The organism is Nitratireductor aquibiodomus, assembly GCF_900105565.1.
GTDB lineage: Bacteria > Pseudomonadota > Alphaproteobacteria > Rhizobiales > Rhizobiaceae > Nitratireductor > Nitratireductor aquibiodomus.
In genome coordinates this window covers 3319979-3549335 of sequence record NZ_FNSL01000001.1, presented here as the reverse complement: position 1 = coordinate 3549335, position 229357 = coordinate 3319979, and the positions used below count along the sequence as shown (strand labels likewise).

The window sequence follows — 229357 nt, the reverse complement described above, 5'->3', positions numbered from 1 at the left end:
AGCGATGAGCCGGACAAATTCCTCCCGGCGGCCATCGATGATATCGGCGGCACGGTCCAGGATATCAGCACGGATGAAGCGCGGCAGACGCCGCATGACTTCAAAGCCCTTGAGTGCCTTTTCCACGGCGGCATCTACTTCGGCCTCGCCGGCCACCGGCATGCGGCCGACGACGCTTCCATCATAGGGGGAGAGGATATCGTCTTCACGGATCGGAGAATTCACGGAAAGGTTCATCGTCTTCATCTTTCAAGATGTGTCAGCATCAGGAGGCGCCGATATAGGCTTCGCGCACAGCAGGCGCCTCACGCAGTTCTTCGGAAGGTGCAGCCATCACGATGCGGCCGCGGTCGAGCACATAACCGCGATGGGCAAGGTCGAGCGCTGTCATGACATCCTGCTCGACCAGCAGAATCGAGACCCCGGCTTTGTTGATCTCGACGAGGGATTCGCCCAGCAATTCGACGGCGCGCGGTGCCAGGCCGAGCGACAGTTCGTCGATCATCAGGAGTTTCGGACGGCTCATGATCGAGCGACCTATGGCGCACATCTGCTGCTCGCCGCCGGAAAGCGTGGCCGCATCCTGGTTGGCCCTCTCAGCCAGGCGCGGGAACATGGTCATGACCCGTTCCAGGTCTTCATCCACGCTTTTGTCGCGACGACGCAGATACGCGCCCATGAGCAGGTTGTCGCGCACCGACATGGTGCGAAACAGACGCCGTCCCTCGGGCACATGAGCGACGCCCGCCGAAAGAATGTCCTTGCATTCGAGACCCGCCAGCGCCTCGCCCTCCATGCGGACGCTGCCGGCAGTAGGCTTCACCAGGCCGGAAAGCGTGCGTAGAAGCGTGGTCTTGCCGGCACCATTGGAGCCTATCAGACAGACGATCTCGCCGCGATTGACCTCGATATCAACACCCCACAGGACGCGGATCTCGCCATAGCCGCTCTCAAGGCCCTTAACCTGAAAAAACGGTTCAGCCATTGGCCTTTCCTCCCGGGTTTGCCTCGGCATAGCGGTTGCCGAGATAGGCCTTGATGACACGCTCATCGCGTGTGATCTCTAGGGGCAGGCCCTCGGCGATCTTGGCGCCATGGTGCAGCACCACGATCCGCGAGCACAGGTTCATGACGACCTTCATGAGGTGTTCGATGAGAATGATGGTGACGCCCCGCGCCGCGATGGCGCGGATCATCTCCAGCGCGACATCGATCTCTGCCGGGTTGAGCCCGGCATTGACCTCGTCGAGCAGCAGCACCTTCGGTTTCATGGCTAGGCTCTTGGCGAGCTCCAGCCGCTTGCGACCAGCCAGTGTGAGCTCGGCGGCGAGCACATCCTTCTGGGGCGCAAGTCCCAGAAACTCGATTGCGCTCATCGCCTCGTCGCGCGCTTCGGCCACACTCTTTGCACCGGCAGCGAACGTGGCGGGCGCCATGACGTTTTCAAGCACAGTCATTTCAGGGAAGGGCTGCACCACCTGATAGGTGCGTGCAACGCCCAGCCGGCTGATCTGATAGGGCTTGAGCCCGTCGATGCGCCGCCCGTCGAACTCGATGCTTCCGGAGGTCGGCTTGTAGACGCCGGTCACCAGATTCACCAGCGTCGTCTTGCCGGCACCGTTGGGACCAATCAGGCCCACGATCTCGCCAGGCTCGACAGACAGATCGACATCATCCACCGCCCGCAATCCGCCAAACTGCTGGGAAACGCCCTTGAGTGTGAGAATGCTCATGCGGCCGTCTCCTTGCCATGGTCTGCGCCGGCCCGCTTGCGCTTCCTAATGAAGCCAAGGACACCGTTGGGCAGGAAGAAGATGAGTGCGACGATCAGCAGGCCGAGCACGGCGGAATGGATCGACAGGAAATTGCGCCACACGACTTCTTCCATCACAAGGAAGGCTGCCGCGCCGATCACCGGTCCGGCGACTGTGCCCGCACCGCCCAGCATGACCATGACGATCGGCTTGACGGAGGTCAGGACGGAATAGACGTCCGGCGGCTCGATATAGAACACCCAGGACGCATAGAGAGCGCCAGCGGAGCCGACGAAAAGCGCCGACAGGACGAAGGCGACAACCTTGTAGAAGGTCGTATTGACGCCAACCATCGAGGACGCATCCTCGTTCTGCCGAATGCAGCGAAGAGCAAAGCCGATGCGGCTTGCCGAAACGTACCAGCTCATCAGGAACGCGAGCACGGCAAGCCCGAGCATGGCCCAGAAAAAGAGCTGCGCCTGCGCATCCACCGACATGCGGATGACTGGCAGGTTGAGCCCCATGCCACCGCCTGTCAGGCTGGTCCAGGAGGTAGTGACCTCAAGGAGGACTTCAGCAAGGACCAGGCTCGCAATCGCGAAGTAATGGCCCTTGAGATGCAGGATGGCCGCCCCCATGAGGGCTGCGAAAAGGCCTGCCACGATGCCGGCGGCAAGCCAGGCGAGCGGCATGGGCAGACCGTTCCCCTGGAGAATGGCTCCCGCATAGGCGCCCAGCCCGAAGAAGGCCGCTGTCGCGAAGGAGGGATAGCCGGCGTAACCGCCGATGATGTTCCAGGATTGGGCGAGAACGGCGTACATGGCGAACATAGTGCCAAGACGCAGGACATAGTTGTCGCCGACAAGCGGCAGGAGCGACACCAAGAGAAGCGCAGCGAGGACGTAGATGGGACGCACCGTCATTCGTACCCCCTGCGGCCCATAATGCCGGTCGGCTTGAAGATGAGAAGGATGATGAGAAGCACAAAGGCGATGGTCAGCCCGTGCTGAGGCCCGATCAGAAGTGCGCCGAAGCTCTGGATGGCGCCGAGGGCAAGACCGCCAACGATGGCGCCGGAAATGCTGCCGAGACCGCCCAGAATACACACGATGAAGGCAATGCCCAGAAATTCGGAACCATTGAGCGGTGAGATCGGAAAGATCAGACTGAGGAGGCTGCCGGCAGCGCCCGCCATCAAGGCTCCGAGGCCGAATGTAATGGCATAGATGCGCTTGACGTTGACGCCCATGAGGGCCGCCGCCTCCCGATCCATACGCACCGCAACGATCGCGCGGCCGATGCTGGAGCGGACGAGAACGAAATAGAGAATAACCGTGAGTACGCAGGCAAGGAGCATCGCCACCAGCCTGTCGAGCGGCAGAACGAGGCCGCCGACCACAGTGCTGCCCAGCGGATGCGCGAGTTGCACCGTGCGATAGTCCGCTGAGAAGGCGATGATCATGCTGTTGTTCAAAAGCAGGTCGAGACCGAAGGTCAGAACAAGCGTCGTCAGAACGGGTGCGCCCACGACACGGTTGATGAGACCTGCCTGCACCACATAGCCGAGCACAAAGAGCGCGCCGCCAGAAAGGACCACGGACATGAAGGGATGGATGCCCAGGTGCACATAGGCGAAATAGGCAATGTAGGAGCCGAGCACAACGAAGGATCCGTGCAGGATATTGATGACGTTGAGCACGCCCCAGACCAGCGAGAAGCCTACCGCGATGCAGGCATAGAGCCCGCCCAGCACAAGGCCGTTGAGAAGAATCTGTGCGTAAAGCATTGAATACCGTATGGGTTCGATGCCCGCCGGCACCATGGCCGGCGGTTCATGCGATCTAGGGAAATGCCGAAGGTAGACTACTGGATGTCGCTGTAGCGCATCTCGCCCTGCTTGACGGCTTCGGGATAGATCGTCTTGGTCGAGCCGTCCTGGATCTGGAAGACAGGAGGCTCGAGAGAATCGATCTGGCCGGTCTCGTCGAAGCGTACATTGCCGTAGAAGGTCACCGTGTCCATCGCGGCAAGCGCATCACGCACGGCCGTCGGATCGATGGAGCCGGCATCGTCGATGGCAAGCTGAAGGATCGCACCGGCGGCGCTGGCGGAGGCCTCGGCATAATCCGGCGTTGCGCCGTATTTGTCTTCGAACGCCTTCACATAGTTGGCAGTCGAACCGAACAGATCCTCGCCTTTGTAGGACACGGCCGGATGCCACCAGGCAGCGCTGGTCACATTCTGCGAAAGCGGGCCAGTGGCGTCGATGAACTCCTTATACGCTGGACCGGCGATCATGGTCAGAACCTTCGGCTTGATGCCGAGGTCAGCCATCTGGCGGCGCATCAGGATCAGATCGTTGATATAGCCAGTAATGAACACCCAGTCGGGCTGCGACTGGAGCATGAGCGTCAGCGCAGAGGCGTGATCCATCGTGCCGATTGCGTATTCCGCGAAAGAGACAACCTCAAGGTCCCTGCCTTCCGCCGAGGCTTTCATCTCATTGGCAATGGCGAGCGGGAAGAGATCGTTCCGGGCGTAGATCGCCACAGTCTTCACGCCCTGGCCGGAATCGGCGACGATGTTAGTGAGTGGCGCTGTGAGAGTCTGGTTCGGCGTGAAAGTCCCGAACAGGTACTTGTAACCCTGATCGTAAACGCTGGAGGACGATGCCGTCGCCGCGATCATGGGGATCTGATAGCGCTCGGCAACGGAACTTGCCGCCTTGGCGGCACCGGAACCGAAGGGCGCAAACAGGAAGTTGACCTTGTCATTGGTGATCAGGCGTTCGGCGGTCTGCACGGCGCGTGGCGTGTTGGATTCGTAATCCACATAGACGATCTCGACATTGTAGGTCGTGCCATCCACCTCGATACCGCCCTTACCATTGACCGTCTCGGCCCACAGGTCATAGCCACGCTGCTGCTTCAGCCCTTCGGGCGAAAGCGGCCCGGTCAAAGGCAGCGGCGCACCGATGCGAAGTGTTTCCTGTGCTGCAGCGGGCTGAACCGCCATCATTGTGGCACCCATCACCGAGAGCAGCCACGGCTTGAAAGAAAATCCCATAGAAATACCCCTCATGTCTCTTATTTTGATCGGACATTACGTAGTGGCTCACACCCTAGGGGAAATTAGGTGCGTCAAGGAAGCATCAATGTGAGCACGAAGCGTTGCATTTCATGCAACGCGCGAAAAGGCTTCTGCCGTCTCAATAATGACCGCAGCGAGTTTGCCGGCCGAAGGCGTAAGCTCGACCTCGGCACGCTTGCAGATCTGCGTGGTTGAAAGCGAAAGCGCGCGCGACACAATCGGGATTCCAACGAGTTCGCCCGAGGCTAGCTCACGCTCGAAGGAGAAGGCCGGCAGAAAGATAAGCCCCATATTCTGCAGGGCAAACTTGCGCATCATATCGATGGAGTTTGTCTCGAGTCGGATGTTGAGTGTCAGAAGGTCGGCCTTCACCGCATGATCGACCAGATGGCGAATACCGAAAGAGCGATCAGGCACACCCACCGGCAAATCGCCGATGTCGCCCATCTGGATTTCCTTGCGCCCGGCCAGGGGGTGCGCGGAGGAAACGACCACCATCAGAGGCTGCCGGAAGCTCGACAGCATCTCCACTTCAGGTCGCGGATAGGGCTGGAAGGAGATGCCGATATCGCAGCGATCTTCCGCGACCGCTCGCATCACCTCGTCGGTGCTGGCGGTGCAGACTTCATAGGTAATGCCGGGATGCTGTTCTCCGAATGTGGCCAGGGCGCGCGGCAGGAGCCCACCGATCATACCTTCCACCGTGTAGATGACTACGTGGCCGCTATCGAGATTCTTGAGAGAATCGATTGAGCTGCGCAAACGCTGCAGTTCCTTCGCCCGGCTCTGCACATAACGGGCAGCCAGTTCCCCCGCCGGCGTGAGGCGAACGCCCTGCGCCTGGCGCACCAGAAGCGTGGTTCCATAAAGGTGTTCGAGCTTCTGGATCTGGCGGCTGATCGAGGAGGCGGAAATATGTAGCTTCTCGGCCGCCTTGCGGATCGAACCCAGTTCGGCCACCGTCTCGAAATAATAAAAAGCCGTATCCATTCGCCTATTTCACTCCCGCGCCTCGAACCGCTGCCCCGAAGATAGATCGACTTCCAGGGCTTGCGCCAGGAGAACGTCAGTTGTTGATGTCAGTCGGTCTTGAGCCCGTCATTCTCAGACTCGGAGTCTTTTGAAACCCGTAGCGGTTCCGTACAAATGCAAAAAACCTCGGCGTCCCGATCCCCTGCATTGACGTAGGCATGCCCCATTGTGCTGTCCAGATAGATGCTCTCGCCAGGCCCCAGCCTCACAGGCGCATAGAACTCCGAATGCACAACGACCTCCCCGTCGATAACGACCAGAAACTCCTCGCCGCCATGCTTTTCCAGCGGGCCAAACTCCTTGATGGATGATGCCTTGATACGCGCGTGAATGGGGACCATTCTCTTGTTGGTCAATTCTCCACAAAGATATCTGTACACATAGTTCTTGGTATCGATCACAACGCCATCGCCATCCCTCGACGGTACGAAGCGGCTATTGGGCGACGCCTTTTCGCTTTTGTCATCCCCAATCAACTGCCCGATTGTCAGGTCAAGCCCCTCCGCCAGGCGCAGCACTTTGTCCAGCGTCGGGGAAAGCACGCCGTTCTCAATTTTAGAGATTGTGGAAACCGCAACGCCCGAGCGTGAGGCAAGGTCGTTGAGCGTCAATTGACGGGATTTGCGCAAGTGTCTGAGCCGTGCCCCCAGTGCCTGGGTGGTGGTCATGAGCAGGTGTTCCTCTTTCAATCTCAAATGGTTGTATCAAGCCTCCAATCGATTGGAAATTATTTTCGTATATGAAAACTTTTGTTGCTTTCCGAAAATTCTTCGATAGCGTTGGGGCAATGGAATAGCTGTTAAAGGGCAAACACTACATGCCGGATCGCTCCGTTTCAGCAGACGCAATCGTCATCGGTGCAGGCATTGCAGGCGCTTCCGTGGCGGCCGGGCTTTCCCAGACCATGCAGACGGTACTGGTCGAGATGGAGGCACAGCCGGGATATCACACGACCGGGCGATCCGCTGCCGTATTTGCCCCCAGCTACGGCCCTCAAAGCGTCCGTGCCCTGACCCGGGCCTCACGAAACTTTCTCGGCACCCCTCCAGACGGGTTCGCAGAAAACCCGCTTCTGACCCCACGCGAGATCCTGATGCTCGCAAGAGAGGATCAGCTGGAGGCGCTTGACGGTCTGATCGAGATGGCATCCTGCGAGACAAGCGTGGAACGATTGGTTCCTGAAGCGCTAAGAGCGCGTCAACCCCTCGTGCGATCGGGCTACGCAGCAGCCGGAATGCTGGATAAAGATGGCCAGGATATTGACGTTGCCGCGCTCCATCAGGGATTTCTGCGCGTTTTCAAAGCCCGCGGCGGCCAGCTTCTTAACAACGCGCCGGTGCAGGCGCTTGAGCGCATCGGCAATGACTGGGAAGTTCATACAAAGATCGGCACGCTCACCGCGCCTTTGGTGATCAATGCCGCCGGTGCCTGGGCGGAGGAGATCGGCCAACTCGCCGGCGCGGAACGCATCGGGCTCGTTCCGAAGCAACGCACTGCAATGGTCGTGGCCGAACCGGAAGGTTTCACGCGCCGCGATGCTCCAATTACAATCGATGTCGAGGAACAGTTCTACCTCAAACCAGATGCTGGCCGCCTGCTGATCTCGCCCGCCGACGAGACACCGTCGGTTCCCTGCGATGCACAGCCTGAAGAGATTGACATCGCAATCTGCGCAGACCGGATCATGACGGCCTTCGATCTCGACATCCGTCGGATCGACAACAAATGGGCGGGGTTGCGCAGCTTCGTAGCGGACAAGGAACCGGTGATCGGTTACTCGCAGGTGACGCCCGGCTTCTTCTGGATGGCAGGACAGGGAGGGTATGGCATACAGTCCGCTCCTGCGGCAGCGGAGTTGGCGACCGCCCTGGTGCAGGGCACGCCCCTCCCGGCCCATATTCTCGATCAGGGGCTTGACCTTCGCCGCATAGCGCCCGATCGCATGGCGTGTGCGGCATGATCTGGCTCATCCCCGTGATTGCCGCTGCCATGTTGGCCTCAGGGTTGGCACTGGCCTACGTCATCGGCGGCGCGGCTGTGATGACCTTCATCCTGACCGACAACACCCGCTATCTGGCAGTCTTGCCACAGAAGGTCTTTTCGCAGATCAGCGTTTTCTCGCTTCTGGCGATGCCGCTCTTCATTCTCGCGGGCGAGCTGATGAACCGCGGCGGCGTTACAAAGTCGCTGATCGACCTCTCAATGGCGTTGATCGGGCGCCTGCGCGGAGGGTTGGGGCATGTGAACATCATGACCTCCGTGTTCTTTGCGGGCATCTCGGGTTCGGCTGTCGCCGACGCGGCGGCACTCTCCAACACGCTCGTTCCGGAAATGCGCGAACGCGGCTATACGGCGGAGTATGCGGGAGCTGTCACGGCAGCATCATCCATCATCGGCCCAATCGTGCCACCGTCGATCATTCTGATCTTCTACGGCGCCCTGATGCAGACTTCGGTGGCCGCACTTTTTGTGGCCGGGATCGTTCCGGGTCTTCTCCTTGCCGCTGCACTGTTCGCCGTGAACGGGTGGTACGCATGGCGCGAGGATCATCCGCGTGTCGAGAAGTCCGATACGCGACCTTTGTTACCGGCAATTGTTGCCGCAATACCGGCACTGTGCCTGCCGCTGATAATCGTTGGCGGAATCATTCTGGGCTGGATGACGCCCACGGAAGCAGCAGCAGTCGCCGTGTTTGCGGCTGCTATCGCCGCCTTCTTCTATGCGCCGCTCACGCGCCAGGACATCTGGGAGAGCTTTTCACGGTGTGCTGTTCTGACGGGATCGATCTTCATGATCCTTTGCGCCGTCGCCGCTTTCGGCCATCTGGCCGCGCTGGAACGCATCCCTCAGACCATTGCAGGACTGGTGGAGGACATGGGGCTCGGACCGATCGGGTTTCTGATCGCGATGAACCTGCTCTTCATAGTGGCAGGCATGATCATGGACGTGCCGGTGGCGCTGGCGCTTCTCGTGCCTCTCCTGGCACCTGTCGCCCTGGCCAACGGCGCTGACCCGGTCCATCTGGGCATCATGATCTGCTTCAACCTGTGCATCGGCCTGGTAACCCCTCCACTGGGGGGCTGCCTCCTGATCGTGTCAACGGTCACGGGTGTCAATTACTGGAAGCTGGCCCGCGCAGTCATTCCCTTCATCATCGCAGAGATCATTGTTTTAGGAGTGCTTGTATCCGCCCCGGAGATCAGCCTCTGGCTGCCTCGAACACTGGGACTTTGGGAGTGATGCAGGAACCAATCTACAGGGAGGAATACCATGTTGAAACTGACCCACGTCCTCAAGGCATCGGTCGTCAGCCTCGCTCTGACATTTCCCGCCATGGCAGAAGTGAAGATCGCCCTTGACAGCCCGCCGGATCTGAAAAACTCCGGGACATATATGTGGGCTCACACCTTTGGCGAATATCTCAATGCAAATGGCATAGAAGCCGTGGAGTTCGAGCGGAACTCCTTGGGGGAAGAAGCGGAACGTCTCGATCAGGTCAGTCAGGGCTTGCTCGAAGTGTCGATGTCAGACGCAAAGTCCGCTGGTACACTGGATGGTACGATCTTCGGCGCGATGATGCCTTATTTCTTTGAGGACCTTGCACAGCTGGACAAGGCGCTCGACGAAGGCGGGATGCTGGCCAGGATGAACGAAGGCACGACCCCCAAGGGTGTTCGCATACTGGACGTTGTTATGACCGGCACTCCGACCGGCATCTTCACCACGGAAGTTCCGATCCGCACCTTCGACGATATCAAAGGCGTTCGCATGCGGGCGCTCGATGAGGTTCAGATCAACACCTTTGAGCAATGGGGATCGAAAGGAACGATTGTCTCCTGGTCGGAGGTGCCGAACGCCCTGCAGACCGGTGTCGCCGGAGGCTATATCAACCCAGCATTCGTGCCAGTGACCTACGGACATACGGCCTTCATCAACTATTTCACCAATGCACGGCTGAGCCAGTCTGTCCGCGTCGCGATTGCGTCGGAAGACTGGTACCAGAGCCTAACGGACGAAGAGCGCGACATCGTCCAACAGGCGGTCGAGAAGGCTCACGAAGCCAATCGCAAACTGGTGTCTGACGACACGGCCGTTCTGAAGCAGCTGGAAGAAGCCGGGATCGAAGTGATCGAACTTCCGGATGAGGAACGCGCAAAGTTCCGTGAAGCCAGCCAGCCCATCTACGTTTCAACGGAGATGCCAGAAGGCGCGCTGGAGGCATGGAACAAAGCGGTGGGGCGCTGACAGTGTCGGCGATCGCGGACCGGCTGAACTGGTTTTCCTGGCGTCTGAACCGACTTGCTCTCCTTGGCGCAACATTTTCTGTAGCAATCATGCTAGCCGCAGCCGGTTGGCAGGTGATCGCCCGCTACATCTTGAACCAGCCTCCCATATGGACCGAAGAGCTTGCACGATTTTCGATGGTCTGGGGCGGGCTTCTGGGTGCGTCCTGTGCCTACCGCTTTCGCCGCGATCCCAATCTGTTTCCAGATGCGCTGGAAACCTCGGGACTCCGGGGACTGGTGTTTTCTCTCATACGCTCGTTCGGCGTGCTCTGTTTCATTCTGCCTATTTTGTGGTTCAGTTTTCTGGGGCTGGGTGCCGATCCGGCGCGAAGCTATATCGCACGCCTTGCCGGTCGACAGACCGAGACGATGGATCTGCCCATGGTGGTGTTCGGCATTGCGATCCCGCTGGCCTTTGCAGTGATCCTTTTCCATGTTCTGGCGGATGTTGCGACCGCGCTGGCCAATCTCAGGAATAGAAAATGAAACTGTTCATGGCGTCTTTAGCGACTGAAACCAATTCTTTCTCGCCTATCCCGACTGGCTGGAGTGGTTTCAAGGAACACCTCTACACCAAGTCCGCGTCACGCGGTGAGGCAGGACTTTACGCAGCGGCCGTGACCCGCTGGCGCGCGATGGCAGAGGCGCAAAACTGGGCAGTTGTCGAGGGGCTATGCACGTATGCACAACCCGCCGGCCCTACTGTGCGCGCCGTATACGAGACGATGCGTGACGACATCCTCAGCGACTTGCGCGCGGCCATGCCGGTCGACGTCGTCCTCATGTCCATGCACGGAGCAATGATCGCGCAAGGCTACGACGATTGCGAAGGCGACATGATGGCCCGTGTACGGGAAATCGTGGGACCCGACGCCATCATTGGACTTGAGCTTGACCCACACTGCCACCTTACAACCCAGATGCTGGACAATACGACCGCGATTGTCTGCTACAAGGAGTACCCGCACGTCGATGTGGTCGAACGTGCGGAAGACCTTTTCGCCCTCTGTGCCGAAGCCGCTGCAGGCAGGGTGAACCCGGTCATGCGGGACTACGACTGCCGCATGATGGCGATGTATCACACGCCTTTCGACCCTATCCGGAGCTACGTCGACCGCATGTCCGCCATGGAGGGCAAGGACGGCATTCTGTCCGTGTCACTGGTGCATGGTTTCCCATGGGGAGACAGCCCGCGCTGCGGCACCCGCACGCTGGTTATCGCAGATGGGAACGCCAGCCTGGCCGAACGTCGCGCCAGAGAACTGGGCCAGGAGCTTTGGGCGATGCGCAACGACCTTCGACGCTTCCCCAATATGGAAGATGGTCTTGATCTGGCGGTGAAACTTGACGCCAATCCGGTTGTCCTTGCCGATTTCGCAGACAATGCAGGTGGCGGCGCACCCTCAGATTCGACATTTGTGCTGCGGGCGGCACTGGAACGCGGTCTCAGGGATATCGCGTTTGCAACATTCTGGGACCCGGTGCTGGTCGGCATGTGCATGGATGCGGGGATCGGTGCCAAAATGGCCGTACGCCTGGGCGGGAAGATCGGGCCGATGTCGGGAGACCCGGTAGACCTGACAGTGACCGTGCGCGGGATCGCCACCGACGCCGTACAGCATCTGGGCACAGCAGAGATGAACATGGGCGATTGCGTCTGGCTGGAAGCTGACGGTGTTCATGTCGTGATCAACACGCTGCGCACGCAGACCTTCCATCCGGAAGCTTTCCAGAATTTGGGGATCGACCTCTCCAGAATGAAATATGTGGTGGTGAAGTCGTCACAGCATTTCTATGACGGGTTTGCGCCCATTGCAGCGGAGGTCATACATCTGGCAACGCCCGGTGCGATCACCCCGGACTACACCATCGTGCCCTACACACGGCGAGACGGGAACTTCTGGCCCAAGACGGAAAACCCCTTTGCCGGAGAGGACCCTGCACCGTGACCGAAACCTATGACATCATACTGCGCAACGGTCGCGTAATGGACCCTGAAACCGGATTGGACAGGGTTTGCGACGTGGCGATTTCGGCCCACAAGATCGCCAGAATTGGGCATCTCGAAGGGAGCGCCGCCCGCGAAATCGACGCCACCGGACTGATCGTGGCGCCCGGTTTCCTCGACCTGCATGCTCATGGGCAATCCGTAGCCGCAGACCGGATGCAGGCTTTTGATGGGGTGACCACGACACTGGAGCTCGAAGTCGGCGCGTTGCCGGTAGCTGGATGGTATGAAAGACAGGCGACGCTGCCCCGCGCACTGAATTACGGCACTGCTGCGGCCTGGATATTCGCACGCAAGGTCGCCTTCGGCGCAATCGAGCTCGACGCAGATGTGCATCCGATCGACCAGATGGGTGCCGGTTCGGAAGATATGTGCTGGTCCACGGAAGCTGCCGATTCCCAGCAGACGGATGAGATCGTTTCCCTGGTGCGGCAGGGGCTTGATGAAGGAGCTATCGGCATCGGACTGCCCAACGGCTACGCCCCCGGTGCCGGCGTGAAGGAGATGGCGGATATCTGCGATCTCGCCTTTCAGTACGGGACGCCGACCTTCACACACATCGCATATCTAAGCAATATCGACCCGAAAAGCTCCGTCGACAGCTATGTCCGCCTGATAGGACTGGCCGGCGCTACCGGAGCGCATATGCATATCTGTCACCTCAACTCGACCTCGCTGATGGATATTGAGCGCGTGGTCGAGTTGGTCAGCAAGGCGCAGGAGCAAAATCTGCCGATCACGACAGAGGCGTATCCTTATGGCACGGGTGCGACCGTGGTCAGCGCCGGGTTCTTCATGGAACCCGATTTCGTCAGGCGTACCGGAAGCAACTACTCGAACATCGAACTGATCCGCAATCACCACCGCTTCACCGGGCGAGATGATATGCGCCGGGCCAGAGAAGCGTCCCCGACGGATCTGGTAATGTGGCACTTTCTGGATGTGGATGCCAATGACGAGCACCGGCGCCTCCTTGATCTGTCGGTTACCTACCCCGGTGGTTCGATCGCTTCAGATGCGATGCCCTGGATAAATGAAGATGGCAGCATTTACGAAGGCCTCGAATGGCCGTTGCCCGATCAACTCTCCGCTCATCCCAGATCGTCCGGAACCTTTACCCGGTTCCTGCGGGAACATGTCCGCGAACGCCGGAGCATGTCCTTGATGGATGCATTGGCCAAATGCACTATCCTGCCCGGCAAGGTAATCGAAAGCTGCGCCCCACAGATCGCAAAAAAGGTGCGCCTTCAGGAAGGCTGCGACGCGGATATTGTAGTCTTCGATCTTGAGACCCTGACAGACAGGGCAGAATTCAATGCGATGAACAGACCGTCGGAAGGTGTTCGGCAGCTTCTGGTCAACGGGCAGTTCGTTATTCTGGACGGCGAACTAGAAACCGGGGCTGCGCCCGGGCAACCGATCCGGCGTGAGATGCCGTGAGTGTTCCAGTTCTCCTTGTTACCGGGTTCCTGGGCGCAGGCAAGACGACCTTCATTAATCGACTGCTGCAGGCAGAGCACGGACTGCGCATTGCGGCCATCGTCAACGACTTCGGCTCGATCAACATCGACGCCGAACTGCTGGCCCAGACGAGCGAGGGTGTCATTGGACTGAAGAACGGCTGCATCTGCTGTTCATTGCAGGGCGATCTCATGCGTACGCTCAAGGTGGTTCTGTCCCGCACGCCGAAACCCGAGTTGATCGTGATTGAAGCGAGTGGCGTCGCAGACCCGGCCGGCATCGTCCAGTCGCTCATGGATCCGGTCATCTGGAAGGAAGCCCGTCTGGAAACCGTGATCGGCATTGTTGACGCGCCCGATGCGGCCCGGCGCGCAGATGACCCGCTCTGGCAGGCACAGCTGCAGGGATCTGATATCCTGTTCCTGTCCAAGACTACGGAATGCCCGCAAGGTGACCTGAAAGCGCTTCGCGCTGGTCTGGCCTCCCGCGGGAAAAACTGCATCCTCAACATGGATGATGCGCCTGTTCCGTTGAGCGCCCTTTTCATTGAGGACAACAGTCCCCGCGCCCCGGTCGAAGCAGACCTCCAGAATGACGACCGTTTCGTCCATGTGGAGTGGGAGTACGAAGGTCTCGTGGATCTGCCTTCCTTTCAAGAAGCGATTTTGCGGATCTCCGACACTGCGCTGCGCGGCAAAGGCCTTCTAAGCTTTACAGGTCGACAGGGTAGACATGTTTTCCAGCTCGTCGGAAAACGCGCCACCTTATCATCTGCACCGTGGGATCAGGAGAAAGGCTGCCGGCTGATACTCATTGGCGAGCGCAACGCATTCGACGCCGACGCAGTATTGCGCAAACTGAACAGGCTGAGGATGCACACCTCTGACGAATAAAACACCTGTCACAGGCAAGTATTGCGCCCTAACACTATGCCTGATTGCGCGAGAATGCGGCTCCGTCTCTCCTGGAGCTTCCCTAGATCGGACAGACAAAGAGGCTTATAAACATATTTCATAAATACAAAAATTACAATATAAATATTATCATGAATTACATAAAAAATAAAATAACTCATTGATTAATTTTTATATTTATCTCTGATCAATTAAATTAATTTTTATTATTCCTTTATAAAGAAATTTATATAAAATAATATAAAATTGAGATTCATGAATATCTCCGAAACCCGTAACAGTACATCACATGACACAACCGTTTCTGCGAAGCGTTTGGCGAAAGGCGTGAAACCCAGCCTTACGCGCCCGAAGTGCACTGACGGCCAGCCCATCTGAGCAGCCGGCAGGGAGGGCCGGTTTTGCCGCTTCCTGCCGGGCGAATTCAAAGGCTCATGTCGACCAAGGGTGCACTGAAGTAGCAAAGCACGCTCGCTACAGAAGCTCCTTAATTCTCGCTGGACAGGGAATTTGTTCGCGCGTTTTGCCATGGCGTTCTGGAAGTTGACGGCCAGGTGCAGTCCCTCGGGATACAAAGAATGCCCGAGTTCTCGAACATTTGATTTGCCAGTTCAGATCGAGACTTGCCGGCACAGTCGTGGATATCGAGACGCAGAAGCGTTCCATACGGGACACCTCCTGTAGATTGCGTTGCCTCTTCATTCGCCGGCCAGGACACGTACGGCAGAAGCAAACCGGTGTTGGCGGAGTAGTCGACTGGACAGATCAGGCGCCTGCGCCCCTGCCTGCCCGCCATCTCCGGCATCGAGCGACGATTGAGTTTGCCGTCATGGCATTCTCTATGGCTTCCTTTACAACCATTGGCCTCAGCCTCGTTGTCACCTCATGGATCGCGGCAGTCGAGGGATCGGTGTTCCTGGTCGGGCAGCTGTTTTTCGCCAGCAGCACAACCGCGTTCGTCTTCTCCATCTATGCCGGCGTGGTTACCGACCGGAAAAACCGGCTTTTGATCATCCGGCAGGGGCAGTCTCTAAGGATTCTGGGGGTCTGCGCGCTGGTCGTCGCCGCACTGGGCAGTTCAGCCACACCGTGGCTGTTTGCCTATGCGGTTCTCTTTTTGCTGGGGACGGTCCTCAATGCCGGTGCGCTGGATGGCATTGTCCAGCTGGCGGTCGATGAACATCTGCGTATGAAGCTCGCCATCCGCGTGTCGATTTGCCGTCAGCTCGGCATTCTATGCGGGACGGGCCTTGGGGGCGTTCTGCTTCATCACCTTCCGGCGATCTGGCCAGTACTGTTGATGGCAGTGCTGATGATGGTTCAGTTCGCCATTATCAACCTCTTCTTCGCGGACTACCAGAACGCGCCTTCAAAGCCGCCAGGGGACATCATTTCTGCATGGAGGGAGGGCTGAGGGCTATCCTCGAGCAGGCCCGGCTCGCCTTCACCATCCTGACCATGGGGCTGCTTCTTTCTGCATCCCAGATGGCAAATGTCCTCGTTCCGGGTTTTGTCAGGGACAGCCTGCAACGGGGCAGCGACGTCTATGGCCTTCTGGAGATGGCTTGGGCGGCCGGAGGCGGAGCGACCCTGGCGGCTGCAGCAGTGCGGACCAGATTGTCCGGCGCCCATCGCCGGGAGCTTGTGATCCTCATCGTGGCCGGGGTCGCCATGGCGGCTTTCGCCAGCTCGAGAAGCCTCCCATTGCTGGTCGCAATCTATGCGGCCCTTGGCGGGATGTTCGCGTGGGGAAGAGCCATATGTGACGGTCGAATACTGATTCTGGCAAAAAACGAGGAAATCGGCCGTGTGCGAGCAGCCACCTCGATGGTGGTCAGCCTGCTGGGCATGGCAATCTACATATCGCCCACGGTCATCGGCAGTGAAGATGCAATCCTCTACTACGTCTCTTGGGGTGTGGTGCTATCGGTCGCCGGCGCCGTGATGCTGGGCCTCTGCGCCCGGACAGGGTGGAGTTGAAGGCTCATGCCCGCCGCGACTGACAGAATCGCGCACAACTGCACCACGAACGTGGCGTCCCGCGTCATGGCGTGATACCGATGCCAGCTTCATCCTCGAAGCCTGCAAGGGAGGGTTGCGGTGACTGCTGATCTTTGGACACAGTACCTGCCAGGTCTGGCCCTGATACTTTCGATTTTCACCATCGGCGTTGCAAGCCCCGGCCCTGCAACCCTCATGATCATGGGAACGGCGATGTCACGGGGGCGCCCGTCGGCTGTGGCTCTGTCGCTCGGCGTCGTGACCGGCTCAATGTTCTGGGGATGCTTTGCCGCATTCGGCTTCGTCGCAGCCATAAAGGCATCCGCGGAACTCTTTACCGCCATGAAGCTGGCCGGCGGCTGCTACCTCCTTTACCTGGCGTTCAAATCCTGGCGCTCGGCCATGGCTAGAGAAAAGCCGCAACAGGTTCAGGCGATGCAGCCGGTCAGCATCCGCCGATGCTTTGTCCAGGGCCTGCTGATACATCTCACCAATCCAAAGGCACCGCTGGTCTGGCTGGCGACACTTTCTGTCGGCATGGGAAACACGGCTCCCCTGCCGCTCCTGATGCTGACCGTGCTGCTTTGCGCCTTCATGGCGATGATCGTCTTTGTCGGCTACGCGTTTCTGTTTTCGACAATGGCTGCATCGAGGTTTTACATGTCGTTCCGTCGTCCTTTCGATGCCGTTTTGGGTTTCCTGTTCGGTGCAGCAGCCATCAAGATACTGACCGCCCGGATCGCTTGAGATTGCTGAACGGTGGTGGTTGGGGGGGGGCGATGCGTTGGCCGACGCCCAAACCAACGCGTCTGCCTTATGCTCAGCCGCTGTCCCAGCGTCCTGCCCGCTAACCTGATTGTTCGCCCTCAGATTGGACGCCCCCATAACGTCAAAGCAAAATCCCTTGGCAGATCGCCCGATGTTTCCACCAAGAGGCTCATTGCGGGAAGTCATTGGTATCAAAACGCGGCAACGTCAGCGGGCAATCAGAATCAAGATTGGCTGCCGCCACACGTGTTGTAAAGCCAAGAGTGCAGTGCCGTTTTCGCAGTACAGTCAGAAGCTCTTCATTCCACCCGCCGAAAGGGTAGCAAATTGCCCAAAATTTATCGACAGGAGACCCAATATCGCGCAAGAAATCTAAAGAGAGATCCACTTCTCTCTCCTGTTTTTCGCGTGAAACTTCATTCAACCAATAGTGAGAGAAACCGTGCGATCCGAAATACATCCCGCATGAGTTCATTAGCTTAGCCTGGTCACGCGATATGTACAACTCGGAAGCGAATGCGGCTTCGTCGTTTGTGACAAACCGTGCAAATAATTCCTTGGAAATGGAGCGTCGCAGCTTTTCTGGCAATGCTGTTTGCAACATACGTTTTACGTATATTGTCTCAGCATCATCAAAGCGGTTGGGATGCGCCCAGCGGGCCCGATAGCTTTCCACTGTATCTAATTGCATCTCACGCTGGTCTTCACGAACCCGTTCGTCAACGTACTCAGATAGCTTTGCGGGATCATCACAGCTAGCAAGAACAAAGTGGACGCGGTTCACATCAAGGAGACGCGCGTCCCGAACAGGTTCCACCGGCGGGAAAAAAGCTCCCTGAATTCCGCGATCAAACAGAAGCGGAAACACGAGATCGTAATGCTCGGCGTAACCATCGTCAAACGTCAGCAGAGCAGCGTTTTCAGGCAGCTCTTCGTTCTCTCTTGCTGCATCCACAACATCCTGGATGCGCACAAGAGTGAAGTTCTCGGCCAGATAATTCAACTGCCGCACGAAACCCGAATACTCCAACCCTTTGATTTTTGGGTATCTACTGCGTTGAAATTCTCGCACGTAATGGTACATGACAACCGTGAGTACTCGCGGCATTTTCGACCTCATATAGGCGCATTCGAGACGCTACTCTTAGTGCAGAAGAAACCCCGGTGCCAACTCCGGAACGATCGAGTAAGCCTCCCTTCACAACAATTGCCGCACCAGGGGATCATGAAGTTCCGGAAACGGGCAGATAGCTGCAACACCATGAGTGAAGACGAAATCTCTACAAGTCACCTCTGCAACAACTACCGACACCTGCTCATGGCAATGGCGGATATTGCGCTGACGGGTCAGAAGGCACTCCTGATCTACCTGGAGGATGACCTGCCCCTGCATGCCGAACTGCGCCAGCGCCTGTTGTCTGCTTGCCCGGAGGCAGACTTTCTCTTTACGACCGATGCCGATGAGATCGCGGCCTTCTCCCAATTGCCCCGATGGTTTCCGCCGATTGTGCAACGCAATGTGAGGTTCGGCGGCCCTTTGGGACTGGTCACACCACACTCTTACGGAACACCGACACTTCGCGGCCGGCGTTTTAAAAGGGGTTATGTGTACCACTCTGGTTTTCACACGGCGAAAGCACTGGTGTCTCATTGTGATGAGATCGTGTTGAGAGAAGGCGGAACGCACAATTACGTGACCCATACAATACCTTGGGCGAAAGCGCTTCTGCGTGGATTTGCAGGCCGTCGACCACGTTATAGAGTCTGGGGCGACGAACCCTGGATTGATCGCATACAGGTCGCACTGCCTGAAGAACTTCCTCAATCGGTCCGAGCTAAGGCAAGCAGGATCGAGATGACAGAACTACTGACTTCCCTGCCTGAAAATCGATCTCGAGCATTGGCCCGGGCATTCTTAGAAACTCCGCCACCGAGCCTGCGAGATGCGGATCAGAATGCTCTTCTTCTAACCCAACCCCTTGATCAGGCGGGTATCTGTTCGTTCTCACAGCAAAAACAATTCTATGAACTGGTCATTCAGATGCTGCATGACAAAGGGTATCGTGTATTCCACAAGCCGCATCCACGAGAAACGCCCTGCCCATTGCCCAATACGGAACCAGTTCCAGCCCAGTTTCCCATAGAGGCGTGGCCCTTTGCCGGAGGAAAACCATTTGACCTTGCGGTCACGGCCTTTTCGTCGGCGTTAAAGCGAAGTGATCTGGGCTTCGCAAAAATCGGATTGCAATTGATCCCGGTCGAGGCATTTAAAGCTTCGGAATTTTCTGGTTGGCCGCCCAGAGTCACAAGCACGTTCGACAAGCTCAACATGACGGGCCGACCTACTACAACAGAAGCCGGAGACCCATATGAAATTGGTTGAGTTGTGGAGGCGGGCGCTGCTCGAACTTCGCGCCATCATTCTCCTGAAACAGGCTTCTCACCAAGCAACCCTGTTCAAATTACTGAAAGCACGAATCTCAGCCGGCATTGCAAAAGCTCGACGCCGCGCCATGACGGCTCAGTTTCGGCTGGTAGAAATGCTCTTTGGCCCCAGTGCCGCTGCGGATTTCTTCTGGCGCTCCCCGACCACGCGTAAGCTTTGGGGCGACGTCGAATTGCGGGCGGACCGATTGGCCAAACGGTCTCAGGATGCAGTCGACCATTTCACGCGGCTGGGTTTTATGAAAACACAGGACCCTATGGTCCTCATCTGTCTTGCCCGCAATGTGCATTGCAGAGCCGGGCTTGCTCAATGTCTCAGAACTGCGGACCTTTCCGAGGGCAGTCGCCTGGACCAGACGATCCGAGGGAGCATGAGCTATGCGGCCGCGTTTGTCGGGGCTGCAGGGCTGTTGCTTGATGACGCATCAGCGAAGCGAATTGCTGACCTGGTTTTGGACAAACACGTTCGCCTGGATCTGCAATTTCACCAGATCATCGATAGTTTGGGCAGCCACCTGACAGTCCCACCAACCGACTCCTCTTTGCGCGGCCTGCTGGAAAGCGGAATGCGAAAGCCTTGCAAGCACAGGCTGATCATAGCTGACGAACTCAGTGACCGGCCTGCCATTGCTCAACTCTTTACGGGTGCCGAAAAGATCACCGTGATTGGGCTGCGCGACACGTTTGGCAAAACGGACTTTCAGGAATACACCGATTATGCGGGCGATGCCGAAATCACGGTCGAACACATCCGCTCACGTATCACCCGTTTCTCAAGACCCTATCTGGATCTGCACGAGGCAACCCGCATTGCAGCAGAGCGGATTACCGACGGGTTGCTGGAAGAGAATGGCTTGCTCGATGAGCATAACCGCGCGTCGGTCGAGCTGGAGATCTCCGATCATCTTTTCTTTGGCAATCTCCGGACAGAAGCGGTGCGAACGCTTCTTGAATCCGAGGAGTTCGATCACATTGTCGTTGCCTGTCAAGCAAAGAGCTCCAACGGCATGTTTCTCCAGAATCTTTCCGCAGTCGACCCACTGCTCAAGGATCCACGGGTCGAATTCATTTCCATCGCACGCAGCCTGCACGCGAGGACGATCTTCACGAACAATCTGGAGGCAATGCTACAGCCACCCCGCGAGATGCCAACCGCGATGCTCTGGGGACCATCACCGTCAAAATTCATTGCAGATTCCGATGCCCGTGCATCAGTGGCTGCACGCCGGGCGGCTGGGTTCCCAAAGTCCGGGACCAAGCGCATCCTGATACTGACCGCAAACAACCCGGCCTATAACGCGGCCACCGCGGACTACGCTGTCACTTTGGCCGCAGAATACGACGTCACGATCGGCCTGGCCGGAAGAGACGCTCGGCCGATCCTCTCAGCCATCACGGCTATCGGGAAGGAAGCGCCGAATGTTAATGTCGTGCTTCTTCCAAACGTAGACCGGCAGCTGCCTCAATTGAACAAGCATTTGAGGCGCCACTTGCTATCCCTTGCTGCAGAACCGGGAAATCTCGCGCTTGCACATTTCATTCGTGTCAATGCGCATCAAACTGCAGAGCAGGTTATCGCCCCCGCCCTGCTCCAGCACAAGGTTTTCGATGCCTGGTTCTCCCGGCTCTCTGCGGACGAGGAACTGCCCGACCTGATCGTTCTGGCGCCGCCACGCAATCCTCGGGTTGCAGCGTTTGCGAGACTTGCCCGCAGGCACGGTATTCCGAGCCTCTCGCTTGAGGCACATGGCTTGAACGGCAATTACTGCCGCTACATCAACATCGATACAGATTTCTATGGTGTCATTTCCGGTTACTTCAAGAAAACTGCGGAGAGGGGCTTCAACATTCCCCTGGAGCGAACCTTCGTCGTGGGTTCGCCAAGGATCAAGGCGCCTGAAGATCACGACCTTGCGAGCGCACGTGCTGCTGCGCGCGAGCTACTTAGAGACACTTTCGATATAGACTGTTCTGCGTACAAATCGTGTATCAGTTTCTTCTGCCAACCATCCAGTTGGGCGCATGTGAAACTGGTTTGGAGCAATATCCTGAATGCCTGTGCCGTTCTGGACGTACTTATTTTACTGAAACCCCATCCGGAGGAGACGCCCAGCAGGGTCGCAGCATATCTCAGGCTCGCCAAGGAGTTCGGCATGACCGAGCGTGTCATTGTGGTTGAAACCGACCCCAAGACTGCAATCGTTGCTTCCGACATGATGCTGACAGGTTACAGCACTGCCGCGATTGAAGCCGCTGTTCTCGGCGTCCCGGTAACCTGTGTCACAGACGGTGATGCAGATTATCCTGTTGATCAGCACGAAATCGTAAACTGTCAGTTCGTCCGCTCATCAGAAGCGTTGCGCTCAATTATCATTGAACTTACAGAGAACCCGCAGGCCTATGCCGCCCGCTCTCAGCGTTTCCTCGCGAATGAGCCGCAATTTGTGGAAGGTCCGGACCGCAATCTCAAATCCCTGGTAGCCCACATTTTCTCGCTGCCACCTGAAGAGGCGCTTAGGGAAGAGAAAACTCTGAGCCGCTCTCTTTTTCCAAAGGGTCCACACCAGACTTTTTCGATCTGAGCAGGATCAGCCGGCTGGTCCGTCACCTGCGGCGGCAACATCTCGAATGGCGTGCTCCCACCGATCGTGGATAGCATCACTTCCGTACCGCTCGGTAATAGAGGTTGCACGGGCGGCCATGTCTTCGCGTCGCGCGTCATCCTGCATCAGGTCGGAGAGCGCCTCGGAGAACATTCTCTCAGGTTCAGCAGCGGGTGCCACCAGAATTCCGTTCCGCCCAGGTTCGATAAGCGTGTTGACGCCGGGACAATCCTCAAAGCCAATTGCCGGAACTCCGTGGGCGAGCGCTTCCGACACCGCCAGGCCAAATCCCTCGAACTCAGCAGGGTGGCCCAGAATCATCGCCTGATCGTATTCGCGGGCCATGTCGGAGACCACTCCGGGCATCTCCACATTCATCAAACCCAAGTCGTCAACCATTGTCTGCAGACGGATACGCTCGGGCCCATCTCCCAGTATTCGCAAGGTCCAGCCATCGGTTCGGGAACCAAGACGCGCCCAGGCGCGAACGAGGATATCAAATCTCTTGACCGTCGTCAGGCGGCCAACACCCAACACCGTTCGCCCGCGTTTCACGTTGCCGCTGGATACTGAAGCAAGACGTCGCACGGGATTTGGCATGATTACCACACGCTTTTTCAACTCGTCTGGAAACCAGTTTCGGAACTCGGGTAGTAGAACCAGAATGCGATCGACCATAGAGAGCGCTACCACACATTTTTCCCGGAACAATGGATTGGCATCCCAACGCCCGTTCGGGCCGAAATCTCGCTCCGGCACATTGTGCGTCGAAGCGATGACGGGTGTTCCCGTTTCAGCGGCCGCATAGGCGCAGGCTGTGATTGCCGGCGGCATGAAGGGGATGAGTACGCTGGGTCTTTCCCGCCGAATGTATCGTTTGAGGCAGCGTATAAAAAAGCCATGAGTCAGTCCCCACTTGACTTGGGCGATCGGAAACCGATGAGGCATCGTCTTCACAATTTGCTCGAGATTGAAGGAAGACACCATTGTCTCGCCTCCCTTCGAACCTGGTGCGATGCCCCGCCGCGCAAATGGAAAGAGATTGATCACCGGTATTTCGCCTGTATCGAAACCCGGCTCGCCCCTCCGCGCCTCGAATGTGAGTATCTGGACATCAAAGCCGCGCTCGCGCATGGCTGCCGCGGTTTCAACCAGGACACGCTCGGCGCCACCGGTAAGCCCAGTCAACTTCTGAATGACAAAATGTACTTTCATGACAACAGACCAAAAGCAACAAAGCCGTTCAAATCAAGCCATTGCGGCCGATCGGAAAGCTACCTCACCGATCTGAACTGCATTTTTCTCACAATCTGAGTATTGACCAATGCGCACCATTTTACGGCAACGTATATTATACCGTAACAATAGCTCCGGAGTAGTGAATACCGGAGCTGCAGGCTTATCTCTCAGAAACAGTGCACGCACCGCGCTTCAACTTCAGCAATGAAGCTGCGTACCCTTGGGTGAAGGTCCTCATTGGGTTCAACGATGGCAATCTCAGCAGACCCGACGTCCTGCATGGATGCAAGCGCCTGAAGATGCCTAAAGCCGATATTGCCGCAGGCACAAAGGAGTATTTTGTACACGATTGTCTCCCCTGGGGACACGTCAGTTGGGTCTGTCCTGGTCACTGTCAGCACGATACAGCCGTAGCGGGCCAGAGTCAGACTGGAAGGCCCGGTAGGCCAGATGAATGTCGATGTTGCGCGCTTCGAAAGGTGAAAAGTAGTTCGGTAGGATCAGTTCTGCATATTGCTCCGGTCCGATAAACTGCCCCCTGGAGAGAACCTCTCCCGGCGTCCCGACCTGCATGATGTCAATGTACTCTGCATTTGCCCTGACCAGTTCAGCGCGCAGGAGCTGGGTCGAATCCGACAGCCAGTTCGTATCCCCTATGATATCGACCACACGCAGTATTCGCGACCCGTTGCACTCGACCTGACGCCAAACGACCAGCGCCACAGGCTCGCCGTTGTGTTCGACAGCGCGTAGAGCGTAATCGTACCATGGATGTTCGATGTACCTGGACACCACGTAGGCCCACGATTTTCTCGGTCTCTGCAAACTAGCAATTCTATCAACCGCGCTCACCACATTTTCACATTGCGCGCGGTCGATGCACTTGAGAGCAAGTGACGTAGGCGTTTCACCCGATAGGGCGAAGGCGGCATCGGGCACGTTGGCCGCAACCGCGCATTTTCCCTTGAACTCTGGATTGAACAGTGCCCAGTGACCAAGCTGATCCAGCGTGTAGCCGAGCGCACGATAGATCGGCTTGACCATATCAGAGATGCCGATAGCGCCAATCACCTTCGGCTTCAGTTGGGCCTGTATCAGCTTCAGGAGGCGCAGCCCGAGGCCCGGGGGCGCAATATCATCACGGACCTTCCAAAGAGCAAGAAGGATGCCATCATCACCCAAGGCTGGATCGAAGCGGCCGAGTGGAATAAACCCCAGAACGCCGAGGATCGTCTTGACGCCATCCTCGTTTTCCTGCTCGGCCAAAACCATGTTCAGGCGTCCGTCTTTCTGGGCGTACTGCCAAGAGAACACTGTTGAATCGCGCACAAAAATGTGTTTCTCGGACCAATGGTCTCGAATAAAATCTATGAGCGCCAAAGTATCTTGCAGGCCAGCAATGCGAACCGATAGTCTTGGCACTATGCTGTACTTCCGCCGTCGATTTTTACGATAGAGCCGGTCATCATCGCCGCCTCTGCAGAAAGAAGGAAGGCAGCGGCGCCTGCTACATCTTCCGGACGCGGCAACCCAAGAGGAGCCCGCCTCCTGACGGATGCGAGTTTCTCTCCCTCGAGCCCCGCAGTCATATCGGTTTCCATGTAGCCGGGTGCAATGCAGTTGACCGTGATCTTGGCTCGCCCGAGTTCGCGCGACAAAGAACGCGTAAATCCTTCGAGCCCCGCCTTCGAAGCCGCATAGACTGCGAGTCCATTGAACCCTGTCGACGCTATGATGGACGAGACATTGATTATGCGCCCCTCTCTCCGCGTCAGCATCGAACGACAAGCATACTTCGTCATGAGGATCGCAGACTCCAGATTGACCGTCAGTACACGCGATATCTCCGTGGCGTGCTGCGTTGCTAAAACACCATCCAGCCCGACGCCTGCATTGTTGATCAGCCCGTAGAGTGGACCGAACTCACGCGTAATTCCGTTGACCAGTGCCTGGATACCATCTGGCTGTTCTAGGTCGTAGGGCCTGAATACGATCTTGTCGCCGACCTTCCCAGCCAGCTTAGAAAACTCGTCGGATTCCCTGCGTCCGATACAGATCAGCCGGTAGTCTTCGCCGCACAGCCGCTTAACGATAGCAAGGCCAAGGCCACGCGTCGCGCCGGTAACGATAACATTCTTCAAATCAGGCATTCCTTCGCAACTTGCCAGCAGTGTTGGTGTCGAAACTTTCCACAAAGCGCAAACTGGCGGGGATCATGTGCCGTTCCAGATAGTTCTTCAAGTGAGCCAGAATGCTCGCGCGGAGTTCGGCTTGTGAAGGCGCGCCCGGACCGGGTACGACATCTGCTGCCACCAGCGCACCCATGATCGGGTTGGCTTTCGCATAGACACGAGCGAGCAGCACGTCGGGATGTGAGAGAAGAGCTCGCTCAACCTCTTCCGGATGAACTTTGTCCCCACCGATGTTAATAACGCCGCTTTCGCGTCCACGAAAATAGACACGGTCGCCGTCCGCTTCCACAAGATCACCGGTATCAACCCAGCCCTGTTTGGAAAGAACCCCCTGACCTCCCAAATAGTGTGCGCCCACATGTTCATTTCGCACCCAAAGCCTTCCCTGATCAATGCGCAAACCGATTCCAGAAGGGGGAGAGGACAGATAGGAAACTGGAAAACCCTCACGTTTGTCGGATACGGAGAACCCCACACCTGCCTCTGTGGAGGCGAATACATGAGTGATGCGCGCCTCAGGAAAGGCGCGGCTAAGGCTGGTCAGGATAGCAGCGTCGGCAATCTCGCCGCCCAGCGTAATTTGCCGGAGAGGCAGGGAGCCCCCTGCTGGCGACATCAGGATTTTGCGCATCATCGTGGGGGTCGCGCTCAGATGCGTACATCCTTCGTCGGCGAGAAATGCCAGTTTATCATCGAGGGGCGCTTCAAAGGGAGGTACTACCAAGCACGCTCCGCCGAGAAGGCTCTGCAAGACTACCTGAAGCCCTGCGAAGCGAGAAAAGTCATAGATCATTCCCCAGACCATATCCTTTCCCCGGTCTAGGTCACGCTTGGTCGAACGCGTCAGCCCAGCAAAGCTGTGCTGCACCATCTTTGGCTTTCCCGTGGTGCCGGACGTGGTAACGACCCAACCCGTCCCGCCATTCTGCAATCGGCTTCCGCTCCGCTTGCGAGCGACTGCACGAGCAGCATCCTGTGGAGAAAACGACAAGAGGTCATCCGGCAGGCCAGCATTGAAGACGTTCGCTGTCTCGCTGGAAATCACCACGTGTGGCTGTGCCAACTCGATCAACGGCAACACGACCTCTGCAGGCTGCCAAGCAGAGGTAAGCGCCACGACCTCCGCCACTCCGTCGCAGGCTGCAAGCGTTGTTACGGCGTCGAGTAGACGATCCGTGCACAGAACCACCCTCGCCGCAGCAAAATCCCCGGCCAGTTCTTCAGCCGCGCTGCACAGTTCCCCAAAACTCACGCGCATAGAAGGCGTTGCTATCGCGCAACGCTCGGCAGGCACCCGGCTCAGATGGCCAAAAAAGGTCATTGTGGACGGTTGGCCTTATAAAAACTAAGGAACTCGCCGAAGGTGCGGGGATAATATGCTTCTGTGGCCAGGCTGAAAGGATCATAACCCAGGTCTTCTTCGAGCCGGGTTACCAGGATAGCGAATCCCAGGCTATCGAGCCCCGTTTCCAACAGCACGCTGTTGCTGTCTAAATCAGGTGCTTCGGCACCTTCGTTCTGCGTGGTGTACACTTCTGCGAACAGGGTACGAATGGTCTGTTCGAGCTGTGGATCTGTCTGCATCACGGGTTCCTGAATTTCCTGTCTATCTGTGGGTGAAAATTGAGCTACCATGTGGTCAAGCCTCCGTCGACCACAATGTTCTGACCGGTCATATAGCTGGCACGCTCCGATACCAAGAATTCAACAGCATCCGCGATTTCGTGCGGCTCTGCCATGCGCCCGAGCATGGTGCGGGCGCTGTATTTCTCGACAAACGCATCGTTCTGCCCGCTAAATACCCCGCCGGGCGTCACGGCATTTACACGAACCCCTCTTTCACCCCAATAGGATGCGAGGTACTTCGTCAGCCCCCAAAGTCCGGCCTTGGATGCGGAGTAGATTGCAGGGGTATTGATGGCCCGCCCCTCATAGAGGGCTCCGTCATATATGCGCTGATCAGGCGCAACGACGCCGTAGATTGATAGAATATTTACGATGCAGCCGCCTCCAGCTTCAACCATTTCTGGTCCGAATTCCTGCGCGCACAGCATTGGCGCTGTCAGATTGACAGCCATCACCTCGTTCCAGTCTTCGAGAGGAAAAGTCTCAAACGGCTCAAAGAAATTCTTGCTCTTGCTCGCAGCGTTGCAAATCAGGGCCCTAACTTGGCCGAAATCGCTTCCTATCGTTGTGTGCAAGTGCGCAAGAGCGCCTTGATCCGTGATATCACACTCATAGGCGCGTGCCTGTCCAGGAGCCACGGCCAGACCGGCGGCCGACTTGGCCAGTTCGCTGTCGCGGTCCACAACCGCCACGGTGGCACCTGCGGCGGTAAGACGTGCTACCATTGCCCTCCCGAGTATCCCCCCACCGCCGGTCAGGACAATCACTCCAGCCATATCACTCACTGCCGCCTCCCTGCTTCCTCATCAAGAGCTCAACCAACTCGAAATCGATCTCACTATCGATGTCGATCGAGCGCTCCCGTGGCATTTCATGAAGCCACGTCCGACCGTTCCACAGCCCCAACGCCAGTGTTGCGCGATGCCAAACATAGATCGAAGCGTTCATGGAATAGACTTGTGGAGCCTGTTGGCGTGCTGTCACGCCCCCCGGCAGTTCCTTGACAAGCCCAACGAAGCCATCGCCCCTGAACTCAACCATGTTGAAATAGGGATTCTTGTCTGACGGGTAGGCGGTGATGACGACGTCGACATCATCATTGAGCGCCGACATGGCCGCTTCGATATCCGCAACATGCCTGAGTGGTGACGTGGGATCCAGATCCACAATGCGCGTCACCTCGACACCAGTCTTCTCAACCGCCTCTACCAGATGTTCAATGACCGGCAACTTGGCAGCTGAGGACGTCGCCAGTTCGGGCGGACGCAGGAACGGCACGGTTGCGCCACACCGCTCAGCAACATCAGCAATCTCCCGATCATCCGTGGAAACGTAGACCGCACCGATTCCGGGACACGACAATGCCTGCTCGATGGTATACGCAATGAGCGGTTTGCCCATAAGCTCACGAATGTTCTTGCGAGGCACACCGACGGAACCACCCCGTGCGCAAATCGTACATATGGTCGTCACCGCTGCCCCCCCTTCTCCCGCACCTGGATTGCGAGACGCGTACTCTCGATTCCATCCTCAAGGGTCTGCAGGGGTTCCTGCCAATCTCCCTCGACGGCACGTAACGTTCGCTCAAGCATAGCAATATAACTCTTAGCTATATCGAAGCCATTTGGTGCATGCTCCAGCGATCGGCGCCCATCCGGCTCGATCAGGTCGAGAGCGCCATCGATATTCCAGTTCAGCCCAGCTCGATCACCCACAATCTCATAGTGCCGCAGACGCTGGCGGGACACGTAGTCAAGAGCAATCTGTATGACAGGCGCGCTTCCATTCTGTGGTGAAAAAACCATCATTGCGGTGTCATGAGACGAAATTTCGAGGTCACTGAACTTTCCGCAGCGGGCAAATTCAAGGTTCAGCTCGCCGAAAATCCATCTAGCCAAGTCGATTTCGTGTACAAGATCAAGCTCTACGCCTCCACCTTGGTCGGGGTTGGCGGAATAGCTCTGCCGGTAGTTCTGGGAAGGGCGCCAGTCGGGCAACCATTGTCCGGCAGTGAACGACGCACGAACAACGTTCCCCAATATTCCTCTGTGTACCTGCTCCCGAAGCGCCACCAGAGAGGAAAGATGTCGAAAATTAAAGGCCGAAACACGAACCGCCGCTGGAGCAGCCGCCAACGCGTCGATCAGTGAATTGCAATCGCCGAGACTGGAAACAATTGGCTTTTCCACCAGAAGATTGAAGCCACGCCGGATCAATTCGGGCAGCAGATCTATGTGGTTAGCCGACGGTGTTGCCAGCACAACCAAGTCGAACGACTCGTCAATCACGTCCTCAAGCCGGGTGACAACGCTCGCTCCCAGACGATCTGCCAATACATCGGGTCTTTGCTTATGCCGCAGGATGGTGAAGTCAGCCTCAGGATACAGCGAGGCCAGATTTACAAGATGCCGTCGCCCAATGGATCCAAGACCCACGATGAGAAAGCGCTTCACAAGCGTTCACTCCGAACGCGCGCCGGCACCCCCAGCGCGGTCGTTCCGTCACTGATGTTCGAGACCACAACAGCTCCGGCACCAATGATCACACCGTCTCCCAGAGTAACGCCCTGTCGCAGTGCCGACCGGAGACCAATCAGACATGACGTTCCGACAGTAACTCTACCGGCTATGCTTGCCCCCGTCGCGACATGCGAGCCTTGCCCGATCCAGCTGTGGTGATCCACGATGGCGCCGGTATTTACAATTGCGTACGCGCCTATCGTTGACCCCACACAGATGATTGCACCGGCTGCTACGAACGCCCCCACCCCAATGTCGGCCGCCTCAGAAACGATTGCTTTCGGGTGAACTACTCTCATTACATCAGCGCCCCGCAATCGATGAAGCAATCTTTCTCGCCTGCTCTGCCCCTCTGCGTCAACGAAGCCAATACCAAGGGCAAAGCGCACACCCTCGGAAATCAGGTCCGGAATTCTCTCATCGGTCCCAAGATAGGAACCTAGAAGTTCCGAATCTCCAGGCTCGGGTGCAATGTGACCTGCAGCTGGCGTACCACTATCAATCAGCGCTTCGGCAACCACACAAGCATGGCCGCCGCCGCCCAGGATTACAATTCTCGGGGCCGGGTCAGCCATGAAAATGCTCAGTGGTAAAGGGGGTGTCAGCCTCAATGTCTCTGGCCAGACGAGATCCGACGACCAAATCGATATGCCGGGGCTGCATGCCTGTTCCAGGCCGTTTGACGGCTATGTCCTGGGCGGTCACAATCGTACCTGCAGCCAGCGTGCGAACGGCCACTAGAGATCGCCTTGCTACCAGCGCCGTACGTTTCTCTGCAGCCGTCGGCGCCTTGATACTGGTGCCAATTGCGGCTTCAATAGCCCGAATCCCCCTGACGAATTCCCTGAATTCTCGGGGCTCCATTGAAGCGCGGTGATCCGGTCCTGGGAGATTGACATCAAGGGTGATGTGCTTCTCGATAATTGCCGCCCCGCGTGCGACTGCTGCCCACGAGATTGCAGCTCCCTCTGTATGATCGGACCACCCCACCTGGACCGCAAAGGCGTTGCGCATCGTTTCGATCGCCGCCAGATTGCAGTCTTCGGCAGCTGCTGGATAGTTCGAGACGCAGTGCAGTAGGGAAACCTGACGATTTCCGGTGGAATAGATCGCCGCCAGAGCTTCTTCCACCTCCCCCAGATTTCCCATCCCAGTGGATAGGATTATTGGCAGTCCCTTAGCAGCGATGTGGCGCAGGAGATCAAGATGGGTGAGATCACCAGAACTAATCTTGTATGCATTGACACCAACGCGTTCCAGAAGGTCTGCCGCATTCTCGCTGAATGGGGTTGAAAGCAGCTCGATTCCGGCGCTCTCACAATACTTCCTAAGAGCGACGAAATCCTCCTCGGAAAGCTCAAGTGACTTGAGCATGTCGTACTGACTTGAATCACTCTTTGTGTTGGAAATCTGGTAATCAGCCTTGCTGGCGGAGCGCGTGACCAAATCTTCAGCTGTGAAGGTCTGAAACTTGACGGCATCGGCTTGGGCCTTCGCCGCGCAGTCAATCAACTGGCGAGCAAGATCCAGCGAACCATTATGATTCACTCCGATCTCGGCAATGATATAGCATCCTTTCCCGGTTGAACGCATGCTGGTCCCCTCTCAGATTCGCTGATCCAGCGATTTGCTGCTGGTAACATGGCTTTCTGCAAAACTGCTCTCGACAGATGCGATGGCAGCCTTCAACCAATCAATGGTCACAGGCCTCCCGTCGCCGCCTCCCGCCATGATGGTGCGCAGTTCGTGAAGCAGTTGCGAAAACGTCCGCGGTTCTTCCAGCGGCAGATACGGGACACGGTTCAATGCTGCAAACCGGGTAGGCAGACATTCTTCGTTGGCCGCCACGAACTCCTCGTATGGCTTCTCGCCAGCTGTATCGAGCGGTGTAAGAAGAACCGGCCACTTCCCCTCCGCCGCGAGCGTCTCCACCCGCGCCACAGCTTCGGCTTCATCGCGGGTAAAATGCGCTCTCATTCCCTGTGCCTCGAGAAACTTCTGCGCCACATCCTGAAGCAATACCAGATGCTGCTCCGGATCAAGGCCGGGCACAAAAAGACTGCTCTGCTCACCCAGGAGACCGGCTAATGTACACAGCTGGCCGGATTCCCCAAGACTGACAAAGAAACGACGGCATCCTTCGGGGCATGCCATCGGCTGTCGCGCCTCCAGACGTAGTTTCCAAGACTGCAGCAACGAACCATTTGACATCGCGACATTCGCGAAGCGGGCCGACGTTATCTCCATGCCTCTAGGCCACTCAAGAGCAGAAGAGAACAGCGCATGCTCCATCAAACGCTTGGTAGCTCCCATCATTGACGACGGATTGGCTGCCTTGTCCGTGGAGACACAAAAAAGCCGTTTCGTACCTCTCCGCCCGGAAAGCTGCCGCGCAAGACGCTCTAATTTCAGGACATTTGTATCCAGCATTGCCAGAATACTGTAGGGGTCTTTTTCAGACCGCACATGCTTCAACGCGGCAAAATTCAGAATATAATCGTAATTCTGCTCCTGCGCGCCGAGCCATAACCTGAATGGATCGCCACCATAGTCAAATGGCAGAGTGAGAAAATCGTCTACCTGTAGCGGCTGGTTCGACGAGCGCAGAGCACGCACGACTTCCGCAAGCCCGTTTTCGTTGTGATCCACCACATGTAATGCAGCCGGTCTAAACGAAGCGATCACTTTGAGTGTCTCAAACCCAATCGAGCCGGCAGCACCGATAAAAAGTATTCGAGCACCAGAAATCTTTTCCGTCAGCTCAATCTGATTTGCGACGATGTCCTCAGCAAAAAAGCTGACGGAGCGGCCCACAATGCCTTCTTCGAGTGAGGTCAAGGACAAGCCTATCAAGCTTCTTTCCCTTCATAGATATTTCGCGCACGGGTCAATTCGCTCATCGTGCCGATGTCTATCCACCGTCCTGAATGCGTGTATGTCCCAACACGCATTCCGCGTTCTTGAAGGTCGTGAAACAACATCGGAAGATCGTAGAAAATGTTCCGCGGGACGACAGACAGGACCGATTTTGACAGCATGTAGATACCGGCGTTGATCTTAAAGCTCATCGTCGGTTTTTCCTTTGCCCCGACAAAGTTCTTCGACGGATCCACTTCTACGACACCGTAGGGAACTACATAATGATGATCGCGAACAACCATGGTCGCATCCCAAGTGTTTTCCCGATGCTGCGACTGCAGGGCGTTGACGTCAATGTCGTTGAGGATATCACCATTCAGACAGATAAAGGGATCGGACAAGGTGTCTACATCGATCAACCCCAGCGCACCGCCAGTGCCCATACGCATAGTCTCGTGCGTATAATCGATTGTTACATTCAAGTCCGAACCATCGCCATAGTGATCGACAATCATGTCCGCAAGATAGTTCACCGATAGAATGAAGCGGGTGATACCCTGGTCGCGCAGATGCTCAATAATATGGCTGAGAATAGGCTTCCCCGCTATCGGCAGAAGAGGCTTCGGTGTTTTCTCAGTAAGTGGAGCGAGCCGCGTCCCCAATCCGCCCGTCATTATGACAGCCGTAAGCTCCTGCGGGCTCGATGTCGGCCAGAGGACATGAAACGCTTCCAGTTTTCCATCACGCACGCGCGGTGCGTGCTCAATACCCCGCCGCAGCATGAAGGAACGCACCTGACCAGTCGAAATTTCATCATCCAACAGCACAGGAGAGTGGTTCATGGCCACTTTGACTGGAGCAGTTAGATCTCCTTCCGCGGCGAGGTAACGACGCAGATCGCCATCGGCAATGACCCCCACAAAATCATCGCTGCTGTCTCTCAAAATTGGAACCAGGCGCAGCCCCGCGCGATTCATGATCCCCATGACCTCACGCAGGGTATGACTTTCGCGCGCGCACAAGTTTTCCAGATCGCGCCCGAGATACGTAGCTAGTCTCATTAGAACTCCACTGCTGTCCCCGTGAACGAACTCTGCAGATGCGCAAACGGCTTGGGTTCGCACAGCCAGTCCCACCGCAGTTTACGTATGGTCTCCACGATTCGCTCTGCAGCGCGACCATCGCCATATGGGTTGATCATATGCTTGCAGTCTTTTCGCACAGTGTCGGTGGTTACCCGACGGACAGCTTCCAGAATACCCGATCTTGTACGACCACAATGCAAGACATTCTTGCCGTGAAAGCGTCCCTTCTGCCTATCTCCAATGTCTACGACAGGTAGGCCAAAACTCGCTGCCTCGATGATTCCGCTCGACGAGTTGCCGATCATAAATCCAGCGTGCTCCATCGCCGTGTAGAACCACTTCGAGCCGAAATTTCGGACAACATGGTGATTGTCATTACTTTTTGCTGCAGCTTCGATTACCTCGACAATCTCCTCACTTCCTGGATCTGCATTCGGGTAGGTGTAGATTGTCGGCCGTCCAGTTTCGACCAAAGCGGCAACCATAGCTTCCGCCATGAGGCGGTTCGATCCTGGCGCTCGCGTCTCCGGATGCAGTGTGGCAATTGCATACTCTGGTCCGAATTCTACGCCCAGATCAAAATGTCTCGCAAAATCCGGATAGGTGTTTGGCCGATGAGAGGATATGCCATCTAGACCAAGTGCTCCCACAGTGAAGATACGTTCCGTAGGCTCCCCCATCTGATGGATACGTCGCGCAAACTCTGGAATATCGCAAAAATGGAGTGCGGCCATCTTGGTAAGGCAGTGCCGGAATACATCGTCAATGGCACCTTCAGTAACACTTCCACCGCTGATATGGGCGATCGGCAATCCGAACGGCACCAGTGCTAACCCGGCAGATATTGCTTCGAACCTGTCTCCCAGAATAATGGCAAGATCAGCCCCTGGCTCCTGTGCGGCAATGAGACCATAGCCTTCAAGCTGCTCGGCCATTGACCGCACTGTCCCCTCCGGCCCTGTGCCGTACCCAGCTGATTTCACCTCAGCCCAGATCGGCAAACCGGAAGCTCGAACATCGTCAATGGTCTCGCCCGCGTCAGGATCGTAGTGGGCTCCACCGACCCAAAAGCCAACATCGAATTCCTTGCAGAGCGCGATCCTCTCCACCAGCGGCTTCAAAATGGAGAAGTCGGAGCGCCCGACCGTTACGACAGCTATTCGCCGCCGCTTGTCCGCATCTCGTGTTCGCTCGTCAGGCATCATTGGCTTTCCAGAAAGACTCGGCGGACGATACGACAGCCGCGATCTGCTCGTCAGTAATGTGCGTGGAACACGGCAATGGGAATATTCGGAGCCAAAGATCGTCCGCAACCGGCATCCGCGTTGCAGGGGAACTCTGGTAAGGCAACTGCAGATGAATCGGCTTCCAGAACTTGCGCAGATCGATCCCAGCCTCATTCATATGTGAACGGAAAGCATCGCAGAGACCCAGATTTGCCCCGGTATAGTAGACACCAGATAGCCACCTGATCGATCGACCGGTACTGGCAACAGGAAACGGCTCAAGGCAGCGGAAACGCTCCGCCATCGAAGCATAGACTTCATGCACCTCGCGTTTGCGTGAGAGAAATGCATCCAGGCGTTCGAGCTGGGCTACTCCAACCGCTGCCTGCATATTGGTCATGCGGTGATTGTAGGCAAGGATATCGTGATCGTAGTTGGCGCCGACCCGCCCGGTGGTCGTAAGATGCCGCACTCGATCAAGGTAATTGAGATCACGAGAAACGATGGCCCCACCGCCACCCGAAGTGACAATCTTGTTACCGTTGAAGGAATAACACAGCGCATCGACGTCGGCAGATCCGAGAGGGGCATCATTGGCTACCCGTGCGCCAAGTGCCGCTGCAGCGTCGACAACCACCTTCAGACCAAACTCGCGCGCCAGTCCTGTAACCTTTTCGAAATCAATGCTCGCTCCCATAACCATTACGGGCATGATCGCCCGCAACAGACGGCCTGTTGCACGGTGGCGGCGACCATATTCGGTCCAGTCTGTCTCCTTCAGGATTGCTTCGCGAACGAGTTCCAGATCAATTGTCCAGGTGCTTGGTTCCACGTCCGCGATCCAAACTTGCGCGCCCGTATGGCGTACAGCATTGGCCGTCGCAATGAAGGTCAGGGTAGGAATGATCACGAGATCGCCCTCACCTATCCCCAGCCCCTGTAACGCCATTTGCAGAGCGACTGTCCCGGACGACACCACCACGGCGCCCTCGGTTCCGCTTACATCCGCGATCGCCCGCTCGAATTTATCCACATAGGCGCCAACCGACGAAACGAACGTCGAATCAATGCAATCCTGCAAATAGGCAGCCTCGTTTCCCGAAAGGTTCGGCACCGCCAACGGAATCTTCATACTCATTGCCTCGATACTATTGGGTCAGGTCTATCCAAACACCGGAGTGACGAACTACATGGGTCGGATGAGCCCGTTTGGTTAGATGGTGCCTTTATGGCGATGTTACACGACCAGATCATGTCCGCTGCCAACCGTGCGCACAAACTCTCTCTCTTTGTGCAATCCAATTAGAGCGAATCGCTACAGATTCGTTACTTTCGCCTTACCATGGTTGAGCTCGAGAAACTTGTTGCATGTATTTTTCAGCAACGAATGGTTGTGGCTCGCAAGAACAATTATGCTCGCCTTTTCCGCCAACGCAGCCATACGTTCGCGCGCCTTTTCCTGGAAGCCCTGATCGCCCGCACCAATCCATTCGTCCATCAGTAGGATTTCTGGCTCCATACTCGTTGCAATTGAAAAGGCCAGGCGCGCAGCCATGCCCTGGCTGTAGCTCTTGAATGGCAAGTCGATGAACTCACCCAATTCACTGAATTCGATGATATCGTCCATGCGTTCTTCGATCTCGCCTATGGTCCAGCCATTTATGAGGCCACGAAGCAGGATGTTGCGACGTCCGGTAGCTTCGCGGCGAAACCCCAGACTAATGTTGAAAAGCGCATCTACCTGCCCCTCGACACGAACGCTCCCCGCTGTTGGCTGATAGATCCCATAAAGCACTTTGAGCAAAGTCGTTTTGCCCGCACCATTCGAACCGATAAGCCCCAGTCTGTCTCCGGAACCCAATTCGAAGCTTACGCTGTCCAGGGCTGTCACATGACGCGACCGCCCATTTTTCCCAATTCGCCCGCCAGTTGGCACGCGCTTGTCACGCGGCGCCAAAGTCAATTTCTGACGCAGGCGATAAGTGAGAGTGAGATTATCTACAATGATCGATGCCATCAGATATGAAAAGCTACTTGTTTACCCAGTCGACCAAGAAGCAGGAGGGCAACAGCCCACAGCACCAAGCCAATCGCAACGCAGATACCTAGTTCATACAACGGAAGCCCTCCCGACAGGATCGGTTGCCGAACAATTTCTAGAAAATAGGTGAACGGATTCCAGTAGTAGAACAAATGCCTTACTGGAGTACTTTCTTCGTATGTCCAGAAAACTGGCGTCAAAAACATGCCAATACGCATAAAATTTGAGACGATGAACTGACTATCGGGGAAATACACGCCAAGAAATGCTGAAATCATAATTGCCGCGGGTGAGACTGCCAAAACCACCACAATACCCACAACGGCCCAAAGCCAGCCGAGACCAAATTCGATCCCGCTCAGAAGCAGAATTCCTATGCAGCCAACCAGAGCGTAACCGGCCCGAATTGTACATTGCATAACCAAACGCAACACATAAACACTCAAAGGTAATGTAGTGCCCTTGATGAAGCTTTCTTCGCGTATAAACAGCGACACGCTCTGGGTGATCGTTTCCATAATGTAAAACCAGACGAACAGCCCCGTGGCAACGTAGGCACCGTAATTCTCCATACCTGCCCCGCCCCGGCGGAAAACGAAGACAAAAGTACCTGCAAACGCCAGATAATTGACAAGGAGCCAAAAAGGGCCAAGCGTGGTACGGCGGTGCTGGTCCCCGATATCTTCCCGCGCCAATTCAATCCAGACACTGCGCATCCGTATGCCGCTTCGAATGTCCTGAACTGCGTTCAGTATCGTACCCTGCATCTGCCCATCCTCAAAGCCAGAGGCTGTTAACACAGGGGCTGGTGTTTGCAAAGGCGGTCCGCCGCTCAGTGTTTCGTACACTCGTGATCCGGGGAGTTCGTTCCAGACAAAAATCTCACCTGCCCCGGATGCGATCCCGATGGCGCAGCAATCATGCTCTCTGTCGGTTTTCGTCTGTAGAAATGGTCGTGAACATTCCGCATCACGCCGACACTGGTGCATGCTTCTTAAAACGCATTTTCACCATTCAGTCACGATTCTTGATTTTGTTCCCATCATAGGAAAACTAATCTCGTCGGCCCTCTGCATAACCCTACAGCGTATGTGCCCGGATCCCACCGCTTTGCTGAAGATTTTGCCGGGACAAGAAGGGTAGTTTATGGCACTACGAACGCCGCGCAAAAGCGCTGCCGCAGCTTATCACAACCCAGTTGGAAGCAGCGCTTTGCCGCACTGCCGGTGCTTCACAAGGGAGCAAGTACAAGATGAAAGTTTGGGTAGTTCGTGACCTCGAGCCCATCCCGACGGACCCCGACGCCCCCCGTTTGTTGCGTGCCGGCATGCTGGCCACCGCACTGGCGAAAGCGGGGCATCACACGACGTGGTTCACTTCGACGTTCAATCACTATTCCAGACAGCAGCGCCCCGTAGGCGATACCGTTCCCCAACCAGGACTGACGATCAGGATACTTGAGGCGCCGGGATACACACGAAATATTGGACCCCGCCGCTTGCTGCACAATCACCTTTTTTCACGTGCTTTCGTAAGAGCCGCGACTGCGGCAGACCAGCGACCCGATGTTATCGTTGCCGATCTGCCGACAACGGACGCAGCAGCGGCTGCTATCGCATTCGCCAAGAGCCACGGGATTCCTTCCGTTCTCTCGATACGCGACCTCTGGCCAGATTTCTTTCCCAGTTTTGCACCCGGGATCCTGAAACCACTAGTCTCGCTGGCCGTCACCCCATTAAACTGGCAGGCACGTTTCGCTTGTCGTTACGCAACCTCCCTAATCGGAATTTCTCCAGGTTATCTGGAATGGGGACAGCGCAAAGGTGCACGGAGCAGGACCTCGCTAGACCGGATATTCCCCTTGGGTTTCCCCCGCCCGCCGCGGATTGGGAGTATTGACGACGACATCACTCGGCTGAGCCAACTCGGCATCCCCACAGACAAGCACATAGTGAGTTTTGTCGGCTCCTGGGGAAGAACCTATGATTTGTCACTGGTCCTGAAGACGGCCAGACTGCTTGCCGACCAACGTCACGATATCGTCTTTGCGCTCGCTGGAAATGCTCACGAAAGACCCGATCTGGCGAGGGCGCTTGCGACCCTGCCAAACGTGCGTCTGGTCGGCTGGTTGGGAGCTGACGACGTGGCGACACTACTGTCTCACTCGGTTATTGGCCTGCTGCCCTACGCCAAGGACGCGCCGCAGGGACTGCCAAACAAAATATATGAAAACCTCGCCTATGGAGCCCTGCAGGTTGCGACCTTGGGGGAAGAGGCAAGAAACTTCTACGAAAGCACCGGCGGCGGCGTGTGCGTACCACCAGACGATGCAAATGTGCTCGCTGCGACGATCACCGCCAACCTGATGGCTGGCCAGAATATGCACCTGCGAAATCAGCGTATCGCAATATTCAATGAGCAGTTTGAGGCTAGTGTGCTCTATGGCCGAATGATCGACCACATCGCCGCGGTCGCACAATCCAACACCTCCGAGACACATCTGCAAAGCGCTTAACAGTCACGGTATCGTTTCAGGACGACCGATGGAGCGATATTCCAGACCATGCACTGCAACCTGTTTTGCGTTGTAGAGATTGCGTCCATCGAAGATGATGGGCGTCCGCAGCGCTTTGCGGACTAATGCAAAATCCGGCGCGCGGAAACTTTTCCACTCAGTCGCAATGATCAGTGCATCAGCCCCGCAAAGTGCGTGTTCCTTGGTATCACAGAATACCAGTTCCGGACGTTCCCCGTAGATTCGAGCGCACTCATTCATGGCTTGCGGATCATATGCCCGCACCCGCGCTCCGGCATCCCATAGCGCCTCCAGTAAAACGCGGGCTGGCGCCTCGCGCATGTCGTTGGTGTTCGGCTTAAAGGCTAGTCCCCACACTGCAAACGTCTTATCCGAAAGTTGCCCTTCGAAACGCTGCTGAACCAGTTCGAAGAGCAGCCGCTTCTGCGCATCATTACGCTGATTGACGGCTTTCAGAATATTCACTTCGGCCCCAGCCTTCGCGGCGGTCGCGATCAAAGCCCGTACATCCTTGGGAAAGCACGAGCCACCATAACCGATGCCGGGGTAGATGAAATCGTATCCAATTCGTGGATCGCTTCCGATGCCAAGGCGAACCTGCTCGATATCCGCCCCGAGAAGATGGGCAATGCTGGCCATCTCGTTCATGAAACTGATCTTGGTCGCCAACATGCAGTTCGCAGCATATTTTGTAAGCTCAGCGCTGCGTACATCCATGAAAATCATCTTTTCATGATTACGGTTGAATGGCGCATAGAGTTCCCGCATGACCGCTTCGGCATCCGCGCTGTCGGTACCAATAATGATGCGATCAGGCTTCATGCAGTCAGAAACTGCAGAGCCTTCCTTCAGGAACTCAGGGTTGGAAACGACGTGAAAGCCCAATGCGCGCAGTGCCCGACGATCAAGCTCGGCTGTGATCGTTTCATGGATTTCATCACAGGTACCAACTGGGACCGTGGACTTGCTGACGACGATCTTCTCACTTGTCATCGCGCGCCCGATCGCGCCGGCGACCGCCATAACGTATCTCGTATTGGCAGAACCATCTTCCATCGGTGGCGTACCAACAGCGATAATCTGCACGTAGCCGTGCTGCACCCCCTCCTCAGGATCTGCTGTAAAACGTAGTCTCCCGGCACCGTGGTTCTCGACCACCAGTCGCTCCAGACCCGGCTCATATATAGGAATGATACCCTGCTCTAGCGCCTCGACACGGGCGGCGTCGATATCCACACACAATACATCGTGGCCGACTTCGGCCAACGCGGCCGCCTGAACCAAGCCCACATAGCCTATTCCGAAAACGCTGATCTTCATCCAACCGTCCGTCCGTCAAACATGCGGTTTCCTCGCAACTTGCGCCCGGCATCACCGGTCGCGGCTAGATGCACGGCTGAGTTGACAGCCTTCGTGCGGACTGGAGCGATAACAGAAGAAAACAGGGATGCAAACGGGCGTCAGAACGACAATAGCTCTCCCGGTCAGTACGCTACCTTCGGCCCGTCGAACTTAACGCGATCGGAAAGCCAACGAATAGATCTATTCAAGACGTATCAATGAGGTCTTGATCACCCCCACCCCTCAGTCACACATCGCTCTGAGCGCCTCGACATTGATCACTTCCACTGTGCGCGTGTTCGCCAGGCGCACGAGCCCCCTGGATTTGAATTTCGAGAAGGTCCGGGACACGGTTTCGATCGTCAGGCCGAGATAGTCGCCAATGTCGGTGCGCGACATCGCAAGCTGCACCTCGCGGTCGCTGTTCTGGCGTTCCATCATGTCGAGCAGGAAGGCGGCAACGCGCTCGGCGGCGTTCTGCCGGCCGATCACAAGCAGGTGCTCCTGGGCCCGCACCAGTGCGGCCAGAGCGGCATCCAGCGTCTGACGCCAGTTGATCTCGCTGGCCGGCTGCCGGAAAACACGGATGCCCGCATGGCCCACAGCCTCGGCAAAGAAATGATGCTGGCCGTCGGCCTCGAAACCGAAAACCTCACCGGCAATGTGGAAGGCGCTGATCTGACGCCGACCGTCGGCAAGAAGGCGATAGAGGCGAACCGCGCCAAACTCGACCTGATAGAGCGCACTGGCCTGCTCGCCCTGTGCATAGATCTCTTCATTGGCATCGTAGAAAACGACCTGGTGAGGCTGATCAGGCGAAAAGGATGCGGGCGTCCTGCGCGCCTCGGCATGATGCCGGCCTGCGCCGAAAGGAATATTGAGCGTTTGGGCGGTTGCGGCCTGTGCAAACATGGGTGCCTCCGTCATGTGACGGTCCCTATGTGCCGCGATCGCAGGCCGCGTGAAATTCGGTTTTTCCCCTACGGGAATCTACGTAGCACCGGCTTTTCCCTGTGGCCCGCCCCCTCCAGAAGCGCCTGAACCGCATTCACCACAGCGCTGCCCAGAAGTGGTTTTTCAACAGTGCGCATGTGCTCGGCCTGCGGCATGTCCTGAAGCGTGTCCGCGAGAAGAACAAACGGGCCGTCATCTGCGGCAAGTCGGGCAACCGGCATTCCTGCCTCGATAAGCACATCATGATCAACAATCATGCAGTCCGCATCCGCGCGCAGGCGCACGGCTTCCGCAAAACTGTCCGGTACGACGACATCGAACCCCTCCGTTTCAAGCATGAAACGCAGCGACAGGCGAAAGGCGGAATCGGGCGCCACCACGAGAATCATTCCAACCACACCGGCATCTCCTCACTGCCGGGAGAATGCGCAATCCGCCACGGCAGCACGCAATGTCAGCCTTGGTCGACCACAGCGCATTGCGCTGGATCAAAATGCCGCATGAATGGCGTTTGTCAGTGCGCCGTATCGCCGGCCAGCAGGGCCATCCGCACCAGCTCTGGCAGATTTCTGGCCTGCATCTTGGCCATCACATTGGCCCGGTGCACTTCAACGGTCCTGGGTGAAATGTCGAGTTCGAAAGCGATCGTCTTGTTGGGCAGGCCGGCGACGATGCGATGCATGACCTGCTGTTCGCGCTCGGAAAGCTGCAGGACCCGCTTGCGCACCATGCCGGCATCCGCGTCTGCCTGCGGCCTCGTTTCCAGCTGCTGGATGGCCCGTGAAACAGCTTCCATCAGAACATCGTCGGAGAAGGGCTTTTCGATGAAATCCAGTGCCCCCGCCTTCATGGCCTCCACCGCCATCGGCACATCCCCATGCCCGGTGATGACAATCGTCGGCAGCATGTTTCCGTCCTGACCCAATCGCTGCAGCAGTTCGACGCCGCTCATGTCGGGCATTCTCAAATCGGTGATCAGGCAGGCGTTGCGCAGGCCGGGCGCACTCTTGAGAAACTCGGTCGCCGAGCTGTGCACCCGCGCTGCGTGGCCGGACATGGTGAGCAGAAAGGCCAGCGACTTGCGAACCGGTTCCTCGTCATCGACAATGTGGATCACCACGTCTTCAGGCATTCTGCAATTCCTGTTCTTTCAGTGCCGGCAGTGTGAAACGGAAGGTGGTGCCTTCCCGTGAGCTTTCGATCAGTCTCAGCATACCGCCATGGGCTTCCGCAATTCTCTTGGAGATGGCCAGGCCGACCCCCATACCGCCCCGCTTGGAGGAAACGAAGGGCTTGAACAGGCTTTCGGCGATCTCGTCCGGTACGCCGGAGCCCGTATCCGACACATCGATATCGATCGCGCCGGCTCCATCAGATACGACCGAAACCCGGAGCTCGCGCTGCGCGCTCTCGCGCATGGCTTCCATCGCGTTGCGCATAAGGTTGATCAGGATTTGCTGGATCTGCACCCTGTCTACAAAAACCTCTTCAAGCCCCGGTTCGAACTCGAACACCGTGCGGATGCCAAGCTCGCGCGAGCCCATCAGCGCCAGCGCAGCAGCTTCCTCGACAAGGCTCTGCAGGTTCTCCGCCTGCTTTTCGCTTTCGCCGCGCGTCACAAACTCACGCAGATGGCGGATAATCTGCCCAGCGCGCAGCGATTGCCGCGTGGTTTCTTCAAGAGCGTCGCGCATCCGCTCGGCAACAGGGTGGTCGAGGTCGTTCAGGAGGCGTTTGCAGCCCTGCACATAGTTCGACACAGCGGAGAGCGGCTGATTCAGCTCATGAGCGAGCGTCGAGGCCATCTCCCCCAGTTCGTTCAACCGCGCGAGCCTGGCAAGTTCGGCCTGAACCTGCTCCATCTGCGCCTCGGTTTCGGCCCGTTCCGTCAGATCGCGTATGAAACCGGTGAAATAGGTGTGCCCGCCGCTTTGCATTTCGCCCACCGCAAGCTTCATCGGAAAGGTCGAACCATCCTTGCGGCGTCCGACGACCATTCGGTCGATACCGATGATCCGCCGTTCGCCCGTGCGTTTGTAGCGCTCGATATAACCGTCATGCTGCCCCTGATACGGCTCCGGCATGAGCATGCTGACGTTACGGCCGCGTGCTTCTTCTTCCGTATAGCCGAACTGGCGCACCGCAGCCCGGTTGAACGAGATCATGATTCCCTTGTCATCAATCACCACCGTGGCATCCGGCACAGTGTCGAGAATGGAACTCAGATGCGCATCGCGTGCGGCCAGCTGCCGGCGAACCTGTCGGCCCGCGTCCTGAGCGTTAAAGTAAGCGCCGCCCACATGGGCGAGCAGTACGAGAAACGCGATCAGCGCAGCAAAGGCAGGAATCGAAAGCGGCAGTGCCGCCAGTACACCAACGAGAGCGATGGCGCATGCAGTCAGTGCGACAGCCACAAGACCGGCTGTGCGTCCGCCGAAGATTGACGCATAAAGTGCAATGAGAGAGGCCAGAAACAGAACCCACGTGTCGCCGAAGGCCGTGCCCAGCCAGAGCCGCGCCGCCAGCAGCACGACGCTTCCGCCGATCGCTATGGCGTACCCCGTCACACCGGCACGGCGTGCCGGTTCAGCCAGATCAAACTCAGGACTCACGCTCGCCCCTTCGCACGCAGTGCCTTGTCGCGCGCATTATTTCGATCGCAGCGACATACCGCAAGTGACGTGCTGACGCGGGGCACGATGGACAGTCGCTTTTCCTGCACGACGTTTGATCCAGCGCAAAGACGCCCCGCCGAACAGCCGCCAGACTGGGCGATCACAGAGGATTATGCTCATGACGCGCATTTCCAAAAACATCGAAGCCCGTGCAAAGCTGATGGGCAAGATGATGGACCGCTGCGATGTCGATATCCAGCGACTGGCCGCGGAGCGACTTGGCCTCACGCTTGCCTCGGCGATTCGGTCCTGTGGTCTGTGCCGCAATGCAGATTCCTGCGAGACATGGCTGGCTGCAACGGCAGGCGAAACAGCGCGCACGCCTCCCTCATTCTGCCCTAACGCCAAAGTCTTCGAAGCGAGGGCCCGGACCGTCAGGGAAAATGCCCGCAGTGATCGGCCCGACACAAACGCCTGACAGATTCAGCCGCATGAGCGGCAATTCAGCATTCAATCCAGTCTGAAAACCTGCCCGAACGGCGGTCCGTTTTTTTTTGAACACCATTTGGCAAGAAAAGCCGGGCGGATACTTCCCCCGAATCCGCCCGGCCGCCGTCGCGCTGCGCCGCCAGTGGTTGAACACGACGGCAATTTAGGCACGACGGCAATTCCAAAAAGCGCTTTCTGAGTTGACCTCGTCCCGCGCCCACAAGCTGTTTATCGCGTTCCCCAGAGCATCGGACCGAAAAGTGGAATCCGGTTTTCGGGCTATTCCGATGCTCCATCAATAGTTTAGGGTCAGGATTTGCGCTCGCTCAAATATCGCCGCGTAAGCGCGAAAAAGTGTGATCAGGCGCGAAGCCACACACATCACACCGCAGCGGAATGGCGTGCTCCACCCTGCTTCAGATACTGGTCGAACAGGGCTGCCGCGGAACGCACAAGTGGCCGGGCGTCATCGCGAACGGTGAAAACACCCGCCTCCTCGACCAGGCCTGCGGCACTGGCCGGTTCCTGCAATCGGGCGCGCGCCTCGGCAACGATCCTGCGGCCGCATTCGCCAAACCGGCGCACGGCTTCATCGCCCGAAAACGCGAAATCGCACATCAGCCGCTCGATCACCCAGGCGCGGGCGTGATCTTCCGCGCTCAGTGCGAACCCGCGAACCGTTGCAAGATCGCCGCTCTCGACAGTCCTTTCATACTGCGCGCTGGCCGGAGTGTTCTGGGCATAGCCCTGTGGCAGGCGCGATACCGATGAAGGGCCAAGGCCAATCAGCCTGCGGCAGGCATCCTCGGTATAGCCCTGAAAATTCCGGTTGAGCCGCCCTTGCCGCGCGGCCGTGGCGAGCGGGTCATCCGGCTTTGCAAAATGGTCAAGCCCGATCGCCTCATAGCCCGCTTCCCGAATGATGCGCGCCGTCTCCTGCTGCTGCTCGAAGCGCTCCTCAGGCCCAGGCAGCCAGGCCTCGTCGATCATGGTCTGGTGCTTCTTGAACCACGGCACATGCGCATAGCCGAAAATTGCGATCCGGTCCGGCGAAAGCGTCAGCGCCTGTCGGATCGTGTCGGCGACGCTCTCGCATGTCTGGTGCGGCAGGCCGTAGAGCAGGTCGAGATTGACCGACCGCACACCCCGCGCCCGCACGCCATCCACCACCGCCTTGGTCTGTTCAAACGTCTGTTCGCGGTTGATCGCCTTCTGGACCTGCGGGTCGAAGTCCTGAACACCGAGGCTCGCGCGCGTCATGCCGATTTCAGCGAGCGCGTCGAAGCGCGCCTCGTCCATGTCGTTGGGGTCTAGTTCCACGCTGATTTCGGCATTGGCGGCAAAATTGAAGGCCGTTTTAAGCGCGCTGCCCAACCGCACAATGTCGTCTGCGCGCAGCATGGTCGGCGAGCCGCCGCCGAAATGGAGCGCGCGGACCCGCCCGCGCCCCTTCAGAATGCCACCCACCGTGCGGATCTCGCAGAAAAGCGCATCGAGAAAGGCAGCCACGGGCTCATAGCGGCGCGTCATCTTTGTGTGGCAGGCGCAGAACCAGCACAGCCGGTCGCAGAACGGGATGTGGACATAGAGCGAGAGATCGTCCCCTTGACCCGTCTCGGCCAGCCAGCCGCGAAACGTTTCGCCAGTCACGCCCGTATGGAAATGCGGTGCCGTGGGATAACTGGTGTAGCGCGGCACCGCTGCCGCATAGCGGGCGGCGGGCCCAGTTCCACTGACCTGTTCTCCTGCGCGCTGCATCGCAACCATTCCGCAAACATCCCCGTCTTTGCCACGTGTCTTTGCAACGTGTCTTTTCACGCCACAGCAGAGCAGGCTTTGACGCAGATCAAGGCGCCACCGCCCCCATTGCCCGAAGTGTGACGCGTGAGAATCGGGGAACGGATTCCCGCAAGCTTTTTGAACTGGGGAAACAGCAATGAGATTTGGCACCGAGATCGTACTGGTCAGCCTGGCTGCGTTTGCAGCACTGGCCGCTGCGGGTCTGGCGCAGGATTCAGCCTTTCAGGCCCATATGTGGGTCCTGTTCTTTGTCCTGCTTGGATCGGCGATCGTATTGATGCGCAACACGCACTTCGCGCCCGCGGGGGCAGCATCGATTCCGTTAAGGCCCGACACTGACGGCTATATGGATGGCCCGGTGCGTTATGGCGTCATCGCCACGACGCTGTGGGGCATTGTCGGGTTCCTCGTTGGCGTGCTGGTCGCGCTGCAGCTCGCCTACCCCGACCTCAACATCGAGCCCTGGTTCAATTTCGGCCGGACCCGCCCGCTGCACACATCCGCGGTCGTCTTCGCCTTCGGCGGCAACGCGCTCATCGCCACGTCCTTCTATGTGGTGCAGCGCACCTGCCGGGCCCGCCTCTTCGGCGGCAATCTCGCCTGGTTCGTGTTCTGGGGCTATCAGCTCTTCATCGTCATGGCGGCAACCGGCTATCTGCTCGGCATCACCCAGAGCCGTGAATATGCAGAGCCCGAATGGTATGTGGACCTGTTCCTCACCATCGTCTGGGTCGCTTATCTCATCGTCTTCCTGGGCACGATCTTCAGGCGCAAGGAGCCGCACATCTATGTGGCGAACTGGTTCTACCTGTCGTTCATCGTGACCATCGCCATGCTGCATGTGGTGAACAACCTGGCGGTTCCGGTCTCGCCCTTCGGTTCCAAGAGCTATTCGCTTTTCGCCGGCGTGCAGGATGCGCTGACGCAATGGTGGTACGGCCATAATGCGGTTGGCTTCTTCCTGACCGCCGGCTTCCTGGGCATGATGTACTACTTCATCCCCAAGCAGGTGAACCGCCCGGTCTATTCCTACCGCCTGTCGATCATCCACTTCTGGGCGTTGATCTTCCTCTATATCTGGGCCGGCCCACACCACCTCCATTACACCGCTCTGCCCGACTGGGCACAGACGCTGGGCATGGTGTTCTCCATCATGCTGTGGATGCCCTCCTGGGGCGGCATGATCAACGGTCTGATGACGCTTTCGGGCGCCTGGGACAAGCTGCGCACCGACCCGATCATCCGCATGATGGTTCTGGCCGTCGCCTTCTACGGCATGTCCACCTTCGAAGGCCCGCTGATGTCGGTCAAGGCGGTCAACTCGCTGTCGCACTACACGGACTGGACCATCGGCCACGTGCATTCGGGCGCACTCGGCTGGGTCGGCATGATCACCTTCGGCGCGCTCTACTACCTCGTGCCGAAACTGTGGAACCGCGAGCGGCTTTATTCGCTGCGGCTCGTCACCTGGCACTTCTGGCTCGCAACCCTCGGCATCGTCGTCTACGCGGCCGTCATGTGGGTGTCGGGCATCCAGCAGGGCCTGATGTGGCGCGAGTACGACGATCAGGGCTTCCTGGTCTACTCGTTCGCCGAAACCGTCGCCGCCATGCACCCCTATTATGTGGTGCGCGCGCTGGGCGGCGTTCTCTTCCTGCTCGGTGGCATCGTCATGGCCTACAATCTGGTCATGACCATCCTTGGCCATGAGCGCAAGGAAGCGCCGATCGGCGGCGCCGTCGCCCAACCCGCCCCTTCCCTTCAAAGTGCCGGTTAAGGAGCCCTGACGATGGCATTGCTGGACAAACACAAGATCATCGAGAAGAACGCCACGCTCCTTCTGGTCGGGTCGTTCCTGGTGGTGACAATCGGCGGCATCGTCGAGATCGTGCCTCTGTTCTATCTGGAGAACACCATCGAGAAGGTGGAGGGCATGCGCCCTTATTCACCGCTGGAGCTGGCCGGTCGCAACATCTACATCCGCGAGGGCTGCTACACCTGCCACAGCCAGATGATCCGTCCCTTCCGCGATGAGGTGGAGCGCTATGGCAATTACAGCCTCGCTGCGGAGTCCATGTACGATCATCCCTTCCAGTGGGGGTCGAAGCGCACGGGCCCGGATCTCGCCCGTGTCGGGGCCAGATACTCCAACGAATGGCATGTGGATCACCTGATCGAGCCGCGCTCCGTGGTGCCGGAATCGATCATGCCCAGCTACGCGTTCCTCAAGGACACGCCGCTGGAGATTAACGATTTCTCGACCGAGCTGATCGCCAATCTGCGTGTCGGCGTGCCCTACACGGAAGAAATGATCACCAACGCCAATGCGGATATTCGCGCCCAGGCCGACCCCAACGCGGACACGTCCGGTCTCGAAGAACGCTACCCAAAGGCGGTGCTCGGCGATTTCGACGGCAACCCCGATGCGCTCACCGAAATGGATGCGCTGGTCGCCTATCTGCAGATGCTCGGCACGCTGGTCGATTTCTCGACCTATGACGAAGCCGCCGGCTATCGCTGAGGAGGAAAGATCATGGAAGCCTATACCGCGCTCCGGCAGTTCGCCGATAGCTGGGGCCTTCTCTTCATGGCCTTCTTCTTCGTCGGCACGGTTCTTTTTGCCTTCCGCCCCGGAAGCAGGAAGAGCGCCGATGAAGCCGCACGCATCCCGCTGAAGGACGATTGAGATGAGTGAGAACAAGCATATCGACGAGGTCTCGGGCGTCTCGACCACCGGCCATGAGTGGGACGGCATTCGCGAGCTCGACAACCCCATGCCCCGCTGGTGGGTGTGGACCTTCTACGCCACCATCGTCTGGTCCATAGGCTACACGATCGCCTATCCGGCATGGCCGCTCATCAGCGACGCCACCAAGGGCGTTCTGGGTTATTCGAGCCGTCAGGAGCTCACCACCACCATGGACGCTGTCTCGGCTGAGCAGGCGGATTTGCGCGCAGCCATCGCCAAAAAGCCGCTGGATGAAATCCTCGCCGACGAAACGCTGCGCCGTTTTGCCACCGCAGCCGGTGACGCCGCTTTCAAGGTCAACTGCTCGCAGTGCCATGGTTCAGGCGCGCAGGGCTCTGCCGGTTATCCCAACCTCAACGACGACGACTGGCTGTGGGGCGGCGACATCGAGGCGATCCACCAGACGATCGCGCACGGTGTCAGGTTTGACGGCGACGACGATACGCGCTTTGGCGAGATGCCGGCCTTCGGCGACATTCTGAGCCGTGACGAGATCCGTCAGGTGGCGGCCCATGTGGTCTCCTTCACCGCAACGCCGTCCGATCCGGCTCTGGCCGAAGCCGGTGCGCAGGTTTACGCCGACAATTGCGCCTCCTGCCATGGCGATGCCGGTGAGGGCGACGTCACCTTCGGCGCACCAAACCTTGCCGATGCGATCTGGCTCTACGGTTCCAGCGAAGCCCAGATCGCGGCACAGGTGCGCCAGCCTAAGCACGGCGTCATGCCGGCCTGGCAGGAGCGGCTTGGAGACCCGACCGTCAAGCAGCTTTCTGTCTACGTACACTCGCTCGGCGGCGGCGAGTAGCCCCTACCCACAACGCACAGCGAATCCCGGCCAAACAGGCCGGGGTTCGGCCTCCCAGCCTCCCGCTTTGATCGGGATCAATGCCCGAGGTGTTTCCGGCCGCTAGACGATAGGCTCAAAGAGCAGTTTGCGAGCCGCCGAAATGACACTTGCCACCGAAAACGCAGCCAGCAGCACCGCTTCCCGAGAGGCCGTGGAGCGTATCGACGCCGAAGCGGTAAACACTGCCGGCAAACGCCAGCCGCTCTACGCTCCGCGCAAGAAAATCTTCCCGAAACGCGCTTCCGGGCAGTTCCGCCGCTTCAAATGGCTCATCATGTTCGCCACGCTCGGCATCTACTATCTCACCCCATGGCTGCGCTGGGATCGCGGCCCCTATGCGCCCGATCAGGCGGTTCTGATCGATCTCGCCAACCGGCGGTTCTATTTCTTCTTCATCGAGATCTGGCCGCAGGAATTTTTCTATATCGCGGGCCTGCTTGTCATGGCCGGCATCGGACTTTTCCTGATCACCTCCACGGTGGGCCGGGCATGGTGCGGTTATACCTGTCCGCAGACCGTCTGGGTCGACCTCTTCCTCGTGGTGGAACGCGCCATTGAGGGCGACCGCAATGCCCGCATCAAGCTCGATGCCGCACCGTTCTCCGCCAGCAAGCTCGCCAAACGCTCCGCAAAACACTTGATCTGGGTTCTCATCGCCGTGGCGACCGGCGGCGCGTGGGTCTTCTATTTCGCCGACGCACCATCGCTTCTCGTCGATATCGCAACCGCTCAGGCGGCTCCCGTCGCCTACATGACCATCGCCGTTCTCACCGCAACCACCTATCTGTTCGGCGGCCTCATGCGCGAGCAGGTCTGCACCTATATGTGCCCGTGGCCACGCATTCAGGCGGCCATGCTGGACGAAAACTCGCTCACCGTCACCTACAATGACTGGCGCGGCGAGCCTCGCTCGCGCCATGCCAAGAAGGCGGCCGCCGAGGGCAGAACCGTGGGCGACTGCGTGGACTGCAATGCCTGCGTTGCCGTCTGCCCCATGGGCATCGACATCCGCGACGGCCAGCAGCTCGAATGCATCACCTGCGCGCTGTGCATCGATGCGTGCGACGGCGTGATGGACAAGCTCGGGCGCGAACGCGGTCTCATCTCCTACGCAACACTTTCCGACTACAACGCCAATATGGCGCTGGCGACAGCCGGCGGCACGGAGACCATCAATCCCGACCGCGTGCGCCGGGAAGGTGGCGGCCTCAGCGACAGGGTCGCGCATTTCCACTGGCGCAAGATCTTTCGCCTGCGCACCTTCGTCTATTTCGGCGCCTGGTCGCTCGTCGGGCTCGTCATGCTCTATGCCCTGCTGACGCGCGACCGGCTGGAGGTCAACGTACTCCACGACCGCAATCCGCAATATGTGCTTCTGTCGGATGGCTCGGTGCGCAATGGCTATACGGTCAAGCTGTTGAACATGATCCCGGAACCACGCGTCATCCTCGTGTCGCTCGAAGGCCTCACCGGCGCAACCATGAATGTGGTCGGGCTCGACCAGCCGGACGACCGTTCTGCAGCCGTGCCTGTCGATCCGGATCGTCTGCGCGAGGTGCGCATCTTCGTCACCCTGCCGGCAGACCGGCTGAGCGAGGCAGACACCTCATTCCGCTTCGTCGTCGAAGACAAGGCAAGTTTCGAAAGCGATGTCTACAGGGCCAGCTTCAACATCCCGGAGGGTTCACGATGAGCGGCAAAGTGCAGAAACAGAAGGAATTCACCGGCTGGCACATGCTCGCCATCATGGTCGCCTTTTTCGGCGTCATCATCACGGTCAATCTGACCATGGCCTTCTACGCGCAGTCGAGCTGGACCGGCCTGATCGTCAAAAACACCTATGTGGCGAGCCAGACCTTCAACGAACGCGCGGAAGAAGGCCGCCAGCAGGCAGCACTCGGCTGGAAGGGCGAGCTTTCCGTTGAGGGAGACGCAATCACCTACCGCCTTCTCGATGCGAGCGGCGATCCGATCCCGCTCGAGAGCGTCACAATGGTGATGCACCGTCCTGTCACCGCCGACGAAGACGTTACCCTTCAAATGCAACGTCGTTCCGATGGCGGCTTCGGCGTCGATCACGGCCCCGGCGACGGCACCTGGGTCATCAACATCACCGCCCAAGCGGGCCTCGAGCATCCCTATCGCGATGTGCGACGCATCACGATTGTCGGCGGAGAACTCAGATGAGCTGCTGCGCCCCCGGCACCGAAATGGCGCTGGAAGCCGAACAGGCCCGTGAAGCCGGTCCGCGCGCCGAAGAACTCGTACTCGCAAGCCTCTCTGTCGGGGAAGGCCTGCAACAGACCGATCTTTCCGTTCCCGGCGTCCATTGCGGCGCGTGCATTCAGACAATCGAATCCGCCCTCGGCAGGCTCGACGGCGTGGCAGGTGCGCGCGTCAATCTTTCCACCAAGCGCGTCAGCGTGAAGTGGCGCGAGGGCGCACTGCCGCCCATCATCGACACGCTGAACAGGCTCGGCTACGCCGCCCACCTTTTCGACAGTGTCGAGACCGGCGGGGATCCGGTTCTCTCCCAGCTCATCCGCGCCGTGGCGATCTCCGGATTTGCCGCCGGCAACATCATGCTTCTTTCCGTGTCTGTCTGGTCGGGTGCGGAACAGGCGACGCGCGACCTCTTTCACTGGCTTTCAGCGCTGATCGCCCTGCCCGCGCTGGTGTTTGCCGGTGGCATCTTCTACCGCTCGGCCCTCAATGCGCTCCGCCACGGACGCATGAACATGGATGTGCCCATCGCCCTTGGCATCTCGCTGGCCTACGGGCTCAGCCTCTACGAGACCATCAACAGCGGCCAGCACGCCTATTTCGATGCCTCCGTTTCGCTTCTCTTCTTCCTGCTGATCGGCCGCACGCTCGACCACGTGATGCGCGAGCGCGCGCGCACCGCCGTCAAGGGGCTCGCCCGCCTGGCGCCGCGCGGCGCGCTGGTCATTGCCGAGGATGGTGGGCGCGATTACCTCCCCTTGCAGGAAGTCACCACCGGCATGAAGCTGGTGGTCGCCGCCGGTGAGCGCGTGCCCGTCGACGGGATCGTTCTGAAAGGTTCGTCCGAACTCGACTGCTCCATGGCCACCGGCGAAAGCGCACCGCAGCCGGTGAAACCCGGCAGCGACCTACGCGCCGGCATGCTCAATCTCACCCAGCCGCTCATCGTTGAGGCAACCGCCACCGCCGGGACCTCCTTCCTCGCCGAGATGATGCGCCTGATGGAGGTGGCAGAAGGCGGGCGGGCACGCTATCGCCGGCTGGCGGACCGTGCCTCGGCACTCTATTCGCCCGTGGTTCACGCCACCGCCTTCCTCACCTTTCTCGGCTGGATGGCGGCAAGTGGCGACTGGCACCGCGCCATCACCATCGCCATTGCCGTGCTCATCATCACCTGCCCCTGCGCGCTCGGCCTTGCGGTTCCCATCGTTCAGGTGGTTGCCGCGCGGCGTCTCTTCGAAAACGGCATCATGGTCAAGGATGGCGCCGCGATGGAACGCCTCGCCGAGATCGACACCGCCGTCTTCGACAAGACCGGGACGCTGACGCTCGGCATCCCCGAACTGCGCAATGCGGACGAGATAACGCCGGATGCATTGTCAACCGCCGCCGCCCTTGCAGCGCATTCCCGCCATCCCTTTTCCCGCGCGATCCTGCGCGCTGCCGGTTCGCTGCGGGCGACGGATACGTTCGACAGTGTTGAGGAAATGCCGGGCCTCGGCATCGAAGCCCGCGCGGGCGAAACCGTCTGGCGGCTTGGCCGCGCGGGCTGGTCGCTCGGCAGCACGAATGCGCATGAGAACCAGGCAGGCGGAACGGTCCTTTCCCGCGATGGCGGGAAATACGCCACTTTCCGTTTCGAGGACCGGCTTCGCCCCGGGGCGAAAGAGGCAATTTCTCACCTGAAAGAAAACGGCGTCGCCGTGGAAATCATCTCCGGCGACAGCGCCGAACAGGTCAGCGACATCGCTGCCAGGCTGGGTGTCGAGTGTTTTCAGGCAAGTGTCCTTCCCGGCGACAAGCTTGAGCGCATGCGTGCGCTCGCTTCCGAAGGCCGCAAGGTTCTGATGGTCGGCGACGGGTTGAACGACGCCCCCGCCCTCGCCGCCGCGCACGTCTCCATGGCCCCTGCCACGGCGGCAGACATTGGCCGCAATGCCGCTGATTTCGTTTTCCTGCGCGAGACCATGCTGGCCGTGCCGCTTGCCCGTGACGTGTCGCGCCGCGCCGGTCGTCTGATCCGCCAGAACTTCGGCCTCGCCATTGCCTACAATGTTCTGGCCGTGCCGATCGCCGTTCTCGGCCATGTCACGCCACTGGTGGCGGCCATCGCCATGTCGCTCTCCTCGCTGATCGTCATCGGCAACGCGCTGCGCCTGCGCGCTGGCAGTCGTCACGGCATGACCGGGCAATCCCATGTCGAGGCAACGCAATGACCAATCTCGTGGTGCTGATCCCGATAGCGCTTTTTCTGGGAGCCGCCGGCCTCGCCGCCTTCCTCTGGTCGCTCAAGAGCGGCCAGTATGACGATCTCGACGGCGCGGCCGAACGCATCCTGATCGAAGACGAGCCACCGCGTCAGCGAGAAGACAGCCCCTGAAGCACTGCCGCTGGACGCGGTCACGCCACACCACTACATGTGAGCGATCTGAATTGCCTTTCTGGAGTTTCACATGGCGATCCGCATCAAAGCAAAGACCTACGGCCCCTTCACCACCGCCATCGGCCCCGGCAAGGTGATCCATGTCGACACCGCACCCAAACAGAATATCGCCATCACCTCGCCCTCCACGGAAGAGGCGGGAACGCCGGTCGATTTCATGATCTCCGCGCTCGGTGCCTGCCTTGCCCTCTCCTTCCATCACGCCGCGCAGGAGATGAAGATCGATGTCGGGCAGGTCTCTGTCGAGGTTTCCGGCAAGAAGGCCGAGGATCTGCCCGACCGCATCGGCAGCTATGACGCCACCGTTTCGCTCGACACAATGCCCGGCGAGGAAGAGTGCGCGGAGCTCATCAAGCGCGCCAAGGCCCGCTGCACTGTCTCCAATTCGCTGAATGGCGAAGTGACCATGAAGATGGCTGGCTAACGGCGTTTCAATCTTCAAATCATTGACGACGCCTTCCCCTTCTCCCATACAGAAGCCGCCTTGCGGCAAACCATGGGAGGCAGGTGCATGAACTTCACGCGCGTCAACGGCGTCGTCATTCATCACGAGGTGCGGGGAACGGTCGGCAAGCCCGTTCTCGTCTTCTCCAGCTCGCTCGGAACCGACTTTCGCATCTGGGATGCCGTCGTCGCGCGGCTCGAAGCCGATTATCGCATCGTCCTTTACGACAAGCGCGGCCACGGCCTCTCCGAAGCCACGCCCCAGCCCTATGCGCTGAGCGATCACGTCGATGATCTCGCCGCCCTGCTCGACCATCTCGACATCACAGGCGCGACCATTGTCGGCCTCTCCGTTGGCGGCATGATCGCGCAGGGGCTCGCCGCCCGCTGGCCGCATCTCGTCTCCCGCCTCGTGCTGTGCGACACTGGCCATAAAATCGGCCATGACGAGCTGTGGAACAGCCGCATCGAAGCCGTAAACGAAACAGGCATCGCGGCCATCGCCGATGGCATTCTCCAGCGCTGGTTCACGCCCTCTTTCCGCGCACCGGAGAACGCCCCTTTCATCGGTTACACCGCCATGCTCACCCGCACCACGGTCGATGGTTACGCCGGCACCTGCTTTGCCCTGCGTGACGCCGATCTCACCGAGGACACCCGCGCCCTAAAGCTGCCAACGCTTTGCATCGTTGGTGATCAGGACGGTTCCACCCCACCCGATCTGGTGCGGGAACTGTCGAATCTGATCGAAGGTGCCCGCTTCGAAATCATCGCAGACGCCGGCCACCTGCCCTGTATCGAACAGCCCGAGGCGACTGCCGCCCTGATTGCAAATTTTCTGCGCGAGACCACGCCCGCCGCCTGAACCGGCGCTGCCGGCACTTTGGATGACAAGAGGACCCCGAATGAGCGACACCGTAAAGATCACCCGCGACAATGGCATTGCCGTCCTCACTCTGGACAATCCGCCGGTCAACGCGCTCGGCCACGCACTGCGCGCACCTCTCTTCGAAGCGCTTGGAGAGGCCAATGCGGACGATACGGTTCAGGCCATCGTCATCGCCTGCGCGGGTCGCACCTTTATTGCCGGTGCCGACATTTCCGAGTTCGGCAAACCGCCGAAGGAGCCAAGCCTCCCCGACCTGATCGAAAAGCTGGAAAGCATCGACAAACCCACCGTTGCCGCGATCCACGGCACAGCGCTTGGCGGTGGGCTGGAGCTGGCACTCGGCTGCCACTACCGTATTGCAGACAGGTCCGCGATGATCGGCCTGCCCGAGGTCAATCTCGGCCTCATTCCCGGCGCCGGTGGCACGGTGCGCCTGCCCCGCCTCGTCGGGCCGGAAGCCGCGCTGAAGATGATCGTCTCCGGCAAGCCCATCGGCATGGACGAAGCCGCCCGGCTCGGAGCGGTCGACCGCGTGGCCGAGAGCGATCTTCTGGCCGAGGCCGTGGCCTTCGCCCGCGACATGGCGACATCCCGGAAGCCGCACATCCATATCCGCGCCCGCAGCGAAAAACTCGCCATCGACCTCGCCGCCTTCGATGAGGCCGTGAAGGCAGTGACGAAAAAAGCGCGCGGTCTCACCGCGCCGCACACGGCGGCAGAAGCCGTCCGCAATGCCATCACCATGGAGTTCGATGCAGCCCTCGACCGCGAGCGCGAACTCTTTCTGGAGCGCCGCGACAGCGAAGAATCCGCCGCCCAGCGCCATCTCTTCTTTGCCACCCGCGAGGCAACCCGCGTGCCCGGCATTCCCCGCGAGACCGAGGCGCGAAAGATCGCGCGTGCCGGCGTCATCGGTGCCGGCACCATGGGTGCGGGCATTGCCATGGCGCTTGCCAATGGCGGCATTCCCGTCACCATTCTGGAGATGAACGAGGACGCCATCGCGCGCGGTCTCGCCCACATCGACAAGACCTATGCGGGATCGGTAAAGCGCGGCTCTATCACGGCTGAGGAAAAAGAGGCCCGCACGGGGCGCATCTCCGGCACCACCCATTATGCCGACCTTGCCGATTGCGACATCGTCATCGAGGCCGTGTTCGAGGATATGGGCGTGAAGCGTCAGGTCTTCACCGCACTCGGCGGCGTGCTGAAGCCCGGCGCCATACTCGCCTCCAACACCTCCTATCTCGATGTGAACGAGATCGCCGCCACCACCAGCCGCCCGCAGGATGTGGTCGGCCTCCATTTCTTCTCGCCTGCCCATGTCATGAAGCTTTTGGAGATCGTGCGCGGCGAAGAGACAGCCCCAGATGTCATCAAGACAGCGCTGGCGCTCGCCCGCAAGATCGGCAAGGTTCCCGTCGTCGTCGGCGTGTGCAACGGGTTCGTCGGCAACCGCATGCTCGCCGCCCGGCGCGAGCAGAACGAGGACCTGCTCCTTTCCGGCGCGACGCCCGAACAGGTGGACCGTGTGTTCACCGATTTCGGCTGGCCCATGGGCCCGTTCCAGATGGTCGACCTCGCCGGTCTCGACATCAGCTGGAAACACCGCCAGTCGCAGGGCCTCACCGCCCCTATCGGCGACACGCTGTGCGAGGCAGGCCATTTCGGCCAGAAGACCGGCCGCGGCTTTTATCTCTATGAAGAAGGCTCCCGCACGCCAAAACCCGATCCCTTCGTTCAGGAGCTCATCGAGAAGAAGGCAGCCGAGCTTGGCGTGGAACGCCGCGAAATCAGTGCGGACGAGATCACCGAGCGCACGCTCTACCCGATGATCAACGAGGGCGCGAAGATCCTCGAAGAGCGCATCGCCGCCCGCGCCTCCGACATCGATGTCGTGTGGGTCAATGGCTACGGCTTCCCGGTTGCCAAGGGCGGGCCGATGTTCTGGGCCGAGCGCTTCGGCATCAAGACAATCGTCGAGCGGCTGGAGCACTGGCACCGGAAGACCGGCAATCGCGTTTTCGAACCCGCTCCCATCCTTCGCCAGCTCGCGCTGACAGGCGGCGGGTTTGGCGATCTTGTTTAGACAACTCGCCGTCCTCCCCTTGGCATTGAGGCAGGCGTGACCCCATATTCAGATCGCCTTTGATCTCATGGCGACGGAGTTGCAGAAATGACCGAGTTTACACCCATAGCCTCACTCGCCGGCGGCGCGCTGATCGGTCTTGCCGCAGTGGTGCTTATGGCCTTCAACGGCCGGGTGGCCGGCATGACGGGCATTCTGTCAGGCCTCCTTCCCCCACAGGAAAACGCCTGGCACTGGCGCGCCGCTTTCATCATCGGCGCCATCGCCGCGCCCCTGTTTCTGATGCTGAGCGGTGCGGCAATCCCCTTCCAGGTGCCCGTCTCCACCGCCGCGCTCGTCATCGGCGGTGTTCTTGTCGGCATTGGTGTCACCTTCGGCAATGGCTGTCCGAGCGGGCACGGTGTCTGCGGCATATCGCGCGGTTCCATCCGATCCATCGTTGCCGTCATCACCTTCATGGCTACCGCTCTCGTCACCGTGTTCATCATTCGTCACGTGTTCGGAGGCTGACCGATGAAACAGCTTGTCGCAGCCCTCATCGCCGGCCTTCTGTTCGGTGCCGGCATCGCGCTATCGGGCATGATCAATCCCGCAAAGGTACTGAATTTCTTCGATCTCGCGGGCACCTGGGATCCAAGCCTCGCCTTCGTGATGGGCGGTGGGCTTGCGGTCGCTGCCCTCGGCTACCGTCTCCTCTTCGGCACGCGCGAGAAGCCATTTTTCGCCGAGCGCTTCCAGCTCCCGACACGAAGCGATCTCGACCCGCAACTGATCGGCGGCGCTGCCGTTTTCGGCATCGGCTGGGGCATTGCCGGCTTCTGTCCGGGTGCGGCGATCCCGGCCCTCGGGCTCGGCTATTCGGACACGATTGTGTTCCTCGCCTCGCTCATCGCCGGCATTCTTGTTGCCAAATCCCTCAAACGGCGCTTCTCTGCCGCCGAAAAACGCGTGACTCAGTGAGGAACACCATGGATATCAAGAAAATTTCGGACGACTACGCAGTGTCCCCGCAGATCGCGCCGGAAGACATCGCCGCCATCAAGCAGGCCGGATACAAGAGCATCGTCTGCAACAGGCCCGATGGTGAGGACGCCGGACAGCCCACGGTCGAGACCATTTCAAAAGCGGCGAAAGAGGCCGGCCTGTCCTTCCGCCATGTGCCGGTCGTCTCCGGTGCCATGACAATCGATGACGTCACAGACATGGCCACCGCCCTCAGGGAACTGCCCGGCCCGGTCTTTGCCTATTGCCGCAGCGGCACCCGCTCGGCCAATCTCTACGGTATCATTCAGGAGCGCGGTCTCTAGCCTCTCCGAAGCGACTTGGGGTGGCAACAGTGCGGTGCGAGGTTCGACAAGCTCACCATGAGGGAGGGTGTAGGGCAGCAAGACCTGCCGGGAACATCAGCGACCAACTTCCAGGCAATACACCACATCCCTCATGGTGAGCTTCCTGAGTATGTCGAAGGGCGAACCGCGCACCCCATCGATGCAACCCACCCTCCATCCCGCCGTCAGTAGAGCCAGCGCATCAGGAACAGCGAGATTGTCGGAAACAGCGTCAGCAGCGCCACGCGCACAATGTCGCTGATCACGAAGGGCATCACGCCACGATAGGTCGCCGAAATCGGCGTGTCCTTCGCCATCGAGTTAAGCACGAAGAGGTTCATGCCCACCGGTGGCGTGATCAGCCCCACCTCCACCACGATCAGAACGAGAATGCCGAACCAGATGGCAAACTCCTCCGCCCCCAGACCGAAATCGAGAACGGTCACGATCGGAAAAAAGATCGGAATGGTGAGCAGGATCATGGAGAGCGAGTCCATCACGCAGCCGAATACGAGATAAAGCAGCAGGATCAGCGTCAGCACCATCCACGGGCTGTAGCCCTGCTCGCTCACGAATGCCGCCATCTGCTGCGGCACCTGCGCCAGCGCCAGAAACGAGTTGTAGAAGCCGGCCCCCAGCACGATGAAGAAAATCATCGCCGTGGCGGTTGCCGTGGCGAGGATCGATTCAACGAAGGTCTCGCGGGTCAGCCCGCCATTCACGAGCGCGATCAGCCCGGTGCCGGCGGCACCCACGGCAGCGCCTTCGGTCGGTGTGAAAACGCCAAGATAAATGCCGCCGACAACCGCCAGAAACACCACCAGAACCGGCCACACATCGAGCAGCGCCCGCATCCGTTCCGCATAAGGCGCACGCTCGCGTGTTCCAGCCGAGTTCGGCCACAGCCGCACATAGATCGAGATCGCGATCATGTAGCCGATGGCCGCAAGGACGCCCGGCACAAAAGCGGCGACGAAAAGCTTGGCGATGTTCTGCTCGGTCAGGATCGCATAGATGACGAGGATAACCGATGGCGGAATGAGAATGCCGAGTGTGCCACCTGCCGCGAGCGTTCCCGTGGCAAGTGCACCCGAATAGCCATAGCGGCGCAGTTCCGGCAGTGCCACCTGGCTCATGGTTGCAGCCGTTGCGAGGGATGATCCGCAGATCGCTCCGAAACCCGCACATGCACCCACAGCCGCCATGGCCACACCGCCGCGCTTGTGCCCCATCCAGGTTTCAGCCGCCTTGAACAGCGCCCGCGACATGCCGCCCAGCGTTGCAAACTGCCCCATCAGCAGAAACAGCGGAACGATGGAGAGCGAGTAACCGGAAAAGGTCGAATAGGTTTCGTTTTTCAGCTTGGCCAGCACAGGCGTGACATTGCCGAACACGAGCCATGTTCCGCCAAGCCCGCACAGGAGCATGGCGAGACCGATGGGCAGACGCACGAAAATCAGAAGCAGGAGAAGCGGAAAGGACCAGAGCCCGATTTCAAGATTGGTCAATGGAGGCTCCCCTGTCCGGGCTCAGGCATCGGTGTGCCAACCTTCAGTTCGCGATAGCGCACGAGGATCATGTAAAATGACACGATCACCGCAATCACCGCTGCCACGAGGCAGGCCGCATAGGGCCACCAGAGCGGAAACTGCAGGATGAAGGTGGTCTCGTTATAGCTCAGCTTGTCGAGCATGCCGTAATAGAGCTGACGGGCGATCAGCACGAGAACCAGCGTCATGATGATCTCGGTCACCAGGTCGATCATGTGGTTCACGCTGTTCGGCAGAAAGGTGGTGAATATGTCCACCGTGGCGTGCCCGCGATTGAGTTGACACCAGGGCAGAAACGCGAAAACCGCAAAGCCGACACCGGCCTGAACGAGCTCGAAGTCACCTGGCACGGGACCAAGGCCAAAGCGCACCAGCGCGCGACCGGTGATGCTGGCCACGGTCATGACGATGACCGCCGCCAGAACGATGCCGCCCAGAATGGCCATCACCCTAGCCAGCCAGACAACAATGCTCGATAGTCTCATGCCCCGTCCCGTCCCATGGCGTTCCTGCTTGGTTTTCTCATTCTTGCGCTGGGTCCGGAAACGTTAGCCAGCGGTTGTCGCCTTCGCAAGCTTGGGTCTCGACACGATAGAGCGGTTGACCGTTTCACGGAAACGTTTCTCCGCTCTTTCGGTTGGTCTCCCCGCATTTGTGCGGGCGGGAGGTGTTTCCACCCGACTGCAAAATGCTCAACCGTGTCCCAAAAAACGGGGCAGGCTTCGCAGCCCGCCCCGTCTGTCATGGCCGTGTCAGCCTCACTGACTGGTGTATTTGTCGATCAAGGCACGGGCCTCGTCGATCAGCATCTGGCCGTCGATCCCCTTGTCCTTCATTTCGGTCACCCACTGTTCGTAGACGGGTGCCGCCGCTTCTTTCCAGGTTTCCGTGTCTTCAGCGCTGATCTCGATGATGTTGTTGCCGCGATCGACCGCGATTTTGCGGCTTGGAACGTCCGCACCGGCCTGCGTGCTGCCGGCGAAGGCTGCGAATTCCTGGCCGGAATTGTCGTCGAGCACCTTTTTCAGGTCATCCGGCAGGCTGTCATACTTCGCCTTGTTCATCGCCAGCACGAAGGTCGTCGTATAGAGCGCGTGATCGCCGCCAAACTCCGTATGGTTCGACACGAGCTCCGGCACTTTCAGCGCTGGCGTGACTTCCCACGGGATCACGCAGCCATCGATCACGCCCTTGGAGAGCGCTTCTGTGATCTGCGGCACCGGCATGCCCACCGGCGTCGCGCCAAGCTGGCCGAGCAGCGAGTTGATGATGCGCGTGGGTGCACGGATCTTCATGCCCTTCAGATCGTCGAGCTTCTCGATCGGCTCCTTGGAGTGGAGCATGCCGGGGCCGTGAACCCAGACACCCAGCACATGCGTGTCCTTGAACTCCGTATCCTTCATGTGCTTTTCGAACAGGTCCCAATAGGCGCGCGAGGTCGCCTCGGCATTGGTCATCATGAAGGGAAGTTCGAACACTTCCGTCGAGGGGAAGCGGCCCGGATTGGAGCCCGGCAGGGTCCAGACGATATCAACGATGCCGTCACGCGCCTGATCGTAGAGCTGCGGCGGTGTGCCGCCGAGCTGCATGGCAGGGTAGCGCTCGATCTTGATGCGCCCACCCGATTCCTGTTCCACCTTGTCCGCCCAGGGGTCCAGAACCAGCTTTGGCACATTGGCCTGCGGCGGCAGGAACTGGTGTAGCCTGAGCGTTACCTCCTGCGCCCATGACGAGGCCGTGGCCCCGATGAGCCCGGTTGCCGCAACGGCAGCCGCCAGGGCCAGTTTTCTGACGGAAAATGGTTTCATGCTTCTCCTCCCGATTGCATGCCCCGAAGCGTCGGAAACGACGCTCTATATTCGCCGGCGATACCGTTTGAAGCTTCTCCCATCTCCGCACGATCGCCTGAGAGCCGAGTATCCACTGGAATCCCGCCTCTCGTCCACCGAGACTTTAGCGGAAATTATGTAACAATAAAGAGAAATTTCCAGCCATGTTTGTAACGCAAAATCTCAAAGCGGCAGGGCGCCTGTTTCCTTCAGCGTCTCGAGCACGATGGCACTTTTCACATGCTGCACCGAGTCATGAGGCAGGAGCACGCCATTGACGAAATCCGAAAGCGATTTCAGGTCGGGCGTTACCACTTTGAGGATGTAGTCCATTTCGCCTGTCAGCGCGTGCGCTTCCTGCACTTCGGGCAGACGGGCGAGCAACTCGCCGAAACGACGTGCATTGTCGGGGTTGTGCGTGGCAAGCGTCACCGTGATGATGTTGACGAGCGGAAAGCCGAGCCTGTCCCGGTCGAGCATGGCCGCATAGCCGCGGATGTAGCCCTCTTCCTCAAGCCTCTGCCGGCGGCGCGAACATTGCGAGGGGGACAGGTTTACCCGTTCCGACAGATCATTGTTGGTCAGTCGCGCATCGACCTGCAGGAGGGATAATATCTTGCGGTCATAACCATCAATACGCGCATCAGCCATGCAATTCTCCTCTTTGATGCATGATAAGTGCGCATTTCTCACAAAACACGCCCCATAATGCAAGCCGCGTGCAGTTCATGCGGCGTAAAATGTGCATATGACGTTTGAACACGTCCATATGTTCCCAGATCAGGAGGAGTTAATCCATGGGTCCGTTCCCCCACGACGCACCGCCGCCGAAAATCAGCGAAGAAAACCCTGCCGGCACCGACGGGTTCGAGTTCGTTGAGTTTGCGCATTCGGAACCGGAAAAACTCGCCGAACTGTTCACGAAGATGGGTTACGTGGAAGTCGCCCGCCACAGGACCAAAAAGGTATCCGTCTGGCGGCAGGGCGATATCAATTATCTTCTCAACGCGGAGCCCGGCAGCCAAGCCATGCGCTTTGTCGAGGATCACGGCCCCTGCGCGTCCTCCATGGCATGGCGCGTGGTCGATGCCAGTCACGCCTTCAATCATGCCGTTTCCAAGGGTGCGACGCCTTATGAAGGCGATGACAAAACACTCGACGTGCCCGCCATTGTCGGCATCGGCGGCTCGCTGATCTATTTCATCGACACCTATGGCGAGAAAGGGTCTGTCTACGACGCGGAATTCGAATGGCTGGGCGAGAAAAACCCGCGGCCTGAAGGCGTCGGCTTCTATTACCTCGATCACCTCACCCACAACGTCTATCGCGGCAATATGGACAAATGGTGGGATTTCTACCATGAGCTCTTCGGCTTCTCGCAGATTCACTATTTCGACATTGACGGCCGCATCACCGGCCTTGTCTCCCGCGCGATCACCAGCCCCTGCGGCAAGATCCGCATCCCGCTCAACGAATCGAAGGACGACACGAGCCAGATCGTCGAGTATCTGAAGAAGTATAAAGGCGAAGGCATCCAGCACATCGCGGTCGGCACGGACGGCATATACGACGCCACCGACAGGCTCGCCGACAACGGGCTCAAATTCATGCCAGGCCCGCCGGAGGTCTACTACGAGAAGAGCTTCGACCGTGTGCAGGGCCACGACGAGCCCATCGAACGCATGAAGAAGCACGGCATCCTGATCGATGGCGAAGGCGTGGTGAATGGCGGCATGACCAAGATCCTCCTGCAGATCTTCTCAAAGACCGTCATCGGACCGATCTTCTTCGAGTTCATCCAGCGCAAGGGCGACGAAGGTTTCGGCGAAGGCAATTTCCGCGCCCTGTTCGAAAGCATCGAAGAAGACCAGATCCGCCGCGGCGTCATCAAGGTGGATGCAGCCGAGTAACTTGACCCCTTCAAGACACGTTTATCAAAAAGACCGCCCAACGGCGGTCTTTTTTTTAATTTTGCCAACTATATAAATTTCAATGCGTAGCTTATACCATCTAAACAAAAGAGAAATAGTTCAAAATCTTTACTCAATATTACCTTTTTCGGCACGCCAGACAGCGCGATGATACCCCTTGGCCAAACAGGCAAGGAGTACAGGATGATGCAACGCGCATTTGGACGGATGTCACGCCGCGACCTCCTGACGATGATCGGTGCAACGGCCGGCGGCGCGGCTCTCTACCAGGCGATGACAACGCTTGGGCATGCCAGGGCGTCGACCTATCAGGGGCCGGTCAAGCTCCAGGGCGATCCCGGGCCGGTGAAGGTTCTCATTCTTGGGGCGGGGCTTGCCGGCATGGCAGCGGCACTCGAGTTGCGTGCAGTTGGCTACGAGGTCGAGTTACTGGAATACCGGGAAAAAGCCGGCGGACGGTGCTGGACCTTGCGCGGAGGCGATACCTACACGGAGCTTGGAGGTTTCCAGCAGGATATCGGTTATGCCGAAGGCAACTATTTCAATCCCGGCCCCTGGCGCATTCCCCACCATCACCACGCCGTCCTTGACTACTGCCGGCGCCTCGGCGTCAGGCTCGAGCCCTTTATTCAGAAAAACCACAATGCCTACCTCCACTCCGTCAACGCCTTTGGCGGGCGGCCACAGCGTTTCCGCGAGATTGCCACCGACTATCGCGGTCATACCGCCGAACTCCTCGCAAAAGCCGCCAATCAGGGTGGCCTAGACGAGATGGTCAGTGATGAAGACAGGGAGATGCTGCTGGAATCGCTGCGCATCAGTGGCATGCTCGACAAAGACTACGCCTATGTAAAAGGCCTGCACACCAGCGGATACCGCGGCTTCCAGAGATGGCCGGGCGGCGGTGCGGGAGCCGCGCCAAGCCCCTCCGAGCCGATTGGCCCGGGTGCTATTCTTCAATCACGCTTATGGCAATGGCTTGCAGAAGCCGAGACCGTTGATCATCAGGAGACCATGTTCCAGCCCGTCGGTGGTATGGACATGATCGCTCAGGCGTTCGAGCGCGAGATCAGGGACCTGATCCGCTACAATGCAAAGGTCACCTCGATCCAGCAGGACGGGGCCGGCGTGACCGTGACCTATGAAGACACCGGCAGCGAAGGAGAACCTCAGGAAACCCAGGCTGACTGGTGCATCTGCACCATTCCGTTCTCCATCCTCGGCCAGATCGAAAACAATTTTTCAGGCTCGATGAAGGGCGTGATCGACAAGCTTCACTATGCGGAGTCCATCAAATTCGGCCTCGAGTTCAATCGCCGGTTCTGGGAGGAGGATGAACAGATCTATGGCGGCATCTCCTATACCGATCTCCCCATCTCGCTGATCTGCTACCCCTCGGGCGACTATCTCTCCGGCGGCAAGGGCGTGCTCGTCGGCGGCTATAGCTGGGACGCTGCGGCCTATCAATTCACCGCCATGGAACCGGAAGAACGCATACGCAAGGCTCTCGAATACGGCGCCATGATCCACCCGCAATACCGGAAGGAGTTTTCCAGCGGGGTGAGCGTCGGATGGCATCGCGTACCCTGGGCGCTGGGATGTTACGGGGTCTGGAGAAACAGAGAAGCCGATTACAGCCGGGCAACAGGGTTCGACGGCCGCACACTGATGGCCGGCGAGCATGTTTCCTATCTGCCGGGATGGCAGGAAGGAGCGCTCCTCTCCGGCCTGGACGCCATCTCCCGCCTCCACGACCGCGTCCTGAACGGGTGACAATTTGAGTGTAAAGGAGCCCGCCATGCGAACGAAAGCCTTAGTGCTGTGCATCGCTGCTTCGATGATGTTTGTCGCCCCTGCACATACCGAGGATGGCGCACCACCCAGCGATGCTGGCAGGGTTACGGTTACCGGTGGCGAAAACATCTACAAGGCCATATGCCAGGGTTGTCACATGCCCGACGGGAAAGGCGCGACCGGTGCTGGCCGCTATCCGTCCCTGGCAAGCAATGAAAATCTCGAATACCCCGAATATGCGATCTTCGTCATTACACACGGGCAGAAGGCCATGCCGGCAATGGGCGATATGCTCACCGACCAGCAGATCGTCGATGTGGTGACGTATATCCGGACCCATTTCGGCAACAACTACACCGACGAAGTAACGGCGGACCAGATCGTCCCGCCCTGGCCCTGAGTGCGCTCGCGGACTGATCCCGAACCGGCCCGCCCGCCCTGCCTAGTTGCCGCGCGCTGCCCTGAGCACCGCGCGGATCACTTCCAGATCACCCACCTGATTGGCCAGGAGCAGCACCAGTCTTGCGTTGAGACGTGCGCTCTCCTCGAAGCTCAGTCCCTCATGCGCCGCCATCAGCGCGGCATAGAAATCATCGCCTGCCGCGCCCAGCCGGTCCTGGCCGATCTCGATCCTGTCCATCCTCATTCCCTCCCCATCGCATGGGTCATCGCCGCCGCGATCTCATGCGCGTCCGATGCCGTGAAGACCGCCGCCACATGCTGGTCGGGCCGCACCAGATAGAGCAGCCCCGCGCCATAGCGGGCGGCAACCGCGCCCTCACTATCCTCGACATGCGCCACGCCATCCACCGCCGAAGCGCCGGGCTTCGTCACCTGCACCACATGCAGCCCGGCCGGCAGGCCGATGGGCGGGTCACAGTCGACCGCCAGAAGCACGAAACCGCCACCCGCTTCGCCTAGCAGCCAGGATGGACGCCCCCCGACACGCACCGGTGCATCGGCCATCGCTTCGCCCGGCGCAAGCGGGCTCTCGCCATCCCACGCCGCCTGCAATGTGCAGCCAGCCAGCGAACAGGGCTTCGACAACCGGCCCGAATTCACCAGCCGCCGCGCGAAATCGTGATCCGCCGAAAGCGCCAGAACGCTGTCGCGGAACATGCGCTCCATGTCGCTCTTCGGCGTCATGAAAGAGGTCGACCTCGCCGAGTGCAGAATATTCTCGTCAGCGCCCAGAATGCGCTCTTCGTCATAGGTTCTGATCAGCGAGGCCGGCGCCTCGCCCTTGGCCACAAGCGCCAGCTTCCAGCCCAGATTGTCGACGTCCTGAATGCCGCCATTGCCACCGCGCGCGCCGAAAGGCGAAACAATATGCGCGCTGTCGCCAGCAAAGATTACCCGATCATGCACGAAGCGCTCCAGCCTGCGGCACTGGAAGGTGTAGACCGACACCCAGTCGAGCTCGAATTTCGAATGCCCGATCACCTTGGCGATGCGCGGGATGACGTTCTCCGGCTTTTTTTCCTCGTCCGGATCCGCATCCGGGCCAAGCTGCAGGTCGATACGGTAAATATCGTCCGGCTGCTTGTGCAGGAGCGCCGATTGACCCTTGTGGAAAGATGGTTCGAACCAGAACCAGCGCTCGGAGGGAAAGTCCGCTTTCATCTCCACATCGGCGATCAGGAAGCGCTCCTCGAACACCTGGCCCGCAAAATCGAGCCCCATCATGGAACGCACGGGCGAGCGCGCGCCGTCGCAGGCGACCACCCAGGCAGCATCCATTTCATAGGTGCCGTCCGGCGTTTCCACCTGAAGGCGCACATCGCCGCCCGCCTGCTCAAGCCCGACAACCCGGTTCTTCCAGCGCAGATCGACCAGTTCGGAAAGTTCGCCCGCCCGCTCCACCAGATACTGCTCGACATAATACTGCTGCAGATTGATGAAGGCGGGCATCTTGTGCCCTTCCTCCGGCAGAAGGTCGAAATTCCACACCTCGCGGTCGCGGTGGAAAAGCCGCCCAACCTTCCAGGTTACGCCCTTCTCCACCATCCGCTCGCCGACGCCAAGCCGGTCGAAAATCTCAAGCGAACGCTTCGACCAGCAGATCGCCCGGCTACCCACCGATACGACATCGTTGTCGTCGAGCACGACGACGGACACGCCGCGCTGCGCAAGGTCGATCGCCGCCGCGAGCCCCACAGGCCCGGCGCCGATCACCACCACCGGGTACTGCCCCACATGTCCCCCGGCGAGTTCCGGCGGCGCTTTATAGGGAAAGGGATTGTACTCGTAACGCGGCATTGGATTTCACCCTCCCTTGCAGCTGTTTCTCCTCAGAAAAAGAAGCAGCTCAAACCTCTTCCAGTTCACAACCCTCAACTCCGGGCATGATGTCGATGGCGCGCGTCTTTCAAACGTCGCGCCGGCCCGCTTCATCACGTTACCCCTGCAGCGCCTCCCACATCTGCCTGTCGCGCTCTGCGGTCCAGATGCGTGGGGTGTCGATGCCCAGTGCCTCGTCATAGGCCCGCGCCACGTTGAACGGCAGGCAATGCTCGTAGATTGCATAATCGGAGAATTTCGGGTCACACGCCGCGCGGCAGGCGTCCCAGGCCTCCTTCAGCGTGCCGCCACCCTGCGCCACCCGCGCCACCGGCTGATAGGTGGACATCACGAAATCGCTGGTCAGATCCAGCGCTTCATTGACCATGGCCTGCCCCACCAGCGCACCGCCACGTCCCGGCGCAATGGCGTCGAGGTCGAAGGCGCGGATTTCCTCCAGCGTCGTCGGCCAGTCGTGGAAATGCCCGTCGCCGCAATAGCAGGCCGAGTGATGCTCCACGATGTCTCCGGTGAACATCACATTGGCGTCCGGCACGAAGGCCACGATGTCGCCAGCCGTGTGCGCCCGGCCAAGGAACATCAGGTCCACCCGGCGCTTGCCGAGATAGACCGTCATGGAACTGGAAAAGGTCGTTGTCGGCCAGGTCAGACCGGGGATCGATTCATGCCCCTGAAAGAGACGCGGGAACCGCACGAATTCCGAGTCCCAGTCTTCCTGGCCCCGCTCCACCACCATCGAACGTGCCTTGTCGCTCATGATCACGGTCGGTGCCCTGTAGGCAGACGCGCCCAGAACGCGCACGGCGTGATAATGCGTCAAAACCAGATGGCTGATCGGCTTATCGGTAACGGACCGCACCTTCTCGATCACCTTTTCGGCAAGGCGTGGTGTTGCCTGCGCCTCGATCACCATCACCGACTCGTCGCCGATGATGATGCCCGAATTGGGATCGCCCTCGGCCGTGAAGGCCCAGAGGTCTCGCCCGATCTCATCAAACGATATCTTCTTCTCTGTGAGATCACCTGCAGATGCGAACTGTTTGGCCATTACGCGCCTTTCTCGTTGAATAACTATGCCCCGACGATCACTGCCAGGGACTTTATGATGCTCCAGGGATCGAGAGCACTGAAAGCGACTGCACTTATCGCCGAGATCAGCGTCCAGGCGATCATCACGCGTGTCAGAATCGAACCGCTGTCGATGCGATACGCGCGCAGCGACAGGGCGACATTGACGCCAATGACGACAATGACAAACACGAAGGACAAAGCGATGCCCATCCACTGAGGCGATGTGGCGTAAAGTGTGTTGAAGACCGATCTCAACGCCCAGGCCAGGAGTGATATCCCAACCAGATTGAATATCGCGAAAACGAACGCGGTACGCTTGAGAGGGTCGAGTGCCATTTTCAGGGCTCCTGATAATCCTCGACACGCTGTTCGATGGCGCCGAAGATGGAATGGCCCCCACTGTCTTTCATCTCGATACGCACCGTATCGCCGAAGCGCAAGAAAGGCGTCTTTGGTTTACCGTGTGCTATCGTCTCGATCATGCGGATTTCAGCGATACAGGAGTAACCGACCCCGCCCTCGTCAACCGGCTTTCCGGGTCCGCCGTCCAGCTTGTTGGATACCGTACCCGAGCCGATGATCGTGCCGGCGCAGAGCGGACGCGTTTTGGCAGCATGGGCAATCAGCGTCGGGAAATCGAATGTCATATCGATGCCGGCGTCGGCCCGACCGAACGGCTTACCGTTAAAATCAACACATAGCGGCAGCGAGACCTTGCCGCCATCCCACGCATCACCGAGCTCCTCGGGCGTCACCGCAACCGGCGAGAAGGCCGAGGACGGTTTCGACTGGAAGAAACCGAAGCCCTTGCCAAGTTCCGCCGGGATCAGCCCGCGCAACGACACATCGTTCACCAGCATGACAAGCCGGATGGCTTCCCGTGCCTGTTCCAGCGTCGCGCCCATCGGCACATCGTCGACGATGACGGCGATCTCGCCTTCCATGTCGATGCCCCAGGCCTCGTCAGCCATGCGTATGGGATCGCGCGGTGCCAGAAACGCATCCGACCCGCCCTGATACATGAGCGGATCGGCCCAGAAACTCTCTGGCATCTCCGCACCGCGTGCCTTGCGCACGAGTTCCACGTGATTGACGTAAGCCGAGCCATCCGCCCACTGATAAGCGCGCGGCAATGGCGACAGCGCATCATGCTCATGAAAGCGTTCGGCAGGCACCGAGCCGTGATCGAGGCTTTCAGAAAGGGCTGCCAGATGCGGAGCGATGCGCGCCCAGTCGTCCAGTGCCGCCTGCAGCGTCGGCGCAAGGAAAGATGCGTCCGTGCAGCGTGTCAGGTCACGGGAGACGACGACCAGTCTGCCGTCGCGCGTTCCGTTCTTGAGCGTGGCGAGTTTCATGCAATGTCCTTTATGCGTTGGGGGAGACGCGCAATCGGCGCAGGTCCGCCGGACCGGCGCCGATCATACCTTTTGTGACCGCTCCGGTCGATCAGGACCAGTCACCCTCCGGCGTGCCGTTGAAACGCTTCTTCAAATCCTTCCAGCAGTCGATGTAGTTCTCCTGCAGCGTGTCCGTTTCAGCGGCGTAGCGCGTCAGATGCTGGGGAAAGCGCGTCTCGAACATGAAGGCCATGGTCTCTTCCAGCTTGACCGGCTTCAGTTCTCCGTGGCTCGCCTTCTCGAAACCGAAAGCGTCCGGCCCGTGCGGCAGCATCATGTTGTGCAGTGAGGCGCCGCCCGGCAAAAAGCCCTCTTCCTTGGCGTCATACTGGCCTTTTATCAGCCCCATGAACTCGCTCATGATGTTGCGGTGATACCAGGGCGGGCGGAATGTGTGCTCGGCCACCATCCAGCGCGGCGGAAAGATCACGAAGTCGATATTGGCCGTACCCTCTTCGCCCGAGGGTGCTGTCAGCACGGTGAAGATCGACGGGTCGGGATGATCGAACAGGATCGCCCCGACCGGCGAGAAGGTGGAAAGATCATATTTGTAAGGCGCGTAATTGCCGTGCCAGGCCACCACGTCGAGTGGCGAATGGCCGATCTCGGTCACATGGAACTGCCCGCACCATTTGACGAACAGCCGGCAGGGCTTTTCCTTTTCCTCATACCAGGCGACCGGTGTCTTGAAATCGCGCGGGTTGGCGAGGCAGTTCGCGCCGATCGGACCGCGATCCGGCAGAGTGAACTTGGCGCCGTAATTTTCGCACATATAGCCGCGCGCCGGCCCGTCCATCAGCTCGACCTGAAAGATCATGCCGCGCGGCATGACGGCGATTTCGCCGGGCTCGATCTCGATGATGCCCATCTCGGTCTTCAGCCGCACACCGCCTTCCTGCGGCACCAGCATCAGTTCGCCATCGGCGTTGAAAAAATACTCGTCCACCATCGAAATGTTGAAGGCATAGATGTGGGCCGCCATGCCCGCCTGCCCCTGCACGTCACCTGCGGTCGTCATCGTGCGCACACCGGCCAGGAAATCGGTTTCCCTGTTTGGGATCGGCGTTGGATCCCAGCGCAGCTGACCAAGCGCCAGCTGATGGTCATTCACATTGGGTGCGGATTTCCACTCCTCGAAGCTGATGGCCTTGAAGCGGCCCGTGTGTTTCACGCTCGGCCGGATACGATAGAGCCAGGAGCGTTCATTGGTCCCGCGCGGTGCGGTAAAGGGCGAACCGGAGAGCTGCTCCGCATAAAGCCCGTAGGCCGGCTGCTGCGGCGAATTCTGCCCCTGCGGCAGCGCGCCAGGCAGGCTCTCTGTCTCGAAATCATTGCCGAAACCCGGCATGTACTGCACGGTCATTCGATCCTCCATGCAACGGGGAGTTCAGGAATTGGTTGCAATCGTAACCATGGCGAATGTAACTATCAACGCACGGGAAGGGAAAACTGCCGCGTTGCAAAGGAACACCATGACTGACCAGACCACGCTCGCCCTGGAAGATTTTCTGCCCTACCGCCTGACGCGCCTTACCGATGCGATCAGCCGGGATTTCTCGCAGGCCTACCGCGCCCGCCTCGGTCTGACGCGGCCGGAGTGGCGCACGCTCGCCACCATCGGCCAGTTCGGCACCATGACCGCGACCGAAGTCGGCGCGCATTCCTCCATGCACAAGACCAAGGTGAGCCGCGCGGTCGCCGCTCTGGAAACGCGCCGCTGGCTGGTCCGGACGCCCGACCCGCAGGATCGCCGCGTCGAGCGCCTGACACTCAGCAAAACCGGCCAGAAAGCCTATGAAGACATGGTGCCCGTGGCCCGGTCCTTCGAAACGGGATTGCTGGAACGCATGACACCGGAGGAGCGCGCAGCCCTTCTTGCCGGCCTCGCCGCGCTCGAGCGCACGACCTTGACGGAGTAGCGTTCACAACCCATATTTATGGTCAAATTGACCAGTCAAAATGACCATCGAGATGAAAACACTGACTGCAACAGAAGCAAAATCCCGGTTCGCGGCCCTTCTTGGTGATGTGGAGCGGGGCGAGACCATACTCATCACACGTCACGGCAAGACGGTGGCGCGCATTGTCCCCGATCAGATCGAGACGGCTGCGCAGACACGCGCTGACAATGCGATCCGGAAGCTGCGCTCCCTGCGCGATACCCTTCCCAAAACCGCGACGTCACTGGACGACATGCTTGCATGGAAACATGAGGGTCACCGCTATTGACGCGGTTCGTGCTCGACACGTCGATTACCGCCGCCTGGCTTCTGCCCAACGAGGATCATGACCTGGCCCTGGCGGTGCAGGAAAGCCTTCTCACCTCGCAGGCCATCGTGCCGCCGATCTGGTGGTTCGAGATATGCAACCTGCTTGTCACGTGCGAGCGTCGCAAGCGCCACACGCCGGCCATCACACAGACCATCCTCGATGCGCTTTACGACCATCCCATCCTCGTCGATGACGACATCGACCCTGCGGACATGCTACGCCTCAGCCGCGCGCACGGACTGACGGTCTATGACGCCTCCTATCTGGAGATAGCGCGGCGCAATGCCGTGCCGCTGGCGACGCTCGACCGCAGGCTGGCACAAGTAGCGGCCGCCGAAACGATCCCCCTGTTCGCCTCGTAAGCGGCTACCAGCTCATCACCACCTTGCCGGCCTTGCCGGTACGCATTGCATCGAAACCGTCCCGGAAATCGTCGACCTCGATGCGGTGCGTGATGAGGTCGCGCACATCGAGCCGTGTCTGCACCAGCGCGATCATCTTGTACCAGGTCTCGAACATCTCGCGCCCATAGATGCCCTTCAGATGCAGCATCTTGAAGATGACCTTGTTCCAGTCGATCTCGAAACCCGCCGGCGCGATGCCCAGAATGGCGATCTTGCCGCCATTGTTCATGGCGTCGATCATATCGCGGAAGGCGGGTGCCGCGCCCGACATTTCAAGCCCCACATCGAAGCCCTCGGTCATGCCGAGCTGGCGCATCACCTCCGCCAAAGTTTCCTCTGCCGCGTTCACCGTGTGCTGAACGCCTAGCTTCTTTGCAAGCTCCAGCCGGCCGGGATTGATGTCGGTAATCACCACCTTGCGCGCGCCCACGGCCTGCGCCACCAGCGCGCCCATGATGCCGATCGGCCCCGCCCCCGTCACCAGCACATCCTCGCCAACAAGGTCGAAGGAAAGCGCGGTGTGAACGGCATTGCCCAGCGGATCGAAGATCGCCGCGATCTCGTCTGGAATGTTGTCGGGGATCGGCACCACATTGTGCTGCGGCAGGGCGATGAACTCGGCAAACGCACCGGCGCGGTGAACGCCCACGCCCAGCGTATTGTGGCACAGATGCCCGCGACCTGCCCGGCAATTGCGGCAATGACCGCACACGATGTGCCCCTCGCCCGAAACCCGCTGGCCGGGCTTATACTCCGTCACCGCCGAGCCGACCTCCGTCACCTCGCCGACGAATTCATGCCCCGTCACCAGCGGCACCGGCACGGTGTTCTGTGCCCACTCGTCCCAGTTCCAGATATGCACATCCGTGCCGCAGATCGCCGTCTTGCGCACCTTGATGAGCACATCGTTCGGTCCCACCTCGGGCACCGGAACCCGCTCCATCCAAAGCCCCTCCTCGGGTTTGGATTTCACGAGCGCCTTCATCATGTTGGACATGGTCGATTATCCTTCCAAAGCGAAATCTGCGATCCGCGTCCTACGCGATCACCCCAAGCTCACGCCCCACTTTCGCGAACGCCTCCACCGCGCGATCGATATCGTCAGGCGAATGCGCCGCCGACATCTGCGTGCGGATGCGGGCAGCAGCTTTCGGCACCACGGGGAAGGAGAAGCCAATCACATAGATGCCTTCCTCCAGAAGCCGCGCCGCCATCTTTTCGGCAAGGGCCGCATCGCCCAGCATCACCGGAATGATCGGGTGATCTGCGCCCGCAAGCTTAAACCCGTTTTTCTCCATGCCCGCGCGAAAGCGCGCCGCATTGTCGTAAAGCCTTTTGCGCAAGGCCCCGCCGCCCGCCACCATGTCGAACACTTTTAGCGAAGCCGCCGCGATCACCGGCGCCAGCGTGTTGGAAAAGAGATAGGGCCGCGAGCGCTGGCGCAGCCAGTCGACCACCTCCGCCTTCGCACAAGTATAGCCGCCAGACGCCCCGCCCAGCGCCTTGCCGAGCGTGCCCGTCATGATGTCGACGCGCCCTTCCACGCCGCAATGCTCCGGCGTGCCGCGCCCGTTTTCGCCCACGAAACCGACCGCATGGCTGTCGTCCACCATCACCATCGCATCGTATTTTTCCGCTAGATCGCAGACCGCTCCCAGATTGGCGACGATGCCATCCATGGAGAAAACGCCATCCGTGGCAATGAGCCTGAAGCGCGCGCCCTCGGCCTTCTTCAGACACTCTTCGAGCGCTGCCATGTCGTTGTTGGCATAGCGATGGCGCTCGGCCTTGCAAAGCCTGACGCCATCGATGATCGACGCATGGTTGAGCGCATCGGAGATGATCGCATCCTCCGGCCCCAGCAGCGTCTCGAAAAGCCCCGCATTGGCATCGAAGCAGGAGGAATAGAGGATCGTGTCCTCATAGCCCAAAAAGCCGGCAATCTTCGCTTCCAGCTCTTTGTGCTCTTCCTGCGTGCCACAGATGAAGCGCACCGAGGCCATGCCGTAGCCATAGCGGTCCAGCGCCGCCTTGGCCGCCGCGCGCAATTCCTCATTATCGGCAAGGCCGAGATAGTTGTTGGCGCAGAAATTCAGGACCTTGCGCCCGCCGCTCTCAATCTCGGCCGACTGCATGGAGGTAATGACGCGCTCGGATTTATAAAGCCCCGCCTCCTTCAGGCCATCGAGTTCGGAGCGCAGATGGGAGAGAAAGGACGCGGTCATGAACACCTCGGATCGAACGGGAACAGGCTTTCCCTCCTCTACTACAAAGTGCCGCCGCTTTCGACCACCTGCTTTTCTGCAACGCTCCTCTCCACCCACGTCATCCCGGGCTTGACCCGGGACCCATTGAGAAGCACGGCCGCGCCCCGCAGAGGGCTCACAGCGTTGTGCAAAGTGAAAACCGGGCCGTGCCCTCACACGTTCTGCCAATGGGTCCCGGATAGCCTCCGGCTTCCGGGATGACGTGGCGAGGAGCGGCCACAGCGAAATGAAGTGCCCTTCTCTTTCCCCGTCATCCCGGCCGAGCAGAGCGAGAGCCGGGACCCATTGAGACGCACGGCCGGGTGCCGCAGAAAGCGCGCAAGTTGATGCCGAAACGAAAACCGGGCCGCGCCCTGCCACATTCTGCCAATGGGTCCCGCATAGCCTTCGGCTTCCGGGATGACGCGGAAGTGGAGGCAAATAAAAGAGGCGGGCGCCGCAGCACCCGCCCTTTCTCAATCCCAGCGCAAGATGCGCACTCACCCGATCAGAAAAACGCCTGCAGCCCCGTCTGCGCGCGGCCGAGGATCAGCGCGTGAACGTCATGCGTGCCCTCATAGGTGTTCACCGTTTCCAGGTTCTGCGCATGGCGCATCACGTGATATTCGATCTGGATGCCATTGCCGCCATGCATGTCGCGGGCCTGCCGCGCAATGTCCAGCGCCTTGCCGCAATTGTTGCGCTTGACGACCGAGATCATCTCCGGCGCCATCTTGCCCTCGTCAAACAGCCGGCCAACCCGCAGGCTCCCCTGAAGCCCAAGCGCGATTTCCGTCTGCATGTCGGCGAGCTTCTTCTGAAAAAGCTGCGTCTGCGCCAGCGGCTTGTCGAACTGCTTGCGGTCGAGCCCATATTGCCGCGCCCGGTGCCAGCAATCTTCCGCCGCCCCCATCGCGCCCCAGGAAATGCCATAGCGCGCGCGATTCAAACAGCCGAACGGCCCACCAAGCCCTTCCGCATTGGGCAAAAGCGCATCCTCGCCCACGTCCACGCCGTCCATCACGATCTCGCCGGTGATCGACGCGCGCAGCGAAAGCTTGCCGCCGATCTTCGGCGCGGAAAGCCCCTTCATGCCCTTTTCCAGCACGAAACCGCGGATCTTGCCGCCATGGGCCGCCGATTTCGCCCACACCACGAACACATCGGCAATCGGCGAATTGGAGATCCACATTTTCGAGCCGGTGAGCCGGTAGCCGCCGTCGATCTTGTCGGCGCGCGTCTTCATGCCGCCGGGATCGGAGCCCGCATCCGGCTCGGTCAGGCCGAAACAGCCGATCCACTCGCCCGACGCCAGTTTCGGCAGATATTTCCTGCGCTGTTCTTCCGAGCCATAGGCATGGATCGGGTACATCACCAGCGAGGACTGCACGCTCATCATGGAGCGGTAGCCCGAATCGATGCGCTCCACCTCGCGCGCCACCAGCCCGTAGGACACATAGCCGGCCCCCACGCCGCCATATTCCTCCGGCACCGTCACGCCCAGAAGCCCCGCCGCGCCCATCTCGCGGAAGATGTCCGGGTCGGTTTCCTCGTTCATGTATGCATGCTCGATGCGGGGGCTGAGCTTGTCGGCGGCGAAGGCGGCAGCCGCATCGCGGATCATGCGCTCTTCATCGGTGAGCTGCTCTTCCATGAGGAAGGGATCGTCCCACACGAAAGTCGATTTGGACGATTTCGCCGCGGATTTCTGTGCTTCCATAGTCATTCATGCCTTCCTGATGCGGTTGCGCTCTTTCAAGCCTTCTGCAGCCAGATGGTCTCACCTGACCTCCGCGCAAATGCGGAAAAACCCTTCGCCAGAGGGTGCCCTGCGCGCCGCAAGGGCGCTTGCACTCCTGACGCCTGAGCGGAGCATACAGCATCCTATGCGAGATTGCTTCAAGCTTAAAATGATTTTTTGGAAGGGGATTGTGACGGGAGGGGATGGATGGGGGGATGGGGGGATGGGGGATCGCGCTATCAAAGCCCAAAATCAGCTGTCGCAATTGCGATCTTAAGTTGTACAAAAGCAGGCAATGGGGAGCGTCTCAATTATTTAGGGGAGAATTCGCAATGTTGTCATTTCAAGAAGCAATTCAGGACTCCGAACAATTTTCGAAGCGGCACCTACTGCTAGGCAACGGCTTCAGCATAGCCTGTAGAGCGGATATCTTTCACTATGGCTCGCTTTACGATCAGGCCGACTTCTTAGACGCACCAGAAATCAAGGCTGTATTTGAAGCTCTTGAAACTCAAGACTTCGAGACGGTAATCCGCACGTTGGAAAGTGCCGCTACCGTGTTGCCGCCCTATGTCGACGCCAGCACGGACGCGCCAGCCAAGATGCTCAAACATGCAGGAACTTTAAAGGAAATTTTGGTTCAGACTATCTCCCAAAACCATCCAGACCGACCAAGCGACATCCCAGATGAGAAGTTTCGGGCATGCCGACATTTCCTATCACATTTCCTTCGCGGCGAAAAAGCAGGCTGCGTTTTTACACTGAATTACGATCTTCTTCTTTACTGGACACTCATGCATGAGGATGCGCCCCTGGAGGAAGCGATTGATCTGCAAATGAGCGATGGCTTTGGTAACGACGAAGATAATCCAGACGCAGATTATGTTGTGTGGCAAGGGGAGACGAACGCGCACGGGGCAAATGTCATGTTCTTGCACGGGGCGTTGCACCTGTTTGATTCCGGTAGAGATTTACTCAAATACACCTGGGTCAGAAAGGGTGTTCCTCTGATCGAGCAAGCCCGACAAGCGCTTGCCGAGAACAATTTTCCGCTGTTCGTCGCCGAAGGTACCAGCGCACAGAAAAAGGATAAAATCCGACACAACGCATATCTTTATCAGGGACTTAAGCAGCTCACTAGCAACGTGACCATAGGCACTCACTGCTGGTTTATCTTCGGACATTCATTGGCAGAAAATGACGATCACATACTCACTAGGTTCGGACGTGGCAGGTTCAAGAAGCTATATGTTGGCATCTATGGCGATCCTGACGAAGATTGGAACAAGGAGGTAATTGCGCGAACCCACTGGCTGCAGGCTCTCCGTGATGAAAAATGGCCACTCGAAGTCGAGTTTTATCAGGCAGAAAGCGCGCAGGTCTGGGGCTAGACGCAGCCGGCTGCTTGAGTTCTGACGTGTCAAACTTTCCCGCGCGTTCCTGTTTAACGGTGTGCCGCGCCCCTTGAAGCAAAGCCATCTCATGAATGACTTTACTCTGAACGAACTTTTGGAGCGGCGCGGAGCCGATCTTGATAAGTGTAGAGTTGTTCGGCACGACATGCGTGCCCTGAAAGCGTGGCGGCAGTCCCGTGCTCACCTCGAACACTTCATCTGCTATCAGAGAACTGGAAACAGAACTCCTTATCGTGGAGCCTCTGAGGTATTCCAGTTCGTTCCTCAAAGTGGGGCATCGGCCCTGTTCGTTGGCGCCTATCGCATTCTTGATAAATGGAGTTTTCCGGAGGATACGAGACAGCCAATTCTACATGATCCAGCCTTTGGCGAGAACGATACTCATCCTCACCTGAGGTATGATCTTGAACGCATACCCAGTTTCGAGGATCTGGTCGGACGCGTCGTCATTGACTGGGGAGGCAGTACACGCGCATGGTCACAATGGCCCAAAAGGCAAGACAAGCCAATTATCGAGCTTCGCTCATGCATACAGGAAGCCGCTTTCCCCGGTTTCTCGAATTTTCATTCCAATGTCGATGAAATCGAGCTGTTACCAGAAGCATGGAGAGGGGTTCTCTCCAGTGTACGGGGTGTGTATTTGCTCGTTTGTCCCACATCCGGTGAACAGTATGTCGGATCAGCCTATGGTGAAGATGGTTTTTTTGGGCGTTGGCGGGCCTACGGCTCAAACGGTCACGGGGGTAACCTGTTGCTGATGAGCCGAGCAAGGTCCAATTACTCTGTTTCAATTCTCGAGGTCGCTTCCCCTGATATGTCGGCATCCGACATAATCAGGCGTGAAGGCGCCTGGAAAACCAAACTGGGCAGCCGTGCACATGGGTTAAATGCGAACTGAAGTCGCGTTTTCAGTTTGAGAATCCATTCATCTCAATCATCTAAAGGTTAGCCCCTTCCCTCTCCACTCCGTCATCCCGGAAGCCGTAGGCTATCCGGGACCCATTGGAAGAACATGCAGGGCGCAGCCCAGGTCTCGCTCCTGCACCAGCCTTCGCGCCTTCTGCGGCACCCCGCCCCGCTTCTCAATGGGTCCCGGGTCAAGCCCGGGATGACGCGGAGCGTAGTGCGTGTACGCCCACACAGCCCTCATCCTGAGCCTGTCGAAAGACGAGGGCGGCATGAAGCGCGGCAGCGGCAAGCGTGGTGCATGCCTTCACCCCCGCCCTTCGACAAGCTCAGGATGAGGGTGAAGGCACGGCGATGCCCCGCCTGTGAAAAGGCACCAGCGTCCGCGCCCCCTTCTCCCCGCGAGCGGGGAGAAGGAGGCTGTCACATCCCCAATTTTATCCCCGCCCCTAAATCCTCAATTATAATCCCCCCATCGCCCTTGTCGGGAACCGGGTCCGGAGCCGGGGATCAGGAAGGGCGGCGGCAGCCTCCCCCTTGGGCATCGGTGGTCCAAGGCATGTGAGGGCCCGCGACAGGCCGGCGACCGGTTGCAAGACCGGTTGCGGAGAAGCCGCTAGGGCGCACCCCGCCCGAGTGATCGGCCAACAGTCGGGACAGCGGCCGGACGGGCGGCCCGAGGGTCGCATAACTACTTAAGACGCGCGACGCTTTGGCCGCCCGTCTTCCCGAACCTGTTCAAACCCCGGCGGCGAAGCCGTGCGGGAGCGGAGGTGTGCCCCATGGAAAGCCGATCGAGCCCGCATCTCCACCCCCGTCATCCCGGAAGCCGAAGGCTATCCGGGACCCATTGGAAGAGCTTGCAGGGCGCGGCCCGGGTCTCGTTCCCGCGCCAGCGGTTGCGCCCTCTGCGACGCCCGGCCCCGCTTCTCAATGGGTCCCGGGTCAAGCCCGGGATGACGAGGTGTGGGGTGGGTGAAGGCCGACACAGCCCTCATCCTGAGCTTGTCGAAGGGCGAGGGCGGCATGAAGCGCGGCAGCGTCAAGCGTGGTGCATGCCTTCACCCCCGCCCTTCGACAAGCTCAGGATGAGGATGAAGGCACGGCGATGCAGCGACTGTGGAAAAGCACCAGCGCTCGCCCCTCATCCGCCTGCCGGCACCTTCTCCCTACAGGTGGGGAGAAGGCGGCCTTCATCACCGCCCCACCCTTCTCCCCACCCCCGAATCCCCGTAAAATCGCGGCCATGACCATAGCCCCCCGCACCATCCGCCAGCTCACCGATACCGTGATCAACCAGATCGCCGCCGGCGAGGTGATCGAGCGGCCGGCGAGCGTGGTGAAGGAGCTGGTGGAAAACGCGCTCGATGCGGGCGCGACGCGCATCGAGGTGGCGACAGCCGGCGGCGGGCTTTCGCTAATCCGCGTCACGGACAATGGCGGCGGCATGCCGCCCGAAGAACTACCGCTCGCCGTCTCGCGCCATTGCACGTCGAAACTCACCGACGATATTCACGACATTCGCTCGCTCGGCTTTCGCGGCGAGGCGCTGCCCTCCATCGGCTCGGTGGCGCGGCTTTCGTTGCGCTCGCGGCCCGAAGGGGCCGACAGTGCGGCGGAGATTTCCGTTGAGGGCGGGCGCGTTTCGGCGGTGAAGCCCGTCGCCGCCAATCGCGGCACGACGGTGGAGGTGCGCGACCTCTTTTTCGCCACGCCCGCAAGGCTCAAATTCATGAAGAGCGAGCGCGCTGAAACCGCCGCCATCACCGAGGTGGTGAAGCGCATGGCGCTCGCCTTCCCTCATGTGCGCTTCACGTTGACGGGCTCCGACCGCAACACGCTGGAGCTGCCCGCCGTGCCCGCCGATGGCGAGGGGCTTCTGCGCCGCATCGCGCAGGTGATGGGCCGCGACTTTGCCGAAAACACGCTGCCCATCGAGGCTGCACGTGAAGGCGTTTCCCTTTCGGGCCATGCGTCGATCCCGTCGTTCTCGCGCGGCAATGCGATGCTGCAATATTTCTATGTGAATGGCCGCCCCGTGCGCGACAAGCTTTTGACCGGCGCCATTCGCGGCGCCTATATGGACGCGCTGCCGCGCGACCGGCATGCGGTGGCGGCGCTGTTCATCACGCTCGATCCGGCGCTGGTGGATGTCAATGTGCACCCGGCCAAGGCCGATGTGCGCTTTCGCGATCCGGGGCTGGTGCGCGGGCTGATTGTCGGGGCGATCCGCCATGCGCTGGAAATCAGCGGCATGCGCGCCTCCACCTCCGGGGCCGACGCCATGCTCGCCGCCTTCCAGCGGCCGGAACAGCGGGCAGCGGGCCACGCCGCGCCGCAGCGCTACACGCCTCCACCCCGCCCTGCAAATGGCTGGAGTGCGGCCACCTCCCCCACCCGCCCGCTGGAGATGAGCACGGCATCGGGTTTTTCCGAGCCCGGCCAGGCGGCGTTCGATGTGGGAGCAGCCCTTTCCGCCGATGCGCGTGCGGGCGAAGTGGAGGCAGCGCCAGAGCTGATGCGCACCCCGCTGGGGGCCGCGCGGGCGCAGGTGCATGAGAATTACATCGTCGCGCAGACGGAGGATTCGCTCGTCATTGTCGACCAGCACGCCGCCCATGAGCGCCTTGTCTATGAGGCGCTGAAAGAGGCGCTGCATGCCCGTCCGCTCCCCGCGCAGATGCTGCTTTTGCCGGAGATCGTCGACATGCCGGAAGAAGATGCCGACCGGCTGTCCGCCCATGCGGCGTTCCTCGCCCGGTTCGGTCTGGGGCTGGAGCGGTTCGGCCCCGGCGCCATCGCCGTGCGCGAAACGCCGTCCATGCTGGGCAAGGTGGATGTGCCGCAGCTCGTGCGCGATCTTGCCGACGAGATCGCCGAAAACGACACCGTCGACACGCTGAAAGAGCGGATCGACCACATCGCCGCCACCATGGCCTGCCATGGCTCGGTGCGCTCTGGCCGGCGGCTTCGGGCCGAAGAGATGAACGTGCTTTTGCGCCAGATGGAGGCGACGCCCGGCTCCGGCACGTGCAATCACGGGCGACCGACCTATATCGAGTTGAAGCTGACCGATATCGAGCGGCTGTTCGGGCGGCGGTGATGCGATGCGCTTGACCTTGGCCTCGAAATATGGCGCAAGAAACCCCGATGAGAGGTTGTATCGATGAACCGTTTTGAAGGACCCGGCGCCCGCGAGGCGCGCATTCGCTATCTGGATGGCGATTTTCAGGTGATGACGCCCGGCGCCTTCGTGCGCTGCGCCGTCACCGAACAGCCGATCCAGCTCGACGATCTGAAATACTGGAGCGTCGCGCGGCAGGAAGCCTATGTGAACGCCGACACTTCGCTCGCCCGCGAACTGGACGTGCATCCGGAACTCAGGAAGCGCCGCTGATCTATTTCAGAATGCGCTCGCGCCAGGCCTCTATCGTGCTCTCGATGATGGTCACCGGCATGTCGGGCGCATCGAACTGCGCTTCCACCTGCAGCACACGGCAGTGTTCGGCCAGCGCGGAAAGCGCCTCGCTCCCGCCGCGCAGCCGCACCATGTCCTTCTCGGTGGTGATGAGCTGAAGCTCCCCCTTCTCCGCCGCCGCAATCAGGTCGCGCGCATCATCATCGTCGTATGGGTGATGATCGGGAAAACTCTTCCCCTCCACCACCGCGCCGCCGGCGCCCGTGACGCTGTCGAAGAATTTCTTCGGGTTGCCGATCCCCGCGAAGGCGAGAAACCGCCCGCCCTTGATCGCCCGCACGCCGCGCGCCTTGAGGCCGGCCTGAAACACCGGTCGCCCCGCCCGCGAGGCCTTGCGCACCACATGGTCGGCCGCACTCCCTTCGCCCATTGTGAGAAGGGCGTCGGCATAGCGCAGTTGGTCGATCAGCCGCGCTCTCAAAGGCCCGCCGGGAATGACATGGCCATTGCCCAGCCCGCGCCGCGCATCCACCACCATCACCGCATAATCCATGTGAAGCCGCGCGCTCTGGAAGCCATCGTCCATGATGATGAAGTCGCAACCGATGCCGATCAGCTCGCGCGCGCCCGTCAGGCGGTCGGGGGCGACCAGCGTCGGCGCATGCCGCGCCAGAAGCAGGGGTTCGTCGCCCACATGGCGTGAGAGGTCTTTCTTCGCATCCACCAGATGCGCCGTCGCCATCGAGCCACCATGCCCGCGGGTGAGAAATCCCGGTTTCCGACCAAGCTTCTTTGCCTGTTTTGCGAGCGCGATGGAAACCGGCGTCTTGCCCTCGCCGCCGACGGTGAAATTACCGACACACAGAACCGGCACGTCCACTTTGGCGCGCTTGGCCGAGGCCATCCGGTATCCGGCCACGAGGCCATAGAGCGCGGATAGCGGCGAAAGGCTCCAGGCCCGCCAGTCCGCCGCCTCCCACCAGAATGGAGGTGCCTCGCTAGCCATGCCCCTCGTCGCCCTCGAGCCTGCTCTTGACGATCAGCGGATGGATATACGGGTCGAGCGCCTGCAGTGTGCGGTTCAGCGCGCCGGACATATCGTCGACTGCAGCGCGCCCCGCCTTGATCATGGTGCGGCGCGCCGAGTAATTGTTGAGAAGGAAGTTCACGCCACCGGCCAGCATCTCGCCGTCGCGCACCAGCCGCGCCCCGCCGGCGTCGATCAACCGGCGATAGGCATCGCGGAAATTCTGCACATTGCAGCCTGAAAGCACCGCCGTGCCCAGACGAGCCGGCTCGATCGGGTTCTGCCCGCCCGACTGCACCAGCGAGCGCCCGACAAAGGCCACTTCAGTCAATCGAAGATAAAGTCCCATCTCGCCAATCGTATCGCCAAGCAGAATGTCCGTCTCCGCAAGGACCGTATCGTTACGGCTGCGCCGCGCCACCTTGAGGCCGCGGGCGGTGAACTCTTCTTCCAGAGCATCCGCCCTTTCGGGATGACGCGGTACGATGATCGTCAAAAGGTCCGGGTGACGGGACTTCAGCTTCTCATGCACATCGGCGGCAATCGTCTCTTCGCCCTCATGGGTGGAGACGGCAGCCCAGGTTTCCCGGTCGCCAATCTGCTCTTCAAGCGTGGCCAGCGCTTCCTTCTCCACCGGCGGTGCGTGGGTGTCGACCTTGAGATTGCCCGAAACGGTGACCGGTCTCGCCCCCAGTGTGCGGAAGCGCTCGCCGTCCACCTCGGACTGCGCCACCACATGGGCAAGGTTCTCGAAAAGCGCCTCGGCCAGATAGGCCCTCTTCTTCCAGCGCTCGAAGGAACGGTCGGAAAGCCGGCCGTTGACGAGCACCTGCGGCACCCGCCGCGCACCGAGCTCGAGAATGGTCATCGGCCAGATCTCAGACTCGGCCATGATGGCCAGATCCGGCCGCCAGTGATTGAGGAACCGGCTGACAGCCGGCTTCAGGTCGAGCGGCACATATTGATGGATCACGCCCTCGCCAAGGCGTTCTTCTGCCACCTGGGCAGAGGTCACGGTTCCGGTGGTCAGAACAATGTTGATCCCATAGCCGAGTAGATGCTCGATCAGGCCGATCACGGCCATGGTCTCGCCAACGCTGGCCGCATGCATCCAGATCAACGGACCGTCCGGGCGCGGATGGCCGGCGCGCCCGTAGCGCTCGTGCCGGCGGACGCGGTCCTCCTTGCCCTTTCCGGCACGCCAGACGATGTAGCCACCAATCATGGGGAAGGCTGCTGCACCCACCCAGCGATAGGTTGTGAGGATGGCGCGCGCCCAGCGTTCACTCATGGTTCACTGACCGTCGACCAGGGAGTAGGCCTGCCGCGTCGCCTCATTGAGCGAGTTGGTAACCTCACGACGCTTCTCTTCCATTGTCGCCTCGTCCGCATCGGACGTGACATAGATGGGTTCGCCCAGGATGACCGCGCTTCGGCCAAAGGGCAGGTTGATGGTGGTCTTGTCCCAGGTGCGCTCCAGCACCTTGCGGCGGCTGGTGGCAATGGCAACAGGAACGATGGGGCGGCCGGAAATGCGCGCCAGAGTGACAATGCCAAGTCCGGCCTCGCGCGGCGTGCCATGCGGAATGTCGGCGATCATCGCAACATTGCAGCCACGATCGATGGTCTTTTTCAGCATGATCAGCGCCTTCGCACCGCCTTTGCGAACGTCGCGCTCCCCCTTGCGGCCACCGGAGCCGCGAACGGTTTCAAAACCAAGTTTTTCCGCCACGAGCGCGTTCAGTTCCGCATCGGCGCTGCGGGAAAACATGGCCACGATCTTGTGCCGGCGAGGATTGATGGCCGGTCCCAGAATATGCTGACCGTGCCAGAGGGCGGCAATCGCCGGCGAATGCGCATCGATCGCCGCTTGAAGATCGTGAGACCCCTCGACACGCGGATTGGTGCGGTCGATCAGGCGGATGGCGCCCGCCATGAGCGTTGCCAGCGCCTGTTTCACAAAGCGCGACTTCGCCAGCGGCTTGCGAATACGACGCCATAGCTCCTTCAAAGGGCGGGGGCCGGTCTTCTTCCGATTGGCGGTCATGGCAGGGGAAGGCGCACTCGCCTTGTTTTCCATATGCAGTTCCTTGCTATCCCCAGGGGCTGTCCTCAAGGGTTATCCCCAAGGGCTATCCCCGGGTCTCATCGGACGCAGGGTCCAGCAGGCGGTGAAGGTGAACGATGAAATAACGCATATGCGCGTTGTCAACGGTCTCCTGCGCCTTGGCGCGCCACGCCTTTTCCGCGGATTTGTAATCCGGATAGATTCCGACGATATCGACCTCGTCGAGATCGCGGAATGTCACGCCGGTCAGCGACGTCAATTCGCCGCCGAAGACCAGATGCAGAAGCTGGGAGTTCTCTTTTTTCTCGGACATGTTCGAGCCCATTTGCAGACGAATATGGCAATAAGCAAATCGCTAACCGCCCGTGTAGAGTAATTCCTGCGATTTTGGAACCGCAAACCCGCTCATTCACCGATTGAGAGCGTTTGCGTCATGGCCTGCAGGAGCGCGCCACTGCCGGCAGCCAGCGCACCCTTCTTCGGGTCGGGGCCCGCATAGGAGGGCGTGTTTCCACGGGCGTCCCTGATCACGCCTCCCGCCTCGCGGAGGATCACGTCGGCGGCCGCCAGATCCCAGTCATGCGAATTCGGTTTGACGAAAGTGGCATCAAGCGCCCCGCTTGCGACCATGGCGATGCGGTAGGCAAGTGACGGCACATAGCCGTAGGCCCTGGTTTTCTGCAGAATATCAGCAGGCAATTCAGAAACCATCGCCTTGGGACCGGCAACAACAAACGCATCGCCTTCCGGTTTTACCGCCAGGCGCTCCCCGTTGCGGAATGCGCCTCCGCCCCTCAATGCATGATAGGTTTCAGAAAGCTCCGGGCATTCGAGAACGCCCACAATGCTCTCTCCGCGATGCACCACACCGATGCTGACACACCAGATAGGCCGCCCGGCAATAAACGCGCGTGTTCCATCTATGGGATCGACGACAAACACCCGCTCACGGGCCAGTTCCTGATCTGCCAGTGCCGTTTCTTCCGACAGCCAGCCATAATCGGGGCGTGCTGCAAGGAGTTCTTTCCTCAAAAAACGGTCGACCGCATAGTCAGCCTCGCTGACCGGCGAAACACCGCCTTTCCACCAGACCTCGGGATCACGACGGAAGTATTTGAGCGCGATGGCTCCCGCCTCGCGCGCCACATCCGCGATCAATTCGAGATCGGCTTCAGGTGCCGCCTTCTGCGGTTCACTTTCCGGCAAGCGTCATGCCTTCCACAAGCAGGGTCGGAGCGGCCGTTCCAAAATTGCGGTCGATGTCACTGGCCGGTGTCATGTTGAGGAACATATCCTTCAGGTTCGAGGCGATGGTCACTTCCGAGACCGGATAAGTGATCTCGCCATTCTCGATCCAGAAACCCGCCGCACCGCGGCTGTATTCACCGGTCACGAGATTTACCCCCTGACCGAACACTTCGGTGACGTAGAAGCCCGAGCTGATACCCTTGATCAGCGCTTCCGGCGTTTGCGTGCCGGGTTCAAGCGCCAGATTGGTGGAGGACGGATTGACAGACGAGGCGCCGCGCGTCCCTCGTCCATTGGTGCCCGAAAGACCGAGCTGACGGGCGACCGAGGTCGACAGGAACCAGTGTTTCAGGAAACCGTCCTCGATCATGACAAGCCGTTGGCCGGCAACGCCCTCGCCATCGAAAGGCCGTGAGGAAGGGCCCCGCCTGCGCTGGGGGTCGTCCGTCACCGTTATGCCGGCAGCCGCAACCTTTTTCCCCATCATGTCGCGCAGGAAGCTCGATTTGCGCGCAACCGATGCGCCATTGATCGCCGAGGCCAGGTGGCCGGCAATCCCGCGCGCCACGCGCGGGTCGTAGACGACCGGGTAGCGGCCGGTGTCGACCTTGCGGGGGTTGAGCCGCCGGACGGCCCGTTCACCGGCGCTGCGACCGATCTCTTCGGGCGCATCCAGATCGAGAAAATGCAGGCGCGAGGAGAAATCGTAATCACGTTCCATTCCGGTACCTTCACCGGCCAGAACGCTTACGGACCGGGAAAAGCGGGTCGCTTCATAGGCACCGATAAACCCTTCCGATGTCGCAAGCACCAGGCCGCCCGAGCCTGCATTCGCTCCACTGCCCGATGAATTGGTAACCCCGGACACATCGAGCGCCGCAGCCTCGGCGGCGAGCGCATCCTCCTTGAGGCGCTCGGCGGAGACCTCGGTTGCATCAAAGAGATCGAGATCGGTAATGGCTTGCGCGAGCATATCCGGCTCGGCCAGCCCCTGATACGGGTCCTCCGGCGAAGCCTTCGCCATCGCGACGGCGCGTTCGGCCAACGGGGCCGGGTCGGCATTCGCAGGGGCCGAGACGCTGGCGACCCGCCTGCCAACGAACACGCGCAGCGACATGTCATCGCTTTCGGACGCTTCCGTGCCTTCCACTTTGCCTAGCCGGACCGACACGCTTCTCGAGCGTGCGCGCACCACCACCGCATCGGACGCATCGGCACCAGCCTTCTTCGCAGCCTCCACAAGGGCAACGACCCGATCGGTCAGTTGCTGCTTTTCAATCTGATCTGTCATCGTAGTCCTGGCTGGAAATTGGTCGCGCATGGGAAACACCGGTCTGTTCCATTTATGATTCGCAGCGCACATGTGCAATGGTAAGCTGAGATTCCCCGGATACGCCCCGAGATACGCTGGAGACCCGATGGCCGTCGAAGCTGCTGCTGCCCCGCTCTACTACGAACCTCTGCTGCTCCTGGGCGGTGCAGTGATCGCCGCGCCCCTGTTCGCCCGCATCGGTCTTGGCACGATCCTCGGCTACCTCGCCGCAGGCATCGCCATCGGCCCGGTTCTCCTGCTCATATCGGACGGAGAGGAACTGCTCCACGTGGCAGAGCTCGGCGTGGTGCTGCTGTTGTTCATCATCGGTCTTGAGCTGAAGCCGGCGCGCCTTTGGGCGATGCGGCGCAGCATATTCGGCATGGGGCTGATCCAGGTGGCCGCGACCGGTGTCGTCCTCGCCATGATCACGCTGCTTCTGACGGATCTTTCCTATGGCGCCGCTTTCGTGGTCGGCTTCGGTCTTGCCCTGTCATCCACCGCATTCTCGGTACAAACGCTGGAAACGCAGGGGGCGCTCAACAGCCGGTATGGGCAGACATCCTTCTCCATCCTATTGTTTCAGGATCTCGCAATCGCCCCTCTCCTGGCACTGGTTCCGCTGCTTTCGCCCGGTGGCGAGGGGGCCGAAGCCATCAGCCTTGAACGGTTTGCGCTCGCCATTGCCAGCGTTATCGCGCTGATTGTTGCCGGGCGCTATCTGCTCAATCCGCTCTTTCGCGTCATTGCCAACACCGGCGCGAAGGAAGTGATGATCGCCGCAGCGCTTCTGGTGGTGCTCGGCTCCGCAACGGTGATGCAGATGGCCGGGCTCTCGATGGCGCTGGGGGCATTCATCGCCGGTGTCCTGCTCGCAGAATCCTCTTTCCGGCATGAGCTGGAAGCCGACATCGAACCCTTTCGCGGCATTCTTCTTGGCCTGTTCTTCATGGCCATCGGCCTTTCGCTCGACCTGCGCATCGTGCTGGAAAACTGGCTGTCGATCCTGATCGCCGTGCCCATCCTGATGCTGGTGAAGGCCCTTATTCTTTACGGTATCAGCCGTGTCTTCGGCTGTGAGCACAACGGCGCCGTTCGCGTTGCAGCCCTGCTGCCACAGGGCGGTGAGTTCGGTTTCGTACTGTTCACGGCCGCCGCCTCGGCTTTCATTTTCCCGCAGTCCACTGCATCCCTGCTGATCGCCATCGTCACCGTTTCCATGGCGCTGACGCCGCTTTCCGTGCGGCTTGGCGAAATGCTCATCCGCACGGAACCGGCAGAAGAAATGGACGAGGATTTCGAGGGTGCGGGTGCCGATGTGATGATGATCGGCTTTTCCCGTTTCGGGCAGATGGTTTCGCAGGTGCTGCTTTCGGGCGGAACCGAGGTGACCATCATCGATCATTCAGCCGACCGGGTGCGGGCCGCCGAGCGTTTCGGGTTTCGCATCTATTTCGGCGACGGCCGCCGCATGGAAGTGCTGGAAGCAGCTGGCATCCGCAATACGAAGATCGTGGCTGTCTGCACCAACGGCGCGACCGCGACGGATCAGATCGTCAACCTGATCCGCGACGAGTACCCGCATGTGCGGCTTTACGTGCGCTCTTACGACCGGGCCCACACGCTCTCGCTGCGCGATCGCGATGTGGAGTATGAGATACGCGAGACCGTGGAATCAGCTCTCATTTTCGGCGGCAGGACCCTGCAGGCGCTGGGGACCAGCGAAGAGATCGCCAGCGAAATCGTCGAGGATGTGCGCAGGCGCGACGAGGAGCGGCTGGCGATCCAGTCCGTCGAAGGCATTTATGCCGGAAACGACAAGATGCGCGTGCGCCCGGTTACGCCCGAACCGCTGATCAAGCCGAAGCGCGAGAGCCAGCGGATCGATCAGGACGAAGAACCCGTTGGCTAGGGCATTTTGCAGTCAGGTGGAATCACCTGACGTCCGCACAAATGCGGAGAAACAGACAGATAAAGCGGAGCGGCGTTCCGTGAAACGGTGAACCGCTCTATCTGATATTACGCGCGGGCTTTTTCGAAATCGGCGACGGCAGCGTCGATGGCACGTTTCAATTCTTCGCGAATCGCTTCGGTTTCGGCGAGAATCGCGTCGATTTTCATGAAATCGAGCACGCGAAAGCGCGAAACGGCCGGGCGAATGAGAATATCCGGGCGCCCGTGTTCCAGCTTCATGGCGATGATGGACTGCATCATGAGCTGACTTGCGCCGAACATGAGCTCGATGGAGGTCGGAGGCTTGCCGCCCGTGTCGTTTGGAGCGCCGACCACGTCGATGGCGATCAGTATATCGGCCTTGCCCTCCACCAGATCGAACGGCACAGGGTTGTAGATTCCGCCGTCGATCAAAGTGCGCCCGCCCCGTTCCACGGGACGGAACACAGCCGGGATCGCCGCCGAGGCGGCGAGCGCTTCCGCAAGGGCTCCGCTTTCAAGCACCGCTAGCTCGTGGCGGAAATAGTCGGTGGCGGTGACACGCAGCGGAATTTTCAGTTCTTCGAAGGTCCGCGGCACACCCGCCGGCAGGAATGCGCTGATGATGCGTTCCGCGTTGAACTGGCCAACGCGAAAGCCGCCTTCCATCATTTCGGCGAAATTTCCGGGCCGCGCTTTCCACAGGCGGCTGGCGACCTCGGTGCGGCTGCCCAGAATGGCGCGCGCATGGGCGTGGATGTCCTTGCCGCTGATGCCGGCGGCGAAGCCCGCGCCCATGAGCGCACCGATGGAGGAGCCGGCGATGACGGTCGGCTTGATGCCCAGCTCATCGAGCGTTTCGATGATGTGGATGTGCGACAGGCCGCGCGCACCACCACCGCCGAGCGCAAGCGCGAAGCTTGGTCCGCCGGCTGGCACCCTGCCTTTCGTCACGTCGTTCGCCAACGCCGTTTCCATCCGTCAGCCTCCGTTCTGGGCCTGCTCTGCAGGGCCGACCACCAGCAGTGCCGGTTCCTGTGAAAGAATACGCTTTGCGGCTTCCTTCACATCGTCCAGCGTGACGGCGTTGATAAGATCGGCGCGGCGCTCCAGATAATCAATCCCCAGATCGTCCTGCTGCAGCCCGACCAGCGTGCGGGCGATGGCGGTGGAGGAATCCAGATTGTTGATCGCATAGGAGCCGATGACGTAGGTCTTGGCCGCTTCCAGTTCCTGCTCCGTCGGGCCCTCGTCGCGCAGGCCGGCGATCACATCCTCGATGACCGAAAGCGTTTCACCGGCCCGTTCGGCGCTGGTGGCCGTCTGGATGGCGAGCGACTGGGCATGGTCGCGGCTGTGAAGATAGGACGACGCGCCATAGGCAAGGCCGCGCTTCTCGCGCACCTCGTTGAAAAGACGCGAGGAAAACACGCCGCCGCCGAGTATCTGGTTGAACAGATAGGCGGAGAAGAACTCCGGATCATCACGCTCCACGCCGGGATAGACGAGCTGAAGCGTGGCCTGCGGCAGGGGGTATTCGACGCGGATTTCCTGGCCGAGCTTCGGCGCGATGTCGGCGACGGGCTGAAGCCCGGCCTCCTCCGGCAGACCGCCGAACACCTCGTCGAGAACACCGGCAAGACGCCCGGCATCGATCGCGCCCACAACACCGATGGTCAGGTTCGAGCGGGCAAAAACGCGGGCGTGGAAAGCCTTCAGGTCTTCCGGTGAAATGCTGGCTAGGCTTTCAAGCGTGCCCTCGTCGGGATGGGCATAAGGATGATCACCATAGAGCGCCTCGGAGAGTTTTAGAAAACCCTGCTTGCGCGGATCGCGTTCGTCCGAGCGGATGCCGACGGCAATCTGGCTGCGGATACGCTCGACCGGGTCGGCATCGAAGCGCGGGCTGGTGATGGCAAGCCGCACCAGGTCGAGAACCTCGTCGCTGTTTTCGGCAAGCATCCGCACCTGCCCGGATATCTCGTCGGAGTTGGTGCGAAACGACATCTCCGCGCCCAGTTCCTCCAGCTTCAGCTGAAACGCATCGGAATCGAGATCGCCAGCGCCTTCGTCGAACAGGCCGGTCATGAGATTGGCGATGCCTTCCTTGCCTTCCGGGTCTTGCGCGGAACCACCCTTGAAGGAGAACTGGAAGGTGATGATCGGCAGCGAATGATCCTCGACCAGCCAGGCTTCGATGCCCTTCTGCGAGGTCACATCCTGTATCTGCACCGCCGCCTTTGCTGGCACGACGACGAGGATCAGGGCGAGCAGCGCCCCGGCGTTGAGGAAACTGCGCATAAAAACACCTGGATGAAAATTCAGTCTCTGTCTCACGAGCGGTCTCCCTCTTGCGGAAGGAGGTAGCCCTTCACGGCATGATCCATGTCGAGATAGCGTCTGGCGGCGGCCTGAACGGCCTCAACGGTCACAGCTTCAAGCCGCTCCGGCAGGCCGGTTATGTCCTCGACCTTGCCGCCTGTCGCCAGGACGGCGCCGAAAAGGTTGGCGCTGCGCACCTGGCTGTCGCGCATGAAAATCTGGTCACGCAGGATTTTTGTGCGCGCGGTCTCCAGTTCCTCCGGGGTAATGCCTTCGTTCCTGATTTTGTCGATCTGGGCCACAAGCGCGGCCTCGACCGTTTCAAGATCGGCACCGCCGCGCGGCTCGCCGTAAACGACGAGGGCGGAATAATCATACGCCGCACCCTGTAGATAGCTGCCGGCGCTGGACGCGATCCCCTGCTTGACGACGAGTTCCTGGTAGAGCCGGCTGCGCAGCCCCTCGCCCAGAACCTCGGACAGGATGGCGAGCGCCTCGAATTCACCCTTCTCGGCCCTGCGCGCGGAAGGCACATACCAGTTGATCGACAGGTTGGGCACGGTGACGCGCGGATCGCGGAACGTGACATCGCGCGTGGTCTTCTGGTCAGGCTCCATCGGGCGGGCGCGTGGCGGCAGATCGGGTCCGCGGGCGATCTTGCCGTAGGTCTCTTCGGCCATCGCGCGCACCGCATCGGCGTTCACGTCGCCGGCAACCACCAGAACGGCATTGTTGGGCGTGTAAAACCGGTCGTAGAAGCTCTTGAGGTCGTCGTGCGTAAGCCCCTCGATCTCCTGCTGCCAGCCAATGACCGGAATGCCATAGGGGTGATTCTGGTAGAGCGTGGCATTGAGCTCCTCCGAGAGGATGGAGGATGGCACATTGTCGGTACGCTGGCGCCGCTCCTCAAGCACCACCTGGCGCTCGGTCTCGATGTTCTCTTCCGAAAGCACCAGATTGCGCATCCGGTCGGCCTCGAAGCGCATCATATCCGGCAGTTCGGACGGTGCGATCTGCTGGTAATAGGCCGTGAAATCATAGGAGGTGAAAGCGTTCTCGCTGCCGCCCACCGCTGCAATTGCCGCAGAGAACTCGCCCGATGGATAGGTGCTCGTGCCCTTGAACATCAGGTGCTCAAAGAAATGGGCGATGCCCGATTTTCCCGGCTCCTCATCGGCGCTGCCCACCTTGTACCAGAGCATGTGCGTGGCAACAGGCGCCCGGTGATCCGGGATAACGACAACGTCAAGGCCGTTTTCTAAAGTGAAGCTGGAAACGGCAGTGTCATCCTCGGCTTCCTGCGCGGTGGCTATGGACGGCGCTGCGACTGCAACGATGAAGGCGAACGCCGCGCTCAGAGCGACATTCGCGATGGAATTTCTCATGGACAAGCCCTGTACGGTTTGTGGTGCACCCGCGCACAATGCCACGGGCTCATGACAAGGCAAAGCTATCGGCGCAAAAGTGACGAAACTCAGGCGCGCTCGGCAAAGGTTGCGCAGGAGGTACCGTATTCACGCCGTTCAATGAGCCGAAAACCTTCCGGCGGCTGGAACGGTGAGCCTGCTGCTTCCTCGACCATGACCAGCGCGCCGGGTGCAAGCCAGCCACCGGCCAGCGCGGCAGCGAGCGCCTTTTCGCCAAAGCCCTTGCCATAAGGCGGATCGGCCAGAACGACATCAAACGGCTGTATCGTCCCCACCTCGCCGATCCGCGTCGCATCGCGGCGGAAAATCTTGGCGCGCCCCTGAAGACCGAAATTCTCCACATTGGTGCGGATCAGCGCGCGGGCGGCAGCCGCCTCCTCGATGAAGAGCGCAAACGCAGAACCGCGCGAAAGCGCCTCGAGCCCGAGCGCGCCCGTGCCGGCGAAGAGATCGAGCACGCGCGCGTTTTCCAGCCGGCCGGCATGGCGGTGCTCAAAAATGTTGAACAGCGCCTGACGGGTGCGGTCCGTCGTCGGCCGGATCGCGTCCGACTTCGGCGCCGCCAGCGTGCGGCCGCGAAACTCCCCGCCCACAATCCGCATGGATCAGCCTTCACCGCCGGGTTTGCCGGGCTTGCGGCCGCCGGGACGTCCCTTGCCGGGGCGCGATTCGCCACCCGGCTTGCCCGAGAACCTGCCTGCCGGCTTTCCGGAGGGCTTGCCGCCGGGCTTGCCGAAACGCCTCTCCTCTCCGGGCTTTCCGCCAGGTTTTCCGCCTGGCTTGCCACCCTTCGAGAAACGAGGCCTGTCACCGGAAGCCGGGCGGTCGTCGCGCGAACGGAAGGGCCTGCCTTCCCGCGTCTCGCCGGCGGGGTTTTCGCTTTTCGAGAAACGGGGCCTGTCGCCACCGCGCGCGCGGTCGCCCCGCTCCGGACGATCCTTGTCGAATGGCTTGTCCCCGCGTGAACGGAACGGCTTGTCGCCACGTGCCGGAGCGGGCCCTTCCCGGCGCGGCTTGCGTGGCTTCTGCGCCCGCTCGTCGGTCTCCGCTTCGGCAGCGGCCTGTTTGCGCTTTCCCTGCGGGCGCGCACCGGGCGCCATCCACACATGGCTGCCGCGGTTCTGGCGCGGTCCGCGCTCCTCTTCACGACGACCGGGACGTGAAGTCTGGAGCCGGTCGCGCGCGGCCTCGCGTTTTTCCTCGCGGTCGCGCTTGCGGTTTTTCACAAAGGTCTTGCCACCCTCACGCTCGCGGCCACCCTGCTTCTCCTCGGCGTCGCCGTCGCGTGGCTTGCGCTCGGCGCGAACCGGCTTGTTGGAGAACGGATTGACGATGGGTGCGTCAAAATTCGCACCCGCCTTCTCGATCAGGCGTTCGCCAAGCTGATCGCGCAGGGTGCGGCCCTTGACCTCCTGCACCTCACCCTCACCCAGCGTGCCGAGCTGGAAGGGGCCGTAGGAAATGCGGATCAGGCGCGTGACCTCAAGCCCCAGCGCGCCGAGCACGTTCTTGACCTCGCGGTTCTTGCCTTCGCGCAGGCCGAGCGTCAGCCACGCATTGCTGCCCTGCTCGCGGTCGAGCGTGGCCTCGATCGCGCCATAGAACACGCCATCCACGGCGATACCGTCCTTTAGGCCTTCGAGCGCCGTGGCATCGACCTTGCCATGCACGCGCACGCGATAGCGGCGCAGCCAGCCGGTTTCCGGCAGTTCCAGCGCGCGCGCCAGCCCGCCATCATTGGTCAGGACGATCAGACCTTCCGTGTTGATGTCGAGACGACCGACCGTGATCAGACGCGGCAGACCTTCCGGCAGTGCATCGAAGATGGTCTTGCGGCCTTCCGGATCGCGGTTGGTGGTGACCACGCCACCGGGCTTGTGGAAGAGAAAGAGCCGCGTGCGCTCAACCGCCGGCAGCGGCTCTCCGTCCACCAGAATGCGGTCGGAAGCGCTCACATTGAAGGCCGGAGAATCAAGAACCCTGCCGTTGACCGTAACGCGGCCGGCCTCGATCATCGCTTCGGCATCGCGGCGTGAGGCAACGCCCGCGCGCGCCAGACGCTTGGCAATGCGCTCGCCACCCGCCTTGTCGGCCTCCTTCGGGGTCGCGTCCCTGGCGTTGCCCGGCTTGCCCGGTTTCTTTTCCCGCTTGGTGTCGTTGGGTCGGTCTTTGGTCATGATGGCCTTTTGCCCTGGGATTCCGTCTTGCGCCCCATGCGCCGGAACCACTCCAGTGTTTTAATCAGAGATCGGACTGCAGGAAAATCGATTCCGAATTCGCACCCGATGCTATAGAGGCGGCTATAGCATTTTGCAGTCAGGTGGAATCACCTGACGTGCGCATAAATGCTGAAAATAGCAAGATTGAGCACCCTTCCGGGCGCTTGGCGCTCTAGGTATCAATTCGCACCGCCAGTTGCGAGCAAAAAGATTGATGAGACCGACGAAAGCGAACTACACCAGCTTCATGGATGCAGCACTCGAAGAAGCACGCCTTGCCGCAGAACGTGGCGAGGTGCCGGTCGGTGCAGTGATCGTGCATGAAGGCAGGGTGATCGCGCGCGCGGGAAACCGCACCCGCGAATGCAACGACCCGACCGCCCACGCGGAAATCGTCGCTATCCGCGCGGCCTGCGATCTTCTGGGTTCGGAACGGCTGGTAGACGCCGATCTCTACGTCACGCTTGAACCGTGCGCGATGTGCGCTGCCGCGATCTCCTTTGCCCGCATCCGCCGTCTCTATTTCGGAGCCGGCGACGAGAAAGGCGGAGCGGTGACCAATGGCGCGCGCTTCTACTCACAGCCGACATGCCATCACGCACCGGATGTCTATCCCGGCATTGGCGAGGCGGAAGCCGCCGCATTGCTGAGGTGCTTTTTCAGGCAGCAGCGCTAAAAAGAAAAGCGGGCGCACGGCCCGCTTCTCGGAACGTCCATCAGGAGCCCCAGGGCCACAGACGACGCAGGTCGAAACCGCCGCCATCCTTCTGCGCGGCACGTTTTGCGGCGCGGGCCTTCTTGGCCTCATCCTCGCCGAGCTCGCCTGTGGGCGCGCTGTCGGCGGGCTGACGATAGTTGACCGGTGGATCGCTCAGATAGCGGCGGGTGGTCGGGTTTCCCTGCGCGGTGGCAGCGCGGCGCTTGAAGTATTCTTCGCGCTGCTTCTTGGCCATTTCCGGGTTCACAAAGCCATCCTCATTACGCGCATTGACACCAATGTCGCGCTCGATGGGAGACTTGTAGAATGGATTGTCCTGATTCTCGGTCGCTTCCGCGCGAATGCGTGCGAGGCGCTCTTCCGGCGATTCGGGCCAGGCTGGGTTGCCGGCGGAGGCAACGTCTTCCTGCGGCGGCGGCAGAACCTCCGTCGAAGAAGGCATGACAATGCCCGCGCGCGGCTTGTATTCGACGCGTTGCCTGTCCTTCGGGCCAAGCGACAGAACGCCGGTGACATCTTCGAGCAATTGCTGATCGGCAGGCTTGTCGGTTCCGTAAGTCGGTGCACCGATGCAACCGGACAAAAGAACGGCCGAGAGGCACAAAGTGCCCGAAGCCGCAACCATGCGCGCGGAACGCCGCGACGTTGTGGTTTCCGTTCTCTTCACTGCCACCTCTCTCCCAGAACGCTGCCGGCAAGGCAATGCATTCTGCTTGTCGTCCCGTTGTACCAGACCGTCGGGAAACTCAAATCACGCATGTCGCGCACGAATCCGGCAACAACGTGGCATCCTTAACCCGGCGGCATTTGTAGCGAAGGAGGCGGCGGGAAGCAATCGGCCGTGCCGAACCTTCCCCCACCAACCGTTCAAAGGCGGCCGAGCGCCTGGAGTTCATGCAGCGCAGCCGCATCGCGCGCCGATACATCCGGAAATTCCGGATCGGACCCCACATCGTCCGTGTAGCGCCAGGAACGCGCACATTTCTCGCCCGTAGCCCGCGCAAACACGACGCCGACACCCTGCACCTCGTCCAGCGTGAAGGCATCCGCCGGCGGTGCCTCATGGCGGATATCGATGCCAGAGGTGATGCAGATTTCGGCCATGTCGCGGTCGGCGATCGCCTGCTGCAAGCCCTCATCGTTCACATAGACGACCGGGGCTGCCTCAAGCGAGGAGCCGATGGTCTTTTCCTTGCGCTCGATCTCCAGCGCACCGGTCACGACGCGGCGCACCTGCCGGATTTTCTTCCACTTCTCGGCAAGTGCTGCATCGCGCCATTCCTGTGGCACGGTGGGGAACTGCTCCAGATGCACCGAACGCGCCTCCGGGTGACGCTCAAGCCATGCCTCTTCCATGGTGAAGGGCAGCATGGGCGCAAGCCAGGTCACGACACAGTCAAACAGGGTGCGGACCACCTGAAGCGAGGCCTTGCGGCGCGTGCTCGAAGGCGCATCGCAATAAAGCGCATCCTTGCGGACATCGAAATAGAAGGCCGAAAGCTCGACCACCATGAAATCGAGCAGCGAGCGGATGATGCGCTTGAAGTCGAAATTGTCATAGCCCTTGCGCACCAGCTCATCGAGCTCGGCCAGACGATGGAGCATCAGGCGCTCCAGCTCCGGCATCTCGGCCAGCGGCACATCCTCGCCCGTGTCATGCGCCAGCGTGCCGAGCATCCAGCGGATGGTGTTTCTGAGCTTGCGATAGGCATCGACATTGGTCTGGATGATCGCCTTGCCGAGACGCTGGTCTTCCCAGTAATCGGTGGTGGCAACCCACAGGCGCAGAATGTCCGCGCCCGACTGGTTCATGATGTCCTGCGGAAAAGTCTGGTTGCCGAGCGATTTCGACATCTTGCGGCCGTCTTCCGCCATGGTGAAACCATGGGTGATGACGGTGTCGTAAGGTGCCCTGCCCCGCGTGGCGCAGCTTTCCAGAAGCGAGGAGTGGAACCAGCCGCGGTGCTGGTCGGACCCTTCGAGATACACATCGGCGGGCCATTTCATGTCCGGCCGGTCTTCCAGCGTAAACGTGTGGGTGGAGCCGGAATCGAACCACACATCGAGAATGTCCATGACCTGCTGCCATGGCTCGCTGGCACGCTCGCCAAGGAAGCGCTCGCGCGCGCCTTCGGCAAACCATGCGTCCGCGCCCTCGGCCTCGAAGGCGTCGAGAATGCGCTGGTTGACGGCTTCGTCCTGCAGCACATTGCCATCTTCATCGGCAAACACACAGATCGGCACGCCCCAGGCCCGCTGGCGCGAGAGCACCCAGTCGGGCCGGTCGGCGATCATGGCGCGCAGGCGCGACTGACCGGCCGCCGGCACGAAGCGGGTCTCGTCAATGGCTTTGAGGGCGCGGCTACGTAGAGTTGAAGCGTCGCCAAGGTCCTTATCCATATAGACGAACCATTGCGGCGTATTGCGGAAGATGACCGGCTTCTTCGATCGCCAAGAATGCGGATAGGAGTGTTTGAGCCGCCCCCGCGCAAAAAGCATGTCGCGCGCGATCAGCGCCTCGATGACGGCCTTGTTGGCGTCGCCTTTCTTGCCCTTGTCGTCGATGACACGCGCCGCGCCGCCTTCGCGGTCGGGACCGAAGCCCGGCGCATCCTTGGTGAAATAGCCAGCGTCGTCCACGGTGAAGGGGATGGCCGGATCGATGCCGCGTGCCGCAAGATCGCGGGCCGCATCCATCCAGGCATCAAAATCCTCGCGGCCATGGCCGGGGGCGGTGTGGACGAAGCCGGTGCCGGCATCGTCGGTAACGTGATCGCCGGCAAGCAGCGGCACGGTGAAATCATACCCGCCGCCGAGCCCCTTGAGGGGGTGGGCGCATTCGAGGTTGGAAAGCATCTCTGCGGACACATCGCGCAAACGCTTGTACTCAAGCTTCGCCTTGGCGAAAGACTCTTCTGCCAGCGCATCGGCGAAGATCAGATTTTCACCGGCCTGCGGGCCAAAATCGTTTTCCGCTGCGGTAACCTCGAAGAGACCATACGAGATACGCGGGGAATAAGCGATGGCGCGGTTGCCGGGGATCGTCCATGGCGTGGTGGTCCAGATCACCACGTTGGCCTTGAGCATATCAGAGATAGCGGCTTCGCCTTCCGCTCCTCCAATGCCCTCGGCACCAACGACCGGAAACTTCACCCAGATCATGTCGCTTTCGACATCCTGGTATTCCACTTCCGCCTCGGCGAGTGCGGTCCGCTCCACCACGCTCCACATCACCGGCTTGGAGCCGCGATAGAGCTGGCCGGACATGGCGAACTTCAACAGCTCGCCGGCGATCCGTGCCTCGGCGTGGAAGTTCATCGTCGTATAAGGGTTCTTGAAGTCGCCCTCGATGCCCAGACGCAGAAACTCTTCCGACTGGACCTTGATCCAGTGGCTGGCGAAATCGCGGCATTCCTGACGGAACTCGTTGACCGGAACCTCGTCCTTGTTCTTGCCTTTGGCGCGGTACTGTTCCTCGATCTTCCATTCGATCGGCAGGCCATGGCAGTCCCAGCCGGGCACATAGTTGGAATCATAGCCGCGCATCTGGAAGGAGCGCGTGATGATGTCCTTCAAAACCTTGTTCAGCGCATGGCCGATATGGATGTTGCCATTGGCATAGGGCGGGCCGTCATGCAGCACGAATTTTTCGCGCCCCGCCGCGTCCTCGCGCAGGAGGCGGTAGAGGTCCATCTCCTGCCAGCGGGCGACGATCTCGGGCTCCTTCTTCGGGAGACCGGCGCGCATCGGAAACTCGGTCTGCGGCAGGTTGAGGGTCTTGGAATAGTCGATCTTTTCGAACGTATCGGTCATTTTATCGCCGTGAGGTGGGCAAAGCGTCGGAGGGCTTCGCCATAGCCATTATGGAAAATCGGAAAATGCGCGTTTGACGCGCGGCAAACCCGGACCTTCCGCAGCACTCAGGCCGCACGGAAGGCCGGGCCAATAATTCGTATGGCAATCGGTATGAAACCGGCGCGTGTCATCATGGGAACGGCTTTTAGCCGACGCTGCGCCAAGAATAAAGAGGCGAATGGCCTCACACGACCAGCCCGTCGAATGCGAGCGCCGTATCGAGGGCGGATATGGGCTTCACCCCGGCAAGCAGCGCGCGGGCTTCCGCCTCGTCGCGCTTCATCTGCGCCACCAGCGGATCGAGCCCGTCGAACTTCTCCTCGCCGCGCAGGAAAGAAAACAGCGAGACCGAACAGGTTTCGCCGTAGAGATCGCCGTCGAAGTCGAACAGGAAGGTTTCCAGAAGCGGCGCGCCCTCTTCCGTCACGGTCGGGCGGCGGCCGAAACTGGCAACGCCATTGTGCAGCGTGCCATCGGCCCGGCGAAAGCGCACCGCATAGATGCCGTGGCGCAGATCGGTCTCAGGCGGGAGCGCCATGTTCGCGGTTGGGAAGCCCAGCGTGCGGCCAAGCTTCTGGCCACCGCTCACCTCGGCCTCCACCGTATGGCGATAGCCCAGAAGGCCCGACGCTTCCGCCACCTCGCCTTCCGCCAGAAGACCGCGAATGCGGCTTGAGGAGATGACCGCCCCGCCTTCGTCGGCATAGGCATCGACCACAGTGACGCCGAAACCGTTTTCCTTTCCTGCGGCTGCGAGGAGTTCGGGCGTGCCGCCCCGGTTTTTTCCGAAATGAAAGTCGAAACCCGTCACCACATGGGTGATGCCAAGGCCCGCAACCAGCACGGAGCTGACGAATTCCTGCGGTGACAGGCCGGAGAATGCGCGGTCGAAGTGCTGTTCGACCACCACATCAAAGCCGAGCGCGCCGAGAAGTTCGGCCTTCATGGGCGCGGGCGTGAGGCGAAAAAGCGGAACATCGGGCCGGAAGACCTGGCGCGGATGCGGCTCGAAGGTGAGAACGAGCGCCGGCACGCTTTCGCGCCGGGCGATCTCCAGCGCGGGTTCGAGCACTGACTGATGCCCGCGATGCACACCATCAAAATTGCCGATGGCGACCACACCGCCGCGCCGGGCGGCGGGCAAATCCTTCAGATATGCAATGCGCTTGATCGGACCGGCCACGCGCACACCCTATCTGAGACGCGGAATGGCCGCCACGGGATTGTGGCCGTGCGTTTCCAGGAACGCGGCGAGCCGCTCGGGCTCAGGCCCCTGGCCATTGCCATATTCGCGCGCATGGATGCCATCGGTGACGAAGAGCACGTCGATGCCGTACTGATCCGCGCCTTTCACATCCGTCAGGACACCGTCGCCGATGGCCAGCGCCCTGTCGCGTGCAAGCTCGCGCCCCATGATCTCGCCAGCCGCCTTGAACGCCGCCTCATAGATCGGACGATGCGGCTTGCCGGCAATCAGCGTGCGGCCGCCAAGAAGACCGTAGTCGCGTGCCAGCGCGCCGGCGCACCAGATATGCCGGTCGCCGCGTTCGACGATGATGTCGGGATTGGCGCAGATAAACGGAAGATCGCGCATCCTGAGGCGCTCCAGCATTTCCGCATAATCCTCGGGCGTCTCGTTCTCGTCGTCGAACAGCCCCGTGCACACCACGCCCGACGCCTCGAAATCCTCGACAAGATCCACGTCGATGCCGTCGAAGATTGCCTGGTCCCGGTCCGGTCCGATGTGAAAGAGACGGCGCGGCGCGGTGCGGATCAGGTCGCGGGTGACATCGCCGGATGTCACGACGCGGTCCCACGCGTCGTCGGGAACGCCAAGCACGCCAAGCTGTTCCTCAACACCCCTGTGCGGACGAGGCGAATTGGTGATCAGCACAACCGCCTTGCCCGCGGCACGCGCCCGCGAAAGCGCTGCGCACGCCTCAGGAAAAACGCTGACGCCGTTGTGCACCACGCCCCATACATCGCACAGGACGGCGTCATAGGAACCGGTAAGGCGGTCGAGTGTATCGATGATCTGCGGGGCCTGGGGCATGGGAAAACGGGTCGTCTCGGACATTTGAGGATGGGCGGGAATGGCTCAGGCCGGGAATTATCGGATGCGGCCTTCGCTGTCACCCGGTTTTATCGGCACGGGCAAATTGCCACGCATTTGCAACAGGGGGTTAACCCAGCGGGAACCAAGAAAACATCCGCGATCGCACCAGTTACGACCGGTTAAGCACTCAAGGGCGATTTTGGGCCAGCACTGAAATTGGGGTGGCACAAATGCTCAGAAAATTCGTGCATGACCGTCGCGGCAACTTCGCCATGATGACGGTTCTGGCCATGGCGCCGATCATGGGTGTTGCCGCCCTCGTGGTGGACTACAGCCAGATTTCGCGCCAGCGGCAGATGACGCTCAACGCTCTGGATGCGGCCGGAATCGCAACTGCCCGCTATCTCACCCAGGGTGCCACCGACGGGGAAGCCAAGGCCTACGCCCTGGATTTCTTCCAGGCGAACCTCGGCGCCGTAAAGCCTGAGAACACGAAACTCGTGGTCACCCTGCCCAATCAGAACACCGGTGGCGGCACGCTGAAGCTGGAAGCGGAGCTGAAATACGCCCCGATCTTCTATCCGGTGTTTCAGAAGCTGCGCGGGGAGGCTGCCGATGCGGAACAGAAGATCGATTTCCGCGCACAGAGCGAGGTCCGGCTCAAGAACACGCTGGAAGTGGCCCTCGTGCTCGATAATTCGGGCTCCATGGACTACACTTCGACGGGCTCTTTCGAGAAGCGTCTGGCAATCCTGAAGAAGGCTGCCAAGGAACTGGTGAAAACCATCGCCGCCGAAGGCGCGCAGATGAAGCAGATCGAGAAGCCGGTACAGTTCGGCGTGGTCCCGTTTGCGGCATCCGTGAATGTGGGCGCGGACAATGCCGGTGCGAGCTGGATGGACACGGACGGGCGTTCGCCCATTCACCACGAGAATTTCGACTGGTCGACCATGAAGGACGACAATCCGGACAAGCGCGTGGAATTTTCCGGTGGCGTTTACTACAAACGCGGCAGCGCCTGGGGTGAAGAGGAAGACCAGAAGGTCACGCGGTTCACGCTCTACAACGAGATGAAGCGGATCGTGGGCACCCAGCGCGAGCGCGAGTGGGGCTGCACGTATTCCTGGGCTGGACGCTGCTACAGGGAAGGCTGGATTTACAAAGACGTCGACGTCACCGCTTCTTACACAAACTGGAGCGGCTGTGTTGAGATGCGCCCCTATCCGTACAATCTGAACGACGATGCGCCGGTCAACAGCAGGCCCGAGACTTATTTCGTTCCCATGTTCGCGCCCGACGAAACGAACCAGACGGATGGAGGGCGCCCAGCCAACAATAACTGGTGGGATGACGACGACAATGTGGGAAGAAGCCCCGCAAGGGATCTCGCCTACATGCCCAAATACTTCAAACCTTCTGAGACGGCCGCAACCGACGCCGACGAAGGACCGAATGCGAGCTGCACCACCAGGCCGATCACGCCGCTGACTGACGTCGGCAAGGTGGAGGGACTGAACAAGATCAACACCGCCATCGACGGCATGGATGCGGGCGGCGCAACCAATGTCACCGAAGGTCTCGCCTGGGGCTGGCGGGTGGTTTCGGGCCGCGCGCCGTTCAGCGAGGGCCGCCCGGACACCGAAAAAGGCAATGACAAGGTGGTGATCGTCCTGACCGACGGCGCCAACACCTATTACACGCCCACAAGCATCACCGCGCAGAGCTATTCCGGCTCCAATTACCGCTACGGCGGAAACGACCTCGCCGGTTCGAAGTCGATCTATTCCAACTATGGCTATGTGCGGAACCGGGCAGGCGAAAGCCGTCTTTTCAAGGGCGCCACCGGTGTCAGCGAATACGACTATTCAAACAGCAACTACTCGGCGGCGATGACCAGCCATATGAGCGCCATCTGCGAGAATGCCAAGAGCGACAACATCATCGTGATGACGGTTGCGCTCGATCTCGACAGCCGCGACTCTACGGAGAAGAAGCAGATCGATGCGCTGAAGGCCTGCGCCTCGGACTCGCGCACCCGAAAGGACGGTAATGGCAAGCCGGTGAAACTCTTCTGGAACGCCACGGGCGGCGATCTGGACGATGCCTTCAAGGCCATTGGCGACGAGCTTTCCAACCTGCGCATCGTCGGCTGACGCCGGGCGGCCTTGCCGCTTCGGTTCTGATCGGCTAGGACAGCCGCGCCCCCTTTCAGGGCGCGGTTTTCTTCTTTTCACGGACGGATTTCGACATGGCGAAAAAGGCTGACAAGACCCGGGCAAGGCTCCCACGCGGCTTTGTCGACCGCCATGCGAGCGACATTCGCACCGTGGAAGAGATGTGCGCGAAGATCCGCGAAGTCTATGAGCGCTATGGCTTCGACCCGGTCGAGACCCCGATCTTCGAATACACCGACGCGCTCGGCAAGTTCCTGCCCGATCAGGACAGGCCGAACGAGGGCGTGTTCTCCGTTCAGGACGATGACGAGCAGTGGCTCTCGCTGCGCTACGATCTGACCGCGCCGCTGGCGCGTCATGTGGCCGAGAATTTCAACGACATCCAGCTTCCCTACCGCACCTATCGGGCGGGCTATGTGTTCCGCAACGAGAAGCCCGGACCGGGCCGTTTTCGCCAGTTCATGCAGTTCGACGCCGATACGGTGGGTGCCCCAAGCGTCGCCGCCGATGCCGAGATGTGCATGATGATGGCCGATGTCATGGAAGCGCTCGGCATCGCCCGCGGCGACTATGTGATCCGCGTCAACAACCGCAAGGTGCTCGACGGCGTGATGGAGGCCATCGGCGTCACCGACGAGGCGCAGAAGCTGACCGTGCTGCGCGCCATCGACAAGCTGGACAAGTTCGGACCGGAAGGCGTGAAGCTGCTTCTCGGCGAAGGCCGCTGGGACGGCGGCAAGGAAGGCGAAGGCGATTTCACGAAGGGTGCGGGACTGGACGAGGAGAATGCCCAGATCGTTCTCAACTATGTTGGGGGCAAGGCTGACCAGCTCGACAATGAGACGTTTCAGGCCGGTGCTTCAGAACTCGCGCAAATCGAAAACCTCTGCCGCGCAGCAGGCTACGATGAAAGCCGCATCAACATCGACCCCTCTGTCGTGCGTGGCCTCGAATACTACACCGGCCCCGTTTTCGAGGCCGAGCTGACCGCCGAAATTCCCAATGAGAAGGGCGAGATCGTGCGCTTCGGCTCCGTTGGTGGTGGCGGGCGTTATGACGGGCTTGTCTCGCGCTTTCGTGGCCAGCCGGTCCCGGCGACAGGCTTTTCCATCGGCGTGTCGCGTCTGGCGACCGCGCTCAAGAATCTCGGCAAGCTCGGTCAGGATGCCGTTCTGCCGCCGGTGCTCGTCACCGTCATGGATGGCGACACGGAGGCGATGGCGAAATACCAGCAGTTCACGCAGACCCTGCGCAACGCCGGCATTCGCGCCGAGATGTATCAGGGCAACTGGAAGAAGTTCGGCAATCAGTTGAAATATGCCGACCGCCGCGGTTCGCCGCTGGCCATTATTCAAGGCGCGGATGAGCGCGCCAATGGCGAAGTGCAGATCAAGGATCTGATCGAGGGCAAGAAGCTTTCCGCCGAGATCGAAAGCAACGAGGAATGGCGCGAGGCCCGCGTGGCGCAGATGACGGTCAAGGAAGGCGAACTCGTCGAGACGGTGCGCAAGATGCTTGCCGCGCAGACCGGCGGGGCTGCGCGATGAAAGCTGCCGATGCCAACGCCGTCATCCCGGCCGACCGAAGGGAGAGCCGGGACCCATTGGAAGACCGCGACAGTGCGCGGCCCAGTTCCGATCTTGGCACCCGTCAGCGCGGCGGGCTTCTTCTGCGGTGGCCGGCCGCACCTCTCAATGGGTCCCGGCTCTCCCTCCGGTCGGCCGGGATGACGGACGTCAGCTTCTTCAGGGACACGCCCCAATGACCCTGCGCGCGCCCGACTTCGCCGACAAAATCGTCGCGCTCTTTGCCGAACGCGATGCGGCACTGACCGACATCCCCATCATCCAGCCGGCCGATCCATTTCTGGATATGGCCGGCGAGGATCTGCGCCGCCGCATCTTCCTGACGGAGAGCGAGACCGGCGCCAATCTCTGCCTCAGGCCGGAGTTCACCATTCCCGTCTGCCGCGACCATATCGAAAAGCGCGCCGCGACCCCGCAGCGCTATGCCTATCTGGGCGAGGTGTTCCGCCAGCAGCGCGAGGGCGGGGCCGAGTTCTTTCAGGCCGGCATTGAGGACCTTGGCGCAAGCGACCGCGCCGGCGCGGATGCCCGCTCGCTGGCCGATGCCCATGCGCTTTTGACGCGTGTTCTGCCGGGCCATGCGCTCTCCGTCACGCTGGGAGATCAGGCCGTGTTCGAGGCGGTGCTTTCGGCCCTTGGCCTGCCGCGCGGCTGGCAGATGCGCCTGACCCGCGCCTTCGGCTCGCAAAAGCTTCTGCAGGCCGCGCTCGACGATCTCGCCAACCCGCAGGGAGCCGCAAACCTGCCGCGCGCCATCGCCGGGCTTGTGGCCCGTGGCGACGAGGCCGCTTTGTCGGAGCATATTGCCACGGTGATGGACGAAACCGGGATTTCTCCCTCTGCCGGTCGTGCCCCGCAGGAGATCGCCCGGCGGCTCATCGAGAAGGCGGACCTGCGCAGCGTCCGGCTAACAGATGAAGCCATGGGCGCGCTGAAGGCATTCGTTGCCATGCGCGTTCCCTTTGCCGAAGCGGGCGAACGGCTTTCTGCCTTCGCCGCCGAGAACGGGCTCATTCTCGATGACGCACTCGAAACCTACGCCGCGCGTGCTCAGCGGATTTCTGACGAGGGCCTGCCGCTCGAGGCGCTGACCTATGATGCCGGCTTCGGTCGTCCACTCGATTATTACACCGGGTTCGTGTTCGAGGTCGCCTCTCCCAAAGGTACGGTGTTGGCCGGCGGTGGACGCTATGACCGGCTTCTGACCCTTCTGGGCGCGGAGACGCCCATTCCCGGCGTCGGCTTTTCCATCTGGCTCGATCGCGTGGCAGGTCTGAAGGAGACAGCGGCATGAGCATCACCCTTGCCCTGCCCTCCAAGGGCCGCCTGAAGGAAAACGCGCTGGCACAGCTCGAAAAGGCCGGTCTGACCGTCCACCTGCCGGAAAACGACCGGCGCTACCGCGCCACGCTCGAAGGCGTGGACGGTGTCGAGATCGCCTTCCTTTCCGCATCCGAAATCGCGCGGGAACTGGAGCGCGGCACGGTCGATCTCGGCGTAACCGGCGAAGACCTGGTGCGCGAGACCATTCCCGACTGGCAGCGCAAGGTGGAGATCGCCGCAAGGCTGGGCTTTGGCCGGGCAGACGTGGTGGTCGCGGTGCCGGAAGTCTGGTTCGACGTGGCGACCATGGCCGATCTTGACGATGTCGCAGCCGATTTCCGCCACCGGCACGGACGCCGGCTCAGGATCGCCACGAAATACTGGCGGCTGACCCAGCAGTTCTTTTCCCAGAAGCACGGCATTCAGGTCTACCGCATCGTGGAAAGCCTCGGCGCGACCGAAGGCGCGCCGGCGGCGGGTTCGGCCGATGTGATCGTCGATATCACCTCGACCGGATCGACGCTCACGGCCAACCATCTGAAGGTGCTCGATGACGGTGTGATCCTGCGTTCCGAGGCCTGTCTCGTGACAGCACTTCGGGAGCGATCCCCGTCTGACCAGGCGGCTCTTGACGCGCTGACGGAGCGTTTCTCAGGCTAGGCCTGCTTTTCCGGAAATCCGGCTGGAATTTCGAAAAAATCATGGCTCTGGAACGGAATTCTTCCGTTTCAGGCCGTTTTCGGAAATTTTGGGCGGGCCAGAAAAGCCGCCATCCAGAACGCCCCGACCATGACCAGTGTCGCGGCGAAAGCGAGCATCAGATAAAGGTCATATCCGCCGCTTGCCGCCCAGAGTGCTGCGACGCCCAGAGGCGCAACCGCCTCCACCAGGCGTGACGGTGTGATGAGTGCGCCGTTGATCGCGCCATAGGCCTCGCGGCTCAGCATTTCCGGCACGGCCAGCCCGCGCACGATTGTCATCATGCCATTGGCGGCGCCATAGAATGCGGCAATGGCAGCGATAACCAGTATGTGCGGTGGGGCGAAAGCATAGCCGATGAGCACCAGCGGAAAGACCCCCACCATGATCGCGCCGATGCGGCGGACGGGCGCGTCAGGCGCAAAAGTCCAGATGGCAATGCGACCGGCAACCTGCGCCGGGCCGATGACGGCGACGATGCTGACGACTTCGCCGGCACCCAGCCCGCGCTCCAGAAGCAGCGGATAGATGTGGAAGCTCAGGCTGGAGAAAACACCGGCATAAAGCACGAGAAAGAGCACCAGCGCCCAGAAGACCGGCTGACGAAACGCCCAGGAAACTGCAGCGCGGCCGGCGAGTTCGGGCGTTCCGGTGTCCCTTGCCGGCTCTTTCGGCCTGTCTTTTGTGGGGTCGATCACCGCGAAATAGAGGCTGGCGCACAGGAAGGCGTTGATTGCGCCCAGCACCATCAGCGCGCCACGCCAGTCGAGCGTGTCGATAAGCCATTGAACAAGCGGCACGAACACGGTGCTGGCGAAGCCGCCCCACAATGTCAGCGCGGTGATGGCGCGCCGGGCCTCCAGTGCACCGACGCGGCGGGCGAGCACAGCGAAGGCCGGTTCATAGAGGGTTGCCGCCTGCAGCGCGCCAAGCAGCGGAACGACCACGTAGAACAGGGCGATGCTGTCGACCTGCGACCACAGGAGATAGAGAAGCCCGGCCATGAGGGACGCGCCGCTCATGACCCAGCGCCCCTGCCCCCGGTCGATCGCCGCCCCGACCGGATAGGCAGCGAGCGCAGCAAGTATCAGGCCCGCCGTGGCACCGCCATAGAGAAGCGGTTTTGACCAGCCAAGCTCAATCCGCATCGCTTCAGCGATGAGCGGGAAACTGTAAAAGATCGAGCCCCAGGAACAGATCTGGGCAATGCCGAGCGCTGTAATCATGCGCCGGTAGCCGGGGTCCGCGGTCAGGGCACGCGCCATGGTCAATGTTCCCCGGGGATAGAGCTGGAGTTGCTGTCGGCACAGCATTCATTGACCAGATAGCCGATCAGCGCATGCATGGCAGGGTAATGCGCACGGCAGATCAGCGTGGTGCCCTGTCTCTCGCGCGTGATCAGCCCGGTCTCCACAAGCTTCTTGCAATGATGCGAAAGCGTGGAGGCGGGCATGGGCAAACGCTCCTGAAGCGCGCCCACGGCCAAGCCTTCATCGCCCGCACGCACAAGCAGGCGGTAGAGGCGTAGCCGCACCGGGTTGCCGAGGGCTTCTAGCTGGGATGATGCCGTTTCAAGTTCCATGCCGCGGACGCCTAGAGGCTCGCATCCACGCCGTCAACACTATTTCGAAAATACTCGAATTATTCGTCAACCACACGCAGGCGCAACTGGCCGGAGCCCGGGCCACCCTCGCCATCCGGCTTTTTGGGAGCGAGACGATTGTCGCTTGCCCCGGGCTTCTCGGCCTCGCCCGCGCCCAGCTCCAGCGCCTCGATCTTCGCACCCCGCTTGGTGACCTTGTCGGTCGAGGTGAGGATCATGTCGATGTCCTTGTTGGCCTGCATGAAATGGGTCTGCAGTTTGCGGACCCGATCATCCAGCCGGCCGACATCCTCCATGAGACGCACCACTTCGGCCTGGATCAGATGTGCCTGCTCGCGCATGCGCGCATCCTTGAGGACTGCCTGAATGACCTGAATGGACAGCATCAGGAGCGATGGCGAAACGATCACCACACGGGCGCGATGGGCGCGCTGGACGAGGTTTTCGAAATTTTCGTGGATCTCGGCAAAGATCGATTCTGACGGCACGAACATGAAGGCCGTGTCCTGTGTCTCGCCGGTCAGCAGATATTTCTCCGAGATCGCCTTGATGTGAACCTCGACATCGCGGCGAAACGCCGATTCTGCGGCCTTTCGGGCTTCGGGCGAACCACCTTCACCTTCGGATGCCGCACGGATGGCGTTCCACGCTTCGAGCGGAAATTTCGCATCGATCACCAGAGATGGTGCATCATTGGGCATCTTGACCACACAGTCGGGCCGGCTGCCATTGGAGAGCGTCGCCTGAAATTCATAGGCCGTGTGCGGCAGGCCGTCGGCGATGATCGCCTCCATGCGCGACTGGCCGAAGGCGCCGCGCGTCTGCTTGTTGGAGAGGATCTGCTGAAGCTGCACCACCTGACCGGCGAGTGACTGGATGTTGTTCTGTGCCGTGTCGATGACCGCCAGCCGCTCCTGCAGTTTTGCGAGATTCTCGTGCGTCGATTTGGTCTGCTCGGTGATGGACTGGCCAAGCCGCGAGCTCATGCCGTCAAGCCGGTCAGACAGGGCCTTGGTCAGCTCCGCCTGCCGGCTGCCGAACACTTCGGCAATCGAACCCATGCGGCCCTGAAGCTCCGCCTGCGCCTTGGTGAGCTCGGCCATGCGGGCTTCCGCCTCGCGGGCATGCTGGGCGGCTTCGGCAGCCGCCACCGCGCGTGCGCGCGCAGCGCGCCAGAGCCCGGTCACAAGCCCGGCCATCAACACGAAGAGCAGGATGCCGCCGGCAAGAAGAAGCTGGCCAAGCGTGAATGTGCTGGCACCCAGCTGCGCCACGGGCGTGGAAAAAATGTCGGACATCTCATTCATGCGCGGCACTCTAGACGATTCGCAACCCCATCATAAGACCAAAACGTGAACACGCGTTCCGTATTGACCTTCTCGCAGGCAGGGCTTACCTGACTGCCATGACGATTAAACCACTTGTTCTTCTTCCCGACCCCATCCTGCGCGAGACCTCCAAGCCGGTCGAGCGCTTTGACGATCAGTTACGCACATTTGCCGACGACATGCTGGCAACCATGTATGACGCGCCGGGCATAGGCCTCGCCGCCATTCAGGTGGGCGAGCCGTTGCGCATGCTCGTGATCGACGTTTCGGAGAAGGACGAAGAGCCGGCGCCGATGGTGGTGATAAACCCGCAGATCGTTGCCAGCACCGATCAGCGCAATGTGCATGAGGAAGGATGCCTTTCCATTCCCGATTACTATGCGGAAGTGGAGCGGCCTGCCGGCGTGACGGTCAACTATCTCGATCTGGACGGCAAGCAGCAGACCGTGGAGGCCGACGGCCTGCTTGCCACCTGCCTGCAGCACGAGATCGACCATCTGAACGGTGTTCTGTTCATCGACTATCTGTCGAAGCTCAAGCGCGACATGGTGGTGCGCAAGTTCAGGAAACTCGCCAAGGACCGCCCGCCCGCGCGCATGGTCGGCTGACCCAATCCTGCCATGTGAGGCAATTGGCCCTGCAGGGCTTGACCAGAAGCGGATAAATCCGCTTCAAGCACCGCAGGAGCGCGGGTGCGCTCGTTTGACTGACTGAACGCATCGGACACGCGGCATGGCACTTCGTCTCATCTTCATGGGCACTCCGGATTTCTCCGTCGGCACATTGCAGGCGCTGGCTGGGGCCGGGCACGAGATCGTCGCCGTCTATTCGCAGCCGCCGCGACCTGCCGGACGACGCGGACTTGAGCTCACCAAGTCGCCCGTTCATCAGGCTGCAGAAGCGCTCGGGATCGAGGTGCGGACGCCGAAATCGCTCAAGGGCGAGGATGAGCAGGCCGCCTTTGCCGCGCTTGAAGCGGATGCGGCCATCGTGGTGGCTTACGGGCTTCTTCTTCCAAAGCCCATTCTGGAAGGCACACGGCTTGGCTGTTTCAACGGTCACGCCTCGCTTCTCCCCCGCTGGCGAGGGGCTGCTCCCATCCAGCGCGCGATCATGGCCGGCGACACAGAAACCGGCATGATGGTGATGAAGATGGACGAAGGGCTCGACACCGGACCCGTGGCCATGACATCCCGCGTTGCCATCACCCCGGACATGACAGGCGGCGAACTGCACGATGTGCTGAAGGAAACGGGCGCTTCCCTCATGGTCGAAGCCATGGATGCGCTCGAAAAAGGGGCGCTTACGCTGACACCGCAGCCCGAGGAGGGCGCGACCTATGCCAAGAAGATCCTGAAAGAGGAAACGCGTGTCGACTGGAACAGCCCTGCCCGCGCGGTTCACGATCACATTCGCGGGCTTTCGCCCTTTCCCGGCGCCTGGTGCGAGATGACATTCGGCAGCAAACCGGAGCGCGTCAAAATTCTGCGAGCGGAGATGGGCAGGGGCGAAGGCGCGCCCGGCGAAGTGCTGGACGACGCTCTGACGATCGCCTGCGGCGACGGCGCAGTGCGGCTGACCGAAGTGCAGCGCGCCGGCGGAAAGCCCATTCAGGCGGTGGACTTCCTGCGCGGGGCGAAGCTCGGAAAAGGAACCGTGCTTCCATGAACGCAGTGAATATTCGTACCGAAACCGTTGCCGACCGCGACGCGGTCCATACCCTGCTGCGCACTGCTTTTGGCGGCGATGGCGAAGCAATGCTTGTTCAGGCACTTCATGCAGATGGCGACGTGGTTCTTTCGCTCGTGGCTGAAACTGAAGGCACGGTGTGCGGCCATGTGCTCTTCTCGCGCCTTCATGTCATGAACGGCGACGCTCGCTTCCCCGCCGTAGCGCTCGCGCCGCTTGCCGTTTCGCCTGCCCTCCAAAGGCAGGGGATTGCCGCGCGGCTTGTCGAGGAAGCTCACCAGCGCCTGATCGACGGCGGCGAAACGCTGTCTGTTGTCCTGGGCGAACCAGCCTATTACGGCCGCTTCGGCTATCGGCATGAGGATGCGACAAATTTTGAGAGCGACTATCAGTGCGAGGCACTGCAGGCCGTGCACTGGGGCAATGATGCACCGAGCACAGGTAAACTCGTTTATGCTCCAGCCTTTGGCGGGCTTTAAGCATGGCGCGTTTTCGCATCGACATCGAATATGATGGTGGGCCCTATTTCGGCTGGCAGCGGCAGGCTACCCATCACTCCGTGCAGGCCGCGCTGGAGACCGCCATCGCCGCCTTTTCAGGCGAAGAGGTGACGCTTTTCGGCGCCGGACGCACGGACACCGGCGTGCACGCGCTGGCGCAGGTGGCGCATTTCAACCTTTCGCGAGAATGGACGGCGCGCACCGTACAGAACGCGATCAATGCGCATCTCGCCATGGCGGAGGAGACGGTTGCCGTGATTGAGGCTGCGCAGGTGCCGGACGATTTCGATGCACGCTTTTCCGCCAAGGCCCGACACTATCTCTACCGCATTCACAATCGCCGCCCGCCACTGACAGTGGACCGCGCTCATGCCTGGCATGTGGCGGCCCCGCTCGATGCGGAAGCGATGCACGAGGCTGCTCAGAGGCTGGTCGGAACCCATGATTTCACCACGTTCCGCGCAGCCCAGTGCCAGGCGAAGAGCCCGATCAAGACGCTCGAGAAGCTGGACGTGACGCGCAATGGCGAATTCGTGGAAATCCGCGCCTCGGCCCGCTCCTTCCTGCACAATCAGGTGCGGTCCTTCGCAGGAACGCTGAAGCGTGTGGGCGAAGGCGGCTGGAGCGCAGATGATGTGACCCGGGCGCTCGAAGCCCGCGACCGCAAGGCCTGTGGCCCGGTCGCGCCACCGCATGGGCTCTACCTCACGCGTGTGGACTACTGAACGATCTCTGCCGGCCGCGCGGCCTTCGGCACCGGCCATGACAAGGTTACACCCGGCTGCGGTGGCCGCTCCAGATAGGTGGAGAGCACCACATAGCTGCGTGTGGCCTTGACGCCCGGCGTGTCATAGAGACGGGCAAGAAGACCTTCCAGCGCGCGGGTCGAAGCTGCGCGCACTTTCAGCAACATGCAGGCATCGCCCGCCACCGAATGGACCTCTTCCACCTCAGGACACTCGGCGATTGCCATCAATGCCGGCGTCTTGCCCCAGCCGCTCGTGTCCACATGGATGAAGGCGAGCAACCCCTTGCCCACCGCGCCCGGATCGATCAACGCCGCCATGCGGCGAATCGCACCGCTTTTCTTGAGCCGCTTGACCCGTTCATGGGCGGCGGGTGCAGAAAGGCCCACCCGCTTGCCCAGCTCGGCGTAGCTGACTGTCGCATCCTCGACCAGAACGGCTAATATTTTTCGGTCCATCGGGTCCAGCTGCTGTGCCGCGGCAGCCAGCGAGCGAATATCATCTGTTTCTTTCATGGTTCGGCATTTTCCGATTGATGCTTAATTTCATTCGGTCAGTATGCCTTTATGTCGAAGATCAATCAAACTCCAATCGAAGAGCCTCTGGCGCTGGCGCTCGACGGCCGCATTCCGCCGGCCGTCTTTCTGCTGACGGGATGCGTCGCCGTGATCGGCTGCAACTCGCTCGTTCTGTCCCCGATCGCACCGGAGGTTTCGCGTTCGCTCGACGCTTCGGTCCAGGGTGTGATGATCGCCTCGGCCGCTTTCGGCCTGGGCACGGCCGGCAGCGCCCTTTTTCTGACGCGCCATATCGACCGTCTCGGCGCATGGCGCATGCTGCGGCTGGCCTTTGCAGCGCTTGCAGCCGCACTCGGTGTCAGCGCGCTCGCCCCGGTTCTGGCGATGCTGGTGGCCGCGCAGCTTGTCGCGGGGCTTGCTGCGGGCGTCGCCCTGCCGGCGATTTACACCAATGCCGCCACGGTTGCCCCTGCCGGGCGCGAGACGGAAACCGTGGGGATCGTTCTGACAGGCTGGACGCTCAGCCTTGTCGCAGGTGTCTCCCTTTCAGCGGTGCTGGCGGACATATTGCACTGGCGCGCCGTGTTTGCCCTTGTATGTCTGCTGGCCGTGGGTGCCTTCCTGATACTGGCTCTCAACGGGCGGCGCGACACGCCATCCGACGAGCCCGCCATGGCGCCGCTGGCAGCCCTTCGCACGCCGGGTCTTCTTCCGCTGCTTCTGGCCTGCGGTGCTTTCATGGCCTCGTTCTACGGCGTTTATGGCTATATCGGCGCCCATCTTGCCGGTGCACTTGGCAAACCCGTTAGCGCAAACGGACTTTTGACACTGGTCTACGGGCTCGGATTTGGCGGAGCGGTGCTGCTCGACAGACCCGTTCAGCGCCTCGGCGCTCACAATCTTCTGCCCTTCGCCTTTGCCTTCGTCGCTGCAATCTACCTCTTCATGATGTGGGGCGCGCATAGCTTTGGCATCCTGCTTGCCGTGGCTTTTGTGTGGGGTCTGGCAAACCATCTCGGTCTCAACATGCTGATCGTACGGCTGAGCGGCATCGCGCCCGGCAGACGCGGCGCGATCATGGGGCTGAACAGCGCCACCACCTATATCGCCGCCTTTGTCGGCACGCTGGGCTTCGGCCCGGTTTATGCCGGGCTCGGACTGCCGGCGGCTGCAGCAATGGCAGCTCTCCTGACGCTGGTTGCCGCTCTATCGGCCGCGCGCTGAGAGACTTGCTTGGGCCCTGCCCCTAACCCACTCCGCGCGACAGGCCAAGCAGCCCCTCGGCCGTGAAAAGCACTGCGAGGGACGCCGCAAACATGGCGGCGAACACAGCCGTGGCGACGGCTGGCCCCTTGCCGATGGCGACATTTGTGAGCCGCCACGACAGGATCATCGTGCCGATGAAAACGAGGAAGGTCAAAGAGCCCGTGAGATCGGCAGCCTCCGGCAGAAGCAGCTGGAGGAGCATGACAGGAAGCATGACCCAGGAAAACAGCGCAGAGGCCCAGTTGCTGGCCACCACGTAATGCACGAAACGATCAGCAACGCCGGCTGGGCGCGCGGCGAGCGCCAGAATGACGTAGGGCAGGACCCAGGTCGCCAGGTCCGTCAGCAGCAACCGCGCGAACAGTGAGAAGCGGGAGCTGAAAACATCTGCACCCGCCAGTTCGTTGGAAATCGTCACCCATCCCACCACCATGGGCGGAACAGCGACGAGAATAGCGAAAAACGAATTCCAGAAACCGTCCGCCGACAGATCAAGCAGGCGCAGCCCCTCCGAACGCCCCATCATCATGCGCCAGACACCGGCAAAATACTGCTGGATCTCGGCGAAGGAGGGCATTCAGGCAAACCAGTCTTCAAGAAAACGCAGATAGATCTGCGTCAGGGTTTCAAGGTCTGTCAGCGCCACACGCTCATCGACCATGTGCATGGTCTGGCCGACAAGGCCGAACTCGACCACGGGGCAGTAATCTTTGATGAAGCGTGCATCCGAGGTGCCGCCGGAGGTGGAGAGTTCCGGGCGTACACCGACTACGGCCTCGACCGAAGCCGACAGGGTTTCGACCAGTTTCTCGTCCCGCGTCAGGAAAACGGGGCTCGGGCGGCCAAGCCAGTCGATGTCGAAATCGACTGGCTGCTCGGCGCCTTTGCGCAGGCGGTTTTCCTCTGCGGCGCGGTCGAGCCGGTTGTGGATTTCAGCCTGCAGGCTTTCCACGCTCCACGTATCGTTGAAGCGGATGTTGAAGACCGCTGTCGCCTTTGCAGGAATAACGTTTGTCGCCGTGTTGCCCACGTCAATCGTGGTGACTTCCAGATTGCTCGGCTGGAAATCGGCTGTGCCTTCATCGAAGGGCTTTTCAAGGAGTGCGCCAAGCAGCTGCATGAGGCTGGGCACCGGATTGTCTGCCCGGTGCGGATAAGCCACATGACCCTGGCGGCCGTTGACGGTGATGCGCCCGGTGAGCGAACCGCGCCGGCCGATCTTGATCATGTCGCCGAGCCGGTCGGGATTGGTGGGTTCGCCGACGATCGATGCGTCCCACTTTTCGCCGCGTTCCACGGCCCATTCAAGAAGCTTGACCGTGCCGTTGATGGCGGGGCCTTCCTCGTCGCCGGTGATGAGGAAGGAGACGGAGCCTTTCGGCCTGCCGTGGGTCTTCACATAGCGGGCGAGTGCGGCCACGAAGCAGGCAATGCCGCCCTTCATGTCGACCGCGCCGCGGCCATACATCTGGCCGTCGGCGATGGCGGCGGCAAAGGGCGGATGCTTCCATGCGCCTTCATCGCCGGGCGGCACCACATCTGTGTGACCGGCGAACATGAGGTGCGGCCCCTCGCCGGCGAGCCTGCCGTAAAGATTTTCGATATCGGGCGTACCCTCTTCGGAGAAGACCGGGCGTTCAACCGTGCAGTCGAGCGCCTTCAGCATGCCCTGAAGCACGGAAAGCGCCCGGCCTTCAGCCGGCGTGACGGAGGGGCAACGGATGAGTTCGGCGAGATTCGCGGCGGGATCGGTCGGCAGTGTCATGCGCAAGGGATAATCCAACATCAGGCTGCTGTCACGCAACAAGCGGCCCAGCCTTTCGGCTACTGCTTCGGCGCGTTTGTCCGATCACCATATTCGTTGGCGCCCGCATCGCCCGGATAGAGGCAAAGCACGATAAAAGCGAGGATCGACACCATCGGGATAAAGAGCGAAACGGCAAAAATGCCCGGCTTGCCGAAATCATGCAGACGCTTGACGCCCAGCGCGACGGACGCGAAAATCGAAACCACAGCCAGACCCCAGAAAAGCAGGGCCCATAAGCCGCTGGCGCCGCTCCCTTCCGGCGCCAGGGTGAAGCGATAGAGCACAAAGATCTGCAGGACAATGAGAAGCATGCCCCCCAGGAAAAAGGCGGCACGGCTCACCCGTCCGGAAAATCCGAAAAACAGCCAGGCCATCTGTCCCTTGGGCATTGTGCTTCTCCGCAGGCCGGTCAATCGCGCAGGAGTTCGTTGATCGACGTCTTGGAGCGGGTCTTTTCATCGACGCGCTTGACGATCACGGCGCAGTAGAGGCTCGGACCCCAATTCTCGCCAGGTACGTTTTTACCAGGCATGGTGCCGGCGACGACCACCGAATAGGGCGGGACTTCGCCGTAGAAGACTTCGCCGGTGGCGCGGTCGACGATCTTGGTCGACTTGCCGATATAGACGCCCATGCCGAGCACCGAGCCTTCACGCACGATGCAGCCTTCGACCACCTCCGAGCGCGCACCGATGAAGCAATGATCCTCGATGATGGTGGGGCCGGCCTGCATGGGCTCCAGAACGCCGCCAATGCCGACTCCGCCCGAAAGATGAACATTCTTGCCGATCTGCGCGCAGGAGCCGACGGTGGCCCAGGTGTCGACCATGGTGCCCTCGCCCACATAGGCGCCGAGATTGACGAAGGAGGGCATCAGCACGACGCCGGGCGCGACATAGGCCGAGTGGCGCACAACTGCATTGGGAACAGCGCGGAAGCCGGCCTTCTCGAACTCGTTTGCGCTCCAGCCGTCGAATTTGGAAGCGACCTTGTCCCACCAGACGGCATCGCCAGGCCCGCCCTTGATGACCTGCATCGGGTTCAGCCGGAACGAAAGCAGCACTGCCTTCTTGAGCCACTGGTTCACCTTCCAGGAGCCGTCCTCCTGACGCTCTGCAACACGCGCCTTGCCGCTGTCGAGCAAATGAAGCGAGGTTTCCACCGCATCGCGAATCTCGCCGCGTGTGTCTGTCGAAACGCCGTCGCGCTCGTCGAATGCCTTTTCAATTGTCTTTTCCAGCGCGGCGGCATCGGTGTTCGTCATGCTTGCGGCTCCATTGAACAAGCTGTTAAGGGCTCAGCCATAGTTTGGGAGAAGGACCCAGATCGGCGCGGAAACTATGCGAAGCGTCACTAGGGGTCAATCTCGGGATCGCGCGGGGACGCGCCAACGGACGGATAAATGACGATGGATTCAAAAGACGAGAACGGCTGGACACCTCTACCGCATTCCGATGAAGACCTGCGTCGTGCAAGACAGGTGCCCGATACACCGCAGACGCGCGCGGAAACCTACCGTCTTGCCTGGGACGACGAGGACTTCATGACCCGACGCGAACTGCGGCCGGTGCGCTTGCAGCTCGAACTCCTCAAACCGGAAATGGCACTTGCAGAACGTGGCATCCGATCGACGGTGATCCTGTTCGGTGGCGCGCGCCTGCCCGAGCCCGGTGGAGAGGCCTGGGCCGCCAAGAACGAGACGCAGAAGAAGAACCTTGAAAAGAACAGCCGCTACTATCAGGAAGCCCGCAATTTCGCGCGGCTCTGCTCGGAAGAATCGGCCAAGTCCTACTACCGCGAATATGTGGTGGTGACGGGCGGCGGACCCGGCGTGATGGAAGCCGGCAATCGCGGTGCTGCCGATTGCGGCGCCCCCTCCATAGGCCTCAACATCGTGCTGCCGCATGAGCAGGCACCGAACCTCTATGTGACGCCCGAGCTCTGCTTCAACTTCCACTATTTCGCGATCCGCAAGATGCATTTCATGATGCGTGCGAAGGCGGTCGCCGTGTTCCCCGGCGGTTTCGGGACAATGGACGAACTGTTCGAGACGCTGACCCTGATCCAGACCGGACGCATGGAGCGTTTGCCGGTGGTGCTGTTCGGCAAGGATTTCTGGGAAGGCGCGATCAATCTTGCCTTCCTGGCCGAACAGGGCACGATCTCGCCCGGAGACGATGAGCTGATCACTTTCGTCGACACGGCCGAGGAAGCCTGGGCGAAGATCGCCGAGTTCTACGAACTCTGATCCCGAATGCCGTCATGCCGCAGTCCGCGGCACTGGCGGCATGGACAACAATCGGCTAGGCATTTGAGGATGATCTCCTGCCGAGGCAACACAAGCTGGTTTGGAAACCTGCGCCGCGATGCGAAGCTTTTCGCGGCGGTAGGGTGTCTTTCTCTGCTCATGGGGCTGCTGCAGCCGCTGGCCTTGGCTTCGGCTGCACCGGCGTCCTACGGCTTCGTCATCTGCACGACTTACGGGATTGGCACAGCCTCCGATGACAGCCGTGAACATCCCCGCACGACCGAATGCCCTCTGTGTCTGAGCGGGCACACCTGTGGTTTCCAGTTTTCGCCCGCCACGCCGCAGCTCCTGGCACTGGTGCTGCCAGTACCGCAAGAGAACGGTGCCGCTGTATCCCATTGGGGCGATGGACCACGTACCAACCCTGCGAGCGACACGGCACACGGCATCCGCGCGCCCCCTGCCCCTGCCTGATCTTTTAAAGCCCGGGTTTCCGGCAATTCAAAGCTCAGACATGAAAGGCAGAACCATGCGTTCAAACATCCTTATCGCGGCAGCGGCTGCGTTCCCGCTAATCACAACGGGAGCAGTGGCTCACGGAACGAGTGCCGACCATCACGCCTCCAATCAAGAGGTCACGGAAACGACCGCGGACCACCACGCCGTTGAGGCCGGTGATCTGAAAATCGCACATCCCCGGGTGCGGGCCATGCTGCCCGGTCAGCCGTCTGGCGGCGGATACATGGTCATCGAGAACACCGGCTCCGACAATGACCGGCTGTTGACCCTGACCTCGCCACGCGCCGGCAAGGTGGAGGTCCACACCATGGAAATGAACAATGACGTGATGGTCATGCGCCCGGTGAAGGGCGGCCTGACGATACCCGCCGGCGAAACGGTGACGCTGGAACCCGGCGGCCTGCACGTCATGTTCATGCAGGTGGAAAAGGGCTTTCAGGAGGGCGAATCCATACCGCTGACACTCGAATTCGAAAAGGCTGGAAAGGTCGATCTGGAGCTAACCGCAGGCCCCGCACGCGGCAGTGCGTCCGATACGGGGCACAGCCACTGACGCCGGGAGCGGCCTCCCGCTAAAACGGTTCACCGTCTCATGGAAGCGCCGCTCCGCTCCATCTGCCTGTTTCTCCGCGTTTGCGCGAACGTCAGGTGATTTCACCTGACTGCGAAATGCTCTACAGGGCGGCGTCGGCCTGGCCGGCGCCTGCCCGAACATTCTCCAGGGGGGCTTTGTCGGGCGTTCGAGGACGGTGAACCACAGTCACCAGAACGAACGAGATGATCATCAGGAGATACCACGAGCCCAGTTTGGAAATAGAAACCGGCGTCCATCCACCGGACTGATCCGGGTAGATCCAGGCACGCGACCAGGTGCCGATGTTCTCTGCAAACCAGATGAACAGCGCCACCAGCAGAAACCCGAGCAAGAGCGGCATCCGATGGCGAAACCGGAATACACGGTAGTGCACCGACGTGCGCGCGAAAAGCAGCGCAGTGGCCGCAAAGAGCCCGTAGCGCACATCGACCGTATAATGATGGGCGAAAAAATTCACATAGATCGCTGCCGCCAGAGCCAATGTCATCCAGAAAGCCGGATAACGGGTATAGCGCATGTCAAAAATCCGGCTGATGCGGGCGAGGTAGGACCCCACGGCGGCATACATGAAGCCTGAGAAGAGCGGCACAGCGGCGATGCGGAAGAAACTTTCTTCCGGGTAGACCCACGAGCCCGCCGAAGTCTTGAATAGCTCCATCACCGTGCCGACCACGTGGAAAATAAGGATGACCTTCGCCTCAGACGGTTGTTCGAGGCCGGCGGCCAGCATGACCATCTGTATGGCAAGCGCTGCCAGAAACAGGAAATCGTAGCGCGCCAGAAAGGCGTTTTGTGGCCACAGGTAGTGTGTTGCGATGATCAGGGCGAGGAGCACCCCGCCGAAAAGGCAGGCCCATGCCTGCTTCAGCCCAAATACGACGAACTCAACCAGAGCGCCCGCCAGACCGTGCGCAGGCAACCTGTCGAGCACGCGATGCGCGAGTGCGTCGATGCGCGCTTCAAAAGACGTGAAACGCCGCATCGGCGTCAGGCCTTCATCGCCGTTTCAAGGAAGTCCGCGAGGTTGTCTGTGACGAAGTCGACATCGTCTTCCTCGTTCGCGTCCTGCTCCCATATCTCGGTGAAGGTCGGCTCGAAATTGTTGGGCACGACCAGAACCGTGGTCATGCCAAGCTTCTTCGGCACCGCCAGATTGCGCGCCAGATCCTCGAACATGACCGCGTTTTCGCCCACCACGCGATGCAGGGCGACGAACTTGTCATAGGTGGCCGCAGCCGGCTTCGGAAGAAGACCGGCCGCAACGATGTCGAAAATGTCGTCGAAATGGTCGAGCACGCCCAGCTGGCGCGCCGCACGCTCCGCATGACCGCGATCACCATTGGTGAAAATGAACTTGCGGCCCGGCAGGGCCCGGATCGCATCACCAAGCCTCGGGTCGGGATCGAGCCAGGAGTAATCGATGTCGTGCACCTTCTCGAGAAAATCATCCGGGTCGATGCTGTAGCGCTCCATCAGCCCGTTGAGCGTCGTTCCATATTCCCGGTAGAGGTTTTTCTGGAGCGTTCTGGCTTCGTCGCGCTCCATCTGCAGGAGTTCGGACACATAAGCCGTCATCTTCACGTCGATCTGCGAAAACAGATTGCTGTGATGCGGATAGAGCGTGTTGTCGAGATCGAACACCCAGTCGGTGACGTGGGAAAAGCGATCTGCGGTGATGCGGTGGGCTGAGAGCTGGTTTGTCATACATTCCTTATGGCAGACACGTGCCTTGCGCGACAATCTGCGCAACCGGCTTTTGCAGAGCATTCGTGCCGGCTCGAGCGGTAGCCCAGATTGGTATACCGTTTTGTTGCGTGTGCGCCTTGCGCAATTTGCTTCGGGATAGCAAAAGGCGCGGCATGGAAATCTGGATCCCGATCACCATCGCCGCAGCCTTCCTGCAAAACCTGCGCTCAGTTGGCCAGAAGCACCTCAAAGGCGTGATGGGCACGACGGGCGCGACCTTTGTGCGCTTCGGCTTCGGCATGCCGTTCGTTCTTGTCCTGTGGCTTCTGCTGCACTCGGCTGCTGGCTACGAGTTTCCGGAGATCCACGGCACGTTTCTCGCGTGGACGCTGCTCGGTGGACTGGGGCAGATTTCCGCGCAGTTTCTGCTGATCTATCTATTTTCCTTCCGCAATTTTGCGGTCGGCACGGCCTATTCGCGCACCGAACCGGCGCAGGCGGCCATCTTTGGCCTTGTGCTGCTTGGCGAAATGGCAGGCTTCGGCGCGCTCATTGCCATCGCGGTCACGGTGATCGGCGTGATGCTGATCTCGGTCGCCCGCGTGCCGATGAGCTGGAGCAATCTGTTCCGCTCGCTCATCAGCCGCACAGCGCTGATCGGCCTTGCCTCCGGCACGCTTTTCGGCGTGACGGCCGTGGCCTATCGGGCCGCCTCGCTTTCTCTCGGCGGGCCGAACTATCTGATGCAGGCGACCACGACGCTGGCCGTTACCATCACGTTCCAGACCGTAATCATGCTTGCATGGATGCTCTGGCGCGACCGCGCCGAGGTGGGACGCATCGCAAAAGCGTGGAAGCCTTCGCTTTTCGTGGGTTTTGTCGGCGCTGCCGCCTCGCTCGGCTGGTTCACGGCCATGACGCTGCAACAGGCAGCGGTGGTGAAGGCGCTGGCGCAGATCGAGATGATCTTCACCTTCGCTTCATCCGTGTTCTTCTTCCGCGAGCACATCAACCGCACGGAAGTGGCGGGATGCTTTCTGATCGTCGCGGGCATCGTGCTTCTGGTGCTGCTTTAGATGTGGTGCGTGGTTCGACAGGCTCACCATGAGGGGCGTATAGGCTGCCGCCCCTGAGGCACACTATGGATAGGTTTCCCGCCAGGCACATCCCTCCCTCATGGTGAGCCCGTCGAACCACGCACGACGCTGTTGCCACGAAATCGGGAACCCGCTTGCGTTTTCGGGCCGGTGTTACTGGCTCAAAAGATCAGGCACCGGTCTCGACGGAAAGGCCGGCGGCTTTCCAGTCGGGGAAGCCGGCGTTCAGGAGGCGTGTCCTGATGCCCTTTCGGCGGAGCAAAGCGACCGCAGTGACCGAGAGAACGCAATGGGGCCCACGGCAATAGGCAATCACTTCATGCTCCACGGGCAGTGCTGAAAGGCGCTCTTCCAGCTCTTCCACCGGGATGTTTATCGCCCCCGGCAGATGGCCGATGGCAAACTCCTCGCGCGGCCTGACATCAAGCAGCGTCACGGAGGAATCGCGAAGGCGCTCCAGAAGCTCGTCCCGCGAAATGCCCTCCAGCCGTTCGGTCTGGTTCACGCTGTCGGAGATGACCGACTGGATTTCGGCCCGCCTATGCTCGGCAAGATATGTGAGGGATGCGAGGAGTTCGTTGATGGGGCCGCTGGCAAGATCGTAGAGAATGCGCTTGCCATCGCGCCTTGCCACCACAAGATCGCTGCGCTTCAAATGTTGCAGATGCTGCGACGTGTTGGCGACCGAAAGGCCCGTCAGTTCCGCAAGCCGCTCGACCGAGCGCGCACCCTGCGACACATGCTGAAGAAGCATCAGGCGCTGCGGACTGCCCAATGTGCGCGCGATCTCCGCGAGTTCGGTGAGAAGAGCAAGCTGGGCGCGTTCGATATCCATTTGCAACATATAGGAAAAACAGCTTTGTCAATCAATCTATTGAGCGTTTTCAATCCGGAAGGGCGGCAGTGTGCGTCAGACTCCAAGAATGAGGCCTGACGCGATGATCGCAGTTGAAGCGTTCCCGCTTTTCCTGAAATCGCTTTACTCGGCGGGATGCGTTGCGGGGGCCGCGATGCGCCGGCCTGACGCAAAGGACAGAAGTGCCGCCACCAGATAGGCAACCGCTGCCGTGCCGAACGCCCAGGCATAGCCTGCGATGGTGTCGATCTGCGTGGCCGCCACCGCCATCAGGATCGCAAGCCCAACGGTGGGACCGAGCTCCATCGCGGTGTTCATGACGCCGCCGGCGAGGCCTGCCCGGTTCTGGGGAACGTTTGCGGTGGAAAGCACTGCCGAGCCGGAAAAGGCGAACGAGATGCCAACCGCCACAAGGACGATCCCCGGCAGAAGGCCCGGAAGATAGCGCGTATCGGGCGTAATCTGCGTGAGCAGCGCGAGCCCGACGGCGGCGATCAGCAAGCCGATGCCGGTCATGCGGGCCGGCCCGAAACGGCCGACCAGCGGACCCGCTGCCCGCCCCATGACGATGAGGGCCACTGCGAAGGGCACGAAGGCCATCGCCGTCATGAAGGGCGACCAGCCGAGTATCTGTTGCAGATAGAGGGACAGCACGAAGTTGACGACGCCCGAGCCCGCTGCCGCGAGAAACATGCCGAACAGTCCGGTCAGGCGCACGGGCTCCAGAATGAACCCCGGCGGGAGAAGCGGGTCGCGAACGCGGCGCTCGATCGCGAAGAATGCGGCGAGCAGGACGAGGCCCGTCAGCAGGGGGGCAAGCACCATGGTGGAACGCCAGCCATGATCGTCAGTCGCGATGAGCGCAAAGCTCGAAAGGGATATGCCCAATGTGGCGAACACCGCGCCTAGGGGATCGAGGCCCGGTCTGCGCTCCGTGCTTTCGCTGACGCCGCGCGGCAGAAGCCCCGCCGAGGCGCTCAGGCCGAGCAGGGAAACCGCCACCGGCACAGCGAACATCCAGCGCCATGAAATCCAGCTCGTCAAAACGCCCGATACGATGAAGCCGAGCACCGCGCCCAGAACGGAGACACCGCCCCAGGTGACCATGGCGCGGCCGAATGCCGCCGGCTCCGGAAAGAGGGCTCGAAGAACGGCCATGGCAGAGGGCGCCACCATGGCGCCGCCAACGCCCTGAAGGAGGCGCATCGCCACAAGAACGCGATAGCTGGGCGCCAGCGCCGCGATGGCCGACGCCACACCGAAGACGATGAGACCGATGGCAAACATGCGCCGGCCGCCGAAACGGTCGGCAAGCCTGCCACCGAAAAGAAGCAGGCCGCTAAATGGCAACCCATAGGCTGCGAGCACAAGAAGCAGATCCGCTGCGGTGAGGCCGAACTCACCGGCGATGATGGGCAGCGGCACAGTGATGAGCGCGATGGTGAAGATAAGTGTCGCCTGCACGGTGGCCAGAATGACGAATGCGAGCGAACCGGCGGTTGGGGGAGCGTGGTGCTTGGGAGCCATGATTGTCCTGCAGCTGTTGAGGGACCTGAAGCCGACCCGAGACGACGCACGCGTTGAGCGCACAGAGCCGCCGTAACTTTCCGGCTTTATCCATCATTCAATTATACAATTGAATGATGGAGTCAAGGCAAATCAGAGGCCTGCCTGCAGGGCGCTTACCGATCTGGTCTAGGCGTCAGCGACAGGATGGCGTTGCCAGACCGTTGCGTGAGGATGAGGACCGCGCTCTGGCACCAACAGGATTGCGTATGCGAATGGAGCGCAATGCGCGCATCCTGCACCCGGGCGTGCGGTTCGGCGGGCTTGAGCAGCGTTGGGCTATGGAAGTCGGGGGTTGCCGGAATGGTTCACCGTTTCCTGGAACGCTGTGCCGGCCATTTGCTTGGTATTCCGCATACATGCGATCTCGGTGAAGCCACCTTACGGAAGCCTCCTGCAGGATCAGCGCCGTATCTCACCTGACACGGCAATCTTCCAGCATTCCAGACGCCCATGCCAGACGCAGAAGCGCCTGCCATTCACCTCCCAGCCGACTTCGGCGGCGTGTGGGATCCAGCGACTACCGACCCGGCGGTAGTCGCTGAAAGCACCATGCCACGGGCGCTCCCGCAGGCCTGTCTCCTCCTGCCGGGGCCGGTCGTGAGCCGTGACGGTTGCAACGTGGCCATTGGCATCCAGCGTGAAGATCACCGATGCATCGACCGACCCGATATTTGCCGTCACCCGCAGGCCGCCATTCGGCAGGTCCTCCCAGCGCAGTTGGCTGTTGTGCAGGATCGCATCGGGGGCCCAGGGTAACTCCGCCAGATAGCGCATGAGCTCGCCCTTTGTGAGCGCATCGGAAGCATGGGAGCGGTTCAGGGGCACAACCCCGAACAGGAAGAGACCCGCTTCCGGCTTCCCGTTAATAAAACCGTCCCTGACGGTCAGAGCGCCGAAAGGACCTGTTCTCGCGACCCAACTGAATGCAGGGCTTCCAAGGGCGATCCACTGGTGCGCCGTAAAGCGCATCCAGCGGCTTTGTTCACCTGTACGCAGCCGCCCGGACTGGGCAAGTGTGACCCGGTGCCCGGCAGACGTGGCCGAAGCACCCAGTCGCGCTGCAAGCTCGCGGGCTGCCCGTTGCATCAGATACTGTCCCAGGCCGACGCCGACTGCGCGTTTGTCCTTTCGGAGAACAGCTCCAAAGCCGCATTGATGCCGTTGATGGCCGCAGGCCAGCCACCATAGGCGGCCATTTGCAGGATCACTTCCAGGATTTCGCGTTCGCTTGCCCCGACTGCGAGCGTATGCTCGATGTTCACCCTGAGCTGAGGTGCGGTTTGTCCACCAAGCGCCGTCAGCGCCGCCACGGTGGCGAGTTGCCGCGTTTTAAGATCGAGACCTTCCCGGGCATAGAAGCGCCCATAAGCCCCCTCTATCAGCGTTTCGGAAAAACCCGGAAGCGCCGCATCGTAGCGTCCGGCGAGGATAGCCTCCAGATCGGGATTGAGCGTTTCCGCGATCGCACGTCCCTTCTCAAGTGCGCTGGCGGACGATCCCATCTCATTTGTCAGGTCGGTCACTCTCGTCTTCCTTCCTGCCGCCCTCGGCGCGATGGCGCGCTTCGATTTCGGCATAATTCATGATCTTGTAGTCGAGCAGTTCGACGCATTCCTGGAGTTCGGCAATTTTTGCCAGAACCGCCGCGCGTTGACGCTCAAGCATGCCGCGGCGTTCGGCCGACGTGTCATCGCCCTTCCGACGCAGGCTTGCATAGGTCTCCACATCGGCTAGCGGCATGCCTGTTGCCTTCAGCATCTTGATGAAACCGAGCCAGGGGACGATGGCGTCATCATAGGCCCGCTGGCCACCCTGCCGCCATGGCGGGTCGATGAGCCCCAGCTTTTCGTAGTAGCGTAGCGTATCGATGCTCAGGCCCGTGCGCCGCGCGACTTCGCCTATTTTCATGCGGCCTCCATATGGGCTGAAAGCGCTTCTTCAAGCCGGGCACTGTCCTCACAGAACTGATAGTGCGCGATCTTTCCGTCGCGCACGCGGCAACGCAGAACCCATTCGCTGAAGAAGCGCTTTCCGGTGGAAGCGACGGTGTGGTCGAGCTGACCGCTGGCGAAGGCCACGCCCTCGCCCGCTCCAAGATGCTCCACGGTGAGCGACTGATTGCTGAAGGTGTTGCCGAGCGCGGCGAGAAAGGCGCGAAATCCTTCATGCCCTCTGCGCGCTCCGTAGGGCGGAACAGATGGTTTCGCTTCCGCTCGAACGCCAATGAATACGGCATCCGCGGCCACGAAGGCGCAGGCCGCATCGACATCGCCCGCTTTCAGCGCCGCAAGGAATTTCTCGATGATGTTCTGCTCATGCATATGTGCATCTCCATAGTGTGCACATATGCATCTACTTTCTGGAGTGAACTCCAGGTCAAGCGGTTTCTGGCGATTTTATCGTCCGTGCCCTCACGGAACGATCAGCGTGCCCGCACCATGCTCGGTGAAGAGTTCGAGCAGGACGGAATGCGGGGTCTTGCCGTTCAGGATCACGACGCCCTCCACCCCGCGCTCGATGGCCTCGATGCAGGTTTCCACCTTGGGGATCATACCGCCGGAGATGGTGCCATCCTTGATGAGCGCGCGCGCCTCGGAGACGGTCAGCTCGTCAATCAGCTTCTTGTCCCTGTCGAGAACGCCGGGCACGTCGGTGAGGAACAGGAGGCGCGTGGCGCGCACGGCGCCGGCGATGGCGCCGGCAAAGGTGTCGGCATTGATGTTGTAGGTGTGGCCGTCACGGCCCGGCGCCACCGGGGCGATGACGGGGATCATCTCGGAATGAGCGAGCAGATCGAGCAGCGTGCGGTCGACCTCCACCGGTTCGCCGACAAAGCCGAGATCAAGCACGCGCTCGATGTTGGAATCGGGATCGACCACGGTCTTGTGCGCTTTTTCGGCGAAGACCATGTTGCCGTCCTTGCCGCACAGGCCGATGGCCCACTCGCCCTCGGCGTTGATGAGCGCAACGATTTCCTTGTTGATGGAGCCGGCCAGCACCATCTCCACGATCTCGACGGTCTTTTCGTCGGTAACACGCAGGCCGCCCTCGAATTTCGATTCGATGCCCATTTTCTTGAGCATGGCGGCGATCTGCGGTCCGCCGCCATGAACGACGATGGGGCTGACGCCGGACTGCTTCAGGAGTGCGATGTCGCGGGCGAACGCCTGACCAAGCTCCGCATCGCCCATAGCGTGGCCGCCATACTTCACGACGATGGTCTTGTTTTCATAACGCTGCATGTAAGGCAGTGCCGCCGAGAGAAAGCGGGCCTGGGCTTCAGCAGTTTCCGTCATGTCCGTCATCGCGTTGTTCCCCAAAGTCAAAACGGCGGTTTCTTAAAGCATTTTTCGCGGCAAGTGAAACGATCTTGCGGATCAGCAGATAAAAAGCTGCGTTCGAGCCCCGCAGGCATGCTTGCCTTTGCGCGGACGTGCGCTAACTCTGTTGCGAGCCAGCCTTTCCCATCGTGAGTTTTGCACCTAATCTCCCCTACATGACACCAGACGAGATAACGAAGCTGATCTTTCGAACCGCGCTCAGGGAGCGTGCGGCATTCGATCTTCTTTATCGGCACACCAGTGCGAAACTCTTTGGCGTCTGTCTGCGTGTCTTGAAAGACAGGGCGGAGGCCGAAGAGGCCCTGCAGGACGTTTATGTGAAAATCTGGACCAAGGCCGACCGGTTTGCCGCGACGGACCTCAGTCCGATCACATGGCTTGTGGCGGTGGCGCGCAATCACGCGATCGACAAGCTGCGGGCACGCAAGGCCCCGGCGGCGGAACTGGATGAGGCCCAGGCGGTTGCCGACCCCATGCCAAACCCGGAAAGCATGGCCGAGGCCGGCAGCGAGCGCCGGCGGATCGATGCCTGCCTCGGCGAGCTTGAAACCGACCGAGCCACGGCAGTGCGCGGGGCCTATCTCAACGGTGACAGCTACGCCGAACTTGCAGCACGTTTCGATGTGCCGCTCAATACGATGCGAACCTGGCTGCGGCGCAGCCTTTTGAAGCTCAGGGAATGCCTGGAACGATGACAGTGGCAGACGAACACGGACCCGAGAGGAGCGACGACGATCTCGTTGCGGCCGAATATGTGCTCGGCGTGCTCGCAGCCGAAGAGCGCGCCGCTGCTGCGCGCCGCATCGAAACCGAACCGGACTTCGCGCATCTCGTGGAGCACTGGGAAGCCCATCTCGCTCCCATGGCGGGCGCCTATGAAGCGGTGGAGCCTCCGGTAAACGCGAAGTCGGTCATCGACGCGCGGCTTTTTGGTACCGAGCCGGCAGCGCAAGAAAAAGCCGGCCTGTGGTCGAGCCTTGCCTTCTGGCGCGGTGTCGCGGTGGCGGCACTCCTGGCGTTCGGCACCTATGTCGCCCTCACCTATACGAGCCTGCCCTTCGGCAGCCAGCCGCTTGAAGAACAGCGCTTCGTTGCCTCACTAGCCCATGACGATACCGACGTGCGCTATCTCGCAATCTATGACAGCACCAAACGCGACGTGGCGCTCTCCCATGTTTCGGGTGCACGGCCCGATGGGCGCGATTTCGAGCTCTGGGCCATCGAGGGCGACAGACCGCCGGTCTCTCTGGGCGTGATTCCGGTCGGCTCGAGCGTGCACGTGGCACTCAGCGAGGCGCTCGGAGCGGCCATCGATGCCGGTGCCGTTTTCGCCATTACGACCGAACCGCTGGGCGGTTCGCCTTCAGGTGAGCCAACCGGCCCGGTGGTTGCGCTCGGCGACCTGCGCGACATCTGATTTCGGGCTTCGAAAAAAAATCCAGATTTTTTGAAACTTCCCGGAGCGTCCCTCCGTGTTTCCTCATGTTCCCCAAAACGGGCCGACCACGAAGGCGGTCCCGCAAACGAACCTGAGGAGTTTAAACATGCGTAAGATCACTGCTTCCCTTCTCGCCGGCTCGCTCGCTCTCGCTTTCACGGGATCGGCTCTGGCCGAAAACCCGATGGTCGGCGGCGCAGCCATGTATGCGGACAAGAACATTGTCGAAAACGCGGTCAACTCGAAGGACCACACCACGCTGGTTGCAGCCGTGAAAGCTGCCGGTCTGGTCGAGACGCTTTCGGGCGAAGGCCCTTTCACCGTTTTCGCACCGACCAACGCCGCTTTTGAGAAGCTGCCCGATGGCACTGTCGACACGCTTCTGAAGCCCGAGAACAAGGAAACGCTCGCAACGGTGCTGACCTGCCACGTCGTGGCGACCGAGGCCATGTCCGACGCCATTGGCAAAATGATTTCCGACGATGGTGGCAACCATCCCGTCAAGACTGTCGGCGGCTGCATGCTGGAAGCCAAGATGGACGGCGACAGCATCACGCTGACCGACGAGAACGGGAATGTGGCGACCGTAACCATCGCGGATGTGGATCAGTCCAACGGCGTCATCCACGTGATCGACACGGTTCTTCTGCCGAAGGGCTGATTGGGACCCTGCAGAAGGACAGGCAGGTTCCGAACGGGGCTTTCGGAACCGCGAAGGGCGGCGCATTGCCGCCCTTCGCACCTCACACCGACTTGACTTTGAGGTGAAGGCCCATCCGGCTTACGGTCCGCCGGAATTTGATGCGCACCAGAAGCGCAAAGGAGCTTGACGATGAAACGCCGCAAATTTCTCTATGGCACGGCTGGCGCCCTGGCTGCATTGACGGGCGGAGCTTTCGTACTGCGCGACCGGCCCGGCGGTAGCGCCATGGCTGAAACCTTCGAAATCACCAAAACCGAGGAAGAGTGGCGCGCGATCCTAACGGAACAGCAATTCGCCGTGCTGCGGCAGGAGGCAACGGAACGCGCCTTTACGAGCCCGCTCAACAATGAGAAGCGTGCCGGCCTCTTTCACTGCGCCGGCTGCGATCTGCCGCTCTATTCATCCGAGGTGAAGTATGATTCGGGCACGGGATGGCCGAGCTTCTGGGAAGCGCTGCCCGATGCCATCGGCACAAGGCCGGACAATTCCCTCTTCATGACCCGCACCGAGTGCCATTGCCGGCGCTGTGGCGGCCATCAGGGCCACATCTTTGACGACGGCCCGCCGCCGACCGGCAAGCGCCACTGCATCAATGGCATAGCTTTGACGTTCAAACCGGGTGCAACAATGCCGAGCTGAAGTTCCTCCGCTCAGCCGTCGGTCACGGCGCGGGCGATGGCGTCACGCAGTTCGTCCATGCCGTGGCCCTTTTCGGAAGAAGTGGCGACGATTTCCGGGAACGCGGCGGCGCGTTTCCGGAGTTGGGCCTCGGTGGCGGCGAGCAGCTTTTCCACCGCCGGCGGCTTGATCTTGTCGATCTTGGTCAACACCACCTGATAGGAGACTGCGGCTTTGTCGAGCAGGTCCATCACCTCCTCGTCATTCTTCTTGATGCCGTGGCGGGAATCGATCAGCAGGAAAACACGCTTCAGCGTGACGCGTCCCCTGAGATAGTCGAAAACCATTTCGGTCCAGGCGTCGACCTGCGCCTTGGGTGCCTTGGCGAAACCGTAGCCGGGCATGTCGATGATGGCCATGGGCGGCAGGTCGCCATCCGCACCGGAATAACCGTCGGGAACAAAAAAGTTCAGTTCCTGCGTGCGACCGGGCGTGTTGGATGTGCGGGCGAGACCACGCTGGACAATCAACGCGTTTATCAGCGATGACTTGCCGACATTCGAGCGACCGGCAAAGGCCACTTCAGGCGGCCCTTCCGGGGGCAGAAACTTCATCGCCGGCGCACCACGCAGGAAAACCCACGGACGCAGGAAGGTCCCGCGATCAATCTGCGCCCTGCCGGCGGCTGCGCCATCCTGTGATGCGTTCACGCCATCATCTCCATTGCCGTTCAGATCACGGCATCAAGACTGACGGGGCATTTGTCAACTGCGCTGTTGCTGAAACCGTATTTTGCAGGTCATTCAGGCGGTGCCGAGAACCTGCATTCCGCCCAGATCGCGTGCGCGGGGCCTGCGGCTCGCCTCAAGCAACGCCTGGCCGAGGTATTCAAGATCGCAGGCTTCCTGCGGGCGCCATCCACACGGGCAACAGGCCGGCTCCCGATGTGCTGCGGCTGTCTCGCGGTAAATAAGACCTATGGCGCGCACCGCCTCGCGCATGACGACCATTGGCGGCAGGCCGGTCCGGCGCATCAGCTCGCTCATTTCCTTCATCATCTGCATCTTGAGATGCGCTTCCGCCTCCTGGCGGCGGTGTTCAAATCCACTCATTGGTGCCAGTCTGTCCTTCTAAGTGCGCAGAGTTTCTGCGCGAAAATCCCTCGGCGGCCTGCATTCCGCCGGCCATCACGTGCAATTCGCCACAGGCCTCGTCCAGTTCACGCATCGTCTCGAAGAGCGCTTCGCGGTCCCGGCAGTGGGCGTCGAACAGGGCAACGAAGATCGTGTTGCTGCCGTCATGCGGCTCCGGTGCATCATTCGCACGCGCCAGGCTTTCGGCGGCAGCCCGCTTGGCGGCCTGAACCTTGGAACGCAGCCGCTCCACGCGCAGATATTTGCCGCGGTAGCGCTCAAGCTCTTCCGCTTCAAAGGCATGATGGGATGCAAAATCGTCGATTGGGCTCAAATGCATCATGTCGCTCACCTTTCAGCCTCCGGCCGCCTCTGATGAACAGAGCGACCGGAGACACAGACACAATACTATACTAAAAATGTCAAGTTTAATGATGCGGCCGGCGGTGCGGGTTCAGACGGCTGCCGCAAGAGCATCAAGGTCTGCACCGCGGATGGCAGCAAGGTTGCGGCTAATCTTCTCCGCAGGCCAGTTCCACCAGGCGATCTCAACGAGGGCGGCAACGGTCTCGGGCGCAAAACGCACACGCAGGACCCGCGCCGGATTGCCCACGGCGATGGCGTAGGGGGGAATATCTGAGGCGACGACAGCGTGGGCTCCGATCACCGCCCCGTCGCCAACCGTGACACCCGGCATGATCTGCGCCTGCCGCCCGATCCACACATCATTGCCGACGATCGTGTCACCCCGGCTGTGCTCCACATAGGCCTTGCCATCAAACCCCTCCTCCCAGCCATTGCCGAAGATATTGAACGGGAAGGTGGAGAAGCCCGTCATGAGATGGTTTGCTCCATTCATCACGAATGTGGCGCCGTGGGCGATGGCCACGAACTTGCCGATAACCAGCCGATCGCCGAGAAAGTCGAAGTGATAGAGGACGTTCCGTTCCTCGAAACGCTCGGCGCCGCAGGGATCGTCATAATAGGAAAAGTCACCCACTTCGATGTTGGGCCGGGTGATGACATTCTTGAGAAAAACGGTTCGGGGAAAGCCCGCCATCGGATATGGCGTAGCAGGATCTGGTCCGTGCATGCAGACCTCCTTGATCAAAAGGGGAAATGACCACCGCCTCCGTCAAACGGCAAAGGGCCGGACCTCAAGTCCCGGCGGCGTGTTCTTCGGTCCCCTTAGCTGATCATCGAAGCCTCTCCTTCATTGCAGGAGCATCTTTTAGAGGAAATCTTCCGGCCAGACAATCATGCCTGCTGCATCAGCGCCACGACAAAGCTTGCGAGCGCTACCAGCGAAGCCAATGTGCGCAAATGGTTCCACATGACCCATCGGGAGAGATAATCGCGCCAGAGATCGGCGCCCTGAGTCGACGCCGGATCGACCTTTGCCAGAGCCTCGTTCATGGGAACGTTGAAAACAACGGTGACGAGAAACGTGCCCACCACATAAAAAAGCCCGCCAGCAACGAGCCAGACACCGCCGGACGGCACCAGCCCGAGCAGTGCGAGAACACCAAGCAGAATTCCCAGGAGCCCGGTGCCAAAGAACGCCGCGAAAAAGACGGGGTTGAGCACGATGACATTGATCGCCTGCATGGCCTGAATGCCTGCCGGAACCGGAATGCGTGCCAGCGCCTGCATCACCGTGTTTGAAAATGTAAAAAAGAAGCCCGCCATGACACCTGCGCCGAGCGTGGCGAGTAGTGAGAGCGCAAAGACAAGTCCGTCAGCCATGGCGGTTTCTCCGTTTTCTTGAGATTACGGGATTTCTTCAGATCGTGTCAGCGGCGGGCACTTTGTTCCAGACACCTGTCGCCACCGTGCGGCGCACGTAATCCGAGAAGTCCACCGGCGGGCGGCCGAGAGCCTGCTCGACACCGTCGGCCAAGCTTTCGTTGCGACCGTCAAGCACCTCGGTGAAAAGTTCGCGCATAAGATCGACCAGCGGTTCATCGAGCCCCTCGTTGCGTGCACCCTCAACGAATGCATCGACCGGGATGCGCGTGAAGCGGATGTCCCGCCCGCATGCCGCGCCGATCTCGCGCACCATCTCGGGAAAGCTTATCAGGCGCGGGCCCGTGAGGGTGTAGAGCTTCCGTTCGTGGCCCTTTTCGGTCAGGGCCGCGAACGCGACATCGGCGATGTCGTCCGCATCGACGAAAGGTTCGCGTACATCGCCCACCGGAAGGGCGAGCTCGCCGGCTCTGATCGCATCGAGGAAGAAGGCCTCGCTAAAGTTCTGAAAAAACCAGTCGGCACGCAGGATTGTCCACTCAGCGCCGCTTTGCCTGAAGAGTTCTTCGGCCCTTTCCGCACTCTCCTCGCCGCGACCGGACAGAAGTACCAGCCGGGTGACACCCATTTTCACAGCCAGCCTTGCAAAGGCCTCCACGGTTTCGGCAGCGCCCGGCACGGCAAGGTCTGGATAGTAAGCCACATAGGCCGCCTCAACGCCATCGAGTGCGGCACCCCAGGTGCTCGGGTTTTCCCAGTCGAACGGGATCGCAGCCCCGCGCGAACCGATACGTACGGGTACGCCTGCGTTTTTCAGTCGCTCGGCAAGGCGGCGGCCCGTCTTGCCCGTGCCACCAGTGACGAGAACGGGTTTGCTGCGGTCGGAATCGTGCCTGGTCATTTCACTCTCCATAAAGTGACAAATCCTCACATTTGCAAAAGTGATAAATTCTCATATTATGTATGTCAACAGAAATATGAGAAACACTCATAAAATGGATCAGGCATGACGGAGACAGAGACGCCCGGCGCCATCGCGGCACGCAGGACGCCCACGCAAAAGCGCGCGCGGGAGCGTGTGGAACGCATTCTTGACGTCGCGCGGAGCATCATTGCCGAGAGCGGCAGCGAGGCGATGAAGATGAGTGAGGTGGCACAGCGTGCCGGCATTTCAATCGGCTCGCTCTACCAGTATTTTCCCGACAAGGCGGCGATCATTCGCACGCTTGCGGAACACTACAACGCGCTCGGCAGGGCGTGCATCTGCGAAGGGCTGGAAGAGGTTCATGATCTGGCGAGCCTCAGGAAGGAATTCACCGCGCTGATCGACGAGTATTACGCGATGTTCCTGTCCGAGCCGGTCATGCGCGATATCTGGTCGGGCACGCAGGCAGACAAGACGCTGTCTTTGCTCGACCTTGAAGATGCGAGAGCCAATGCGCAGGAACTGGCGCAGGCAATGCTGCGCGCGTCACCCGAACGCGATCCCGATTCCGCCGCCTCGACCGCCCTGCTGATCATCCATCTGGGCGAAGCCACCATGCGGCTTGCCATTCAGGTGGGCGAAGCAGAGGGGCGACAGCTGGTGGAGGATTACAAGCGCATCGCCCTGCGCGAAATGCTGGGGTAGAAGCACATCTGAACATCTGAAATGGAAAAGGCCCGCTTTCGCGAGCCTTTTCGTTTGTTTGGCTATTCGGCCGGTTTCGGCTTTTTCTTGAACAGACCTGCCAGATTGTCCCAGAGTTCGATCTTGGCGCCCTGGCGCTTCATGATCACGCCCTGCTGGACGATGGACAGGAAGTTGTTCCAGGCCCAGTAGATCACCAGACCAGCCGGGAACGTGGCCAGCATGAAGGTGAAGATCACCGGCATCCAGTTGAAGATCATCGCCTGTGTCGGGTCGGGGGGCGTCGGGTTCATGCGCATCTGCAGGAACATGGTGATGCCCATGATCAACGGCCAGACACCGATCAGCAGGAAGGCCGGCACGTCGTAAGGCAGCAGGCCGAACAGGTTGAAGATAGACGTGGGATCGGGCGCCGAAAGGTCCTGTATCCAGCCGAAGAAGGGCGCGTGGCGCATCTCGATGGTGACGTAGAGAACCTTGTAGAGCGCGAAGAAGACCGGGATCTGAATCAGGATCGGCCAGCAGCCGGCAATCGGATTGATCTTCTCTTTCTTGTAGAGCTCCATCATCGCCTGCTGCTGCTTCATCTTGTCGTCCGCGTATTTCTCGCGGATTTCCATCATGGCAGGCTGGACCTTCTTCATGTTCGCCATGGACTTGTAAGACTTGTTGGCGAGCGGGAAGAAGATGAGCTTGACGACAACCGTGGTGGCCAGAATGGCGACGCCGAAATTGCCGAGCAGCTTGAACAGCCAGTCGATGAGATAAAACATCGGCTTGGTGATGAAATAGAACCAGCCCCAGTCGATCAGAAGCTCGAACTGACGGATGCCCCGGTCGTCTTCATAAGCATCGACGACATTGGTTTCCTTGGCGCCGGCGAAAACCATGAGCTCGCTGGTTGTGGATGCGCCATCGGAGATCATGAATTCGTCGGTCAGATAGTCGGCCTGATAGCGCGGCTTGCCGTCGCCGGAGTAAGTGTAGCGCGGCTGAAAATCCTGACCGGTTCGGGGGACCATCGTGACGGCCCAATACTTGTCGGTAATGCCTAGCCAGCCATCGGAGGATTTCGCCGGCTTTCTGATCTTTTCCTCCTCGACATCCGAATAATCGATTTCCTGCAGGCCCTCCTCGCCGGTCACGCCGATCAGGCCTTCATGCAGGATGTAGATGCCGGAGGTCTTTGGCGTTCCGATGCGGGTGGTGCGGCCGTAGTTGCGCAGTGCGACGGCAGCACCCGAGGCGTTTTCCACCGTGTCGGAAACCGTGAACATGTAGTTCTCGTCGACCGAGAAGGTGCGCTTGAAGGTCAGGCCCTTCTCATTGGTGTAGGAGAGCGTGACGGGGCTCGACGGGGTGAGCGTCTCGCCTTCGGCAAGCGTCCACTCGGTCGAAGGACCTGGCAGCGTTCCTGCTGCCTCACCGCCCACATAGCCCGTCTCGACGTAATAGCCGTCGGGGCCGGTCGAAGGGTTGAGCAACTGAATGTTGGGCGAGTCCTTCTCGACCGTGACCCGGTAATCCTTGAGGAGCAGATCATCAAGACGCGCGCCGGTCAGATTGATGGACCCGGAAATGCGCGGCGTATCGATCTTCACACGCGCGCTGCCGGCTACGGCTGCGGCCCGGTCAAGCGGAGCAGCGGACTGGCTGGCCGTGCCGGGCACGGCGCCATCACCGCCCGAAGGCGACGGTATATCGCTGTTCTCACCACTTGAAGCCGTTCCGGCCGGGGCCGTTTCAGCGGCCTGTCGCTCTTCGATCTGGGCCGTCTCGCGCTGCGCCTCGATGCGCGGGTTCATGTAGAAAACCTGCCAGAGCGTCAGGATCAACACGGACAGCGCGATCGTGATGAGGAAATTGCGATTGTTATCCATCGATGTCCTTGCCCTTTCCACGCCCGGCACCGGTTTCTCCGATGCGACGGGAAAGCTCGTCTTTCAGGGAGGCGAACGGCGCGTCAAGCACAGAACGCCGCGCCACGATCACATAATCCTTGCCGGCGGCCATGTCGTGAACCGCATGGAGGCGGCAGGCTTCCTTGAGCCGCCGGCGCACGCGGTTTCGAACGACCGCGTTGCCGACTTTCTTCGTGACTGTAATGCCCAGCCGTGGCGGGTCCTGATCGCCGCGATCGAGCACTTCCAGCAGAAAAAGCCGCCCGCGTCGCTTTTCACCGCGACGGACGGCCAGAAACTCGGCGCGCTTTTTGAGGCGCGCCGGGGGTGGGACGGCTGGCCGGTCCGTCATCTTTCCGGCCTCGCCTCCAAACCTTATGCGGACAGCCGCTTGCGGCCGCGATTGCGGCGGGCTGCGATCACGCGACGGCCGCCCTTGGTGGCCATGCGCGCACGGAAACCGTGCCGACGTTTACGGACGATCTTGGAAGGCTGATATGTACGCTTCATTTGTTTTAATACCGCGGAGTGCGGCCCTTCTTAGTTCTGTTTCAATGAACAGGAGCTTTGCTTTCAGGGCTGGACCGAAGGCACGAATACGCGCCGCCGGACGCAAGGCCCAAGCGTGGCCGGGCTTATAGGAGCATGGATGCGCAGAGTCAATCAAAACGGCGCGAATGCGCAGCCATCGCGGCAAGGGGTCTCACCCTGACCGGGAGGCGGGCATCAGTCCTGCGGTATCTGCGCTGCCGCAAGCCGTTCGTCCGGATGCGCGCTCGCAGCCAGCCCGGCAGCAACACCCGCCCTGTCGGCAGCGCTGCGATTCTGGCTCATCTTGCGCTTGCCTTCGAGGCTCGTGATGGGAAGGCGGAGGCCAACAATGCCGCGTAGCTGGCCCCTGATGAACTTTTCAGGTGCATCCGAGACGGACCAGATTTCCGGGCGCCCCCCTTCATGCAGGGCCGTCAGGCGCTCAACCACGCTGCGGAGCCGGGTTTCGTCATCGAAGAACTCGATCGCTCCCCGCGCCTGAACCACACTGTAGTTCCAGGTGGGAACGACCTTCCCGTGCTCCTTCTTGGAGGCATACCAGGACGGGGTCACGTACGCGTCAGGGCCCATGAAGATGGCCAGCGCATCGCCAACGGGCGTATCCTTCCACTGCTCGTTGGCGCGTGCGAGATGCCCATACAGGGTACCGAAAGGCCCCTCTGTCTCGTCAAGGAAGAGTGGCAGAGGGCTCGCATGGAGGCCATTCGAACCGGATGTCACCACATTGGCAAGCCGCGCCGCCCGCATCAGATCATGAAGCGCGGGCAGCTCTTCCTCTCGAAAGGCGGGTGGGCAATACATTTCGGTTCGTCTCCCTGAAGATCGCGCAAATCTAGCGCGCCCACCGGGTCGGGAAAAGAACGGGATCCGCCTTGCACAACAGGAAAACCCCTGTGGCGCAAAGGCCTATCGGCGGCGTTCCATCCCCTGCCGGAACTGCTCGAAGATGTTTTCCACGCCGCGCTCATAGTCATCGCGCGTCTTGCGGCCGGTCTCGAACATCTGGCCGAACAGGTCGTCATAGGGATTGCGGGGGCGGCCACTCGGGTTGGCTTCCGGCTCGGGCTGCGGTGCACGGCGGCTCTGCGGTTCAGGTTGCCCGGCACCCTGCCCGCCACGCAGGAACTGGTCGAAAATATCCCCCAGAGGGTTGTTGCCCTGGCCGCCAGAGGGAGCGCCGCGCCTGGTGGAACCACCACCAAACATGCCTTCCAGTATCTGGCCGAGCGGGTTGTCGGACGGGCTCATACCAGAGGGGCCCCGACCCCGCGGCTGAGCGCCCGGCTGCTGCTGGCCCATCTGGCGCATCATCTGCTCCATAAGGTCACCGAGCATGCCACCGCCGCCAGCCTGTGCCTGGCGCGGCTGCGCGCCCTGCATCTGACCGGTGGACTGTTTGAACAGGCCGCCCATGAGCATGGAAGCGAGCACGGGAAGCATCTGCTTGAGCATGTCCTGACCGAGCCCGGTGGCCTGCGCGGCGTGGCTTGCCACGGCGCGGCTCACATCCTTGGATCCGAACAAATGCCCTAGAATGCCATTCCCCTCGGCCACGCCCTGCGGCGAGAAGGCGTTGGCGGCATCCTCGAAATATTTTGCGTGCTGGCCGGAGGCGAGCGCACCGAGAAAATTGCCGGCACCGTAGGGATCGGCCGCGTTGCGCTTCAGCCCCTGGCTGAATGCCGGCAGGAGCGCCTCCATGGCCTCCTGCGCCTGTGCCTGCGAAATGCCAAACTGCCTGGCGAGTTGATCCACGCCTTGCCCCTGACCGGCATTGTTAAGCATCTCGAAGAGCGGAAGCATGGGTTTTCTCCTTCAATCAATCGGTGCCGAGCACCTATCGGACCATTGTTTCAGGAAGATAACCCGACAAAGCGGCTTTGTCTTTGCCGCCTTGAATGGAAGTCTAATAAGCCTGTTCGAGAAACACCGGCTCAATGGAACCGTCCCAGCGGGTGTTGAAGGCATTGGCGAGTTCTTCCGCGCTGGTGGTGCCGCGCGCAACGATCTCGTCCAGCGGGCTCAGGAAGCTTGCCTCATCATAGCCTTCCGGATTGAGACGCCTGCGGGCGGAGAGCCCCTTGCGCGAAATGGCCAGAACCTCGCGGGCAATGTCGCGTAGCTCGTGATTGCGGAACCGCGTGGCAAGCCCCTCCTTCGGCACTGCGTTGCGCATGGCATCCACCTCCTCGAACGACCAGTCGGCCGTGAGGTCGTGGGCGGCGTCGAGTGCCGCCTGATCATAGAGCAGCCCCACCCAGAAAGCCGGCAGCGCACAGATGCGCCGCCACGGGCCGCCATCAGCGCCGCGCATTTCAAGAAATCGCTTGAGACGCACATCGGGAAAGAGTGTGGAAAGATGGTTCGACCAGTCACCGATGGTCGGCAGGCCGTCGGTCACCTCGTCCTTCAGAGCGCCTTCCATGAACTGGCGGAAGGTGATGTGGGTGCAGTCATGATAGCGCCCGTCGCGGAGGATGAAATACATGGGAACATCCAACGCCCATTCCACATAATCGGCAAAGCCGAAGCGCTCGGAGAAGACGAAGGGCAGAAGACCGGCACGCTGGTTGTCCGTGTCGCGCCAGATATCACCCCGCCAGGACTGGAGCCCGTTGAGCCGTCCCTCCGTGAAAGGCGAATTGGCAAAGAGCGCGGTGGAGAGCGGCTGCAGGCGCTGGGCAACCTGCATCTTGCGGCGCATATCGGCTTCCGTCTCGAAATCGAGGTTCACCTGGATCGTGCAGGTGCGGTACATCATGTCGAGGCCCTGTGTGCCGACCTTCGGCATGTAGGCGGTCATGATTTTGTAGCGCGATTTCGGCATTTGCGGCGTTTCGGCAAGCGACCATTTCGGGCTGCCGCCGAGACCCAGAAAGCGAATGCCGAGCGGTTCGGCGATCTCGCGCAGCTGCGCCAGATGGGCGTTGCCCTCGCGGCAGGTCTGGTGGAGCGTTTCCAGTGGCGCACCGGAGAGCTCGAACTGGCCGCCCGGCTCCAGCGAGATGGCGCCCTGCCCCGTCGGCTCGACGAGGCCGATTATTTTTCCGTCATCGTTGATGGCGTCCCATCCGAGAATCCGCTGCATGCCTTCCAGCACTGCCTTGATGCCGCGCTCGCCCTCATAGGGAACGGGCCGGTTGCCATCGACATAAAAAGGGAACTTCTCGTGCTCGGTGCCGATGCGCCATTTTTCGCGGGGCTTGCAACCCATTGCGAGATCGGCGGCAAGTTCTTCGACCCGTTCGATCGGCCGGTTATCGGTGGTGTCACGGGCCATAACTGCTCTCCTGGCAAACCATCAGCGATCTGATGGACCATGCTGACAATCCGCTTCAAGTAAAAAGTGCTGACAGGAGCGTCAACCTCTCTTCACAAGCGCTTTACCGCTCCACCTATTCCCAGTCACCCACGCTCGCCTGAATGACGGCAAGGGCGGCCACGGCTGCCGTGTCGGCCCGCAGGATGCGGGGGCCGAGCGGGATGGGTGTCACGAAGGGCAGCGCGCGCAACTGAGCGCGCTCGGCCTCGGAAAACCCGCCTTCCGGGCCGACCAGAAGCGCCAGTTTCTTCTCGCGCACAGCCGAAAGCGCCGGCATTGGATTGTTCGTTACGGCATCCTCGTCACAGAAAATCAGGCGGCGGTCCGGCTCCCAGTCGGCCAGAAGACGGTCGAGTTTTACCGGTTCGAGAACCTCCGGCACGGCCAATATGCCGCACTGCTCGGCCGCCTCCATGACATTTGCCTCGAGCCGCTGGGTACCGGGTTTTGCCACCTGCGTGTGCTGGGTGATCACGGGCTGAAGACGCCCTGCGCCCATTTCGACAGCCTTTTGCACAAGATAGTCGAGGCGGCCTTTTTTCAATGGGGCAAAGCAATAAAGGAGGTCGGGATGAGGTGTCTGGGGGCGGGCCTGGCTGGTCATCCGCAGGCGCACCGCCTTGCGGGCGGTCTCGATCACTTCGGCATGCCACTCGCCGTCCCGCCCGTTGAAAACGAGCACTTCGCCGCCTTCGCGCATGCGCAGCACGTTCGTCAGGTAGTGAGCCTGTTCCCGGCTGGTTTCCACCTCGGCACCGGAAGTGAGGGCGGCATCGATGAAAAGCCGCTGCAGTTTATAGTTCGCTCGCATGCCGGTCTGATGGTGGATCGACGATGCCACGTCAAGAGCCGATGCTTGCGTGCCAGACCGGGGAATACCCCTCGCGCAGCGCTGAGACGGTCAAGGCTGGCGTAAGCAGTTGAACAACCGGCGGGGGTCTGTCCGGTGAGGGGGCGCTTCGGTAGCCCTCAAAACGCCACTCATACAGCGCGCCACCGCGAAGTGCATATGCCCGCTCTCCAAATGCGATCATGGAGCCGTCGGGCAGATCCTGCAACGCCTCTGCAGCGATGGGTTGTGCTCTGCCCGTGACCGCTAGCCTTTGTCCATGAAGAGCTGAGTCGAGACGGGGAGCCTTCAGCATCTGATCGTTCTCCGCCGCACGCGCGCATGCCAGGAAGCGCGTCGCCGCCTCGCGCCGGCAGAAGAAACAGGGGCGGTGGCCCGCGGCAAGGGCTGTCACCTCATCGAGAAAAAAGAGCTCCGTCCATCCCGCCGTGCCTGTCGGGCTGTTCCTCCCCATCACCTCACGGCGGCGCCCCCTGAAGTCGCAGACACAGATGATCCAGGCCCTTGTCGTCCAGCGGCGGCGCAGGAGCGTTTTCGTTTGAGGATCATGGATCACGCCGCGATTGCCGGTGAAAAGCCCGCGCGCGGGAGTTGTATCAATGCGTCCAAATGGAGTAACGCGGTTTTGCAGCGGCATGGGCTTTTCCCCGTTTTCCGGAGCCTGTCATAATCTATGTGGGTATTGGCATATAAATTGTTTCAATCTTAAGCTGTTTATGTTTATTGCAGCCTGCGCGGCACGGGGAGCCGTGTTTTATTGACCTTCAAGGGGACTTGGGCCGGATGACCATCGGGCGTGCGACTGTCGTGTTTCTTATCACTGTTTCTGCTTTCACGCTGATCGGGGCCAGGCTGCTTTCGGCTGGAGCCACCGGGGACCATCATCCCGTAGACGGCTACGGCATTTCTGCCGCAATCGACTAAGGTCCTGACCCTAGCTCGGGCGCTGCCATCCGCTCTTAGCAGGCAGCCTCGATCAAGGTCTTTTCCCGACCTTCCATTCTGAGCGCCGTCAGCCGGCCACTGTGCCATGCGCCTGTATCAAGGTTGATGCGGTTTTTACAGAGTTCCGCCGCGCGCACGGGCGTGTGGCCATGCACGATCAATTTGGGATGAAGCCCTTCGAATGCGTGGAACTCGCGCCTGATCCAGATGAGATCGTCCGCCGACTGGGCATCCAGGGCGACGCCCGGCCGGATGCCTGCGTGGCAGAAGAAGAAATCCCCGAACGAGACTGAATAGGGCAGCGTCGCCAGAAACGCCCTGTGGCGCCGCGGCACTGCGCGAACGAGCGCCGTGTGGCCCGGCATCATCCTCTCATGCGATGTGAGATCAATCTCGACACCGTAGGAAAGCGCAGTCTCGAAACCGCCATTGCACGCGAACAGGCCGAACGGGTCGGGATTCGACAGGAAATCGAGAAAGCCCAGATCGTGATTTCCGGCAAGCGTTATGACGCGCGGGTCGCGCTCGCGCAGATTGGCGAGATACTCGATCACGCCGCGTGAATTGGCACCGCGATCGACATAGTCACCCAGGTAGACGATGCGCCAGTCGGCGGGGCGATCATGAAGGATTTCCTCCATGAGCCGCGCATGCATCGCGGCCAGCAGATCGTGCCGGCCGTGAATGTCTCCAACCGCGTAGAGGCGCAGGCCATGGGGCGTCGAAGCCTCATCATATGAGACTCCGGCGGCCATTCTTCACTCGTCGACGACGATGAGGTGCAGCGCGCGCGGCCCATGTGCACCAAGCAGCATGGTCTGCTCGATGTCGCCGGAGCGCGATGGACCGGTAATGAGGTTCAGCAGTCTTGGCATGTCACCTCTGCCATATTTGCGCCTGAGGCGCGAAATCACCGTTTCAAGATCACCGGCAATGTCCTTTGCGTCAATGACAATGATGTGGTGATCGGGCACGAAGTTGACCGTGGTCGGATTGTCCTTGCCCGAAGGCAGGGCGACCGTGCCGGTTTCCGCGACGGCGGCAAATGCGTGACTCACACCGACTTCGTCCGCGGGGTCAGCTCGTCCAAGCTTCACCTCAAGCGATTTCTGGCTCGCCCAATCCATGCGCTTGAGACGCCTGTCATCGCCCATGCGAACGGAGGGCGCCAGATTCTTGGAGCGCAGATAGTGGGTCACGGCCTTCGGCACATCATCTGACTTTTTCACGCGCTCCACCGTGGCCGTGACGGCCTCGGCCATGCGGCAGAACAGAGCGACGCGCTCTTCGCCATCCACCTGCCCGCGGGCCGGAATGAGCCCGCGCGGTGTCTTTGCAAGGCGCTTTTCGACGGCTTCGCGCCGTGCAGCATCATCGGTGGAAACGGACGCTGCCGCCCGCAGCTTGCCAAGAATGGCCTCGCGCGTGCTCATGCTGATGTCCCTCCCTGCTTCAAGGTCTCGCGGTCGCGCCATTGCTGCATGAAGGTGCGGCTCTCGGGCGCTGGAAGATCGCGGTGCCGCGTCCAGCCACCGGCAAAGGGCAGCGAACGGAACCAGCGGCGACGCCCGGCGAGACCTGAGAGGGTCGGAATCGCCATGGAGGTGGCAAGACGATAAAGCCCTGGTCGGCGGGCGAAGAACGCCCAGAAACCGAGGCCGAAGCGCTGCGCCGCTGGGTTGAGCCCCCGCTCGAACTCGCGCTCGCGCCAGTTGCGCATCATGCGCGGCAGCGGAATCTGCATGGGACAGACGGATTCACAGCGCCCGCAGAAGGTGGAGGCGTTGGGCAGATGCCCCGCCTTGTCGACGCCGACCAACGAGGGCGTGAGCACCGAGCCCATCGGCCCCGGATAGACCCAGCCATAGGCATGGCCGCCGACCGCGTGATAGACGGGACAATGGTTCATGCACGCGCCGCAGCGGATGCAGCGCAGCATCTCGTGAAATTCCGTGCCGAGCATGGATGAGCGGCCATTGTCGAGCAGGATGACGTGATATTCGTCCGGACCGTCGGGATCGTCCGGGCGGCGCGGGCCGGTGGAGAGCGTGGTGTAGACGCTCATGTCCTGACCCGTGGCCGAGCGGGCCAGAACGCGCAGGATCTGGCTCGCATCCTCCAGCGTCGGCACGACCTTTTCGATGGAGGCAACGACGATGTGGACGCGCGGCAGCGTCTGCGTGAGATCGCCATTGCCTTCATTGGTGACAATGATGGAGGTGCCGGTTTCGGCGACAAGGAAATTCGCGCCGGTAATGCCCACATCCGCCTGAAAATATTGCGGGCGCAGGATCTGCCGCGCCTCGCCAAGCAAGGACTCCGGCTGCGAAAGATCGCGCCCGGACGGAAGCTCGGTGTGAACGCGGCGGAAATCCTCTTCCACCTGTTCCTTGTTGAGATGAAGTGCGGGACCGATGATGTGGCTTGGATGTTCGCCGCGGAGCTGGATGATGTATTCGCCAAGATCGGTCTCGACCGGTCGGACACCTTCCTTCTCAAGGAAATCGTTGAGCGCGATCTCCTCGGTGATCATCGACTTGCCCTTGGTGACGGTGCGCGCGCCAGCGGCGCGGCAGATGTCGAGCACAGCCTGGCGGGCATCTTCCGCCGTCTCGGCCCAGTGCACCCGGCCGCCCGAGGCAATCACCTTGCGCTCATAGGCTTCCAGATAGAGATCGAGATGTTCGAGCGTGTGATCCTTGATCGCGCGGGCGGAAGAGCGAAGATCCTCGAATTCCGGCAGTGCATCGACCGCTTTCTTTCGCTTGCCGACGAAACCGATCTTCGCCTTGCCCATGGCGCGCTGCAATTGCTCATCGGCAATCGCCTTGCGCGCCTTCTGCTTGAACTGTGGAGACTGGATTTCCATCAGCGCCCTCCCCCGCCGATTGCCGGCTTGTCTGTCATGCCGGCCAGAACCTCGGCCACATGGCGAACCTCAACCCTGCTGCCCTGCCGATGCAGCTTGCCGGCCATGTTCATGAGACAGCCAAGATCACCGGCAAGCAGCGTACCCGCCCCGGCAGCCTCGATGCTGGCCGTCTTTTCCTCGACAATCTTGTTGGAAATGTCGGGATATTTGACACAGAACGTGCCGCCGAAGCCGCAGCAGACATCGGAATTCTGCATTTCCTTGAGCTCCAGCCCCTCAACCGAAGACAGGAGCGCGCGTGGCTGTTGCTGGATACCGAGTTCGCGCAGGCCCGAGCAGGAATCGTGATAGGTGACACTGCCCTCATGACGGGCCGGCACTTGCCTGACGCCCAGCACATCGACCAGGAAGCTCACCAGCTCGTGCACGCGGCCGGAAAAGGCCTCCGCCCTCGCCTCATAGGACGTGCCCTTGAGAAGCGACGGGTAATGCTTTTTGAGCATGCCCGCGCAGGAGCCCGATGGCGCGACGACATAATCAAACTCCTCGAAGGCCTCGATGGTCTGGCGCGCGATGGCCGCGGCATCTTCCCGGTCGCCGGAATTATAGGCCGGCTGGCCGCAGCAGGTCTGCGCCATGGGCACCTCGACAATGCAGCCCGCCTCTTCCAGAAGCTTGACGGCGGCAAACCCGACAGTGGGCCGGAACAGGTCCACCAGGCAGGTGACGAAAAGGCCGACGCGCTTCGGTTGGGTCTTGTCTTCTTTCAATGGTTCTTCTTTCGCTGGCTCAGGTTCGCTTGCTCATGCTTGTGCCGCCTCGCCGCCGCGCTGCTGGAGCCGGAGCCGCGATATGCGCTGCCAGTCATCCGTGCGTTCGGCGTGAAAGGTGGCCTTTTCGACGAAATCGATATGCGCAATCGCAGCCGCCCGTGCCGCTTCAGGATCGCCGGCGGCGATTGCCGCATGGATCGCGCGATGCTGGGCAAGGAGCGTGTCGCGCGCATCGGACAGTTCATAGATGCGGGCGCGGTTCAGGAAAACGCCATCGGCGAGGAGCCGGTAGCAGGCGCGCAGCGTGTGCAGGAGCACAATGTTGTGCGCGCATTCGCCCACTGCATTGTGAAACTCCACGTCGCAGGCCGCTTCCGCCTCGAAATCCTCCGCAGCGTGGGCTTCGTCCATCCGCTTCATGATCGCCGCAAGGAGCACCAGGTCTTCGGGCGTCGCGCGTTTTGCCGCGAATTCGGCGGCGACGGCCTCCATCTCGCGGCGGTATTCCAGATAATCGGCGGTTGCCTTGTGATGCGTGGCGATCAGTTCACGCACCGGCTTTGTGAACACCTGGCCAATAATGTCGGCCACATAGGTGCCGCCGCCGTGGCGCGTGAGGATCAGGCCCCGCTCTTCCAGCGTTTTCAGTGCGTCGCGCAGGATCGGACGGGATACATCGAGCTGGCGCGCAAGCTCGCGCTCGCCCGGCAGCCGGTCGCCATCGCGCAGCACGCCCTCGAGAATCAGCGTCTCGATCTGCCGGATGACGCCATCCGCCGTGCGGGCATGCTCAATTCTGGAAAAAACCGCGTCCACCGGCTTCGCCGTCTCGCTATCCACTCGCTTTGTTGGCGCAGATTAGCGCGACCGCACACGACTGGTCAATTAATTTGCCCAATTCCGCCGTCGACGGGCGCTGGCAGACACGCATTGCGCCCCGCGCAAAGGCAATAGCATACTTGCAGAAGGTCCATCCTGAGACAGACGGCAAGGCACAATGAGCCAACAAGACGGGGAACAGCTTGTCGTAATCGGCACCGACAGGCCCGAGGCTTCATCCACGGAGACACTGGTGACAGGCAGCGTCCTGGGCTTTCCCGCCCATGACGGGCGCGCCGGGGCGCTGGGCGAAGTGCATGCGCGGCCGCACGCGCTGCTTGAAGCGCCGCGCCTCATTATACAGCTCTCCTTCATGACCGAGGGTGGCTCTGCGGTGGATCAGGCAGTGTTGGCCGATCTTTCGCGCCGCCTTGGTGTCGCCCCGCCACAAACCAATGCGCGCCACCACGCGATGAAGTGGGGCAAGGGCACGCTGCGCTGGGAGCGGCACACGGAATTTTCGAGCTATCAGTGGGATTGTCCGATCTCGCCGCGCACCGGAAAGCCGCTTGAGGAATCCCCGTTCGGAAACGGCTTCAGCCCACCCGGAACCGCCATATCGGGCACGCGGGTGGAAATCCGCAAATGGACGAGCGCGACGGAAAGGCTGGTCGGCGCGTTCGATCCGGCAAGCCTCGGCTATTCGGTGGTGGAGGGCGGACGCGCCGCCGTCGCCACGGATTTCCGGCAGGATGGCGACGGGCTGACCCGCATCCTGATCCTCGAGAAGGATCTGGCGCCGGCCCGTATCGGCGCGCTCTCGCAGCGCCTGATCGACATCGAAACCTACCGCACGCTTGCCATGCTGGGCCTGCCGCTGGCGCAGTCGCTTTCGCCGCGCCTGCGGCGCATGGAGGATCAGCTCGCGGCCCTGACGGCACGCATGCGCCAGCGTGAAAAGCACGACAGCCACGCGCTTTTGAGCGAGCTGACGGAGCTTGCCGCTGATCTGGAAGCCGATGCCGCCGCCAGCCTCTACCGCTTTGGCGCTAGCCGCGCCTATCACGGCATAGTCGAGGAGCGGCTGGAAACGCTGAACGAAGCACCGATGGCCGGCTACGAGACCTGGGCCGCCTTCCTGCAACGGCGTGTGGCACCCGCCATGCGCACCTGCCGCTCGGTGGAAGAGCGCCAGGCCAATCTTTCGCGCAAGCTGACGCGTGCGGCAAACCTGCTGAGAAGCTGGGTGGATGTTGAAGTGGAGCGACAGAACCGCGACCTGCTCGCCTCCATGAACCGTCGTGCGCAGTTGCAATTGCGCCTGCAGCAGACAGTCGAAGGCCTCTCCGTTGCCGCCATCTCCTACTATGTGGTGGGGCTGGTGGGCTATGTTGCCAAGGGCGCAAAACCCGCCCTGCCCGGCCTGTCGAGCGAAATGATCACCGCCGCCTCCGTTCCCGTGGCCGTTTTGTGCATCTGGCTTCTGGTGCGGCGCATACGCCGCCACCACGCCCGCGAAGATGCCAATATAGGCACCGGGGCGGATTGACGCAGGCACGCTTTCCACGCAGCATTTACAGAACCGTCAACACACTGGTAAATTGAATGAACCAGTGAGGGAGTTTTGATGTCCGGCCTGAAAATGCCGCAGGCCAATGCGGCAACCCTGAAGAAGCGCGCCGAAATCGTCGCCGACATGCGCATCATCGTGCCCGGTGAAGGCGTGGTGGACACGGAAAACGAAATGCGCGCTTTCGAGAGCGACGGGCTGACCGCCTACCGCCAAATGCCGCTCGTCGTCGTCTTGCCCGAAACGACGGCGCAGGTCTCGCGCATCCTGAAATATTGCCATGAGCGCAACATTCGCCTCGTGCCGCGCGGCTCAGGCACTTCGCTTTCCGGCGGGGCCCTGCCGCTGGAGGATGCGGTACTCCTGGTGATGAGTCGCTTCAATCGCATTCTCGACATCGACTATGCAAACCGGGCCGTGGTTGCGCAGCCGGGCGTCACCAATCTGGGGATCACCCATGCAGTTGAACAGGAGGGCTTTTATTACGCGCCCGACCCCTCCTCGCAGATCGCCTGTTCCATCGGCGGCAATGTGGCAGAGAATTCCGGCGGCGTGCACTGCCTGAAATACGGCCTCACCGCCAACAATGTGCTGGGCATCGAGATGGTGCTGATGAATGGCGATGTCATCCGGCTCGGCGGCAGGCATCTTGATGCCGAGGGCTATGACCTGCTCGGCCTCATGACGGGCTCGGAGGGCCTGCTCGGCGTCGTGACCGAGGTGACGGTTCGCATTTTGCAGAAGCCGGAAACGGCGCGCGCGCTTCTGATCGGCTTTCCATCAAGTGAACAGGCGGGCCAGTGCGTGGCCGAGATCATCGGTGCGGGCATCATTCCAGGCGGCATGGAAATGATGGACGGGCCTGCGATCCGGGCTGCGGAGGATTTCGTTCATGCGGGCTATCCACTGGACGTGGAAGCGCTTCTGATCGTCGAGCTCGATGGGCCGCAGGCGGAGGTCGACCATCTGATCGACCGGGTGGAAGCGATTTCCAGGGAGAACGGCGCAACCACCAGCCGCGCCTCGACATCAGATGAGGAACGCGCCGTGTTCTGGGCCGGACGCAAGGCCGCTTTCCCGGCTGTGGGCCGCATCTCGCCCGATTATTACTGCATGGACGGCACGATCCCCCGCAAGCAGTTGCCGCGGGTTCTGGCGGGCATGCGCGCGCTGTCTGAAAAATACGGGCTGCGAGTCGCCAATGTATTTCATGCGGGCGACGGCAATCTGCACCCGCTCATTCTCTACGATGCAAACAAGCCGGGCGAGTTGGAGAAGGCAGAGGATTTCGGTGCCGACATTCTGCGGCTGTGTGTGGAAGTCGGCGGGGTTCTGACCGGGGAGCACGGTGTCGGCGTGGAGAAACGCGACCTGATGCCCGAAATGTTCACCGAGGACGATCTGAACCAGCAGATCCGCGTCAAATGCGCTTTCGATCCGAACCATCTGCTCAATCCCGGCAAAGTGTTTCCCCAACTGCACCGCTGCGCCGAGCTTGGCCGGATGCACATTCACCGCGGGCAGGTGCCCTTCCCGGAACTGGAGCGGTTTTGAGCGTGCTGTTCAAACGCGCCATACTCGAAGGCATCGCGCGAGGTGAGGTTACCCTCGCCTTTCGCCGCTGGAAGCGCCCCACGGTGAAAGCTGGAACCCGCCTGCGCACGGCTCTCGGCGAACTCTCGATCGGGCGCGTCGAAGCTTTCGATGAAGCCTCGCTAGATGATGAAAGCGCACGCCGTGCCGGCTTCACCTCGCTTTCCGAACTGAAGGGCAGCTTGCACGACAGCGCGGAACGCCTGCTTTTCCGCATTGAGCTTAACGGGATCGAGGCCGACCGCAGAGTTGCACTGCGCACCGCGTCCAAAATCTCTGCCCACGAACGCCAGGCCATTCAGGATCGGTTCCGGCGCTGGGACCGGGCCGCCCGGCACGAAGGGTATCATCTTCACGTCCTCTCCCTGATCGCAGAAAACCCCGCGACTGCAGCCGCCGAGCTCGCCGCCAAACTGGATATGGAGAAGCTCAGCTTCAAGCGTGATGTACGCAAACTGAAAGAACTTGGCCTTACCGAAAGCCTGGATGTCGGATACCGGCTCTCCCCGCGCGGGCACAGCTTCCTTAATGAGAATGAGACATCGTGACCGAATTCCTTCCCAACAGCGCCGAAGAGGTTCTGGAAACCATCCAGTGGGCGGTTTCTGAAGAATCCCCGCTCGAAATTCTCGGCCATGGTTCGAAGCGCGGCATCGGTCAACCACTCCAGACCGAGCACACGCTCGATCTGTCGAGACTGGCCGGCATCACACTTTATGAACCGGAGGAACTGGTGCTTTCAGCGAAAGCCGGCACACCGGTTGCCGAGATCGTGGCTGCGCTGCGCGAGCACAATCAGGAACTCGCCTTCGAGCCGATGGACTACGGCCCACTTCTCGGCGGCGAGGCCGGACGCGGCACGCTGGGCGGGCTGCTTGCGGCCAATCTCTCGGGCCCACGCCGGCTGAAGGCAGGGGCCGCGCGCGACCATGTGCTCGGCGTTCACGCAGTTTCAGGCCGTGGCGAAGGTTTCAAGTCGGGTGGGCGCGTTGTGAAGAACGTGACCGGGTACGACCTTTCCAAGGGGCTTGCCGGCTCCTGGGGCACGCTCGCCGTTGCCACCGACATTACGATGAAGGTTCTGCCGGCGGCGGAAACCGAGACCACATTGTGCATTGCCGGGCTGGAAGACGCAGTTGCGACCGAAGCCATGGCGACCGCCATGGGGTCGAGTGCCGAGGTTTCGGGCGCAGCGCATCTGCCCGAAGGGGTGGTCGGCCGTTTCATTGACGGTGCGTTTTCGGGCGGCGGGCAGACCGTGCTGCGGGTGGAAGGATTTGGACCTTCCGTTGCCTATCGGATTGACCTTCTAGCCCGGCTTCTGGGTGGGTATTGCACCATCGGCACGCTGGAAGGAGATGCCTCACGCCGGCTGTGGCGCGAAGTCCGCGATTGCCAGCCTTTTGCGGACGGGACGCCCGCGCCCGTCTGGCGTGTTTCCGTCACGCCGTCGCGCGGTCACGAACTGGTTGACGCCTACCGCCGGGCCGCCGGTGCCAATGTCTATTACGACTGGCAGGGCGGCCTGATCTGGATGCGCATGGAGGCCGATCCCGAGGCGGAAATTCTGCGGAAAATGATTGCGCATTTCGGTGGCGGGCACGCCACGCTGGTGCGTGCACCGCTCGCGGTGCGTGCGGCGACGCCCGTCTTCGAGCCGCAATCGCCGGCCCTTGCCGCCCTCTCCGCCCGCCTGAAGGAGCAGTTCGACCCCAAGGGCATCCTCAATCCGGGACGCATGGCGTTCACCTGAAGCCATGATAGATTGCCGCTGAAACAATGGAGGGCGCACCCATGAGTGACATGCAGCAGACCCCTGATGAAACCCGCAAGACGGACCGCTGGCTGGAACCCGGACCAACCAACATTCAGGTCATCTATATTCTTTATCTGGTCGGCTTCGTCATTGGTATTTCGGCTCTGGTGGGCATCGTGATTGCCTATATGAACCGCGGCAAGGCCAGCGGATGGCTCGAAACGCACTACACCTGGGCCATTCGCACATTCTGGATCGGTGTTCTGTTCGGTTTCGTCTCGGCCCTCTTGATGGTCGTCGGCATCGGTTTTCTTTTGATGATTGCGGTTGCGATCTGGGTCGTGGTGCGCTGCGTGATCGGCCTGCAGGCCGTGGGCCGGAACGAGCCGATCAAGAACCCGCAAAGCTGGCTGATATAGAAGAAGCGCCGTGCAGACCAATTTTACTCCCGAGCAGCTTTCCGATCCGCATGTCGCGGAGGCGGAATCGATCCTGCGCAAATGCGTGCATTGCGGCTTCTGCACGGCCACCTGCCCGACCTATGTCACGCTCGGCAACGAGCTCGACAGCCCGCGCGGGCGCATTTATCTCATCAAGGACATGCTTGAGAACGGCAGGCCGGCCGACAGGGAAATCGTCACCCATATTGATCGCTGCCTTTCCTGCCTTGCCTGCATGACCACCTGCCCCTCGGGCGTGAACTACATGCACCTGGTGGATCACGCCCGCGCGCACATCGAAAAAACCTATCGCAGGCCGGTGCTCGACCGGCTGATGCGGTCGGTCCTGGCGCAGATCCTGCCCTATCCGTCGCGTTTTCGCGCCGCCTTGAAGCTAGCCCGCTTCGGCCGGCCCTTCGCGGGGCTCTTCCGAAATCTGCCGGGCATGAAGCCCGTCGCAGCCATGCTGGACCTCGCCCCGCGAACATTGCCGCGAAAGCCTGAAGACAGCCAGCGCCTTTCGGTGGAAAAGCGTGGACGTGTCGCGCTTCTGACAGGCTGCGCGCAATCGGTTCTCGATCCTGGTATCAACGCCGCGACCGTCCGGCTGCTTGCGCGGCTCGGCGTGGAAGTGGTGCAGCACCCGGAAGGTGAAGGGTGCTGCGGCGCGCTGGTGCATCACATGGGCCGCGAAGAGGATGCTCTGGCCGCCGCGCGGCGCAATGTGGATGCCTGGACACGTGAAATCGAGACCGGCGGGCTCGACGCGATCGTCATCACGGCGTCCGGCTGCGGTACGACCGTCAAGGATTACGGGCACATGCTGCGGCTCGACCCCGCCTATGCCGAAAAGGCTGCCCGCGTGGCGGTGCTTGCCAGAGACATCACCGAATATCTGGAAACGCTGAGCCTCCCCGAGCCGATTGTCGAACCCGGTCTCACCGTCGCCTATCACTCCGCGTGCTCCATGCAGCACGGGCAGAAGATCAGCCGCGAACCCCGCGCGCTCCTGCGCAGGGCGGGCTTCGTGGTGCGAGAACCGCGCGAAGGACATCTGTGCTGTGGCTCAGCCGGCACATACAACATTCTCCAGCCAGACATCGCCGCGCGGTTGCGCGACCGCAAGGTCCGGAACATCGAAGCGACGGGTGCGGCGCTCATCGCCACCGGAAATATCGGCTGCATGACCCAGATCGGTTCGGGCACGGAAATGCCGGTCGTGCATACAGTGGAACTTCTCGACTGGGCCTATGGCGGGCCGAAGCCGGCAGCTCTGCCCGACGCAATCGTGAGCCGGGAACAACGAGAGGCGGCGCTGACTGCAGCGGAATGAGAAAAGGGCGATGCTCCCCCAAGCATCGCCCTTCTCCATCTACCCGGCAGTCCCCTTGCCGGGCATCCCCCGCTTATCCAGTCACTTCACCACCACATTGGTGCCGACCGGAATGCGGTTATAAAGGTCGACCACATCCTCGTTGCGCATGCGGATGCAGCCGGAAGACACCGCACGGCCGATGGTCCAGGGCGCGTTGGTGCCGTGAATGCGATAGAGCGTCGACCCGAGATACAGCGCGCGCGCGCCAAGGGGATTGGCCGGGCCGCCCTCCATTTTCACCGGCAGGATCCTGCCCTTCGCTTTTTCGCGTTCGATCATCTCAGCCGGCGGATGCCAGTCCGGCCATTTGCGCTTGTTGGATATCTTTTCAGTACCAGTCCAGTTGAAACCTTCCTTGCCGACGCCAACGCCATAGCGTTTCGCCTTGCCACCCTTCAGCACCAGGAAGAGGAAACGCTGCCTGGTGTCGACAACAATGGTTCCTGGAGACTGGTCGGTCTCGTACTCCACGACCTGTGGCAGCCATTTGGGATCGCTCATCCGCCAGGAGCGTTCATTCAGGGGAAAGGGCTCGCTCGCACGTGGTATAAACGCCACCCTCTGCGGGGGCTTTGCCGGTTGGGTGCCACTGACCGGCATTTGATGACGCGGCCGGTAATCGCGGCGTGCGCTGTTGCGTTCACGTGCATTGCGGGCACGCTGGTAGGTGCGGTACTCCACAGCCTGCTGGGTGCGTTGCTGCGCCAGCACGGGCGAACTGCGTAGCTGCATCACCCAGGGAGCGGAAAGATCAGGACTGACGAGAACCGGCGGCGGCTCCACATATCGATCCTGGGCCTGCGCCCCCCAGGAAAATAGCAGCACGGTCGCAAGGCCGGCCGCAAACAACATCGACTTCATGACAAACTTCTCTCTACCATTCGTCACAGATTAAACAGACCACGCGTCCTCGAAAATTGGCTCGAAAACGGGTGGCGGCGAAGGGCAAACGCACCCTATGCGCCTGTCCGTGTCAGTATGCTGACTCGAAGCTGCAACCGAATGGTGAATCGATACTCGTAAAATGCGATGTATTGAAAATACCATTTGGCATGGTTACCGGCGCGTTCAAAAAGCTGGTGAACATATCGCTAAACCGGGCTGATTTCACATTAACCAGGGAATTCCACACACATGAGCGAAGAAAAGACCGGCCTGATCCTTGGCGCCGACGGCAAGACCCGATGCTTCTGGCCGGGCGACCTGCCGGACTATCTCGACTATCACGACAATGAATGGGGGCACCCCGTTTCCGACGATCACCGGCTGTTCGAGAAAATCTGCCTGGAAGGGTTTCAGTCCGGGCTTTCATGGCTGACGATCCTGCGCAAGCGTGAGAATTTCCGGGAAGCCTTCGACGGTTTCGACTTCGAGCGCGTCGCTCGTTTTACCGAAATGGATGTGGAGCGCCTCCTGGGCAATGCCGGCATCGTTCGTCACGGCGGCAAGATCCGCTCCACCATCAACAATGCGCAGCGCGCGATCGAACTGTGCGAGCAGGAAGGGTCTCTTGCCCACTATTTCTGGCGCCACGAGCCACAGCCGCATGAACGCCCTGATCCCGTCGACTACAAAACGCTGACGGCCAATCCGACAACGGAGATATCCACCCGCATCTCAAAGGACCTGAAAAAGCGTGGATGGTCCTTCGTTGGCCCCACCACCGTCTATGCCTTCATGCAGGCCATGGGGCTGGTCAACGATCATATCGAGGGGTGCTGCTGCCGGGCAGCGGTGGAGAGGAAGCGCGAAGCGTTCAAGAGACCCGCCTGAGCCGGGCAGGGTTTTCCGCGCCAGATCGAAAAACCGGTCGGCGGCTGCGAAATTTGTACCAGATTCCGCGCACGAAAATCTTGACTCCGAATTTGGGGCTTACTATCTCAAAGCCGCGTTAGCACTCTTGCCAAGGGAGTGCTAACGAGAGGTCCGGCGTCCGCCGGACGGAGGAAAAGCCTAATTCATCATCCGAATCAAGGGTTCAGAGAACATGGCCAACACGAACTTTCGCCCGCTTCATGACCGCGTGGTCGTCCGCCGGGTCGAGTCTGAAGAAAAGACGGCAGGTGGCATCATCATTCCCGACACCGCCAAGGAGAAGCCGCAGGAAGGCGAAATCGTTGCAGTCGGTTCCGGCGCGCGCGACGAGGCGGGCAAGCTTGTCCCGCTGGACGTCAAGGCTGGCGACCGCGTGCTCTTCGGCAAGTGGTCGGGCACCGAAGTCAAGCTCAATGGCGAGGATCTCCTGATTATGAAGGAATCCGACATCATGGGCGTCATCGGCTAATCCACGCCACCACATCAAAACGGTAACAGAGTTTCTCGAAGAAGCTCAGGAGCTAGAGAAATATGGCTGCAAAAGACGTAAAATTCTCCCGCGACGCACGCGAGCGTATGCTGCGCGGCGTTAACATCCTCGCCGACGCGGTGAAGGTGACCCTCGGCCCGAAAGGCCGCAACGTCGTCATCGACAAGTCCTTCGGCGCACCGCGCATCACCAAGGACGGCGTGACGGTTGCCAAGGAAATCGAGCTTGAGGACAAGTTCGAGAACATGGGCGCACAGATGGTGCGTGAGGTCGCTTCCAAGACCAACGACATCGCTGGTGACGGCACGACGACCGCCACGGTCCTCGCTCAGGCGATCGTTCAGGAAGGCGCCAAGGCAGTTGCCGCTGGCATGAACCCGATGGACCTGAAGCGCGGCATCGACAAGGCCGTTGCCGACGTCATCGACTATCTCGGCAACTCCACCAAGAAGATCAACACCTCCGCAGAAGTTGCCCAGGTCGGCACGATCTCCGCGAATGGTGAGAAGGAAATCGGCGACATGATCGCCGAGGCCATGCAGAAGGTCGGCAACGAGGGTGTCATCACCGTCGAGGAAGCCAAGACCGCCGAGACCGAGCTCGAAGTGGTCGAGGGCATGCAGTTCGACCGCGGTTACCTCTCCCCGTACTTCGTCACGAACCCGGAGAAGATGGTTGCCGAGCTCGAGGACGCATACATCCTGCTCCACGAGAAGAAGCTCTCCAACCTGCAAGCCATGCTGCCGGTTCTGGAATCGGTCGTTCAGTCGTCCAAGCCGCTCCTCATCATCGCCGAGGACGTGGAAGGCGAGGCTCTGGCCACGCTCGTCGTCAACAAGCTGCGCGGTGGTCTGAAGATCGCTGCCGTCAAGGCTCCGGGCTTCGGCGACCGCCGCAAGGCCATGCTCGAGGACATCGCGATCCTCACCGGCGGCCAGGTCATCTCCGAAGACCTCGGCATCAAGCTTGAGAATGTCACGCTCGACATGCTGGGCCGTGCCAAGAAGGTCGCGATCTCCAAGGAGAACACGACCATCGTCGACGGTGCCGGTCAGAAGTCCGAGATCGAGGGCCGCGTTGCCCAGATCAAGCAGCAGATCGAAGAGACCTCTTCCGATTACGACCGCGAGAAGCTGCAGGAGCGCCTTGCAAAGCTCGCAGGCGGTGTTGCCGTGATCCGCGTTGGCGGCTCGACCGAGGTCGAGGTGAAGGAGCGCAAGGACCGCGTCGACGACGCGCTCAACGCGACCCGCGCCGCTGTTGAAGAGGGCATCGTTCCCGGCGGCGGCACCGCGCTTCTGCGCGCTTCCACGCAGATCAAGGCGAAGGGTGACAATCCAGACCAGGAAGCCGGCATCAACATCGTGCGCCGTGCCGTTCAGGCTCCGGTTCGCCAGATCGCCGCAAACGCTGGTGCAGAATCCTCCATCGTTGCAGGCAAGATCCTGGAGAACGAAGGCGTCACCTTCGGCTACAACGCGCAGACCGGTGAGTATGGCGACATGATCGCCATGGGCATCGTCGACCCGATGAAGGTTGTCCGCACCGCGCTGCAGGACGCCGCTTCGGTTGCCGGCCTGCTCGTCACCACCGAGGCCATGGTTGCCGAGCTTCCTAAGAAGGACGCTCCGGCAGCTGCTCCCGACATGGGTGGCATGGGCGGTATGGGTGGCATGGGCTTCTAAGCCAGCCACGCATCGCTTGAATATCGAGGGCGCTCCTTTTTGGAGCGCCCTTTTTCATGGGCGGTTCAGCGAATGATCATGGCACCGCGGCCAGCAGAAGAAAGCAGAAAAACACGACCAGATGCACCGCGCCCTGCATGATCGTGGTGCGTCCCGTTGCCAGGGTAAGCATGCCAACGAAGAGCGAGAGAACCAGAAGCACGATGTGTTCCGGATCGAGCCCGAGCGTGATCGGTTCACCAAGAAGCAGCGATGCTATGGCGATGGTCGGGATCGACAGGCCGACACTGGCAAGTGCCGATCCGGTTGCCACATTCATACTCGTCTGGAGACGGTTCGAGGCTGCAGCACGCAGGGCCGTCATGCCCTCCGGCAGCAAGACCACAGCCGCGATGATCAGTCCGACAAAGGATTCCGCCAGCCCGAGGACGGACACCCCCTCCTCCATGGCAGGCGCCAGTGCTTCCGCCAGAACGATGACCATGAGAAGCGACACGGCGAGCATCAGGCCGCTCCATGCGGTTTCTCCCCCGCCGGGTTTCACATGGACGGCCGCATCGGCTGCTGCAATGTCGAGAAAGTCGCCACGGTGACGCACGGTCTGCACAAACAGGAACAGCCCGTAGAGCAGAAGCGATACAACCGTCACAAAGACCAGCTGCACGATCGAATAGTACGGCCCCTCAACGGCCAGCGTGAAGTTGGGCAGGATCAGTGTGAGCGTTGCCAGCGTGCCAAGCACACTGAATGCCGCCACAGCGCCATGGCTCTGAAAAGACTGCTCGCGATGGCGCAGACCTCCGGCCAGCAGGCAAAGTCCGACCACGCCGTTCAGAACCAGCATGACCGTGGCAAACACCGTGTCGCGCGCCACGGTCGGATCTCCTTCCGATGGCGACAGCATCATGGAAATGATCAGCGAGGCCTCGATCACGGTGACGGCAATTGCCAGCAGAACCGAGCCGAAAGGCTGCCCGATGCGAACGGATATGACCTCGGCAAAATGCACCGATGAAAAGACGGTGGCGACCAGGAACAGCCCAGCCAGGACAGAAAAGACAATGCCGGTTTCTTCAAGAAACCCAAGATGCTCTGCCGCGATCAGCAGGGCCGCGGCAAAAGGGGGACCGGAGGTCCGCATCGCCTGCGCATTCGCAATATGTCTAAACACATCCCCCCAGAAGCCTTCAATGCATACGAGAGCCGTCTGGCTGACGGCGCGCGACATCGCCTGTGATAATCCAATGCCGGAAAGGAGCGCAATGAACAGTTTGCCGGCAGTCGCGGACGCGCCCGTAGCGCGGGCCGCACGGGCTATTGCCAAATCCCTTCGCCCGCGCCATTAAACGGCAGCACTTTTGGGGTAGAGGCAGCAGGGCTCGTCGAGCCGCACCCGCCCGCCCGACGCGCGAAATGACAATGGAGCACGATCGCATGTCCAAGACCCGCACCGAGACAGATACATTCGGCCCGCTGGAGGTTGCCGCAGACCGTTACTGGGGCGCGCAAACACAACGGTCGCTGGGCAATTTCAAGATCGGTACGGAAAAGATGCCCATCCCCCTCGTGCGGGCGCTTGGCATCGTCAAGCAGGCTGCCGCCGAGGCGAACCTCGAAAACGGCAAGCTCGACCGGAAGATCGGCGAGGCGATGATCGAGGCGGCCAGGGAAGTCGTCGCGGGCAAGCTCGACGATCACTTTCCGCTCTCCGTCTGGCAGACCGGTTCGGGCACACAGTCGAACATGAACACCAATGAGGTGATCTCCAACCGCGCCATCGAAATCCTGGGCGGCGAGATGGGTTCCAAAAAGCCTGTCCACCCCAATGATCACGTCAATATGGGGCAGTCCTCGAACGATACTTTCCCCACGGCGATGCATATTGCAGCCGGCCGCGAGGCGGCAGCCGAGCTTCTGCCTGCGCTGCAATATCTGACCGAAGCGCTCGAAGAGAAAGCCCTGGCATTCGACGGGATCGTCAAGATCGGCCGCACCCATACGCAGGATGCCACCCCGCTCACCCTCGGTCAGGAGTTTTCCGGCTATGTGGCGGCTCTCCAGCTTGGTGCCAGACGCATCGAGGAGAGCCTGAACGATGTCTATGCGCTGGCACAGGGCGGCACGGCCGTCGGCACGGGCCTCAACGCTCCGATCGGCTTCGACAAGGCGTTCGCGGCAAAAGTAGCCGCCATCACCGGCCTGCCCTTCCGCACCGCCGAGAACAAGTTCGAGGCGCTGGCGAGCCATGGTGCGCTGAACGCCTTCCACGGCATGCTGAACGCGCTCGCCGCCGATCTCTTCAAGATCGCCAACGACATCCGCTTCCTGGGCTCCGGCCCGCGCTCGGGCCTGGGTGAGCTGAAGCTGCCGGAAAACGAGCCGGGCTCTTCCATCATGCCGGGCAAGGTGAACCCGACCCAGGCCGAGGCGCTGACCATGGTCGCCACACAGGTCATGGGCAACCAGACCACCGTCAGCATCGCCGCCAGCCAGGGCCATTTCGAGCTCAACGTTTTCAAGCCGGTCGTTGCAAACGCCGTGCTGCAGTCGATCCGCATCCTCACCGATGCAATGCGCTCCTTCTCCGACAATTGCGTAAAGGGCATCGAAGCCGACGAAACGCGCATCGCGGACCTGATGCAGCGTTCGCTCATGCTGGTTACAGCGCTCGCGCCGGCGATCGGCTACGACAATGCGGCGGCCATTGCCAAGGCAGCGCACAAGAATGGCACCACGCTGCGTGAGGAAGCGCTCAAGAGCGGTCTCGTCTCCGAAGAAGATTACAAGCGGCTTGTGCGCCCCGAAAAGATGATCGCACCGGCCTGATCGCCGCCCATCACAATTCACCGGCCTGAAATGGATTGACTTCAGGCCGGGAGTATCGGCTCATTGTCGCTCGTTTTGACAACACAGCGTAACCAATGGGGCAGTTTTTCTGCACAATCCACTGGCGTATATGCCTGATCGAAGAATATCACTTCTCACAGGAAACCCAGCAATGTCCCAGAATGCACTCGTTCTCATCGGCCGGATTCTGATCGCGGTCATCTTCATCGTTTCCGGTTTCGGAAAAATCACCAATATTGGCGGTACCGCCGGCTATTTCGGCAGCATGGGCCTGCCCCTGCCGGTCGTGACGGCCTGGATCGTCGCCCTGCTCGAGCTCGTCGGCGGCCTTGCCATCGTCGTTGGCTTTCAGACACGCATTGCCGCGCTGCTTCTGGCGCTGTTCAGCGTCGCCTCCGGCCTGATCGCCCATTTCGACTTTACCGATCAGATGCAGAGCATCATGTTTATGAAGAACATCTCCATGGCCGGCGGCCTTCTCGTACTCGCCGCCTTTGGCCCCGGCGCACTCTCGCTGGAGCGGGCAAAAGCCTGACGCAGACGCCTGATCCCTCCGAAAAGCCCGCTTTCGAGCGGGCTTTTTTCGTTCTCCCTGCGCTTCACGGATCGGTGATATCCATGCGACCGCCTCTCAAAAGGCGGTGAGACCGCGTATCTTTCGTTGCGCGGACGGGTCGCAACACGCATGTACGGGCCTGTTGCCGCACAATATGGAGCCTCTGGCGGCGGAGACCCGAAAGATGACGATGATGCAGACGACCGAAAATGGCAGCCTCGAAAACACAAGGCGCTCGCCTCTGAAGCGCTTTCTTCCGCTGCTTATTGTGCTTGCGGGCCTGGCCGGTGGCTATGCGCTCGGACTGCATCAGTATCTGTCGCTCGAGTTCCTTTCCGAAAGCCGCGGTGTTTTACGAGGCTTCGTTGCGGAAAACCCCTTTCTTGCTCCGCTTGGCTTTGCGGTTCTCTACGCCATGGCCGTCGCCTTTTCCTTTCCCGCCGCTTCCATATTGACGCTGTTTGCTGGCTTTCTCTTCGGCTGGCTTCTCGGCGGTGCGCTCGTGGCAGTCGCTGCCACCGTCGGTGCGTCCGCCGTCTTTCTGGCGGCACGTGGCGCGCTTTCAGGGGTTCTGGCAGAAAAGATCGGCGGACGGGTTTCGCGCATGGCGAAGGGCTTCGAGGAGGATGCCTTCAACTATCTTCTGGTGCTGAGACTCGCTCCGATTTTCCCGTTCTGGGTCGTCAATATCGCGCCGGCACTGTTCAATGTACCGTTGCGTACCTATGCAACAGCCACCTTTCTCGGCATTCTGCCAGGCACCTTCGCCTACGCCTATCTCGGCCACGGGCTGGACAGCGTGCTTGTTGCCGCAGCCGAAGCCGGGCGCGCGGTGACGCTCGGCGATCTCATAACGCCGCAGCTCACCCTCGCCTTTGCTGCGCTGGCGCTGATTGCCGCGATCCCGGTCGCGGTGAAGAAACTGCGCCGGTCGCCCGACACCTGATTGCCGAACAACCACGAGACTGCCTCAATGACCCTTCTAACTCCCGACATCTGCGTCATTGGCGCCGGCTCCGGCGGCCTGAGCGTCGCAGCCGCCGCTGCCGCCTTCGGTGTTCCCGTCGTGCTTGTCGAGCGCGGCAAGATGGGCGGCGACTGCCTCAATTATGGCTGTGTGCCTTCCAAGGCGTTGATCGCCGCCGGCAAACAAGCCCATCTGATGCAGGGCGGTGCCGCCTTTGGCATCGCCCCTGCGGAAGCGGAGGTCAATTTCCGCCAGGTGATGAAGCATGTGGAAGCGACCATTGCAGCCATTGCGCCCAACGATTCCGTCGAACGCTTTACCGCGCTCGGCGTGCAGGTCATCCAGGAGGAGGCGCGTTTCAAAGACGGGCGCACGGTGATCGCCGGAGATTATGAGATCCGCGCCCGCCGCTTCGTCATTGCAACAGGGTCATCGCCTCTTGTTCCGCCGATACAGGGCGTTGACGATGTTCCTTACCTCACCAATGAGACGATTTTCTCACAAACCCGCAGGCCTGCGCATCTGATCGTCGTCGGTGGCGGCCCCATCGGCATGGAGCTGGCGCAGGCGCACCGTCGCCTGGGCAGTGAGGTCACGGTGGTGGAGGCGCTGGCCGCGCTCGGCAAGGACGACCCCGAACTGACCGCCTTCGCACTCCGAAACATCCGCTCCGAAGGCGTGAATGTGCTGGAACACACGAAAGTCACGCAGGTGGAAAAGCGTGGCCGTTCGGGCGTGCGTGTTCATGTGGAAGACACCGATGGGACCCGCAGCATCGACGGCTCTCACCTTTTGATTGCCGCGGGCCGCACGCCCAATACCGCATCGCTGGAGCTCGACAGGGCCGGAATCCAGCACGACCGGCGCGGCATCAAGGTTTCCGACAAGCTGCGCACCAGCAATCGCCGCGTCTATGCGATCGGCGACGTGGCGGGCGGGCTGCAGTTCACCCATGTGGCGGGGTATCATGCCGGGCTGGTAATACGCGCCCTGCTCCTCCGCCTGCCCGCACGCGAGGACCGGAACATCATTCCCTGGGCAACCTATACGGACCCCGAAATCGCCCATGTGGGACTGAATGAGGAAGAGGCCCGCAAAAGCCATCGGAAAATCAGCATTCTGCGCTGGCCCTATTGCGAAAACGACCGCGCGCAGGCCGAGCGCAAAACCGAAGGCCTGATCAAGCTCGTAACCGACCGCAAGGGCCGCATTCTCGGCGCATCCATCGCCGGTGCCAATGCGGGCGAGATGATCAATTTCTGGGCGCTCGCCATCTCCCGAAAACTCGGCGTGCGCGACATCGCTGGCTATGTCTCCCCCTACCCGACCATGACCGAGATTGGCAAACGGGCCGCGATCACGTATTTCACGGAGACGACACGCAAGCCTCTGGTACGCGCGGTGGTGCGGTTTCTGCGCCGTTTCGGCTGATGCATGCTTCAGGCCGCGTGAGCAGGAAAACAGCCGTAAGCGGCCCCGGAAAACGCTGAGCGATGGCAGAAAGAACAGCGGGCGACATCAGCGAACAACCGCACGAGACGGGCTCCGTTCCGCTCACGCGCGGGCTCTCGACCAAGCTTCTTCTGCTGACCGTGCTTTTCGTGATGATCGCGGAAGTCCTGATCTTCATCCCGTCGGTGGCCAATTTCGGCATGCAGTGGATGCAGCAGCGGCTCGACAATGCAGCCGCCGTAAGCATCATCCTCATGGAAGGCGAGGACGAGACGCTTGCCCCGCCGATACGCGACGAACTCCTGATGGCGACGGGCGTGAAGGCGATTGCCGTGCGCGATGCGGACGTCTCGCGCATTCTGGTCGTTACCGACATGCCACCGGAAGTGAACGAGCACATCGACCTTGATGCGATCGCTCCGCCTGCGGCCATCGCCCAGACCTTTTCGACGCTCTTCTTCGGCGGTGATCGCGTGTTCCGCATATTCGGCACGGTGGGCGACACGGGCAAGATTTTTGAGATCCTGATCGCCGACACGGGCCTCAGGGATGCCATGCTCACCTATGCGCGCAATGTCGCTTTTCTCTCGCTGATCATTTCACTCTTTACGGCGACGCTGGTCTTCTATGCCATCAACCGCATCATGATCCGCCCCATACGCGGCATGACGCAGTCCATGCTGTCTTTCGCCGCCGCACCCGACGAGCCCGGCCGTGTCATCACACCTGAAGTTCGCGGCGATGAGATCGGCGTGGCCGAGCGCGAGCTCGCACGCATGCAGGCAGCCCTGCAGAAGACGCTGGGTGAACAAAAACGCCTCGCCGACCTTGGCCTGGCCGTCTCCAAGATCAACCACGACATGCGCAACATGCTGGCTTCGGCACATCTCATCTCCGACCGGCTGAGCACAATTGACGACCCGGCGGTCAAAACCCTCACGCCACGTCTCTTGCGTACGCTCGACCGCGCGGTGACCTATTCGGAGGGGGTGCTCAATTACGGTCGAACGCAGGAAGCGCCTCCCAGCCGCCGCCGGCTGCGCCTGCATGCCCTGGTCGAAGAGGTGCGCAATGTGCTGCCGCTCGATGCCGACAACAGCATCGAATTCGCCAATGCGGTGGATGAGGCTTTTGAAATCAGCGCCGATTCGGAGCACCTCTTCCGGGTTCTCTCGAACCTCAGCAGAAACGCCGTTCAGGCAATGGCGGGCGACCATGGCCCGTCGGTCGTCAGGCGCCTGACCATCTCTGCCGAACGGGTGGACCATACCGCACGCATCTATGTGACCGACACCGGCCCCGGCCTTCCGCAGAAGGCGCGCGAAAATCTCTTCGCCCCGTTCCGCGGCTCTGCCAAAAGCGGTGGAACCGGTCTCGGCCTGGCCATCGCACAGGAACTGGTGCGGGCTCATGGCGGTGCACTTGAACTGGTGGAAAGCACTGGCGGGCATACGGTTTTCGCCATCACCATCCCCGACGCAACGCCTCCGGCCTGAGGCACCAGAACCGCGTGGGCACCGCCTGTGCAGATATCAGGAAAATTCCTTCGATAGCGCTTGCAATTCTACGCCGCACTCGCTAGTTAACCGCGGTCGGCGGCAACAAAGACTGCTTCGACGGTCGCTCACGCGATCACGCGCCCGTAGCTCAGCTGGATAGAGCACCAGACTACGAATCTGGGGGTCAGAGGTTCGAATCCTTTCGGGCGCGCCATACCTTCCTTATCACCGGAAATTCCCGCTAACATACTGAACGGTAAGGATAAATCTACCGTTCTAAAACCGTTTTCACGCTGGTATCGCAAGGGGCCTGCGAAGGCCAGTTTAAGCACCGTGCGGCGATCCTCCAACCTGTCCGAACGCCAAAGAATCCAAGGGTTTGCAAGAAATGCAAGCGCCGTTCTAAGTGTCCTGTCGAAGCTTGTCTTCGCAAAGGGCGCTTGAGCCATTTTTTCCTGAACAACAATCTTTTCTTGTTCCAGTTTGCCGATGCGTTTTTCGAGTGCGGCGATCACGCTCGGCACACTGACATCAGTAATGCGGTCGAGCAGTTGATCGAGCTGCTTTTCAATTTTGGGAAGCTGCGCGGCCAGCGCATTTGCGCGCGCCTGACCTTGCGAGATTCGGTGATCCCATAAATCTTTGAACATCCTCTTCGCTGCGCGGAAAAGAGAATCGCTTGGCGTGAGAGATTGCAGCAGCGTTTCAAACTGCCCTTCGATGTCGGCGCGCCGGATCGACTTGCCGTATGATGCACAGCCGCGCTTGGGGCAGAGGTAGTAGGGATACTTATTATGTGAGCCCTTAGACCAGCACGAGGTGAGCGGTGTGCCGCAATCATCGCACATCACGTAGCCGCGTAGCGGGAAGTCCTCATTTACATTCTTTTTGCGCGGCGCATAGATACCGCCTTCCAGCCTGTCTTGAATGATCTTGAACGTCTTGAACGTAATCAGCGGCTCGTGCTGTGCCGGGCGCAGGGAGATATCCCAGCGCGGCATTTCCAGGTAACCGGCATAAAGGCATTGTTTCAGTAGAACCGATACGCGCTGGTGCCGGACGATGCCGCGCTTGTCTTTTGGGAAAAGTGGATTGTTCTGGAGAAAGCGTTGCACATCGGCCTGCTTTTCAAAGCGCCCCGAGGCAAAGCCCTCCAACGCCTCCTGAACCACGGAGGCAACCGGTTCATCGCGTACCATGATCTTGCCGCGTCCCGTGACGCGTTCGTAACGATAGCCGACCGGCGCAGCCAGAGCCCAATACCCACCCGATACCCGCGCACGCATGCGGCTCTTGGTTTGCTCTGCATTGTGCTGGCGCTGATACTGATTGACGCTGGCAATGACGTGCTCAACGAGTTGGTCAGATGAGGTTTCCTCAAAACCCATCACCGGACTTTCAAGAATGCCGCCCGCGTCTTTGATTTCCTGCCGTACCATCAAGTAGCTCAGCATATCGCGGCCAAGCCGGTTCGAGTGGTCGACAATGATAATGGTGCCGCGATGCTGCCGGATATATGCCAGCATCGCCTGGAGCCCAGGGCGATTGGTGTGCGCGCCGGTCAGGGTATCGGTGAAAACTTCCCTGATCACATAACCTTTTCTCTCAGCATACTCGCGGCAGGTGCGCTCTTGCGAGTGCAGCGCATCGCCGCGCACAGTGGCCTGCTTTACGTCGGAGACGCGGCCATAAAATACCGCGTTCTTCAATTTAGTGTCGGTCATGCGGATTCCTTCCCGTTGTCTTTCGATGGCAGCTCCATGGTTGGTGAGTGCTCAAGGCTACCATCGGCGGACCCGGAGACCGAGGATTCAATGACGGCTTCGAAAATCGACCCACATATTTCCGTGCTCATGCCCAGCTCGACAAAGCGGCGCATGATATCCCAGAGGATGGCTAGAAGCTCATTGGCCTGATCGTCGGTGAGATCGAGTTCGATTAGTTCCTGGCGGTATTTGTCAGCGTCCAGGGCCAGTTCGCCGGGAACAGGGAGGAAGTCGTCCTCCTGCGCGGCGACCCCGTTGAAGCCGGTGAAAGTGGGATCGTTGCTCATGCCTGGCCTCCTTTCTTGTTCGCCGCAAAAGAACTGGGCAGTATAGCGAACATTAAGTGAACAAACAAGGAATTAATTCCTATATTTGATCTTTGTGGGGCCCCACGTTAACACTTATTCCTGAGGTTTCAAGTGGGTGCCCACTTTAAATTTGCTGCCAGGGCTGCTAAAACTCTTTGGGCGAGTTGGCACCGGGGATTTCATCAATGAATATGGCTGAGCTGGAACAGGCTTCTACAGAAGTGCAGCGGTTCTTCGAGCGGCAACGGCTTGGGCAGGCTGAACTCTTTATCAATTTCTATTTTAAAGAGGAGGTCACGAAGATCAGGATCGCCGACCTAACTATTGATATTGCAAATATCTCCGGAAAGATAATTACGCAAAACAAACAATGGAACAAATATCGCAAAGATATTTGCAAAGAGATTGAAGCTTTAGTAAGTAATTCAATATACGATATTGAATATTTCAATATATATGACGCTTTTCCGATAATTCTTTTTCAATTGTTTGATGAGGGTGACGAAGACCCAATCGAACACAAAATAGACATGAGAAAGGGGAGCGGAGAGCAAGAACCAACTGGCATAATGGGCAGGATAAAGCCACCTGCAAAAATAACCGTGACTAGAGCATCTGAACCGCCATCACTAAGACCCCGGTGGGCTGAAGAGAACCGACCTAAGAAGCAAGTGAAGCTGCGTCTACAGCCTGAGCTAATTGATGAGATCGATAATTCAGCCAAACAAGATGGCAAGAATAGAAACGACTGGATCGAGGCGGCGATCCGTCACTACCTCGACGCGAAACCTGGTTAACTTCATTATAGGGCTTCTTGCGCCTTGCTTGTGCGCCAGGTCCACACTCCAAAACGTTCGTTTTCGTTGAAATTTGAATCCCCTTTTTGCTTTCAGGTAGGATTTTTCTAGGGCGCGCAGAAAAGAGCCCTTTCCGACCATGAAAAGCAAGGCGTCCGCGTGCCTGAAAGGCCGCGCACGAAAACGAACCATATTGTGCAGACCCCAACGACACAGCCGCCCGCCGATCAAGAGGCAAAGCCGGGGAGAACCGTAGGCTATCTGCGTGTATCCACCGCAGAGCAGCGCCCTGACCGCCAGATAGACGGGTTACGTATGATCTGCGACGAACTGCACATCGAGACGCTTTCCGCCGTAAGCCCCGGCAGGCCGGTCTTTGGCCGCGTGGTCTCAGAATTGCGGTCCGGTGACATGCTCGTGGTGTGGGACCTGGACCGGGCTTTTCGCTCAGTTGTTGATGCGCTCACTGAAGCAGAGAAGCTGCGCAAGCGCGGCGTCCATTTCCGCATTGCCACCCTCAACATCGACACCAGCACAGCGGCGGGCATCTTCGTTTACACAATGATGAGCGCTCTGGCCGAGTTCGAGCGACGCACGCTCTCGCAAAGAACGAAGGAGGGGCTGGCCGCAGCCCGTGAGCGCGGCGCGCGCCTGGGCCGTCCGCCTAAAGTTACCGATGAGCAATTGCACCGCGCCAGCGCACGCATTGCAGCCGGAGAGAGAATTTCAACCATCGCCGCCGACTTGGGTGTCGCCCCATGGACCCTCAGTCGCGCGCTGAAGCGCATCGCGGTCAGTTCTTCGACAATGTAAACAGAGGAGTGAATATCATGATGAATGTTATAAAGGGATTTGGAGCTGGCCTGATTGTAGTAGTTTGCCTGCTTGTGATCCGGTTTGTTTGGGGTGTGCAGTTCGACGTTCAGCGGGTGTTTTATTTTATGCTCGGATTGGCCCCGATAGCATTTGGTATCTCTGCAATCTGCTATATCGCTCTCATGTTCGTTGGCAAGGACGAGTGAACACTGACTGCAACGCAGCTTTTTCGATATGGAGCATGCCCATGACCCCGGCAGAAAGGCAATTGCTCGCTGAGGCCATCGAACACCACAACAACATGGTGGCGCTCTATCAGGATGTTTGGCGCATGCGGGAGCGCGGAGATGACCCGTTGGAATCACCCGCTGCCCGCGAAGCCATCGGGCTTTCCTTGAAGGTAGAACCGCTGCGCAAGGCGCTTGCTGCCTTTAGTGTCCGGGAAATGGACAAAGAGAACATGGCTCCGTACTTCGTTTCCCAGGAATTGCTCTCTACCATGCGCACCCTGATCGTCGCATTCGACGCCGCAAAACGCCGACATATCCCCCAGCGTATCCAGCCGGACGGCATTCCCGAATCTTATCGGAAGTCATTTGTTGGAGGAGCACCATGAAGAAGCGCCGCCGCAATCCTACATGGCCGTTCGACCGGCCCGAAAACATCGTCGCCATCGACCTCGATCCGGCCAACCTGTATCAGCCAATGTTCGATGGTCATCCCTGTGTGGAGCGATTTTTGTAACCGGATGCTGGACCAGATTCGCGAACCCGGCGCGTGAGTTCTGTGTCAGTCAGTGGCCGAACACATGGACAGCCTTCCCGAAGCTGGTCAGTTTGACCCGGTGCCCAATCCAAGGCCTGAGCATATGCTGGGCACAATGGCGTGGGTTGAAAATAAGCGCGAGCATTTACAAACCGCAGCAAGGAGGCGGACGAGCAGTGCACGAGATCGCCAGTGATGATGAAATCCTTCGGCGTCATTTTGCCAAGGAGCAGTGTCCTGTCTGCAAGAGCGCGGGAATGTACTATCCGGGCGGGCAACCTGAACCGGAGCCTTGTCCGGAATGCGAGCGGCTAGGAGAAATGCTTTCCGCCATCGACCGCGACAAGAACGGTCCTCGTGAAGAAGTCGACTACGGAGACGGCATTCCCTTTTGATCCCACGGAATCATCGCCGGTAAATCCGGGTACACTACGCTGGTGGTGTAGCAGGGAGTTCATTGAACCGTCGACGCGACAGAGCATCAATCCATTGTCGGAGACTCCCGCAGGCGATAACGCTGATCGCAAGATGTGCGCGGTATTACCGCGCAATCTTGGCAAGGAGGCAGCTAGCGCTCCCCCGTTGCATCCCCCAGGCCGTGGCTCTTCCAGGGCATTGAACCCATTCCAGAGCCAGAAGACCGTATCGCCGGTCAAACACTCGCGGGAGACTTCGCTCTCCCTGCACCCATCGACTAGGGCGGCGTTCCTGCCCCCAAGACCCCTGACCATTTCATGGAGACGATTTCATCGAGAGCAAAGGGTGTTCCAGCCCTTGTGCAATCCTGACCAACCGTCCGCCGTTTGGATACCGTCAGCGCATCGGCGCTGAACCCGATCAGGGGCTAGCGTGCCCGAATTCCCATATTACTCTCCTTCACTGATTGCCTTTGAATTGTTTCGATCCATTTGTGCTATGTTGAGTTTAAAATCATAGGCAAAACATGAAACGCATCGACTTCCAGAACCTAAGACCTGGCGACATCATCTTGACTGCAAGTAGATCGAAAACCGGGAAAGCCGTCCGATTTTCCACGCGAGGGAGTGTTTCGCACGCTATGATATATGTTCAGCAGGGTTCGATCATTGATTCCACGTCGGATGGCGTTCAAGCACGGAACCTACAACGTGAGCTCTTTGAAGATGATGAAGACTTTTTCGCGTTTCGATTGAAAGAAGCATTGCCCGCGCAAAAGATCGCTCAGATTGTCGATTTTGCCAGATCGGAAATAGGCACGCGCTATTCCAAGGTAGAGGCCGCACGCACTGTCCTTGGCGGTCCGAGGTCGCGCAGCCGACGCGAGTTTTGTTCGCGTCTGGTTGCGCGTGCTTACCAAAGCGCGGGCGTTCAGCTTGTTGCTGATCACGATTATTGTTCACCGGAAGATTTGCGCAAGAGTCCACTGCTCACCGAATTGCCGGAGATTACCGAAATCGTCGATCCCGATGAAATTGCATGGATGGAAGGAAGACCCAATCCCATAGACATGACACGGGATGCGCAGAACTTTGTACTCAACGCCGCGCGCTGCCTCGATGCAAACGTAGAGAACTTGCAGGATGTCGACCAATTGGTGCGGGAGCATTCGGAACATGACGACGCAATTGCGCAAGCCTATCGCGATTCAGGCTATTTGGACTTATGGAAGCACGAGCTCCAAACCAACCCCTGGCGGTATGATTTGGAAGAAATGCGGCGCATGCAAAGCTCCTCTAATCGGGAGGCATTGCGCGAATATTGCATCGCCACTATCAGTGAAGCCTATTCGGGCGGTGTTCGGTTTGCGGTTAACCTTATCTACTATCAACAGGGACAGGAAACCGCACCGCGCGAAACAACGAAACTGCTGATCAACCTCTATGAAACACTGGTGCAAAACGATCAGGACCGGCGCGAAGTAGCGCGAGCGTGGCTGCTTGAGCAATATCCAGATGACGTGCAACAGCACATGGAACGTGTGGAACCCCACAGCGACCTTTGGTTCTCAATTGTTGACCGTGTAGAGCCGAAGCTTGGCATGTTGGCGCGGATTGCCATTAAGTCAAAGCAGTCGCTGGAAATATGTTCATCGTGCGGAGATAAACCCTTCGGCGATTACCGTATCGCTAATTCAGCTTCTGCCATGCCCGGTGTCCCGTCGCTGCGACTTTGCGTTGATTGCCACGCCATTCGACTAGGCTTCGGAGAGAGGCTTGAACTGCTTAATTAATCAGTGCTGGACAATTTTCGGCTTCAAAGACCTTCAAGCAAATCATCATGCTTGGTCAGTCCTCGTCCAACTGTTCCCATGTGGCGTGAAGCGTCAATTTGTGGCAAGCGGTACGCGTTTGCGATGCCGTATTCGCTTTGACGGCTGGGAATGTGCTCGACGTGAACCAAACTGTTTGCAGCCAGCAAAGATAAGCCGGTTTTAATGCGCTCTCTTGCGATGCCGGTAACTTCTTCAATTTGGTCATAGGTCGCCTTGGCGAGATTGACTTCATTGTCTCGTCTGGCGGCGATGAAATACCACAGCTTCATCGCGTCTAACTCCGTACGCTTACGCAAATTCAACTCGTGGAAGAACGGAATGCGTCGGCCGCGATAAAGACGCAGCGCCGGAAATTTGGCCCAGCCAATAGACGGATTGAAGTTGCTGAGTTTGTAAGTGCTGCGCCCTTCGGGATCGCGCTCGATAAGTTGCCTCTCCGTCAGGAGTTCTAGCCCAGCCGCAATTTTCGTCCGGCTAAGCGACGTGATTAATTCGAAATCATCATATGTCAGGCGAGTGATACCGCTTTCACGATCTGCATGATGCAGGATTGGTGCAAGTGTCACTAACGCAGCGATGTTGTTCGCACCAATTTCAGCAGCCCACCTGAATTCGCGCAGTCCGCCTTCCAGAATCCATTCACTGGGCATCATCACCCACGGCAGAAGCTTTGCCATCACTTATCCTTTCGCCGGATGATCGAATGGATCGTGTGAATGGCAAAGGCTGAAAGTGCCATCGCCGCCAGCGCAATCAATGCCAGCATATACTCCATCGGAAAATCCGACCCCTTTGAAATCAACTCAGTCATCTCGGTCATTTTGGAACTCCATCAGTCATTCATTCCAAAAAATTTACGTCGAGACACAATATACATCTAGATACAGTTTCAGCAGTATATGGCAAAATATATATAAAAATACATGTAGTTACATGACGTTAGCGGGAAGACTTATCGTGCATGTAACTACCCATTTTAGTCCATGAGAGGAGACTTGTGAACCAAAATGCGACCTGTCTACGAAAATCGCTACAGAATAGTTGGCTTCTTCGAAATTTGAAATGTCAGGTTGAAGCCTTTCTCAGATGGGAACCTGTCCTTCTGCAAGGTAACTCGTGACACACTGGTTGAGTGGGTGAATTCCTCACACACAATCAGTTTGTGTTGGAGCTGTTCTTTTAACGAAGGAACAGTCTTTTCCAGAAGCGCCGAGCATATTTTTCCGAATTTTTCTACCGCAACTTCGGGAGAAAACTCATCAAGAAAATGCCCTTTTAGTTTCAAGATGGTTGCGAGACCTTTGACACCTTCAACGTAGAATGAAACCGTATTGGGGAGCAGTTGTTCGTCGAGGTCCATCGGAAGGGAACTTGCCCACCATTCTTCGCCCCCATAGCCGGTATGATAATCTCCTGTACGAAGGCCGACGTTGGCTAGAAATTCCCGCGCCTTGTATGGGCTCCATCCTTGGGACTCATCAACTTCGGGAGGATTTTGCGTCTCTTTTTCGTGTTTGCGGATATCACGAATGATCTGATCGACGTCATTCGTTGTTTCTGCAGGAAGGCTATGAAACTGGCGTATTGCCCGCCTGAGAAGCCAAGGCCGAAGAAAGAAGCACGAAAAGAACCGCTTTCGTGCATAGGCTTTTAATTCGTCTGATTGAAATGTCTTACGAGAAATCTGAATGCTTGCGCTTTCGGCATGCGAGTAGCAATGCGTCAGATAAAAGAAAGGGATGGACGCAATCGTGAGGTAAACCGGCAGAATGAAGCTTTTGAAGGTAGAGGCGGTGAAAAATGTTTCCGGGTGCGCCGCTATCTCACTGACCGAGTTCCAGAGCACCAAAATTGCGATACCGGCCATAACCCATGTGAGTAAGGTATTTATCTTAGCGTGTTCAGGCTTTCGCTCGCTTATCACCAACATCATGGCGATCACGGCAACAATCGGCGTCAAAAATAACTCGACAGGCAAGCTAAAGGTACCGGCAACAAAGATGAACTCCAAAAATATCGTTCCGCTTAAGGCATCTTTAGCGTAGCCACGAAAATGCTGCGAACCTTCCTTGGCGTCAAAGGAACGTGCCAACAGCGGTAGAGCACCGAAGAAATACCAAACGATTGTCGGTACGATCAAACCAAAATTCCAAAACTTCAAAGACGCGGCAAGCCACGATATTGCAGCTACGTTTGCTGCAAGAGCGGAGAATAGTACGAGAAGCTTGCTGTCCAACAAGGCTTTGAGAATGCTGCGAACGCTTTCTCTTACTTCCGATCTTATCGCGGCAACGGCGATGGCAGCCGTCAACCAAATCGCACCGGCCAGTTCACGGTTGTTGAAATTTTCAGTGATCCATGCCCAAAGCCCATTCATGCTCGATATGACGCTTCCCTATTTGCATCCCGCCTGCGCTCTTCTGTGATCTGTTGTTCCATCCGTGTCGTCGTTCTATCAACCCATCGATGGACATGCGGATTTGTTGAAATGCTCCGAAGTTCCAGCAACAAATCGCGTTCAGCTTCAAGCTTATTGGCGAACGAGCCTGCCCACATACCTGAGGTCAATCTGGAACGAAGTGTATCTAACCTCTCCGGCCGATCCACATGGGCATCAGCAAATGATATAAATGCCGGACTCCATTTGCGTGCGCTCTTCGCCCCGTCAAAGAGCTGAATCCAATCCAGAATGAACGGCATTCGCTCTTCTTTGTCTGTCAGCATCCACGGTACATATATTTCAGCCGGAATGTCATTAAGAACGCCGGGGTTTGACGGCTCTCCAATATTCGCATCGAATAAGCTTGGAAGTCGGTATACAGCTCGACCATCTGCGGCAGCTCGCGCCTCGTGGTACTTCTCCCAAACCAGGCTTGGAGAGTTGGCTATGATGCGCCGAAGTATTTTTTGCGCGTAATCATCAAATGCGAGTTGAACACGGTATTCTTCAACAGAGGTCACACTGATGATGAAATCTACCAATTCACTACTGAAGTGATCATCGACATGGCCGCCATTGAAGATCTTTTCGACAAGCTCGCACCAATGATACCAGTCCATGTTTGAATATTGCGGTTTGTCAAATAGGGCACGGTTGGTCACCGATGCTTTCAAAGCTTGCAACAACCGTCCTTCTTTTGGATCAGAGCGATACAAGACATGTGCGAGGAAATCGACAGCCGCCCACGCCCCACGCTCTTGCTTGGTCAGCAATGTGGTGACCAGCAATTCAATTAAATCCTCATCAACGGTCTGAAATATATTACTGAATGCAATAGCCGAGACCTGACGCGGTTCGACCGTATCGTTTTGTACAAACTCGATTGCGCGTTGCATGAGCGCGTTATCCAGCCCGACTGCAGTAAGAAATTCGATTGATGATGCGCTCAGGCTGGGAACGCCAAGTGCGCGCTCAAGGCATTCCAGGCCCTTGTTTTTGTCGGTTTGCGCTGCGCCGGAAATGACATTGCGTACAAGATTCGACATGGCGGGGATTTCGCTGTTCGCAGTCATGTTGTCTAAGAGATGCTGCAGAAGATGTTCGGGATCACCGACATGCTTTGCAATACGGACGACAGCAATCCACCCCGAGTTTGTCGCTTTTTCAAAAAGCATGTCCAAAAACGGCAGGAAGTACGCGGCTTCTTTAGGCGCAGCATCGACTAACTCGTATATCTTGCTTTCACCATAGTGATGATCGTTATCACCCTCACGGTCATAGCATACGTCCGGATCATGAATATCGGTGGCCCAACCACTACTGTAGTAGTGGATCTGCTCCAGCGGATCGGTAGGTATTAGCTCATCGTAATATGCACGAAGCTTTTGCTGGTAAGCTTCATCCGCTTCCTTTCGATCAAAATACAGCCAGTCATTGACCCCGAGTGCAGCCTTGTGCCATCCGGGATGGGCTTCACGCAGGCGCGCTATCATCGCCTGAATTTCTTCGAGCAAATTGACATTGGCAAAGAGGCTTCTGAGGTGCGAGCCGATAGTATTGAGCGCGGTCCGACAGTTCGGATCACCGGGATCGAGGGCGATTTTCTCAAGACGTGACAAGGCCGCGCGATAAAAATCGAAAACCTGACCGTACGTTTCGGGCCGCCAGTCCTCCAACGCTTCTCCGGCACCTATATGTTCCGAGCCGCCGGATCTGGAGAAATGCCAATTTTCGAGCATGCGATTTAAGGCTTCGACGCAAAGCTTACGCACCCGCTCGTCGGGATCGGCCAAGCCATCATCCAGCACAGCGAGCTTTTCTTCCGGCGTGGCTTCCGTTCCTGACAGATAAAGCTGGTAGAGGCCGGTGAATTGACCGGATGCATTATTCGACCAGTCTTCGTTTTCTGCTGCGCCAAGCTTCAGGAGCAACCTCGCTGCCGCATCAAAGGTCTGACGACGGAACACCAGCTTTTCCAAAGCCCAAATGGTATAGCGTCTGCCTGTATCAAAGGACGCCAGTTCATCGACTGTTTTCCCTGCAAGCAGCCCGTCCAGATGTTCCATCGTTGCATCAGGCGCAAGATGGACAAAGCGGTCGAGAAGCTTTGACCCGAATTCGCTGTTTAATGTTTTCTCATCCGGCAATGCCTCGGAAAGCAGGGCGCGGCCGAAACTCGACACCTTGTCTGAGTGTGATACCCAACGCAGTCGGCCAAGCATTCTCAGTTTCATTTCTTCACTGAGAGAGCGAAATAAATCCTGCAAGGTTCCAGCGGGGTTGCCTTCAAGCCATTGATTTGCCAAGCGCATGGCAAGAGGGAGAGGTTGCACTTCACCAAAGTCGCCTTGACGAAACATAACGCCACGCTCGGTAAAGCGTCTCAGTTCACCGAACATTTGCCGTCCGGTCTTGCCACAATAAGCCGCTATTTCTTCGAGTTCTTTTGCAGGTTCGTTTTCCATTCCAACGATTGTGAAAAGGCTCAAAAGTTGCAAGCTTTCAAAGGCTGATTGATCTATTTCGTGCTCTCCCCAAACGATCCGCGAAACCAGAGTCTCGACCGAGCTCAGTTCTTCATCTCCGCCTTCCAAAGCCCGCGTTGCGAAAACCGCCATCCTTGGGAAACCTTGTGACAGGTCGCGAATGAGCGAAGCATTCTTTTTACTAACCTGCTTGTTCGTTGCCTCAGCAATTTGGCCGATCAACTCGTTTGATGCGGCATTGAGCTCAATAATCAAATTGCGGCGTATGCCTTGCGCCTTAGTTTCCACGCCTATCGTTATGAGGTGGCAGTGGGAGCCGTCCCGATGGACGATTTCACTCAGCTTCGTGTGGACCTGATCTGGACAATCATCAACGACCAGCAAAGCACGTGAGCCAGTGTCGGCAATTTCACGCGCAATGTTTAACAGTCGGTCTTTAACATCGTCGTAAATGCAGTAAATGATTTGGCTCTCGCTCAAGACGTCCTGAGGAGATGCAGCCTGACTTGCGATGAGCTGATGGACGAAACGCGTCTTTCCGTATCCCGATGGTCCGATTATTCGCACAGCGTTGCCGCGTGTGGCGAGGAACGTGGATATGACCTCTCTGATGCCATCAAAGGATTTCTCCTGCAAAATGTTGTTATCTTCGTTTTGCCAGGTCTGGATTTCCGATCCTTTGGCGACAAATCGCATATCGTCGCTTTGTTGAAATTCGATCTCAGAAATTTCCGATGAGCGTCCCCAATCTTCAAAGGCTTGGAAGCCACCAAGATAGACATCTCGCAATAAGGCGTTGAGCCATAGCGCCACTGATGGATGCGTATTCGTCCATGCAGCGAGTCTGTTGCAATCGTAGATTTGAATGGAAGACAACAAGGATGGATCGTTGCCCGTATCGCTGATCCCTTGCCGAATAGCGTTAATGCGGCGGTCGACGTTGGTGCCGACAACAGGCGTGGGCGTAACGATGACATAGGCACCGCTTTGAGAAATGGCTTCCTCAAGAGCCTCGCTAAGTTTTGGCTCGTCGGAACCTTGCGAGGACTTCGTTTGCGTTTCCGCCTTTAATCCCCCAGGAGATGTTGCCCCTTTCTTACTTTGAAAGATCGTGAAACGGCTGGGCAGCCAATCAGTTTCATTCGGCCCGCCCGACCATGAAACACGAGCATCATCACCACCGTCAGCAATAGTTATCTGCGCAGGAGCCGTACCCGATCGCAGGGGAATAGAATTCTTGTTGAGTTCAGCGCTGATGAGACGGCGAAGGAGATCAACGACGTGATGTTCATCCAGCCGTTCAACTTGATCGGAATTGACGTCAAAAATCATCGCGCGCTCGTTTGATTGCTCACAGTTCTAAAATTAAACAGATTCGGAAGTCATTGTTACATAAAGAGAAAAATGAGTCATTCTGTATTTGATTGCAATGACTTACTCGTACAAGCGAGAAGTACTTTTCGCCTCGCAGCGCATCCCACTTGATGGGACCGGGCTGTCGTGAACCAGGGCATTGGTGCGCTCTGTTTGATTGTACTCCCGTCGTCTTAATCGTCGCCGTCCGCTGGTGCGGATCGGCAGCTTTGTCTCTCTGATTGATATCGGACGCTCGCCGCTGGGCAAGAGTTCAATCCGTTTAGATAGGGCATCCGTAAGTTGAAGCTAATAATGGCAGTCTCAGTCAGTCGACTTCCATATTTAGTACAAAGTAGTTGGACTAAGGGGCTTCGCCCCCGGCGCTGACAAGGGCGCGGTCTCCCGAGGCTCCGCGCCTTCGGCTTGTGCGCCCGCCGCGCTGATCCTTGTCAACACCACCCCCATTCTCGCCGAAGGGCAGAGGTTCAGGGGGCCGAACCTCATTTACCAAGAGCAGCAGAGGGGAGGAAATGGTAGTTTTCCTCGCATGCGTTGACAGAGTGATGCTGACTGGTGCTGAGCCATTCATATTTATCCGGCTTCTCCCGCACGTCCCTTAGATATCCGCTCAGTTCCGGCCTTTCCCAGAAGTTCGGTAGATCGACGGTGAAGTAGCCATGATCGCGGGATTCCAGAAGGCCGGTTTCCCCGCCAGTGGCAAGACGAATATCCTCGACCTGGAGCAGAGGGCGGGATTGTTCGGAGAGACTATCGCCTGAGCCGTTCACCTGGTTTTGATTGACATTGAAACCGCGTACCATGACCGAGGTGCGGCCCGAGCGGTGCTCGATTTCTCGCAGCGTCTCGGTATCGGGCAGGCCGCGATAGAGCGTATGCGCTACAGCCTTCTTCCAGATGCGGGCGAGTTCCTTGCCGTAGCGCCCCTCGATCTGGGCGGGCGCGTTCTGGAACGCACCGAGGAAGTTGATGCCGCCTTGCCGGTAGAGGGTCAGGATTGGTTCAAAGTTCGAGACGTATAGCTGTCCCCATTCATCGCCAACAACGAGCGCGCGCAGCTTACCAGACGCGGCGGCAAATCGCTCGATAATGGCGGCGGTCATCGCCCCAACAAAATTGCGGCTGGTCTCTGATTGAGCCGAGCCGATGATAAAGAGCGCGGTGCGCTCATTCTTCATATCCGCCGGGTCGAAGCTATTGCGCTCCGTTGCCGCCCTTGAGGCCGAGCCGGGCTGGAAACCCTGAAGGCGCTCGATGATAAGCGAAGAATAAGCGTTCCACTGATCGCGGGATTGCGTCAGGCTGGCGACCTGCCTGCACATGCCCGCCTCATCATGCATGCGCTCATCCAGGGACCACATGAGCAGATCATCGGCGATAGCGTCCGGATCGCGCCCGAAGAAGTCCCACAGGCCGCCAGGCGTGCAGGGAAAGCGCTCATCGGGATAAAGGGCGCTGATCTTGTTATAGAGCGCGCACATGGTGCGCACGCCCTGGCCGATCCAGCGATGCGCCGGGTTGGGATCGACCGGGACGAGGTAGCTTGCCGCGTCATAGGCGGCGTCACCCACAATGGCGCGGAGCTCAGGCCGCGCCGCGACTTCCAGCAGGCGCGTGTTGATGTTGAAGCTCTCACCTGGATAACCATAGAGCCGGGCCGGATTGATAAAACGCACCCGGTAACCCTGCCGCTCTAAGGTCTTCCAGGATATCCAGGCAAGCTCAGCATCCTTGGGATCGGTGATGATCTTGGTGACGTGCGCGGTCCTGGGGGAGACCAGATTCACCCCCAAGAAGCGCGTTAGCTTGCCTTTACCGGCCTGTGCATCGATGGCGACCGGTTCGGTGCCATCATAAACCAGCGGATTGCCCCGGAAGAAGCCGAGCTCAATGCCGGGCCTGATGCCTTCCGAGGCGCGAACGAGGCCGCTCATAACAGCCCCGAAGATTTCAGGGCCGTGAGATCGTCAATCTCGGCATTGCCGAGCTGTCCCGATGGATTGGCCTCCAGCATGGCCTTGAGCTGGGCGGCGGCTTGTGCCTCTGCCCGCTCTCTGGCGAGGCGCGCTTCTCTGGCGTCCTCCCAGGCGAGCCTTTGCTGATAGTGGGATTCGAGCATCCAGCAGAACTGGTAGAACTCGGAAAGCCATCCATTCATCATGGCGTGTTCCTTTCATCATCCCAACTCGCATAGTCGAAGGGCTTCTCAGCGGGTTCGCTGAGCGGAGGCTGGAGGTCGCGATAGTCGACAGGTGTGGAGGGCGTTTCTTCTTCGTCGTCACCAGAGCCCAGAATCCAGAACAAGCCGACCGAGTATCCTCCGGCCATCAGGTATGACAGCCATTCCTTAGGGAACGCCATGCTATAGAATTCGCAGATGAACACCGTGATGGTGAGAACGATGGCGACACCAATGACACCATTGCGATAGGCAATCAGGGCATCGCTAGGCCTGTAAGTATCGCCCCATAAGGTGATTTCCTTCCCCGATACGAGGGCGAACAGATAGATTAGCGATACAGCGATGGCGAGGAACACCAACAAGCCAAACAGGAAGGCCAGAACAGCCAGGAATCCAGCGCCCATCATTCCGGCGGCAGCACCGGCTTCATCATTCTTGTTACCAGACATGTCACGTCTCCTTTTTCGGGTTTAGCGAGAGAGACCAAGGCGCAGGCCCTGGCTTTGTTTGCGTCCGGGCGATCTCGCATCGCCGCGCGCAAAGCGCATGAAGCGGCCCACATCCCGGCGAAGCTCTGAAAGGTGCTTCGCCTGGCCCTGCCGCAATTCCTTGAACTTGATCTGGAGGAGCGCACGCTCTCTCCGCTGCTGATCGATCAGCTCTTGCCGCGCCTGTGCGTGGCGCTCGCGGGTGGCCTTTGCTTCCGCTTCATTGAGGGTGCGAACCTCTCGGTATTTGCCGGTCAGCCGGTGCCACAGGCCGCGCAGGCCTTTGGGGAGGCGCGCGGCCCGTTTGAGCGTTTCCCGGTCCCATTCCGCGCGCTGATCGTTATCGAGTTGTGCACGCGCGGCGCGGTGCTGGCGCGTCAGCGCTTCTTTTTGTTTGGCGAGGTCATTTGAGCGGTCCCGGAAGCGGTTCCTGGATTCCTCAACATGACGGCGTATTGCCGGGGTCATGCGCTGGCCGATAATGGCCTGCGCCTCGGTCACGCTTTTGAGATCGTTCCCATCACCCAGCCGGGCGCGCACGTCTTTGGTTTTCACGCCGAGCATGCGCGGCAGGGAATAAACCTCGCCGTGGTGGTCGATAATCACATGGCCGCGTTTGTCGCCACGGGCGAGAAAAAAGCCGCGCTCGCCAAGGCTGCTTTCAAACGCTTTGCGGCTATCTGAGTGCTTCCAGCATTCCTGGAGAGTGGATTTAAGCCAGCGGGGATCGACGCCCTGGCGCTTGGCTTGTTGCCATTCTTCCAGGGTGAAGTTGGTCGGATTGCGCTCAGCCGGGCTTTCCAGTCCGCGCGGTAGCTTCCAGCCATTTTCCAGGTATAGCTCACGCGAGACGCCTTGCAGTTTCTTTTTGAAGAAGGAGAGCTGCCGGGCGGTCATGGTCTGCGCATCGATCCGCGACCAGACACAATGGGCGTGACGGCGGCCTTCCTTCTCATGGAAGACAATGGCGCGCGGCTGGTCGCTAAGGCCAAGACGGGCTTCGATCTGATCGATTGCCGCCTCAAAGCCGTGCTCGCTTAAATTCGCGTCTTCCGGTGGATTGAGGCTGAGGGAGAATAGATACTGGCGGCAGTTGGTCCCGCGCGCGATGCCTTCCGCTTCCTTGAAAGCCTCCCCAAGATCATCGGATGCAAAGCCGCGCAGCTCATGCAGGCGCACATGCTCATTGTCGTCCATGCGCATGAGGTGAGCGGCCAGGTTCTGACCGCTGCCGCGCTGAGAGCCTTTGAGGATCATGGCTGATCCTCAAAGGCTTCATTCCCACCGCCAGCAGGAACAGGCGGCGCAGCTCGCGCACGTCCTGGACCGCCTCCAATAGAAAGCTTTCAGTTTCCGGGGTCACCGGCAGCGAGCCGATATTCACCGCGTGGGCGAGTTGGTTGAGATTGCTGGCAAGGCGCGATTGGCCAAGCAGGGCGAGAGCTTGCGCAAACGCCTGCCGGTCCTTGATGGTGAGGCCGGACAGTCGTTTGCGCTGCGCAGGCAGGCCCAGTGCTTTTTGCTTGATGTAGGCACCCAGCGGAGTGCCCGCGGCCTCCATAGCCAGGCGGGCACGGTCAGCCTCGCTCAGGCGGATGCAGAAGGGCGAAGGGCGCTTCTTATCTTTTTCTTTAGAGCGCGGGGCGCTGCCGGTTTTGTTGAATCTACCTTTTAAGGACATGGCGGCACCGGGAAATCATCGGATTTCCGGTGCTCAAGGTAGGTATTCCATTCGGCCAAAACCTCGAACAACTCGTTCGAAGTGTCGCCATCCAGGCGCGCCATTTTACCACGGTCCATTCCGATCAGACTGAAACAGATTTCAACCTAGATTTCTGGCGGTGGTCTGTTGCGTTCAGCACGTGCATCTCACCGCGCAGCACGCTCGCAGGGCAGGTCCACCATATCCACTTTCAGGTCCTCCCTGTATGGCGCAAGGGTGGGATGAAAGTGTCTGCGCATGCTGCGCCAGCCTTGGCATCTACGGCCCCTGCGCGCGGAACACCATCCGGCATTGCTGCCGATGCGATCAGTGCCGTGCCTGCCAGGAGAAGCGCGCGGTGTGCGAGAAGCCGCATGGAAGCGCGCTTCGAAAGGATGACCGTGCTCATTGTCCCACCTCCACACGCGTCTCGATTTCAAGGGCATAGCGCGCACCTTCCTCGCGCCAGCGCTTGCCGATCAGGGCCTTCAGCGCCTTCAGCCGCGCCCCGGCCAGGTCAGCATCGGCGGACGCGTCCACATAGCTGAGCCGCAGCACCGATTCTTCCTTGCGCAACACACCGATCAGCTGATCCACGCCTTGCTCCCACTGCCGTACAAGGTCAGTCCCACCCGGTTCGAACGCCTCGTCCCTGAGGTCGAGCCGCACGACACGTCCGATCGAGGCTCCGAAGTTGAGCTTCGTCATCTTGCCGGCGGTGAGCCGCACCACGCGCGGGTTCTCCGTCGTCACGCGATAGCCCGTCGGCAGCGTCCGGATGTCGAGCTTCATGATGAAGTTCGAGCCGATCCGCTGGTCCGGCAGCATGGCGCAGGCGACATGGAAACGGCCATGCCGGTCGGTGGTCACGAGCCAGCCCTTGACCGTGGCGATGCGCACGCCCGGCAGGCCCGGCTCCCCCTCGTCCTGGTAGCCATTGCGATTGACGTCATCGAACACCTTGCCGATGACATCACCGCAGTCGAACACCGGCTCCACCAGTATCTCGACCACGGCCTTCGCATTCGGCGCGAGCGGCGTTCCGCCCGCATCGGTGACCGACGCCGTGTTGGTGTGTTTGCCTGGCCCCGCGGAACTCAGCGCCAGCATGCTCAGACGGAACTCAACCGTCTGGTGACCCGCAAGCGAGATGTTCTCGAAACGAACCGTGCGACCGCTGACCTGCGGCGTGACGGAAACGCCATCCATGCTGGCCGAACCAGCCACATAGCGGAAGCCGGACGGCAACGTGTCCAAAACCGTCAGCCCCGCCGCCACAGACCCAGCACCATTGACAAGCCGAATGACGAAATGCGCCTGCTCGCCCCGGCGGATCCGCGCCTGCTGCGCGGATTTGTACAATTGTATCCCGGAAGCGCGGGCAGCCGCGAGAGACATCACCGAACGTGCCAGTGGCGAAGAAACGCCCATTCCCCCGGTCGCCCCCCTCACGCGCGCTTCATTGATCACGGCGCCGGGAATGCCTGCTCCGTTGTCTATATCCCTCTGGGTGAGAGTGTAGACGGCAGAAAACTCAGCACTCGCCCCCGGCGTCAAGCGAGTGGAGGTCGGCTGGAACGCAGAAAGGGCGCCCTCGGCGGCATGGCCGTTGAACAAGGGGCCGGGATCTTCCGGCCTGACACCGGTAATGGTGCGTCCGCCGTTGTTGATCGCCGTCAGGCGGTAGACCAGCTGATCGCCAGCGCTTGTTGCACCATCGCCGTCCGCGTCGACATATTCTCCTGCTTTGCTCAGGGAAAGCCGTGGGACAGGGCTAGGCACACGAGCGCTGTCACTGTCGCTCCTGACGGGTTGTCCACCGGGATTCAGGGCGGTCGCCAATGCGGTATTCTCGACGACACCATTGTCGATCACGGTCTGCGTGGCGGCAAAACTCGCAGTGAAGCTCACGCTCTGACCCGGTACAAGAATCTGCGGCCCGGGGGCGATCGCCACGCCCTGACCCGCAAGCATCGGATCGTCAACCGCAACATCACTCAGTGTTACGCCACCAGTGTTGACGACCAGGAAGTGGTAGCGAATCGTCTCACCCGCATCCACCGCTCCGTTGCCGTTGACATCATCCAGGCTGGCGGTCTTTTCAAACACCAGTTCCGGCGTCTGATCCGGCGGTACAGTCTCTGAATCCGCGGCACTTTCCACCTCCTCGCCGAACGGATCAATGCCGGTGGCGGTGGCAACATTGGTGACCACCCCGCGATCAATTTCGCTCTGGGATGGTTGATAGACCGCCGTGAAGGCAGCACTTGCCCCAGGGGCGAGGGTCTGCGGTGCCGGGCTCAGTGTTATGTTTGCAGACGCAAGAAGGTCGTCGACAACGGTGACATCGCTCAGCACCACCGGCCCTGTGTTTGTGACAAGAAACCTGTAGGAAACGGTCTCTCCCGTATCGATCTGGGCGTCTCCGTCGCTGTCGTTCAGGGTGGCGATTTTATCCAGCGCGAGAGAGCCAGGCTCGCGCCATTGAATGATCACCTGGCCCGACCCGCCATGTCCATAAGGACGGCCGCCAGCACCGATGCCCGCGAGATAGTGCGCGTCGCTCGCATTGCCTGCTGCTTCCCAGTCACCGTTTACAATGACGCCGCCTGTTACCCTGCTGGACAAATGGCTTGAACCGCCCGCGCCACTGCCCTCCTGTCCGTTCAGCGGATGTGCGGAAGAGCAGGTAACCGGCCGATACTGCGCTGCACCGCCACCGCCGCCATAAAAGCCACCGCCCCCACCACCGCCTGAGCCTGTGTTGTTGATGAATGCGCTGCCGCCAGCGCCGCCCTGAAACTGACTGCCATCAACCCCAGGTCGGGCACCCGCGCCACCGGCCCCGCCGCCAGTGTCGGTGCCTGAGAAGGCCGCGACCCCGGCACTGCAACCGGACGAGAAAGCGGCATCCTGACCGCCTGCACCAGCCATGCTGCGCACAAATGCAGTTCCTGAATTGCTGGCGGTCGCCGCTGCCGAGCCACCACCACCGGCAGCGGTTATAAGTTCTACCCCTCCCGAATCACGGATGGCTGAACGACCACCTCCACTGGCTCCATCATGATTTCCAGCCGACGTATCATCGCCACCGGCACCGCCGCCGCCATAGGTTGGCACGGTGCTGTGGGTCTTTCCCGCCTCACCAACGATCACCGTGAGCGTCTCGCCAGCGGCGACGGGGAGCGTTCCGCCCGCAAAAGCGCCACCACCTCCCAGGCCGGTCCGACCGCCGGAGAACGCGCCTCCGCCACCCGCCCCCCAGAGCCGGACATGCAGCACACTTACGCCGGACGGCACTGCGAATGTCTGATCAGCCGCTTCAGCAGTAATGCGAACGCAATGAGAAAAACCCGGCCCCGGCGTGCAGGCTAGTTCAGCAGCAGGAGTGGGCGTAGGCGCAACGAGCACTGCAACGCCCCACGCCAAGGCTCCCCGTGCGATCCTTCGAACAGCCCTCAACCCCACCATTCGACCTCGAGAGATATCCGGGGAAGCGGGAGACGAAGGCAGGTGCAATCGCAGCAGGCCCAACTTTCAGATTTCAGTGCAGGACAGCCGGCATCCAATGCGCGTTTCAGCATCTGCCACGCGCCGGTGCACTGGTCTGCTCTGTAAGGATGGGAAGTCGGGGGACCTTCTGCATTTCAGCAGGCAAAGACTGTATTTCCGGTTCTTGCGGAAATTCGACGATCATTTAAGCCCCCGGTCGAAATGACACTTATTCAGCACGCACGGCGGAGAACAATTCCTCCTGATAGAGGCGCGCCCCCGATATGCCCTGAACATATTACCCGTGACAATAGTTCGTTACGTGACATCAATATCAACAAAAGATTTTCTAATCCCCCCAGAACACAAAATCCGAATCAACGATTTGCGATAAAAATACATACACTTAAATCCACGCTCTCATTTTGAAGCTACCGTGTGCACCGGGCGCTTCTCTCTGGCGGCCCAAGAGCCTGCGTCCGCATGGATGCGGGAAAACGGAGGGACACTACCGAGCGGCGTTTCCATTAAACGGGAAACCGTTCCAGCGCCTCCCTGTGCTGCTGGACAGATGGTTTCCTCCCCTCGGGGCTCGCTCTGCCGCCACTGAGTATCCGGCATCCCGCGATCAACACGCAACGCACGACACCGATCCCACAGGCCTTGATGACAGCTTCCACCCCCACGCCGACTGGAGCATAGACAGGGTTTCAGTCCCGACCTGAAGGCACTGGTTCCGGAAACTGGAAATCCCGCTCACCCAAACTCCCGGGCAGGCAGCGGGTCAGCCACTTTGGCCACCATTTCGCGAACTGCATCTGATGCTGCGGCCCGGTCCGGTCGCCTGATCTGGAGGACGGGTGTGCCACCGAAGCGCCGGTCTGAAAACGCCCGCACAAGGCTATCGCGTCCAGCGGCTTATGAGCCGCCATCGCCAGATACGTATGTTGCCCAGCAACTGCGCCAAAACGCACTCGAAAGCCTTGAATGGTGCGCCAGATCACCTGCGTGGGCTTACGGCTTACTTGTTCATAAGCCACGCCGAATGCTTGTTTGAAGCGTCGGCGATAACCGTATCGTCCGGGATAATTCAATTCAGTTTTGCGTTCCCTGTGCTGTCTGTTCGAGCAAAAGCCATCGGTGTCGCTGGAGCACGCCAGCAATTTCACCGTATCGTTTCGGCATCTTCCGGGCGGCACCCCTGCGGGGATGCGCCCGCTTTTGCCCGACGACTGCATGGCGCTCCTGTTGCGTACAAGACGAAAATCCAGATTGGCGAGGGCCGCGCGGACCATGTTTCAGATGTGCCGGGCACCCTCCGGACTTGCGAAAAGCGAGAGATAATGCTGCAGAAATACGAGGCTGAAACACACAGGAACGGGGTGTCGAAACAGGAGAGAAAGGAGAGATCTCAGATTATATCACCGGGGGATGGGAGCACTGGAGAGGAAGAGCTTGTGGTTCTGGACGCGCTTCTTCAGAGCCCGGACTTCCGGGCATCGGATCGCAACAGGCGCTTCCTGCGTTTCGTTGTCGAGGAAACGCTCGCAGGGCGCGCCGACCGGATCAAGGCGTTCACAATTGCGGTCGACGTCTTTGGCAGGGATGCCAGCTTTGACGCAACGGTCGATCCCATCGTCCGGATCGCAGCGGGACAACTGCGAAAGTCGCTGCGCGATTACTATGCAGGGCCCGGAAAAACAGACCCTGTCCACATCTCCATACCGCTGGGAGCCTATGTTCCGGTCTTTGAAAGGCGAGGCCCGAGAAACATGTTCGTCGCGCTCGCCTCCCGGCATTTTTCCAGATCACGATCCCTGATGGTGGGCGCCGGGCTCGTTGCCACCCTCGGCCTTGCACTGTCGGTTGCGACCCCGTTCTGGCTGGATCCCGCCAACCATGCGAACCGCAGAGCCGCCCCTGTGCTCGTGCTCGATACCGCGCGGACCAGCCAGGCAAATGCCAGCGCCAGCCAGCTTGCCGAGATGCTGAACGATGCATTGTGGTTGAATGTCGGCCGTGAGAGGGCTGTGCGTTCTGTCGGTGTGCGTCCGCATGAGAAGCTTGAAACGGTCGTCTCCCGGATCAGGGCGATGTTCGGTGCTGAAAGCGATGTGTACGAACTGCTGACAAGCGTTCAGATAGAAGGAGACGAGGTACGGATCTACTGGCACCTCCTGGATTCGGCGTCTCGGGAGGTACAGGCCTCCTCTCTTGTAAAGGAGACGTTTCAACCTGCCGGCAAGGCTGCACTGGTCGAAACGGCTGCGGCCACAGTGGCAGCGGCCCTGTTCGGATATGAAGGCGCCCTGGCGCAATATCAGACCGACGCCACGGTGGCCTCACACAACACCGAGAACTAAAGGAAGCGTTCAGGCGAACTTGAAATGCGGCCGCGCCAAAGCAGGAGGCGCGGCCACACCGACGAGGCACTGAGCACCTGAACTCCTGCACCTGTCGCTGAACCGTCACAGCACGGGGGGGGGGATGGTTTCAATAATCCAGGGCAAGTCCAAGAAGCGTGTTAACCGGGTTTTGCCCGGAACTGCGGGAACCGGATATCCGGGCCGCTTTCTCGGTTTCATGAAACGATGAAGCGTTCAGGCACCGCACAACCGCGAAAGTGGCGTGGCCGGGTGTATCGTTCCTAGTGTTTGATGCGTAGAAGGCGTCGCTTCCTGCGTGATGCGCGGCTGAATACGGGATGGTTGCGTTTGCATTCCTGTAGAACGTCCAGATCCACCGCACCCTGTCGGACAAGCATGATGTCGACTTCGGCGCTGGAGAATCCCAGTTCAGCCATTTCATCGAGGAGCCGGCAGATCGAGACGTGATCAATGAGAGGTTTTGCGGGCACGGGCAGGTCCGGTGAGTTTGGCCATTCACGCGAGACACACGAGCCGATGCATATGGAGGGTCCCAAAGCCTCACCTGCACTTTTAGAAAGTGAGGCAAGGCTTTGGGAGAAAGCCGACCCGGGGGGCGGGAGGGCCGGCTTTGGCGGCCACTTCACAGGATGTGAAGTGAATTCCTGTTCCGCTTGTTACGGAGGAGAAGCGAGTGGACCCGCCGGTGCAGGCCGGGTGAATGAGTTGTAACCAGAGAGCATCATCGCCCCATCCGTTCTGATTTCATCTTGTGGTTGTATCTTCCGAAAAACGCCACTTATGAGGAAATCAGGAAGTGCATTTTTTTGCGGTCCCGCGCATTTTTTCGCGCGGATTCGCCGATTGACAGCAAAGTGACCGCGCGCCATAAACTTGCGTCTACGTTGAGAAACAAATGTTCTGATCGCGAATGATTATGAGCAGGGATTCAGGGGGAGGAAAATGGACGCATTCCTGAGCGGCCTTAAAGCGGCCGTTGATACGCTTGGGGCAACGGTTCTGTTGCCCATCGTCATTTTTGTCATTGCCGCGGTGCTGGGGGCCAAGATCGGCAAGGCATTCCGTGCCGCCGTCACGATTGGCGTGGCATTCATCGGCATCAATCTGGTTCTCGGGCTGATGCTCGGCTCCATCGGCGACGTGGCGCAGGCCATCGTCACCAATACGGGCATTCAGCGCGACATCGTCGATGTGGGCTGGCCGTCTGCTGCCGCGATTGCCTTTGGCTCGTCGGTGGGCCTGTGGGTGATCCCGATCGGCATTGCCGTCAACATCGCGCTTCTTCTGACGCGCATGACCCGCACGCTCAATGTCGACGTGTGGAATTTCTGGCACTTTGCTTTTATCGGCTCGCTTGCCGTCGCTGCCACGGGCAGCCTTGCCTACGGCCTTGTTGTTGCGGCGCTGATGGCGGCACTCTCGCTGCTGTTCGCTGACTGGTCGGCCCGTGCCGTGCAGAAATTCTATGGCATTCCCGGCGTTTCGGTGCCGCATCTGGCGTCTGCCCAGATCCTGCCGATCGCCATCGTGATCAACTGGATCATCGAGCGCATTCCCGGTGTCAACAAGGTGAACATCTCGACGGAAACCATTGAGCGCCGCTTCGGCGTCTTCGGTGAACCGGTCGTGCTCGGCCTGATCATCGGTCTCGTGCTGGGTGTGGTCGCCTACTACAATGCCGGCGATTTCGGCGTGGTCCTGTCCAAGGTTCTGCAGACGGGCATGACGCTCGCCGCCGTGATGCTGCTTCTGCCGCGCATGGTGAAGATCCTCATGGAAGGCCTGCTTCCCGTGTCGGAAGCCGCACAGGAATTCGTGCGCAAGCGCACCGGTGACCGCGAGCTTCTGGTCGGTCTCGACTCGGCGATCCTCATCGGTCACCCGGCCGCGATCTCCGCATCGCTCATCCTCGTGCCGATCGCCATCATCCTGTCGGTCGTCCTGCCGGGCAACCGCGTGATCCTGTTTGCCGACCTGGCGGTTATTCCGTTCATCGTCGCCATGACGGCGCCGCTCCTGCGTGGCAACGTGTTCCGCATGGTGATCGTCGGCACGGTGACACTTGCCGCCGGCTTCTATGTGGCAAACGCGCTTGCACCGCTGTTCACCAGCGCTGCCGTGGATTCGGGCTTCGAGATGCCTGAGAATGCGGTCCAGATCACCTCGGTGGTCGACGGCTTCCTGTGGATTTCCTACGTGGTTATCGCAGCAATCCGGAACCTGGGCGCTGCCGGGCTGGGTGTGCTCGCCGCCATCATCGCGGCCTGCTTCTGGCTCTATCGCCGCAACACGCTGGCCTGGGAACGGGCAGCCGGTGCGGAAGACGACGAAACCACTGCACAACAAGGCTGAATAGGTTAGTGAATGGCTGAAGCCCTTATGAACCACATCGACCCCGAGGCGATTGTCCTCGGGGTCGATACCGATAGCCGTGAGGCTGTCATCCGACTGCTTGCCGGCAAGCTCAAGGATGCTGGCTATGTGAAAGACAGCTTTGCCGATGCGGTTCTCGCCCGCGAAGCCACGATGCCGACCGGACTTCCGCTCGGCCACGCGGTTAATGTGGCGGTGCCGCATACCGATCCGGAACATGTCTTGAAGCCGGGCATTGCTCTTGCGACACTGAAAAAGCCGGTAACCTTCGCAAACATGGAAGACCCGGATGAGGCAGTCGAAGTCGGTCTTGTCTTCCTGATGGCGCTCAACGACAAAGACCGGCAGATCGAAATGCTGCAGGAAATCATGGCGACCATCCAGAGCAAGGAAGCCATTTCCGGCCTCATGCAGGCATCGTCGCTTGATGATGTCGCTGCGGTTCTGAAATAATGCCCAATTGATCGGGAGAGACCCATGAGCAAGAAGACCGTCCTGTTTGCCTGCGGCACCGGCATTGCCACCTCGACAGTGGTGGCCAACGCGGTAACCGAGGCCATGAAGGAACGCGGCATCACCATCGATTCACGCCAGTGCAAGGCCACGGAAGTGCGCTCTGAGCTGAGCGGCGTGGATCTCATCGTTTCGACCACGCAGCTGCCGTCTGACCTCGGTGTGCCGTCCATTGTGACGCTCGCCTTCCTGACCGGCATGGGCAAGGCCGAGGCGCTCGACAAGATCGAGGCGGAACTGCGCAAGTAGGCCGCAGTTCACCACTCAAGAACATCAGGGCCCGCTGCCGGATCGGCTGCGGGCCTTTTCTTTTGCCGGCGGGGAGGTTTCAGCGCCGGCCCGGGCCATATCGGGACACGCAGGATTACCTGAGCGGGGCTGCCCGTCTGCTTTTCAACAGCCGCGACCGCCAAGCCGGCCCGCAGGCTGCCCAACCCCTGCCATGACTGGCGAACGGGTGGCTATCAGCCAGATCGATTTTGTCACGTCCCGGTCTTTTTCTCCTGCGGAGCCACGGCGATTGCCGAAAGATCACGACTGGCATTAACCGGCTTTCGCCCGACCTGTCTGCGCTCGGAATAGCGGTCGGTCAGAAGATCCACATGCGGCCGTAGCAAAATCGTGAAGCGCACGAGTTCCTCAACCACGTCGACGATGCGCTCATAATAGCTGGACGGAAGCATCCTTCCGTCCCCGTCAAATTCCTGAAAAGCCTTCGCCACACTCGACTGATTGGGGATGGTGAACATCCGCATCCAGCGTCCTAGCAGGCGCAGCGTGTTCACGGCGTTGAAGGACTGCGAGCCACCCGAGACCTGCATGACAGCGAGTGTCCGCCCCTGGGTCGGCCGCATGCCGCCCATCTTTAGCGGCAGATGATCGATCTGCGCCTTCATGACGCCGGTGATCTGCCCGTGCCTTTCAGGACTGCACCAAATCTGGCCTTCTGACCACATCGCGTGTTCACGCAGCTCGCGCACCGCCGGATGGTCATCGCCTCTCACCTGGTCCGGAAGGGGAAGATCGGAAGGATCGAAGATGCGCGGTTCGCCGCCGAAGAAACGCACGAGGCGCGCTGCCTCCTCCACGGCGAAGCGGGAGTAGGACCGATCGCGCAGCGATCCGTAAAGCAGCAGAATGCGTGGCGGGTGCTGCAGTCCTTCCGGGAGCCCGTTCGCAGGTCTTTCAACGGCATGGTCGCGGTCGAGTGCCGGCAGCAAATCGGGATCGGGAAGCGTGCGAAGTCTCATTGACAGTCTTCTTTCGACGGAGTTGACGAGAAGGGAGGCCCAGGCAGAGGCTCTCCCTCAAAGACATCGGCTATCGATGCATCGATGGGCGATGTATACATGCAAAAAACGACCTCATGAGGAACGCGCCCGCCGCTGTGAATGCTGCAGGGCATCGGCGGTGGCCTTGCCGGCAAGGATGCAGTCCGTGGCCTCGAGCCAGGCCGCGACAGCGGTCTGGAACGCCTCACGCCCCTTGTCGGTCAGCCCGTAGATCTTCCGCTCCCGGCCCTGAACAACCTCGCGTTTCGAGGAGAGGTACCCTCCGGCCTCGAACTCGTTGAGCATGGGATAGACCGTGCCCTCGGTGGGACTGCAGCAGCCATTGGTCGTTTTCTCGACGGCCTGGACAATTTCGTATCCATGCATCGGCCTGTGATGCAGCACGCTCAAAACGAAGAACTTGGACAACGACATCTTGATCGTTCCCTGCCAGTAGGCCGGGTCGGTGTAATCGGGCGCTGGCCGGGAAACAGGACGAAGTGAAGTTGAAGTACGAGCCATGAGCGCTGCCTATACCTCGATGGTCAAGGCGTCAAGTCGCGCTGGCGTATCGTGCTCCAGCAGCATCATTTCGCCTTCCCCTCACCCATTCACTCCTCATTCGATGTCTGCAGGCGTGTCTCTATCTCCAGCCTGTAGCGTGCGCCAATGTTGCGCCATTCTGTTGCGATCAGTTGCCGAATCGCCGCCAACCGCTGTCTGGCCAGTCGATCCCTTTCGCCCGCGTAGGACAGCCGCACTACCGACGGCTCCTCGTCGAGCAGGTTGATCAACTGGTCGACACGCGAACGCCACTCAGGTTTCAGTTCTTTCTCCCCAGGTTCGAAGGCACCCGCGGCAAGATCAACCCGCACAATCCGCCCGATGGAGACACCGAAAAGAAATTCAGTTGCCTTGCCTGCAGTGAGGCGAGCGATCCGGGGATTCTCCGTCGTGATACGATAGCCGGAAGGAAGTGACCGCAGATCGAGTTTCAGGATGTAGTTCGTTCCAATGCGCTGGTCGGGAAGGTCTGCGCACGCAACGTGAAACCGGCCGTGATCATCCGTCGTGACAAGCAGCCCTTTCACGGCTGCGACCCGGGCACCAGGCAGACCGGGCTCCCCCTTGTCCTGATAACCATTGCGGTTCCTGTCATCGAACACTTTTCCCAGAAGGTCACCACAGTCGAAAAGCGGTTCCGGCATGATCTCAACTTCGGCTGTGGCAACGCGCGAGACCATCTGCCCGTCGGCATCCTCCAGCCACGCCCGGTTGATGTATGTGTCGGGTTTCGCCGCCGCAGTCACGCGGAGCTCCAGTGTGATTTCAACCTCTTCATCCGGATTCAGCGTAATGTCTTCGAAGGTAAGCCGGCGACCGTCGATTTTCGGTGTCAGCGCAGTGTTTCCAAGCATGGCCGAGCCAGAAACATACGCAAATGCGATCGGTATCTCGTCAACGACGTCGACCACGCTCGGTGCATCAAATCCGATTCCCTTGGCCCGGATCACGTAGCGCGCCGTGCCACCACGCTGGACCTCTGATAATTCGGCTGTCTTACTGATCAGGTAGCCCGGGAGGTTGAGAACTGCGGTGACCTCCGGCGACGTCGTTTCGTCTCCCTTCGGCCCCGTACCTGTTGCTGTTGCCGAGTTCTGAACGCCATTTTCGACATCCTGAGCATTCGCAATGTCTGCCGCCGTCAGCTTGTAGGTCGCCGAAAACGTCGTGCTTTTGTCCGGCCCTATATTGGCCCTTGTCGGTGTGAAAGCTGTAAGCGAGCCAGTTCCCGGCCTGCCAGCGAATGTCGGGCCGGGGTCGTGCGGCTGCACGTCGGATGCCGTGACATTACCGTCATTTGTTACCGTTACCGAATAGAGGATGGTATCGCCAGGCTGTGCCAGCCCGCTTTCCGCTCCCTGAAACGTGCCCGTTTTCTCCAGTGCCAGCGATAGATTCTGAGGCAACTGAAGAACCGTCGGATCGTCCGGATCGCCATCGCCGTCCTGGTCGCGATCCTCCGTGTTCTCCGGGTCGTCGGAAAGATCAGTCACCGGTGTACCCGCGACCGTCTCACCACGCGCGGTCGCCTGGTTCGTGATCTCACCGGCGTCGACATCATCCTGGGTCAGCACATGCGTTGCTGAAATTGTCTCACCATCACTCTCACCAGAAGCAAGAGCTGAGATCGGTCCACCACTCGTGTTCGCCAGTGGGTCATCAACGGTGATGTTCGAGATCGTCACATTCCCCGTATTCTTGATCTCGAATTTATAGCGAACAAGCTCACCAGCATCGGGGTAACCATTGCCATTCGTATCGTCAGCAAGGTCGAACAAGGCCGATTTCAGAATGTTCAGTCCGGGAAAGCTCGGAATGTCGAGTTCGGTAGCACCACCCGGTTCCCCGCCTGGCGGGCGGGAGTCGACGGTCACGTCTTCTCCTTTGGGGTTCTTTGCCTTGCCTTCTGCGACGTTCTCTATCGTGCCGGCATCCGCATCTTCCTGCGTGACGATGTAGGAGCCCTTGAAGGTGGTCGTGTCTTCTGCATCTGGCTCCAGGCTTGCAAGGGGACCGCCCTCAACATCTACCTTTTCATCCTCGACGGTCACGTCGGTCAGCGTGACATTGCCGGTGTTCTTGACCGCGAATGTGTAGAGGATCGTCTCACCAACATCGATCACCCCATCATTGTCGGCATCCTGATGCTCTGCATTCTTGATCAGATCCATATCGCTATTCTGATCAAGCGGTGTCACCGTCTTGTCGCCCGGGCTGCCACCTGGCGGGGAGGATGTTGCATGAACCGGGTCTCCTCTCGGGTCCGACCCGGTGGACTCGGCACTGTTTTCGACCTCACCAGCGTCGATATCGGCCTGCGTAAGCTCATAGGTGCCCTTGACGTTCGAATCTGTCTCTCCCGGCCCCAGCGACGAAATCGGGCTGCCCGTAACATTGACCTTTTCGTCCGTCACTTCGATGTCGGAAAGCGTTACATTGCCGGTATTCACGACGGTGAAGGTGTATTCCAGGGTCTCGCCGAGATCAGGCTGCCCGTTGCCATTGGCATCGATAAGCACAGCCTGTTTCTCAAGCGTGTGTTCGCCATTGGCTGTGAGTCTGAGTATGGTTATGTCGTCCGGATCGCCATCATCCTCCAGATCCTCGTCTGTGGCATTGCTGGGGTCGTCGGAAAGGTCCTGGATCTCATGGCCGGTGGCCGTGACATTCCCTGTGACAATGGCCTGATTTTCGAGAATCCCGGCATCCACATCCGCCTGGGTCAATGTGTAGGTAGCCGAAAATGCAGTATCGTTCGATGTGCCTGCCGCAAGGTTGATGGGACCGCCGGAAACCGGAATGCCCGGAAGAGGTGCTTCGACTGAAATCCCGCTCAGATCAACCGAACTGGTGTTGGTCACTCCGAGTTGATATGAAACCGTCTCGCCGGCATCGGGCACCCCGTTGCCATTCGCATCGTTGAGTGTCACCACATTGGTGAGCTCGATTTTCTCTTCCTGAATTGTGTGCGTACCCAGAGCGATGGGAGCTCCACCGCAGGTCTGGGTGCTATTCAAAATATAGCCACTGCCCTCGACGAGTTCGAACTCGATTGTCTCGTCTTCCTCTGTCAGAGTGTCTTCAATCACACTGACACCCATGTCGAAATCTGCAGCGGAATACGTTCCTGCCGGGATGGAAACGGTGAAAGTCGACCCGCCGCCGGGGGTTGTGTAGTCATTGCCGAGTTCCGCCGTCCCTCCGACCACATTCACTGTCACCGTAAGCGGGTCTTCGAGGTATCCGCTCACCCTGAGTTTGGGCAGATTCGAGTCCTCCCCGCTTTCCGGGTAGGCGGTCTCGCTCTGCGCAAACTCGATCAGAGGGTCGATGCGCAGCTGAATGTCGTCGATGTGGTTGCCTGTATCTGGATTGCCATCCGAAGTGGAAACAGCTGCGAAACCGAACTGTTGAAGGCTGGTGGGGCCGGTCCAGGTGAATGTGCCCGAATAATCTCTCCAGGTGTTTGTCTGGACAGAGGTACACGTGGCGTCGCTGATGGCGGCACCACTGCCACAAAGGCTAGGGCTGCCGACACCAGCATTGCTTGTTGATGCCCGAACAACCCGATCAGCGGTTCCGATTCTGAAATCCACAACATCGGTGCCTGAAAGCCCACGGTGACTGAACCTCCAGTCGATTTGATCGCCTTCGAGCAGACACACAGTCTGATAGATACGGGAGTTCTGGCGGGCATTGAGTTCGGCATGTTGTGACCCGGACCGCGATGGCACACCGTTGAAACCGCTCCGCCAAATCTCAATCAGAGGGCCAGTCCCGTAGCCGCAGTTTCCGCCCATCTGAGCATGGGTTGTTGACCAGCCCTCAACCGCTCCGCTGGTCACGTGGGCGTAACTGCAGTTAATGCTGGGCGCTTCAAAGCCAAGGTTGAGAAAGCTTCGCTGAACCTGTGCTTCAGCAGGGGCGACGGTCACGGCGACGGCCATCGCAATGCCAAGCCATACGGAGATGCCGCGCAGACCAAGCAGATTCGCCGCCTGAGGAAAGCGCCAGTGCCGCAGAGCGATACCGTCCAGAGACCTGATCCGTTCTTCGATCGGTCGTTTTCGGTCGGCATTTTTGAACTGCCTGATGCCCCTTCTGGGCACCCACGGCAGATTGTCCATCTCGCGCTCCCGCAAAGAATTATCAATTGTGCCAGTCGTTTCGCCGAAAAGAATGTGACACCCGCAAGTGGTGCCCTTCATGATCGAACGCCGACCAAACCTGGCTCATCCTGATGAGAACAGCGGTCTTGGCAATATTCCTGGGTGATTCAACGGGTAACCGTTACGGGCTGAGGGGGTGTCAAAGGCAGGCAACCACCCCCGGCGCGGTGAACCGCGAACAGGTTTCCATGAATGGATTGTGAAGCTGGTGCTGCCGGAGAGATTTGAACTCTCGACCTCTCCCTTACCAAGGGAGTGCTCTACCCCTGAGCTACGGCAGCAGCGCCGGAACGGAAACGCCTGAAGAACAAACGGGCCAAAGGCGTCCGGACCATGAACGGGCAGCAGCGCGCCCGCCTCTGTGATGCGGCGGACTTCTGCCACAATGATCGGCATTGCGCAAGCACACATTCGCATTCAGTTGCTCACTTTGATAAAGGGCTGTGAAAATCGCCCCTGGGACCGGTGCGGCGCCGCTTGCAGTGCGAAGACACAGGGGTAGGATTACAGACGGGTTCTCCATGGAGTTTCACTTGAGCAAAGCCAGAAAGCCAGATGCCTCATCCTCCGGTGGAAAGGGCGACGACGAGCGCAGCAGGCGCCTCGCCGCGCAGTTGCGCGCCAATCTCGCCCGCCGGAAGGCGCAGGCCCGCTCGCGCCGCCAGGGCGAAGCCGACCAGCGCCCCGACGGGCTGCGCCCGGATGCGGCAGATACCGACGAATAGCCTATCCGCATGCAGCAATCCCTGCCTTGCGCCGCGAGCGGCCATGTTTTAGGACCATTTGAAACGAATATGTCTTGCAACAACTGCTTCGCGGTCTTGCGTCCGGCGCCTGCCGCAGCAGAGCCAACCTTTACGATACCGCAAGGCAATCGGCGCATTCTGGCAAGTCGGGGACAATCCGAAAAGACGGACGACATCGGGAACTGCGCCCGGAAAGTGAGAACGGATGGATCGCATACGCATAACCGGTGGCAACGTGCTCAACGGCACGCTTCCCATCTCCGGCGCAAAGAACGCCGCCCTGCCGCTGATGATCGCGTCGCTGATGACCGACGACACACTGACACTCGACAACGTACCGCACCTGGCGGATGTGGAGAGCCTGATCCGCATCCTTGGTAATCACGGTGTCGACTACTCGGTCAATGGCCGCCGCGAAAACCAGCAGAAGGGTTATTCGCGAACGATCCATTTCACCGCGCGCAGCATTGTCGATACCGTCGCGCCCTATGAACTCGTTTCGAAAATGCGTGCGAGCTTCTGGGTCATCGGCCCGCTTCTGGCGCGCATGGGCGAGGCGCGTGTTTCGCTGCCGGGCGGCTGCGCCATCGGCACACGCCCCGTCGACCTCTTCATCGACGGCCTGCGCGCGCTGGGTGCCGAAATCGAGATCGAGCAGGGCTATGTGCACGCAAAGGCCAAAAACGGTCTCATCGGCAACCGCTACGTGTTCCCGAAGGTTTCCGTCGGTGCAACGCATGTGCTGATGATGGCCGCCGCGCTCGCAAAGGGTGAGACCGTTCTGGAAAACGCGGCGCGCGAGCCGGAGGTCGTCAACCTGGCCGAATGCCTCAATGCCATGGGCGCAAAGATTTCCGGCGCCGGCACCGACACGATCAGGATCGATGGCGTGACGAGCCTTTCAGGCGCGCGGCACCGGGTCATCCCCGACCGGATCGAAACCGGCACCTATGCAATGGCAGTGGCGATGACCGGCGGCGACGTTATGCTGGCAGGGGCGCAGGCCGATCTTCTGGAATCAGCGCTTGGAACGCTGGAGCAGACCGGCGCCGAGATCACCCGCGCCAACACCGGCATTCGCGTGCGCCGCAATGGCGGCGGCATCAATCCGGTCGACATCACAACCCAGCCCTTTCCCGGCTTTCCCACCGACCTGCAGGCGCAGTTCATGGGGCTCATGACCATGGCCACGGGGCGTTCGCACATTACCGAAACCATCTTCGAGAACCGGTTCATGCATGTGCAGGAACTGGCACGCCTCGGCGCGAAGATCTCGCTTTCCGGCCAGACCGCCGTCGTGGACGGCGTGGCGCAACTGCGCGGCGCCCCCGTGATGGCGACCGATCTGCGCGCTTCGGTCTCCCTCGTCATCGCCGCGCTTGCAGCGGAAGGGCAGACGGAGGTAAACCGCGTTTATCATCTGGATCGCGGTTTCGAGCGGCTTGAAGAGAAGCTTTCCGCTTGCGGCGCTGCGGTCGAGCGTATCTCAAGCTGAATCTGACGGGCATAGTGGTCATGGATTTTCTCAAGCTCGTAGCGCTCGACGATATCGATCTCGGAATCCTTTCAGCGCACCTGCAGGATGCCGTCGTCAAAGTCGGAGATCTCGCTTTCGAGCCGTCGAACCGGCGCTTCGCGGTCGCCTGCAACCGGTTTGTGTGGGAAAATGAGACCAGGCGCGGCTTCCTGAAGAAAACACCTCATGAACGCCGTCGCAGTATTCTTCACTTCGACCGCGTGCAGCATGTGCGCGCGGCAGGCATCAACCGCGGCCGCCCTGACGATGTGCTGTCCCTTCTGGCACTCAATTTCATACCGGCCGAAGAAACTCCGACCGGTGTTGTCGAACTGATTTTCTCCGGCGATGCCGCTTTGCGGCTCGATGTCGAGTGCATCGAGGCACGGCTGACCGATCTCGGCGCGGCGTGGGAGACGCCGAGCCGACCAAGACACGACGTCTGACATGGCCTGTCAGGACTCCGATACGGCACGTTTGATCGATGTCGAACTCGACGAGTCCGTTGGCCGCGGCACACCGGATGTCGAACATGAGCGCGCAGTCGCCATTTTCGATCTGGTCGAAGAAAACAGTTTCAGGCCAGTCGGCGACAGTGGCGAAGGCCCCTACAAGCTGAAACTGTCGCTCGTTGAGGCGAGGCTTGTCTTCGCCATCTCACGTGAGAATGGCGAGGCGGTGGTCACGCACATTCTCTCGCTCACCCCGTTTCGCCGCATCGTCAAAGATTACTTCCTGATCTGCGAAAGCTATTACGATGCCATTCGCAGCGCCACGCCCAGCCAGATCGAAGCGATCGACATGGGGCGACGCGGCCTGCACAATGAGGGATCGCAAACGCTGATGGACCGCCTGAAGGACAAGATCGACGTGGATTTCGACACCGCGCGGCGGCTTTTCACGCTGGTTTGCGTGCTGCATTGGCGGGGCTGATACGCGTCATGGGTGCCGTCCCGGTGGGAGCGCGGCCATGAGCCCCGGCGCAGCAGGCAAACCGCTGGCGCCGCAGTCGGTGCTGTTTCTGTGTGGCATGAACGCCATCCGTTCCCCGATGGCCGAAGCGCTTGCACGCCAGATATTGCCGTCCCGCGTCTTTCTGGCCTCCGCGGGCCTGCGCGCTGGGGAGCGCGATCCGTTTGTGGATGCGGTGCTGGATGAAAAGGGGCTTTCGCTTGGAGAGCGCCAGCCGCAATCCATCGAAGAGCTGGCCGACACGAATTTCGATCTCATCATCACCCTGTCGCCGGAGGCGCATCACCGCGCACTCGACATGACCCGGACAATCGCGGCCGATGTCGAATATTGGCCGACAATGGACCCCACTGTCGTCAGCGGCACACGCGACCAGATCATCGCTGCATACCGCGATGTGCGCGACCGGCTGGCCGCTTCCATTGCGCAGCGCTTTGAAACATGAAACAAAACCGACACAAATTGGCGTTTACCGGGGTTTGGCTTGTTCACAAAGAGTGATGAATGGGCTAGGTTCCGCGCCAAATTCCGGTCGTCGGCCGGGAAAATCTTTAAAACCGAAGGTAACGGATGCCAAAGGAAGAAGTCCTGGAGTTTCCAGGCGTGGTCACGGAACTGCTGCCCAACGCGATGTTTCGCGTCAAACTGGAAAACGAACACGAGATCATTGCCCACACGGCCGGGCGTATGCGCAAGAACCGCATTCGCGTCCTGACGGGTGACAAGGTGCTCGTCGAAATGACGCCCTACGACCTGACCAAGGGTCGCATCACCTACCGCTTCAAATAGAAGCTGTCGCGGTCGGTGATATAGCGATGAGCGCACTGCAGAAACTCGTGCTGGCTTCCGGCTCACCCCGCCGCGTCGAGCTCCTGCAGCAGGCCGGCCTCGAACCTGATCGCCTTGCCCCTGCCAACATCGATGAAACGCCGCTCAAAAGCGAACACCCGCGATCGCTTGCCAAGCGACTGGCGCTCGGCAAGGCCGAAAAGGCGCATGACCGCCTGAAGCAGAATGGCGAGGCGGAGGGCTGTTACCTGCTGGCTGCCGACACGGTCGTCGCTGTCGGGCGTCGCATTCTGCCCAAGGCCGAGATGGTGGACGAGGCCTCCAACTGCCTGCAGCTCCTGTCCGGGCGCACCCACCGGGTCTACACCGGGCTTTGCCTCATCACCCCATCGGGCAAGCTTCGCCAGCGCCTTGTCGAATCGCGCGTGCGCTTCAAGCGTCTCTCGCATGAAGAGCTCGAAAGCTACCTGGCATCCGGCGAATGGCGCGGCAAGGCCGGTGGATATGCCATTCAGGGCCTGGCCGGAACCTTTGTCGTCAAGCTTGTCGGCTCCTATTCCAATGTGGTGGGCCTGCCGCTCTACGAGACTGTCAATCTGCTGGTGGCCGATGGCTACAAGGTCCATTTCAACTGGCTCTCCGGCGCCGGAGCGCATTGAAATGGATCAGAACCAGCCCGAAAAGGTCACGCCGCTGCGTCCAAAGCGCCCCTGCCCCGAATGCGGCAAGCCCTCACAACGTGCGTTTTATCCATTCTGCTCGAAACGCTGCAAGGATGTGGACCTCAATCGCTGGCTATCGGGCAGCTATGCGATCCCCGGTCGCTCGATAGACGAAGAAGACGGCGACCCAGCCTGAACTCTCATTCCTGAACGAACCATAAAAAAAGCCCGGTCCAGAGGACCGGGCAATGTGCAGGCTGCCGGGGGGAACCGGCCTTGCGGGAGTCAGGCCTGCATTGGGAAACTTTGAGCTGTCAGGGTTTTGGGTCGGTTCCGCCGTGGAGCGCTGTCATTCGCGTGCGCTCAAAGGCGATTTCCTGCAGCGCCTGCGTCGCAAGCTTTCGCGGGTTGCGCAACGCCACCATGTCCACATCGCTCCGTGTCAGGCCGATATCGGCAAGTTGCCAGTCGGACATCTCAGAGAGGTGTCGCATTGCCGTGCGGGCCTTCCAGTAGCGCGTTGTCCTGGCCAGAAGCGACGCCGTAATCGCGCGCACCACGCCAGCCGGCTGCGCTACAGCGGTCAGGGCGAAGGTCTGGGTTTCGGCGCGGGTCATCGTTCTGATCCTTTGTGTCTTGAAAGGGAAAGTGCGGAGCGGGCTTCCCGGTGAAATCGAAAGGCCCACCCCATGAACAGGCACATGGTGTCAAAGCCTTATTGATTAGTCGAACGAATGTTTCTAATCTCTATCATCAACATCAATGATAGGTGTTCCATGGCCGCCCCGCTCGACCTCGACCAGCTTTCCACATTCATCGCGATTGCCGACACGGGCAGTTTCACCCGGGCCGCCGAGGAGGTGCATCGCACCCAGTCCGCCGTTTCGATGCAGATGCGCCGGCTCGAAGAGCGCATCGGCAAGGCGCTTTTCCAAAAGGACGGCAGGACCAACCGGCTGACGGAAGAAGGCGAACGGCTTCTGACCTATGCGCGCCGCATGCTCCGGCTTAACCGCGAAACACTCGCAGCGTTCGACGATGCGAGCCTCGAAGGGCACATCCGCATCGGCACGCCGGACGATTATGCCGACCGCTTTCTGCCGGAGATCATGGCACGCTTCTCGCGCTCCAATCCACGTGTCGAACTTTCAGTGGCCTGCGAACCCACCACCAATCTTGTGGAGCATATCCGGCGCGGGAATCTCGATCTCGCTCTGGTGACCCACGACGATTCCAAGGGCGGGTCCGAGCCGGTCCGCCGCGAACCCGTGCTCTGGGTGAGCTCGGCAAACCACACGGTTCACGAGCGCGAAGTGCTGCCCATGGCGTTCGGACGCCCCAACTGCCTGTGGCGGCGTACCGCCTGTGCAGCTCTGGAGGAGGACGGTCGGCAGTATCGCGTTCTCTTCACCAGTTTTTCGGCCACGGTCATCGCAACGGCCGTTCTCTCCGGCCTTGCCGTCTCGGTTCTGCCGGAATGCGCGTTGCGGCCGGGCATGCGCGTTCTGGGCGAGGCTGATGGTTTCAAGCCGCTGCCCGATTGTCATATCGGCCTGATGCGCGGACACACCGGCCAGGTGGAGATAATCGATGCGCTCGCGCGGCATATCAGCGAAAGCCTCGACAACCTCTCCGTCCCGGCTTTCATCGAAGAAACCGGCAGTTTCGACTTCCAGAGCGCCTTTCTCAATCCGCGTGGCAAGCGGCTGCGCCCCGGCCACGTGATGAATGGCTGGTAGGGTCAGGACCTATTAATATGGTCGCAATGGTCGGCCTGATCTGTGCGGATACGCGAAGCAGGACCGCAGGAAGACTTCACGTCTTTCAAGGTCTTGCGACAAAGTAGGCCGTGCAAATCAGGCCGATCCGAAGGACGCTCGATAGACCGGCGATCTGCCGCGTCAAACCCCTTGACCGGGGGGAAGACCCCGCTCTGCGGGCTTCTCCTTGCATCTCTTGGTCTATCGAACGCCATTGTGATCATATTAATAGGTCCTGACCCTGGGGAACCATGTGGATGGAACTTTCCCACGGGCTTGACCCTGCCTGCGCGACCCGTCTCAATTCCGTGCCATGAACACATCCCGCCAAGCCGATTCGCAGAGCAATGTCGCGGAGTTTTCCGTCAGCGAGATTTCCGGTGCCCTGAAGCGCACCGTGGAAGACGCGTTCGGCCATGTGCGCGTGCGCGGCGAAGTCTCCGGCTATCGCGGTCCGCATTCCTCCGGCCACGCCTATTTCGCCCTCAAGGACGATCGTGCGCGGCTTGAAGCCGTGATCTGGCGCGGTGTCTTCTCCAAGCTCAAATTCCTGCCGCAGGAAGGGCTGGAGATTATCGCCACCGGCAAACTGACCACCTATCCGGGCTCGTCCAAATATCAGATCGTGATCGACAGCGTCGAGCCGGCCGGTGCCGGCGCGCTCATGGCGCTTCTGGAAGAGCGCAAGAAGAAGCTTGCCGCCGAAGGGCTGTTCGACGACAGCCGCAAGAAGCCCCTGCCCTTCATGCCGCGCGTCATCGGCGTGGTGACCTCGCCCACCGGGGCTGTTATCCGCGATATCATCCACCGGATTTCCGACCGCTTTCCCGTACACGTCATGGTCTGGCCCGTCCGCGTGCAGGGCGAGACCACCGGTGATGAAGTTTCCAACGCCGTGGCCGGCTTCAATGCGCTGCCCGGGGAAGGTCCCCTGCCCCGGCCGGATCTCCTGATCGTCGCGCGCGGCGGCGGCAGCCTGGAGGATCTCTGGGGCTTTAACGACGAAGCCGTGGTGCGCGCCGTCGCAGCCTCCGACATCCCGGTGATTTCCGCTGTCGGCCATGAGACGGACTGGACGCTGATCGACCTCGCCGCCGACCGGCGCGCGCCCACGCCGACGGGTGCTGCGGAAATGGCGGTGCCGGTCAGGGCCGAGCTTGAAGCATCCCTCGCCCGGCTTTCCGCGCGTCTCAAGGGCGCGATTTCACGCGAGGGCGATCGCAAGCGGCAGGCGCTGCGCGCGCTTTCGCGCGCCCTGCCCTCTCCCGATCAGCTTCTTGCCCTGCCGCGCAGGCGCTTTGACGAAGCTGCAGGGCGGCTTGGCCGCGCACTCACAGCAGCGACACAGCGCAAGCGCATCGCATTCAACAGCCTGCGCCTTTCGCCCGCAACGCTTGAACGCCGCCTCATTGAAGCGCGCCGCCGCACGGCTGCCTCCGGCGAGCGGCTGCCGGGCGTGTTTCTTTCTCTCGTGCGCGCCCAGCGCACCCGGTTCGACCGCGATGCGGCACGCGTTTCCCCCATGGCGCTCAACCAGCGTATTGCCTATTGGCGCGACCGTCTTTCCCAGGCGCGGCGCCGGGCGGACACGCAGGTCGACATTTTGTTGAAGCAGGGCCACGCGAGTGCGGATCAGGCCATGCGGCTCGCCAGATCGCTTTCCCATGAAGGCGTTCTGGAACGGGGTTTTGCGCTTGTGCGCGGCCCCGACGACCTGCCGTTGAAGCGTGCCGTGGACATCCAGCCCGGCCTTGAGCTGCAGATTCAGTTTGCCGACGGCGTTGCCCGCGCGGTGGCTGCCAGCGATGGCCGCAAGGCCGTTGCGGCCACGAAGAAGAGCAAGCCGCCGAATGACGGGCCTAAGGGTCAGGGAAGTCTGTTTTAGCTCCAGTTCTACGCAACCGGGACGAATACCAATCGTCCTTTACCGCATCGAAACCTTGAACCTGTAGCATTCCGGCAGAATGAGGATGGTGTGATGACGACAGCGATGCTGGTTTCCGGCGTTTTGCAGAATTTGGGGATCGCCGCAATCGCTGCACTATTCTACGACATCGTCCTGCGCAGCTGCCCGACGCCGAGCGTACGGCATACGCTGGTTGCACTTGTCTTCGCCGCCGGTGCCGTCGGCTCGATGACGCTCCCGGTGGAGGTTGCACCCGGCATCATCTTCGATTTGCGCAATGCTTTCGTCATTCTTGCCATGAGCTTCGGAGGGTGGCTCGCCGTCGGTGCCACCACGCTTGCCGCTTTCGCCTACAGGCTCTGGCTGGGCGGTGCCGGGGCGCTCCCTGGTGGCGTCGGCATATTGATGTGTGCTGCTGCCGGCATTGTTTTCGCCCTCCATTTCAAACGCCGGCGCACCGGGCTTTTCGCATTCGCCGTGCTCGGTGTCTTCTGCGCCGCTTCGCTCGTCTCGATGTTTCTGCTGCCTTTTGAAACAGCCGTGGCCATCTTGATGAAAGTGGGCCCGGTGATGCTCGTCATGAACATTCTCGGCACGATGATTGTCGGCGGCATTGTTGATCGGCAGAAGCGCCAGTTTGAGCGCGAGAACACACTGACGCGGGAAGCCTCCACCGATTCTCTGACACGGCTTGCAAACCGGCGCGCCTTCGACATGCGCGGCCCCGACCTGATGGAAGCGGCAAGCCAGCGCGGCGATGCCTGCGCACTGATGCTGATCGACATCGATCATTTCAAACAGATTAACGATGCACACGGGCACGATGTCGGCGACAAGGTTCTGCAGCATCTGGCCGTTCTCGTCCGCTCCAATGTGCGAAAGACCGACCTCGTGGCCCGCTATGGCGGCGAAGAGATCGCGCTCGTTCTCCCGTCGCATGATGCAAAACGCGCCTTCGGCCTCGGCGAGCGCCTTCGCAAGGCCGTTGCCGGCACGCCCTATCGCCACGAAGGCACGCTGGAGATCAATCTGAGCGTGAGCATCGGTCTCTACGCCAGCGACGGCGTCGAAGATGTCGAGCCGTTTGCGACTGCTTTCAAACGCGCAGACATGGCGCTCTACCGTGCCAAGGAAGCAGGCCGGAATCGCGTCGAGATCGCGCTCGCCGCGTAATTCCCCCCTATACTCAGCGGCCGATCCGTCTCCACCGCTGAAGCAGTTCCGCTTCCATCCCCTTGAAGCAGAAATACAGGATTACGATCAGAATCCCCTTGGCGAGAATGGAAAGGAACTGCAAGAGCCCTCCATCGATGATGCCCATCAGGCCGTGGGTGGCGATAAATTCCAGATTCGCCATGGCGATGTTGATCAGCTGAAAAGACAGGAACGCGGTGGCGAACGCGCAGAACGCCATGACCAGAAACAGAAACAGCCAATGGTAACGCGACAGTCGAAACAGGTCTTTCATCGGCCTTACAATCCTCCCCGGCTTCACCTCAGATCGCGGCTCCTGCGTCAGCAGGTGAGATTATACCCGCTCCCGGCGCTTTTCGCACTCGGGTGAACCCGACTGGCAGTGCGGCAATGAAGATATCAAAACCGGCGGGGCGCGCCTTCGATTCCCACTATGAAGCGGCCTACAGGCGCCGTCGCACCACACCGTAGATCAACAGGCCCCCGCCGATGATTGACGTGGGCTCCCATGCGGTCGTGTCGATCGCAATCATGGCGCCGCCTCCGACGAGTTCGAGTGCATCGTGGACCAGTTTGCTGCGTTCTTCAGGCGTCGCCTGGATCGCTTCCCTTCTGGCCCGCTCGGCATAGCCGCAGCAAATGTCTCGCGCATTGTGGAACAGGCGATCAAGATTCTCGGCCTCGGCAATCCAGTTCTCGGCCTCACCGGTTCCCACAACTACATCCTGAAGCGCAGTCAGCAACCGGACCGCGACCCGTTCGTCCATCTGGGACTGTACGAGAAGCGCGCGCTCGCGCTGCGCGAATCTTTCGAAGAAGCCGCGAAAATCCTCAAGCCACCCCGGTGCATTGGTATCGACAGTGTCGCGCAGGGCGGTGACTTCCTCGAGATCCCTTGCGTAATCCGGATCGGCAAGCACCTCGGAGAAGGTCCGGCAACCGATTTCCAGGATCTCGGCCAGTTCCTCGTTTGAGATGGGCCGGTCAGGCGGCGGGAAACTCAGCCACATCCGGTTTGTCGCCATCACCCAGAATTTCTCGTCGACCAGAACGCCCATATCATCCTCCCATCCGCAGGCATGCCGGCAGTCTGGGAGAACGATCACCGATCGGCAAATGATAAAAAGGCGTAGGTTGCCGATGTCGGGCCGGTTCAGGACCCGCCAGCCGCGCCTTTCGGACAGTCCCGATCGCATCAAGGCTCGCCCTGCCGCTACAGCACAGCCGGGCGCGGCGATGAACGATGTAATCGGAATGGAACTTGGGGGAAATGGTACGGTTGGGTGGATTCGAACCACCGACCTCAGGAGCCACAATCCTGCGCTCTAACCAACTGAGCTACAACCGCACACGACCGGTGACCGGCAGCCGCGTCAATACGGGCAAATGATCGCTTTTTCAAGCCAAAAGAACAAAAGAAAAAAGACCGGGGGGAGGATCCCGGTCTTTTTCACAAGGGACCGAAGGGAGGAGGTTTCGGTCCCACTCGGCAGCGACGGGAGGAGGAGTGCGCTGCCGGACTTTTCTAAGCGCTAAACGCCTCAGGCGACGCGCAGTTCCTTGACGGTCTTCTCGAAGACGTCCTTCATCGGCTTGGCCACGGTTTCGGCCGACTTCTGCGAGGCAGCCTGAAAATCCTTGATCTGGTCCACAGCCACTTCCATGCGCTTGCGCATGAAGTTGCTCTGCATCTCGATCAGCTCGGCGAAGGAGCGGGCGCCAGCAAGAGCCTCAAGATGGGCCAGGTTGGCTTCGGTGCCCTCGCGCAGCGCGGCAATCGACTTCGTGGTGAACTCGTTGCCAGCCGATTTCGCATTCTCAAAGGTCGCCTCAAGAGCCTTCTGGGTCTCTTCGGCATTCACCTTCATGCGGGCATAAACTTCTTTCGTCTGCTCGGCGCTCTTTTCGGCGAAAGCGCGGAACTGCTCGCTCGCCTGCGTCGCGTCAAACGTCGGGAACTCAGCGGTCCCGTTGTCCTTCTGCGTGGTCTTGGTCATATCCGCGGTCCTTTGGTTCTCGTTCATGGCGGTTCTCCGTAGGGTTGACACCCGCCCGACAATTCATGGTGGCTATATAGCATCGGTTATTGTGCATTGCAACATCATTGTTGCGATGCAGCATTTTGCCTGTCTGCAGTTAACCAATCAGCGAGAATTCGTGCTCACGCGCCATTGGCATTTGTGGACCTCGCCGCCACATGCTTTTATTAATAAGGTGTTAACGTCGTTGTCGGGATGCCGCGTTCTGCGGTTGAGGATGGCAGCCCGATGCTGTTTGAACCGTTGCGGTTGTCGCGCCCTGCGAATCTTCGGCCGACCCGCGTGAAGAAAAATTGTCTGGCTCGTTTGAATGGCGTCTGTCTCATATTCCTTCGTTGACATTGCGGTTCTCAATCAGGTGCGCGAGCGCTTTGCCGCCGGCGACGCACTGCTCATCCTCACCACGGCGCTCGACACGGTGATCTGGGCAAACGGCCCCGGGGCGGCAATGATCGGCCATCGCAACATCGACGAGGCGATCGGCGCCGAAAGCGGCCTGTCCATGACGACCCGGCGTCAAATCTCTGCCACCCCCGGCTTTCCGAGAATTTCCAGCGAACGCACCGTCGCCACACGCCTTGGGCGTGGGCTCAGATCGCCCATTGTCAATCTGAGCGCATCCACAGTCGTTTTGCCCGGTGGCGAAGAGGCTATTCTTCTCGCGCGCAAGGCGGTTTCGACCCGCATGCGCGAGGACAGTTTCCGCGCCACAGCTGCCGTTGAAGGCTTCGACGCCGCAGACCAGTTCGCCGCTCTTGTGGATGAGCATGGCCTCGTTGCCGCTGCCTCGGGCAGTTTCCAGGCGCTCGGTATAGAGCGCGAAACGCTGCGCGCGCTGGTTGGCGAAGTGCGCGATGAGGAAGACCGCCTGGTCAAGCGCATGGTGGAGGGCGGCGGGCGCCGCCGGCCCGCCGCTTTTGCCAGGCTGACTGACGATCCCGCCTGGCATCTGCTTGTCGTCGTCGACGAGCAGAACGCACCGCTTCAGCAGGATGAGCCTCAGCCTCCGCAGCCGGTTCTAACGACCGGGGGCACCACGCCGCCACCGACTGTTTCGGACGCCGAAAACCCTGTGGCCGACGCGCCAGCGACTGTTTCGGCTTCGGAAGAACCGGACGGCACACCGGCACCTGTCGATGGCCCGCCGCCGGTCGAGAGCAACAGCAACGATGAAACTGCGCCGGAAGGCCCGCAGGTCATTGTGGATGGCGCCCCTGCCGGCCCGATCAAAGATGAAGCGGAAAGCGCACCTTCGGCTCCGGTGGAGCGACCACGAGGAACGGTCCGTTTTGCCTGGCGCACGGACGCGGAAGGCCGTTTTACTGCGCTGTCGGACGCCTTTGCCGAGGCGGTTGGCCCGGCGGCGGCCGATGTGATGGGCCGGCGCTTCCGCGATGTCTCAAACGCGTTCGGGCTCGATCCCGAAGGGCGCATTTCGGCGTTGCTCGAGCGCCGCGACACCTGGTCCGGCAGGACCGTCATGTGGCCACTGGAAGGCACGGATCTCAAAATTCCGGTCGATCTGGCCGCCCTGCCCATCTATGGCCGCGGCCGTATCTTCGAAGGGTTTCACGGGTTCGGTCTGGCGCGTATGAACGACGCGGTGACAGACCCGGAGGGCATCGGCCTCGTGCTGACACCTGGCGCTCCCCTGCCGACACGCGACACGCCGACGGACCCGGCCACGGAATCTGCAGACGAAGAGACCACGGAGCCGCTGCCGCTCGATGACCACGGGCCGGCCGAGGACCTTTCCGAACCGGCACCGGAATCCGTCGGTGACGCTGAACATGAGCCGGTCAAGATCATCCGTCTCGCCGAACATCGCGCTGCACCGGCCACGGAAGGCGGGCTGTCGCCGACGGAAACGACGGCTTTCCGGGAGATCGGTGAGCGACTGCGCCAGGAAAACCAGCAGGAGCAGGAACCCGAAAACCTCGATGCTTCGCCCGACACCGTTTCACCCGGTACAGGCGATACGGAACCGGACACCACACCGGACGCAACCGGCGATGTAAACGCAGAAGAAGAAGTGCCGGCCTCCTCAAAGAGCGAGGAACCGGTCAAGGGTGACGTGCAGTCAAAGCCTGCCGGAGCGCGTTCCGAAGATGTGCCCGCCCCACGGATGTCGTCTTCGGCCATCGTTCCGTCGGCGTTCTACACCATGCCTGCCGACAGTGACGGAAACAGCCCCGGCCTCCTGGCCGGTCTGCCGCTGCCCATCGTAATTCATGCGGGAGACACGCTCCACTATGCCAACAGCGCCTTTTTCGATCTGACCGGCTACGTGGACTTGAAAACGCTTGAGGCAAGCGGCGGTCTCGACGTGCTTTTCCCTGAAAGCTACGAGGTTTCGCAGGCCCCTGCCGACGCGCAGGCTTTGAAAATCAGGACGGCTCAGGGCGACGAGCTTGATGTGCACGCGCATCTTCAGTCTGTTCCCTGGCGCGATGGAAAGGCTCTGCTTCTTGCGCTGCAACCCATCGAAACCGGGACAGAAGCCGTTGCCGCAATCGCGGGAACAGGCGCAGCCGATGCGCAAGCCGAAGCGGTGAGCGACGCCGAACTCGACGCCCAGACCGCCGAGCTGCAGATGCATCTGGCCGAGATGCGGGCCATCGTCGATACGGCGACGGATGGCGTGGTGGTCATCGACAATGACGGCAATGTCCGCTCGACCAATCGGCCGGCGGAAGCGCTTTTCGGTTTTGACGATCAGGATGTAACCGGCAAACCCTTCACCGCACTCTTCGCCATCGAAAGCCAGGGAGCGGTGAGGACGCATCTGGAAAGCCTTTCCGACAATGGCGTTGCCAGCGTCCTCAATGACGGCCTGGAAGTGATCGGGCGCGAGGCCCAGGGGCGTTTCATCCCGCTTTTCATGACCATGGGGCGCCTGCCGCACAGCAGCGGTTTCTGCGCTGTCCTGCGCGATGTGACGCAATGGAAACGCGCTGCGGAGGAGCTGACCCAGGCGCGCGCCGAGGCCGAGCGTGCCTCCTCGCAGAAGTCGGAGTTTCTGGCGCGTGTCAGCCACGAGGTGCGGACACCGCTCAACGCGATCATCGGCTTTTCCGAGCTGATGCTCGATGAAAAGTTCGGCCCCATCGGCAATGACCGCTACCGCGACTATCTGCAGGACATCAACCGTTCGGGCAATCATGTGCTCGATCTCGTCAACGATCTGCTGGACATTTCCAAGATCGAAGCCGGCGAGCAGGAGATGCACTATGAGGCGGTGTCGCTCAACGATGTGCTCGGCGAAACCGTGGCCATGATGCAGCCGCAGGCCAATCGAGAGCGCGTCATCATCCGTTCGAGCTTCGCCTCGAATCTGCCGGATGTGGTCGCCGACCCGCGCAGCGTTCGCCAGATCGCGCTCAACCTTCTGTCCAATGCGGTGCGTTACACGCCCGCCGGCGGCCAGGTGATCATCTCGACAGCCTATAGTTCGGACGGGTCGGTCATCATGCGCGTGCGCGACACCGGCATCGGCATGAGCCCGGCAGAAATCGAGGAAGCGCTAAAGCCTTTCAAGCAAATCAACAGCTTGAAGCGCAAACGTGGTGACGGGACCGGCCTAGGCCTGCCGCTGACCCGCGCCATGGTAGAAGCCAATCGTGCCGCCTTTGCCATCAACTCGGTGCCCGGCGAAGGCACGCTTGTCGAGGTTTCATTTCCGCCGACACGCGTACTGGCCGACTGAGCAGCCGGCCAGATCACAGTCAGAAAAGATGACATTCGTAGTTTAGAATATTTCTAAACTAATGATATTGTTCGCATTTTTCTTGACGATCGGTGTTTTTTCCGCGAGATACAGCCGCACTGCGGAGCAAGAGCTGCGCATTCCCTGGGACCTTGAATCCCAAAGGTTTGGAGACACCAATGCTGACGAACAAACTGATCGCTGCCCGCGCCGGTCTTGCCGCGCTTGTCGCCGCGGGAACGCTTGCCACCACCCTGCCTGCTGCCCAGGCCGAGGGAACGGTGAACATCTATTCCTACCGCCAGCCCTTCCTCATCCAGCCGCTGCTCGACGCTTTCACCGAGAAGACCGGGATTGAGACCGAAGTCCTTTTCCTGGACAAGGGGCTTGAGGACCGTATTGCCGCGGAAGGCTCCAATTCGCCGGCAGACGTCATCCTCACGGTCGACATCGGCCGCCTGATGAATGCCAAGGAAAAGGGCATCACCCAGACCGTCGAAGACGAGACGGTAAATTCCGAAATTCCCTCCGAGTTCCGCGATCCGGAAGGCCACTGGTTCGGCGTCACCACGCGCGGCCGCGTTGTCTATGCCTCCAAGGACCGCGTCGAGCAGGACACCATCACCTATGAAGAGCTTGCCGATCCCAAGTGGAAGGGCAAGATCTGCATGCGCAGCGGCCAGCACAACTACAACATCGCCCTGTTCGCCTCGATGATCGCCCATCTCGGCGAGGAAAAGGCAGAAGAGTGGATGAAGGGCCTCAAGGCCAATCTCGCTCGCAAGCCGAGCGGCAACGACCGCGCGCAGGCGCAGGCCATCTATGCCGGTGAGTGCGATCTGGGCATCGGCAACACCTATTATGTCGGCCTCATGATCAACAATGAGAAAGAGCCGGAGCAGAAGGACTGGGCCGCTTCGATGAAGGTCCTGTTCCCCAATTCCGAGGATCGCGGCACTCATGTCAATATCTCAGGCATGGCCATGGCGAAGCACGCGCCGAACCGTGACAACGCGCTCGAGCTGATGCGCTTCCTGGGCAGCGCCGAGGCCCAGTCGATCTATGCCGAGACCAATTACGAATATCCGGTTCTTCCCGGCGCCACGGTTTCTGAAACCGTGCAGTCCTTCGGCAAGATCAAGCCGGACAGCCTGCCGCTTGCCGAGATCGCGAAGAACCGCAAGGCGGCCTCCGAAATGGTTGACCGTGTCGGTCTTGATGACGGCCCGGCGAGCTGATCCATCGTTAACACGTAAAAGCCGGGTCCTTTGCGGGGCCCGGCTTTTTGCATTTGCGGGGACACCCGCAATCGTATCGCACCTGTAGCCATGCCCCTCCAGCCAGCGCCGACAGCACCCCTTCGTGAACACCGTTTCCCCCGCGTTCGGGGAGAGCGCCACGGCGCCGCGCGGCTCGGCAGTCTCATGATCGCGCTGGCCGTCCTTCTTCCCGTCGCCACGATCCTTTTCGTCGCTCTTTCCGGCACGGGCGAAGCCTGGCCGCATCTCCTGCGCTACGTGCTGCCCCAGTCACTCGGCACGACACTCGCGCTGCTCGGACTTGTCGCCATGGGCACAGCCGTGATCGGTGTCGGATCGGCGTGGCTGGTGGTCGGCTACGAGTTTCCGCTGCGTCGGCTCCTCTCATGGGCGCTGGTGCTGCCGCTCGCCGTTCCCACCTATCTGGCCGCCTATGCCTTTGGCGAATTCTTCCACTATGTCGGACCGCTGCAGAGCACGTTCCGCGCCATCTTCGGTTTCGAAAGCGCGCGCGACTACTGGTTCCCCGACATCCGCTCCACCTGGGGCGCCGCCCTCGTGGTGACGTCCGTCACCTTCCCTTATGTCTATCTCACGGCCCGCGTCGTCTTTCTCATGCAGGGGCGCAATATTGCCGATGTGGCGCGCACGCTGGGCGCGCGGCCGGCGCGTGTCTTCTTCCGTATCCTGCTGCCCGTCGCCCGCCCGGCCATCGTCGCAGGCCTTGCGCTGGTGATGATGGAGACACTCAACGACATCGGCGCGGTGGAATATCTCGGCGTTCGCACGCTCACCCTGTCGGTCTATTCCACCTGGCTCAATCGCGGGAGCCTCGAAGGGGCGGCGCAGATCGCTTCCGTGATGCTTGTCATCGTCTTCCTGCTTCTGACAGCCGAGCAATGGGCGCGCCGCAAACAGCGCTTTCACAGCGCACGCGGCACCCAGATGCATGTGCGCCCGCCCCGTCTGCCGCTCCCCGGCTTCAAAGGCATTCTCGCAACCGGCGCCCTCATCCTGCCCATCCTGTCGGGCTTCGGCGTTCCGCTTTTCGTCTTTGGCCGCTATGTCTCGAAACGGCTCTACCAGTTTGCGGATCCGCAAGTTCTGCAGGCATTCCTGACCAGTGTCACAGTGGCCAGCGTCACCGCCATCGCGACCGTTGTCATCGCCCTTCTCCTTCTCAATGCCATGCGCCTCTCGCGCTCGCCCTACACCATGGCGCTGGTGCGGCTTGCCTCCATCGGATATGCCCTGCCCGGCACGATCCTCGGCCTCGGCCTGCTTCTCTCCCTCGCCGCCATCGACAACACGGTCGATAGCGCTGCACGCACCTATGGCGGCTTTTCCACCGGGCTTCTCCTGACCGGCACGGCAGCCTCCATCGTCATCGCCTGCACGATCCGCTTTCTGGCACTGGCTGAAAGCGCGGTCCGCTCGGGTCTGGAAAAACTGCCTCCCAATCTGGATCAGGCAGCCCGCAGCCTCGGCAAGACGGCGAACCAGAGCGCCATGAGCATTCTCCTGCCGCTTCTGAAGCCGGCTATCCTGACGGCGGCTATCCTCGTCTTTGTGGACACGGTGAAGGAACTTTCGGCGACCATTCTCCTGCGCCCCTTCGGCTTCCGCACGCTCGCCACGCACGTTTATGAAAACGCGTCCCGCGGCGTGGTGGAGGATGGTGCCGTCGCCGCGCTCCTCATCATCGCCACGGCCATCGTGCCGGTGATCCTTCTGTCACGCCCCCTGATGCGCGACCACAACACCTGACATCCATCCAATAGGCTTGCGTATGCCTGTGCCGCGCACGCGTGGACGCACCGGCAGTTCAGGCAAAAAAAAGCGCCCGGGAAAGGGCGCCTGTAGGATCTTGAATGCTGTCAAAAACGGGGCTTGGCGAACATCTGCATAAACAGAAGGAACCTTTGTCCGGCTCGTCAAGTTAGCCGACACTATCGCGGGCAAACCCTTAACAGAACCTTACCGGAATGCGGAGAAATTTACCGAACCGTACCACTTGTGAAGTCTCGGTAAATTTCGTCTTCATCCTTCCTTAACCAAGCCGCGCCGACATCAGGTGCTAAGCTCGGGAATGTCGCGGTAAAGGTCCAGCGCCTCGGGATTGGCAAGCGCTTCCCTGTTTTTCACCGCGCGGCCATGAACGATGTCGCGTACGGCAAGTTCGGTGATCTTGCCGGATTTGGTGCGCGGAATGTCCGCCACGGCCACGATGCGCGCAGGCACATGACGCGGGCTTGCTCCCGTCCTGATCTTGGTGCGGATGGTCTTTTCCAGCGCCTCGTCAAGCACCACGTCATCGGCGAGCCGAACGAAGAGCACGACCCGCACATCGTCTTCCCACTCCTGACCGATGCAGATCGCCTCGAGGATTTCCGGCAGCTGCTCGACCTGGTTGTAGATTTCCGCCGTGCCGATGCGTACGCCGCCGGGGTTCAGCGTCGCGTCGGAACGGCCATGGATGACAATGCCGCCATGCTCCGTCCACTCGGCGAAATCGCCGTGGCACCACACATTGTCGAACCGGTCGAAATAAGCCGCATGATATTTTTCGCCTTCCGGATCGTTCCAGAATCCGATCGGCATTGCCGGGAAGGCGCGCGTGCACACGAGCTCGCCCTTCCCTTGCTCAAGCGGACGCCCTTCGTCATCCCAGACTTCGACCGCCATGCCGAGCCCGGCCGCCTGGATCTCGCCGACCCAGACCGGCAGCGTCGGTACACCGAGCACAAAGCAGGACACGATGTCCGTTCCGCCGGAGATCGAGGCGAGATGAACGTCCTTCTTGATCCCCTCGTAGACGAAGGCGAAGTTTTCCGGCGCCAGCGGCGAGCCGGTCGACGAGATCGTTTCGACCGTTGAGAGATCGTGGCTTTCCATCGGCTTCAGGCCGGCCTTGCGCACCGCATCGATGAACTTGGCAGACGTGCCGAAATAGGTCATGCCCTCGGCATCGGCATAGTCGAAAAGCACGTTGCCGTCGGGATGGAACGGAGAACCGTCATAAAGCAGCAGCGTGGCCTCGGAAGCCAGCCCGCTCATCAGCCAGTTCCACATCATCCAGCCACAGGTGGTGAAGTAGAAGAGCCGATCGCCGGGCTTGAGTCCGGCATGCAGGCGATGCTCCTTCACATGCTGGAGAAGCGTGCCGCCCGCCGAATGCACAATGCATTTCGGGATGCCGGTCGTGCCGGAAGAAAACAGGATGTAAAGCGGATGCGCAAAGGGGAACCGCTCAAAGGCGAGTTCACCTGCCTCGTAGCCTGCCACCGCTTCGTCATAGGCCTCGGCCCTGTCGATCTTTGCGGCGGCCTCCTGCGCGTTACCGAGATAGTCGACAATCAAAGCCAGCTTAACGCCCGGCAGTTTGTCGAGAACCGTCGCCGTCTTGTCTGAAACATCGAAGGCCTTGCCGCCATACCAGTAGCCGTCCGGCGCAATGAAGACAGTCGGCTCAATCTGACCGAACCGGTCGAGCACGCCCTGGATGCCGAAATCGGGAGAGCAGGAGGACCAGACGGCACCAAGCGACGTGGCAGCGAGCATCGCTGCGAGTGTCTCGGGCATGTTGGGCATCATCGCCGCTACCCGGTCACCGGCTTTCAGGCCCCGGTCACGGAAGAGCTGCTGCAGACGCGATACCTGCGCACGCAGCGCATCCCAGGAAAGCCGGCGCTCGACCTTGTCTTCGCCGCGAAAAACCACCGCATCGCCGTTTCCCGAACCGCGCAGAAGGTTCTCCGCGAAGTTCAGCCGTGCATCGGGAAAAAATGACGCCCCGGGCATGCGGTCGCCATCGACCAGAATGCGCTCGCCCCTGTCGCCGATAACGCCGCAGAAATCCCAGACCAGCGACCAGAACGCCTCACGATCTTCAACCGACCAGGCATGGAGCGCGTCGTAGTCGGGCAGGCTACGGCCGGCCACCTTCTCGGCGCGCCTTGCAAAAGCCGACACGGGCGCCTCATTCTTCCGGGTTTCAGATGGTCTCCAAAGCGGCTCGGCTGCCCTCATCCTGTCCTCCTCATTGCCGTTCAGGCGATTGCTCTTCTTATGCGTTTCCGCACCGGAACGGCAATGGTCTCATGCGAAACAATTCCCTGCACCGCAGGCCAACCGGCCATTGCATTGCAGAAAGCGGTGCAATACCCGCCTGCAGCGCGACAAGTCCTTGAATTGCCATACGCCATGTTTAAACCCGTAAGGAGCTGTGAAGTCGGTTTGCCGGCATCGCTGCACCGTGGCATTTCAGAGCCACCAGTTAGACAGCGTTGAGTCCGGTTTGAAATTCGCCGGGCGGAGCGCCAGGGATGAGGTTCCATGCCCTCGTCGGCAATGAAGAAGAGCATATGGGCACTGGTGATTGCTGCCGTCCTTGCGGTGGCAGTAGTGGTATGCCTGCCGATCCTGGCCTCTACACAGATCGTGCGCGACAGCGTGGCCCAGCAGCTAAGCGCCTGGAGCGGCTATCGCGTCCGGCTGGACGATGCCCCCCAAATCCGTGTCTGGCCCTCTTTCAGCGCGGTGCTGAACGACGTCGTTCTGTCCGACTGGAACGACGATGGCGCCGCCGCCGTCATGGAAGCAGAGCGTGTCGAAGTCGACCTGTCGGCGCTCGCGGCCCTGCGCGGCAAGGTCGTTTTCACCAAAATACGCCTCGTGCGGCCGGTCCTGCGGCTTGACGATACGGACGGGATGATGCGCGTGCCGTCGATCCCGAACTGGGGCAGGCTCGCCCAATCGGTGGAGGTGGCGCGCGAGCTGCTGGCCGCCGATCCCGCAGCACCCGATAAAACGGCACTGCCGAGCGATAGTTTTGCGACGGTCGAAGTCGAGGACGGTCGCGTGATCACCCTAAGCGGAGCCAGCAGGCCGCCGCTTCTGAGTGGTTTCACCGGGACATTCAACTGGCCTGCGCTCAACCGTGCCGCCACCCTTTCCGCCAGAGGCATCTGGCATGGCGAAAGCATCACTGTTGACGCTTCCACGGAAGAGCCACTCCTGCTGCTTGCCGGCGGCAAGACCGCCCTTTCGCTTACGGTCAAAAGCGCGCCGCTGACGCTCTCTTTCAAGGGAGAAGCCGACCTCGTTGGCGGAGCCTTCGTCAACGGGACTCTGGAAAGCTCCGCCCCGTCATTGCAGCGGGTGCTGGAGTGGACCCTGCTGGAAGACTGGCCCGGCAGCACGATCAAGCCCGCGAAGCTTCGCAGCACAATCATCGGCGATGCCAAGCGCATAAAGTTCGAGACCGCGGAGTTCAGTCTTGGGGATAGCAACGCGACCGGCGTGTTCGACGTGGCGTTTACCGATCAGCGTCCGACCATCTCCGGCACGCTTGCCTTCAATGCACTCGATCTCGGCACGCTGCTGAAGACCCTTGCGCCCGAGCCCGACGCGCCAACCCAGGCGGCGGCCGCTCCGTGGGCGCATGATCTCAATTTCGACCTTCGCCTTTCGGCCACACAGGCGACAGCCGGATCCGTGTCGATGACCGACGTGGCCGCAACCGCACAGGTTCGCGACGGGCTGGTCAGCCTCGATATTTCCGACGCCACGGCGTTTGGCGGCATGCTTCAGCTCGGCATCCGGCTCGACAATGTGGAAGGCCGCGATCATGCGGAGCTCCGCATTGCGGCCGAGAACATCGACGGCGGTCTGATGGGAGAGAAGCTTCATTTCACCGCCTTCATGCCGAAGGCCAAAGGGTCGTTTTCCGTGTTTCTGAAAGGGCATGGAGAAACGCTGAACCAGATCCTTGAAACATCCGACGGTTCGATCTCGGCCAATTTCGGCAAGGGCAGCATTGTCGGCCTCAATCTCGAGACTTTTCGGGAGCACAACGACAAGGGCAGTTTTTTCCCCTTGCAGGACATTGCCGATGGCGAACTCCCCATCGAGGGCGCGGATTTGAAGGCCACACTGGCTGGCGGCATTGCATGGATCGATACCGCGGAAGCGCGCCTGAGCACCGGAGAAAAGATCACAATCGGCGGGCTCGTGCCTTTTGCCGGCCGCGGCATTGCCCTTTCCGGAAGCATTCTTCCGCCGGGGCCACCTTCCGGCGAGGAGACTGCCGCGGAGGAAAGCAGTGCGGGTCAGGGGCCGCGCGAAACCTTCTTCGTCGGCGGCTCCTGGAATGCGCCCTTTATCGCGCCCTTTCTGATCGAATAGCCGGCTTCGCCCCGCTCAGGCCACCACTCTCATGGCTGCCCGCTCGTCGCGGCGACGCTGAATTTCCTGCCGCTTGGTGACAATCGATGCGGCAATCACGCCCATCGCCACGATCCCGATCAGTATGGTGCAGACCGCGTTTATTTCCGGCGTCACACCAAGGCGCACCTGGCTGTAGATCTTCATTGGCAGGGTCGTCGCACCGGGGCCGGATGTGAAGCTCGCAATCACCAGATCGTCGAGTGACAGGGTGAAGGCCAGCATCCAGCCTGAAATCACCGCTGGCAAAATCACCGGCAACGTGACCTGGAAAAACGCCTTCACCGGCGTCGCGCCGAGATCGAGCGCAGCCTCTTCGAGCGACTGGTCAAAGCTCATGAGGCGGGACTGAACCACCACGGCAACGAAACACATGGAGAAGGTGATGTGCGCGATCGTGACGGTGAAAAACCCGCGATCGAAATTGATCGCCACGAAGAGAAGCAGAAGCGAAAGGCCGGTGATGACTTCCGGCATGACGAGGGGTGCGAACACCATGCCGGAGAACAAGAGACGGCCGCGAAAGCGCGTGTAACGTGTCAGCGCAATGGCTGCCATCGTGCCGAGCACGGTTGCCACCGTCGCCGACAGGAAGGCAACCCGTGCCGTCACCCAGGCCGCATCCATCAGGCCACGATTGGAGAAAAGCTCCACATACCACTTCGTCGAGAAGCCCGCCCACACCGTGACGAGACGCGACTCGTTGAACGAGTAGATCACCAGGAGAAGGATCGGCAGGTACAGAAAGGCAAAGCCCAGCACGAGCGACACGATGTTGAAGCGTCCCCAGCTTCCAGCCATGCTAATTCCCCGCCTCGCGTGAACGCGCCTGTGAGCGCTGGAAGAGTATGATCGGCACGATCAGGATCAAAAGGAGGATCACCGCCACGGCAGATGAAACCGGCCAGTCGCGATTGTTGAAGAACTCGGTCCAGAGTGTCTTGCCGATCATCAGGGTCTGCGATCCGCCGAGCAGATCGGGAATGACGAATTCGCCCACCGCCGGAATGAACACCAGCATGCAACCGGCCACCACGCCCGGCAGAGACATGGGGAACGTCACCTTCCAGAACGCAGCCATGGGCGGACAGCCGAGATCGCGCGCAGCCTCGATCAGAGACCCATCCATCTTTTCCAGCGTCGAATAGAGCGGCAGAACCATGAAGGGCAGATAGGAATAGACGATGCCGATATAGATGGCGGTCGTGGTGTTGAGGATGACGAGCGGCTCGTCGATCACCCCCAGGAACATCAGGAACTGGTTGAGCAGCCCCTCCGGCTTCAGGATGCCGATCCAGGCATAGACGCGGATCAGGAAGCTAGTCCAGAAAGGCAGGATCACCAGCATGAGCAGCGTCGGCCTGATCGAGGCCGGTGCACGCGCCATGCCATAGGCGATGGGATAGCCCACGGCCAGCGTGATCAGGGTCGAAACCGTGGCGATCCAGATGCTCGAAAGATAGGCATTCACATAGAGCGGATCGTCCAGAAGCCACAGGTAATTGCTGAACGAAAGAGCGCGGGCTTTCTCGAAGAACGCCGCAAATCCGGCGAAGAGGTCGAAAACCGGCTGATAGGGCGGCATGGCGAGTGCCGGTTCCGAAAGCGAAATCTTGAAGACGATCAGAAACGGCGCGAGGAAGAACACCAGCAGCCACAGATAGGGCAGAGCGATGACGAAGCGGGCTGCGATTGCGGAGATGAAGCGCGCCATCGTCAGCTACCGCGTCAGCACGACGCCGGCATCCGCCGGGAAGGACACCCATGCCCGGTCATGCCATGTCAGCACATCTTCCACCGCACGGCGGCGGTTGATGCTGCTAGCCTTGACGATGCGGCCGTCATCGAGCTTGACGTGGTGGATGGTCATGTCGCCCAGATAGGCGATGTCCCAGACCTCACCCTCCACAGCATTGACCGCGCTTTCCGGGCGGTTGCGGGATATGTCGATCTTCTCGGGACGGACGGCGAACCACACATTCGCCCCCTTCTCCGCGCCGGCGCCATTGAGCACCGAAAGCTCGAAGCCGGATGCGTCCGCAATCCGCGCCGTCTCCCTGTCGGCAGCCGTCACGGTTCCCTCGAACATGTTGATCGAGCCCACGAAATCGGCAACGAAGCGCGAATTCGGCGCCTCGTAGATCTCCGCCGGGGTCGCCACCTGGATGACATTGCCCCTGTCCATCACCGCGATGCGGTCGGCCATGGTCATCGCCTCTTCCTGATCGTGGGTGACGACCATGAAGGTGAGGCCGAGATCGTATTGCAGGTCGACCAGTTCGAACTGTGTCTCTTCGCGCAGCTTCTTGTCGAGCGCGCCCAGCGGCTCGTCCAGCAATAAGAGCTTGGGCCGTTTGGCGAGCGAACGGGCAAGCGCCACACGCTGACGCTGGCCGCCCGACAGCTGGTGCGGCTTGCGCTTGGCGAAAGGTTCGAGCTTCACCAGCTTCAGCATGGCAGCGACGCGGTCGGCGATCTCGTCGGCCGGCATCCGGTCCTGCTTCAGGCCGAAGGCAATGTTCTTCTCCACCGTCATATGCGGGAAGAGCGCATAGGACTGGAACATCATGTTGACGGGCCGCCTGTGCGGGGGGATGCCCGAAAGATCCTGCCCGTCAAGGAAGATGCGGCCGGAAGTGGGCTGCTCGAAACCCGCCAGCATGCGCAGAAGCGTGGTCTTGCCGCAGCCCGAAGCGCCCAGGAGCGCGAAGAACTCGCGCTCATAGATGTTGAGAGACAGGTCATCGACCGCCGTGAAATCACCGAACGTCTTGGTGACATTCTCGAACGAGATATACGGCCTCGCCTGGGGATCGGCCCAGGGTGCGAAGCTGCGACGTGTGCTGCCGAGCGATTTCATCGGCGTCCCCTGCCCTGAATCCGCCTACTGACCCGTCACCACCTTGGTCCACATGCGCGTCACCTGACGCTGCGTGCGCATGTCATATGGGAGCGGCGCCTGCAGTTTCTCCATAGTCGCCTCGTCGGGATAGACAGCCGGGTCGCCCACGACTTCTTCGTCCATCTCTGCCTGCGCTGCCTTGTTGCCATTGGCATAGACGACATAGTTCGACGCCTTGGCGATCACGTCGGGACGCATGATGTAGTTGAGGAACTCGTGCGCCTCCTCGACATTCTTTGCGTCCGCCGGGATCGCCATCTGGTCGAACCAGAGCATCGCGCCCTCCTTGGGGATCGCATAGCCGACCGTCACGCCCTGATCTGCTTCCGCCGCACGATCACGCGCCTGGAAGATATCGCCCGAATAGCCGAGCGCCAAGCAGATGTCGCCATTGGCAAGACCGTTGATGTATTCGGAAGAGTGGAACTTGCGCACATAGGGGCGAACCGAAAGAAGCAACTCTTCCGCCTTGGCAAGATCGTCCGAAGACGGTGTGTTTGGGTCAAGGCCCAGATAGATCAGGGCCGAGCGCACCACCTCACTGGCCGAATCCAGCATATAGATGCCGCAATCCTTAAATTTCGCTGCCAGTTCCGGCGTGAACATCACATCCCAGGTATCGACCTTCGCCGTGCCAAGAATTTCCTCGGCCTTGCCGACATTGTAGCCAACGCCCGTCGTGCCCCACATGTAGTTGATGGAGTGTTCGTTGCCCGGATCATAGACGGCCACGCGGTCGCTGATCATGTCCCACATGTTGGAAATGTTGGGAAGTTTGTCCTTGTCGAGCTTCTGGAAGACGCCGGCGCTGATCTGACGGCCAAGAAACTCGCCCGACGGCACCACCACGTCATAGCCCGAGCCGCCCGCGAGCAGCTTGGTCTCCAGGATTTCGTTGGAATCGTAGACGTCGTAGACGACCTTTATGCCCGTTTCCTCGGTGAAATCCTCAAGGATCGCATCATCGATATAGTCCGACCAGTTGTAGACATTGACGACGCGGTCCTGTGCATTGGCCGCCGCCGAAACGGCAATCGCTGCAAGGGAAACGCAGGATGCAAGAAGGGTTTTACGCAGCATGGAATTTCTCCCCAAGGGATTGTTTTTGCCAGCGCGCAAATCGCCACCGGCACCCGCAAGTTTTTTTCAACCCTATTGTCGTTTCGGAAATGCGACAAGCGGCAAATTTCTGTTTGGGCTCAAAGATAAGTGGTGCGTTCCAGCGGCGTGATCTCGCTCCAGAAGGCGATGATTTCCGCGCGCTTCAGATCACGATAGACCTTTGCCAGAAGGGGCCCGAGCGCCCGATCGATGAAACGGCTTTTTAACGCAAGCTGGAGGGCGTCATCCATGTCGTCGGGCAGTTCACGGCCGAGATCCGCCGTCTCGTCATAGGCGCTGCCTTCCACCGGCGGCGGCGGCTTCGCACCCGCTTCGATCCCCTCGATCATGCCCTGTATGATCGCCGCCATGACGAGATAGGGATTGGCGTCCGCGCCCGAAATCCGGTGCTCGACGCGCCGGTTTTCCTCCGTCGAGACCGGGATGCGCAGCGCCACCGAGCGGTTGTTTTCCGCCCACACTGCATGGGTGGGCGCATAGGAGCCGGGCGTGATGCGCCGGAACCCGTTCCAGGTGTTGATGTAGAGAATGAGAGATTCGGGCATGGTGTCGATGAGGCCGGCGACAGCCGAAAGCAGCCGCTCGCGACCCGTCTCTCCGGCAAAGATGTTCTGCCCGTCCGCATCGAGCATGGAGGTATGCACATGCATGCCATTGCCGGCGTAGTCGATGAAGGGCTTTGCCATGAAGGTGGCTGTCAGCCCATGCTCGCGCGCGCAGCCCATCACGATGCGGCGCAGGAGAATCACGTCGTCGGCCGCCCGCAGCGGGTCTGCCCGATGTTTCAGATTGACCTCGAACTGGCCGGGCGCGGCCTCCTTGATGATCGTGTCGATGGGCAGGTTCTGTGCGTCCGCAGCATCGCGGATCATGTCGAAGAGTGCTGCGTTCTCGGCCAGATCGTCTAGCCCGTACATGCGCAGACGGTCCGGTCCCTCGCCAGCGCCAAGCGGTGTGGGCATGCCGGCCGGGTCCTGCTTTTCAGGATCGAGCAGATAGAACTCCAGCTCAAACGCGGCGACAGGGAAAAATCCCTTAGCATTTGCCTCCGCCACCTTGTGCTTCAGCACCTGGCGTGAATCCGCCATGAAGGGCTCACCCTCCGGCGTGAAGGTCTGGAGCAGAACCTGCGCCGTCTTGCGCCTGGCCCATGGGACGATCGCAAGCGAGCCACGCGTCGCCCGACAATAGCCGTCCTTGTCGCCGGTTTCGATGTGAAGCCCCGTTTCCTCGACCTCACGCCCCCATACATCGAGGCCGTGAAGAGACATGGGAAAGTTCACACCCTCCTGAAATGCCTTTTTAAGGCTGTCGCCCGGCGCCCATTTCCCGCGGATGATGCCGTTGGGATCAACGATTAGAAACTCGACCGCCTCTAGGTCCGGGTGTTCTTCGACAAAGGCGCGGTACTCCGCCTCGTGCTCGGCCGAGATGAAATCCCCACAGGGGCCGGCGCCTTTTGTTGAAATCTCCCCGCCTGCTTCTGGTGAAACGGAAGAACTGGGCTTAACGTCAGTGTCGATAGTCGTTTCGGGGCGGTTCAAGATTGACCTGCGTCATGGTT

Annotated in this window: 222 protein-coding genes, 3 tRNA genes and 1 pseudogene (1 of these 226 only partly in view); 100 read left to right on the top strand and 126 right to left on the bottom strand. The window is 60.2% G+C overall.

Going from position 1 to position 229357, the window contains the following annotated elements; genetic code table 11:
* The 8 genes from BLW55_RS16770 to BLW55_RS16735 all read right to left on the bottom strand — a co-directional run.
* Positions 1-237 carry the 5' end (the start) of an aldehyde dehydrogenase family protein gene (locus tag BLW55_RS16770; protein ID WP_090330036.1) on the bottom strand. It extends 1242 nt beyond the left edge of the window, so 237 of the gene's 1479 nt are visible here — the first part of the coding sequence; it begins with the start codon at positions 235-237; its stop codon lies off the left edge, out of view.
* Between the two features lie 28 nt (positions 238-265).
* Positions 266-985, bottom strand: coding sequence for an ABC transporter ATP-binding protein (locus tag BLW55_RS16765; protein ID WP_007010861.1), 720 nt, complete (start codon positions 983-985; stop codon positions 266-268).
* Positions 978-1733, bottom strand: a complete 756-nt coding sequence (locus tag BLW55_RS16760; RefSeq protein WP_090329550.1) for an ABC transporter ATP-binding protein — start codon at positions 1731-1733, stop codon at positions 978-980. Before BLW55_RS16760 ends, BLW55_RS16765 begins: the two co-directional genes overlap by 8 nt.
* The gene (locus BLW55_RS16755) at positions 1730-2677 is read right to left on the bottom strand and encodes a branched-chain amino acid ABC transporter permease (protein ID WP_007010859.1); all 948 of its coding nucleotides are present in this window, start codon (positions 2675-2677) and stop codon (positions 1730-1732) included. Before BLW55_RS16755 ends, BLW55_RS16760 begins: the two co-directional genes overlap by 4 nt.
* Positions 2674-3540: a branched-chain amino acid ABC transporter permease gene (locus BLW55_RS16750; RefSeq protein WP_040665663.1), complete on the bottom strand. Its 867-nt coding sequence runs from the start codon at positions 3538-3540 to the stop codon at positions 2674-2676. Before BLW55_RS16750 ends, BLW55_RS16755 begins: the two co-directional genes overlap by 4 nt.
* Before the next feature lie 77 nt (positions 3541-3617).
* Positions 3618-4820 carry an amino acid ABC transporter substrate-binding protein gene (locus BLW55_RS16745; protein ID WP_090329549.1) on the bottom strand — a complete coding sequence of 401 codons (1203 nt, stop codon included), beginning with the start codon at positions 4818-4820 and terminating at the stop codon, positions 3618-3620.
* 111 nt (positions 4821-4931) lie between these two features.
* Positions 4932-5834, bottom strand: a complete 903-nt coding sequence (locus BLW55_RS16740; RefSeq protein WP_007010856.1) for a LysR family transcriptional regulator — start codon at positions 5832-5834, stop codon at positions 4932-4934.
* An 89-nt stretch (positions 5835-5923) separates the two neighbouring features.
* Complete coding sequence (locus tag BLW55_RS16735) at positions 5924-6544, bottom strand: helix-turn-helix domain-containing protein (protein WP_090329548.1); 621 nt, start codon at positions 6542-6544, stop codon at positions 5924-5926.
* A gap of 149 nt (positions 6545-6693) precedes the next feature.
* Here BLW55_RS16735 and BLW55_RS16730 point away from each other — a divergent pair, with 149 nt between their 5' ends.
* From BLW55_RS16730 to BLW55_RS16685, 10 genes are all read left to right on the top strand, one after another.
* Positions 6694-7836 (top strand): NAD(P)/FAD-dependent oxidoreductase, encoded by a 1143-nt coding sequence (locus BLW55_RS16730; protein WP_025031191.1) that lies wholly within the window; start codon positions 6694-6696, stop codon positions 7834-7836.
* On the top strand, positions 7833-9116 hold the full coding sequence (locus BLW55_RS16725; RefSeq protein WP_090329547.1) for a TRAP transporter large permease: 1284 nt from the start codon (positions 7833-7835) through the stop codon (positions 9114-9116). The genes BLW55_RS16730 and BLW55_RS16725 overlap by 4 nt, the downstream gene beginning before the upstream one ends.
* 30 nt (positions 9117-9146) lie before the next feature.
* A complete protein-coding gene (locus tag BLW55_RS16720; protein ID WP_007010852.1) occupies positions 9147-10121 on the top strand; it encodes a TRAP transporter substrate-binding protein in 975 nt (324 codons plus the stop codon).
* Positions 10097-10648: a TRAP transporter small permease gene (locus BLW55_RS16715; RefSeq protein ID WP_090329546.1), complete on the top strand. Its 552-nt coding sequence runs from the start codon at positions 10097-10099 to the stop codon at positions 10646-10648. Before BLW55_RS16720 ends, BLW55_RS16715 begins: the two co-directional genes overlap by 25 nt.
* Positions 10645-12111 carry a M81 family metallopeptidase gene (locus tag BLW55_RS16710; protein WP_090329545.1) on the top strand — a complete coding sequence of 489 codons (1467 nt, stop codon included), beginning with the start codon at positions 10645-10647 and terminating at the stop codon, positions 12109-12111. The genes BLW55_RS16715 and BLW55_RS16710 overlap by 4 nt, the downstream gene beginning before the upstream one ends.
* Positions 12112-12149: 38 nt before the next feature.
* The gene (locus BLW55_RS16705) at positions 12150-13610 is read left to right on the top strand and encodes an amidohydrolase family protein (RefSeq protein WP_244509179.1); all 1461 of its coding nucleotides are present in this window, start codon (positions 12150-12152) and stop codon (positions 13608-13610) included.
* Entirely contained in the window at positions 13607-14524 is a 918-nt protein-coding gene (locus BLW55_RS16700) for a CobW family GTP-binding protein (protein ID WP_090329543.1), read from the top strand. Before BLW55_RS16705 ends, BLW55_RS16700 begins: the two co-directional genes overlap by 4 nt.
* 862 nt (positions 14525-15386) lie before the next feature.
* Positions 15387-15959 (top strand): MFS transporter, encoded by a 573-nt coding sequence (locus tag BLW55_RS16695; protein ID WP_025031018.1) that lies wholly within the window; start codon positions 15387-15389, stop codon positions 15957-15959.
* Positions 15944-16525: an MFS transporter gene (locus BLW55_RS16690; RefSeq protein WP_090329542.1), complete on the top strand. Its 582-nt coding sequence runs from the start codon at positions 15944-15946 to the stop codon at positions 16523-16525. Before BLW55_RS16695 ends, BLW55_RS16690 begins: the two co-directional genes overlap by 16 nt.
* 120 nt (positions 16526-16645) lie before the next feature.
* A complete protein-coding gene (locus BLW55_RS16685; protein WP_007009039.1) occupies positions 16646-17293 on the top strand; it encodes a LysE family translocator in 648 nt (215 codons plus the stop codon).
* A 190-nt stretch (positions 17294-17483) separates the two neighbouring features.
* Here the strand turns inward: BLW55_RS16685 and BLW55_RS16680 are convergent, their stop codons facing one another.
* Complete coding sequence (locus BLW55_RS16680) at positions 17484-18422, bottom strand: polysaccharide deacetylase family protein (RefSeq protein ID WP_177175097.1); 939 nt, start codon at positions 18420-18422, stop codon at positions 17484-17486.
* A gap of 153 nt (positions 18423-18575) precedes the next feature.
* Here BLW55_RS16680 and BLW55_RS20680 point away from each other — a divergent pair, with 153 nt between their 5' ends.
* Together BLW55_RS20680 and BLW55_RS16670 are read left to right on the top strand one after the other, a co-directional pair.
* On the top strand, positions 18576-19697 hold the full coding sequence (locus BLW55_RS20680) for a polysialyltransferase family glycosyltransferase (protein ID WP_143038451.1): 1122 nt from the start codon (positions 18576-18578) through the stop codon (positions 19695-19697).
* Positions 19684-22341, top strand: a complete 2658-nt coding sequence (locus tag BLW55_RS16670; RefSeq protein ID WP_090329539.1) for a glycosyltransferase family protein — start codon at positions 19684-19686, stop codon at positions 22339-22341. Before BLW55_RS20680 ends, BLW55_RS16670 begins: the two co-directional genes overlap by 14 nt.
* Positions 22342-22347: 6 nt before the next feature.
* Here the strand turns inward: BLW55_RS16670 and BLW55_RS16665 are convergent, their stop codons facing one another.
* The 16 genes from BLW55_RS16665 to BLW55_RS16590 form a co-directional block, all read right to left on the bottom strand.
* Positions 22348-23577: a glycosyltransferase gene (locus tag BLW55_RS16665; RefSeq protein WP_090329538.1), complete on the bottom strand. Its 1230-nt coding sequence runs from the start codon at positions 23575-23577 to the stop codon at positions 22348-22350.
* A 393-nt stretch (positions 23578-23970) separates the two neighbouring features.
* Positions 23971-24981 carry a hypothetical protein gene (locus BLW55_RS16660; RefSeq protein ID WP_090329537.1) on the bottom strand — a complete coding sequence of 337 codons (1011 nt, stop codon included), beginning with the start codon at positions 24979-24981 and terminating at the stop codon, positions 23971-23973.
* A 41-nt stretch (positions 24982-25022) separates the two neighbouring features.
* A complete protein-coding gene (locus tag BLW55_RS16655) occupies positions 25023-25751 on the bottom strand; it encodes an SDR family NAD(P)-dependent oxidoreductase (protein WP_090329536.1) in 729 nt (242 codons plus the stop codon).
* A complete protein-coding gene (locus BLW55_RS16650) occupies positions 25744-27114 on the bottom strand; it encodes a class I adenylate-forming enzyme family protein (RefSeq protein ID WP_090329535.1) in 1371 nt (456 codons plus the stop codon). The genes BLW55_RS16655 and BLW55_RS16650 overlap by 8 nt, the downstream gene beginning before the upstream one ends.
* Complete coding sequence (locus tag BLW55_RS16645; protein ID WP_143038450.1) at positions 27111-27377, bottom strand: acyl carrier protein; 267 nt, start codon at positions 27375-27377, stop codon at positions 27111-27113. The genes BLW55_RS16650 and BLW55_RS16645 overlap by 4 nt, the downstream gene beginning before the upstream one ends.
* A gap of 44 nt (positions 27378-27421) precedes the next feature.
* The gene (locus BLW55_RS16640) at positions 27422-28195 is read right to left on the bottom strand and encodes an SDR family oxidoreductase (protein WP_090329534.1); all 774 of its coding nucleotides are present in this window, start codon (positions 28193-28195) and stop codon (positions 27422-27424) included.
* 1 nt (position 28196) lies between these two features.
* Positions 28197-28892 carry an acylneuraminate cytidylyltransferase family protein gene (locus BLW55_RS16635; protein WP_090329533.1) on the bottom strand — a complete coding sequence of 232 codons (696 nt, stop codon included), beginning with the start codon at positions 28890-28892 and terminating at the stop codon, positions 28197-28199.
* A complete protein-coding gene (locus BLW55_RS16630) occupies positions 28889-29872 on the bottom strand; it encodes a Gfo/Idh/MocA family protein (RefSeq protein ID WP_090329532.1) in 984 nt (327 codons plus the stop codon). The genes BLW55_RS16635 and BLW55_RS16630 overlap by 4 nt, the downstream gene beginning before the upstream one ends.
* A complete protein-coding gene (locus tag BLW55_RS21115; RefSeq protein ID WP_090329531.1) occupies positions 29869-30513 on the bottom strand; it encodes a NeuD/PglB/VioB family sugar acetyltransferase in 645 nt (214 codons plus the stop codon). The genes BLW55_RS16630 and BLW55_RS21115 overlap by 4 nt, the downstream gene beginning before the upstream one ends.
* Positions 30506-31531, bottom strand: a complete 1026-nt coding sequence (gene neuB / locus BLW55_RS16620) for an N-acetylneuraminate synthase (protein ID WP_090329530.1) — start codon at positions 31529-31531, stop codon at positions 30506-30508. The genes BLW55_RS21115 and neuB overlap by 8 nt, the downstream gene beginning before the upstream one ends.
* Positions 31532-31543: 12 nt before the next feature.
* The gene (locus tag BLW55_RS16615; protein WP_210184107.1) at positions 31544-32776 is read right to left on the bottom strand and encodes a polysaccharide biosynthesis protein; all 1233 of its coding nucleotides are present in this window, start codon (positions 32774-32776) and stop codon (positions 31544-31546) included.
* A gap of 11 nt (positions 32777-32787) precedes the next feature.
* Positions 32788-33858, bottom strand: coding sequence for a nucleotidyltransferase family protein (locus BLW55_RS16610; RefSeq protein WP_090329529.1), 1071 nt, complete (start codon positions 33856-33858; stop codon positions 32788-32790).
* On the bottom strand, positions 33858-35087 hold the full coding sequence (neuC, locus tag BLW55_RS16605) for a UDP-N-acetylglucosamine 2-epimerase (RefSeq protein ID WP_090329528.1): 1230 nt from the start codon (positions 35085-35087) through the stop codon (positions 33858-33860). The genes BLW55_RS16610 and neuC overlap by 1 nt, the downstream gene beginning before the upstream one ends.
* Positions 35077-36240, bottom strand: a complete 1164-nt coding sequence (locus BLW55_RS16600; protein WP_090329527.1) for an aminotransferase class I/II-fold pyridoxal phosphate-dependent enzyme — start codon at positions 36238-36240, stop codon at positions 35077-35079. The genes neuC and BLW55_RS16600 overlap by 11 nt, the downstream gene beginning before the upstream one ends.
* Before the next feature lie 183 nt (positions 36241-36423).
* Entirely contained in the window at positions 36424-37125 is a 702-nt protein-coding gene (locus tag BLW55_RS16595; protein ID WP_090329526.1) for an ABC transporter ATP-binding protein, read from the bottom strand.
* Positions 37125-37997: an ABC transporter permease gene (locus tag BLW55_RS16590; protein ID WP_244509107.1), complete on the bottom strand. Its 873-nt coding sequence runs from the start codon at positions 37995-37997 to the stop codon at positions 37125-37127. The genes BLW55_RS16595 and BLW55_RS16590 overlap by 1 nt, the downstream gene beginning before the upstream one ends.
* A gap of 404 nt (positions 37998-38401) precedes the next feature.
* Here BLW55_RS16590 and BLW55_RS16585 point away from each other — a divergent pair, with 404 nt between their 5' ends.
* Positions 38402-39664: a glycosyltransferase gene (locus BLW55_RS16585; protein WP_090329525.1), complete on the top strand. Its 1263-nt coding sequence runs from the start codon at positions 38402-38404 to the stop codon at positions 39662-39664.
* 3 nt (positions 39665-39667) lie between these two features.
* On the opposite strand, the gene BLW55_RS16580 is transcribed toward BLW55_RS16585, so the two are convergent.
* The 5 genes from BLW55_RS16580 to BLW55_RS16560 all read right to left on the bottom strand — a co-directional run bounded on the left by BLW55_RS16580 (position 39668) and on the right by BLW55_RS16560 (position 44592).
* On the bottom strand, positions 39668-41005 hold the full coding sequence (locus BLW55_RS16580) for a UDP-glucose dehydrogenase family protein (RefSeq protein ID WP_090329524.1): 1338 nt from the start codon (positions 41003-41005) through the stop codon (positions 39668-39670).
* Positions 41006-41269: 264 nt separating this feature from the next.
* A complete protein-coding gene (locus tag BLW55_RS16575) occupies positions 41270-41938 on the bottom strand; it encodes a helix-turn-helix domain-containing protein (RefSeq protein WP_007009028.1) in 669 nt (222 codons plus the stop codon).
* 68 nt (positions 41939-42006) lie between these two features.
* On the bottom strand, positions 42007-42369 hold the full coding sequence (locus BLW55_RS16570) for a DNA-binding transcriptional response regulator (protein ID WP_007009027.1): 363 nt from the start codon (positions 42367-42369) through the stop codon (positions 42007-42009).
* Between the two features lie 125 nt (positions 42370-42494).
* The gene (fixJ, locus tag BLW55_RS16565; RefSeq protein ID WP_007009026.1) at positions 42495-43112 is read right to left on the bottom strand and encodes a response regulator FixJ; all 618 of its coding nucleotides are present in this window, start codon (positions 43110-43112) and stop codon (positions 42495-42497) included.
* Positions 43105-44592 (bottom strand): PAS domain S-box protein, encoded by a 1488-nt coding sequence (locus BLW55_RS16560; protein ID WP_090329523.1) that lies wholly within the window; start codon positions 44590-44592, stop codon positions 43105-43107. The genes fixJ and BLW55_RS16560 overlap by 8 nt, the downstream gene beginning before the upstream one ends.
* A gap of 181 nt (positions 44593-44773) precedes the next feature.
* Between BLW55_RS16560 and BLW55_RS16555 the strand changes: the two genes are divergently transcribed.
* On the top strand, positions 44774-45073 hold the full coding sequence (locus BLW55_RS16555) for a DUF6455 family protein (RefSeq protein ID WP_143038449.1): 300 nt from the start codon (positions 44774-44776) through the stop codon (positions 45071-45073).
* 392 nt (positions 45074-45465) lie between these two features.
* Here the strand turns inward: BLW55_RS16555 and hemN are convergent, their stop codons facing one another.
* Positions 45466-46842: an oxygen-independent coproporphyrinogen III oxidase gene (hemN, locus tag BLW55_RS16550; protein ID WP_090330032.1), complete on the bottom strand. Its 1377-nt coding sequence runs from the start codon at positions 46840-46842 to the stop codon at positions 45466-45468.
* 178 nt (positions 46843-47020) lie between these two features.
* On the opposite strand from hemN, the gene ccoN reads away from it, so the two are divergent.
* The 14 genes from ccoN to BLW55_RS16480 all read left to right on the top strand — a co-directional run bounded on the left by ccoN (position 47021) and on the right by BLW55_RS16480 (position 59875).
* Positions 47021-48661 carry a cytochrome-c oxidase, cbb3-type subunit I gene (ccoN, locus tag BLW55_RS16545; RefSeq protein WP_090329522.1) on the top strand — a complete coding sequence of 547 codons (1641 nt, stop codon included), beginning with the start codon at positions 47021-47023 and terminating at the stop codon, positions 48659-48661.
* 12 nt (positions 48662-48673) lie between these two features.
* Positions 48674-49405 carry a cytochrome-c oxidase, cbb3-type subunit II gene (gene ccoO, locus BLW55_RS16540; RefSeq protein ID WP_090329521.1) on the top strand — a complete coding sequence of 244 codons (732 nt, stop codon included), beginning with the start codon at positions 48674-48676 and terminating at the stop codon, positions 49403-49405.
* A 12-nt stretch (positions 49406-49417) separates the two neighbouring features.
* Positions 49418-49570, top strand: coding sequence for a cbb3-type cytochrome c oxidase subunit 3 (locus tag BLW55_RS16535; protein WP_090329520.1), 153 nt, complete (start codon positions 49418-49420; stop codon positions 49568-49570).
* A gap of 1 nt (position 49571) precedes the next feature.
* Positions 49572-50438, top strand: a complete 867-nt coding sequence (ccoP, locus tag BLW55_RS16530) for a cytochrome-c oxidase, cbb3-type subunit III (protein ID WP_090329519.1) — start codon at positions 49572-49574, stop codon at positions 50436-50438.
* Between the two features lie 142 nt (positions 50439-50580).
* Complete coding sequence (gene ccoG / locus BLW55_RS16525) at positions 50581-52173, top strand: cytochrome c oxidase accessory protein CcoG (RefSeq protein WP_090329518.1); 1593 nt, start codon at positions 50581-50583, stop codon at positions 52171-52173.
* Complete coding sequence (locus BLW55_RS16520; protein ID WP_090329517.1) at positions 52170-52667, top strand: FixH family protein; 498 nt, start codon at positions 52170-52172, stop codon at positions 52665-52667. The genes ccoG and BLW55_RS16520 overlap by 4 nt, the downstream gene beginning before the upstream one ends.
* Entirely contained in the window at positions 52664-54919 is a 2256-nt protein-coding gene (locus tag BLW55_RS16515) for a cation-translocating P-type ATPase (RefSeq protein ID WP_090329516.1), read from the top strand. Before BLW55_RS16520 ends, BLW55_RS16515 begins: the two co-directional genes overlap by 4 nt.
* Positions 54916-55083, top strand: a complete 168-nt coding sequence (gene ccoS, locus BLW55_RS16510) for a cbb3-type cytochrome oxidase assembly protein CcoS (RefSeq protein ID WP_007009016.1) — start codon at positions 54916-54918, stop codon at positions 55081-55083. Before BLW55_RS16515 ends, ccoS begins: the two co-directional genes overlap by 4 nt.
* A 73-nt stretch (positions 55084-55156) precedes the next feature.
* The gene (locus BLW55_RS16505; RefSeq protein WP_090329515.1) at positions 55157-55570 is read left to right on the top strand and encodes an OsmC family protein; all 414 of its coding nucleotides are present in this window, start codon (positions 55157-55159) and stop codon (positions 55568-55570) included.
* A gap of 87 nt (positions 55571-55657) precedes the next feature.
* Positions 55658-56455, top strand: a complete 798-nt coding sequence (gene pcaD, locus BLW55_RS16500; RefSeq protein WP_090329514.1) for a 3-oxoadipate enol-lactonase — start codon at positions 55658-55660, stop codon at positions 56453-56455.
* Between the two features lie 40 nt (positions 56456-56495).
* Complete coding sequence (locus tag BLW55_RS16495) at positions 56496-58568, top strand: 3-hydroxyacyl-CoA dehydrogenase NAD-binding domain-containing protein (protein WP_090329513.1); 2073 nt, start codon at positions 56496-56498, stop codon at positions 58566-58568.
* An 87-nt stretch (positions 58569-58655) separates the two neighbouring features.
* Positions 58656-59078 (top strand): YeeE/YedE family protein, encoded by a 423-nt coding sequence (locus tag BLW55_RS16490; protein ID WP_090329512.1) that lies wholly within the window; start codon positions 58656-58658, stop codon positions 59076-59078.
* 3 nt (positions 59079-59081) lie between these two features.
* Positions 59082-59528: a DUF6691 family protein gene (locus BLW55_RS16485; protein WP_025030514.1), complete on the top strand. Its 447-nt coding sequence runs from the start codon at positions 59082-59084 to the stop codon at positions 59526-59528.
* An 8-nt stretch (positions 59529-59536) separates the two neighbouring features.
* Entirely contained in the window at positions 59537-59875 is a 339-nt protein-coding gene (locus tag BLW55_RS16480) for a protein tyrosine phosphatase family protein (RefSeq protein WP_090329511.1), read from the top strand.
* A gap of 206 nt (positions 59876-60081) precedes the next feature.
* Here BLW55_RS16480 and BLW55_RS16475 read toward each other — a convergent pair whose 3' ends face one another.
* The 4 genes from BLW55_RS16475 to BLW55_RS16460 all read right to left on the bottom strand — a co-directional run bounded on the left by BLW55_RS16475 (position 60082) and on the right by BLW55_RS16460 (position 63926).
* A complete protein-coding gene (locus tag BLW55_RS16475) occupies positions 60082-61404 on the bottom strand; it encodes a TRAP transporter large permease (RefSeq protein WP_090329510.1) in 1323 nt (440 codons plus the stop codon).
* Positions 61401-61931, bottom strand: a complete 531-nt coding sequence (locus tag BLW55_RS16470) for a TRAP transporter small permease (protein WP_007009007.1) — start codon at positions 61929-61931, stop codon at positions 61401-61403. The genes BLW55_RS16475 and BLW55_RS16470 overlap by 4 nt, the downstream gene beginning before the upstream one ends.
* A 273-nt stretch (positions 61932-62204) precedes the next feature.
* Positions 62205-63254, bottom strand: a complete 1050-nt coding sequence (locus BLW55_RS16465; protein WP_007009006.1) for a TRAP transporter substrate-binding protein — start codon at positions 63252-63254, stop codon at positions 62205-62207.
* 204 nt (positions 63255-63458) lie between these two features.
* A complete protein-coding gene (locus BLW55_RS16460) occupies positions 63459-63926 on the bottom strand; it encodes an Lrp/AsnC family transcriptional regulator (RefSeq protein WP_007009005.1) in 468 nt (155 codons plus the stop codon).
* Positions 63927-64072: 146 nt separating this feature from the next.
* On the opposite strand from BLW55_RS16460, the gene hppD reads away from it, so the two are divergent.
* From hppD to BLW55_RS16445, 3 genes are all read left to right on the top strand, one after another.
* Complete coding sequence (gene hppD / locus BLW55_RS16455; protein WP_090329509.1) at positions 64073-65185, top strand: 4-hydroxyphenylpyruvate dioxygenase; 1113 nt, start codon at positions 64073-64075, stop codon at positions 65183-65185.
* Between the two features lie 204 nt (positions 65186-65389).
* On the top strand, positions 65390-66979 hold the full coding sequence (locus BLW55_RS16450) for a flavin monoamine oxidase family protein (RefSeq protein ID WP_342027740.1): 1590 nt from the start codon (positions 65390-65392) through the stop codon (positions 66977-66979).
* Between the two features lie 25 nt (positions 66980-67004).
* Positions 67005-67400 carry a c-type cytochrome gene (locus tag BLW55_RS16445; protein ID WP_025030509.1) on the top strand — a complete coding sequence of 132 codons (396 nt, stop codon included), beginning with the start codon at positions 67005-67007 and terminating at the stop codon, positions 67398-67400.
* A 42-nt stretch (positions 67401-67442) separates the two neighbouring features.
* Here BLW55_RS16445 and BLW55_RS16440 read toward each other — a convergent pair whose 3' ends face one another.
* The 6 genes from BLW55_RS16440 to hmgA all read right to left on the bottom strand — a co-directional run bounded on the left by BLW55_RS16440 (position 67443) and on the right by hmgA (position 73132).
* Positions 67443-67640, bottom strand: a complete 198-nt coding sequence (locus tag BLW55_RS16440; RefSeq protein WP_007010125.1) for a DUF2783 domain-containing protein — start codon at positions 67638-67640, stop codon at positions 67443-67445.
* A gap of 2 nt (positions 67641-67642) precedes the next feature.
* Positions 67643-69259, bottom strand: coding sequence for an FAD-dependent oxidoreductase (locus BLW55_RS16435; protein ID WP_090329507.1), 1617 nt, complete (start codon positions 69257-69259; stop codon positions 67643-67645).
* 139 nt (positions 69260-69398) lie between these two features.
* A complete protein-coding gene (locus tag BLW55_RS16430; protein ID WP_090329506.1) occupies positions 69399-70349 on the bottom strand; it encodes an MBL fold metallo-hydrolase in 951 nt (316 codons plus the stop codon).
* Between the two features lie 23 nt (positions 70350-70372).
* Entirely contained in the window at positions 70373-70708 is a 336-nt protein-coding gene (locus BLW55_RS16425; RefSeq protein ID WP_007010128.1) for a hypothetical protein, read from the bottom strand.
* Positions 70709-70710: 2 nt separating this feature from the next.
* The gene (locus tag BLW55_RS16420; protein WP_090329505.1) at positions 70711-71727 is read right to left on the bottom strand and encodes a fumarylacetoacetate hydrolase family protein; all 1017 of its coding nucleotides are present in this window, start codon (positions 71725-71727) and stop codon (positions 70711-70713) included.
* Between the two features lie 91 nt (positions 71728-71818).
* A complete protein-coding gene (hmgA, locus tag BLW55_RS16415) occupies positions 71819-73132 on the bottom strand; it encodes a homogentisate 1,2-dioxygenase (protein ID WP_090329504.1) in 1314 nt (437 codons plus the stop codon).
* A 109-nt stretch (positions 73133-73241) separates the two neighbouring features.
* Between hmgA and BLW55_RS16410 the strand changes: the two genes are divergently transcribed.
* Genes BLW55_RS16410 through BLW55_RS16400 form a run of 3 tightly spaced genes read left to right on the top strand, consistent with a single transcriptional unit; the run spans position 73242 to position 74402 of the window.
* Positions 73242-73688 carry a MarR family winged helix-turn-helix transcriptional regulator gene (locus tag BLW55_RS16410; RefSeq protein ID WP_090329503.1) on the top strand — a complete coding sequence of 149 codons (447 nt, stop codon included), beginning with the start codon at positions 73242-73244 and terminating at the stop codon, positions 73686-73688.
* 52 nt (positions 73689-73740) lie between these two features.
* A complete protein-coding gene (locus BLW55_RS16405; protein ID WP_090330031.1) occupies positions 73741-73998 on the top strand; it encodes a type II toxin-antitoxin system Phd/YefM family antitoxin in 258 nt (85 codons plus the stop codon).
* Positions 73995-74402, top strand: coding sequence for a type II toxin-antitoxin system VapC family toxin (locus BLW55_RS16400; protein ID WP_090329502.1), 408 nt, complete (start codon positions 73995-73997; stop codon positions 74400-74402). Before BLW55_RS16405 ends, BLW55_RS16400 begins: the two co-directional genes overlap by 4 nt.
* Before the next feature lie 4 nt (positions 74403-74406).
* Here the strand turns inward: BLW55_RS16400 and tdh are convergent, their stop codons facing one another.
* The 3 genes from tdh to BLW55_RS16385 form a co-directional block, all read right to left on the bottom strand.
* Positions 74407-75441 carry an L-threonine 3-dehydrogenase gene (gene tdh / locus BLW55_RS16395; protein ID WP_090329501.1) on the bottom strand — a complete coding sequence of 345 codons (1035 nt, stop codon included), beginning with the start codon at positions 75439-75441 and terminating at the stop codon, positions 74407-74409.
* Between the two features lie 40 nt (positions 75442-75481).
* Positions 75482-76669 carry a glycine C-acetyltransferase gene (locus BLW55_RS16390; RefSeq protein ID WP_090329500.1) on the bottom strand — a complete coding sequence of 396 codons (1188 nt, stop codon included), beginning with the start codon at positions 76667-76669 and terminating at the stop codon, positions 75482-75484.
* A 529-nt stretch (positions 76670-77198) separates the two neighbouring features.
* The gene (locus tag BLW55_RS16385) at positions 77199-78410 is read right to left on the bottom strand and encodes an acyl-CoA dehydrogenase (protein ID WP_090329499.1); all 1212 of its coding nucleotides are present in this window, start codon (positions 78408-78410) and stop codon (positions 77199-77201) included.
* 353 nt (positions 78411-78763) lie between these two features.
* Here BLW55_RS16385 and BLW55_RS16380 point away from each other — a divergent pair, with 353 nt between their 5' ends.
* The 4 genes from BLW55_RS16380 (at position 78764) to BLW55_RS16370 (ending at position 84149) form a co-directional block, all read left to right on the top strand.
* Entirely contained in the window at positions 78764-79822 is a 1059-nt protein-coding gene (locus BLW55_RS16380; RefSeq protein WP_090329498.1) for a DUF4917 family protein, read from the top strand.
* Between the two features lie 91 nt (positions 79823-79913).
* On the top strand, positions 79914-80744 hold the full coding sequence (locus BLW55_RS20675) for a GIY-YIG nuclease family protein (RefSeq protein WP_143038448.1): 831 nt from the start codon (positions 79914-79916) through the stop codon (positions 80742-80744).
* A 1254-nt stretch (positions 80745-81998) separates the two neighbouring features.
* On the top strand, positions 81999-83855 hold the full coding sequence (mutL, locus tag BLW55_RS16375; protein WP_090329497.1) for a DNA mismatch repair endonuclease MutL: 1857 nt from the start codon (positions 81999-82001) through the stop codon (positions 83853-83855).
* Between the two features lie 63 nt (positions 83856-83918).
* Positions 83919-84149, top strand: coding sequence for a DUF2093 domain-containing protein (locus BLW55_RS16370; protein WP_025031542.1), 231 nt, complete (start codon positions 83919-83921; stop codon positions 84147-84149).
* Between the two features lies 1 nt (position 84150).
* Here the strand turns inward: BLW55_RS16370 and lpxK are convergent, their stop codons facing one another.
* The 6 genes from lpxK to BLW55_RS16340 all read right to left on the bottom strand — a co-directional run bounded on the left by lpxK (position 84151) and on the right by BLW55_RS16340 (position 89804).
* Positions 84151-85176 carry a tetraacyldisaccharide 4'-kinase gene (lpxK, locus tag BLW55_RS16365; RefSeq protein WP_090329496.1) on the bottom strand — a complete coding sequence of 342 codons (1026 nt, stop codon included), beginning with the start codon at positions 85174-85176 and terminating at the stop codon, positions 84151-84153.
* The gene (waaA, locus tag BLW55_RS16360; RefSeq protein WP_007010081.1) at positions 85169-86488 is read right to left on the bottom strand and encodes a lipid IV(A) 3-deoxy-D-manno-octulosonic acid transferase; all 1320 of its coding nucleotides are present in this window, start codon (positions 86486-86488) and stop codon (positions 85169-85171) included. Before waaA ends, lpxK begins: the two co-directional genes overlap by 8 nt.
* Before the next feature lie 3 nt (positions 86489-86491).
* Complete coding sequence (locus tag BLW55_RS16355; RefSeq protein WP_007010080.1) at positions 86492-87277, bottom strand: lysophospholipid acyltransferase family protein; 786 nt, start codon at positions 87275-87277, stop codon at positions 86492-86494.
* A gap of 52 nt (positions 87278-87329) precedes the next feature.
* Positions 87330-87578, bottom strand: coding sequence for a DUF4170 domain-containing protein (locus BLW55_RS16350; protein WP_007010079.1), 249 nt, complete (start codon positions 87576-87578; stop codon positions 87330-87332).
* A 92-nt stretch (positions 87579-87670) separates the two neighbouring features.
* Positions 87671-88471 carry a 3'(2'),5'-bisphosphate nucleotidase CysQ gene (locus BLW55_RS16345; protein ID WP_007010078.1) on the bottom strand — a complete coding sequence of 267 codons (801 nt, stop codon included), beginning with the start codon at positions 88469-88471 and terminating at the stop codon, positions 87671-87673.
* Positions 88458-89804: a TldD/PmbA family protein gene (locus BLW55_RS16340; protein WP_090329495.1), complete on the bottom strand. Its 1347-nt coding sequence runs from the start codon at positions 89802-89804 to the stop codon at positions 88458-88460. The genes BLW55_RS16345 and BLW55_RS16340 overlap by 14 nt, the downstream gene beginning before the upstream one ends.
* 127 nt (positions 89805-89931) lie before the next feature.
* Here BLW55_RS16340 and BLW55_RS16335 point away from each other — a divergent pair, with 127 nt between their 5' ends.
* Positions 89932-91737 carry a monovalent cation:proton antiporter-2 (CPA2) family protein gene (locus BLW55_RS16335; protein WP_090329494.1) on the top strand — a complete coding sequence of 602 codons (1806 nt, stop codon included), beginning with the start codon at positions 89932-89934 and terminating at the stop codon, positions 91735-91737.
* Positions 91738-91844: 107 nt separating this feature from the next.
* On the opposite strand, the gene BLW55_RS16330 is transcribed toward BLW55_RS16335, so the two are convergent.
* The 5 genes from BLW55_RS16330 to BLW55_RS16310 form a co-directional block, all read right to left on the bottom strand.
* Positions 91845-92735: a patatin-like phospholipase family protein gene (locus BLW55_RS16330; protein WP_090329493.1), complete on the bottom strand. Its 891-nt coding sequence runs from the start codon at positions 92733-92735 to the stop codon at positions 91845-91847.
* Between the two features lie 3 nt (positions 92736-92738).
* Positions 92739-94094, bottom strand: a complete 1356-nt coding sequence (locus tag BLW55_RS16325; RefSeq protein WP_090329492.1) for a M16 family metallopeptidase — start codon at positions 94092-94094, stop codon at positions 92739-92741.
* Positions 94091-95464 (bottom strand): M16 family metallopeptidase, encoded by a 1374-nt coding sequence (locus BLW55_RS16320; protein ID WP_007010073.1) that lies wholly within the window; start codon positions 95462-95464, stop codon positions 94091-94093. Before BLW55_RS16320 ends, BLW55_RS16325 begins: the two co-directional genes overlap by 4 nt.
* A gap of 89 nt (positions 95465-95553) precedes the next feature.
* Positions 95554-96108, bottom strand: a complete 555-nt coding sequence (gene rsmD / locus BLW55_RS16315; RefSeq protein ID WP_007010072.1) for a 16S rRNA (guanine(966)-N(2))-methyltransferase RsmD — start codon at positions 96106-96108, stop codon at positions 95554-95556.
* 3 nt (positions 96109-96111) lie between these two features.
* Positions 96112-97683 (bottom strand): pseudouridine synthase, encoded by a 1572-nt coding sequence (locus BLW55_RS16310; RefSeq protein ID WP_090329491.1) that lies wholly within the window; start codon positions 97681-97683, stop codon positions 96112-96114.
* Positions 97684-97939: 256 nt separating this feature from the next.
* On the opposite strand from BLW55_RS16310, the gene BLW55_RS16305 reads away from it, so the two are divergent.
* Positions 97940-98401, top strand: coding sequence for a nucleoside deaminase (locus BLW55_RS16305; protein ID WP_090329490.1), 462 nt, complete (start codon positions 97940-97942; stop codon positions 98399-98401).
* Positions 98402-98441: 40 nt separating this feature from the next.
* Here BLW55_RS16305 and BLW55_RS16300 read toward each other — a convergent pair whose 3' ends face one another.
* From BLW55_RS16300 to BLW55_RS16285, 4 genes are all read right to left on the bottom strand, one after another.
* Complete coding sequence (locus BLW55_RS16300; protein WP_007010069.1) at positions 98442-99110, bottom strand: hypothetical protein; 669 nt, start codon at positions 99108-99110, stop codon at positions 98442-98444.
* A gap of 200 nt (positions 99111-99310) precedes the next feature.
* Complete coding sequence (gene ileS, locus BLW55_RS16295; protein ID WP_090329489.1) at positions 99311-102256, bottom strand: isoleucine--tRNA ligase; 2946 nt, start codon at positions 102254-102256, stop codon at positions 99311-99313.
* Between the two features lie 226 nt (positions 102257-102482).
* Positions 102483-103481: a bifunctional riboflavin kinase/FAD synthetase gene (locus tag BLW55_RS16290; protein WP_090330029.1), complete on the bottom strand. Its 999-nt coding sequence runs from the start codon at positions 103479-103481 to the stop codon at positions 102483-102485.
* 9 nt (positions 103482-103490) lie between these two features.
* On the bottom strand, positions 103491-104351 hold the full coding sequence (locus BLW55_RS16285) for a TIGR01459 family HAD-type hydrolase (protein ID WP_090330030.1): 861 nt from the start codon (positions 104349-104351) through the stop codon (positions 103491-103493).
* A 233-nt stretch (positions 104352-104584) separates the two neighbouring features.
* On the opposite strand from BLW55_RS16285, the gene BLW55_RS16280 reads away from it, so the two are divergent.
* From BLW55_RS16280 to hisG, 4 genes are all read left to right on the top strand, one after another.
* Positions 104585-106507 (top strand): TadE/TadG family type IV pilus assembly protein, encoded by a 1923-nt coding sequence (locus tag BLW55_RS16280; protein ID WP_090329488.1) that lies wholly within the window; start codon positions 104585-104587, stop codon positions 106505-106507.
* A gap of 95 nt (positions 106508-106602) precedes the next feature.
* Positions 106603-108075 (top strand): histidine--tRNA ligase, encoded by a 1473-nt coding sequence (gene hisS / locus BLW55_RS16275; protein ID WP_090329487.1) that lies wholly within the window; start codon positions 106603-106605, stop codon positions 108073-108075.
* 214 nt (positions 108076-108289) lie between these two features.
* The gene (locus tag BLW55_RS16265; RefSeq protein WP_090329485.1) at positions 108290-109408 is read left to right on the top strand and encodes an ATP phosphoribosyltransferase regulatory subunit; all 1119 of its coding nucleotides are present in this window, start codon (positions 108290-108292) and stop codon (positions 109406-109408) included.
* Entirely contained in the window at positions 109405-110097 is a 693-nt protein-coding gene (gene hisG, locus BLW55_RS16260) for an ATP phosphoribosyltransferase (protein ID WP_090329484.1), read from the top strand. The genes BLW55_RS16265 and hisG overlap by 4 nt, the downstream gene beginning before the upstream one ends.
* Positions 110098-110165: 68 nt before the next feature.
* On the opposite strand, the gene BLW55_RS16255 is transcribed toward hisG, so the two are convergent.
* From BLW55_RS16255 to BLW55_RS16245, 3 genes are read right to left on the bottom strand one after another with little or no spacing between them, the layout of a single operon-like run.
* Complete coding sequence (locus BLW55_RS16255) at positions 110166-111401, bottom strand: MFS transporter (RefSeq protein ID WP_090329483.1); 1236 nt, start codon at positions 111399-111401, stop codon at positions 110166-110168.
* A 2-nt stretch (positions 111402-111403) separates the two neighbouring features.
* Entirely contained in the window at positions 111404-111718 is a 315-nt protein-coding gene (locus BLW55_RS16250) for an ArsR/SmtB family transcription factor (RefSeq protein WP_025031325.1), read from the bottom strand.
* A 59-nt stretch (positions 111719-111777) separates the two neighbouring features.
* Positions 111778-113046: a DNA recombination protein RmuC gene (locus BLW55_RS16245; protein ID WP_090329482.1), complete on the bottom strand. Its 1269-nt coding sequence runs from the start codon at positions 113044-113046 to the stop codon at positions 111778-111780.
* Between the two features lie 98 nt (positions 113047-113144).
* Here BLW55_RS16245 and def point away from each other — a divergent pair, with 98 nt between their 5' ends.
* The 4 genes from def to truA all read left to right on the top strand — a co-directional run bounded on the left by def (position 113145) and on the right by truA (position 115981).
* Positions 113145-113675 (top strand): peptide deformylase, encoded by a 531-nt coding sequence (gene def / locus BLW55_RS16240; RefSeq protein ID WP_007009651.1) that lies wholly within the window; start codon positions 113145-113147, stop codon positions 113673-113675.
* A 124-nt stretch (positions 113676-113799) separates the two neighbouring features.
* Positions 113800-114735, top strand: coding sequence for a methionyl-tRNA formyltransferase (fmt, locus tag BLW55_RS16235; protein ID WP_090329481.1), 936 nt, complete (start codon positions 113800-113802; stop codon positions 114733-114735).
* Positions 114732-115235, top strand: coding sequence for a GNAT family N-acetyltransferase (locus BLW55_RS16230; RefSeq protein WP_090329480.1), 504 nt, complete (start codon positions 114732-114734; stop codon positions 115233-115235). The genes fmt and BLW55_RS16230 overlap by 4 nt, the downstream gene beginning before the upstream one ends.
* Before the next feature lie 2 nt (positions 115236-115237).
* Entirely contained in the window at positions 115238-115981 is a 744-nt protein-coding gene (gene truA / locus BLW55_RS16225; RefSeq protein ID WP_025029997.1) for a tRNA pseudouridine(38-40) synthase TruA, read from the top strand.
* Here truA and BLW55_RS16220 read toward each other — a convergent pair.
* Positions 115975-116517 carry an Lrp/AsnC family transcriptional regulator gene (locus BLW55_RS16220; protein ID WP_025029998.1) on the bottom strand — a complete coding sequence of 181 codons (543 nt, stop codon included), beginning with the start codon at positions 116515-116517 and terminating at the stop codon, positions 115975-115977. The two genes, truA and BLW55_RS16220, sit on opposite strands and share 7 nt — an antisense overlap.
* 51 nt (positions 116518-116568) lie before the next feature.
* Between BLW55_RS16220 and BLW55_RS16215 the strand changes: the two genes are divergently transcribed.
* Entirely contained in the window at positions 116569-117744 is a 1176-nt protein-coding gene (locus BLW55_RS16215; protein ID WP_090329479.1) for an MFS transporter, read from the top strand.
* A gap of 22 nt (positions 117745-117766) precedes the next feature.
* Here BLW55_RS16215 and BLW55_RS16210 read toward each other — a convergent pair whose 3' ends face one another.
* Genes BLW55_RS16210 through dapD form a run of 4 tightly spaced genes read right to left on the bottom strand, consistent with a single transcriptional unit; the run spans position 117767 to position 120857 of the window.
* Positions 117767-118363 (bottom strand): hypothetical protein, encoded by a 597-nt coding sequence (locus BLW55_RS16210; RefSeq protein WP_025029999.1) that lies wholly within the window; start codon positions 118361-118363, stop codon positions 117767-117769.
* Positions 118364-119551: a succinyl-diaminopimelate desuccinylase gene (gene dapE, locus BLW55_RS16205; protein WP_090330028.1), complete on the bottom strand. Its 1188-nt coding sequence runs from the start codon at positions 119549-119551 to the stop codon at positions 118364-118366.
* Between the two features lie 59 nt (positions 119552-119610).
* Positions 119611-119982: a DUF805 domain-containing protein gene (locus tag BLW55_RS16200; protein WP_090329478.1), complete on the bottom strand. Its 372-nt coding sequence runs from the start codon at positions 119980-119982 to the stop codon at positions 119611-119613.
* Between the two features lie 20 nt (positions 119983-120002).
* A complete protein-coding gene (dapD, locus tag BLW55_RS16195) occupies positions 120003-120857 on the bottom strand; it encodes a 2,3,4,5-tetrahydropyridine-2,6-dicarboxylate N-succinyltransferase (RefSeq protein WP_007009660.1) in 855 nt (284 codons plus the stop codon).
* 144 nt (positions 120858-121001) lie between these two features.
* Between dapD and BLW55_RS16190 the strand changes: the two genes are divergently transcribed.
* From BLW55_RS16190 to BLW55_RS16185, 3 genes are all read left to right on the top strand, one after another.
* Complete coding sequence (locus BLW55_RS16190; protein ID WP_090329477.1) at positions 121002-121841, top strand: LOG family protein; 840 nt, start codon at positions 121002-121004, stop codon at positions 121839-121841.
* Between the two features lie 69 nt (positions 121842-121910).
* A complete protein-coding gene (locus BLW55_RS20835; protein WP_177174989.1) occupies positions 121911-122315 on the top strand; it encodes a hypothetical protein in 405 nt (134 codons plus the stop codon).
* 55 nt (positions 122316-122370) lie between these two features.
* On the top strand, positions 122371-122913 hold the full coding sequence (locus BLW55_RS16185) for a copper chaperone PCu(A)C (protein ID WP_244423505.1): 543 nt from the start codon (positions 122371-122373) through the stop codon (positions 122911-122913).
* A 121-nt stretch (positions 122914-123034) separates the two neighbouring features.
* On the opposite strand, the gene BLW55_RS16180 is transcribed toward BLW55_RS16185, so the two are convergent.
* The gene (locus tag BLW55_RS16180) at positions 123035-123937 is read right to left on the bottom strand and encodes a DUF817 domain-containing protein (protein ID WP_090329475.1); all 903 of its coding nucleotides are present in this window, start codon (positions 123935-123937) and stop codon (positions 123035-123037) included.
* A gap of 5 nt (positions 123938-123942) precedes the next feature.
* Complete coding sequence (locus tag BLW55_RS16175) at positions 123943-124659, bottom strand: pyrimidine 5'-nucleotidase (RefSeq protein WP_025030005.1); 717 nt, start codon at positions 124657-124659, stop codon at positions 123943-123945.
* Positions 124660-124814: 155 nt separating this feature from the next.
* Here BLW55_RS16175 and BLW55_RS16170 point away from each other — a divergent pair, with 155 nt between their 5' ends.
* Positions 124815-125717, top strand: a complete 903-nt coding sequence (locus tag BLW55_RS16170; protein WP_090329474.1) for an EamA family transporter — start codon at positions 124815-124817, stop codon at positions 125715-125717.
* A gap of 190 nt (positions 125718-125907) precedes the next feature.
* Here BLW55_RS16170 and BLW55_RS16165 read toward each other — a convergent pair whose 3' ends face one another.
* From BLW55_RS16165 to argB, 7 genes are all read right to left on the bottom strand, one after another.
* Positions 125908-126573, bottom strand: coding sequence for an ArsR/SmtB family transcription factor (locus BLW55_RS16165; protein ID WP_025030006.1), 666 nt, complete (start codon positions 126571-126573; stop codon positions 125908-125910).
* Positions 126574-126717: 144 nt separating this feature from the next.
* Positions 126718-128121, bottom strand: a complete 1404-nt coding sequence (locus BLW55_RS16160) for an MFS transporter (protein ID WP_025030007.1) — start codon at positions 128119-128121, stop codon at positions 126718-126720.
* Positions 128122-128562: 441 nt separating this feature from the next.
* Positions 128563-129249 (bottom strand): DUF6544 family protein, encoded by a 687-nt coding sequence (locus BLW55_RS16155; protein WP_143038447.1) that lies wholly within the window; start codon positions 129247-129249, stop codon positions 128563-128565.
* Positions 129249-129686, bottom strand: coding sequence for a carboxymuconolactone decarboxylase family protein (locus BLW55_RS16150; RefSeq protein WP_210184106.1), 438 nt, complete (start codon positions 129684-129686; stop codon positions 129249-129251). Before BLW55_RS16150 ends, BLW55_RS16155 begins: the two co-directional genes overlap by 1 nt.
* Entirely contained in the window at positions 129667-130071 is a 405-nt protein-coding gene (locus BLW55_RS16145) for a MerR family transcriptional regulator (RefSeq protein ID WP_025030010.1), read from the bottom strand. The genes BLW55_RS16150 and BLW55_RS16145 overlap by 20 nt, the downstream gene beginning before the upstream one ends.
* Positions 130068-130484, bottom strand: coding sequence for a nuclear transport factor 2 family protein (locus tag BLW55_RS16140; protein ID WP_007009672.1), 417 nt, complete (start codon positions 130482-130484; stop codon positions 130068-130070). Before BLW55_RS16140 ends, BLW55_RS16145 begins: the two co-directional genes overlap by 4 nt.
* Positions 130485-130574: 90 nt before the next feature.
* Positions 130575-131468 (bottom strand): acetylglutamate kinase, encoded by an 894-nt coding sequence (gene argB / locus BLW55_RS16135; RefSeq protein ID WP_007009673.1) that lies wholly within the window; start codon positions 131466-131468, stop codon positions 130575-130577.
* Positions 131469-131659: 191 nt separating this feature from the next.
* On the opposite strand from argB, the gene BLW55_RS16130 reads away from it, so the two are divergent.
* From BLW55_RS16130 to msrB, 4 genes are all read left to right on the top strand, one after another.
* Positions 131660-132199 (top strand): sigma-70 family RNA polymerase sigma factor, encoded by a 540-nt coding sequence (locus tag BLW55_RS16130; RefSeq protein WP_007009674.1) that lies wholly within the window; start codon positions 131660-131662, stop codon positions 132197-132199.
* Positions 132196-132921 (top strand): anti-sigma factor, encoded by a 726-nt coding sequence (locus BLW55_RS16125; protein ID WP_007009675.1) that lies wholly within the window; start codon positions 132196-132198, stop codon positions 132919-132921. Before BLW55_RS16130 ends, BLW55_RS16125 begins: the two co-directional genes overlap by 4 nt.
* 127 nt (positions 132922-133048) lie before the next feature.
* The gene (locus BLW55_RS16120) at positions 133049-133603 is read left to right on the top strand and encodes a fasciclin domain-containing protein (protein ID WP_007009676.1); all 555 of its coding nucleotides are present in this window, start codon (positions 133049-133051) and stop codon (positions 133601-133603) included.
* Between the two features lie 171 nt (positions 133604-133774).
* Entirely contained in the window at positions 133775-134284 is a 510-nt protein-coding gene (msrB, locus tag BLW55_RS16115; RefSeq protein WP_007009677.1) for a peptide-methionine (R)-S-oxide reductase MsrB, read from the top strand.
* An 11-nt stretch (positions 134285-134295) separates the two neighbouring features.
* Here msrB and yihA read toward each other — a convergent pair whose 3' ends face one another.
* The 6 genes from yihA to BLW55_RS16085 all read right to left on the bottom strand — a co-directional run bounded on the left by yihA (position 134296) and on the right by BLW55_RS16085 (position 138043).
* A complete protein-coding gene (yihA, locus tag BLW55_RS16110; protein ID WP_025030013.1) occupies positions 134296-134973 on the bottom strand; it encodes a ribosome biogenesis GTP-binding protein YihA/YsxC in 678 nt (225 codons plus the stop codon).
* 93 nt (positions 134974-135066) lie between these two features.
* Positions 135067-135375, bottom strand: coding sequence for a hypothetical protein (locus BLW55_RS16105; protein ID WP_025030014.1), 309 nt, complete (start codon positions 135373-135375; stop codon positions 135067-135069).
* The gene (locus BLW55_RS16100) at positions 135362-135739 is read right to left on the bottom strand and encodes a hypothetical protein (protein ID WP_090329471.1); all 378 of its coding nucleotides are present in this window, start codon (positions 135737-135739) and stop codon (positions 135362-135364) included. Before BLW55_RS16100 ends, BLW55_RS16105 begins: the two co-directional genes overlap by 14 nt.
* Before the next feature lie 111 nt (positions 135740-135850).
* The gene (locus tag BLW55_RS16095; protein ID WP_425286783.1) at positions 135851-136504 is read right to left on the bottom strand and encodes a CatB-related O-acetyltransferase; all 654 of its coding nucleotides are present in this window, start codon (positions 136502-136504) and stop codon (positions 135851-135853) included.
* A 149-nt stretch (positions 136505-136653) separates the two neighbouring features.
* Positions 136654-137142, bottom strand: a complete 489-nt coding sequence (locus BLW55_RS16090; RefSeq protein WP_090329469.1) for an anthrone oxygenase family protein — start codon at positions 137140-137142, stop codon at positions 136654-136656.
* Between the two features lie 37 nt (positions 137143-137179).
* Positions 137180-138043 (bottom strand): NAD(P)H-binding protein, encoded by an 864-nt coding sequence (locus BLW55_RS16085; protein ID WP_090329468.1) that lies wholly within the window; start codon positions 138041-138043, stop codon positions 137180-137182.
* A gap of 105 nt (positions 138044-138148) precedes the next feature.
* Between BLW55_RS16085 and BLW55_RS16080 the strand changes: the two genes are divergently transcribed.
* On the top strand, positions 138149-138772 hold the full coding sequence (locus BLW55_RS16080; protein ID WP_090329467.1) for a TetR/AcrR family transcriptional regulator: 624 nt from the start codon (positions 138149-138151) through the stop codon (positions 138770-138772).
* Positions 138773-138834: 62 nt separating this feature from the next.
* On the opposite strand, the gene yidC is transcribed toward BLW55_RS16080, so the two are convergent.
* The 13 genes from yidC to BLW55_RS16015 form a co-directional block, all read right to left on the bottom strand.
* On the bottom strand, positions 138835-140652 hold the full coding sequence (gene yidC, locus BLW55_RS16075; protein ID WP_090329466.1) for a membrane protein insertase YidC: 1818 nt from the start codon (positions 140650-140652) through the stop codon (positions 138835-138837).
* Positions 140645-141025 carry a ribonuclease P protein component gene (gene rnpA / locus BLW55_RS16070; RefSeq protein WP_007009687.1) on the bottom strand — a complete coding sequence of 127 codons (381 nt, stop codon included), beginning with the start codon at positions 141023-141025 and terminating at the stop codon, positions 140645-140647. The genes yidC and rnpA overlap by 8 nt, the downstream gene beginning before the upstream one ends.
* Positions 141026-141048: 23 nt before the next feature.
* Positions 141049-141183: a 50S ribosomal protein L34 gene (gene rpmH, locus BLW55_RS16065; RefSeq protein WP_007009688.1), complete on the bottom strand. Its 135-nt coding sequence runs from the start codon at positions 141181-141183 to the stop codon at positions 141049-141051.
* 216 nt (positions 141184-141399) lie between these two features.
* Entirely contained in the window at positions 141400-142026 is a 627-nt protein-coding gene (locus BLW55_RS16060; RefSeq protein ID WP_007009689.1) for an FMN-binding negative transcriptional regulator, read from the bottom strand.
* Positions 142027-142131: 105 nt separating this feature from the next.
* Positions 142132-143028 (bottom strand): DUF937 domain-containing protein, encoded by an 897-nt coding sequence (locus tag BLW55_RS16055; protein WP_007009690.1) that lies wholly within the window; start codon positions 143026-143028, stop codon positions 142132-142134.
* 103 nt (positions 143029-143131) lie between these two features.
* Complete coding sequence (locus BLW55_RS16050) at positions 143132-144505, bottom strand: glutamate--cysteine ligase (RefSeq protein WP_025030022.1); 1374 nt, start codon at positions 144503-144505, stop codon at positions 143132-143134.
* A gap of 115 nt (positions 144506-144620) precedes the next feature.
* A complete protein-coding gene (locus BLW55_RS16045) occupies positions 144621-145358 on the bottom strand; it encodes a 16S rRNA (uracil(1498)-N(3))-methyltransferase (protein ID WP_090329465.1) in 738 nt (245 codons plus the stop codon).
* Between the two features lie 31 nt (positions 145359-145389).
* Positions 145390-146034: a hypothetical protein gene (locus BLW55_RS16040; protein ID WP_090329464.1), complete on the bottom strand. Its 645-nt coding sequence runs from the start codon at positions 146032-146034 to the stop codon at positions 145390-145392.
* Positions 146035-146356: 322 nt separating this feature from the next.
* Positions 146357-147097: a metallophosphoesterase gene (locus BLW55_RS16035; protein WP_007009694.1), complete on the bottom strand. Its 741-nt coding sequence runs from the start codon at positions 147095-147097 to the stop codon at positions 146357-146359.
* 3 nt (positions 147098-147100) lie between these two features.
* Positions 147101-147775 carry a LutC/YkgG family protein gene (locus BLW55_RS16030; RefSeq protein WP_007009695.1) on the bottom strand — a complete coding sequence of 225 codons (675 nt, stop codon included), beginning with the start codon at positions 147773-147775 and terminating at the stop codon, positions 147101-147103.
* Entirely contained in the window at positions 147772-149211 is a 1440-nt protein-coding gene (locus BLW55_RS16025; protein WP_090329463.1) for a LutB/LldF family L-lactate oxidation iron-sulfur protein, read from the bottom strand. Before BLW55_RS16025 ends, BLW55_RS16030 begins: the two co-directional genes overlap by 4 nt.
* Positions 149211-149984 carry a (Fe-S)-binding protein gene (locus BLW55_RS16020; protein WP_090329462.1) on the bottom strand — a complete coding sequence of 258 codons (774 nt, stop codon included), beginning with the start codon at positions 149982-149984 and terminating at the stop codon, positions 149211-149213. The genes BLW55_RS16025 and BLW55_RS16020 overlap by 1 nt, the downstream gene beginning before the upstream one ends.
* A gap of 33 nt (positions 149985-150017) precedes the next feature.
* Positions 150018-150803, bottom strand: a complete 786-nt coding sequence (locus BLW55_RS16015; protein WP_090329461.1) for an FCD domain-containing protein — start codon at positions 150801-150803, stop codon at positions 150018-150020.
* Positions 150804-150984: 181 nt separating this feature from the next.
* On the opposite strand from BLW55_RS16015, the gene BLW55_RS16010 reads away from it, so the two are divergent.
* The 6 genes from BLW55_RS16010 (at position 150985) to glcF (ending at position 157498) form a co-directional block, all read left to right on the top strand.
* Positions 150985-152355 carry a DUF3422 family protein gene (locus BLW55_RS16010; RefSeq protein WP_090329460.1) on the top strand — a complete coding sequence of 457 codons (1371 nt, stop codon included), beginning with the start codon at positions 150985-150987 and terminating at the stop codon, positions 152353-152355.
* A gap of 78 nt (positions 152356-152433) precedes the next feature.
* The gene (locus tag BLW55_RS16005) at positions 152434-153930 is read left to right on the top strand and encodes an FAD-linked oxidase C-terminal domain-containing protein (protein ID WP_090329459.1); all 1497 of its coding nucleotides are present in this window, start codon (positions 152434-152436) and stop codon (positions 153928-153930) included.
* Between the two features lie 2 nt (positions 153931-153932).
* Entirely contained in the window at positions 153933-154517 is a 585-nt protein-coding gene (locus tag BLW55_RS16000; protein ID WP_244509106.1) for an ASCH domain-containing protein, read from the top strand.
* The gene (locus BLW55_RS15995) at positions 154514-155722 is read left to right on the top strand and encodes an FAD-binding protein (RefSeq protein WP_090329457.1); all 1209 of its coding nucleotides are present in this window, start codon (positions 154514-154516) and stop codon (positions 155720-155722) included. Before BLW55_RS16000 ends, BLW55_RS15995 begins: the two co-directional genes overlap by 4 nt.
* 41 nt (positions 155723-155763) lie before the next feature.
* On the top strand, positions 155764-156144 hold the full coding sequence (locus BLW55_RS15990; protein ID WP_007009703.1) for a DUF4870 family protein: 381 nt from the start codon (positions 155764-155766) through the stop codon (positions 156142-156144).
* Positions 156145-156154: 10 nt separating this feature from the next.
* On the top strand, positions 156155-157498 hold the full coding sequence (gene glcF, locus BLW55_RS15985; RefSeq protein ID WP_090329456.1) for a glycolate oxidase subunit GlcF: 1344 nt from the start codon (positions 156155-156157) through the stop codon (positions 157496-157498).
* Between the two features lie 81 nt (positions 157499-157579).
* Here glcF and BLW55_RS15980 read toward each other — a convergent pair whose 3' ends face one another.
* The gene (locus BLW55_RS15980) at positions 157580-158401 is read right to left on the bottom strand and encodes a L,D-transpeptidase (RefSeq protein WP_007009705.1); all 822 of its coding nucleotides are present in this window, start codon (positions 158399-158401) and stop codon (positions 157580-157582) included.
* Positions 158402-158674: 273 nt separating this feature from the next.
* Between BLW55_RS15980 and BLW55_RS15975 the strand changes: the two genes are divergently transcribed.
* The 3 genes from BLW55_RS15975 to groL all read left to right on the top strand — a co-directional run bounded on the left by BLW55_RS15975 (position 158675) and on the right by groL (position 161530).
* Positions 158675-159313, top strand: coding sequence for a DNA-3-methyladenine glycosylase I (locus tag BLW55_RS15975; RefSeq protein ID WP_090329455.1), 639 nt, complete (start codon positions 158675-158677; stop codon positions 159311-159313).
* Between the two features lie 214 nt (positions 159314-159527).
* Positions 159528-159824: a co-chaperone GroES gene (gene groES, locus BLW55_RS15970; RefSeq protein WP_007009707.1), complete on the top strand. Its 297-nt coding sequence runs from the start codon at positions 159528-159530 to the stop codon at positions 159822-159824.
* Positions 159825-159886: 62 nt separating this feature from the next.
* Positions 159887-161530, top strand: coding sequence for a chaperonin GroEL (gene groL, locus BLW55_RS15965; RefSeq protein ID WP_007009708.1), 1644 nt, complete (start codon positions 159887-159889; stop codon positions 161528-161530).
* A gap of 76 nt (positions 161531-161606) precedes the next feature.
* Here the strand turns inward: groL and BLW55_RS15960 are convergent, their stop codons facing one another.
* Entirely contained in the window at positions 161607-162671 is a 1065-nt protein-coding gene (locus BLW55_RS15960) for a calcium:cation antiporter (RefSeq protein ID WP_090330027.1), read from the bottom strand.
* 293 nt (positions 162672-162964) lie between these two features.
* Here BLW55_RS15960 and fumC point away from each other — a divergent pair, with 293 nt between their 5' ends.
* The 7 genes from fumC to BLW55_RS15925 all read left to right on the top strand — a co-directional run bounded on the left by fumC (position 162965) and on the right by BLW55_RS15925 (position 169489).
* Positions 162965-164356, top strand: coding sequence for a class II fumarate hydratase (fumC, locus tag BLW55_RS15955; protein ID WP_090329454.1), 1392 nt, complete (start codon positions 162965-162967; stop codon positions 164354-164356).
* A 172-nt stretch (positions 164357-164528) separates the two neighbouring features.
* Positions 164529-164912 carry a DoxX family protein gene (locus BLW55_RS15950; protein ID WP_090329453.1) on the top strand — a complete coding sequence of 128 codons (384 nt, stop codon included), beginning with the start codon at positions 164529-164531 and terminating at the stop codon, positions 164910-164912.
* Positions 164913-165117: 205 nt separating this feature from the next.
* A complete protein-coding gene (locus BLW55_RS15945; protein WP_090330026.1) occupies positions 165118-165879 on the top strand; it encodes a TVP38/TMEM64 family protein in 762 nt (253 codons plus the stop codon).
* 27 nt (positions 165880-165906) lie between these two features.
* On the top strand, positions 165907-167331 hold the full coding sequence (locus BLW55_RS15940) for a dihydrolipoyl dehydrogenase family protein (protein WP_090330025.1): 1425 nt from the start codon (positions 165907-165909) through the stop codon (positions 167329-167331).
* A 62-nt stretch (positions 167332-167393) separates the two neighbouring features.
* On the top strand, positions 167394-168848 hold the full coding sequence (locus BLW55_RS15935) for an ATP-binding protein (RefSeq protein WP_007010586.1): 1455 nt from the start codon (positions 167394-167396) through the stop codon (positions 168846-168848).
* A 140-nt stretch (positions 168849-168988) separates the two neighbouring features.
* Positions 168989-169065: transfer RNA gene (locus BLW55_RS15930), tRNA-Arg, on the top strand.
* 226 nt (positions 169066-169291) lie between these two features.
* The gene (locus BLW55_RS15925) at positions 169292-169489 is read left to right on the top strand and encodes a hypothetical protein (protein ID WP_090329452.1); all 198 of its coding nucleotides are present in this window, start codon (positions 169292-169294) and stop codon (positions 169487-169489) included.
* Positions 169490-169561: 72 nt separating this feature from the next.
* Here BLW55_RS15925 and BLW55_RS21110 read toward each other — a convergent pair.
* A pseudogene (locus BLW55_RS21110) lies at positions 169562-170575 on the bottom strand (recombinase family protein); the annotation flags it as partial.
* Positions 170572-170904, bottom strand: coding sequence for a hypothetical protein (locus BLW55_RS15910; RefSeq protein ID WP_090329450.1), 333 nt, complete (start codon positions 170902-170904; stop codon positions 170572-170574). The gene BLW55_RS15910 and the pseudogene BLW55_RS21110, both read right to left, overlap by 4 nt.
* A gap of 206 nt (positions 170905-171110) precedes the next feature.
* Here BLW55_RS15910 and BLW55_RS15905 point away from each other — a divergent pair, with 206 nt between their 5' ends.
* The 7 genes from BLW55_RS15905 to BLW55_RS15885 all read left to right on the top strand — a co-directional run bounded on the left by BLW55_RS15905 (position 171111) and on the right by BLW55_RS15885 (position 175512).
* Positions 171111-171722, top strand: a complete 612-nt coding sequence (locus BLW55_RS15905; protein ID WP_090329449.1) for a YlcI/YnfO family protein — start codon at positions 171111-171113, stop codon at positions 171720-171722.
* 195 nt (positions 171723-171917) lie between these two features.
* Positions 171918-172535 carry a recombinase family protein gene (locus BLW55_RS15900; RefSeq protein WP_177175095.1) on the top strand — a complete coding sequence of 206 codons (618 nt, stop codon included), beginning with the start codon at positions 171918-171920 and terminating at the stop codon, positions 172533-172535.
* A 17-nt stretch (positions 172536-172552) separates the two neighbouring features.
* A complete protein-coding gene (locus tag BLW55_RS15895) occupies positions 172553-172744 on the top strand; it encodes a hypothetical protein (protein WP_090329447.1) in 192 nt (63 codons plus the stop codon).
* Between the two features lie 41 nt (positions 172745-172785).
* Positions 172786-173154, top strand: coding sequence for a hypothetical protein (locus BLW55_RS15890; RefSeq protein ID WP_090329446.1), 369 nt, complete (start codon positions 172786-172788; stop codon positions 173152-173154).
* Positions 173151-173282, top strand: a complete 132-nt coding sequence (locus BLW55_RS21050) for a hypothetical protein (protein WP_280140479.1) — start codon at positions 173151-173153, stop codon at positions 173280-173282. Before BLW55_RS15890 ends, BLW55_RS21050 begins: the two co-directional genes overlap by 4 nt.
* Positions 173283-173479: 197 nt before the next feature.
* Positions 173480-173698: a hypothetical protein gene (locus tag BLW55_RS20670; RefSeq protein WP_143038446.1), complete on the top strand. Its 219-nt coding sequence runs from the start codon at positions 173480-173482 to the stop codon at positions 173696-173698.
* A 548-nt stretch (positions 173699-174246) separates the two neighbouring features.
* A complete protein-coding gene (locus BLW55_RS15885; protein WP_090329445.1) occupies positions 174247-175512 on the top strand; it encodes a YiiX/YebB-like N1pC/P60 family cysteine hydrolase in 1266 nt (421 codons plus the stop codon).
* Positions 175513-175535: 23 nt separating this feature from the next.
* Here BLW55_RS15885 and BLW55_RS15880 read toward each other — a convergent pair whose 3' ends face one another.
* From BLW55_RS15880 to BLW55_RS20665, 12 genes are all read right to left on the bottom strand, one after another.
* On the bottom strand, positions 175536-176231 hold the full coding sequence (locus BLW55_RS15880; RefSeq protein WP_090329444.1) for a hypothetical protein: 696 nt from the start codon (positions 176229-176231) through the stop codon (positions 175536-175538).
* The gene (locus BLW55_RS20830) at positions 176231-176374 is read right to left on the bottom strand and encodes a hypothetical protein (RefSeq protein WP_177175094.1); all 144 of its coding nucleotides are present in this window, start codon (positions 176372-176374) and stop codon (positions 176231-176233) included. The genes BLW55_RS15880 and BLW55_RS20830 overlap by 1 nt, the downstream gene beginning before the upstream one ends.
* Before the next feature lie 210 nt (positions 176375-176584).
* Positions 176585-177931, bottom strand: coding sequence for a transporter permease (locus tag BLW55_RS15875; protein ID WP_090329443.1), 1347 nt, complete (start codon positions 177929-177931; stop codon positions 176585-176587).
* Positions 177928-181812, bottom strand: coding sequence for a hypothetical protein (locus BLW55_RS15870; protein ID WP_090329442.1), 3885 nt, complete (start codon positions 181810-181812; stop codon positions 177928-177930). Before BLW55_RS15870 ends, BLW55_RS15875 begins: the two co-directional genes overlap by 4 nt.
* Before the next feature lie 524 nt (positions 181813-182336).
* Positions 182337-183788 carry a type IV secretory system conjugative DNA transfer family protein gene (locus BLW55_RS15865; RefSeq protein WP_090329441.1) on the bottom strand — a complete coding sequence of 484 codons (1452 nt, stop codon included), beginning with the start codon at positions 183786-183788 and terminating at the stop codon, positions 182337-182339.
* Positions 183785-184015, bottom strand: a complete 231-nt coding sequence (locus BLW55_RS15860; protein ID WP_090329440.1) for a hypothetical protein — start codon at positions 184013-184015, stop codon at positions 183785-183787. The genes BLW55_RS15865 and BLW55_RS15860 overlap by 4 nt, the downstream gene beginning before the upstream one ends.
* A complete protein-coding gene (locus tag BLW55_RS15855; RefSeq protein ID WP_090329439.1) occupies positions 184012-184485 on the bottom strand; it encodes a hypothetical protein in 474 nt (157 codons plus the stop codon). Before BLW55_RS15855 ends, BLW55_RS15860 begins: the two co-directional genes overlap by 4 nt.
* A 21-nt stretch (positions 184486-184506) precedes the next feature.
* The gene (locus tag BLW55_RS15850) at positions 184507-185721 is read right to left on the bottom strand and encodes a relaxase/mobilization nuclease domain-containing protein (protein ID WP_342027755.1); all 1215 of its coding nucleotides are present in this window, start codon (positions 185719-185721) and stop codon (positions 184507-184509) included.
* Positions 185708-186205, bottom strand: a complete 498-nt coding sequence (locus BLW55_RS15845) for a hypothetical protein (RefSeq protein ID WP_177175093.1) — start codon at positions 186203-186205, stop codon at positions 185708-185710. The genes BLW55_RS15850 and BLW55_RS15845 overlap by 14 nt, the downstream gene beginning before the upstream one ends.
* 232 nt (positions 186206-186437) lie before the next feature.
* A complete protein-coding gene (locus BLW55_RS15840; protein ID WP_007010587.1) occupies positions 186438-186635 on the bottom strand; it encodes a hypothetical protein in 198 nt (65 codons plus the stop codon).
* Complete coding sequence (locus BLW55_RS15835; protein WP_143038445.1) at positions 186632-189526, bottom strand: DUF7507 domain-containing protein; 2895 nt, start codon at positions 189524-189526, stop codon at positions 186632-186634. Before BLW55_RS15835 ends, BLW55_RS15840 begins: the two co-directional genes overlap by 4 nt.
* Positions 189527-190428: 902 nt before the next feature.
* Entirely contained in the window at positions 190429-191013 is a 585-nt protein-coding gene (locus tag BLW55_RS20665) for a hypothetical protein (RefSeq protein ID WP_143038444.1), read from the bottom strand.
* A gap of 162 nt (positions 191014-191175) precedes the next feature.
* Between BLW55_RS20665 and BLW55_RS15830 the strand changes: the two genes are divergently transcribed.
* The 4 genes from BLW55_RS15830 (at position 191176) to BLW55_RS15815 (ending at position 195240) form a co-directional block, all read left to right on the top strand.
* Positions 191176-192081, top strand: a complete 906-nt coding sequence (locus BLW55_RS15830) for a hypothetical protein (RefSeq protein ID WP_025030360.1) — start codon at positions 191176-191178, stop codon at positions 192079-192081.
* 966 nt (positions 192082-193047) lie between these two features.
* Entirely contained in the window at positions 193048-194457 is a 1410-nt protein-coding gene (locus BLW55_RS15825; protein ID WP_007008971.1) for a PTS galactitol transporter subunit IIC, read from the top strand.
* 12 nt (positions 194458-194469) lie between these two features.
* Positions 194470-194931, top strand: a complete 462-nt coding sequence (locus BLW55_RS15820; RefSeq protein WP_007008972.1) for a PTS sugar transporter subunit IIA — start codon at positions 194470-194472, stop codon at positions 194929-194931.
* A 24-nt stretch (positions 194932-194955) separates the two neighbouring features.
* The gene (locus tag BLW55_RS15815; protein ID WP_090329436.1) at positions 194956-195240 is read left to right on the top strand and encodes a PTS sugar transporter subunit IIB; all 285 of its coding nucleotides are present in this window, start codon (positions 194956-194958) and stop codon (positions 195238-195240) included.
* 233 nt (positions 195241-195473) lie between these two features.
* Here the strand turns inward: BLW55_RS15815 and arsH are convergent, their stop codons facing one another.
* From arsH to BLW55_RS15795, 4 genes are all read right to left on the bottom strand, one after another.
* Positions 195474-196241, bottom strand: coding sequence for an arsenical resistance protein ArsH (gene arsH / locus BLW55_RS15810; protein ID WP_090329435.1), 768 nt, complete (start codon positions 196239-196241; stop codon positions 195474-195476).
* A gap of 114 nt (positions 196242-196355) precedes the next feature.
* On the bottom strand, positions 196356-196784 hold the full coding sequence (locus BLW55_RS15805; RefSeq protein ID WP_244509103.1) for a PadR family transcriptional regulator: 429 nt from the start codon (positions 196782-196784) through the stop codon (positions 196356-196358).
* An 89-nt stretch (positions 196785-196873) separates the two neighbouring features.
* Positions 196874-200773 carry a DUF7507 domain-containing protein gene (locus tag BLW55_RS15800; RefSeq protein ID WP_177175092.1) on the bottom strand — a complete coding sequence of 1300 codons (3900 nt, stop codon included), beginning with the start codon at positions 200771-200773 and terminating at the stop codon, positions 196874-196876.
* Between the two features lie 428 nt (positions 200774-201201).
* A tRNA-Thr gene (locus tag BLW55_RS15795) sits at positions 201202-201276 on the bottom strand.
* A 240-nt stretch (positions 201277-201516) separates the two neighbouring features.
* On the opposite strand from BLW55_RS15795, the gene BLW55_RS15790 reads away from it, so the two are divergent.
* From BLW55_RS15790 to yacG, 8 genes are all read left to right on the top strand, one after another.
* Positions 201517-201720: a hypothetical protein gene (locus BLW55_RS15790; protein WP_007008977.1), complete on the top strand. Its 204-nt coding sequence runs from the start codon at positions 201517-201519 to the stop codon at positions 201718-201720.
* A 226-nt stretch (positions 201721-201946) separates the two neighbouring features.
* Positions 201947-203236 carry a UDP-N-acetylglucosamine 1-carboxyvinyltransferase gene (gene murA / locus BLW55_RS15785; protein ID WP_090329432.1) on the top strand — a complete coding sequence of 430 codons (1290 nt, stop codon included), beginning with the start codon at positions 201947-201949 and terminating at the stop codon, positions 203234-203236.
* Between the two features lie 20 nt (positions 203237-203256).
* Complete coding sequence (locus BLW55_RS15780; RefSeq protein WP_007008978.1) at positions 203257-203703, top strand: DUF2948 family protein; 447 nt, start codon at positions 203257-203259, stop codon at positions 203701-203703.
* 1 nt (position 203704) lies between these two features.
* Complete coding sequence (locus tag BLW55_RS15775; RefSeq protein ID WP_007008979.1) at positions 203705-204190, top strand: UPF0262 family protein; 486 nt, start codon at positions 203705-203707, stop codon at positions 204188-204190.
* 37 nt (positions 204191-204227) lie between these two features.
* Positions 204228-204674, top strand: coding sequence for an arsenate-mycothiol transferase ArsC (locus BLW55_RS15770; protein ID WP_090329431.1), 447 nt, complete (start codon positions 204228-204230; stop codon positions 204672-204674).
* A 125-nt stretch (positions 204675-204799) separates the two neighbouring features.
* Positions 204800-205018, top strand: a complete 219-nt coding sequence (gene infA, locus BLW55_RS15765; protein ID WP_006200926.1) for a translation initiation factor IF-1 — start codon at positions 204800-204802, stop codon at positions 205016-205018.
* 26 nt (positions 205019-205044) lie between these two features.
* A complete protein-coding gene (locus BLW55_RS15760) occupies positions 205045-205677 on the top strand; it encodes a Maf-like protein (protein ID WP_090329430.1) in 633 nt (210 codons plus the stop codon).
* Between the two features lies 1 nt (position 205678).
* Complete coding sequence (yacG, locus tag BLW55_RS15755) at positions 205679-205876, top strand: DNA gyrase inhibitor YacG (RefSeq protein WP_007008982.1); 198 nt, start codon at positions 205679-205681, stop codon at positions 205874-205876.
* A gap of 118 nt (positions 205877-205994) precedes the next feature.
* On the opposite strand, the gene BLW55_RS15750 is transcribed toward yacG, so the two are convergent.
* A complete protein-coding gene (locus tag BLW55_RS15750) occupies positions 205995-206297 on the bottom strand; it encodes a DUF1127 domain-containing protein (RefSeq protein WP_007008983.1) in 303 nt (100 codons plus the stop codon).
* 159 nt (positions 206298-206456) lie between these two features.
* On the opposite strand from BLW55_RS15750, the gene BLW55_RS15745 reads away from it, so the two are divergent.
* The 3 genes from BLW55_RS15745 (at position 206457) to BLW55_RS15735 (ending at position 210519) form a co-directional block, all read left to right on the top strand.
* Positions 206457-207419 (top strand): LysR substrate-binding domain-containing protein, encoded by a 963-nt coding sequence (locus BLW55_RS15745; protein ID WP_090329429.1) that lies wholly within the window; start codon positions 206457-206459, stop codon positions 207417-207419.
* A 334-nt stretch (positions 207420-207753) separates the two neighbouring features.
* Entirely contained in the window at positions 207754-209325 is a 1572-nt protein-coding gene (gene xseA, locus BLW55_RS15740) for an exodeoxyribonuclease VII large subunit (protein WP_090329428.1), read from the top strand.
* A 93-nt stretch (positions 209326-209418) separates the two neighbouring features.
* Complete coding sequence (locus BLW55_RS15735; protein WP_007008986.1) at positions 209419-210519, top strand: diguanylate cyclase; 1101 nt, start codon at positions 209419-209421, stop codon at positions 210517-210519.
* Positions 210520-210532: 13 nt separating this feature from the next.
* On the opposite strand, the gene BLW55_RS15730 is transcribed toward BLW55_RS15735, so the two are convergent.
* From BLW55_RS15730 to BLW55_RS15715, 4 genes are all read right to left on the bottom strand, one after another.
* A complete protein-coding gene (locus BLW55_RS15730) occupies positions 210533-210814 on the bottom strand; it encodes a hypothetical protein (RefSeq protein WP_007008987.1) in 282 nt (93 codons plus the stop codon).
* 169 nt (positions 210815-210983) lie between these two features.
* Complete coding sequence (locus tag BLW55_RS15725; RefSeq protein WP_007008988.1) at positions 210984-211598, bottom strand: hypothetical protein; 615 nt, start codon at positions 211596-211598, stop codon at positions 210984-210986.
* 213 nt (positions 211599-211811) lie between these two features.
* A tRNA-His gene (locus BLW55_RS15720) sits at positions 211812-211888 on the bottom strand.
* Between the two features lie 193 nt (positions 211889-212081).
* Positions 212082-212564 carry a phasin gene (locus BLW55_RS15715; protein ID WP_090329427.1) on the bottom strand — a complete coding sequence of 161 codons (483 nt, stop codon included), beginning with the start codon at positions 212562-212564 and terminating at the stop codon, positions 212082-212084.
* A 325-nt stretch (positions 212565-212889) separates the two neighbouring features.
* Here BLW55_RS15715 and BLW55_RS15710 point away from each other — a divergent pair, with 325 nt between their 5' ends.
* The 3 genes from BLW55_RS15710 to BLW55_RS15700 all read left to right on the top strand — a co-directional run bounded on the left by BLW55_RS15710 (position 212890) and on the right by BLW55_RS15700 (position 219311).
* Positions 212890-216285: a histidine kinase dimerization/phospho-acceptor domain-containing protein gene (locus tag BLW55_RS15710; protein WP_090329426.1), complete on the top strand. Its 3396-nt coding sequence runs from the start codon at positions 212890-212892 to the stop codon at positions 216283-216285.
* Positions 216286-216464: 179 nt separating this feature from the next.
* Positions 216465-217523, top strand: coding sequence for a Fe(3+) ABC transporter substrate-binding protein (locus tag BLW55_RS15705; RefSeq protein ID WP_007008991.1), 1059 nt, complete (start codon positions 216465-216467; stop codon positions 217521-217523).
* Positions 217524-217613: 90 nt separating this feature from the next.
* Positions 217614-219311 carry an ABC transporter permease gene (locus BLW55_RS15700; protein ID WP_425286765.1) on the top strand — a complete coding sequence of 566 codons (1698 nt, stop codon included), beginning with the start codon at positions 217614-217616 and terminating at the stop codon, positions 219309-219311.
* Between the two features lie 303 nt (positions 219312-219614).
* Here BLW55_RS15700 and BLW55_RS15695 read toward each other — a convergent pair whose 3' ends face one another.
* Positions 219615-221573 (bottom strand): acetoacetate--CoA ligase, encoded by a 1959-nt coding sequence (locus BLW55_RS15695; RefSeq protein ID WP_090329425.1) that lies wholly within the window; start codon positions 221571-221573, stop codon positions 219615-219617.
* Between the two features lie 306 nt (positions 221574-221879).
* Here BLW55_RS15695 and BLW55_RS15690 point away from each other — a divergent pair, with 306 nt between their 5' ends.
* Positions 221880-223730 (top strand): AsmA family protein, encoded by a 1851-nt coding sequence (locus BLW55_RS15690; RefSeq protein ID WP_244509101.1) that lies wholly within the window; start codon positions 221880-221882, stop codon positions 223728-223730.
* Positions 223731-223745: 15 nt separating this feature from the next.
* Here BLW55_RS15690 and BLW55_RS15685 read toward each other — a convergent pair whose 3' ends face one another.
* From BLW55_RS15685 to BLW55_RS15665, 5 genes are all read right to left on the bottom strand, one after another.
* Positions 223746-224570, bottom strand: coding sequence for an ABC transporter permease (locus BLW55_RS15685; protein ID WP_007008995.1), 825 nt, complete (start codon positions 224568-224570; stop codon positions 223746-223748).
* A gap of 1 nt (position 224571) precedes the next feature.
* Positions 224572-225483 (bottom strand): ABC transporter permease subunit, encoded by a 912-nt coding sequence (locus BLW55_RS15680; RefSeq protein ID WP_090329423.1) that lies wholly within the window; start codon positions 225481-225483, stop codon positions 224572-224574.
* A 6-nt stretch (positions 225484-225489) separates the two neighbouring features.
* On the bottom strand, positions 225490-226629 hold the full coding sequence (locus BLW55_RS15675) for an ABC transporter ATP-binding protein (protein ID WP_090329422.1): 1140 nt from the start codon (positions 226627-226629) through the stop codon (positions 225490-225492).
* A 24-nt stretch (positions 226630-226653) separates the two neighbouring features.
* Positions 226654-227751: a polyamine ABC transporter substrate-binding protein gene (locus BLW55_RS15670; protein ID WP_007008999.1), complete on the bottom strand. Its 1098-nt coding sequence runs from the start codon at positions 227749-227751 to the stop codon at positions 226654-226656.
* Positions 227752-227870: 119 nt separating this feature from the next.
* The gene (locus tag BLW55_RS15665; RefSeq protein WP_025031139.1) at positions 227871-229337 is read right to left on the bottom strand and encodes a glutamine synthetase family protein; all 1467 of its coding nucleotides are present in this window, start codon (positions 229335-229337) and stop codon (positions 227871-227873) included.
* Positions 229338-229357 lie beyond the last annotated feature (20 nt).

Coding starts and splice junctions, on each gene's coding strand:
- BLW55_RS16030 (WP_007009695.1), bottom strand. CDS start 147,775: ATGAGCACGCGCGAGGCCATTCTTGGCAAGCTGCGGGCGGCAGCGTCC.
- BLW55_RS16025 (WP_090329463.1), bottom strand. CDS start 149,211: ATGGAAATCCAGTCTCCACAGTTCAAGCAGAAGGCGCGCAAGGCGATT.
- BLW55_RS16640 (WP_090329534.1), bottom strand. CDS start 28,195: ATGGCTGGAGTGATTGTCCTGACCGGCGGTGGGGGGATACTCGGGAGG.
- BLW55_RS16420 (WP_090329505.1), bottom strand. CDS start 71,727: ATGAAACTCGCCACGCTCAAGAACGGAACGCGCGACGGCAGACTGGTC.
- BLW55_RS20680 (WP_143038451.1), top strand. CDS start 18,576: ATGAGTGAAGACGAAATCTCTACAAGTCACCTCTGCAACAACTACCGA.
- BLW55_RS16765 (WP_007010861.1), bottom strand. CDS start 985: ATGGCTGAACCGTTTTTTCAGGTTAAGGGCCTTGAGAGCGGCTATGGC.
- BLW55_RS15840 (WP_007010587.1), bottom strand. CDS start 186,635: ATGAGCACGGTCATCCTTTCGAAGCGCGCTTCCATGCGGCTTCTCGCA.
- BLW55_RS16485 (WP_025030514.1), top strand. CDS start 59,082: ATGAAACAGCTTGTCGCAGCCCTCATCGCCGGCCTTCTGTTCGGTGCC.
- BLW55_RS15680 (WP_090329423.1), bottom strand. CDS start 225,483: ATGGCGCGCTTCATCTCCGCAATCGCAGCCCGCTTCGTCATCGCTCTG.
- BLW55_RS15805 (WP_244509103.1), bottom strand. CDS start 196,784: ATGGCTCGTACTTCAACTTCACTTCGTCCTGTTTCCCGGCCAGCGCCC.
- BLW55_RS16340 (WP_090329495.1), bottom strand. CDS start 89,804: ATGACAGATCAGATTGAAAAGCAGCAACTGACCGATCGGGTCGTTGCC.
- BLW55_RS16655 (WP_090329536.1), bottom strand. CDS start 25,751: ATGCCTGATTTGAAGAATGTTATCGTTACCGGCGCGACGCGTGGCCTT.
- BLW55_RS15945 (WP_090330026.1), top strand. CDS start 165,118: ATGACGATGATGCAGACGACCGAAAATGGCAGCCTCGAAAACACAAGG.
- hmgA (WP_090329504.1), bottom strand. CDS start 73,132: ATGACCGTGCAGTACATGCCGGGTTTCGGCAATGATTTCGAGACAGAG.
- BLW55_RS16460 (WP_007009005.1), bottom strand. CDS start 63,926: ATGGCTGATGCGCGTATTGATGGTTATGACCGCAAGATATTATCCCTC.
- BLW55_RS16035 (WP_007009694.1), bottom strand. CDS start 147,097: ATGGCCGCCGGAGTCTCATATGATGAGGCTTCGACGCCCCATGGCCTG.
- BLW55_RS16705 (WP_244509179.1), top strand. CDS start 12,150: ATGGACCCTGAAACCGGATTGGACAGGGTTTGCGACGTGGCGATTTCG.
- BLW55_RS15790 (WP_007008977.1), top strand. CDS start 201,517: ATGGAGTTTCACTTGAGCAAAGCCAGAAAGCCAGATGCCTCATCCTCC.
- msrB (WP_007009677.1), top strand. CDS start 133,775: ATGAAACGCCGCAAATTTCTCTATGGCACGGCTGGCGCCCTGGCTGCA.
- BLW55_RS16465 (WP_007009006.1), bottom strand. CDS start 63,254: ATGAAACCATTTTCCGTCAGAAAACTGGCCCTGGCGGCTGCCGTTGCG.
- BLW55_RS15990 (WP_007009703.1), top strand. CDS start 155,764: ATGAGTGACATGCAGCAGACCCCTGATGAAACCCGCAAGACGGACCGC.
- BLW55_RS16720 (WP_007010852.1), top strand. CDS start 9,147: ATGTTGAAACTGACCCACGTCCTCAAGGCATCGGTCGTCAGCCTCGCT.
- BLW55_RS16665 (WP_090329538.1), bottom strand. CDS start 23,577: ATGAAAGTACATTTTGTCATTCAGAAGTTGACTGGGCTTACCGGTGGC.
- BLW55_RS15845 (WP_177175093.1), bottom strand. CDS start 186,205: ATGTCCTTAAAAGGTAGATTCAACAAAACCGGCAGCGCCCCGCGCTCT.
- BLW55_RS16440 (WP_007010125.1), bottom strand. CDS start 67,640: ATGGACAGGATCGAGATCGGCCAGGACCGGCTGGGCGCGGCAGGCGAT.
- BLW55_RS16175 (WP_025030005.1), bottom strand. CDS start 124,659: ATGACAAACCAGCTCTCAGCCCACCGCATCACCGCAGATCGCTTTTCC.
- hppD (WP_090329509.1), top strand. CDS start 64,073: ATGGGTCCGTTCCCCCACGACGCACCGCCGCCGAAAATCAGCGAAGAA.
- fumC (WP_090329454.1), top strand. CDS start 162,965: ATGTCCAAGACCCGCACCGAGACAGATACATTCGGCCCGCTGGAGGTT.
- BLW55_RS16285 (WP_090330030.1), bottom strand. CDS start 104,351: ATGCCCCAGGCCCCGCAGATCATCGATACACTCGACCGCCTTACCGGT.
- BLW55_RS16080 (WP_090329467.1), top strand. CDS start 138,149: ATGACGGAGACAGAGACGCCCGGCGCCATCGCGGCACGCAGGACGCCC.
- BLW55_RS15960 (WP_090330027.1), bottom strand. CDS start 162,671: ATGCGGACCTCCGGTCCCCCTTTTGCCGCGGCCCTGCTGATCGCGGCA.
- murA (WP_090329432.1), top strand. CDS start 201,947: ATGGATCGCATACGCATAACCGGTGGCAACGTGCTCAACGGCACGCTT.
- BLW55_RS16355 (WP_007010080.1), bottom strand. CDS start 87,277: ATGGAAAACAAGGCGAGTGCGCCTTCCCCTGCCATGACCGCCAATCGG.
- BLW55_RS20830 (WP_177175094.1), bottom strand. CDS start 176,374: ATGACCGAGATGACTGAGTTGATTTCAAAGGGGTCGGATTTTCCGATG.
- BLW55_RS15800 (WP_177175092.1), bottom strand. CDS start 200,773: ATGGCCGTCGCCGTGACCGTCGCCCCTGCTGAAGCACAGGTTCAGCGA.
- ccoP (WP_090329519.1), top strand. CDS start 49,572: ATGAGTGAGAACAAGCATATCGACGAGGTCTCGGGCGTCTCGACCACC.
- dapD (WP_007009660.1), bottom strand. CDS start 120,857: ATGACGAACACCGATGCCGCCGCGCTGGAAAAGACAATTGAAAAGGCA.
- BLW55_RS16100 (WP_090329471.1), bottom strand. CDS start 135,739: ATGATGCATTTGAGCCCAATCGACGATTTTGCATCCCATCATGCCTTT.
- BLW55_RS16230 (WP_090329480.1), top strand. CDS start 114,732: ATGAACGCAGTGAATATTCGTACCGAAACCGTTGCCGACCGCGACGCG.
- BLW55_RS15865 (WP_090329441.1), bottom strand. CDS start 183,788: ATGAGCGGCCTCGTTCGCGCCTCGGAAGGCATCAGGCCCGGCATTGAG.
- BLW55_RS16305 (WP_090329490.1), top strand. CDS start 97,940: ATGAGACCGACGAAAGCGAACTACACCAGCTTCATGGATGCAGCACTC.
- BLW55_RS16010 (WP_090329460.1), top strand. CDS start 150,985: ATGAGCCAACAAGACGGGGAACAGCTTGTCGTAATCGGCACCGACAGG.
- fmt (WP_090329481.1), top strand. CDS start 113,800: ATGGCACTTCGTCTCATCTTCATGGGCACTCCGGATTTCTCCGTCGGC.
- BLW55_RS16725 (WP_090329547.1), top strand. CDS start 7,833: ATGATCTGGCTCATCCCCGTGATTGCCGCTGCCATGTTGGCCTCAGGG.
- BLW55_RS16555 (WP_143038449.1), top strand. CDS start 44,774: ATGACGCGCATTTCCAAAAACATCGAAGCCCGTGCAAAGCTGATGGGC.
- BLW55_RS15975 (WP_090329455.1), top strand. CDS start 158,675: ATGAGCGAAGAAAAGACCGGCCTGATCCTTGGCGCCGACGGCAAGACC.
- BLW55_RS15950 (WP_090329453.1), top strand. CDS start 164,529: ATGTCCCAGAATGCACTCGTTCTCATCGGCCGGATTCTGATCGCGGTC.
- dapE (WP_090330028.1), bottom strand. CDS start 119,551: ATGACACTGCCGACCGATCCCGCCGCGAATCTCGCCGAACTCATCCGT.
- BLW55_RS16140 (WP_007009672.1), bottom strand. CDS start 130,484: ATGCATGAGCAGAACATCATCGAGAAATTCCTTGCGGCGCTGAAAGCG.
- BLW55_RS16490 (WP_090329512.1), top strand. CDS start 58,656: ATGACCGAGTTTACACCCATAGCCTCACTCGCCGGCGGCGCGCTGATC.
- BLW55_RS16215 (WP_090329479.1), top strand. CDS start 116,569: ATGTCGAAGATCAATCAAACTCCAATCGAAGAGCCTCTGGCGCTGGCG.
- BLW55_RS16570 (WP_007009027.1), bottom strand. CDS start 42,369: ATGATTCTCGTGGTGGCGCCCGATTCCGCCTTTCGCCTGTCGCTGCGT.
- BLW55_RS15870 (WP_090329442.1), bottom strand. CDS start 181,812: ATGATTTTTGACGTCAATTCCGATCAAGTTGAACGGCTGGATGAACAT.
- BLW55_RS15775 (WP_007008979.1), top strand. CDS start 203,705: ATGGCCTGTCAGGACTCCGATACGGCACGTTTGATCGATGTCGAACTC.
- BLW55_RS16595 (WP_090329526.1), bottom strand. CDS start 37,125: ATGGCATCGATCATTGTAGATAATCTCACTCTCACTTATCGCCTGCGT.
- yidC (WP_090329466.1), bottom strand. CDS start 140,652: ATGGATAACAATCGCAATTTCCTCATCACGATCGCGCTGTCCGTGTTG.
- BLW55_RS16060 (WP_007009689.1), bottom strand. CDS start 142,026: ATGTATTGCCCACCCGCCTTTCGAGAGGAAGAGCTGCCCGCGCTTCAT.
- BLW55_RS16405 (WP_090330031.1), top strand. CDS start 73,741: ATGAAAACACTGACTGCAACAGAAGCAAAATCCCGGTTCGCGGCCCTT.
- BLW55_RS15940 (WP_090330025.1), top strand. CDS start 165,907: ATGACCCTTCTAACTCCCGACATCTGCGTCATTGGCGCCGGCTCCGGC.
- BLW55_RS16090 (WP_090329469.1), bottom strand. CDS start 137,142: ATGGCTGACGGACTTGTCTTTGCGCTCTCACTACTCGCCACGCTCGGC.
- BLW55_RS16680 (WP_177175097.1), bottom strand. CDS start 18,422: ATGCCGCGAGTACTCACGGTTGTCATGTACCATTACGTGCGAGAATTT.
- BLW55_RS16470 (WP_007009007.1), bottom strand. CDS start 61,931: ATGAGACTATCGAGCATTGTTGTCTGGCTGGCTAGGGTGATGGCCATT.
- BLW55_RS16220 (WP_025029998.1), bottom strand. CDS start 116,517: ATGAAAGAAACAGATGATATTCGCTCGCTGGCTGCCGCGGCACAGCAG.
- BLW55_RS16180 (WP_090329475.1), bottom strand. CDS start 123,937: ATGCGGCGTTTCACGTCTTTTGAAGCGCGCATCGACGCACTCGCGCAT.
- BLW55_RS16715 (WP_090329546.1), top strand. CDS start 10,097: ATGGAACAAAGCGGTGGGGCGCTGACAGTGTCGGCGATCGCGGACCGG.
- BLW55_RS16390 (WP_090329500.1), bottom strand. CDS start 76,669: ATGACCGCGTCCTTTCTCTCCCATCTGCGCTCCGAACTCGATGGCCTG.
- BLW55_RS16410 (WP_090329503.1), top strand. CDS start 73,242: ATGACTGACCAGACCACGCTCGCCCTGGAAGATTTTCTGCCCTACCGC.
- BLW55_RS16650 (WP_090329535.1), bottom strand. CDS start 27,114: ATGACCTTTTTTGGCCATCTGAGCCGGGTGCCTGCCGAGCGTTGCGCG.
- BLW55_RS21115 (WP_090329531.1), bottom strand. CDS start 30,513: ATGGCTGACCCGGCCCCGAGAATTGTAATCCTGGGCGGCGGCGGCCAT.
- neuB (WP_090329530.1), bottom strand. CDS start 31,531: ATGCGTTCAACCGGGAAAGGATGCTATATCATTGCCGAGATCGGAGTG.
- BLW55_RS16730 (WP_025031191.1), top strand. CDS start 6,694: ATGCCGGATCGCTCCGTTTCAGCAGACGCAATCGTCATCGGTGCAGGC.
- BLW55_RS15935 (WP_007010586.1), top strand. CDS start 167,394: ATGGCAGAAAGAACAGCGGGCGACATCAGCGAACAACCGCACGAGACG.
- BLW55_RS15715 (WP_090329427.1), bottom strand. CDS start 212,564: ATGAACGAGAACCAAAGGACCGCGGATATGACCAAGACCACGCAGAAG.
- BLW55_RS15910 (WP_090329450.1), bottom strand. CDS start 170,904: ATGAGCAACGATCCCACTTTCACCGGCTTCAACGGGGTCGCCGCGCAG.
- BLW55_RS15880 (WP_090329444.1), bottom strand. CDS start 176,231: ATGGCAAAGCTTCTGCCGTGGGTGATGATGCCCAGTGAATGGATTCTG.
- BLW55_RS16750 (WP_040665663.1), bottom strand. CDS start 3,540: ATGCTTTACGCACAGATTCTTCTCAACGGCCTTGTGCTGGGCGGGCTC.
- BLW55_RS16380 (WP_090329498.1), top strand. CDS start 78,764: ATGTTGTCATTTCAAGAAGCAATTCAGGACTCCGAACAATTTTCGAAG.
- yacG (WP_007008982.1), top strand. CDS start 205,679: ATGGATCAGAACCAGCCCGAAAAGGTCACGCCGCTGCGTCCAAAGCGC.
- BLW55_RS20835 (WP_177174989.1), top strand. CDS start 121,911: ATGATCTCCTGCCGAGGCAACACAAGCTGGTTTGGAAACCTGCGCCGC.
- BLW55_RS16185 (WP_244423505.1), top strand. CDS start 122,371: ATGCGTTCAAACATCCTTATCGCGGCAGCGGCTGCGTTCCCGCTAATC.
- mutL (WP_090329497.1), top strand. CDS start 81,999: ATGACCATAGCCCCCCGCACCATCCGCCAGCTCACCGATACCGTGATC.
- BLW55_RS15745 (WP_090329429.1), top strand. CDS start 206,457: ATGGCCGCCCCGCTCGACCTCGACCAGCTTTCCACATTCATCGCGATT.
- BLW55_RS16505 (WP_090329515.1), top strand. CDS start 55,157: ATGGCGATCCGCATCAAAGCAAAGACCTACGGCCCCTTCACCACCGCC.
- BLW55_RS16155 (WP_143038447.1), bottom strand. CDS start 129,249: ATGCAACGGGCAGCCCGCGAGCTTGCAGCGCGACTGGGTGCTTCGGCC.
- BLW55_RS15820 (WP_007008972.1), top strand. CDS start 194,470: ATGGCTGAAGCCCTTATGAACCACATCGACCCCGAGGCGATTGTCCTC.
- BLW55_RS16495 (WP_090329513.1), top strand. CDS start 56,496: ATGAGCGACACCGTAAAGATCACCCGCGACAATGGCATTGCCGTCCTC.
- fixJ (WP_007009026.1), bottom strand. CDS start 43,112: ATGCCTGAAGACGTGGTGATCCACATTGTCGATGACGAGGAACCGGTT.
- BLW55_RS20675 (WP_143038448.1), top strand. CDS start 79,914: ATGAATGACTTTACTCTGAACGAACTTTTGGAGCGGCGCGGAGCCGAT.
- BLW55_RS16580 (WP_090329524.1), bottom strand. CDS start 41,005: ATGAAGATCAGCGTTTTCGGAATAGGCTATGTGGGCTTGGTTCAGGCG.
- BLW55_RS16385 (WP_090329499.1), bottom strand. CDS start 78,410: ATGGAAGCACAGAAATCCGCGGCGAAATCGTCCAAATCGACTTTCGTG.
- BLW55_RS15675 (WP_090329422.1), bottom strand. CDS start 226,629: ATGAAATCGCTCGGCAGCACACGTCGCAGCTTCGCACCCTGGGCCGAT.
- arsH (WP_090329435.1), bottom strand. CDS start 196,241: ATGAGACTTCGCACGCTTCCCGATCCCGATTTGCTGCCGGCACTCGAC.
- BLW55_RS16600 (WP_090329527.1), bottom strand. CDS start 36,240: ATGAAGATTCCGTTGGCGGTGCCGAACCTTTCGGGAAACGAGGCTGCC.
- BLW55_RS16120 (WP_007009676.1), top strand. CDS start 133,049: ATGCGTAAGATCACTGCTTCCCTTCTCGCCGGCTCGCTCGCTCTCGCT.
- hisS (WP_090329487.1), top strand. CDS start 106,603: ATGGCGAAAAAGGCTGACAAGACCCGGGCAAGGCTCCCACGCGGCTTT.
- BLW55_RS15710 (WP_090329426.1), top strand. CDS start 212,890: ATGGCGTCTGTCTCATATTCCTTCGTTGACATTGCGGTTCTCAATCAG.
- ccoN (WP_090329522.1), top strand. CDS start 47,021: ATGAGATTTGGCACCGAGATCGTACTGGTCAGCCTGGCTGCGTTTGCA.
- BLW55_RS16040 (WP_090329464.1), bottom strand. CDS start 146,034: ATGCCGCTGCAAAACCGCGTTACTCCATTTGGACGCATTGATACAACT.
- xseA (WP_090329428.1), top strand. CDS start 207,754: ATGAACACATCCCGCCAAGCCGATTCGCAGAGCAATGTCGCGGAGTTT.
- BLW55_RS16710 (WP_090329545.1), top strand. CDS start 10,645: ATGAAACTGTTCATGGCGTCTTTAGCGACTGAAACCAATTCTTTCTCG.
- BLW55_RS16350 (WP_007010079.1), bottom strand. CDS start 87,578: ATGTCCGAGAAAAAAGAGAACTCCCAGCTTCTGCATCTGGTCTTCGGC.
- BLW55_RS16085 (WP_090329468.1), bottom strand. CDS start 138,043: ATGACCAGGCACGATTCCGACCGCAGCAAACCCGTTCTCGTCACTGGT.
- BLW55_RS16535 (WP_090329520.1), top strand. CDS start 49,418: ATGGAAGCCTATACCGCGCTCCGGCAGTTCGCCGATAGCTGGGGCCTT.
- tdh (WP_090329501.1), bottom strand. CDS start 75,441: ATGTCCAACATGATGAAGGCGCTCGTGAAATCCAAACCCGAGGAGGGG.
- BLW55_RS16190 (WP_090329477.1), top strand. CDS start 121,002: ATGGATTCAAAAGACGAGAACGGCTGGACACCTCTACCGCATTCCGAT.
- BLW55_RS16740 (WP_007010856.1), bottom strand. CDS start 5,834: ATGGATACGGCTTTTTATTATTTCGAGACGGTGGCCGAACTGGGTTCG.
- BLW55_RS16690 (WP_090329542.1), top strand. CDS start 15,944: ATGGAGGGAGGGCTGAGGGCTATCCTCGAGCAGGCCCGGCTCGCCTTC.
- BLW55_RS15705 (WP_007008991.1), top strand. CDS start 216,465: ATGCTGACGAACAAACTGATCGCTGCCCGCGCCGGTCTTGCCGCGCTT.
- BLW55_RS16165 (WP_025030006.1), bottom strand. CDS start 126,573: ATGGATATCGAACGCGCCCAGCTTGCTCTTCTCACCGAACTCGCGGAG.
- BLW55_RS16575 (WP_007009028.1), bottom strand. CDS start 41,938: ATGTTTGCACAGGCCGCAACCGCCCAAACGCTCAATATTCCTTTCGGC.
- BLW55_RS20665 (WP_143038444.1), bottom strand. CDS start 191,013: ATGGTCCGCGCGGCCCTCGCCAATCTGGATTTTCGTCTTGTACGCAAC.
- BLW55_RS16370 (WP_025031542.1), top strand. CDS start 83,919: ATGAACCGTTTTGAAGGACCCGGCGCCCGCGAGGCGCGCATTCGCTAT.
- truA (WP_025029997.1), top strand. CDS start 115,238: ATGGCGCGTTTTCGCATCGACATCGAATATGATGGTGGGCCCTATTTC.
- BLW55_RS16250 (WP_025031325.1), bottom strand. CDS start 111,718: ATGGAACTTGAAACGGCATCATCCCAGCTAGAAGCCCTCGGCAACCCG.
- infA (WP_006200926.1), top strand. CDS start 204,800: ATGCCAAAGGAAGAAGTCCTGGAGTTTCCAGGCGTGGTCACGGAACTG.
- rnpA (WP_007009687.1), bottom strand. CDS start 141,025: ATGACGGACCGGCCAGCCGTCCCACCCCCGGCGCGCCTCAAAAAGCGC.
- hisG (WP_090329484.1), top strand. CDS start 109,405: ATGAGCATCACCCTTGCCCTGCCCTCCAAGGGCCGCCTGAAGGAAAAC.
- BLW55_RS16005 (WP_090329459.1), top strand. CDS start 152,434: ATGTCCGGCCTGAAAATGCCGCAGGCCAATGCGGCAACCCTGAAGAAG.
- BLW55_RS16480 (WP_090329511.1), top strand. CDS start 59,537: ATGGATATCAAGAAAATTTCGGACGACTACGCAGTGTCCCCGCAGATC.
- BLW55_RS15700 (WP_425286765.1), top strand. CDS start 217,614: ATGCCCCTCCAGCCAGCGCCGACAGCACCCCTTCGTGAACACCGTTTC.
- groL (WP_007009708.1), top strand. CDS start 159,887: ATGGCTGCAAAAGACGTAAAATTCTCCCGCGACGCACGCGAGCGTATG.
- groES (WP_007009707.1), top strand. CDS start 159,528: ATGGCCAACACGAACTTTCGCCCGCTTCATGACCGCGTGGTCGTCCGC.
- BLW55_RS16210 (WP_025029999.1), bottom strand. CDS start 118,363: ATGCCCTCCTTCGCCGAGATCCAGCAGTATTTTGCCGGTGTCTGGCGC.
- BLW55_RS15850 (WP_342027755.1), bottom strand. CDS start 185,721: ATGGACGACAATGAGCATGTGCGCCTGCATGAGCTGCGCGGCTTTGCA.
- BLW55_RS15730 (WP_007008987.1), bottom strand. CDS start 210,814: ATGAAAGACCTGTTTCGACTGTCGCGTTACCATTGGCTGTTTCTGTTT.
- BLW55_RS15885 (WP_090329445.1), top strand. CDS start 174,247: ATGAAACGCATCGACTTCCAGAACCTAAGACCTGGCGACATCATCTTG.
- BLW55_RS16320 (WP_007010073.1), bottom strand. CDS start 95,464: ATGAGAAATTCCATCGCGAATGTCGCTCTGAGCGCGGCGTTCGCCTTC.
- BLW55_RS16745 (WP_090329549.1), bottom strand. CDS start 4,820: ATGGGATTTTCTTTCAAGCCGTGGCTGCTCTCGGTGATGGGTGCCACA.
- BLW55_RS15735 (WP_007008986.1), top strand. CDS start 209,419: ATGACGACAGCGATGCTGGTTTCCGGCGTTTTGCAGAATTTGGGGATC.
- BLW55_RS15685 (WP_007008995.1), bottom strand. CDS start 224,570: ATGGCTGGAAGCTGGGGACGCTTCAACATCGTGTCGCTCGTGCTGGGC.
- BLW55_RS15875 (WP_090329443.1), bottom strand. CDS start 177,931: ATGAATGGGCTTTGGGCATGGATCACTGAAAATTTCAACAACCGTGAA.
- BLW55_RS16200 (WP_090329478.1), bottom strand. CDS start 119,982: ATGCCCAAGGGACAGATGGCCTGGCTGTTTTTCGGATTTTCCGGACGG.
- waaA (WP_007010081.1), bottom strand. CDS start 86,488: ATGAGTGAACGCTGGGCGCGCGCCATCCTCACAACCTATCGCTGGGTG.
- ileS (WP_090329489.1), bottom strand. CDS start 102,256: ATGACCGATACGTTCGAAAAGATCGACTATTCCAAGACCCTCAACCTG.
- BLW55_RS15770 (WP_090329431.1), top strand. CDS start 204,228: ATGAGCCCCGGCGCAGCAGGCAAACCGCTGGCGCCGCAGTCGGTGCTG.
- ccoO (WP_090329521.1), top strand. CDS start 48,674: ATGGCATTGCTGGACAAACACAAGATCATCGAGAAGAACGCCACGCTC.
- BLW55_RS16045 (WP_090329465.1), bottom strand. CDS start 145,358: ATGCGAGCGAACTATAAACTGCAGCGGCTTTTCATCGATGCCGCCCTC.
- BLW55_RS15780 (WP_007008978.1), top strand. CDS start 203,257: ATGGATTTTCTCAAGCTCGTAGCGCTCGACGATATCGATCTCGGAATC.
- BLW55_RS16335 (WP_090329494.1), top strand. CDS start 89,932: ATGGCCGTCGAAGCTGCTGCTGCCCCGCTCTACTACGAACCTCTGCTG.
- BLW55_RS16105 (WP_025030014.1), bottom strand. CDS start 135,375: ATGAGTGGATTTGAACACCGCCGCCAGGAGGCGGAAGCGCATCTCAAG.
- BLW55_RS15670 (WP_007008999.1), bottom strand. CDS start 227,751: ATGCTGCGTAAAACCCTTCTTGCATCCTGCGTTTCCCTTGCAGCGATT.
- rsmD (WP_007010072.1), bottom strand. CDS start 96,108: ATGCGGATTGTGGGCGGGGAGTTTCGCGGCCGCACGCTGGCGGCGCCG.
- BLW55_RS15815 (WP_090329436.1), top strand. CDS start 194,956: ATGAGCAAGAAGACCGTCCTGTTTGCCTGCGGCACCGGCATTGCCACC.
- BLW55_RS15895 (WP_090329447.1), top strand. CDS start 172,553: ATGATGAATGTTATAAAGGGATTTGGAGCTGGCCTGATTGTAGTAGTT.
- BLW55_RS15855 (WP_090329439.1), bottom strand. CDS start 184,485: ATGTCTGGTAACAAGAATGATGAAGCCGGTGCTGCCGCCGGAATGATG.
- argB (WP_007009673.1), bottom strand. CDS start 131,468: ATGACGGACATGACGGAAACTGCTGAAGCCCAGGCCCGCTTTCTCTCG.
- BLW55_RS16450 (WP_342027740.1), top strand. CDS start 65,390: ATGATGCAACGCGCATTTGGACGGATGTCACGCCGCGACCTCCTGACG.
- BLW55_RS16520 (WP_090329517.1), top strand. CDS start 52,170: ATGAGCGGCAAAGTGCAGAAACAGAAGGAATTCACCGGCTGGCACATG.
- BLW55_RS16515 (WP_090329516.1), top strand. CDS start 52,664: ATGAGCTGCTGCGCCCCCGGCACCGAAATGGCGCTGGAAGCCGAACAG.
- BLW55_RS16435 (WP_090329507.1), bottom strand. CDS start 69,259: ATGCCGCGTTACGAGTACAATCCCTTTCCCTATAAAGCGCCGCCGGAA.
- BLW55_RS15695 (WP_090329425.1), bottom strand. CDS start 221,573: ATGAGGGCAGCCGAGCCGCTTTGGAGACCATCTGAAACCCGGAAGAAT.
- BLW55_RS16125 (WP_007009675.1), top strand. CDS start 132,196: ATGACAGTGGCAGACGAACACGGACCCGAGAGGAGCGACGACGATCTC.
- BLW55_RS16255 (WP_090329483.1), bottom strand. CDS start 111,401: ATGGCGCGTGCCCTGACCGCGGACCCCGGCTACCGGCGCATGATTACA.
- BLW55_RS16445 (WP_025030509.1), top strand. CDS start 67,005: ATGCGAACGAAAGCCTTAGTGCTGTGCATCGCTGCTTCGATGATGTTT.
- pcaD (WP_090329514.1), top strand. CDS start 55,658: ATGAACTTCACGCGCGTCAACGGCGTCGTCATTCATCACGAGGTGCGG.
- BLW55_RS16265 (WP_090329485.1), top strand. CDS start 108,290: ATGACCCTGCGCGCGCCCGACTTCGCCGACAAAATCGTCGCGCTCTTT.
- BLW55_RS16330 (WP_090329493.1), bottom strand. CDS start 92,735: ATGGAAACGGCGTTGGCGAACGACGTGACGAAAGGCAGGGTGCCAGCC.
- BLW55_RS15905 (WP_090329449.1), top strand. CDS start 171,111: ATGAATATGGCTGAGCTGGAACAGGCTTCTACAGAAGTGCAGCGGTTC.
- neuC (WP_090329528.1), bottom strand. CDS start 35,087: ATGATGCCTGACGAGCGAACACGAGATGCGGACAAGCGGCGGCGAATA.
- lpxK (WP_090329496.1), bottom strand. CDS start 85,176: ATGGCTAGCGAGGCACCTCCATTCTGGTGGGAGGCGGCGGACTGGCGG.
- ccoS (WP_007009016.1), top strand. CDS start 54,916: ATGACCAATCTCGTGGTGCTGATCCCGATAGCGCTTTTTCTGGGAGCC.
- BLW55_RS15825 (WP_007008971.1), top strand. CDS start 193,048: ATGGACGCATTCCTGAGCGGCCTTAAAGCGGCCGTTGATACGCTTGGG.
- rpmH (WP_007009688.1), bottom strand. CDS start 141,183: ATGAAGCGTACATATCAGCCTTCCAAGATCGTCCGTAAACGTCGGCAC.
- ccoG (WP_090329518.1), top strand. CDS start 50,581: ATGACACTTGCCACCGAAAACGCAGCCAGCAGCACCGCTTCCCGAGAG.
- BLW55_RS16670 (WP_090329539.1), top strand. CDS start 19,684: ATGAAATTGGTTGAGTTGTGGAGGCGGGCGCTGCTCGAACTTCGCGCC.
- BLW55_RS15690 (WP_244509101.1), top strand. CDS start 221,880: ATGCCCTCGTCGGCAATGAAGAAGAGCATATGGGCACTGGTGATTGCT.
- BLW55_RS15860 (WP_090329440.1), bottom strand. CDS start 184,015: ATGATGAATGGATGGCTTTCCGAGTTCTACCAGTTCTGCTGGATGCTC.
- BLW55_RS16145 (WP_025030010.1), bottom strand. CDS start 130,071: ATGAAAATAGGCGAAGTCGCGCGGCGCACGGGCCTGAGCATCGATACG.
- BLW55_RS15980 (WP_007009705.1), bottom strand. CDS start 158,401: ATGAAGTCGATGTTGTTTGCGGCCGGCCTTGCGACCGTGCTGCTATTT.
- BLW55_RS16160 (WP_025030007.1), bottom strand. CDS start 128,121: ATGGCTCCCAAGCACCACGCTCCCCCAACCGCCGGTTCGCTCGCATTC.
- BLW55_RS15890 (WP_090329446.1), top strand. CDS start 172,786: ATGACCCCGGCAGAAAGGCAATTGCTCGCTGAGGCCATCGAACACCAC.
- BLW55_RS16245 (WP_090329482.1), bottom strand. CDS start 113,046: ATGAATGAGATGTCCGACATTTTTTCCACGCCCGTGGCGCAGCTGGGT.
- BLW55_RS15760 (WP_090329430.1), top strand. CDS start 205,045: ATGAGCGCACTGCAGAAACTCGTGCTGGCTTCCGGCTCACCCCGCCGC.
- BLW55_RS16310 (WP_090329491.1), bottom strand. CDS start 97,683: ATGACCAAAGACCGACCCAACGACACCAAGCGGGAAAAGAAACCGGGC.
- BLW55_RS16280 (WP_090329488.1), top strand. CDS start 104,585: ATGCTCAGAAAATTCGTGCATGACCGTCGCGGCAACTTCGCCATGATG.
- BLW55_RS16055 (WP_007009690.1), bottom strand. CDS start 143,028: ATGCTTCCGCTCTTCGAGATGCTTAACAATGCCGGTCAGGGGCAAGGC.
- BLW55_RS16735 (WP_090329548.1), bottom strand. CDS start 6,544: ATGACCACCACCCAGGCACTGGGGGCACGGCTCAGACACTTGCGCAAA.
- def (WP_007009651.1), top strand. CDS start 113,145: ATGACGATTAAACCACTTGTTCTTCTTCCCGACCCCATCCTGCGCGAG.
- BLW55_RS16645 (WP_143038450.1), bottom strand. CDS start 27,377: ATGCAGACAGATCCACAGCTCGAACAGACCATTCGTACCCTGTTCGCA.
- BLW55_RS15725 (WP_007008988.1), bottom strand. CDS start 211,598: ATGGGCGTTCTGGTCGACGAGAAATTCTGGGTGATGGCGACAAACCGG.
- BLW55_RS21050 (WP_280140479.1), top strand. CDS start 173,151: ATGAAGAAGCGCCGCCGCAATCCTACATGGCCGTTCGACCGGCCCGAA.
- BLW55_RS16695 (WP_025031018.1), top strand. CDS start 15,387: ATGGCTTCCTTTACAACCATTGGCCTCAGCCTCGTTGTCACCTCATGG.
- BLW55_RS16425 (WP_007010128.1), bottom strand. CDS start 70,708: ATGGCACTCGACCCTCTCAAGCGTACCGCGTTCGTTTTCGCGATATTC.
- BLW55_RS16170 (WP_090329474.1), top strand. CDS start 124,815: ATGGAAATCTGGATCCCGATCACCATCGCCGCAGCCTTCCTGCAAAAC.
- BLW55_RS16610 (WP_090329529.1), bottom strand. CDS start 33,858: ATGAGACTAGCTACGTATCTCGGGCGCGATCTGGAAAACTTGTGCGCG.
- hemN (WP_090330032.1), bottom strand. CDS start 46,842: ATGCAGCGCGCAGGAGAACAGGTCAGTGGAACTGGGCCCGCCGCCCGC.
- BLW55_RS16755 (WP_007010859.1), bottom strand. CDS start 2,677: ATGACGGTGCGTCCCATCTACGTCCTCGCTGCGCTTCTCTTGGTGTCG.
- BLW55_RS16050 (WP_025030022.1), bottom strand. CDS start 144,505: ATGGCCCGTGACACCACCGATAACCGGCCGATCGAACGGGTCGAAGAA.
- BLW55_RS16760 (WP_090329550.1), bottom strand. CDS start 1,733: ATGAGCATTCTCACACTCAAGGGCGTTTCCCAGCAGTTTGGCGGATTG.
- BLW55_RS16585 (WP_090329525.1), top strand. CDS start 38,402: ATGAAAGTTTGGGTAGTTCGTGACCTCGAGCCCATCCCGACGGACCCC.
- BLW55_RS16430 (WP_090329506.1), bottom strand. CDS start 70,349: ATGGCCAAACAGTTCGCATCTGCAGGTGATCTCACAGAGAAGAAGATA.
- BLW55_RS15750 (WP_007008983.1), bottom strand. CDS start 206,297: ATGACCCGCGCCGAAACCCAGACCTTCGCCCTGACCGCTGTAGCGCAG.
- BLW55_RS16130 (WP_007009674.1), top strand. CDS start 131,660: ATGACACCAGACGAGATAACGAAGCTGATCTTTCGAACCGCGCTCAGG.